The 182,053-nt window shown below is 66.0% G+C and carries 160 protein-coding genes, 2 tRNA genes and 4 pseudogenes; 83 read left to right on the top strand and 83 right to left on the bottom strand.

From position 1 onward, the window contains the following. The 3 genes and pseudogenes from GGR46_RS24230 to GGR46_RS24240 form a co-directional block, all read left to right on the top strand. Window positions 1-395: pseudogene (locus GGR46_RS24230) on the top strand (tyrosine-type recombinase/integrase); the annotation flags it as partial. Window positions 396-960: 565 nt separating this feature from the next. Next, entirely contained in the window at window positions 961-5,526 is a 4,566-nt protein-coding gene (locus tag GGR46_RS24235; RefSeq protein ID WP_221263010.1) for an RHS repeat-associated core domain-containing protein, read from the top strand. Beyond that, on the top strand, window positions 5,523-6,167 hold the full coding sequence (locus GGR46_RS24240) for a hypothetical protein (RefSeq protein ID WP_184000678.1): 645 nt from the start codon (window positions 5,523-5,525) through the stop codon (window positions 6,165-6,167). The genes GGR46_RS24235 and GGR46_RS24240 overlap by 4 nt, the downstream gene beginning before the upstream one ends. A 371-nt stretch (window positions 6,168-6,538) precedes the next feature. Here GGR46_RS24240 and GGR46_RS24245 read toward each other — a convergent pair whose 3' ends face one another. From GGR46_RS24245 to GGR46_RS24255, 3 genes are all read right to left on the bottom strand, one after another. After that, the gene (locus GGR46_RS24245; RefSeq protein WP_343058348.1) at window positions 6,539-9,559 is read right to left on the bottom strand and encodes a TonB-dependent receptor domain-containing protein; all 3,021 of its coding nucleotides are present in this window, start codon (window positions 9,557-9,559) and stop codon (window positions 6,539-6,541) included. Window positions 9,560-10,029: 470 nt separating this feature from the next. Continuing rightward, complete coding sequence (locus tag GGR46_RS24250; protein WP_343058349.1) at window positions 10,030-12,465, bottom strand: TonB-dependent receptor; 2,436 nt, start codon at window positions 12,463-12,465, stop codon at window positions 10,030-10,032. A gap of 185 nt (window positions 12,466-12,650) precedes the next feature. Then, a complete protein-coding gene (locus GGR46_RS24255; RefSeq protein ID WP_184000681.1) occupies window positions 12,651-14,231 on the bottom strand; it encodes a tetratricopeptide repeat-containing sulfotransferase family protein in 1,581 nt (526 codons plus the stop codon). 86 nt (window positions 14,232-14,317) lie between these two features. Between GGR46_RS24255 and GGR46_RS24260 the strand changes: the two genes are divergently transcribed. Beyond that, on the top strand, window positions 14,318-15,619 hold the full coding sequence (locus GGR46_RS24260; protein ID WP_343058351.1) for an amino acid permease: 1,302 nt from the start codon (window positions 14,318-14,320) through the stop codon (window positions 15,617-15,619). Here GGR46_RS24260 and GGR46_RS24265 read toward each other — a convergent pair. After that, window positions 15,605-17,212, bottom strand: a complete 1,608-nt coding sequence (locus GGR46_RS24265) for a phytoene desaturase family protein (RefSeq protein ID WP_184000682.1) — start codon at window positions 17,210-17,212, stop codon at window positions 15,605-15,607. The two genes, GGR46_RS24260 and GGR46_RS24265, sit on opposite strands and share 15 nt — an antisense overlap. Window positions 17,213-17,228: 16 nt before the next feature. Next, complete coding sequence (locus GGR46_RS24270; protein ID WP_184000683.1) at window positions 17,229-18,410, bottom strand: aromatic ring-hydroxylating oxygenase subunit alpha; 1,182 nt, start codon at window positions 18,408-18,410, stop codon at window positions 17,229-17,231. Window positions 18,411-18,460: 50 nt separating this feature from the next. Here GGR46_RS24270 and GGR46_RS24275 point away from each other — a divergent pair, with 50 nt between their 5' ends. Continuing rightward, window positions 18,461-19,057 carry a TetR family transcriptional regulator C-terminal domain-containing protein gene (locus GGR46_RS24275; RefSeq protein WP_184000684.1) on the top strand — a complete coding sequence of 199 codons (597 nt, stop codon included), beginning with the start codon at window positions 18,461-18,463 and terminating at the stop codon, window positions 19,055-19,057. A 63-nt stretch (window positions 19,058-19,120) separates the two neighbouring features. Here the strand turns inward: GGR46_RS24275 and GGR46_RS24280 are convergent, their stop codons facing one another. After that, complete coding sequence (locus GGR46_RS24280; protein WP_184000685.1) at window positions 19,121-19,576, bottom strand: DoxX family protein; 456 nt, start codon at window positions 19,574-19,576, stop codon at window positions 19,121-19,123. Window positions 19,577-19,637: 61 nt separating this feature from the next. Next, window positions 19,638-19,916 carry a BufA1 family periplasmic bufferin-type metallophore gene (locus GGR46_RS24285; RefSeq protein WP_184000686.1) on the bottom strand — a complete coding sequence of 93 codons (279 nt, stop codon included), beginning with the start codon at window positions 19,914-19,916 and terminating at the stop codon, window positions 19,638-19,640. 211 nt (window positions 19,917-20,127) lie between these two features. Here GGR46_RS24285 and GGR46_RS24290 point away from each other — a divergent pair, with 211 nt between their 5' ends. From GGR46_RS24290 to GGR46_RS24310, 5 genes are all read left to right on the top strand, one after another. Continuing rightward, window positions 20,128-20,667 (top strand): sigma-70 family RNA polymerase sigma factor, encoded by a 540-nt coding sequence (locus GGR46_RS24290; protein WP_184000687.1) that lies wholly within the window; start codon window positions 20,128-20,130, stop codon window positions 20,665-20,667. Then, the gene (locus GGR46_RS24295; protein ID WP_184000688.1) at window positions 20,664-21,305 is read left to right on the top strand and encodes a DUF1109 domain-containing protein; all 642 of its coding nucleotides are present in this window, start codon (window positions 20,664-20,666) and stop codon (window positions 21,303-21,305) included. Before GGR46_RS24290 ends, GGR46_RS24295 begins: the two co-directional genes overlap by 4 nt. An 83-nt stretch (window positions 21,306-21,388) precedes the next feature. Next, complete coding sequence (bufA2, locus tag GGR46_RS24300; RefSeq protein WP_184000689.1) at window positions 21,389-21,661, top strand: BufA2 family periplasmic bufferin-type metallophore; 273 nt, start codon at window positions 21,389-21,391, stop codon at window positions 21,659-21,661. A gap of 64 nt (window positions 21,662-21,725) precedes the next feature. After that, a complete protein-coding gene (gene bufB, locus GGR46_RS24305; RefSeq protein WP_184000690.1) occupies window positions 21,726-22,556 on the top strand; it encodes an MNIO family bufferin maturase in 831 nt (276 codons plus the stop codon). Further along, window positions 22,553-23,314 (top strand): HvfC/BufC N-terminal domain-containing protein, encoded by a 762-nt coding sequence (locus GGR46_RS24310; protein ID WP_184000691.1) that lies wholly within the window; start codon window positions 22,553-22,555, stop codon window positions 23,312-23,314. The genes bufB and GGR46_RS24310 overlap by 4 nt, the downstream gene beginning before the upstream one ends. A gap of 97 nt (window positions 23,315-23,411) precedes the next feature. On the opposite strand, the gene GGR46_RS24315 is transcribed toward GGR46_RS24310, so the two are convergent. From GGR46_RS24315 to GGR46_RS24325, 3 genes are read right to left on the bottom strand one after another with little or no spacing between them, the layout of a single operon-like run. Next, on the bottom strand, window positions 23,412-24,353 hold the full coding sequence (locus GGR46_RS24315; RefSeq protein ID WP_184000692.1) for an alpha/beta hydrolase: 942 nt from the start codon (window positions 24,351-24,353) through the stop codon (window positions 23,412-23,414). Between the two features lie 5 nt (window positions 24,354-24,358). Then, window positions 24,359-27,442: a TonB-dependent receptor domain-containing protein gene (locus GGR46_RS24320; protein WP_184000693.1), complete on the bottom strand. Its 3,084-nt coding sequence runs from the start codon at window positions 27,440-27,442 to the stop codon at window positions 24,359-24,361. Beyond that, window positions 27,439-28,782: a dicarboxylate/amino acid:cation symporter gene (locus GGR46_RS24325; RefSeq protein ID WP_184000694.1), complete on the bottom strand. Its 1,344-nt coding sequence runs from the start codon at window positions 28,780-28,782 to the stop codon at window positions 27,439-27,441. Before GGR46_RS24325 ends, GGR46_RS24320 begins: the two co-directional genes overlap by 4 nt. A 248-nt stretch (window positions 28,783-29,030) precedes the next feature. Here GGR46_RS24325 and GGR46_RS24330 point away from each other — a divergent pair, with 248 nt between their 5' ends. After that, the gene (locus tag GGR46_RS24330; protein ID WP_246426363.1) at window positions 29,031-30,782 is read left to right on the top strand and encodes a sensor histidine kinase; all 1,752 of its coding nucleotides are present in this window, start codon (window positions 29,031-29,033) and stop codon (window positions 30,780-30,782) included. Continuing rightward, window positions 30,779-32,125 (top strand): sigma-54-dependent transcriptional regulator, encoded by a 1,347-nt coding sequence (locus tag GGR46_RS24335; RefSeq protein ID WP_221263011.1) that lies wholly within the window; start codon window positions 30,779-30,781, stop codon window positions 32,123-32,125. Before GGR46_RS24330 ends, GGR46_RS24335 begins: the two co-directional genes overlap by 4 nt. 78 nt (window positions 32,126-32,203) lie before the next feature. On the opposite strand, the gene GGR46_RS24340 is transcribed toward GGR46_RS24335, so the two are convergent. The 3 genes from GGR46_RS24340 to GGR46_RS24350 all read right to left on the bottom strand — a co-directional run bounded on the left by GGR46_RS24340 (window position 32,204) and on the right by GGR46_RS24350 (window position 37,144). Continuing rightward, complete coding sequence (locus GGR46_RS24340; RefSeq protein ID WP_221263012.1) at window positions 32,204-35,473, bottom strand: TonB-dependent receptor; 3,270 nt, start codon at window positions 35,471-35,473, stop codon at window positions 32,204-32,206. An 83-nt stretch (window positions 35,474-35,556) separates the two neighbouring features. Then, window positions 35,557-36,534 carry a FecR family protein gene (locus tag GGR46_RS24345; RefSeq protein WP_184000696.1) on the bottom strand — a complete coding sequence of 326 codons (978 nt, stop codon included), beginning with the start codon at window positions 36,532-36,534 and terminating at the stop codon, window positions 35,557-35,559. After that, window positions 36,500-37,144, bottom strand: a complete 645-nt coding sequence (locus GGR46_RS24350; RefSeq protein ID WP_184000697.1) for an RNA polymerase sigma factor — start codon at window positions 37,142-37,144, stop codon at window positions 36,500-36,502. Before GGR46_RS24350 ends, GGR46_RS24345 begins: the two co-directional genes overlap by 35 nt. Window positions 37,145-37,380: 236 nt before the next feature. Between GGR46_RS24350 and GGR46_RS24355 the strand changes: the two genes are divergently transcribed. The 5 genes from GGR46_RS24355 to GGR46_RS24375 all read left to right on the top strand — a co-directional run bounded on the left by GGR46_RS24355 (window position 37,381) and on the right by GGR46_RS24375 (window position 42,551). After that, on the top strand, window positions 37,381-38,259 hold the full coding sequence (locus GGR46_RS24355; RefSeq protein ID WP_184000698.1) for an OmpA family protein: 879 nt from the start codon (window positions 37,381-37,383) through the stop codon (window positions 38,257-38,259). 301 nt (window positions 38,260-38,560) lie between these two features. After that, window positions 38,561-39,475: a 5-dehydro-4-deoxyglucarate dehydratase gene (gene kdgD, locus GGR46_RS24360; RefSeq protein WP_221263018.1), complete on the top strand. Its 915-nt coding sequence runs from the start codon at window positions 38,561-38,563 to the stop codon at window positions 39,473-39,475. Between the two features lie 30 nt (window positions 39,476-39,505). Beyond that, entirely contained in the window at window positions 39,506-40,396 is an 891-nt protein-coding gene (locus tag GGR46_RS24365) for a LysR family transcriptional regulator (protein ID WP_184000700.1), read from the top strand. Beyond that, the gene (locus tag GGR46_RS24370; protein ID WP_343058354.1) at window positions 40,393-41,943 is read left to right on the top strand and encodes a carboxylesterase/lipase family protein; all 1,551 of its coding nucleotides are present in this window, start codon (window positions 40,393-40,395) and stop codon (window positions 41,941-41,943) included. Before GGR46_RS24365 ends, GGR46_RS24370 begins: the two co-directional genes overlap by 4 nt. A 77-nt stretch (window positions 41,944-42,020) precedes the next feature. Next, window positions 42,021-42,551: a dihydrofolate reductase family protein gene (locus tag GGR46_RS24375; RefSeq protein WP_184000701.1), complete on the top strand. Its 531-nt coding sequence runs from the start codon at window positions 42,021-42,023 to the stop codon at window positions 42,549-42,551. Window positions 42,552-42,554: 3 nt separating this feature from the next. Here GGR46_RS24375 and GGR46_RS24380 read toward each other — a convergent pair whose 3' ends face one another. Both GGR46_RS24380 and GGR46_RS24385 read right to left on the bottom strand, forming a co-directional pair. Further along, window positions 42,555-44,387, bottom strand: coding sequence for a DUF8034 domain-containing protein (locus GGR46_RS24380; RefSeq protein ID WP_184000702.1), 1,833 nt, complete (start codon window positions 44,385-44,387; stop codon window positions 42,555-42,557). Next, complete coding sequence (locus tag GGR46_RS24385; protein ID WP_221263013.1) at window positions 44,384-45,694, bottom strand: MFS transporter; 1,311 nt, start codon at window positions 45,692-45,694, stop codon at window positions 44,384-44,386. The genes GGR46_RS24380 and GGR46_RS24385 overlap by 4 nt, the downstream gene beginning before the upstream one ends. Before the next feature lie 279 nt (window positions 45,695-45,973). Between GGR46_RS24385 and GGR46_RS24390 the strand changes: the two genes are divergently transcribed. The 3 genes from GGR46_RS24390 to GGR46_RS24400 all read left to right on the top strand — a co-directional run bounded on the left by GGR46_RS24390 (window position 45,974) and on the right by GGR46_RS24400 (window position 49,543). Beyond that, a complete protein-coding gene (locus tag GGR46_RS24390) occupies window positions 45,974-48,778 on the top strand; it encodes a TonB-dependent receptor (RefSeq protein ID WP_184000704.1) in 2,805 nt (934 codons plus the stop codon). Window positions 48,779-49,040: 262 nt separating this feature from the next. Continuing rightward, window positions 49,041-49,229 carry a hypothetical protein gene (locus GGR46_RS24395; protein ID WP_184000705.1) on the top strand — a complete coding sequence of 63 codons (189 nt, stop codon included), beginning with the start codon at window positions 49,041-49,043 and terminating at the stop codon, window positions 49,227-49,229. A gap of 80 nt (window positions 49,230-49,309) precedes the next feature. Then, window positions 49,310-49,543 (top strand): hypothetical protein, encoded by a 234-nt coding sequence (locus GGR46_RS24400; protein ID WP_184000706.1) that lies wholly within the window; start codon window positions 49,310-49,312, stop codon window positions 49,541-49,543. A gap of 87 nt (window positions 49,544-49,630) precedes the next feature. Here GGR46_RS24400 and GGR46_RS24405 read toward each other — a convergent pair whose 3' ends face one another. Further along, complete coding sequence (locus tag GGR46_RS24405; RefSeq protein WP_184000707.1) at window positions 49,631-50,227, bottom strand: DUF4142 domain-containing protein; 597 nt, start codon at window positions 50,225-50,227, stop codon at window positions 49,631-49,633. A 138-nt stretch (window positions 50,228-50,365) separates the two neighbouring features. Between GGR46_RS24405 and GGR46_RS24410 the strand changes: the two genes are divergently transcribed. Next, entirely contained in the window at window positions 50,366-50,764 is a 399-nt protein-coding gene (locus tag GGR46_RS24410; RefSeq protein WP_184000708.1) for a DUF3597 domain-containing protein, read from the top strand. Between the two features lie 31 nt (window positions 50,765-50,795). Here GGR46_RS24410 and GGR46_RS24415 read toward each other — a convergent pair whose 3' ends face one another. From GGR46_RS24415 to GGR46_RS24445, 7 genes are all read right to left on the bottom strand, one after another. Further along, window positions 50,796-52,277 carry a tryptophan halogenase family protein gene (locus GGR46_RS24415; protein ID WP_184000709.1) on the bottom strand — a complete coding sequence of 494 codons (1,482 nt, stop codon included), beginning with the start codon at window positions 52,275-52,277 and terminating at the stop codon, window positions 50,796-50,798. An 11-nt stretch (window positions 52,278-52,288) separates the two neighbouring features. Further along, the gene (locus GGR46_RS24420; protein WP_184000710.1) at window positions 52,289-53,326 is read right to left on the bottom strand and encodes a cupin-like domain-containing protein; all 1,038 of its coding nucleotides are present in this window, start codon (window positions 53,324-53,326) and stop codon (window positions 52,289-52,291) included. Beyond that, window positions 53,323-54,027: a SapC family protein gene (locus GGR46_RS24425; RefSeq protein WP_184000711.1), complete on the bottom strand. Its 705-nt coding sequence runs from the start codon at window positions 54,025-54,027 to the stop codon at window positions 53,323-53,325. The genes GGR46_RS24420 and GGR46_RS24425 overlap by 4 nt, the downstream gene beginning before the upstream one ends. Window positions 54,028-54,288: 261 nt before the next feature. Next, on the bottom strand, window positions 54,289-57,456 hold the full coding sequence (locus tag GGR46_RS24430; RefSeq protein WP_184000712.1) for a TonB-dependent receptor: 3,168 nt from the start codon (window positions 57,454-57,456) through the stop codon (window positions 54,289-54,291). Window positions 57,457-57,720: 264 nt separating this feature from the next. Beyond that, the gene (locus GGR46_RS24435) at window positions 57,721-58,389 is read right to left on the bottom strand and encodes a nitroreductase (RefSeq protein ID WP_184000713.1); all 669 of its coding nucleotides are present in this window, start codon (window positions 58,387-58,389) and stop codon (window positions 57,721-57,723) included. Next, a complete protein-coding gene (locus GGR46_RS24440) occupies window positions 58,386-59,528 on the bottom strand; it encodes an acyl-CoA dehydrogenase family protein (protein WP_184000714.1) in 1,143 nt (380 codons plus the stop codon). The genes GGR46_RS24435 and GGR46_RS24440 overlap by 4 nt, the downstream gene beginning before the upstream one ends. A 21-nt stretch (window positions 59,529-59,549) precedes the next feature. Further along, the gene (locus GGR46_RS24445; RefSeq protein WP_221263014.1) at window positions 59,550-61,637 is read right to left on the bottom strand and encodes a 3-hydroxyacyl-CoA dehydrogenase NAD-binding domain-containing protein; all 2,088 of its coding nucleotides are present in this window, start codon (window positions 61,635-61,637) and stop codon (window positions 59,550-59,552) included. A gap of 82 nt (window positions 61,638-61,719) precedes the next feature. Here GGR46_RS24445 and GGR46_RS24450 point away from each other — a divergent pair, with 82 nt between their 5' ends. From GGR46_RS24450 to GGR46_RS24460, 3 genes are read left to right on the top strand one after another with little or no spacing between them, the layout of a single operon-like run. Beyond that, window positions 61,720-62,481 carry an SDR family NAD(P)-dependent oxidoreductase gene (locus GGR46_RS24450; protein WP_184000716.1) on the top strand — a complete coding sequence of 254 codons (762 nt, stop codon included), beginning with the start codon at window positions 61,720-61,722 and terminating at the stop codon, window positions 62,479-62,481. Between the two features lie 13 nt (window positions 62,482-62,494). Continuing rightward, on the top strand, window positions 62,495-63,484 hold the full coding sequence (locus tag GGR46_RS24455; RefSeq protein WP_184000717.1) for an NAD(P)H-dependent flavin oxidoreductase: 990 nt from the start codon (window positions 62,495-62,497) through the stop codon (window positions 63,482-63,484). 11 nt (window positions 63,485-63,495) lie between these two features. Then, complete coding sequence (locus GGR46_RS24460; RefSeq protein ID WP_184000718.1) at window positions 63,496-64,698, top strand: acyl-CoA dehydrogenase family protein; 1,203 nt, start codon at window positions 63,496-63,498, stop codon at window positions 64,696-64,698. A gap of 48 nt (window positions 64,699-64,746) precedes the next feature. On the opposite strand, the gene GGR46_RS24465 is transcribed toward GGR46_RS24460, so the two are convergent. After that, window positions 64,747-65,826, bottom strand: coding sequence for an acyl-CoA dehydrogenase family protein (locus tag GGR46_RS24465; protein ID WP_184000719.1), 1,080 nt, complete (start codon window positions 65,824-65,826; stop codon window positions 64,747-64,749). A 104-nt stretch (window positions 65,827-65,930) separates the two neighbouring features. Between GGR46_RS24465 and GGR46_RS24470 the strand changes: the two genes are divergently transcribed. After that, the gene (locus GGR46_RS24470) at window positions 65,931-66,248 is read left to right on the top strand and encodes a hypothetical protein (RefSeq protein ID WP_184000720.1); all 318 of its coding nucleotides are present in this window, start codon (window positions 65,931-65,933) and stop codon (window positions 66,246-66,248) included. Between the two features lie 9 nt (window positions 66,249-66,257). Here GGR46_RS24470 and GGR46_RS25775 read toward each other — a convergent pair whose 3' ends face one another. Next, window positions 66,258-67,001, bottom strand: a complete 744-nt coding sequence (locus tag GGR46_RS25775; protein WP_184000721.1) for a helix-turn-helix transcriptional regulator — start codon at window positions 66,999-67,001, stop codon at window positions 66,258-66,260. Window positions 67,002-67,120: 119 nt separating this feature from the next. Between GGR46_RS25775 and GGR46_RS24480 the strand changes: the two genes are divergently transcribed. Continuing rightward, window positions 67,121-67,699: a DUF3617 domain-containing protein gene (locus GGR46_RS24480; protein WP_184000722.1), complete on the top strand. Its 579-nt coding sequence runs from the start codon at window positions 67,121-67,123 to the stop codon at window positions 67,697-67,699. Between the two features lie 119 nt (window positions 67,700-67,818). Next, window positions 67,819-69,834 (top strand): rubber dioxygenase RoxA, encoded by a 2,016-nt coding sequence (roxA, locus tag GGR46_RS24485; protein ID WP_184000723.1) that lies wholly within the window; start codon window positions 67,819-67,821, stop codon window positions 69,832-69,834. Between the two features lie 63 nt (window positions 69,835-69,897). Here roxA and GGR46_RS24490 read toward each other — a convergent pair whose 3' ends face one another. After that, window positions 69,898-71,442, bottom strand: a complete 1,545-nt coding sequence (locus GGR46_RS24490; protein WP_184000724.1) for an acyl-CoA synthetase — start codon at window positions 71,440-71,442, stop codon at window positions 69,898-69,900. Between the two features lie 145 nt (window positions 71,443-71,587). Between GGR46_RS24490 and GGR46_RS24495 the strand changes: the two genes are divergently transcribed. The 3 genes from GGR46_RS24495 to GGR46_RS24505 are packed head-to-tail and all read left to right on the top strand — an operon-like array spanning window position 71,588 to window position 74,819. Next, window positions 71,588-73,057: an acetyl-CoA acetyltransferase gene (locus GGR46_RS24495; protein ID WP_184000725.1), complete on the top strand. Its 1,470-nt coding sequence runs from the start codon at window positions 71,588-71,590 to the stop codon at window positions 73,055-73,057. After that, window positions 73,054-73,671: a glutathione S-transferase family protein gene (locus GGR46_RS24500; protein WP_184000726.1), complete on the top strand. Its 618-nt coding sequence runs from the start codon at window positions 73,054-73,056 to the stop codon at window positions 73,669-73,671. The genes GGR46_RS24495 and GGR46_RS24500 overlap by 4 nt, the downstream gene beginning before the upstream one ends. Then, window positions 73,668-74,819, top strand: coding sequence for a CaiB/BaiF CoA transferase family protein (locus tag GGR46_RS24505; protein ID WP_184000727.1), 1,152 nt, complete (start codon window positions 73,668-73,670; stop codon window positions 74,817-74,819). The genes GGR46_RS24500 and GGR46_RS24505 overlap by 4 nt, the downstream gene beginning before the upstream one ends. Window positions 74,820-74,955: 136 nt before the next feature. Here the strand turns inward: GGR46_RS24505 and GGR46_RS24510 are convergent, their stop codons facing one another. The 3 genes from GGR46_RS24510 to GGR46_RS24520 are packed head-to-tail and all read right to left on the bottom strand — an operon-like array spanning window position 74,956 to window position 80,022. After that, window positions 74,956-76,620 carry a GMC family oxidoreductase gene (locus GGR46_RS24510; protein ID WP_184000728.1) on the bottom strand — a complete coding sequence of 555 codons (1,665 nt, stop codon included), beginning with the start codon at window positions 76,618-76,620 and terminating at the stop codon, window positions 74,956-74,958. Further along, window positions 76,620-77,534: an oxygenase MpaB family protein gene (locus GGR46_RS24515; RefSeq protein ID WP_184000729.1), complete on the bottom strand. Its 915-nt coding sequence runs from the start codon at window positions 77,532-77,534 to the stop codon at window positions 76,620-76,622. Before GGR46_RS24515 ends, GGR46_RS24510 begins: the two co-directional genes overlap by 1 nt. 4 nt (window positions 77,535-77,538) lie before the next feature. Continuing rightward, on the bottom strand, window positions 77,539-80,022 hold the full coding sequence (locus GGR46_RS24520; RefSeq protein WP_184000730.1) for a TonB-dependent receptor: 2,484 nt from the start codon (window positions 80,020-80,022) through the stop codon (window positions 77,539-77,541). Between the two features lie 145 nt (window positions 80,023-80,167). On the opposite strand from GGR46_RS24520, the gene GGR46_RS24525 reads away from it, so the two are divergent. The 4 genes from GGR46_RS24525 (at window position 80,168) to GGR46_RS24540 (ending at window position 84,420) form a co-directional block, all read left to right on the top strand. Continuing rightward, a complete protein-coding gene (locus tag GGR46_RS24525; protein ID WP_221263015.1) occupies window positions 80,168-80,878 on the top strand; it encodes a helix-turn-helix transcriptional regulator in 711 nt (236 codons plus the stop codon). Window positions 80,879-80,927: 49 nt separating this feature from the next. Then, entirely contained in the window at window positions 80,928-81,578 is a 651-nt protein-coding gene (locus GGR46_RS24530; RefSeq protein ID WP_184000731.1) for a TetR family transcriptional regulator, read from the top strand. Between the two features lie 86 nt (window positions 81,579-81,664). After that, a complete protein-coding gene (locus GGR46_RS24535) occupies window positions 81,665-83,278 on the top strand; it encodes a fatty acid--CoA ligase (RefSeq protein ID WP_184000732.1) in 1,614 nt (537 codons plus the stop codon). Then, window positions 83,278-84,420 (top strand): acyl-CoA dehydrogenase family protein, encoded by a 1,143-nt coding sequence (locus GGR46_RS24540; RefSeq protein WP_184000733.1) that lies wholly within the window; start codon window positions 83,278-83,280, stop codon window positions 84,418-84,420. The genes GGR46_RS24535 and GGR46_RS24540 overlap by 1 nt, the downstream gene beginning before the upstream one ends. A 52-nt stretch (window positions 84,421-84,472) precedes the next feature. Here the strand turns inward: GGR46_RS24540 and msrB are convergent, their stop codons facing one another. Then, window positions 84,473-84,916, bottom strand: a complete 444-nt coding sequence (msrB, locus tag GGR46_RS24545) for a peptide-methionine (R)-S-oxide reductase MsrB (RefSeq protein WP_184000734.1) — start codon at window positions 84,914-84,916, stop codon at window positions 84,473-84,475. Window positions 84,917-84,953: 37 nt separating this feature from the next. Here msrB and GGR46_RS24550 point away from each other — a divergent pair, with 37 nt between their 5' ends. After that, window positions 84,954-85,208 (top strand): hypothetical protein, encoded by a 255-nt coding sequence (locus GGR46_RS24550; protein ID WP_184000828.1) that lies wholly within the window; start codon window positions 84,954-84,956, stop codon window positions 85,206-85,208. Between the two features lie 91 nt (window positions 85,209-85,299). Here GGR46_RS24550 and GGR46_RS24555 read toward each other — a convergent pair whose 3' ends face one another. The 3 genes from GGR46_RS24555 to GGR46_RS24565 all read right to left on the bottom strand — a co-directional run bounded on the left by GGR46_RS24555 (window position 85,300) and on the right by GGR46_RS24565 (window position 88,403). After that, complete coding sequence (locus tag GGR46_RS24555) at window positions 85,300-86,316, bottom strand: CoA transferase (RefSeq protein WP_184000735.1); 1,017 nt, start codon at window positions 86,314-86,316, stop codon at window positions 85,300-85,302. Between the two features lie 110 nt (window positions 86,317-86,426). Continuing rightward, complete coding sequence (locus tag GGR46_RS24560; RefSeq protein ID WP_184000736.1) at window positions 86,427-87,209, bottom strand: SDR family NAD(P)-dependent oxidoreductase; 783 nt, start codon at window positions 87,207-87,209, stop codon at window positions 86,427-86,429. Window positions 87,210-87,227: 18 nt separating this feature from the next. Then, a complete protein-coding gene (locus tag GGR46_RS24565) occupies window positions 87,228-88,403 on the bottom strand; it encodes an acetyl-CoA C-acetyltransferase (RefSeq protein ID WP_184000737.1) in 1,176 nt (391 codons plus the stop codon). 145 nt (window positions 88,404-88,548) lie between these two features. Between GGR46_RS24565 and GGR46_RS24570 the strand changes: the two genes are divergently transcribed. From GGR46_RS24570 to GGR46_RS24580, 3 genes are read left to right on the top strand one after another with little or no spacing between them, the layout of a single operon-like run. Next, window positions 88,549-89,967: an aldehyde dehydrogenase family protein gene (locus GGR46_RS24570; protein WP_184000738.1), complete on the top strand. Its 1,419-nt coding sequence runs from the start codon at window positions 88,549-88,551 to the stop codon at window positions 89,965-89,967. Then, window positions 89,967-90,854, top strand: a complete 888-nt coding sequence (locus tag GGR46_RS24575) for a crotonase/enoyl-CoA hydratase family protein (protein ID WP_184000739.1) — start codon at window positions 89,967-89,969, stop codon at window positions 90,852-90,854. Before GGR46_RS24570 ends, GGR46_RS24575 begins: the two co-directional genes overlap by 1 nt. Window positions 90,855-90,906: 52 nt before the next feature. After that, the gene (locus GGR46_RS24580; protein WP_184000740.1) at window positions 90,907-92,061 is read left to right on the top strand and encodes an acyl-CoA dehydrogenase family protein; all 1,155 of its coding nucleotides are present in this window, start codon (window positions 90,907-90,909) and stop codon (window positions 92,059-92,061) included. 35 nt (window positions 92,062-92,096) lie between these two features. Here the strand turns inward: GGR46_RS24580 and GGR46_RS24585 are convergent, their stop codons facing one another. Next, entirely contained in the window at window positions 92,097-94,631 is a 2,535-nt protein-coding gene (locus tag GGR46_RS24585; protein ID WP_184000741.1) for a hybrid sensor histidine kinase/response regulator, read from the bottom strand. A 169-nt stretch (window positions 94,632-94,800) separates the two neighbouring features. Between GGR46_RS24585 and GGR46_RS24590 the strand changes: the two genes are divergently transcribed. Then, on the top strand, window positions 94,801-95,172 hold the full coding sequence (locus GGR46_RS24590; RefSeq protein ID WP_184000742.1) for a response regulator: 372 nt from the start codon (window positions 94,801-94,803) through the stop codon (window positions 95,170-95,172). 3 nt (window positions 95,173-95,175) lie between these two features. Continuing rightward, a complete protein-coding gene (locus GGR46_RS24595) occupies window positions 95,176-95,568 on the top strand; it encodes a response regulator (protein ID WP_184000743.1) in 393 nt (130 codons plus the stop codon). Window positions 95,569-95,664: 96 nt separating this feature from the next. On the opposite strand, the gene GGR46_RS24600 is transcribed toward GGR46_RS24595, so the two are convergent. From GGR46_RS24600 to GGR46_RS24610, 3 genes are all read right to left on the bottom strand, one after another. Then, window positions 95,665-96,195 carry a GAF domain-containing protein gene (locus GGR46_RS24600; RefSeq protein ID WP_184000744.1) on the bottom strand — a complete coding sequence of 177 codons (531 nt, stop codon included), beginning with the start codon at window positions 96,193-96,195 and terminating at the stop codon, window positions 95,665-95,667. A gap of 77 nt (window positions 96,196-96,272) precedes the next feature. Beyond that, a complete protein-coding gene (locus tag GGR46_RS24605; RefSeq protein WP_184000745.1) occupies window positions 96,273-96,770 on the bottom strand; it encodes a PIN domain-containing protein in 498 nt (165 codons plus the stop codon). Next, window positions 96,770-96,994, bottom strand: coding sequence for a type II toxin-antitoxin system Phd/YefM family antitoxin (locus tag GGR46_RS24610; protein WP_184000746.1), 225 nt, complete (start codon window positions 96,992-96,994; stop codon window positions 96,770-96,772). Before GGR46_RS24610 ends, GGR46_RS24605 begins: the two co-directional genes overlap by 1 nt. A 205-nt stretch (window positions 96,995-97,199) precedes the next feature. Here GGR46_RS24610 and GGR46_RS24615 point away from each other — a divergent pair, with 205 nt between their 5' ends. Then, window positions 97,200-98,573 carry a cation:proton antiporter gene (locus GGR46_RS24615; RefSeq protein WP_184000747.1) on the top strand — a complete coding sequence of 458 codons (1,374 nt, stop codon included), beginning with the start codon at window positions 97,200-97,202 and terminating at the stop codon, window positions 98,571-98,573. A gap of 64 nt (window positions 98,574-98,637) precedes the next feature. Then, window positions 98,638-99,846, top strand: coding sequence for an alginate export family protein (locus tag GGR46_RS24620; RefSeq protein ID WP_184000748.1), 1,209 nt, complete (start codon window positions 98,638-98,640; stop codon window positions 99,844-99,846). Between the two features lie 164 nt (window positions 99,847-100,010). Here the strand turns inward: GGR46_RS24620 and GGR46_RS24625 are convergent, their stop codons facing one another. Both GGR46_RS24625 and GGR46_RS24630 read right to left on the bottom strand, forming a co-directional pair. Next, complete coding sequence (locus tag GGR46_RS24625) at window positions 100,011-101,534, bottom strand: tryptophan halogenase family protein (protein WP_184000749.1); 1,524 nt, start codon at window positions 101,532-101,534, stop codon at window positions 100,011-100,013. 43 nt (window positions 101,535-101,577) lie between these two features. Continuing rightward, a complete protein-coding gene (locus GGR46_RS24630; RefSeq protein WP_184000750.1) occupies window positions 101,578-101,979 on the bottom strand; it encodes an endonuclease domain-containing protein in 402 nt (133 codons plus the stop codon). A gap of 182 nt (window positions 101,980-102,161) precedes the next feature. Here GGR46_RS24630 and GGR46_RS24635 point away from each other — a divergent pair, with 182 nt between their 5' ends. Further along, window positions 102,162-102,818 carry a trimeric intracellular cation channel family protein gene (locus GGR46_RS24635; protein WP_184000751.1) on the top strand — a complete coding sequence of 219 codons (657 nt, stop codon included), beginning with the start codon at window positions 102,162-102,164 and terminating at the stop codon, window positions 102,816-102,818. 16 nt (window positions 102,819-102,834) lie between these two features. On the opposite strand, the gene GGR46_RS24640 is transcribed toward GGR46_RS24635, so the two are convergent. Continuing rightward, a complete protein-coding gene (locus GGR46_RS24640; protein WP_184000752.1) occupies window positions 102,835-103,374 on the bottom strand; it encodes a pseudouridine synthase in 540 nt (179 codons plus the stop codon). Window positions 103,375-103,476: 102 nt separating this feature from the next. Next, window positions 103,477-105,087: a family 43 glycosylhydrolase gene (locus GGR46_RS24645; protein WP_184000753.1), complete on the bottom strand. Its 1,611-nt coding sequence runs from the start codon at window positions 105,085-105,087 to the stop codon at window positions 103,477-103,479. A gap of 182 nt (window positions 105,088-105,269) precedes the next feature. Between GGR46_RS24645 and GGR46_RS24650 the strand changes: the two genes are divergently transcribed. Genes GGR46_RS24650 through GGR46_RS24660 form a run of 3 tightly spaced genes read left to right on the top strand, consistent with a single transcriptional unit; the run spans window position 105,270 to window position 109,710 of the window. Next, window positions 105,270-106,910 carry a hypothetical protein gene (locus tag GGR46_RS24650; RefSeq protein ID WP_184000754.1) on the top strand — a complete coding sequence of 547 codons (1,641 nt, stop codon included), beginning with the start codon at window positions 105,270-105,272 and terminating at the stop codon, window positions 106,908-106,910. Continuing rightward, window positions 106,892-108,478 (top strand): Dyp-type peroxidase, encoded by a 1,587-nt coding sequence (locus tag GGR46_RS24655; protein WP_184000755.1) that lies wholly within the window; start codon window positions 106,892-106,894, stop codon window positions 108,476-108,478. Before GGR46_RS24650 ends, GGR46_RS24655 begins: the two co-directional genes overlap by 19 nt. Then, on the top strand, window positions 108,475-109,710 hold the full coding sequence (locus GGR46_RS24660; RefSeq protein WP_184000756.1) for a cytochrome P450: 1,236 nt from the start codon (window positions 108,475-108,477) through the stop codon (window positions 109,708-109,710). The genes GGR46_RS24655 and GGR46_RS24660 overlap by 4 nt, the downstream gene beginning before the upstream one ends. A gap of 163 nt (window positions 109,711-109,873) precedes the next feature. Here the strand turns inward: GGR46_RS24660 and GGR46_RS24665 are convergent, their stop codons facing one another. Further along, entirely contained in the window at window positions 109,874-110,905 is a 1,032-nt protein-coding gene (locus GGR46_RS24665; protein ID WP_184000757.1) for an aldo/keto reductase, read from the bottom strand. 152 nt (window positions 110,906-111,057) lie between these two features. Here GGR46_RS24665 and GGR46_RS24670 point away from each other — a divergent pair, with 152 nt between their 5' ends. Beyond that, a complete protein-coding gene (locus GGR46_RS24670) occupies window positions 111,058-111,945 on the top strand; it encodes an ROK family protein (protein WP_184000758.1) in 888 nt (295 codons plus the stop codon). A gap of 33 nt (window positions 111,946-111,978) precedes the next feature. Here GGR46_RS24670 and GGR46_RS24675 read toward each other — a convergent pair whose 3' ends face one another. Beyond that, the gene (locus tag GGR46_RS24675) at window positions 111,979-112,602 is read right to left on the bottom strand and encodes a DNA-3-methyladenine glycosylase family protein (protein WP_184000759.1); all 624 of its coding nucleotides are present in this window, start codon (window positions 112,600-112,602) and stop codon (window positions 111,979-111,981) included. Window positions 112,603-112,665: 63 nt separating this feature from the next. Between GGR46_RS24675 and GGR46_RS24680 the strand changes: the two genes are divergently transcribed. Further along, window positions 112,666-112,983: a 2Fe-2S iron-sulfur cluster-binding protein gene (locus GGR46_RS24680; RefSeq protein WP_184000760.1), complete on the top strand. Its 318-nt coding sequence runs from the start codon at window positions 112,666-112,668 to the stop codon at window positions 112,981-112,983. A gap of 163 nt (window positions 112,984-113,146) precedes the next feature. Here the strand turns inward: GGR46_RS24680 and GGR46_RS24685 are convergent, their stop codons facing one another. Genes GGR46_RS24685 through GGR46_RS24695 form a run of 3 tightly spaced genes read right to left on the bottom strand, consistent with a single transcriptional unit; the run spans window position 113,147 to window position 116,309 of the window. After that, entirely contained in the window at window positions 113,147-113,908 is a 762-nt protein-coding gene (locus GGR46_RS24685; protein WP_184000761.1) for a hypothetical protein, read from the bottom strand. 17 nt (window positions 113,909-113,925) lie between these two features. After that, on the bottom strand, window positions 113,926-114,675 hold the full coding sequence (gene rlmB, locus GGR46_RS24690; protein ID WP_184000762.1) for a 23S rRNA (guanosine(2251)-2'-O)-methyltransferase RlmB: 750 nt from the start codon (window positions 114,673-114,675) through the stop codon (window positions 113,926-113,928). Beyond that, window positions 114,675-116,309: a M20/M25/M40 family metallo-hydrolase gene (locus GGR46_RS24695; RefSeq protein WP_184000763.1), complete on the bottom strand. Its 1,635-nt coding sequence runs from the start codon at window positions 116,307-116,309 to the stop codon at window positions 114,675-114,677. The genes rlmB and GGR46_RS24695 overlap by 1 nt, the downstream gene beginning before the upstream one ends. A 124-nt stretch (window positions 116,310-116,433) precedes the next feature. Here GGR46_RS24695 and GGR46_RS24700 point away from each other — a divergent pair. Beyond that, window positions 116,434-116,520: transfer RNA gene (locus tag GGR46_RS24700), tRNA-Tyr, on the top strand. A gap of 193 nt (window positions 116,521-116,713) precedes the next feature. Here GGR46_RS24700 and GGR46_RS25965 read toward each other — a convergent pair. Then, a pseudogene (locus GGR46_RS25965) lies at window positions 116,714-117,346 on the bottom strand (tyrosine-type recombinase/integrase); the annotation flags it as partial. On the opposite strand from GGR46_RS25965, the gene GGR46_RS25645 reads away from it, so the two are divergent. Beyond that, window positions 117,341-117,745: a hypothetical protein gene (locus tag GGR46_RS25645; protein ID WP_246426365.1), complete on the top strand. Its 405-nt coding sequence runs from the start codon at window positions 117,341-117,343 to the stop codon at window positions 117,743-117,745. The pseudogene GGR46_RS25965 and the gene GGR46_RS25645 overlap by 6 nt on opposite strands. Window positions 117,746-117,872: 127 nt before the next feature. Then, entirely contained in the window at window positions 117,873-118,067 is a 195-nt protein-coding gene (locus GGR46_RS24710) for a helix-turn-helix transcriptional regulator (protein WP_184000764.1), read from the top strand. A gap of 69 nt (window positions 118,068-118,136) precedes the next feature. Here the strand turns inward: GGR46_RS24710 and GGR46_RS25650 are convergent, their stop codons facing one another. Next, window positions 118,137-118,355: an excalibur calcium-binding domain-containing protein gene (locus tag GGR46_RS25650; RefSeq protein WP_246426366.1), complete on the bottom strand. Its 219-nt coding sequence runs from the start codon at window positions 118,353-118,355 to the stop codon at window positions 118,137-118,139. Window positions 118,356-118,874: 519 nt separating this feature from the next. Between GGR46_RS25650 and GGR46_RS24720 the strand changes: the two genes are divergently transcribed. From GGR46_RS24720 to GGR46_RS24735, 4 genes are all read left to right on the top strand, one after another. Next, complete coding sequence (locus GGR46_RS24720) at window positions 118,875-120,269, top strand: hypothetical protein (RefSeq protein ID WP_184000766.1); 1,395 nt, start codon at window positions 118,875-118,877, stop codon at window positions 120,267-120,269. A 165-nt stretch (window positions 120,270-120,434) separates the two neighbouring features. After that, complete coding sequence (locus GGR46_RS24725) at window positions 120,435-120,896, top strand: Ros/MucR family transcriptional regulator (protein WP_184000767.1); 462 nt, start codon at window positions 120,435-120,437, stop codon at window positions 120,894-120,896. 132 nt (window positions 120,897-121,028) lie between these two features. Beyond that, window positions 121,029-121,211 carry a hypothetical protein gene (locus GGR46_RS24730; protein ID WP_184000768.1) on the top strand — a complete coding sequence of 61 codons (183 nt, stop codon included), beginning with the start codon at window positions 121,029-121,031 and terminating at the stop codon, window positions 121,209-121,211. Between the two features lie 253 nt (window positions 121,212-121,464). Continuing rightward, window positions 121,465-122,580, top strand: coding sequence for an IS110 family RNA-guided transposase (locus GGR46_RS24735; protein ID WP_184000769.1), 1,116 nt, complete (start codon window positions 121,465-121,467; stop codon window positions 122,578-122,580). A gap of 74 nt (window positions 122,581-122,654) precedes the next feature. On the opposite strand, the gene GGR46_RS24740 is transcribed toward GGR46_RS24735, so the two are convergent. Then, window positions 122,655-122,942, bottom strand: coding sequence for a hypothetical protein (locus GGR46_RS24740; RefSeq protein ID WP_184000770.1), 288 nt, complete (start codon window positions 122,940-122,942; stop codon window positions 122,655-122,657). Window positions 122,943-123,004: 62 nt separating this feature from the next. On the opposite strand from GGR46_RS24740, the gene GGR46_RS24745 reads away from it, so the two are divergent. The 3 genes from GGR46_RS24745 (at window position 123,005) to GGR46_RS24755 (ending at window position 125,830) form a co-directional block, all read left to right on the top strand. Then, window positions 123,005-124,618 carry an nSTAND3 domain-containing NTPase gene (locus tag GGR46_RS24745; protein WP_343058363.1) on the top strand — a complete coding sequence of 538 codons (1,614 nt, stop codon included), beginning with the start codon at window positions 123,005-123,007 and terminating at the stop codon, window positions 124,616-124,618. A 149-nt stretch (window positions 124,619-124,767) separates the two neighbouring features. Further along, window positions 124,768-125,232, top strand: a complete 465-nt coding sequence (locus GGR46_RS24750) for a mobile mystery protein A (protein ID WP_184000772.1) — start codon at window positions 124,768-124,770, stop codon at window positions 125,230-125,232. A 19-nt stretch (window positions 125,233-125,251) separates the two neighbouring features. Further along, window positions 125,252-125,830 carry a mobile mystery protein B gene (locus GGR46_RS24755; RefSeq protein ID WP_246426367.1) on the top strand — a complete coding sequence of 193 codons (579 nt, stop codon included), beginning with the start codon at window positions 125,252-125,254 and terminating at the stop codon, window positions 125,828-125,830. Window positions 125,831-125,948: 118 nt separating this feature from the next. Here GGR46_RS24755 and GGR46_RS24760 read toward each other — a convergent pair whose 3' ends face one another. From GGR46_RS24760 to rph, 18 genes are all read right to left on the bottom strand, one after another. Next, on the bottom strand, window positions 125,949-126,704 hold the full coding sequence (locus tag GGR46_RS24760) for a hypothetical protein (protein WP_184000774.1): 756 nt from the start codon (window positions 126,702-126,704) through the stop codon (window positions 125,949-125,951). Between the two features lie 133 nt (window positions 126,705-126,837). Then, window positions 126,838-127,005 carry a hypothetical protein gene (locus GGR46_RS24765; protein WP_184000775.1) on the bottom strand — a complete coding sequence of 56 codons (168 nt, stop codon included), beginning with the start codon at window positions 127,003-127,005 and terminating at the stop codon, window positions 126,838-126,840. Window positions 127,006-127,225: 220 nt separating this feature from the next. After that, a complete protein-coding gene (locus tag GGR46_RS24770) occupies window positions 127,226-128,500 on the bottom strand; it encodes a relaxase/mobilization nuclease domain-containing protein (RefSeq protein ID WP_184000776.1) in 1,275 nt (424 codons plus the stop codon). Beyond that, complete coding sequence (locus GGR46_RS24775; protein WP_184000777.1) at window positions 128,497-128,868, bottom strand: hypothetical protein; 372 nt, start codon at window positions 128,866-128,868, stop codon at window positions 128,497-128,499. The genes GGR46_RS24770 and GGR46_RS24775 overlap by 4 nt, the downstream gene beginning before the upstream one ends. A gap of 267 nt (window positions 128,869-129,135) precedes the next feature. Further along, window positions 129,136-129,675, bottom strand: a complete 540-nt coding sequence (mobA, locus tag GGR46_RS24780; RefSeq protein WP_184000778.1) for a molybdenum cofactor guanylyltransferase — start codon at window positions 129,673-129,675, stop codon at window positions 129,136-129,138. Next, a complete protein-coding gene (locus GGR46_RS24785; RefSeq protein WP_184000779.1) occupies window positions 129,675-130,904 on the bottom strand; it encodes a molybdopterin molybdotransferase MoeA in 1,230 nt (409 codons plus the stop codon). Before GGR46_RS24785 ends, mobA begins: the two co-directional genes overlap by 1 nt. Then, the gene (gene cobA / locus GGR46_RS24790; protein ID WP_184000780.1) at window positions 130,901-131,674 is read right to left on the bottom strand and encodes a uroporphyrinogen-III C-methyltransferase; all 774 of its coding nucleotides are present in this window, start codon (window positions 131,672-131,674) and stop codon (window positions 130,901-130,903) included. The genes GGR46_RS24785 and cobA overlap by 4 nt, the downstream gene beginning before the upstream one ends. Continuing rightward, window positions 131,667-134,276: a nitrate reductase gene (locus tag GGR46_RS24795; RefSeq protein WP_184000781.1), complete on the bottom strand. Its 2,610-nt coding sequence runs from the start codon at window positions 134,274-134,276 to the stop codon at window positions 131,667-131,669. Before GGR46_RS24795 ends, cobA begins: the two co-directional genes overlap by 8 nt. Window positions 134,277-134,284: 8 nt before the next feature. Continuing rightward, window positions 134,285-135,139, bottom strand: a complete 855-nt coding sequence (locus tag GGR46_RS24800; protein ID WP_184000782.1) for a formate/nitrite transporter family protein — start codon at window positions 135,137-135,139, stop codon at window positions 134,285-134,287. A 38-nt stretch (window positions 135,140-135,177) separates the two neighbouring features. Continuing rightward, entirely contained in the window at window positions 135,178-135,516 is a 339-nt protein-coding gene (nirD, locus tag GGR46_RS24805) for a nitrite reductase small subunit NirD (protein WP_184000783.1), read from the bottom strand. Further along, window positions 135,513-137,978, bottom strand: coding sequence for a nitrite reductase large subunit NirB (nirB, locus tag GGR46_RS24810; RefSeq protein WP_184000784.1), 2,466 nt, complete (start codon window positions 137,976-137,978; stop codon window positions 135,513-135,515). The genes nirD and nirB overlap by 4 nt, the downstream gene beginning before the upstream one ends. Before the next feature lie 10 nt (window positions 137,979-137,988). Then, the gene (locus tag GGR46_RS24815) at window positions 137,989-139,170 is read right to left on the bottom strand and encodes an alginate export family protein (protein ID WP_184000829.1); all 1,182 of its coding nucleotides are present in this window, start codon (window positions 139,168-139,170) and stop codon (window positions 137,989-137,991) included. Further along, on the bottom strand, window positions 139,170-140,456 hold the full coding sequence (locus tag GGR46_RS24820) for a nitrate/nitrite transporter (protein WP_184000785.1): 1,287 nt from the start codon (window positions 140,454-140,456) through the stop codon (window positions 139,170-139,172). The genes GGR46_RS24815 and GGR46_RS24820 overlap by 1 nt, the downstream gene beginning before the upstream one ends. Window positions 140,457-140,655: 199 nt before the next feature. Next, window positions 140,656-141,864: a CmpA/NrtA family ABC transporter substrate-binding protein gene (locus tag GGR46_RS24825; RefSeq protein ID WP_184000786.1), complete on the bottom strand. Its 1,209-nt coding sequence runs from the start codon at window positions 141,862-141,864 to the stop codon at window positions 140,656-140,658. Further along, window positions 141,861-142,442 carry an ANTAR domain-containing response regulator gene (locus tag GGR46_RS24830; protein ID WP_184000787.1) on the bottom strand — a complete coding sequence of 194 codons (582 nt, stop codon included), beginning with the start codon at window positions 142,440-142,442 and terminating at the stop codon, window positions 141,861-141,863. Before GGR46_RS24830 ends, GGR46_RS24825 begins: the two co-directional genes overlap by 4 nt. A gap of 71 nt (window positions 142,443-142,513) precedes the next feature. Next, window positions 142,514-142,690, bottom strand: a complete 177-nt coding sequence (locus tag GGR46_RS24835) for a hypothetical protein (RefSeq protein WP_184000788.1) — start codon at window positions 142,688-142,690, stop codon at window positions 142,514-142,516. Between the two features lie 101 nt (window positions 142,691-142,791). Further along, on the bottom strand, window positions 142,792-143,424 hold the full coding sequence (gene rdgB, locus GGR46_RS24840) for an RdgB/HAM1 family non-canonical purine NTP pyrophosphatase (protein ID WP_184000789.1): 633 nt from the start codon (window positions 143,422-143,424) through the stop codon (window positions 142,792-142,794). After that, complete coding sequence (gene rph / locus GGR46_RS24845) at window positions 143,421-144,134, bottom strand: ribonuclease PH (RefSeq protein ID WP_184000790.1); 714 nt, start codon at window positions 144,132-144,134, stop codon at window positions 143,421-143,423. Before rph ends, rdgB begins: the two co-directional genes overlap by 4 nt. Before the next feature lie 105 nt (window positions 144,135-144,239). Between rph and GGR46_RS24850 the strand changes: the two genes are divergently transcribed. From GGR46_RS24850 to grpE, 3 genes are all read left to right on the top strand, one after another. Continuing rightward, a complete protein-coding gene (locus GGR46_RS24850) occupies window positions 144,240-144,752 on the top strand; it encodes a DUF6438 domain-containing protein (RefSeq protein ID WP_184000791.1) in 513 nt (170 codons plus the stop codon). 115 nt (window positions 144,753-144,867) lie between these two features. Further along, window positions 144,868-145,911 (top strand): heat-inducible transcriptional repressor HrcA, encoded by a 1,044-nt coding sequence (gene hrcA / locus GGR46_RS24855; protein WP_184000792.1) that lies wholly within the window; start codon window positions 144,868-144,870, stop codon window positions 145,909-145,911. A gap of 10 nt (window positions 145,912-145,921) precedes the next feature. After that, window positions 145,922-146,476 carry a nucleotide exchange factor GrpE gene (gene grpE / locus GGR46_RS24860; protein WP_184000793.1) on the top strand — a complete coding sequence of 185 codons (555 nt, stop codon included), beginning with the start codon at window positions 145,922-145,924 and terminating at the stop codon, window positions 146,474-146,476. A 97-nt stretch (window positions 146,477-146,573) separates the two neighbouring features. On the opposite strand, the gene GGR46_RS24865 is transcribed toward grpE, so the two are convergent. Continuing rightward, window positions 146,574-147,146: a TetR family transcriptional regulator gene (locus GGR46_RS24865; protein ID WP_184000794.1), complete on the bottom strand. Its 573-nt coding sequence runs from the start codon at window positions 147,144-147,146 to the stop codon at window positions 146,574-146,576. 140 nt (window positions 147,147-147,286) lie between these two features. Here GGR46_RS24865 and GGR46_RS24870 point away from each other — a divergent pair, with 140 nt between their 5' ends. The 6 genes from GGR46_RS24870 to GGR46_RS24895 all read left to right on the top strand — a co-directional run bounded on the left by GGR46_RS24870 (window position 147,287) and on the right by GGR46_RS24895 (window position 153,815). Next, a complete protein-coding gene (locus GGR46_RS24870; protein WP_184000795.1) occupies window positions 147,287-148,255 on the top strand; it encodes an SDR family NAD(P)-dependent oxidoreductase in 969 nt (322 codons plus the stop codon). 275 nt (window positions 148,256-148,530) lie between these two features. After that, window positions 148,531-148,965 (top strand): DUF1003 domain-containing protein, encoded by a 435-nt coding sequence (locus GGR46_RS24875; protein ID WP_184000796.1) that lies wholly within the window; start codon window positions 148,531-148,533, stop codon window positions 148,963-148,965. 80 nt (window positions 148,966-149,045) lie between these two features. Then, window positions 149,046-149,444 carry a hypothetical protein gene (locus GGR46_RS24880; RefSeq protein ID WP_184000797.1) on the top strand — a complete coding sequence of 133 codons (399 nt, stop codon included), beginning with the start codon at window positions 149,046-149,048 and terminating at the stop codon, window positions 149,442-149,444. A gap of 54 nt (window positions 149,445-149,498) precedes the next feature. Beyond that, a complete protein-coding gene (locus GGR46_RS24885) occupies window positions 149,499-150,308 on the top strand; it encodes a ferredoxin--NADP reductase (RefSeq protein WP_184000830.1) in 810 nt (269 codons plus the stop codon). A 356-nt stretch (window positions 150,309-150,664) separates the two neighbouring features. Next, window positions 150,665-153,415, top strand: a complete 2,751-nt coding sequence (locus tag GGR46_RS24890; protein ID WP_184000798.1) for a [protein-PII] uridylyltransferase — start codon at window positions 150,665-150,667, stop codon at window positions 153,413-153,415. A gap of 16 nt (window positions 153,416-153,431) precedes the next feature. Continuing rightward, window positions 153,432-153,815, top strand: coding sequence for a VOC family protein (locus tag GGR46_RS24895; RefSeq protein WP_184000799.1), 384 nt, complete (start codon window positions 153,432-153,434; stop codon window positions 153,813-153,815). Between the two features lie 125 nt (window positions 153,816-153,940). On the opposite strand, the gene GGR46_RS24900 is transcribed toward GGR46_RS24895, so the two are convergent. From GGR46_RS24900 to infC, 3 genes are all read right to left on the bottom strand, one after another. After that, on the bottom strand, window positions 153,941-156,019 hold the full coding sequence (locus tag GGR46_RS24900; protein WP_184000800.1) for a sulfatase-like hydrolase/transferase: 2,079 nt from the start codon (window positions 156,017-156,019) through the stop codon (window positions 153,941-153,943). A gap of 70 nt (window positions 156,020-156,089) precedes the next feature. Continuing rightward, window positions 156,090-156,965, bottom strand: a complete 876-nt coding sequence (locus GGR46_RS24905) for a glycoside hydrolase family 16 protein (RefSeq protein WP_343058359.1) — start codon at window positions 156,963-156,965, stop codon at window positions 156,090-156,092. Next, complete coding sequence (infC, locus tag GGR46_RS24910; protein WP_116838799.1) at window positions 156,962-157,495, bottom strand: translation initiation factor IF-3; 534 nt, start codon at window positions 157,493-157,495, stop codon at window positions 156,962-156,964. The genes GGR46_RS24905 and infC overlap by 4 nt, the downstream gene beginning before the upstream one ends. 237 nt (window positions 157,496-157,732) lie before the next feature. Here infC and GGR46_RS24915 point away from each other — a divergent pair, with 237 nt between their 5' ends. Continuing rightward, complete coding sequence (locus tag GGR46_RS24915; protein ID WP_184000801.1) at window positions 157,733-159,229, top strand: glycosyltransferase family 39 protein; 1,497 nt, start codon at window positions 157,733-157,735, stop codon at window positions 159,227-159,229. Here GGR46_RS24915 and GGR46_RS24920 read toward each other — a convergent pair. Genes GGR46_RS24920 through thrS form a run of 3 tightly spaced genes read right to left on the bottom strand, consistent with a single transcriptional unit; the run spans window position 159,198 to window position 161,958 of the window. Beyond that, window positions 159,198-159,644 carry an acetyltransferase gene (locus tag GGR46_RS24920; protein WP_184000802.1) on the bottom strand — a complete coding sequence of 149 codons (447 nt, stop codon included), beginning with the start codon at window positions 159,642-159,644 and terminating at the stop codon, window positions 159,198-159,200. The genes GGR46_RS24915 and GGR46_RS24920 overlap by 32 nt on opposite strands. Then, window positions 159,644-159,970, bottom strand: a complete 327-nt coding sequence (locus GGR46_RS24925; protein ID WP_184000803.1) for a YnfA family protein — start codon at window positions 159,968-159,970, stop codon at window positions 159,644-159,646. The genes GGR46_RS24920 and GGR46_RS24925 overlap by 1 nt, the downstream gene beginning before the upstream one ends. Then, on the bottom strand, window positions 159,967-161,958 hold the full coding sequence (gene thrS, locus GGR46_RS24930) for a threonine--tRNA ligase (RefSeq protein WP_184000804.1): 1,992 nt from the start codon (window positions 161,956-161,958) through the stop codon (window positions 159,967-159,969). Before thrS ends, GGR46_RS24925 begins: the two co-directional genes overlap by 4 nt. Before the next feature lie 283 nt (window positions 161,959-162,241). On the opposite strand from thrS, the gene GGR46_RS24935 reads away from it, so the two are divergent. Together GGR46_RS24935 and GGR46_RS24940 are read left to right on the top strand one after the other, a co-directional pair. After that, the gene (locus GGR46_RS24935) at window positions 162,242-162,595 is read left to right on the top strand and encodes a VOC family protein (protein WP_184000805.1); all 354 of its coding nucleotides are present in this window, start codon (window positions 162,242-162,244) and stop codon (window positions 162,593-162,595) included. Next, a complete protein-coding gene (locus tag GGR46_RS24940) occupies window positions 162,585-164,006 on the top strand; it encodes a class I SAM-dependent methyltransferase (protein ID WP_184000806.1) in 1,422 nt (473 codons plus the stop codon). Before GGR46_RS24935 ends, GGR46_RS24940 begins: the two co-directional genes overlap by 11 nt. Before the next feature lie 60 nt (window positions 164,007-164,066). Here GGR46_RS24940 and GGR46_RS24945 read toward each other — a convergent pair whose 3' ends face one another. Continuing rightward, window positions 164,067-165,077 carry an aldo/keto reductase gene (locus tag GGR46_RS24945; protein WP_184000807.1) on the bottom strand — a complete coding sequence of 337 codons (1,011 nt, stop codon included), beginning with the start codon at window positions 165,075-165,077 and terminating at the stop codon, window positions 164,067-164,069. A 228-nt stretch (window positions 165,078-165,305) separates the two neighbouring features. On the opposite strand from GGR46_RS24945, the gene GGR46_RS24950 reads away from it, so the two are divergent. Further along, a complete protein-coding gene (locus tag GGR46_RS24950) occupies window positions 165,306-165,674 on the top strand; it encodes an Ig-like domain-containing protein (RefSeq protein WP_184000808.1) in 369 nt (122 codons plus the stop codon). Here the strand turns inward: GGR46_RS24950 and GGR46_RS24955 are convergent. Further along, window positions 165,671-166,504: an LD-carboxypeptidase gene (locus GGR46_RS24955; protein ID WP_184000809.1), complete on the bottom strand. Its 834-nt coding sequence runs from the start codon at window positions 166,502-166,504 to the stop codon at window positions 165,671-165,673. The genes GGR46_RS24950 and GGR46_RS24955 overlap by 4 nt on opposite strands. A 40-nt stretch (window positions 166,505-166,544) precedes the next feature. Here GGR46_RS24955 and GGR46_RS24960 point away from each other — a divergent pair, with 40 nt between their 5' ends. The 6 genes from GGR46_RS24960 (at window position 166,545) to GGR46_RS24985 (ending at window position 170,860) form a co-directional block, all read left to right on the top strand. Beyond that, window positions 166,545-167,942 carry a glutamate ligase domain-containing protein gene (locus GGR46_RS24960; protein ID WP_184000810.1) on the top strand — a complete coding sequence of 466 codons (1,398 nt, stop codon included), beginning with the start codon at window positions 166,545-166,547 and terminating at the stop codon, window positions 167,940-167,942. A 91-nt stretch (window positions 167,943-168,033) separates the two neighbouring features. Next, window positions 168,034-168,210 (top strand): hypothetical protein, encoded by a 177-nt coding sequence (locus tag GGR46_RS24965; protein WP_184000811.1) that lies wholly within the window; start codon window positions 168,034-168,036, stop codon window positions 168,208-168,210. A 206-nt stretch (window positions 168,211-168,416) separates the two neighbouring features. After that, on the top strand, window positions 168,417-169,067 hold the full coding sequence (locus GGR46_RS24970) for a hypothetical protein (protein WP_184000812.1): 651 nt from the start codon (window positions 168,417-168,419) through the stop codon (window positions 169,065-169,067). 265 nt (window positions 169,068-169,332) lie between these two features. Continuing rightward, on the top strand, window positions 169,333-169,743 hold the full coding sequence (locus GGR46_RS24975) for a hypothetical protein (RefSeq protein WP_184000813.1): 411 nt from the start codon (window positions 169,333-169,335) through the stop codon (window positions 169,741-169,743). Next, window positions 169,740-169,949: a helix-turn-helix transcriptional regulator gene (locus tag GGR46_RS24980; RefSeq protein ID WP_184000814.1), complete on the top strand. Its 210-nt coding sequence runs from the start codon at window positions 169,740-169,742 to the stop codon at window positions 169,947-169,949. The genes GGR46_RS24975 and GGR46_RS24980 overlap by 4 nt, the downstream gene beginning before the upstream one ends. Next, the gene (locus GGR46_RS24985; RefSeq protein ID WP_184000815.1) at window positions 169,946-170,860 is read left to right on the top strand and encodes an alpha/beta fold hydrolase; all 915 of its coding nucleotides are present in this window, start codon (window positions 169,946-169,948) and stop codon (window positions 170,858-170,860) included. Before GGR46_RS24980 ends, GGR46_RS24985 begins: the two co-directional genes overlap by 4 nt. 63 nt (window positions 170,861-170,923) lie before the next feature. Here the strand turns inward: GGR46_RS24985 and GGR46_RS24990 are convergent, their stop codons facing one another. Beyond that, window positions 170,924-171,829 (bottom strand): DUF2171 domain-containing protein, encoded by a 906-nt coding sequence (locus GGR46_RS24990; RefSeq protein ID WP_184000816.1) that lies wholly within the window; start codon window positions 171,827-171,829, stop codon window positions 170,924-170,926. Between the two features lie 200 nt (window positions 171,830-172,029). Here GGR46_RS24990 and GGR46_RS24995 point away from each other — a divergent pair. Beyond that, window positions 172,030-172,105 (top strand) — tRNA-Ala (locus GGR46_RS24995). Between the two features lie 447 nt (window positions 172,106-172,552). On the opposite strand, the gene GGR46_RS25000 is transcribed toward GGR46_RS24995, so the two are convergent. Then, the gene (locus GGR46_RS25000; protein WP_184000817.1) at window positions 172,553-173,185 is read right to left on the bottom strand and encodes a hypothetical protein; all 633 of its coding nucleotides are present in this window, start codon (window positions 173,183-173,185) and stop codon (window positions 172,553-172,555) included. Here GGR46_RS25000 and GGR46_RS25005 point away from each other — a divergent pair. The 4 genes from GGR46_RS25005 (at window position 173,171) to GGR46_RS25020 (ending at window position 176,713) form a co-directional block, all read left to right on the top strand. Beyond that, on the top strand, window positions 173,171-173,572 hold the full coding sequence (locus GGR46_RS25005; RefSeq protein ID WP_184000818.1) for a hypothetical protein: 402 nt from the start codon (window positions 173,171-173,173) through the stop codon (window positions 173,570-173,572). The genes GGR46_RS25000 and GGR46_RS25005 overlap by 15 nt on opposite strands. A 2-nt stretch (window positions 173,573-173,574) precedes the next feature. Continuing rightward, a complete protein-coding gene (locus tag GGR46_RS25010) occupies window positions 173,575-174,315 on the top strand; it encodes a hypothetical protein (protein ID WP_184000819.1) in 741 nt (246 codons plus the stop codon). Between the two features lie 531 nt (window positions 174,316-174,846). After that, a complete protein-coding gene (locus tag GGR46_RS25015) occupies window positions 174,847-175,908 on the top strand; it encodes a sensor histidine kinase (protein ID WP_343058362.1) in 1,062 nt (353 codons plus the stop codon). 247 nt (window positions 175,909-176,155) lie between these two features. Continuing rightward, a complete protein-coding gene (locus GGR46_RS25020; RefSeq protein WP_184000820.1) occupies window positions 176,156-176,713 on the top strand; it encodes a glycine zipper 2TM domain-containing protein in 558 nt (185 codons plus the stop codon). A 1,465-nt stretch (window positions 176,714-178,178) separates the two neighbouring features. On the opposite strand, the gene GGR46_RS25025 is transcribed toward GGR46_RS25020, so the two are convergent. The 5 genes and pseudogenes from GGR46_RS25025 to GGR46_RS25040 all read right to left on the bottom strand — a co-directional run. Further along, a complete protein-coding gene (locus tag GGR46_RS25025) occupies window positions 178,179-178,478 on the bottom strand; it encodes a response regulator transcription factor (protein WP_246426368.1) in 300 nt (99 codons plus the stop codon). A 246-nt stretch (window positions 178,479-178,724) separates the two neighbouring features. Beyond that, on the bottom strand, window positions 178,725-179,024 hold the full coding sequence (locus tag GGR46_RS25030) for a hypothetical protein (RefSeq protein ID WP_184000821.1): 300 nt from the start codon (window positions 179,022-179,024) through the stop codon (window positions 178,725-178,727). A 274-nt stretch (window positions 179,025-179,298) separates the two neighbouring features. Next, the gene (locus tag GGR46_RS25655) at window positions 179,299-179,688 is read right to left on the bottom strand and encodes a DMT family transporter (protein WP_246426375.1); all 390 of its coding nucleotides are present in this window, start codon (window positions 179,686-179,688) and stop codon (window positions 179,299-179,301) included. A 147-nt stretch (window positions 179,689-179,835) separates the two neighbouring features. Then, a pseudogene (locus GGR46_RS25660) lies at window positions 179,836-180,150 on the bottom strand (EamA family transporter); the annotation flags it as partial. Then, window positions 180,146-181,045: pseudogene (locus GGR46_RS25040) on the bottom strand (ParB/RepB/Spo0J family partition protein); the annotation flags it as partial. The pseudogenes GGR46_RS25660 and GGR46_RS25040, both read right to left, overlap by 5 nt. Before the next feature lie 739 nt (window positions 181,046-181,784). On the opposite strand from GGR46_RS25040, the gene GGR46_RS25045 reads away from it, so the two are divergent. Next, on the top strand, window positions 181,785-181,994 hold the full coding sequence (locus tag GGR46_RS25045; RefSeq protein WP_184000822.1) for a helix-turn-helix transcriptional regulator: 210 nt from the start codon (window positions 181,785-181,787) through the stop codon (window positions 181,992-181,994). The last annotated feature ends 59 nt before the right edge of the window (window positions 181,995-182,053 follow it).

Raw genomic sequence — 182,053 nt, forward strand, 5'->3', positions numbered from 1 at the left:
GGCGCCAGCGGCAGGATTTCAAGCTGGGTCATGCCGGACGGAACCCGGCTGGACTACAGCTATAACGGTTTCTCGCCTCGGGCGATAATCAGCAAGCTGACACCGCATGCGTTTGTCCGGCCGGGCGAACTGCGTCGCGCTGAATGGTCGGAATTTGATTTCGGCGATTGCCCCATGTCCGAGAATGCGATCAATGCTGCGCCTCGGCTATTCGGGCGAGGAGATGGCAGCCCACGGCTTCCGAGCGATGGCGAGCGCGCTTCTCAACGAATCCGGCAAATGGAGCGCTGACGCCATCGAGCGCGCTCTCGCGCATAGGGACACGAATGGCGCGCGTGGGTGCAGCTTATAATCGCAGTGCCTTCTGGGAGGGGCGCGTCGTTATGGCCCAATGATTTGGATCAACTGCGTGGACGGGCGGCCTAGAGTCGGCACCTGTAGGAAGGTGGCCGCTTTGCGCCCTGATCTCAGTCGTCCGGACGGGTCGCGAACTATCCCGAAAGCGGTCATCCGCCAGGGCCGCGCTTAGACGGCGGATATTGGGGAGGAAAGCCGGAGGATTGAGATATGAAAATCCGGCGGTGGGTGGGCATCGTTTCCGGTGCGAGGTTGCGCTCAAAGTCGCGGCCGTCAATTTTCAATGCCTTCGATGTGGATCAAAAGTGCGTTGCCACCCCACTCCTACTTTGCAACCTTATGTCAAAAGGGGGAGAAGATCCATGAAATGGCATGGGCCTAGATCGGCCATGAATTCGGCATCTCGCGATCAAGCCGAGCGCGATTGGTCCACCCTCTGAAGTCCTGATGCCTGGTTTCGGGCACGTATTATTCATGGGGCGGATCGCGAATAGTGCGGGCTATCTGCTTCAATAAGAAGCGCCTTAATGGGCTACCGTGCGGAATGATGTGAATCCCGCATGGTGAATGCTTGAGAGTATTCGTATGGTTTTTTCCAGGCTGTTGTCGTTTCGTCTTGCGATATGCGTTCTGGCATTCATGGCGTTACGCTCAGAAGTGGCGTTTGCGCAGTTTATGCCAAATATGCCGCCGCCGCATCGGGAAGTTACGAGCGACGGTGTCGATACGATGACCGGTGACCTGATATATTCGAACAAGGATATTTCGGTCGGCAGCGACGATGGGCCTGGCCCCCTGGCATTTGTTCGAACATATAGTACGCAGAATGGTGTGAACTATGCCTATCCAAATCTAGGCACGAGCTTCACGCATAATTTCCAGATATACTTGGAATCGTTCCCGATCGACAGCACAAGCACGCTGTTCAGGATAGTGGTGGGAACGGCAGGTTATAGCTTCGATACCACTCCAAGCGGATCCGTTTCACGTAACGGCGACGGCGCAACGCTCCTCGCGGAGCCGGGCGGTATGGTTCTTGTTCTGAAAGACGGAACGAGAATCGACTTTGGTCACTCTTATACCAGCGTCGGAACATTCTATGTGGAGGGGGATCGCTATTTCAACTATGGCGCGACGTCCATAACCTATCCAAACGGCGAGACGATATTCCTCAAATATGAGCCCGCTGCGTCTACCCCGACGGACGGCGTCATTCATCGCCTGGCTTCGGTGACGAATTCGAACGGATATTCACTTAATTTCAGCTATCTTGATCCGTCGACCAGCGGAGGACTGAACCAGGAGAAGTTTCTGGTCTCGCGCGTATCTGCCGACCGCATTAGCTGCACCTCGGCAGTGACCAATTGCAGCCCTTCTGGAAGCGCGCACGCGGACTATGAATATGTGCTCCTGACGACGCTGCCAGATGGCCAGAAGGTCTACGGGCTTGGTAAGTATACGGCTGTAGACGGTAAATATGTCAGCTATGGCTATAATGCAAATTATGGAATATCTTCCATTAGTCGTAATGGATCTTCCAATCCGGATCTCGCTATCTCGAAGCCAACGCCACTAGACACCTGGTTTACGGATGGCGATGGCAAAATTAAGAAGTACGCACTCTCGACCGATGGTAGCATCTATTCGGTAAAGATGACGATCACCGACGCTACCGGGCTTGTCACCAAGGCGGGGGGAGGCTCGGGCGACCTGCGGCCTGTTTGGACCGAAGACGGCTTCGGGCGGCGCACGGAATATGCATACGACATGTATGGGCGTCTGCTTTCGACCAAGTATCCTGAGGGAAACATCACCGCCCAAACTTATGACTCGCGCGGCAATGTTATAGAACGACGCGAGAAGGCGAAGCCCGGCTCCGGCTTGTCGGACATCGTGACCACCTCGGTGTTTTCGTCCTGCAACTCGACCAACGCGAAAATCTGCAACCGCCCGACATATACGATCGATGGCAAGGGCAATCGGACCGACTATTTCTATGATCCGGCGCATGGGGGCGAGACGGTCACGCTGTCACCGCCCAACCAGGCCGGCCTCAGGACGGTAACTCGATACGGATATTCCAGCTTCTATCCGGCACCTGGCGTCGTCGCCGGTGCTGGCGCTACGCTGCCATCGGCATGGCTGCAGACAGTGATTGACGAGTGCCTAGTGTCGGCGGTTACCGGTACTACGGTCGATTTCAGCTATGTCTGCCCTCCCGCCAGTCGGGTGAGAAGGAGCCTGGTCTACACGCCCTCTTCGAGCGGAGCGCGATCGAGCCACGAGCTTGAGCAGGTGATCGACGACGCCGATGGCCTGGCTCTTACAACGAAATATACCTATCGCCGTGATGGTAGGCTGGCCAGCGAGGATGGGGCCAGGGCGGGCTCGGCGGATCTCGCTGTCTACGACTATGACATAGCGGGTCGGCGGACCTCCGTTTCCTTTCCGAATGCGGGGTCGGGCGCTCCAGCCCAGCAATTTGGCTATGACAGCGTGGGGCGGCTCCGGGAAACCAAGCGCCGGCTGGGATCCGGCTGGGTGTCTGAGACATCGACGTTCAATGGGCGCGGGCTGGTCGCGACTTCTACGGCCGGCGACGGCACGCTCACCAGCTATGTCTATGACGACGCAGGGCGTTTGAAGGACGAGACCATCGCACTGGCGACGCCGCGCGTCACTCGGCGAACCTACAACCAAGCTGGCATGCTGGAGAAGGTCATCCGAGGAGTCGGGACCGCGTCGCAGCAGGACTATGCCACCTACTCCTACAGCGCCAATGGGCAGGTCGTGTCCGAGCAGGACGCTAACGGCAATTTGACCACCCGTTGTTATGACGGCTTCGATCGAGTGGTGGAGTTGCGCCTGCCTGCGCCAGATGCGGTTCCTGGCGCGGCGCCGAACTGCACCACCATCGCTGCTGGCCAAGGCCTCCCTGCCGGGGTCACGCGGGAAGAATATGGCTATGATGCCAACGGTAATCTTGCGACCCTTCGGCAACGTGACGGCCAGCTTCTGACGTTTACCTATGATGCTCTGGATCGCGTCGTCCACAAGGCGGTGCCCGGATTGGATCGTTCGGTCAGCTCGACCTATGACTTGCTGGGGCGGCGCACCTCCGCCAGCCTGCCAGGGAGTAACTCGGCGCTCTCGGTATCGTGGACTTATGACAACGCGGATCGGGTCAAGACTTCGACGACCCAGGGGCGTACCGTAGCTTATGAATATGATCCTTCAGGTGAAACGGTCGATACCGTTTGGCCCGACGGGCTCGCCACGCGGTACACGATGGACAACTTTGATCGGGTGACGTCGGTGGTTGAGCGAAATGGGCCGGCTCTTGCTTCCTATTCGTACGACCAACTATCTCGACGCACTGCGAATAACTACGCCAATGGCGCGACGGCAACCAGCTTCACCTATGATGCTTCTCAGCGCCTTGCTCAGCTGAGTCACGATCTCGCAGGGGCAGGATCGGATATCTCCCTTGCCTATACCTACAATGAAGCGGGGCAGATCGCGACCAAGCAGCAGAACAATAGCGCCTATGCCTGGACCGGCGCCTATAATGTGGAGCGTCCGTATACGCGGAACGCACTGAACCAGTATCAAACTGCCGGCCCTGCGACCTTCTCCTATGATACGCGAGGCAATCTCACCAGCGATGGCAGCTGGACTTTCAGCTATGATGGCGAAAATCGTCTTGTTACCGCGACGGGTGGCGGAAATGTAAGCCTCGCTTACGATGCCATCGGCCGGCTCGCAAGAATCACGTCAGGATCCTCGACGACGTCGTTCCTTTATGACGGCGAGAATCTGATCGGCGAGTATGACGGCGCCGGCAGTCTCTTGCGGCGTACCGTGTTCGGGCCTGGCGAGGACGAGCCTGCGGTGACGTATGAAGGTAGCGGGCGTTACTGGCTTTATTCCAATGAGCAGCGCTCGATCATCGCGCGCGCAGATGCTACGGGCACCGCGACCTCGATTACGTCTTACGGGTTCTATGGGGAGTCCGTCTCAGGCGATCGCTTCGGCTATACCGGTCAGATCAGGATCCCAGAATTGGGCCTGTATTATTATAAGAGCCGCTTCTACTCCCCGTTTCTCGGAAGGTTCCTGCAGCCGGATCCAACCGGCACCGACGGTGGCATGAACCTTTATGAGTATGCTGCCAGCGATCCGATCAACTTGATCGACCCGACCGGCAACAAGCCCGGGGGCCAAAACAGCACCGCGCCGTACGAACCTGTGAACGAAGATGAGATCACCGTCGTCGGTCGCCGCATTCGAGAGGGTGCTTCGTTCCTGATTGGTCTGACGCCGCTCGGATTCCCGGCAGATGTCTACACTGCTTTTTCCGGAAAGGATGGGATCACCGGCGAGCGCGTGTCGACGTTCTGGCGGATAGCGGGCGTGGTGCCCTACGTCTCGGAATTCCGAAAGGGCTACAAGGGCGTCCGAGTGCTTGTCCGGGTCGTGAAAGGCTGTGGCTGTTTCGAGGCGGGCACCCTGGTCGCAACGCCTTCCGGCATGCGGCCGATCGAACAGATCAAAATCGGGGATGAGGTGCTCGCTGGGGACGAAGTGAGCGGCAAGGTTTCTCCCCGCAAGGTTATGGCGCTCCTTCGGCCAGAGCCGAAGCCGCTCTACGACCTTCGCCTCAGGGCACCGGCCGGTGACATTGTCACCTTCCATGTGACCGATGATCATCCGTGGAAGGTCGAGGGGCAGGGTTGGGTGGAGACCGTTGATCTGAAGGTCGACCAGCGCATCGACACGGCGACGGGTGCGGACATGGTCGTCGTTGGCCGTTCACTGACAACTCAAGTTGCGCCGACGTACAATCTGAGCGTTGCTGATCTGAATACCTTCTTCGTCGGCAAGGATAAGGTGTGGGTGCACAATGGCGGATGCTGGAAGGCGTTTGCCAGCAGAAGTGCAGCCTTCCGGCAGGCCAAGCGCGATGCTGGTATCCCTGTGAACCAGCAGCCAAAATCCGTAGGGCCGAACGTCAACAAGCAGGGTAAGGTTGTGCAGGGGCGCGAGTATGTTTTCAGCAAGCCGGACGGAAGCACGGTCAGAATCCGGGAGGATGCCGGTGGCCATCCGGAACACGGATTGGGGCCGCATTTCAACATCAACGGCAGCAAGACCCATTACGGGTGGTGACGATGGATACCTACCGTATTCAAGACATCTCCTCTGAAGGGGCGCGCATTTCCATCGCGAATGGATTGACGGGTTTGTCTGCGTTCGTGGCCTCTATAAACGCCGATTGCGGAAAGTCGCTGCAGGAGGCGCGACGCGAAGCCCTTCGGTACCTGATGCAGATTGTGAGCGAGCATGGTGAGGCGATCTGGTTGGTTGCCGGGCACTCCTACCCGGTGCAGGATAACGCCATGGCGACCTACAACCGCTTGTGGCTAGGAATGGCGAAAGGAGGGATCGCCTTCCCACCGTCAACCAGCGATGACGGTGTAAAGGCTATATCGGAGGAAGGCGTCAGGTACTTCGGCTACCGAGCCGTGGGATGCGATGACGTGGAGTCGATCGAGAGCGTCCTGGCTCGCTTCCAGTCGTTCCTGATGGTTGGGGACACGGTATCCGACGCGGTCAAGATGGTTGGCGCCGGTTGGGCTTCGACAGGAAGCGGGGTGCCGCCAGAAGCTTTCGAACGTTCTTTGGAATATGGCGTTCCGCTGATTATGCTTTTGGGCGATTTCGACGACGCGACTGCAGAAGGAGTATTGGTTGCATCACCCGACGTCGTGCGCAGCATTGGCAGATCGAAGACAGAATCTCACTTGTGAAGCCTCGTTTGTCCTTTCAGCGATGGAGGGATCAAATGTGCTGCCGACATCTCGGCGCATTATCCTTGGCGGGATCTTTTCCCCGCCTGCCCATGCCTTTGCGCAGGAGGCTGTAACTTACAGCCATGATCCTCTGGGCCGACGTATCGGGGCGACGATAACCGGGGGTCAGCGAACGGACTCAGACGGTGGTGACGTTGCATCCAGCAGGTAATCTGCAGGGCTATCGCGTCACCGGTTCAACGATGAGCGGTTCGAGAGCGAGGCGCAGGAAGTCCTCGTCGTGCCGCCCGCGCTGGCGCCGGGGCGCCAGTGTCATGCGCCGACACGGAGCATCCCCGGAGACCCAGGTCTCCGGGGATGCCATACCGTTACAGGCGTAAGGACACGCCGGCGACGATCTGCCGGCCAAGCAAATCATAGCCCATGATCGTGTTGCCGCGCAGCAGGCCGATGCGCGAGCGGCTGTCCGGCACGATCGGCGGGTCGCGATCGAAGATGTTGTTCGCGGCAAGCCGGAACGTCATCTGCTTGTTGATGTCGAAGGTGAGCGCAAGATCGAACCAGTCATAGGCCTTGATGCCCGGGAACTGGTCCCGTCGCTGGCTTGGATCCGCCGTCGGGATGCCGGTGTCGGCCGGCGCATAGACGTCGAGCGGCATACCGGCGCGGTGGCGCCAGTTCACCGAAACGCTGGCGATGCGCTCGGGCAGGATCCAGGTGGTGCGCATCTGGTGCGCCCATTTGGGCATGCTCTCTCCGCACGAATTGCCCCAATAGCCGACGCAATCGCGTGAGGTGGCGGTAGGCGATGCCTGCGAGGCGACCCGCGTCATGAGCGTGCCGTTGAAGCTCATCTCGAGGCGGCCGACCGAACCCATGCCGACGTCATACTGCCCCTGGAAGTCCCAGCCATGCGACTGTGAGCGATAGCCATTTGCCGAACCCCGTGCGACCCAGCCCGTGGCCGGGCGCGTCGCCGGCGAGCTGTACAGCGTGCCGTTCGCATTGCGGACGATGGCGCGGCAGAAATAGTCGTTGCCGGTGCTGAGGCAGTCGTTGATCAGGTTCTGCGGCTGGAGGAAGTCGAGCTGGTCCTCCAGGTCGATCAGCCAGCGATCGACCGAGACGGTCAGCCCGGGCACGAAGCGCGGACGGAACACCACGCCGAACGTCTTGGTATAGGCAGTTTCCGGCTTGAGGTTGAAGCCGCCTTCACGGACGGTGCAGCGATCGTCCGGGCAGATCAGCGTGGTGCTGCCATAGAGGTTCGCCGCAAGGCCCGTATTGGCGCACTGCTGCGGCGTTGCGGCCGGGGCGATGCGCGGTCCGCCGGGGTTCGCCGGGTCGACCCGGGGTGCGCAGGGGTCCGCGTAGAAACCCTGGTTCCAGAAGATGTTGGCTGCGCCTGCAGCCGTGCCGACGCCAGGAGCTGCCTGCGCCTTGTTGTACGACGCACGGAAGCTGATGTCCTCGACCGGCGACCAGATGCCCTCGATCTTCCAGGTGCCGAACTTGTTGTCCAGGCGGTTATACTTGGACAGGCGGTAGCCGCCGTTCAGCTGGAGCAACTTGGTCCAGGACTGGTTCTCGACCAGCGGCACCTGGATTTCCGCATTGGCCTCCAGAATGCTCTGGGTAACGCGCTGGTTCGTGCCCCCGTTGTTCTCCTGGTAGATCTCGTTGACGATGGTGCGTTCCATCTCCTCGCGATATTCGCCGCCCAGCGCGATCGCGATGCCCTGTTCGGCGAGCGGCGAGACGATGCCGTACTTGCCGAGATCGCCGCTGACGGTGCCGACGAACTGCAGCAGGCGCGGAATGCGCGTGCTGACGCCGCCGGTAGCGCCGCCATAGATATAGTTGTTGAGCGCCGCATCCTTGTTGAACGGCGAGAAGGCGTTGAACGGCACGCAGTTCTTGTCGGTGCCATTGACCACCGAGCGGCAGGTCGGTCGGCCGTTGACGTTCACTACGTCGAGCGAGCGGTTGACGTTGTCGAACTTCGCGAACGGCACGTCGATGGTGTCGAGCTGCGCGCGCGAGAGCATGCCCGCCACGTCATAGGACCAGACATCGTCCAGCACCCGGCCACGCAGGCCCGCGACGACGCGATAGCCCGTGTTGGTGAACTCCTGACGGACCAGCGGCATCGAATCGAAGCGATAGCGCACGTCGAGCGGCGCATATTGACCTGCCACGCCCGCGTTCGCACCGCACAGAGTCTGCGCCTGCGACGCCGAGAGGAACGGGTTGTCGCAGTTCACCTGGTAGGGCGTGCTGCCATAGACGCTGTACGAATAGGTGCGGTTCAGCTGCGTGTTGTACGACTTGTCCCGATACCACAGCACGTTGCTGTACAGCTCGATATGGTCGTTGATTTGGGCGGTCAGGAAGCCGCCGGCGTTGACGCGGTTGAACGGCCGCTGGAACGACCAATCGTCATAGGGGTTGGCCGAGGCGCCCGCCGGTCCGCTGTTGATCGGAATGAAGGTGCCATTGCCGTTCGGATTGTTGACGAGCACCGTCCCGGAACTGGCGCCGGAGAGCGGGATGATCGTGCCGGCCGGGGTGTAGCTCGCGCGCGAGCAGGAGAGCGGCGAGGTGTTGCTCGACGTCACCACTTCGCAGACCGCGTTCGCGCGGTCGCGCAGGCGAACCAGGCTCGACTGGCGGTAGTCGACGAACCCCGAGATGTTGACGCGATCATTGAACAGATTGGTGCCTGCTGCCAGGCTGATATCCGCGCGGCCACCATCGTTGGACATGCCGCTGGCTGAATTGAAGCCAGCCCGCTTCGCGGCATCGGTCACCGCACTGGAGCGGTTGTTGTGGTTGAAGAAGCTGTAATTGCCGTCGATGCGGATGCCGCTGAAGTTCTTCTTCAGGATGAAATTGACGACGCCGGCGACCGCGTCCGAACCATAGACCGAGGAAGCGCCGCCGGTCAGCACGTCGATCCGATCGACCAGAGCGTTCGGGATGATGCCGACATCGACCGTGTTGGGCAGGCCGATGCGCAGCCCGTCGATGAGCATCAGCGTACGCTCGTAACCCAGGCTGCGCAGCTTGATGCGCTGGCGGCCCTCGGAGTCACTGAAATTCTGTTCTGAATTGACCTGCACCTGGGGCAGGCGGTTGACCACCTCCTCGATTGTCGTCGCCCCCTGCGCGGCGATCTCCGCCGCGGTGGTGGTGACGATTGGTGCAGCCGAACGGTTGTTCAGGCGAACGATGCGCGTGCCTGTTACGACGAGGTTGCCATCGGCGCTGTCCTGCGTCGATTCCTCCGCCAGCTTGGCGGACGCGACAGGATCGCCGATCGATGCAGCCTGTTCCTGCCGGTTATCGCTGGTCTGTGCTGCGGCCGGAACGGCCGACAGTGCGGCCACGCAGCAACTCGTGGCCCAAATGCCCTTCAACATCATCAAGATCCCCCAATCGTTGACCATCAATCCTGGGATATGGTGCGTCGGGGCGCCACACTCCTGGAGGAGGTGGGTTCGGCTGTTCGCCGTTATCGACTCCCGATTAGCCTTCCCGGATTTGGTTATAAGAAGGTGCCATGCTGGTTTTGTTCTGGCAATAAAGAAAATAAATTGGTTGTTGTATTACGTCAGGGAATCCTGGGCGTCGTTCGGCTGGAAACGCTTATGTCATCGTTGTCGGCCGATCCCGCAAGCTGACTGCATCCGATTGATCATACAGTAATGATTTTATCCCTTGTTACAGGATGTTGCCTTCGCCGTAGGCGATCTGTCAGGTGTTCGCGCCAATAGGCGCAAGGTCGCTGCGATCGACTTGCCAACCGTTAGTCTGGAGGCTTCTATGATCCTCGCGGACCAGGTCCGTCCCGCACCTTCTAGAACCGCGCGCCCGCCCTTATGCCGATGGTTCGCGGCGTGATCGGCACGATATAGGGGCGCTGATCGCAGGCGCCGCATTGCTGGAAGCGGGAGATCTGGCCGCGCTCGTCCCAGATGTTCTGGGCGAACAATTCGAAATTGTAGCGGGCCAATTCGAAGCCGAACGCCAGATTGCCGGTTGTGTAGCTTTCGATCCGCCCAAGCGCGGCGGCCTTGGCCACGCGGATATCCGAAGACGCCGAGCTCTGGTGGGCGACCAGTCCCTGCACATAACCGCGCCCGGCGCCCAGCGGGACCGAGTAGCGCGCGGTGCTGCTGATCTTGAAGCGCGGGGTGATCGGCAGGCGCGTGCCGCTGGGGGCGAGCACGTCGCTGCCGTCCCCGATGCAGATTTGCGTCGCGCACAGATCCTCGCGCGTCTTGGCATCGGTGTACGATCCGGCGACGGTGAGATTGAGCCCGCCCAGCGTGAGGTTGGCGTCCATTTCGGCGCCCCGGATGCGCGCATCGGGCCCGTTCTGGATGATCGTGAAGCTGTTCGGCCCGAGGAACGAGAACTGGAAGGATTTCCAGTTCTGCTGATAAAGCGCGCCGTTGAAGCGCAGCTTGCCATCGGCCAGCGTCGTCTTCCAGCCAAGCTCGTAATTGTAGAGCGTGTCGGTGGAATAGGGCGCGACGTCGCCGCGCCGGTTGATCCCGCCCGGCCGGAAGCCGCTGGACGCGACGGCGTAGAACAACAGGCCGTCGGTCGGCTTCCAGGTCAGATTGAAGCGATAGGTCACGCCCTGATCGATCGTCTTCTTGGGTATCAGCTTGCCGCTCGCATAGGTTGCGAGATTGGTGCACGGCCCACCCGCCACCGCCGCCGGCAGCAAGGTGTTGGTGGGGCTGCCATCGATATAGGCGTCACGCAGCGTCCTGCCATCGGCCATGAAGCAGCTCGCGACGCCGGTGCGGGAACTCCCGGCGGCGTTGAACGGCGAAGCGCTGTAGGGGCGCCCGTCGGCAGGATCGACGCCCGGGTTCCGGCCGAAGCCGAAAAAGCCGATCAGCGAGTTGTCATAGATGTAGACACGCGCGCCCGCGGTGAAGGTCAGCTTGGGCGAGATGTCGAAGCTCGCCTCGCCGAACATCGCGTAATCCTTGTCGACGCGGTGCTGTTGGGTCAGCCAGAGCGTCCCCGGCGAGCCGTTGACCGACACCGCCGTGCCGAGGCCGGGAATCTTGTAGTCCTGGTGGATCAGGTTCGACTGGCGCTGGTAGAACATGCCCGCGACGATCCGGAAGCGATCCGACGAGGGCGAGGCGACGCGCAGTTCCTGGCTGGTCTTCTTGAAGTGATCGGTGCCGATCACCCATTGGCGCGGGTCGATCGTGTTGCCCGCATTGTCCTGATAATAGAAATAGCCGGCGAGCCCGCCGACCGAGGCGTAGAGATTGTCATAGGCCTCGGAATAATCGGTATAGTCGGTCGCGGAATAGGCCTTCCGGTCGAGATAGGCGCCGGCATAGGTCAGGTCCCAGTTGCCGATCTTGCCCTCGATCGTCAGCGCGCCCTGGATGAAACGGTCGCGACGGTTCTCGGGATAGAAATGCTGGACCTTGAGGTCGCCGACCCGCGGATCGAAGGCATAGGTGCCGTGCCCGCGCATCTCCTGGTAGAGTACGGTCGGCGTGACCGTCCAGACATCGTCGAGATCGACCTTGAGCGCGGCGCGGCCGCCCCAGGTCTCGGTGTCGTTGTAATCATCCTCGACGAACGCGTCGTTCTTGACGGTGATGCCGCCAGGGGTGGGCAGGAAGCTGCGCGTGCCGGGGACATTGTCGATATAGCCCGCGTCGCGCTGATAGAAGCCGACCACCCGCAGCGCCGCCGAGCCCGACAGCGGCGCGTTGATCATGCCCTCGATCTTGCCGCCCTGGCCGCCATGCGCGACCGTATTGGCCTCGACATCGACGCGGCCTTCGAACCCCGAGGTGTCAGGCTTGTTGGTGATGATGCGGATCGTGCCCGCCTGGCTTGACGCGCCATAGAGCGTGCCCTGCGGCCCGGCGAGGCTCTCGATACGGGCGATGTCATAGATGTGGATGTCGAGCGTGCCGCCGATGGTCGTCACCGGCTGCTCGTCGAGATAGCTGCCGACCGAAGGCAGCGAGCCCGAATGGTTGCCGTCGCCGCCAGAGGCTACGCCGCGCATATAGACAGTGGTGAGGCCCGGCTGCGAAGTCTGGAAGGCCACCGAGGGCAGCAGCTGGGTATATTCGTTGAAGTTCGAGATGTTGAGCTGGTCGAGCTTGCGTGTACCGATCGCCAACATGCTGATCGGAACCGACTGAATGCTCTCGTCGCGCTTCTGGGCGGTGACGACGATTTCGTCCTGATCGGGAGGAAGTTCGGCGGATGTCTTTGGCGTGTCCTGCGCTTGCGCCATGGCTGGGAGGGATAGGGCAGTCGAAGCGAGCAACCCGGAAATCACGGCACGGCGCACGGATAGAATCATCGCAGCCCCCAGTGTAATCTCAATGTCATGAGAGACTGTGCTGCGACGCAGCAACCGTCAATCGTCGCACCGGATACAATGGTATAATCTTCACGGACCGTGATGTTTCTGCAACGTTACAGGTTGCCGGGCGCCTGTGGATAGGGATCGACGACATCGCCGAGCGCGGCGACGAGGGGTGCCAGATGCGACGCGAAGGGGCGCCATGCACTGTCTCCGCCGGTGAAGATCGGCTGTCGCACCTGCTCGGAACTCGCCGTGCGCACGGCGCGCTCGGTTTCGTGAAAGGCAAGGCAGGCGGGCTCGAACGCGACGCCACACGCTTCGAGCAAGCGGCCCACTTCGGCCTCGGTATCCGCCACCAGCGCTTCGTGGATCACGCGGTAGGCGCGGCCCGGCTGGACGCGATCGAGATGGGCGATCATCCGCACATAGTCGCGATAATAGCGGCCCATGTCGTCGAGCGCGTAGCTGAACGCCTGGCCGCGCGCGAAATGCTGCTTGAAGTTGGAGAAGCAGCAGGCACGCGGCTCGCGGCGCGCGTCGATGATCGTGGCATTGGGCAGGATCAGCCGGATCAGCAGGACATGCGCCCAGTTGTTCGGCAGCTTGTCGATGAAGAAGGGGCGGTCGGTCCGGCGCTGGACCGCGGTCCTGCGGAGATATTCCTCGCCCAGTTCGCGCGCCCGTTCCTGCGTCAATTCGGCCAGGCCATGCGGATAATCGGGAATGCGCCGCGCGAGCGCCGGCAGGTCGGGCAGCTCGCTGGTCCCCTCGATCGCGCTGTGGCTGGCAAGGATCTGCTCGACCAGGGTCGAGCCCGCGCGCGGCATGCCGAGGATGAAGATCGGATCGCGCGCATCGCAGCCCCAGCCGGCACGATCGGCGAAGAAGCCGCCATCGGCGAGCGCGATGCAGTCATCGACGAAACGCTCGGTCTCGTCGGCGTCATAGACGAGCTGGGTGCGGCGCAGCCGGTTGCCGGCGGCATAATGGGCGAAGGCGCGATCGGCCTCGCGCCGGTCCTCATATGCCTTGCCCAGCGCAAAATCGAGGTGGAAGCGGTCCTCGTCGCCGACGGCGCCGTCGGCCAGCGCGGCTTCCATCGCCGCGATGTCGGCATCGTCGAACCGCACGGTCTTCAGGTTGGCGAGGCTCCACCACGCTTCCCCCAGCTCGGGACGCAGGGCGATCGCGCGGCGATAGGCGGCGACGCCGTCCGCCTGCCGGCCCACCGTCTTGAGCATATGGCCATAGCTCATCCACAATTTGGGCTGGTCGGGTGCGCCCTCGAGCACGCGTTCGTAGAGCAGGATCGCCTCCTCGAACGCGCCGAGCCGGCCAAGCGTGGCGGCCTTGAGATTGGCATGGCCGGGATGATCGGGCTCGGCGGCGATCAGCAGGTCGAGTTCGTCGAGCGCTTCGCTCGCGCGGTTCTGGCGATAGAGCACCAGCGCCAGATTGGCGCGCGCCGCAGTGAACGCCGGGGCGATCTCGACCGCGCGGCGCAACAGGTTCTCGGCGTCCTTCAGGCGACCGATCCGGCCCGCGAGTTCGGCGAGCATGCGGATCGCGCGGGCATCGAAGGGATCGCGCTTGAGATAGGCCTTGAGCCCGCGCTCGGCTTCCGGAAGGCGATTGTCGTGCAGCGCGAGCGCGGCGTCCAGCAGATCGGGGGGAAAGCGCGTCGTGAGCATCGCCGCAAGATGACCACGCGGTCGCGCGACGATCAAGCGCTCGATTTCGTGCTGGACGCGCGGCGCCGTCGAGGTGACAAAGCAGTGTGAGCGACCCCGCTTCCTCGCCGCGACGTGCCCTCGGCTTCTGGCCGACGCTGGCGCTGGTGGTGGGCAACATGATCGGGTCGGGCATCTATCTGCTGCCCGCAACGCTTGCCCCGCTCGGCGCCAATGCGCTGATCGGCTGGGGCGTGACCATCCTGGGCGCAATGGCGCTGGCCTTCGTGTTCGCCCGGCTCGCGGCGCGGATTCCGTGCGCCGGCGGGCCTTATGCCTTTGCCGATGCCGCGTTCGGCCCGGCCGTCGGGTTCGCGGTGGCATGGAGCTACTGGATCCTGGTCTGGGCGGGCAACGGCGCGCTGGCGATCGCCGTGGTGAGCGCGCTCAGCGTGCCGTTGCCCCAGCTCGGTAGCGGCGCGCCGGCATTCGTCACCGCGCTGTTGCTGTTCTGGACCGCGGTCGCCGTGAACATCCGCGGCGTTGCGCTGGCTGGACGAATCCAGCTGGTGACCGCGGTGCTGAAGCTGGCGCCGCTCGTCGCGGTGATCCTGCTGGCCTTCTGGCTGCTGGTCCGCGAAGGCGGTACCGCCATCGCCGCAAATCCGGCGGTGTCGATCAGCGCCAATGCCATTGCCGGTGCCGTGGCGCTCACCTTCTGGGGATTCCTCGGCGTCGAATCCGCGACCGTGCCCGCCGACAAGGTCAGGAACGCGGCACGGATCGTCCCCCTCGCGACATTGCTCGGCACTGCCCTGACAGGGTTGGTCTACGTCCTGGTCGCAGGGTCGATCGGCCTGATGATGCCTGCGGACGTGACTGCGGCCTCGCCTGCGCCGCTCGCCGAATTCCTTGGCCGGGCATGGGGCAGCGGCGCATTGCAGGTCGTCGCCGTCTTCGCCGCGATCAGCGCGCTGGGTACGCTCAACGGCTTCGTCCTGCTGCAGGGCGAGATGCCATGGGCCATGGCGCGCGGCGGGGTGTTCCCGGCCTGGTTCGCCAAGGAGAGCCGCCACGGTACGCCGGCCCGCGCGCATCTCGTCTCCGGCGTGCTGGTGACGATCGTGATGGCGCTGAACTATACCGGGTCGACCGGTGCGCTGTTCGCCGAGATCGCGACGATCAGCCTTGCCGCGGGCATGCTCGCCTATTTCGTCAGCGCGCTGGCCGCGCTCAAGCTGCTCGCCGGCGACCGTCCCGCGCAGCTGGCCGCGATCGCCTCCGCCGGCTTCGTGCTGTGGATGATCTACGGGCTCGGCCTGCACGCCAATGCATGGGGGCTTGGGCTGCTCGCGCTGGGCATCCCGGTATTCCTGTGGGTGCGGCGAAGCCGGTCAGATCGGCAATAGCCGCCGCACCAGCGAGCGATCGCGGAGGATCTCGTGCGCGGCATTGTGCCCGGGCGCGCCGGTCACCCCGCCGCCCGGATGCGTCCCCGATCCGCACATGTAGAGCCCTGCAATCGGCGCGCGATAGTCGCCATGCCCGAGCACCGGCCGTGCCGCCCAGAGCTGGTCGAGCCCCATGGTGCCGTGGAAGATGTCGCCGCCGATCAGCCCGAACTTGCGTTCGAGATCGAGTGGCGAATGGATCTGCCGGGCGATCACGCTCGCCTTGAAATTGGGGGCATGGTCGTTGACCGTGTCGATGATCAGGTCGGCGACTTGCTCGCGCGCATCGTCCCAGCTGCGCCCGTCCGGCAGCTGCGGCGCGAATTGCTGGCAGAACAGGCTGGCGATGTGCATCCCCTCGGGCGCCAGGCTGTCATCGACCGTGGTCGGCAGCTTCATCTCGACGATCGGCTTCTTCGACCAGCCCTGCGCCTTCGCGTCGTCGAACGCCTGGTCCATATAATCCATGCCCGGCGCGATGATGATCCCGGCGGTGTGGTGCTCGGCCTTTTCCTTGCCGCGCAGCACGCTGAAGTCCGGCAGCTCGCTGAGTGCGACGTTCATCCGGAAAGTGCCCGAGCCGGTCTTGAAGCTCCGCATCCGCTTGTTGAAGTCGGCGGGCAGGTCGCCGGTGTCGAGCATCTGGCGATAGAGCATCGCCGGCCCGACATTGGCGGCGACGATCCCCGCGGCGATCTCTTCCCCGCTCTCCAGCCGCACGCCGGCTGCCTTGCCGCCATCGACGAGCACCCGGGCGACGGGCGCCTCGAGGCTGATCTCCACGCCGGCATCCTCGCAGGCGCGTGCCATGGCCTGGGTGATCGCGCCCATGCCGCCCACCGAATGGCCCCAGGCGCCGAGCTTGCCGTTCACTTCGCCGAAGACATGGTGGAGCAGGACATAGGCCGAGCCGGGCGTCGACACGCCGGCATAATTGCCGACGACCGCATCGAAGGCGAAGGCGGTCTTGACGTGATCGTCCTCGTACCAGCCGTCGAGGAAGTCGCGCGCCGACTTGGTGAACACGTCCAGCAGGTCGCGCTGCGCCTCGATCCCCATCTTCGACAGCGGCCAGCCCTGGGCCGCGCCGCTCAGCAGCGCGCGCAGCCCGCCGCCGGCATTGGGGGGCGTTTTGAGCGCGAGATCGCGCAGCACCTGGGCGACCTTCTCGAGCGCGGCGTCATAGGCCGGATAGGCGTCCGCGTCCTTCTGCGAGAAGCGGGCGAACTCGGCCTGGGTCCGCGCGGTGCCGCCGCCGAGCTTGAGATAGGTGTCCTCGAACGGGAAGAAGTTGCTGATCGTCCGCTCGATGATCCGGAAGCCGCGCTCGTGCAGCTTCATGTCGGCGATCACCTTCGGCCGCAGCAGGCTGACCGTGTAGCTGGCGGTCGAGTTGCGGAAGCCGGGATGGAATTCCTCGGTCACCGCCGCGCCGCCGACCACGTGCCGCCGCTCGAGCACGCGGACCTTGAGCCCGGCCCGGGCGAGATAGAAGGCGCAGACCAGTCCGTTGTGCCCGCCGCCGATGACGATCGCGTCGTATCGCTTCATGCTTCCTCCCCGAGTATCAGATATTGCGCGGCCGGCGCGACCAGCCCGGTGCCGGCGCGCGGTGCAGCCGGGCCTCGGGGATGATCGAGCGGACCTTGGCGGCGAAGCTGCGCAGGCACACTTCGCTCGCCCCGATCGGCCCGGCGGTATAGCTGCGCGACGCCATGCCCTGCTGGACGCGCTCGATCAGCCAGGTGTCCTCGGCGTTGACCACGCGGTTGATCCGCCAGTTGGCGTAGCGGACCAGCTTCATCTCCCGGCGGTCGTCGGGTAGCGCGAACGTCATCTCGCGCAGCACGCAGGCCGTTGGCGAGACCGGCAGCCACTGCATGAAGTCGATCTGGTCGGCATAGATGTCGAACGCCATGTTCGGCCACAGCTTGTAGTAGAGCCACAGCCGCTGATTGGCCTCGGGCAGGTGGTCGACGCGGGGCAGATGGCGCTGGTAGAATGCCTCCCACGGATTGGCCGAGACGCGGTCCACGAGCTGACCGGACATCTTGTCGACCCAGCCCGACGCCTCGATCGCATAGGATTTGCCGAACAGCCGGGTCAGCCCGTCATGGGCGACGGGGATGTGGAGATTGTCCGAATAATTGTCGCCGACATTCTTCCAGTTGACCGCGCGTTCGCGCGTGCGGACGTCGCCGATCCGGCGCATCTCCTCGAAACGATAGGGTGCGATCTCCGCCTCATAGGGCGCCATCATCTCGGCGACCGACGGCCCGCCGTCATCCTCGAGCCGGACGAAGACGAAGCCCCGCCAGATCGACAGGTCGACCGGCACGAGCCCGCTCGTTTCCATGTCGAGCGCCGGATAGTCGTGGCGCATCGGCACGCCCGACAGGCGCCCGTCGAGCTCATAGGCCCAGGCATGATAGGGGCAGACCAGCTTGCGCGCGCAGCCGCTGTCGCCCTCGACGATCCGCATCGCGCGGTGGCGGCAGACATTGTGGAAGGCCCGCAGCACCCCGTCGCGTCCCCGCACCGCGACGACATTCTCGCCCAGATAGGAGAGGGTGCGCCAGTCGCCCGGCTCGGCCAAGTCGCTCTCATGGCACAGGATCTGCCAGGACGGGCGCAGGATATGCGCGGTCTCGAGCTCGAGGAACTCGGGATCGGCATAGATCCAGCCCGGCAGCGACCAGTCGGCATCAGGGTCGCTGCCCGGTTCGGGCAAAGGGGCGGTGGTTGCCATGGCCGGCTCCAGGCGTTGCTTGTTGTACGATCGTATAATAGGCTGGCGCGATGAGCAAGCCCGGCTTCACCCGCGCCGATCCCGATGCGCGGCGCCTGTCGTTGATGGAGGCGACCGCACGCGTGCTGGCGCGCGACGGGGCCAGCGGTGCATCGGTGCGCGCGATCGCGCTGGAGGCGGGGATATCGCCTGGGCTGGTCACGCATCATTTCGGCGGCGTCGATGCGCTGATCGCAGCGACCTATGCCCATGTCGGGGAACAGGTGTCGGCGGCACTCGACATGGCGGTGCGGCGTGCCGGGAACGATCCGCGAGCGCGGCTCATGGCCTATGTGACCGCGAGCTTTGCCCCCGAAATTGCCGACCGCGGACTGCTGGCCACCTGGACGGCGTTCTGGGGCCTGGTGATCGCGCGAGGCGAGATCGCCGAGCTCCACGACGCGCAATATGCGCGCTATCGCGACGAACTGGAGGCCTTGCTGGCTGGGTGCGGGCTTAGGCCGACTGCGCGGCGCCGGGCGACAATCGCGATCGCCGCATTGGTCGATGGCCTGTGGCTCGAACTCTGCCTTTCCCCGGGCGTGCTGGACGCGGAAGAGGCGCGTGCGATAGCCGAGACGCAGATCGCCGCATTGCTTGCGGCATGATCCGCATGATTGGCGCGACGGACAGCGGGGGCCGGCAGCGTTCCGGGTGACCTGGTGTCGGGCCTAGTGAGAGCCACGTCCCCGCGAGACAAGGAGTGCATCGAGCGACCACGCCCCGCCGCCGCGGGCGATCAGGGGAAGCAGGATCGCCGTCCAGCTCAGATGCGTCGGCCATGCGTCGGGATAGACGAAGACCTCTATCACCAGCGTCATCATGAACAGTGCGAGCGCCGAGAAACGCGTTGCCAGGCCCAGCACGAGCAAGATCGAGAAAACATGTTCCGACCAGGTCGCCGCCACGGCCGCGATCTCCGGCGGGACCAGGGGCAGCGCATATTCGGTGCGGAACAGTTCGTAGGTGCCGTCGGTGATGTGCAGGATGCCGTCCACCTTGGTGCGGGCCGACATGAAGAACACACCGGCAATGCCCAGTCGGGCGAGGAGCAGTAGCAGCGCGTCCGGCACCAGCGAGGACATGCAGCGGGTGAGGCGCGGGTAGAGCGCGGTCGGCGAAGTCATGGGGAGGGTCTCCGAAAGCGGTGGCCGGGCACGCGGGTGCGCGCCTCGGCCGTGCGCGGCATCAGGCCTTGGGAGTCAGCGAGCCATTGCCCTTGGGCGTCTGGATCGTGGTGCAGGTGCCGGCCTTGACGAGCTTCCAGGCATTGCCCTGGTAGTTCACCTTGGAGGTGCCGGCGCAGCTGGTGCCGGCGCCGGCCTTGCAGTCATTCTTGCCGGCCAGCGAGACGCCGTAGCATTTCTCCATGGCGGGCTTGGTCTGGGCCGAGGCGGCGGGGGCGATCACGGCGCCAGCGACGGCGATGGCAAGGGTTGCGGCGAGGGTAGCGTTGGTCGAACGCATGATGTCTGTCCTTCATGAACCATGCCTCCGGCGCGCGGCCCGTGCCGGGGGAAGCCGGGCCGCGCGGTGATCGACGAGGAGGCGGGAGAAGCCGATCACCCTGCCAGTTCGCTGGGCGTGCGCGGTGCGTTACAAGGCTGCCGCGAAAATATCTGGCGGTGCCGTGTAACCTTTCGCCCGGCTACGCCGAACTCCCCCACAAGGAGGAGGAATGCGAGCGGACGAGGACGTGTTGCGCGGATTGATGCTCGATGGGCTGGGCGGCGACGCAGCGGCGCATGCGGTATTGCTGCGCATGCTCGTACCCGTGCTGCGTGGCTTCTACCGCCGCCGTGCCAATGGCGGTGACGACGATATCGAGGATCTTGTGCAGGAAACGCTGATCGCGGTGCATAGCCGTCGCGCCACGTATGACCGCGAGCGCGCTTTCACGGCGTGGCTGTTCGCGATCGCCCGCTACAAGATGGTGGATCATTTCCGCCGCGTCCGCCGCCTTCATCCCATCGAGGGTCTGGAAGATGTGCTGCTCGCCGAGGATTTCGAACCGGCGACGCTCGCGCGGATCGATGTCGAGGAATTGCTAGGGGCGCTGCCGGCCAAACAGGCCAGCATGATCCGCGCGACCCGGCTCGACGGGCTGAGCGTCGCCGAAGCGGCGGAGGCCGGGGGCATCGGCGAATCCGATGTGAAGGTCTCGGTGCATCGCGGCCTCAAGGCGCTGATGGCGCGCATCCAGGGAGGGGCGCGATGAACACCGACGACCTCATCTCCCGGCTTTCGCAAGACGTGCCCCCGGTGTCGCGGCGCGCGGTCGGCTGGCGGCTCGGTATCGGGATGGCCCTGGGAGGCCTCGTCTCGGTGGCGCTCGTGGCGCTTGTCCTCGGCATCCGGCCGGATCTCGGCCTCGCCATGCGCGGCACCGCCTTCTGGATCAAATGGAGCTATACCTTCTCGCTGGCGGTCGCGGCGGTGGTGATGGTGGTGCAGCTCGCCCGGCCGGACAGCGCCCGGCTGCGCTGGGCCTGGCTGCTGGTGGTGCCGGTGAGCCTGCTCGCCATCCTCGGCGTCGCCGAGCTTGCACGCACGCCCCCCGGCGAATGGCTGGCGATGTGGCTGGGGCATAGCTGGATGATCTGCCCCTGGCTGGTGCTGGCGCTGGCGATGCCGATCTTTGTCGGATTGCTCTGGTCGTTCCGCCGGCTGGCACCGACGCGGCTGCGCGCTGCAGGAGCCGCCGCTGGGCTCGCGGCGGGCGCCTTCGCCGCGACGGTCTATTGCATGCACTGCCCCGAAGTCTCTGCGATCTTCGTGCTGACCTGGTATTCGCTGGGCATCCTGCTCGCCGCCTCGCTCGGTGCGCTGCTCGGACCGCGGCTGCTGCGCTGGTAATTTCGCAAGTGCGTGTAACCGCGTGGCGGGGCGCGCCGAATAGGGAATGCCAATCCGGCTGAACCCTATTTTGGAGTATCCCCATGACCATCGTCCGCACCGGCGTCAGCCTCGCCGCGTCCGCCGCCGTCATCGCCATCACCGCCGCCGCACCGACCGCCGCGATCGCCAAGTCGGGCGCCGGCGCTGCCAAGGTCGTCCATTGCTATGGCATCAACACCTGCAAGGGCACCTCGGACTGCAAGACCGCGAAGAACGACTGCAAGGGCCAGAACGACTGCAAGGGGCAGGGCTTCAAGGAAGTCACCGCCAAGGCCTGCAAGGCCGCCGGCGGCAGCCTGACCGCGCCGAAATGATCCCTCCGGCCGGTCCGGGGCTCCCCAGGCGCCGGACCGGTCACTCTCATTCAGGACAGCGCTGATGATCGCTCCCTTCGCCGGCTTCGGCCTCGGCCTGCGCAAGCCGCATTATGCCGAATTCCTGGAGGCCCGGGTCGCAGTCGATTTCGTCGAGGTGATCTCCGAGAACTTCATGGTCGAGGGCGGGCGTCCGCGTCGCATCCTGCGTGAGGTGCGCAACTGCTATCCGGTGGCGCTGCACGGCGTCTCGATGTCGCTCGGCTCGGCCGACGGGCTGGACGGCGCCTATCTCGCCCGGCTGCGCGCGCTGGTGGACGAAGTGGAGCCGCTGTTCGTCTCCGATCATCTCAGCTGGTCGCGGATCGACGGCTTCAATTCGCATGACCTGCTGCCGCTGCCCTATACGAACGAAGCGCTCGACGTGGTGGCGGACAATATCGCGCGTGCACAGGATGCGCTGGGGCGCGAGATGCTGATCGAGAACCCCTCGACCTATATCGATTTCGCACCCGCCGACATGACCGAATGGGCGTTCCTGGACGCGCTCTGCGTCCGCACCGGCTGCGGCCTGCTGCTCGACATCAACAATGTGTTCGTCAGCGCGAGCAATCACGGCTTCGATCCGCTCGCCTATCTCGACGGGATCCCGCATGCGCGGGTGCGGCAGATCCATCTCGCCGGGCACAGCCAGGGCAGTGAGTTGTTGATCGACACCCATGACCAGCCGGTGCCCGACCCGGTCTGGAAGCTCTATGCCCATGTGCTGCCCCGGCTCGGGCCGGTCGCGACGATGATCGAGCGCGATGACGCGATCCCACCGCTGCACGAGCTGCTGGCCGAGCTCGGCATCGCGCGGCGCATCGCGGTCGACGGCATGCGGGCGGCGGCATGAGCCTGCTCGACCTGCAGCGCGACATGCGCGCCTGGCTGACCCGCGAGGAGGAGGTCGCCGTCGATCGGCTGGGCGGCGACGATGTCGCCCCGGGCCTGCGCATCCATCAGAACAATTTCCGCGCGCAGCTTGCCGCCTGCCTCGAGGAGAGTTTCGCTCGCACGCGCGACTGGATCGGCGGTGAGGCATTCCATCAGGCCGTGATCACGCATGTCGCGTGCGTGCAGCCGAGCAGTTGGACGCTCGATGCCTATCCGCGCGATTTCCCCGCGACGCTGGCGCTGCTGTATCCTGCCGACCCGGAGGTCGCCGAGCTCGCCTGGATCGACCTGGCGCTGGGCGAAGCCTTTGTCGCGCCCGATGCCACGGCGCTTTCCGTCGCGGATCTCGGTGGGATCGACTGGGATCGAGCGGTGCTGGGCTTCACGCCGTCGCTGGACCTTGCCGATCTGACCACCAATGCGCCTGCCATCTGGTCGGCGTTGGCGGAAGACAGGGAGCCGCCCGCGGTCGCCTATCTGCCGGAGGCCGGGGCGATCCTTGCTTGGCGAGAGGGGGAGACCCCGAATTTCCGCGCGATCGACCAGATCGAGCACCACGCGCTGCTTGCGGCGCGTGCCGGTATGTCGTTTGCCGGGCTATGCGAGGCACTGGTCGAAGCGCTGGGCGAACAGGCGGGAATTGCGCGGGCCGGGGAGATGCTCGGCCAATGGCTAGCCGACGGGCTGATCGTGTCGGGCAGCACGCCGGAAAGATAGACGGCAGGGGGCGGGCCACCCCCTTGCGCGGCATATCGTGCTGGCTGGAGCGGTACGGTCATTCCCCTCCAGCCATCGGTATCCCATGGGTTCGGCTTTATTGTCCCGCGGGCGTGCCGGCTGGGATCAGCGCATGCGCCCTCAGCCAGTTGAGGAACAGCGCCGGCCATTGCGCCACGAGGGTGCCCGGCTTGCCCGCGCCCCAGCTGTGCCCGCCCTTCTCGAAGACGTGCATCTCCACGGGCCGACCAGCGGCGCGCATTGCGGCGAACATGCGCAGCGTGTGCTCGACATTGGCGATCGGATCGTCGGCGGCATGGGCGAGGAACACCGGCGGGGTTTCCGGACCCACCTGCGCCTCGACCGAGTAGAAGTCGCGATAATCGGGCAAGGTCGAGAGCTTCTTGCGCGTCTGCGTCGTGTCGATCGGCGGGCGCATCGAGACGACCGGGTAGATCATCCCGGCAAAGGCGGGGACGGCGCTGAGCTTGTCCGCATCGTCGATCGCCGGATAGAAATCATGCCCGCCCTGGGTGGCCATCATGCCGGCCAGGTGTCCGCCGGCGGACATGCCGACCACCCCGATACGGCTCGCATCAAGGTTCCAGCGCTTGGCGCCGGCCTTGAGCAGGCGAAGCGTGCGCTGCGCGTCCTGGAAGGGCGCATCGGCGTTCCAGCCGTCACCGGGCAGGCGGTAATAGAGGATCACCGGCGTGATGCCGGCGGCGGCGAGCTTCTCCGCCACGTCCTTGGCACTGCCGATCTGGATGCGGAAATAGCCGCCGCCGCCGAGCAGCAGCGCCGCCGCGCCATTGGGATGCTTGGGGCGGTACACTTCGTAGCGCGGCTCGGAGATGTTCGACCAGGAGCCCGTCTGCCCGCCCTCGTTGCCGACCTTCTCGGGGCCGGAGGGCTTGCCGAAGCCGGGCGCCTTGCCCGGCCACACGGCATAGACTTCGGGCTTGCCCAGCTGGTCCTGGGCGAGGGCGGGTGTGGCCGCGACGAAGATCGCGGCCACGAGGGAGAGGAGCAGGCGCATCGGGATCAGAACCTCTTGCCGATCGTCATGTAGAGATAGCGGCCATAGGGGCTGTAGAGCGAGCCCAGATAGCCGTCCGCCGTGATCGGGGGCTGCTTGTCGAAGATGTTGCGTGCGCCGAGGCGGACGCGGGTATCGTCGAGGATGCCGCCCTTGAACCGATACTGGACGTAGAGATTGTAGGTGGTCTGCCCGTCGAGCTTGTACGGGTTGCCGTTCGCATCGAGGAAGTTCGTGTCGTAGACCGAGCTGATATAGTTGCTGAACGCGCCGATCTGCCAGCCGCTCTTCGACCAGGTCAGCGATCCGGTGACGCGCCACTTGGGCTTGCCGCGCTGCTGGATCAGGTTGCTCGCATCGGTGAGCGGGGTGGCGACGTCGATGTCGCCCGCCGCGCGCGCGTCGAACAGTTCCTGCACTGCCGGCGGCGTGTCGCGCGAGAACTTGGTCAGCCGCGCGCCGTTCAGGGCGAAGTCGAACTTACCAAGGCCGGTGCGGACATTGTAGAGCAGCGCCAGGTCGATGCCCTGCACCGTCTGGGGCAGCAGGTTGACGAACTGGTCGTTGATCCGGGTAACCGCGCCGGCCGGGGCGAGGCCGCTGCCGTTGAAGAAGGTCACGTCGTCGGCATTGGCTGCGGCGCGGACCACGTTCGGATTGCTCGAGCCCTGCATGCGCAGCAGATAGTCGAGCACCAGCGCGTTCTGCGGACCGAACTGGCCGACGATGCCGGTCTGCTGGATCGACCAGAAATCGGCGGTGAGGGTCAGGCGCCCGGCGCTTTCGGGAATGAACTTGGGCTGGATCACCGTGCCCACCGACCAGTTGGTGCTGGTCTCGGGCTTCAGGTTCGGATTGCCGCTGACGAAGATCGAGTAGCTGCTGCTCCGGCCGCAGCTGCCCTGGTTCGGAATGGTGCCCTTCACCAGGTCGACCGCGCAGCGATAATAGTCGTTGTTCGAGCCGAGGCGCGAATAGGCGACGGTATTGGTCTGCTCGAGGTTCGGCGCGCGGAAGCCCTGCGACCAGGAACCGCGAAGCCGGAAACCGTCGACCAGGTCCCAGGCCGCGGCGACCTTGGGCTTCGCCACCGATCCGAAGTCGCTGTAATGCTCGTAGCGGCCGGCCAGCTGGACATCGAGGCGATGGATCAGCGGCACGCGCATCTCGGGCGAGACCACCGGCACGGCGAGTTCGGCAAAGGCCGAGAATACCGTGCGGGCACCCTTGCTGCTCGGCGTCGGGCTGACGGCGGCGACGTTGGAGAGATTGGTCTCGCCGGTCACCATGTCGACGAAGCCGATCTCGCCGTTCAGGTTGGGATCGCGATCGTCGCGCTGGGTCTCGCGGCGTGCCTCGACACCGAAGGCGACGCCGAGATTGCCGCCGGGCAGGGCGAGCAGTCGGCTATTGGATACCTTGAAGTCGGCAAGCGCGAGGGTGGTCTTCGAACGACGCTTCAGGTCGAACTGGAAGGAGTCGATCGTGGTGGCCGATGCCGGTGAGCAGTCGCCCAGGCTGGGCGTCGCCGAGCAGCCGCCGCTGAACGGATTGTACGCATCGGGCGTCGACAGCGCGAGATTCTGCTGCAGCTTGGTCATGTTGATGGCGTTGGAGACGTCGGTCGCCTGCGCTGCCGAGTAGAGGAACGCGCTGTCGAAATCGAAGCTGCCGATCTGGCCCTTTAGACCGCCCAGGAAGCGCGACTGCCAGTTGGTGACGTTCACCGTCTGCATGCCCGCATCGACGAAGCGATAGGTCGACAGGCGCACCGCCAGGCCGGCGGCGGGCACGTTGGTCAGGCCCGGGATGCGGTTCGGGTTCGCCTGGCCATTGGCGAAGACCGCGCGGCCGAACGGGTTCCAGTAATTGGAGGCGGGGACGACGATCGCGTTGAGGTTGATCGTCGGCGGCTGGATGCGGGTGGTCTCGGCATAATAGAAGCCCGCCTCGCCATAGACGGTAAGGCTGTCCGAGATGTCGTAATGCGCGCTGGCGAAGCTGTTGTAGCGGTCGATGCTCGGCGTCACCGTGGTGCCGGGACGCGTGTCGAACCGCTCGCTGCGCAGCGTCGAGGCAGTGGCGCGGGTACCGCTGCCCAGGCAGGTATCGGCGTTGATCGCGACAAGGCAGCCCGGATTGGCGCTGGACTGGGTGTGGAAGGCGCCGGCCGAGGACGTCAGCGCCTGGTTGCCCGGGCTGCGGCGGATCGTGCCGGGTCCGCCGACCACAGTTAGGTTCGCCCAGGGCGACTGAGTCGCGCGGCCATCGGGCGTAAGCGTGCTGCCGAAGGCGGGATCGTTGGCGAAATAGGACAGGAGATTGTCCGTCGCCGTATAGGGCTGGTCCTCGGCCAGCTGCGCGGTGCGATGGGTATAGTCCATGTACAGCGAGATGTTGCCGCGGCCGCCGGCGAAGTTGCTGCCGACGGTACCGGTCACCTGGAACTCGCGGCGATGCGTGCCCTCGGCCCCGCCATAGCGGAAGTCGAGCGAGCCGCCGTCGATATCGGTCTTGGTGACGGTGTTGACCACGCCGGCCACCGCGTCCGAGCCATAGATGGCGGCGGCGCCGTCGCGCAGGATCTCGAGCCGCTGGATGCCGGCGACCGGCAGCGAATTGGCGTTGTAGCCGAGCACCGGCACATTGCCGTCGCCGGCCTGGCTGGTCGGGTGGTTGACCAGACGGCGGCCGTTGAGCAGCACCAGCGTGTTGCCGACGCCGAGGTTGCGCAGGTTGATCGAGTTGACGTCGCCGCGTGCCGCATTGCTGGTCTGCGGATTGTTCGATTCGTTGAAGGTCACGTCGCCGGCCTGCGGGATCGAGCGGAACAGCTCGTCGCCCGAAAGCGCGCCGGTCGCGTCGATCTGGTTGGCGTCGATCACCGAGACGGGCAGGGCGGCGGTGGTGCTGGCGCCGCGGATCTGGGTGCCGACCACGACGATCTCGTCGGTTTTCTCGGTGGCTTCCGGTGCGGCCGGCGCTTCCTGCGGGGCGGTTTGTGCCTCCTGCGCGTGCGCCTGCGCGATCATCAGCACGCCCAGCGCGCTGCCTGCGGCCAAGGCGATCTGCCTGTAGCTCCTGTTCATGCCCTCTCTCCCTGTTCCATTTGTTCTAGGTCTTCTGGTTTTGAATAGTTGCGACCCGAGAGCGCCGCATCGAGTGCTTCGCGATCGAGCTTGTTCTCCCAGCGTGCGACGACGATCGCCGCCACTGCGTTTCCGACGAAATTGGTGAGGCTGCGGCACTCGCTCATGAAGCGGTCAACGCCGAGGATCAGAGTCATGCCCGCCACCGGCACGCTCGGCACGATCGACAGCGTCGCCGCCAGCGTGATGAAGCCGGCTCCGGTCACGCCTGCCGCACCCTTCGAGCTGAGCATCGAGACCAGGACGAGCAGGATCTGCTCGCCCCAGCTCAGATGCACGCCGCATGCCTGGGCGATGAACAGGGCTGCCAGCGTCATGTAGATGTTGGTGCCGTCCAGGTTGAACGAATAGCCGGTCGGCACGACCAGGCCGACCACGCCCTTCTCGCAGCCGGCACCTTCCAGCTTGGCCATCAGGCTGGGCAGCGCGGCTTCCGAGGAGGAGGTGCCGAGCACCAGCAGCAGCTCCGCCTTGAGATAGGCGAGCAGGCGCAGGATCGAGAAGCCGTGCAGCCGCGCGACCACGCCGAGGATCACCAGCACGAAGAACAGCGAGGTGGCGTAGAAGGTGGCGACCAGCGTGCCCAGGTTGATCAGACTGGAGGCGCCGTACTTGCCGATGGTGAAGGCCATCGCGCCGAACGCGCCGATCGGCGCCACGCGCATCAGGATGCCGACGATGCGGAACACGATCAGCGCGAGCCGCTCGACCAGGTCGAGCACCGGCTCGGCGGGCTTGCCGACCAGCACCATCGAGACGCCGAACAGCACCGCGACGAACAGGGTCTGGAGGATCGAGCCTTCGGTCAGCGCCGAGGCGAGGGTGGTGGGGATGATCCCCATCAGGAAGCCGGTGACCGTGGTCTCGTGCGCCTGGTGGGCATAACCGGCGACCGCGCCGGCATCGAGCGTGCGCGGATCGATGTTCATGCCCGCGCCCGGCTGGACAACGTTGGCGACGATCAGGCCGAGGATCAGCGCGAGGGTGGAGAAGAACAGGAAATAGCCGAACGCCTTGGCGGCGACGCGGCCCACCGAGCCGAGTTCGCGCATCCCGGCGATGCCGCTGACCACGGTGAGGAAGATCACCGGGGCGATCACCATCTTCACCAGCTTGATGAAGCCTTCGCCGAGCGGCTTGAACGCCTCGCCCGTCGCCGGCCAGAAATGGCCGATCGTCACGCCGAGCGCGATCGCCACCAGCACCTGGAAATAGAGGTGCCTGTAAAAGGGCTTGCGCGCAGCGATGGGCTGCCCGTCGGGAATCGACTGGATGATCATACTCTCCTCTGTCGCGCCTGGCTGGCGCGCGGCCTCTTGTGCTGGGGCCTTGGTCGTGCACCATATCCCTCTCGCTGGGGCTCTCCAGAGCCTCGGATTCTGCGGGATAAGTATTTGAGTTGTTTCAATTCATCTTGGATTGGCTCCAGCGCGGTGCCGGAAAAACGTGTGAATTTCCGCGCGGATTTCCCCGATATGTGCGAAAAACCGCACAAATGAGAATCTCCACCCTTCTCAATCGCCGGCGCATGCTGCTCATCTGTCTGGTGGCCGCGATGATCGCGCTGCTCGCCTGGACGGGGAGCCGCTGGGCGACCGGCCAGGCGCGCGCATCGGCCGATGCGGTGGCCCAGCAGACCGCCCGCGCGCATGTCGGCCTGCTCAACAGCGAGCTGCAGAAGTTCCGCCTGCTGCCGCTGGTGCTGAGCGAGAACCCGGAGATCGCGCCGGCGCTGCGCGGTGGCGATCCCGTCGCCGAGCGCCGGCTGAACGCCACGCTCGAGCTGCTCGCCGCGCGCACCGATGCTGCCGCGATCTATGTCATCGACCGTGGCGGGAAGACCGTGGCGGCGAGCAACTGGCGGCAGCCGACCAGCTTTGTCGGCCAGCTCTACGGCTTCCGGCCCTATTTCCGCGACGCGATGGAGCGGGGCGGCTCGGAGCTGTTCGCGCTCGGCACGATCAGCGGGCGGCCCGGCCTGTATCTGGCGCGGCGCGTCGATCGCGACGGCCAGGCGCTCGGCGTGGTGGTGGTCAAGGTCGAGTTCGACGATGTCGAGGCGGCCTGGGCGCGGGCGCCGGGGATCACCGTGGTCACCGATGCGCATGGCGTGATCCTGGTCACGTCGGTGCCGGGCTGGCGGTTCAAGGCAACCCAGATTCTGGACGCAGCGACCTTGGCCGATGCGCGGCGCACGCTCCAGTTCGGCGCCAAGCCGCCCAAGCGTGCACCGTTGACGATCGGCGGTGCCGATGCCCGCGTCGAGGCCGGGGGCAAGGCGAACCGCTATCGCGCGGCGGCCGAGCCCGCCCAACTGGTGGGGGCGCATCTCGTCCATCTCGCGCCGCTGGAGCCGCCGCTCGCGGCCGCGCGTACCCAGGCATTGCTGATCGCGCTGGCCATCCTGCTCGCCGCCGGCATGCTGCTCGGCCTGGCGCTGCGTTCGGCCGAGAAGCGCCGCCTGCAGCGCCACCACCAGGCGCGGCTGGAAGCCGAGGTCGAACGGCGCACGGCGGAATTGCGCGAGGCCAATGCCGCGCTGATCGTCGAATCCGAGGAGCGGATCGAGGCCGATCGCCGCTATCGTGCCGCGCGCGAGGAACTCGCCCAGGCCAGCCGGCTCGGCTCGCTCGGCCAGATCACCGCCGGCGTGGCGCACGAGATCAACCAGCCGGTGGCGGCGATCCGCACCTTTGCCGAGAACGCCGCGACCTTCCTCGACCGCGCAGCACCCGACAAGGCGAGCGCGAACCTGAAGCAGATCGTCTCGCTGACCGAGCGGATCGGGACGATCACGTCGGAGTTGCGCGCCTTTGCCCGGCGCAAGACACCGGGGGAGGGCCGCGCGGAACTGGGGTCGGTGCTCGACGGCGCCTTGCTGCTGCTCGGCGAGCGGGCGCGTGGCGTGGTGACGCTGAGGGTACCCAAGGGGCTGCGCCAGGTGGCGGTGCGGGGGGACCGGATCCGGCTCGAGCAGATCCTGATCAACCTGCTCCAGAACGCGCTCGACGCAGTGCAGGGCGCGAGGGAAGGGCGGATCGTCGTGGAGGGCACGCGTGACGGCGATACGGTGCGCCTCTCGGTGATCGACAACGGGCCCGGTGTCCCGGTGGAGATCGCCGATACGCTGTTCACGCCGTTCACCTCGGCGAAGGAAGGCGGGCTGGGGCTCGGGCTCGCGATCGCCCGCGACATCGCCCGCGAGTTCGGCGGCGACATCGCACATGTGGCGGCACCTGGCGGCGGCGCGGCCTTCCGCCTTTCGCTGAGGGCCGCATGATGCTCGCGCCCGACAACGCCACCGTGATGTTCGTCGAGGATGACGAGCAGCTCCGTCACGCCACGGTGCAGACGCTCGAACTGGCCGGACTGAACGTGTTGCCGTTCGAGCGGGCCGCGCCGGCATTGGCCCGGCTGAGTCCGGATTTTCCCGGCGTGGTCGTATCCGACATCCGCATGCCGGGGATGGACGGGCTCGAGCTGCTCGGCCGGATCCGCGCGATCGACAGCGACATTCCCGTGCTGCTCGTCACCGGGCACGGCGACGTGCCGATGGCGGTCTCCGCACTGCACGACGGCGCGTTCGACTTCATCCCCAAGCCCTTTGCCGCGGAGCGGCTGCTCATGGCGGTTCGCCGCGCGCTCGATCGGCGCGCGCTGGTGATGGAGAACCGCCGCCTGCGCGCGGCTGCCGCGGCGGTGGCGCAGGAGGGCAGTCCGCTGATCGGCGAGAGCCCGGCGATCGTCCGGTTGCGGGCGATGATCGGCCAGCTCGGCGAGACCGATGTCGACATCCTGCTCGAAGGCGAGACGGGCACGGGCAAGGAACTGGTCGCGCGGATGCTGCACCGGAGCAGCCGGCGCCGGGGCAAGCCCTTCGTCGCGGTCAACTGCGCGGCGCTGTCCGAGGGGCTCGCCGAGATCGAGCTGTTCGGCCATGCCGCCGACAGCGTTCCGCACACGCGGCTCTCGCGCGTGGGGCGCATCGCCTCGTCTAGCGGGGGCACGCTGCTGCTCGACGAGATCGATTCGATGCCGCTGGCGATGCAGGCACGGCTGCTGCGCGTGCTCGAAGAACGCGAGGTCCAGCCGATCGGGGCGGAGCGTCCCGAGGCAGTCGACCTGCGCGTCATCGCCACGGCCAAGGAAGATGTCGGCAGGGCGGTGGCCGAGGGCCGGTTCCGCGCCGATCTCTATTACCGGCTGGCGACGATGCGGCTGCGGGTGCCGGCGCTGCGCGAATGCGGCGGCGACGTGTTCCTGCTGTTCGCCGCGTTCATCGAGGAAGCCAAGCAGCAGCTCGGGGTCGGCGAGGTCGGGCTCGATGCGGGGGTGCACGCGCACCTCGCCGGCTATCCCTGGCCGGGCAATGTCCGCGAGCTCCGCAACTTCGCCTTCGAGGTCGCATCGGGCCGGGCGTCGCTCGAGATGCAGGGCGTGGCCGGCCAGGACCTGCCGACCCGGCTCGCCAGGTTCGAGGAGAATTTGATCCGCGACGCGCTCAGGCGCCATGGCGGACGGGTATCGCGGGCGCTCGGCGAGCTGGGGGTGCCGCGCAAGACGCTGTACGACAAGATCGCCCGGCTCGGCATCGACCTGGCCGAGTTCAAGCGCGCGCAGTGAGGGAAGGCGGCGGATCGCCGGGCAGCTTCCGGATGGTAGGAAATGGCCGGGCGTGGGAAGCGCCCGGCCGATCTGCGATCAGAACTTCAGCGTGGTGCCGAGGAAGAAGCCCATTCCCATCGCGTCATAGGTGGTCGGATAGGTGTTGGCGCGCGGGTTGTTGACGATCGGCGGCTTGTGATCGAGCAGGTTGTTCACCCCGCCGAACAGCCGGAAATTGTCCAGCCGATAGGCGAAGGACAGGTCGAAATATTGCTGCGGGCGGATCCGCGGATTGACCAGGTTCGCCATGTCGGGCGTGGCCGCGCCGCGGCGCTTGGGCAGCAGATAGGTGTCGATCGTCACGGCGTCGATGAAGCGGCCGCGCAGGCTGAGGTCGAGCGGGCCGTTCCGCCAGGTCATGCGGGTCACCCCGCGAAACTCGGGGATCGGCTCGCCGCAGGTGGTGCCGAACGCGCCGACGCACTGGTTGCTGACCGCCGGTAGCGCCGCGACCGGCACCGAGGTGAAGGCGCGCGTCCAGGTCCAGTTGGTACCCAGCTCGAGCGTGCTGCGCCCGTCGCCCAGGCCCGGCAGCGCGAAGCCCAGATCGAAGGCGTAGCGCGCGCCGAAGTCGATCCCCGAGGTCTTGAGCGAGCCGGTGTTCGCCTGGAGGATGCGCGCGGTATATTGGCCGGCGATCTCGCCGGTTGCCGGATTGCGGCTGATCGCGCGGCAGAACGCGCTCGAGGCGTCCTGGACGATGTTGTAGCAGAGGTTGAGCGTGTTGTTCAGGCCGCCGCCGAGCGGCGCGATCGCCCCGTCGAGCGTGATGTTGAAATAGTCGATAGTCAGCGCCAGCCGCGGGATCGCGCGCGGCGTGAAGGTGGCGCCCAGCGTATAGGTGTTGGAGCGCTCCTCGCCGACATTGGGATTGCCGCCATAGGTGGCGGTGACCGTGTTGTTCTGCTGGACCGGCGCGGTGAACACCATTCCGGCCGGCACGCCGGTGGCGATGCACAGGTCGCGTACCGCCGCGGTCTGCTGTGCGGTCGGCTGGCGGCTCGAGCAGGGATCGATCGCCGCCTCGCTGCTCTGGCGCAGGCCGCCGAACAGCTCGCCGACATTGGGCGCACGCACCGCACGCTGATACTGGCCGCGCAGTGCGAGATTGTCGTCCACCCGCCACTCGATGCCGCCGAGATAGGTCCAGACCCCGCCGACGCCCTTCAGGTCGTAGTTGGAGTAGCGGAAGGCGCCATTGGCGGTGAGCTTCTGGATCAGTGGCAGATCGTGGAGCAGAGGCAGCTTCACTTCGCCGAACAGCTCGCGCGCAGTGATGCTGCCCCGGGTCGGCAGGCTGGCCGGGAAGCCGACCGCGTCGCCCGAGGCGAGGAAGCTGTCCGGATCGTAGCGCGCCGACGATTTGCGCCACTCGGCACCCAGCGAGAAACCGGCCGGGCCGGCGGGCAGGGTGAATAGCGTGCCCGACAGCGTCGCCGAGGCGACCTGCTGCTTCGCCACGCTGCGGTTGGTCGCATCGCCGATGATCGCATCGACCCCGGCCTGGGAGAGGTTCTGGCCGAAGATGTTGAGCAGCGGCGCGGCGCCGTTCTGCGAGAGCAGGCCGGCCTGGAAGCGGGTGCGTGAGATATTGCCGTCCTGGGTGTCGCGCTGCCGGGTCTCGGCATAGCTGTAATAGACGTCGTAGCGGAGATCGCTCAGGAAGCCTGGCGAGACGCTGCCGATCGCGCCACGCAGGCCGAACACGCCGCGCACCACGTCGCGCCGGCTGTGATTGACCCGTTGGCCGACCTCGACCAGCCGCCGCGCGGCGGTGATCGCCACCAGCCCGTCGCCGGGGCGGTTGGTCGCGCTCGAGGTGCGCTCGGCCAGGTCGAGCTGGCGCAGCACATTCTGCATCGCGGGGGTGAGATAGGGGTTGTTCGTGTTGAACAGGAAGGTGCCGCTGATGCTCGCCGGGGCGAGCTGCTGGTCGACCTGGTTGCGGCTGTAGTGGAACTCGCCATAGGCGGTCGCCGCGTCGCTGAAGTCGTAATGGCCGAACGCGTTCACCATCCAGCGCTTCTGCGGGACGATCAGGTAATTGTCGGGCTGGAGGTTGTAATTGTCCTGCGGATCGAGCGCGGGTCGCGCCGCGGTGCCGGCATCGTTGAAGGTGAAGCCGCGCGAGCCTAGCCCGCCAAGGCCGGCGGCGACTAGTGCCGCATCGAGCGCGGCGTTCGAGGTCGAGGAGCCGACCAGCGGCACGCCGGTGAAGCGGCCATTGGGGATGTCGCCGCTGCCGCTGGCGATCAGGCCGGGCACGCCGCCGGCCGCGCGGCAGGTCGTGCCCGAGGGCACCGCGATCGGGGTGCCGGCGCCGCGCTTGTCATAGCTGCCCGGCGTCACGCAGCCATCGACCAGCCATTGCGGGGCGAAGTCGCCGCGCGTCCGCCGGGTCACCGCGCCGCGATCGAGATAATTGCCAGAGACGGTGATGTTGCCGCGGCCGCCGGCGAAGTTCTTACCGACGGTCAGGTCGATGCTGTAGGTCGGCGTGGCGGTCGGGCTGTCGAGGTTGAGCTGGCTGCCCAGCTCGATCCCGTTGAAATCGTCGCGCAGGATGAAGTTGATCACACCGGTGATCGCATCCGATCCATAGACAGCCGAGGAGCCGCCGGTGACGATCTCGGCGCGCTTCACCAGCGCGGTGGGGATCGTGTTGAGGTCGGTGACCTGCTCGGGGCCAGAGATGGTGAAGCGGCGGCCATTGACCAGCACCAGGTTCCGCGTCGCGCCGAAGCCGCGCAGATTGGCATCTGCGGTGCCGCCGGGCACGACGTTGCCGTATGCGCCGCCATTGGTCGACGGCACGAACTGAGTCGAATCGTTGAACAGGTCCTCGATGTTGATCGTGCCCGAGAGGCGGATGTCCTCTTCGCTGACCACCGCGACCGGCGCGGCGGAATCGCGGGCGCGCTGGGCGATGCGCGATCCGGTGACGGTGATCTCCTGCGGTTCATCCTCGGCCGAGGCCGGCTCGGGCTGGGGGCGCGGGCCTTCGGGGATCGGGCCTAGGCTTATCGTCGATCCGGTGCGCGCGACGACCCGCAGGCCGGTGCCGCGCAGCAGCTGGTCGAGCGCGGCCTCGATCGTCATGCGGCCGTTCACTGCCTTGGTCGTCCGGCCCGAGAGCCGGCCGGCGGGCGCCACCACCTGGATGCCGGCCTGGCGGCTGAACTCCGGAATTCCCTTCACCGCGGGCTGCTCGCGCAGGCTGAACTGGCGCACCTGCGCCTGGGCCGGCTGCGAGACGCACGCTATCACCACGGCAATCGCCGTGCCACACACCATCCTGGACTGCATCGATAATCCCCGTTGGGCCGGCGAGCGCCGGCGTCATCCGGTAGATGGCGGAGCGGCGATCTTCCCCCACCGGCCCCGCGAAATTATTTCGCAGGCGCTTTCCTGCTCAGCCGGATGGCGTTGCCGTCGATCGTCACCCGGGCATCCAGGCTGGCGGCGATTGCGCGAGCGAAGCCGCGCGGATCATTGGCGGCGAAGGTGCCGGTGATCGGCTCGCGGGCAAGGCTTGGGTCGGCGATGACGATCCGGGCGGTGCCGTAGCGATCGAACTGGGCGGCGACGCTGGCGAGCGTATCGCCTTCGAACGCCAGCATGCCCTCGCGCCAGGCGAGTGCGCGCTGGAGCGCATCCGGCTCCAGCCGGGTGACGCGCGCGCTGTCGGCGGCGGCCGGGGCATCCAGGCGCATATTGGCGTCGAGCGTCCGCACCGCGCCGCCGGCCTTCGCACCAATCGCGACCTGGCCGTTCGAGACGATGACCGACAATGGCATGCCCTGGACCGCACGCACCCCGAAGGCGCTTTCCAGCGTGCGCAGCGTCAGCCAGCCGGCAAGGACGATGAAAGGCCGGCGCGGATCATGGGCGATCTCGAAAAAGGCATCACCCGCGACCAGCTCGACCAGGCGCCGGGTGCCGTCATAGCTGTGTCGAAGCGTGGTGCCGGGGCCGAGCGTGACCGCGGACCCATCCTCCAGCGTGATCCGGCGGACTTCCCCGATGCCGCTCTCCAGCGTCTCGGTGTCGCCGAGGAAGTGCGGCACGACGAGGACCCCGGCCAGCGCCGCGGCCAGCGCGGTGGCGCCGCCGCCGAGCAGCCGCCGTCGGCTGAGCAGAGGCGCGCGCTCCTCGGCCATGACGGGCGGCGCCGGCTCCCGTGCCACGGCCTGGCCGGCGTGATGCCAGAGCGCCCGGGCACGGGCGAGCGCGCCCACGCGGCGCGTGTCGCCGGCCAGCCACGCCTCGAGGGTCTGCTGCTCGGCTGCGCTCAGCCCGCGATCGAGCCGCGCCGCCCATTCGGACGCCGCGTCATCGATAGTGTCGGCTGTCTCGCGGTCGTGCATCCGGCGTGGCGTTCTTCTGGTTGGTTTCGGTCGGTTCCGGCGCGTCCGGTATCCTTCCCCCGGATGTAGATGCACGGGGGACCTGTTTTCCGCCACGTCCAAATTGCGCCATCAATATCCGGATGCCGCGGCCGATATGTTTTTCGACCGTGCTCTCGGAAAGCTGGGTCGCGGCGGCGACTTCGCGTTGTGACAGTCCCTCGATCCGGCGGAGCTGGAAGGCGCGCCGAGTCTGGGGCGGCATCGCCTCGATCGCGGCGGCAAGCTGACGCAGGTCCTCGCGACCGGCGGCGTGATCGAAGGGGGAGGGGGAATCGTCGGGCACTTCTATCTCGGTGAGATCGGCGACCGCGTTGATCGAGACGATCTTGGCCCGGCGCACGCCCTGCAGGAACAGCGAGCGCGCGACCTGGAAGGCATAGGCCCGCGGATCCTGGATATCGACCACCGATGCCCGGGTGGCGAGCACCGCATAGGTTTCCTGTACCAGGTCATCGACGTCGCTGTCGTCCAGCGCGCTCAACCCGCGGAGCCAGCGCCGCAATGCCGGCTCGTGCGGCAATATGCGCGTGGCGAGCCAGTGGCTGCGATCGTCGGGCGGAGCGGTCATCTCGGCCGCCCCCTGCCACGGCTTTGTGACAAGTCGGATGCGGTTGCCCGGTCGATTCTTCCGATGGGCACGGGAATTTCCGCCTGCTCCCCGGTTACCAAACGCTCGGTTCGTCGCACGCCGCGCTCGCGCCAGCCGCTCCCCATGCCCTGTGTCCAGGGTTGTTCATGTGGCGGACAGCTTGACCCGAACACCCAAGGGACAGCCGGCGGGGGCAATTTTATGGAGGTTGCTCAATGCGTGTCGTTCTCAAAAAGCCAGGGGTCAGCTTCCTGGTCGCCATGCTGGCCGTCTCGGCTTCCGGCAGCGCCTATGCGCAGCAGCAGCAGAGCGCACCTGATTCGAATATCGTCGTCAATGGTCCCGCCCCGTCCGAACTGACGGAAGGACCCGAAATCAAGGGTGTCATCACCGCGCGCCACGGTGACCGGTTCAAGGTCGCCACCGCCGACGGCACCACGATCATCGCCATCACCGATACCACGCGGATCAAGTCCGGCGGCGGCTTCCTCGGCGGTGGCCAGAAGCTTGCGGCGGATTCGCTGCTCAACGGCCTGCCGGTCACCGTCAAGACGCTGCAGGCGCGCGATGCCCAGCCGGGCGGCGAGCTCTATGCGAGCCAGATCAACCTGCGGAAGAATGACCTGCGCACCGCGACGATGATCCAGAGCGGCACCTCGCAGCGCTTCGACGAGCAGACCGCGGCGACCGAGGCCCTGCGCGGCCGCATGGCCGATATCGACAAGTACAACGTCAAGAGCACGACCAACGTGCACTTCGATGTGGGCCGTGCGGACATCTCGCCGGACGACAAGTCGCAGCTTTGCACCGCGGCCAGCGAGGCCCAGCAGACCGAGAACGCGCTGATGCTGGTGGTCGGCTATACCGATTCGACCGGCAGCGACGATCTCAACCAGGAGCTCAGCGAGAAGCGCGCGGCCAAGGTGATCAACTATCTGCAGCAGGTCTGCGGCTGGAAGCCCTATCGCATGCTGACCCCGACCGGCATGGCCAAGGCCGACCCGCTGGCGAGCAACGATACGGCCGAGGGCAAGGCCCAGAATCGCCGTGTCGCGGTGAACATCCTGGTCAGCAAGAGCGTCGACGGCCTCTGAGCCCCAGGATGGGCTCCGGACGGGCCTGAGCGGATACCCGCACGTAAACGGGGTCGGAAGCGGCAAGCGCTTCCGGCCCCGTTTCACATCTGCTGCCTGCGCAATGATAGGAAACCTACCGCGAAAGGCCAGGCGCCGATTCCGGCAGCCTTCTCCCATCAAGCTAAGCCGTGCATCGATCCATCGCGGCTTTGGTTTGGACGGCGTGGCGCCAACCCAATAGCTAGCGATCGAACCCGACCCCTTGGAAACCGAGGGTGGCGACTAGGAGAAGATCGTGACGAGCTGGAACCCGGTTGAAATGGCGCGCAGCCTTGGCGGTGGCCTCCTGTCCTTCCCGGTCACCCATTTCGATGCCGAGGGCGGTTTCGTCGAAGATGCCTATCGTGCGCACTGTGCATGGATGCTCTCGCACGAGCTGACCGGCCTGTTCGCCGCGGGCGGCACCGGCGAGTTCTTCTCGCTCACCCCGGCGGAAGTGGTCACCGTCGTCCAGGCCGCCGTGGCCGAGGCAGCGGGCAAGCTGCCGGTCATCTCGGGTTGCGGCTATGGTACCGCGATCGCTACCGATATCGCCCGGGGCGCGGAGAAGGTGGGCGCCGATGGCCTGCTGCTGCTGCCGCCCTATCTGGTCGGTTCGAGCCAGGAAGGCCTGGCCGCGCATATCGAGGCGGTGTGCCGCTCCACCGGCCTGGGCGTGATCGTCTACAACCGCGACAATGCGGTGGTGAACGACGAGACGCTCGCCCGGCTCTGCGAGCGCAACCCGAACCTGGTCGGCTTCAAGGACGGCGTGGGGGACATCGAGCTGATGACCCGCATCTTCGCGCGGATGGGTGACCGGCTCACCTATATCGGCGGGCTTCCGACGGCGGAGACCTTCGCGACGCCGTACCTCACCATGGGCGTGACCACCTATTCCTCGGCGATCTTCAACTTCATGCCGGAATGGGCGCTCGACTTCTACCGCGCCGTCCGCGCCGGCAATCAGGCCGAAGTGATGGCCCAGCTCAAGGCCTTCGTGCTGCCCTATATCGCGCTGCGCAACCGCGGGCGCGGCTATGCGGTGTCGATCGTCAAGGCGGGCATGCGCGTCGTCGGGCGCGATGCGGGGCCGGTACGCACCCCGCTCACCGACCTCAACGCTGCCGAGCATGACGAGCTGCGCGCGCTGGTCGAGGCGGTCTGGGCAAAGTCTCCCGCCCACGCGGCGTGACAGCGGGCACGGAGGTGCTAGGCTAGGGTCATGTTCGAGCTAAGCCAGCTCCGCTGCTTCGTCGCCGCGGCCGAGGAACTCCATTTCGGCCGCGCCGCGCAGCGCCTGAACATGACCCAGTCGCCACTCAGCCGGCAGATCCAGCTGCTCGAGCGTATCCTGGGCGTCACGCTGCTCGAGCGGACCAGCCGCCAGGTGAGCCTCACCCCGGCTGGCCATGTCTTCCTGATCGAGGCGCGGCGGATCGTCCGGCTCGCCGAAAGCGCCTCGCTCTCCGCACGTCGGGTGGCGCAGGGCGATGCCGGCAAGGTGGCGATCGGCTTCACCGCAGTCTCGGGCTACGGCCTGGTGCCGCACATCGTCGCCAATGCGCGGGCCAGCCTGCCCAATATCGATCTCGACCTGCACGAGATGGTCAGCGGCGATCAGGTCGATGCGCTGCTCACCGGGCTGATCGACATAGGTTTTGTCCGGCCGCCGGTCGACCGGCACGAGTTCGAGACCCTGTGCGTGCTGCACGAGCCACTGGTCGTGGCACTGCCGCCGGGCGATCCGCGCCAGTCCAAGCCCAGCTTCGAGCTCGCCGATTTCGATGATGCGCCGCTGATCATGTACGCCCGCCAGGGCGCGGGCTATTTCCACAACATGCTGGTGCGGCTGTTCGACGATGCCGGGGTGTCGCCGCTCTATGTGCAGCACGTGACGCAGATCCATTCGATGCTGGGCCTGGTCCATGCCGGCCTAGCCGCCGCCCTGGTGCCGCAATCGGCGTCGGGGCTGCACCTGATGGACGTCCAGTTCCGCGCGCTGCGTACCGATCCGGAGAATCCGGTCGAGCTGCACATGGCCTGGCGCCGCGACAACGCCAATCCGGCGCTGGAGCCGATGCGCCGGCTCTGCGCGCAGACGGCGGGCGCGTGATAGACCGGCGCCGCGTGGTGCTGGGCGGCGCGCTGCTGCTGCCTGCCGGCGCCGCGCTGGGCAAGGGCAGAGGCGATCCGGTGGCTACCACCCGTCATGGCCGGGTGCGCGGGCTGAACGAACAGGGCGTGCTGGTCTTCAAGGGCGTCCGCTATGGCGCCGATACCAGCACCCGCCGCTTCCGGCGGGCACTGCCGCCGGTCGCGTGGAAGGGCGTGGCCGACGCCACGCGCTACGGCCTTGCCGCGCCGCAGACCAAAGCCGAGGAGCCGACCAGCGAGGATTGCCTGTTCCTCAATATCTGGACGCCCGCGCTGGATGCGGGGAAACGCCCGGTGATGGTCTATCTCCATGGCGGCGCGCATGCGCATGGCTCTGGATCGGACCCGCTCTATGACGGCAGCCATCTCGTCCGTCGCGGCGATGTGGTGGTGGTCACGCTCAACCACCGGCTGGCGGCATTGGGCTATGCCTATCTCGCCCAGCTCGGCGGACCGGCGGAATCGGGCAATGTCGGCAATCTCGACATCGTGCTCGCGCTGCAATGGGTGCGCGACAATATCGCGGGCTTTGGCGGCGATCCGTCGCGGGTGATGCTGTTCGGCCAGTCGGGCGGCGGCGCCAAGGTGGTGACGCTGATGGCGATGCCCGAGGCGCGCCCGCTCTTCCACCGCGCCGCGACGATGAGCGGCCAGCACGTCACCGCCGCCGGCCCGATGCACGCCACCGCGCGCGCCAGTGCCTGGATGGCGAGGGCGGGTACCGCCGATGTCGAGAGCCTTGCCACGCTGCCGGTCGAGAAGCTGGTCGAGGCGATGGGAATGACCGATCCGCTGGAGGGGAAGGGCGAGATCAGCTTCACCTCCACCCTCGATCACGGTGTGCTGCCGCGCCATCCGTTTGTCCCCGATGCCCCGCGCGAGGCAGGGCACATCCCGCTGATCGTCGGCAACACCCATGACGAAACCGGCTTCTGGCTGGGCGAGACCCTCAGGCGCGGCGACACCAGCTGGGACAATCTCACCGGGCGTGTCGCGGCGCAAATAACCAAGGATGTCGCGCCCGATTGGGTAGTGAAGCGCTACCGCGAGATCTATCCCCAGAAGACGCCCGGCGAGATCCTTCTCGCCGCGAGCACGGCCGGCCGTTCCTGGCCCGGCCATCTGATCCAGGCCGAGGAGCGGTCGAAGATCGGTGCGCCCACTTGGATGTACCAGCTTGATTTCCCCGCGCCCGAGGCAGGCGGTATCCTCGGCGCCTTCCACACGCTCGATATCCCGCTGGTGTTCGACAACAGCGACGCCAAAGGCTCGCGCACCGGCGACGGACCGGAGGCGCGGCGGCTCGCTGGGCGGATGGCGGACAGCTTCATCGCCTTTGCCCGCACCGGCGATCCCAATTGCACGAGCATCCCGGCCTGGCCGCGCTTCGACCTGGAGAAGCGGGCCACGATGCTCTTCGACATCGATATGCGCGTGATGAACGATCCCCGTCGCGAGGAGCGCCTGCTCTGGTCGGTTGCGCCTTATATCAAGCCGGGCGGGTAGTAGGCTTCGCCACCAGGGCTTGACCCCAAGGTCCGCTTCTTCTGTTCTGCGCGAAGGCCCCGGCAGGAGGATCGCGCATGGCGAAGCTGGTCTACGCACTGAACCAGTCGCTTGACGGCTATGTCGACCATATGAAGTTCCAGCCCGATCCGGTGCTCTTCCGGCATTTCACCGAGGATGTGCGGAGCCTCGCCGGCAACATCTATGGCCGCCGGATGTACGAGGTGATGCGCTATTGGGACGAGGACCAACCCGAATGGGGCGAGGCCGAGCGCAACTATGCACTAGTCTGGCGGGCCATGCCGAAATGGGTGGTCTCGCGCTCGCTGGGGTCGGTCGGTCCCAACGCCACGCTGGTCGCCGATGATCTCGGTGCGACGGTGCGCAGGCTCAAGACGACGCTGGAGGGGGTGATCGAAGTCGCCGGCACGCTGCTGGCCCGGAGCCTGACCGAGCTTGGGCTGGTCGATGAGTACCGGATGTACCTGCACCCGGTCATCCTGGGCAGTGGCAAGCCCTATTTCGCCGGTCCCCGGCCGCGGTTGCGGCTGGTTGCGGACGAACGCATCGGCGAGGACGTGATCCGGCTGACCTACGTTCCCGCCTGACGCTCACCTATTCCATGGAAACGCCAGTGTCGGCCGGTTCGCGAACCGCCGCATGGCCAGCTTCAGGCGAGCGCCACAGCCGGGCTCCAGCCGTAGCGTGAAGTCCGGCCGGCCGATCCGCGCCTCCACGCCGTCCAGCACCGCGCTCTCGATCCGGTGCTCGGCCCAGGCACCGCCCTGCACGACCACATTGCGCGGCGTTCTGCCGAGATTGACCAGGGTGACCTCCACCGAACTCTCCCCCAGCGCATGGACCAGAGCCGCGACATCCTCGGGCACGCCGGCGCGGCGCTTGTCGGCATCGAAATAGCGCAGGCGGCAATGGAGCGGCACGCCGCCCTGATTGGGCGAGGTTGGCGACCAGGGCGGGCGGCCGATGTGCAGCCCGCCGGTCATCAGCTGGATCAGGCTGGTGATGCTCGCCGGGGTAATGTCGAGCGGCCAATCGGCGAGGCGGGTGTCGGGCGTGGTCGGGTCTTCTGCCTGCGCCTTTTCGCGCTTGGCGATCCGGTCGAGATCGGCCTGCATCGCCCTGATCGGATAGCCGGGATTGGCGCCCTCGAGGAATGAGACCCAGGGATGCTCGCCCGCCGCGGCGCGGTCCCGCGGGTCCTGGGTGAAGTACCAGATCTCGAAGCCGTTGCTGCGATAGGGGCCGGGCTTCCAGCCATACCAGCCCTGGGCGCCATACATGGTCGGCGCCTCGAACTTGCCGTCGCGTTGCCGTCCGGCCTCGTTGATCCGGGCATTCTGGCGGCGCCACAGCTCGACATAGGAGAGGTCGCCCGTAAGCACGGTGCCGCCCATGAAGGCGGTGATCGAGCGCGGCACGCGGTTGCGGTCCTCGCGCTTGCCGGTCTGCGGCACGGTTGGGGAGAAGCCCCAGCCATAGGTGCCGCGCCACCAATTGGCGCCGACCTTGCCGTCGAGCCCGATATGGCTGGGCAGGATGTCGTTGTTCGCTTTCGCCCGATCCACCCAGGCATCGAGATAGTCTAGCGCCCAGCGCCGATAGCGCTCGCCGCCGCCCAGCGCATAGGCGTTTAGGCCCAGCGTGGTTGCCTGGAGGTTGAGCGGGTTGTCGCCGACCACCTCGCCATATTCGTTATAATGGTCGAGCGTCTGCTGGTAGGTCGTCTCGCCATGCTCCATGTGGAAGCGCTCGCCCGCCTCGAACGGGTCGCCGGCCCAGTCGAGCGGGGTCGCCTCGCGCAGCATCGGCCCGCGGCTGCCGTTCATCATGCTGCGGATGATCCGCCGCTCGGGATCGTAGTTCTGCACCGTCGGGTCGTGGCCGGTATAGAAATCGGCATAGCGCATCGTCCGCGCCAGCAGCTTGCGGTCGCGCGGAATGGACAGGCCCATCACGTTGAAGCTGGTCAGGCCTTCGGAGTTGTGCTGCCAGTCCATCTGGACCGGGAACTCGCGATGATACATGCCCTGCCGCGCGATCGGCACTTCGAGCGTACGCGCGGCGGTGTATTGCTTGAGGTGCCCTTCCCAGAAGCGCTGGGCCAGCGTCAGGATCCGGTCCGAGCCACCCAGCGCGTGGAGCACCAGCCAGTCATTGGTCGCCTCTGCCGCGTCGTCGGGGCCGTCATTGGCGCCCCAGCGCTCGAACACCTTCAGCCAGCCGCGCGCGTCGACGTACTTGGCGTAGAAGGCTTCGCACGCGGCGGCGTTGCGGGCGAGCAGCCTGCGCTGCATCACCGCCCAGTCCGGCGCGGCCATCTTGCTGCTGGCGATGAGCCGGGCAGGGGCGGCATGGGCCGCGGCGGGCAGGGCGACGGCACCGGCGGCGCCCTGGAGCAGGAAGCGGCGGCGATCCATCGTCATTCGGAAATCTCCACCCGGCGGATCGGGCCGGCGATGACCAGGAAGGCGAAGATCGTCAGCAGGCAGTGCGCGCCGACGAACACCAGCGCCAGGTCGAACGAACCGGTGCCCGCAACGATATAGCCGACCACGATCGGGGTCACGATCCCGGCGATGTTGCCGAACATGTTGAACACCCCGCCCGAGAGCCCGGCGAGCTTCTTTGGCGCGACATCGGCCATCACCGCCCAGCCGAGCGAGGCGACGCCCTTGCCGAAGAAGGCGACCGACATCAGCGTGACGACCAGCCATTCCTGATCGACCCATACACAGGCGATGATCGCGGTGGCGAGCAGCATGCCGACGGTCAGCGGCGTCTTGCGTGCCCAGTCGAGCGAGCCGGTGCGCTTCAGGATGCGATCGGAGATGAAACCGCCGGCGAGTCCGCCGACGAAACCGAACAGGGCAGGCGCGGCAGCGGCGAAGCCCGCCTCCATGATGTTCAGCCCGCGCTCCTTGACCAGGTAGATCGGGAACCAGGTGACGAAGAAATAGGTCAGCACGTTGATGCAATATTGCCCCAGATAGATGCCGAGCATCATCCGGTTGGCGATCAGCTTGCGGACATTGGCCCATTCGAACGCCGCCGAGGATCCGGCCTGGTCCTCCATATGGATCAGGCCGCCGCCAGCCTCGATCTCGTCGAGCTCGGCGCGGTTGATCGAGGGATGCCTGGCCGGGCTGTGGATGAAGCGCAGAAAGGCAAGGGTGGCGAGCAGGCCCAGCCCGCCCATCGTCCAGAACACCGAGCGCCAGCCAAAGCTGTGCGCCAGCCAGCCCATCAGCGGCACAAAGGCGACGATCGAGAAGTATTGCGCCGAATTGAAGATCGCCGAGGCCGTGCCGCGCTCGGCGGCGGGGAACCAGGCGGCGACCAGCCGGGCATTGCCCGGGAAGGACGGCGCCTCGGCCAGCCCGACGAGGAAGCGCAGCGCGAACAGCATTGCGGTGGCGGAAAGGATCGGCACCAGCCCGGCAAAGCCTTGGCTGAAGGTGAAGATCGACCAGAGCGCGATCGCGCCGGCATAGACGCGCTTGGTGCCGAACCTGTCGAGCAGCAGCCCGCCCGGGATCTGCGACAGCGCATAGGCCCAGGCGAAGGCGGAAAGGATGTAGCCGGTCTGCACCGGGGTGAGCCCCAGCTCGCCGGCAGCGGCGTTGCCGGCGATCGAGAAGGTCGCGCGATCGGCATAGTTCACGCTGGTGATCAGGAAGATCAATGCGATGATCGCATGGCGCACGCGCGTAGGCCGGCTGCCTTCGGTCAAGTCACTCTCCTTACGCACGGCGCGCCTGTAGCCGGCGCGTGGATGGCCTTTTTACGCCTACCGGGCGACGGGGACGGGGTCCAAGCCAAAAAGGGGAATGATCCAGTCTTGGCTTAGCTAGATCGTGCTGGTTTAGCGCTAGGCATCTTCCGATCAGTGCAAGATGCGCATTGATCCATGTCCGATTGAGGTTGGCCTGTTGCGCGGCTTCGCGGCTAACCAACCTGCAATCAAATCCGCTCGGAAAAGAAGCGGCACCACATGGGGAGACTGAAGGCGATGTCCCGCACCCGAATCCTGAAATCCGTCCTCGCATTGTCTGGCGCGGCCGCGGCGCTGGCAGTCGCGCAAGCCCAGGCGCAGGATGCGTCTGTCGATCCGGCACCCGAAGCGGCCGCTCCAACCCAGGACGAGGGCGCCGGCAACGAGATCGTCGTCAAGGGCTTCCGCGCCAGCCTCAACAGCGCGCTCAACCTGAAGCGCAACGAGACCGCGACGATCGACGCGATCAAGGCCGAGGACGTGGCCGAGTTCCCCGATCTCAACCTAGCGGAATCGCTGCAGCGTATTCCCGGCGTGGCGATCAGTCGCGTAAACGGCGAGGGCCGCAACATCTCGATCCGTGGCCTCGGCCCGGAATATAGCCGCGTCCGCATCAACGGCATGGAAGCGATCGGCACCACCGGCGGCACCGACAATTCGGGCGGCGTGAACCGCGGTCGCGGTTTCGACTTCAACATCTTCTCGTCTGACCTGTTCAACAGCCTGGCGGTGCGCAAGACCGCTACCGCCGATGTCGAGGAAGGCTCGCTCGGCGGAACGGTCGACCTGCAGACCGCGCGCCCGTTCGACTATCGCAAGCCGACTGCGGTGATCCAGGCGGCGGCGAGCTATAACGATCTGGCCCGCAAGGCGACGCCGCGCGTGTCCGGCCTGCTCACCACCAGCACCGCGGACGGCCGCTTCGGTGTGCTGCTCTCGGTTGCCTATGAAGAGCGCCACCTGGTCGAGGAAGGCGCCAACATCACGCGCTGGACCTATGGCGGGTTCAATGGCGGCTTCGCGCCGACTTCGACGATCGCCGGCAAGACAATCGCCCAGATCAACGACACCAATCCGGCCACCGCGCTCTATCATCCGCGCATTCCCGGCCTGGTCAGCTACGACATCCGGCAGAAGCGCCTCGGCGCGGCGCTCGGCGTGCAGTTCCAGCCGACCGAGAAGACGCTGATCTCGATCGATGGCCTCTATTCGCGGCTCGACGGCACCCGCCAGGAAGCGCAGTTCCAGGCGATCAGCTTCAGCCGCTCGGGCAGCGGCAAGCCGCAGACGATCATCCGCTCGGGCACCGTCGATGCGAACCGCAACATCATCAGCGGCACGTTCGATAACGTGGATCTGCGCACCCAGGCGCGTTACGACAAGCTGACCACGGACTTCTACCAGCTCACCGGCACGCTCGATCAGAAGATCGGGGAGTCGCTGAAGTTCGGCGCGGTGGTCGGCTATTCGCGCTCGGAGTTCCGCAACCCGATCCAGACCACGGTGACGATCGATGCGGCGAACACCAACGGCTTCTATTACGACTTCTCGACCCGTTTCCCGACGATCCGCCCGGGTGTCGACATCAGCAATCCCGCGACCTTCGCCTTCACCAACGGCACCTCCGAAGTCCGCATCCGCCCGCAGACCGTCGACAACAGCTTCACCAACGCCAAGGGCTTCCTCGAATGGACGACCTCGCCCGAGCTGAAGCTCAAGGCGGGCGTCGATTGGCGGCGGTTCGAATATGCCTCGACCGAGCAGCGCCGCCTGCAGGGCGAGACGGTGGTGACCACGCTCACCCCGGCCCAGTTGGCGCCGCTGACGACCGTCTTCTCCGGCTTCGGCCGCGGGCTCGAAATCCCCTCGGGCACGCCGACTTCCTGGGTGGTGCCGAACCTTCAGGCCTTCCAGGCCTATCTCAGCACCGCGACCAACCCGACCTATGCGATCGGCGGGGTCGAGAACGCCACGGCGCGCGGCTCGTTCGTCACGGTGCGTGAGGAGGATCTCGGCGCCTGGGGCATGGCCGAGTTCAACCTCGCCAATGCCGGCGTGCCGATCCGCGGCGATGTCGGCCTGCGCTATGTGAAGACCGACCAGTTCTCCACCGGCTATGCCAGTCAGGGCACCGCGATCAACCTGGTCAGCGCGGATCGCAGCTACGAGAACTGGCTGCCCTCCGCCAACCTCGTCTTCGACGTGACCGACAATCTGATGGTGCGCTTCGCCGCCGCCAAGACGATCGCCCGCGCCGGCATCGGCTCGCTCACCCCGGGCGGCAACCTCAACGTCTCGGGCGGCAACCGCACCTTCAGCTCGGGCAATCCGGATCTGAAGCCGACCAAGTCGACCAACCTCGACGCCTCGATCGAATGGTATCCGACGCGCGGCGCGATCTATGCGGTCTCGGCCTTCCAGAAGGACATCGGCACCTTCGTCCAGACGCTGAGCACCACCGTGCCCTATAGCAGCCTGGGCCTGCCCAACTCGCTGCTGAACGGGACCACCGCGAGCCCGACCGACGCGTTCATCGTCAGCCAGCCGGTCAATTCGAAGGGTGGCCTGCTGCGCGGCTTCGAAGTGAACGTGCAGCAGCCCTTCAGCTTCCTCCCGGGCTTCCTCAGCAACTTCGGCCTGCTGGCCAACTACACCTATGTCAGCTCCGACATCGAATATCTGACTGCGGCCAATGGCTCGACCACGGTGAAGGCGCCGCTGCTCGGCCTGTCCAAGCACGCGGCCAACGGCACGCTCTATTATGAGACGAAGAAGTTCTCGATCCGCGGATCGATCGCCTATCGCTCCAACTACCTCACCGCCGTGCCGGGTACCGAGGGCAATTCGTACAACGGCACCAATGCGACGACCAACATCGACGCGCAGGTCTCCTACAACGTCACCGACAAGTTCAAGATCAGTCTCGAGATGATCAACCTTACCGACGAACTGAACGACCAGTTCGTCGATGCGACCAACCGGCTCAACGTGCTCACCCACAGCGGCCGTCAGTTCGTCCTGGGCGCGCGGCTGGCCTTCTAAGCCTCCGGGCCAGTCATCCCTCTCCCGGGAACGGGGCCAGCCTCCCCCTCGGCTGGCCCCTTTTTTCCTGGGCCCGATCTGCGCGGAACCCGTTCGGATCGCGTATCCACCCACACCGCGGAAGCCCGGAGAAGTCGCGCAGCCGCCGGGCATCGAACTCATGGTCATACTGGCGGCGGGTAGGTCCGGACGATTTCTCAGGAACTAGGATGCGCCTGGCCGGGTTTTCTCAGTGCGGATACGGCAACGAAAGGGAGAGCGCATGTCCAAATCGATTATCGAGCGCGGGCTCGAGCTGGCGAACAGCGGCGCGTATCGGCGTGTCGAGGAGATCGAGCGCGAGGTGTCGTTCGAAGGTTATTCGAACGCCGCGCAGCATTTCGCGGCGCCTACCTTCCGCAAGCAGCTGCGCAACCTGATGCAATCGTCACGGGCCTCGCGACTGGTCTGAGGTGGCTGGATTGCGATATCGGCGGAACATGGTTCACCTATGTTGGTGCCGAAGCGGGCGCGCGGGTTCAAATAGCTCCGATGAACGGAAAGAGCCTGATCGAGCGTGCGATCGAACTTGCCCGGTCGGGCGCCTATGAGCGGATCGATCAGATCGAACGGCAGTTGAATGCGGAGGGCTATTCGAACGTCGCCTCGCATCTGGACGCGCCTTCGTTGCGTCGGCAGCTTAGCCAGCTGGGTCGAGCCGCGCGGGGTGAACCTCCGAAGGCGCGTGGACGGCCGCCTGTGCCGCGGGATCCCGCCGACGCCTGATTGGAGTGATGCGATGAATGCGCCCGCTCGGAGCACCAACGCAACAAATTAGGGCGACCCCGCCGAAGCGCGGCCGCCCTTGTCGGCTCAGGGCTTCAAGCCCTTAGCCATGTTGAGATGCGCGGCGACGGTGGGGCTCAGCTTGGTCGCGAAATCGCGCAGCGATGCCGGCACATTGGCGTCAGCGGAACTGACCTTCAGCGCGGCGAGCGTCTTCTCGTGCGCATCCACCTGTGCCCCGGCATAGGCCTTGTCGAAGTCGGCGCCCTTGAGCGGCTTCAGCGAATCGAGCGTCTGTTGCTGTTCGGCGGTCAGCGTCGGATCGGGCGTGATCGCCGGGGCGGCGGCGCCGGCGGCGGTCTTGAGCTTGGCGGTCGATTCGGTGTGGGCCTTGATCATCGACGCGGCGAATTTCTTCACCGCCGCCGACTCTGCCTGGCTCTCGGCGAGTTTTGAGCTGGCGATCTCGAAGGCATCGTTGGAAGCGGCGGCGTTGGCGAAGGTCTGGCCCGCGGAAGCGGTGGGCGCGGGCGCCATGTCCATCCCATTGGCCATCATCCCGGCATCGGTATTGGCGGTCGTGGTCGTCGTGGTGGTGTCGGTGCTGGTGGTCTCGGTCTTCGAGCCGCAGCCTGCGAGCGCGAGCGCGGCGGCGCCCACTGTCATCCAACGAACTATCTGCATCCGTACCTCCCTGGCATGGCCCCGCAAGGAGGGGGCTGTCAGGGGAACGCCCACCTTTATCGCCCGTTCCGCCCGAACCCTTTGATGGCACGTGCGTTCTGGAGGGGCGCCGCGTCGGCGCATGGACGGGAGGAAGAGATGAGCATCTTCGGCAACATCATGGGGAAGATCTTCGGGCACAAATCGGCCGCGCCCGCGCCAACCCCTGCACCCGAGCCCGCGCCTGCCGAGGCGGCGGCTGCGCCCGCACCGGCGCCGGTGCCCGAACCTGCCGCGCAGGTCGATGTCGGCGCGGTGCTTTCCGAGATGGCGGAGATGAAGGGCGGCGGCGGCAACTACCAGACGTCGATCGTCGACCTGCTCAAGCTGCTCGACCTCGATTCGAGCCTGGATGCACGCAAGGAGCTCGCCGAGGAGCTGGGCGTCCATGCCGGCGAGCATGGCAGTGCCGAGCAGAATATCGCGCTGCACAAGGCAGTGATGGCCAAGCTCGCCGAGAATGGCGGCGTGGTGCCGGACAGCCTGCGCAACGCCTGACGCGCGTGCCTGGGGCCGCTATCCTGCCCGCTCAGGCGGCGAGATAGCGGTCCAGGAACTGCTGGTGCCCCGGCATCTGCGCCACGGTGCGCGCGATGCCGGACTTCAGCTCGCCGAGCGCGGTCTGCAGTTCGCCCTCGACGATCATCCGGCCCATGTGATGATGGTTGCGCGGCTCCAGCCGCTGGCCGAGCATCACCTGCACCCAGCTATCGACCCGGAACAGGTCGTCCGATGCCTGCCAGGCGATCGCGCCGTCGCGGAACGCCGCGATCCGCTCGGCGAGCGAGTCGGGGATCTCCATCGTCCGGCAATGATCCCAGAAGCCGCCATCGTTCCGCTGGTTCAGATGGTAGTGGAGAATGATGAAGTCGCGGATCCGCTCGATCTCGACATGGCTGAGCGCGTTGAACCGGGCCGCGACGCCGTCGCCGATCCCGCCGAACGGGAAGAGCTGCACCAGCCGGGTGATCGCGATCATGATCAGGTGGATGCTGGTCGATTCCAGCGGCTCGACGAAGCCGCTGGCCAGGCCGAGCGCCACGACGTTCTTGTCCCACACTTTCTTGCGGCGGCCGGCCTTGAAGCGGATCAGGCGCGGTTCGATCAGCGTCTTGCCTTCGATGCGGCTATCGAGCAGCGCGCGAGCCTTGTCGTCGTCCAGAAAATCCTTCGCATAGACCAGCCCGTTGCCGACGCGGTGCTGCAGCGGGATGCGCCATTGCCAGCCGGCCTCATGGGCCGTGGCCCGGGTGTAGGGGACTGCCGGGCCAACCGACTCGGTCTGCACCGCGAGCGCGCTGTCGGTGGGGAGCCAATGGCCCCAATCCTCATATCCGGCATGCAGGGTCTGTTCGATCAGCAGGCCGCGGAAGCCGGTGCAGTCGATGAAGAGATCGCCCTCCAGCCGCTCGCCCGAGGCGAGCTTCAGGGCGGTGACGAAACCGGTCTCCGGATGCTGCTCGACGCTTTCGATTTTACCTTCGATACGGGTGACGCCCTGCGGTTCGGCGAAGGCGCGCAGGAACCGCGCGTAGCGGCCGGCATCGAGGTGGTAGGCGTAGTTGATGTGCCCCTGTTCGGGGATGGCGAAGCGTTCGGCCTTGGCTGCCTGCAGCTCGAAGCAATAATCGCCGAGCTCGCCGCCCCAGCCTTCCTCGCGAGCCTCGAGCCAGAAATGGTGGAAGTCGCCCATCCAGGTCGATTTGCCGATCTGGCCGAAGCTGTGGATGTAGCGGTCACCCTGCTTCGCCCAATCCTCGAACAGGATGCCGAGCTTGAAGGTGGAGAGCGTCTCGCGCAGGAATGCCTTCTCGTCGATGCCGAGCAGCTGGTGGAAGGTGCGCGCGGTGGGGATGGTGCTCTCGCCGACGCCGATCGTGCCGATCTCGTCACTCTCGACCAGGGTGATCTCGAGCAGCGGCCCGAGCAGCTTGGCGAGCGCCGCCGCGGCGATCCAGCCGGCGGTGCCACCGCCCGCGATCACGACGCGCCTGACCGGTGCCTGATCCATCCCCGTTCCCCTTAGCGATTGAGCTTGTTGATGATCTGCGCGCGCAGCCGCCGCGCCGATGTCGCGTCGATCGGCGCGAGCGCACCCTGAGCATGTGCAGGCAGATGCGCCGCCGCCTGGTCAGCGGGGCCGAAGACATAATAGTCGAACATCGCCTTCCACGCCGCCTTCTCCGCCGGCGAGCGGTCGCGCAGGCTCAGCATGGCGTGGAGCAGGGTGGTCTGCGGCGTGTCGAGAAAGGCCGGTGCCTCGTTCCACCAGTAATTGACCAGCACGTTGAAGCGTTCGAGCGCCTCGACATGATGCCACCACAGCGCGGGATAGAAGAGCAGGTCGCCCGGCTCCAGCTCGGCCACCTGGGCCGCCGCCATCGCCGCATGGAAGCGGGGGTGGGCGCCGAAGTCCGGATCGGCAAAGTCGACCATCGCGATCACCTGGCCACCAGGCGTCGGCTCGAGCGGGCCCGGATAGAGATTGGCGACCTGATCGGGCGGGAACAGGGTGAAGCGCCGGCGCCCGGCCGCGCAGATCGCCATGTTGTGCGACATGTCGTGATGCGCATGCGCGGTGGTGCGGTTGCCGATCCAGATGCTGGCGAGCACGCCGTGCGCGAACATCGGATCAACGAGCGGCAGGTCGTTCTCGGCGCGGAAGCCGGGCAGATAGCGGTCGAGATCGGTCGAGCCGACATAGAGGCTCTCGGGATCGGCATCGTCGAGCCCGGAGCGCAGCCGCTCCAGCAAATCGGTCATGCCAACCCGGGCGCCCTCGAAATTGAAGCCGGTGAGGTCGGGATTATAGTGGAAGCGGCCGTGGATTCCGGGCGGGCCGGTGAAGCCGACCACCGGCTGGCCGGAATCGAAGCGCTCCAGATAGGCGATGGCGGCGGCGTCGCCCTGGCGTGCGGCGGCGACCAGCGGCCAGTCGCGCGCGACGCCGCGCAGGAGGACCGGCGCCTGGGCTTCGAGCAGCTCGGCATAGGGGATGGCGTCGAGCGGAACGCCGTGCAGCTCGCGGACCCGCGGGGCGCTGGCCGCGACGACGTTCACGCCGCCGCCATGGTCTTGCGCTCGATCAGCCGCGACATGTTGCCGAGCGATGCGGCGATCAGGAAGGCGGGGCCGAGATAGCCGGCGCGGTGCAGCGCATCCAGCTGCGCGGAATCGAGCGCATCGAGCCGCTCGGCGGCGAGCACTTCATGGTCGGCGATCATATAGCGCCGCTCCTCGTCGAGCATCAGCTCGAGCGCGACCGGCTGGATCAGCCCAAGCGCGTCGAACGCGGCGTACATCGCCGGCGCTTCTCCCATGCCGACGTGGATCGCGGCGAGGATGCGCCCGACATGGTCGAGATAGCGGCTCTGCCCGCCATGCGGCAGGAACAGCGGCTCGCCGTCCGCGGCATCGACCCGGGGATCTTCGAAGTCGATCTGGATCACGGCGCCCACGCCATCCTCGGCCAGGCCGATCAGGAAGGGGCCGCGCTGGAGGATCAGCGGGATGTGGCGGCTCGCCCAGCGATCGCCTTCGAGGAACAGGTTCTCGTCGCGGTCGAGCCCGAGCAGGGCGACGGCCTGAAGGCCCTCGACGGGATCGCGATTGAACAGGATCGGGAAGTCGCGTTGCGCGTCGGCAAATTCGGTTGGGAAAAGCAGCGCCTGGTTGACCGCGTCGCCATGCGCGGCGCCGTAGCGGAGCGCGACGCGCAGTTCGGCATGGGCGACATTGTCGAGGGCGACCGGTCGGGTCATTGCTTGCATCCGGCTTGTGGGAGGCCAGCATGGCGCAAAGCGCGCCGGGCCTCAATCGATTGGAGAAAGGGGCCGCCGCACATGGCGGCAGCCCCAGTTCCCCCTTTTCCCTTTCCCTCTCTCCGCCTGCGGGGAGAGGGTGGCGAGGCATAGCCGAAGCGGGGAGAGGGGCAGTGCGTGTCCCCCCGTTATGCCCCTCTCCCCGGTCCTCTCCCCGCTGGCGGGGAGAGGGAGATGGGCTTCACCTCGCTACCGCTACGATCAGAACTTGAAGCGGGCACCGAGCAGGAAGCGCCGGTCGAGTTCCTGCGCGAACCAGAGCTGCTTCTCGTTGCGGGCATAGGTCCGCACCGAAGTCTCGGTGAGGTTGATGCCCTCGAGCGTCACGGCGATGTTCGGCGTGAACTCGTAGCTGATCGTGGCGTCGAGCTGGCCGAACGGCGCGGTGAACTCGGGGTTGCGTGAGCCCTGGCGGTTGATCCCCGAGAGGAACTTGTCGCGCCAGTTATAGGCCACGCGGGCCGAGAGGCCGTGCTTCTCATAGATCAGCGTGCCGCTGACCGTGTCCGACAGGCCGAGCAGGGCGAACTGGTCTTCCGCCGGGCTGGCGCCCAGGTTGAAGCCCACGTCACCACGCACCAGCGTATATGCCGCCGCGATGCCGAAGCCCGTCGAGCCCAGGAAATACTGGCCGGCGAGTTCGACGCCGTAGATTTCGGCGTCCTTGTTGTTGATCGGCTGCGTCACCTGGAACTGGTAGAGCGGATCGCTCGCATTGCCGTTCAGGTCATAGGTGTTGTTGATCGTCTTGACGAAATTGTCGTCGAGCGAACGCGTCGCCGGATTGTAGTTGGCGGCGAATTGCGCCGTCGCCGCCGCCACCGATCCGGTCGCCTGGATCAGTGCCGACATGACGAACAGGTTCACGTCGCTGGTATCGGCGCCGAGGCCGCCCAGTGCGGTCTTGGCCGAGCCGGAACGGCTACCCGCCGCGCCCGAGCTCGGATCGCGCAGGCCGAACAGCGAGGAGGTGTACTGGCCGTTGCCGATGAAGTTGCGCACGCGCTTGTCGAAGAACGCGACCGACACATAGCTGTCCGGCTTGAAATACCATTCCAGCGAGGCGTCGAAGTTGTCCGATTCGAGCGGCCGCAGACGGGCGTTGCCGACCGACGCGCCGGGGATACCGCCATTGTTGGTCGGACGCGGCGGGCCGCCGACCGTCGTCGCGGTGTAGAGGTTGTTGTAGTTCGGCCGGGCGATCGTCTTGCTGTACGACAGGCGGCCGATCAGGTTCTTGGCGAACTCGACCTGGAAGTCGACCTGCGGCAGCAGGTTGCTGTAGCTGCCGCCATCGGTGACGAACTGGGTGTTGTTCGAGATCGACACGGTGAAGTCGTTGTCCGACACCCAGGCGATGCCCGCCGGGATGGCTTCCAGCGACGTGGTCGTCGACTTGGTGTGCTCGTAGCGGACGCCCGCGACCAGGCGTGCCGGCGCGCCGCCCAGCTCACCCTTCCAGGTCAGCTGGCCATAGGCTGCCCAGATCTCTTCCTTGACCCGGTTGTCCTGGCTGCTGGTGACGCCAACCGCCTTGCCCTGGCTCGCATAATAGGGCGAGAGGATCGAATAGAGGTCCGAGGCCACGCCGCGGAAGGCGATCTGCGATTCCGGATCGCCGCCCGGGTTGAACTTGTGGAACTTGCACTCGAGGCAGAAGGCCTGGAGCGCGCCCGGCGCGCGCGCGTTCACGTCGCCCGGATTGTTGATGCCCCAGTCGCCCAGCGTCTGCTGGGTGGCCTGGAAGGTCTGGCGCATGTCGGTGGTGCGATAATTGCCGCCGAAGTCGAAGCGGCTGTCGCCGCCCAGATCCCAGCCGAAGTCCGCACGCAGCTCCTTGACCTTCTGGCGCTGGGTCGAGCGATTGGTGCGGCCGACCTGCGAGCCGACATCGTTCACGTCGAGCGGGCCCGCCGCGCCATAGGTGATGTCCTGCTGCGGGATGCCGTGCGAATAGTCGACCGAGTGCGAGGCGACGACGTTGGCGCCCATGCCCACCAGCGTGGAGCTGACGCCATTGGGATTGTCCGGCGTGCTCGACGAGGTCGAGATATGGCCGTCGAGCTTCAGCGAGAAGTTGCTGGCGAACTGCCACTCCAGGTTGAGGCCGTAATCCTCCAGCTTGCCCTTCTGCGCGCGCGACTGGGCCTCGAAGCCTTCGTCCTTCTGGCCGTTGATCGTCTCGTGCAGATACTGGGCGGTGGCGACGGTGGGATTGCCGTCGAAGGTCACCACGTCGAACGGGCGGCTGAACCAGTTCGAGAGGTCCGAACGCGTCTCGCGCTGCTTGTTCTGCGCGTACAGGGCGTCGGCGGTGATGGTCAGCGCGTCGGTGGGCCTGAACTGGACCACCGCCTGGCCGTTGATGCGCTCACGCGAGCCCTCGGCATAGTGGTAGCGGCTGTCGTTCGGGATCGCGACGAGCTGGTTCGGGTTCGTCGGCGCGTTGTTGACCACGGTGCAGGTCGGCGTCGGCGTCGTCGTCCCTGCCGGGCATGCGCCGCCCGAACGGGCGAAGCCGCCGGTCAGGAAGGTGCTGTAGGGGATGATGTTCCAGTCGTTCGACGTGGCGGCGATCGAAGTGTAGTTGCGCTTCTGATAGCTGCCGAACAGCATCACGCCGAAGCGCTGCTCCGGATCGCTCCAGCTCACCACGCCGGAGACTTCCGGCGTGACCTTCGAGCCGCAGTCGATGCAGTTGTTGACGCTGGTGTCATAGACCGCCTTGGCGCCGATGCTGCCATGGAGGCCGGTCTTGTTGTCGTCGAGCGGCTTGCGCGAGACCACGTTGATCGTGGCGCCGATGCCGCCCGAGGGGACCGCCGCGCGGCCGGTCTTGTAGACTTCGAGCGTGCGCACGCCTTCGGTCGCCAGGTTCGAGAAGTCGAACGAGCGGCTGGTGCCCTGGGCGCCGTCGGCATTCTGGTCGCCGCCGACCACCGAGACGGCGGCGGTGGCGAGCTGGCGGCCGTTCAGCGTGACCATGTTGTAGGTCGGGCCGAAGCCGCGGACGGTGACCTGCGAGCCCTCGCCGTTGGTGCGGTTGATCGACACACCCGGGATACGCTGCAGCGATTCGGCCAGGTTGGTGTCGGGGAACTTGCCGATGTCCTCGGCCGAGATAGCATCGACGATGCCGGGGGCCTCGCGCTTGATCTGGATCGAGCGCTCGAGGCTGGCGCGAATGCCGGTGACGACGATCGCGCCGTCGTCCTGCGGCGTCTCGGCGACCTGGCCGCCGTCGCTGGCCTGTGCGCTGACAGCGTTGTCGGTCTGCGCATGGGCGAAGCTGGGCATGGCGAGCCCGACGGCAACGGCGAAGATGGATGCGGAACGCGCAAGTATAGGCGTGCGCTTGAAGCTAGTCATAACCCCTCCTCTTGGCGCCCCTGAACCGGACGCGACTTTTTATTTATTGCGGGCGAGCGAAGTGCCTCCCTGATGTTATCGCTATCATCGGTTTGCCGTCTGTCAATCCGGGGGGAGTCGATTGGAAGCGGTTCCAAATTCGTATTGATGCAAACTGTTGCATCGCTGCGACAGATTGGGGTGTCGCCGGGCCGTTCGGCCGGTTCGGGAGGCGCGATTTTCGGTCCGGATCGGTGGCGTTTCGGAATTCGAGTCGGTGCCGGATCAGCCGTGGAAGCTCGCCCATTCGGCAAGCGGCGCCCGCTCGACCGGGAAGCGGTTGATCGGCGCGTCCGGATCACGGAAGCCGATTGCCATGCCCGTGAACAACAATTGCTCCCCGGGGATCTCGAGGAAATCGCGGACCGTGGCGTGGTGGACCGACCAGGCTTCCTGCGCGCAGCTGTCGAGCCCGGCTTCGCGCAGGAGCAGCATCAGCGTCTGGAGGAACATGCCGCAATCGGACCATTGCGGCGGGCCGTGATCGCGGCGCAGCGTGCAGAACAGCCCCACGGGCGCGCCGAAGAACTGCCAGTTGGCGGCGAACCAGCGGAGGCGGGCGGCCTTGTCCTCGCGCGGGATGCCCAGGCTGGCGTACATCGCCTCGCCCACGGCGAAGCGGCGGTCGCGATAGGGGCTGCCCAGCGGCTGGGGGTAGACCTGATAGTCTGGCGGGTCGCCGAACGGGGCCTCGGCGAGGCGTGCATGCATGATCGCCCTGAGCCGGTCCATCGCGTCGCCCGACACGACATGGACATGCCAGGGCTGGAGATTGCCGCCCGAGGGCGCCCGGCCGGCACGCGCGATCAGATCGGCGAGCAGGTCGATGTCGACTGGCCTGTCGAGGAACGCCCGGACCGAGCGGCGGCTGGCGACGGCTTCGCTGACGTTCAAAGCGAACGCCCGATCACTTCCTTCATGATCTCGTTCGTGCCGCCATAGATCCGCGACACCCGGGCATCGCGCCACAGCCGGGCGATCGGATATTCGTTCATGTATCCGGCCCCGCCATGGAGCTGCAGCGCGGCGTCGCACACTTCGCCCTGCAGATCGGTGTGCCACAGCTTGGCGGCCGATGCCTCTACCGCGGTCAGCTCGCCGGCGACGTGCCGGCGGATCGCCCAGTCGAGATGCGCCCAGCCGACCTGGAGCTTGCTCGCCAGGTCGGCGAGGACGAAGCGGGTGTTCTGGAAGTCGAACACCGTCTTGCCGAACGCCTTGCGCTCCTTGACGAAGGCCAGCGCCTCGTCGAACGCGCGCTGCGCCGCCGCCTGCGCGCCGACCGCGATCGACAGCCTTTCCTGGGGAAGCTGGTTCATCAGATACGCGAAACCGCGCCCTTCCTCGCCCAGGCAATTGGTGATCGGCACGCGGACATCGTTGAAGAACAGCTCGGACGTATCCGCCGAATGCTGGCCGATCTTGTCGAGGTTGCGCCCGCGGGCGAAGCCTTCGCGATTGGCTTCGACGAGGATCAGCGAAATGCCCCTGGCGCCCGCCTCGGGATCGGTCTTGGCGACGACGATGATCAGGTCGGCGTTCTGGCCGTTGGTGATATAGGTCTTGGAGCCGTTGACGACATAATGATTGCCGTCCTTGCGCGCGGTGGTCTTCACGCCCTGCAGGTCCGATCCCGCGCCCGGCTCGGTCATCGCGATCGCGGTGACGACTTCGCCCGAGATCATCCCCGGCAGCCATTGCCGCTTCTGCTCCTCCGATCCGTAATGGAGGATGTAATCGGCGACGATGTCCGATTGCAGCGTGATGCCTGCCGACGAGCCCGACCAGGCCAACTCCTCGCCGACCACGGCGTTGTAGCCGAAGTCGAGGCCGAGCCCGCCATATGCCTCCGGCATCGTCGGGCAGAGTAGCCCGGCCTCGCCGCAGTCGCGCCAGAACTGGCGGTCGACGATGCCTTCCTTCTCCCAGCGCTCGAGATTGGGCGTCAGTTTCGCATCGAAGAACTTGCGCACCTGGTCGCGGAAAAGCGCGTGGCTCTCGTCATAGGCGGTGCGGCCATTGGTGTTCAGCACATCCCGTCTCCTTATGTGGTCTCAGGCCACTTCAATGACGCGCGCTGCCGGCGCGGCGCTGCGATATTGGTGGAGCGGCTTGCCCTGCTCCGCAAGCGCGCGCAGCAGCGGGGAGGGGGCATGGCCCATCTCCTCCAGCGCATCGGCGATCTTCGCCAGCCCCACGCCGTCCGCCCAGAACAGCGGCCCGCCGGTGAACACCGGCCAGCCATAGCCATAGACCAGGGCGACATCGACGTCGGACGCGCGGATCGCCACGCCTTCCTCCAGGATCCTCGCGCCTTCATTGACCACCGGATAGAGCAGCCGCGCGACGATCTCCTCGTCGCTGAACGCGCGCTGCGTCACGCCGGTCTTCGCGGCGAAATCGCGGATCAGCTGTTCGGCAATGGGTGAGGGTGCAGCCCGGCGCTTATCGTCATAATCATAATAGCCGCCGCCCTTCTTCTGCCCCCAGCGGCCCATCTCGCACAGCACCTCCACCACGCTCGACGAACTGCTGGTCGCCGCATCCCAGCCGATCACGTCGAGCCCGACCAGGTCGAGCATCGCGAACGGCCCCATCGGGAAGCCATAGTCGAGCATCACCCGGTCGACCTCCCAGGGCAGCGGCCCTTCGAGGATCAATGCCTGGGCAGCGGCCATGCGCGGCGCCATCATCCGGTTGGCGATGAAGCCGTCGCACACCCGGCTCAGCACGGCTACCTTGCCGATCCTCCGGCCGATCGCCATCGCCGCGGCGACCACCTGCGGATCGGTCTCGGCACCGCGCACCACCTCCAGCAGCTTCATCACGTTCGCCGGCGAGAAGAAGTGCATGCCGACCACGCTCTCCGGCCGCCCGGTCGCGGCGGCGATCGCATCGACATCGAGGAAGGAGGTGTTGGTCGCCAGGATCGCGTCCGCCTTGGCCACCTTGTCGAGCCGTGCGAAAATCTCCTGCTTGAGCGACAGCTTCTCGAACACCGCCTCGATAATGAGGTCGACTTCGCCCAGCACCTCGAAATCGAGGCTGGGGGTGAGCAGGGCCATGCGCTGCTCGAACTGCTCGGCGCTCATCCGGCCCTTGTCGACCGAACCCTGATAGTTGCGCCGGATCGTCGCCACGCCGCGATCGAGCGCGTCCTGCGCCTGCTCGACGATCGTCACCGGCAGCCCGACATTGAGAAAGTTCATCGCGATGCCGCCGCCCATCGTGCCCGCGCCGATCACGCCGACGCGCTTCACCGGAATCTCGGGCAGGTCGGCCGCCAGGTCGGGCACCTTGGCGGTCTGGCGCTCGGCGAAGAAGAAATAGCGCTGGGCGGCGGATTCGCGGCTGCGGAACAGCTCCCAGAACAATTCCGCTTCGCGCTTCATGCCTTGGTCGAAGGGCAGGGTGACCGCGGCTTCGACCGCCTTGATGATGTTTTCCGGCGCCCTGAAGCCCTTGAACGCGCGGGCGTGCTTCGCGCGGAACGCATCGAACAGCGCGGGATCCTGCCCGGCGATCTTGTCCGTCCGGTCGCGAATCCGTGTGCGCGGCGCGTCGAGCTTGGTCTTGAGGAAAGCGACGGCATCGGCATGCAGCGCGTCTTCGCTGGTGATCGCATCGACCAGCCCCATCGCCAGCGCATCCTTTGCGCGCACCGGCTTGCCGATCGCCATCATCTCCAGCGCCGCCTCGGCGCCGACCACGCGCGGCAGCCGCTGGGTGCCGCCCGCTCCGGGCAGCAGGCCAAGCGCGACTTCAGGCAGGCCGAGCTTCGCCGAAGGGGTGGCGACGCGGTAGTCGCAGACCAGGGCCGTCTCCAGCCCGCCGCCCAGCGCGGTGCCATGGATCGCCGCGACCACCGGCTTGGGCGATCCCTCGATCAGCGCGAGCACGTCATGTAGCGGCGCGCCCGTGGGTGCCTTGTCGAACTCGCTGATGTCGGCACCGGCGATGAAGGTGCGCCCGGCGCAGATCAGGACGATGCCCTGCACGGTCTCGTCGGCGATCGCCGCGCGGAAACCCTGATCGAGCCCATCGCGGACTGCCGCCGACAATGCGTTCACAGGCGCGGAATCGAGCGTGAGCGTCGCGATCCCGTCCGCCACATCGAGTTCGGCGACCGAATTTATCTGCATGACTAAATTTCCTCTCGCGCTTTGTTTCGTTCGCATTTATTCGGATAATTAAATCGTAAAACAACTAGCGGAGTGGAGAGGCGTGGGCAACGGGGAACGCGATCTTGCGGGGCGTGTGGCGCTGGTGACGGGCGCGTCCTCGGGGCTCGGCGCGCGTTTCGCCCGGGTGCTGGCCGCACGCGGCGCCCGACTGGTGCTCGGGGCCCGCCGCGAATCGTTGCTCGCCGACTTGCGCGACTCGATCGCCGGCGAAGGCGGCGAAGCGATCGGTGTTGCGATGGACGTGACCGACGAAGCCTCGGTTCGCGCTGCCTATGATGCCGGCGAAACCGCGTTCGGCACGGTCGATACCGTTATTGCCAATGCCGGGATGAACATGGAGGGCCCGGCGCTCGATCTCGATATCGCCGCGTTCGACCAGGTGATGGCGGTCAATGTCCGCGGCGTATTCCTCACCGTTCGCGAAGGCGCCCGGCGGATGATCGCCGCCAAGGCCGATGGCCGCGTGCTGATCGTCTCCTCGATCACCGCGCAATCGGTCTCGCCGGGCCTCGCGGCGTACAGCGCCTCCAAGGCCGCGGTGCTCCAGCTCGGCCGGGTGCTGGCGCGCGACTGGGCGAACAAGGGCGTCAACCTCAACATCCTGTGTCCCGGCTATATCGAGACCGATCTCAACGCCGAATGGTTCGGTACCGAGGCCGGCCACAAGCAGATCGCCAAATGGCCCCGCCGCCGGCTGATGGACGGCGACGCGCTCGACGGGGCGGTTGCCTATCTCTGCGGCCCGGCGAGCCGCTTCGTTACCGGATCGGTGGTCACCGTCGATGACGGCCAGTCGCTCTGAAGGAGGAAAATCCATGATCCGCACCCGTTTCACCGAGGCTTTCGGCGTCGAGCATCCGATCGTGCAGGGCGGGATGATGTGGGTCGGCACCGCCGATCTCGTCGCCCCGGTCGCCGAGGCCGGCGCGCTCGGCTTCCTCACTGCGTTGACCCAGCCTACGCCTGAAGAGCTCATCAAGGAGATCGCCCGCGTCCGCGAACGTACCGACAAGGTCTTCGGGGTGAACCTGACGATCCTCCCCTCGATCAACCCGCCGCCCTATGCCGAATATCGCCGCGCGATCATCGAGAGCGGGATCGGGATCGTAGAGACCGCCGGCTACAAGCCGCAGGAGCATGTCGATGACTTCAAGGCCGCCGGCATCAAGGTCGTCCACAAATGCACCGCCGTCCGCCACGCGCTCTCCGCCGAGCGGATGGGCGTCGATGCGATCTCGATCGACGGCTTCGAATGCGCGGGCCATCCGGGCGAGGACGACATCCCCGGGCTGATCCTGATCCCTGCCGCCGCCGACAAGGTGAAGGTCCCGATCCTCGCCAGCGGCGGTTTCGGCGATGGCCGCGGGCTCGCCGCCGCGCTGGCGCTGGGCGCCGACGGCATCAACATGGGCACCCGCTTCTGCGCCACGCGCGAGGCGCCGATCCACGACAATTTCAAGGCCGCGATGGTCGCAAACGACGAGCGCGCGACCGAGCTGATCTTCCGCTCCTACCGCAACACCGCCCGGGTCGCCCGCAACGCGATCGCCGAGCAGGTCGTCGCGATCGAGCGGGAAGGCCGCCCGTTCGAGGATGTCGCAGCACTGGTGAAGGGCGCGCGGGGCCGCGAGGGGCTCGAGACCGGCGACACCGATCACGGCATCTGGACCGCCGGCATGATCCAGGGCCTGATCCACGACGTCCCCACCGTCCGCGAACTGGTCGAGCGCATCGTCGAGGATGCCGAGGCGATCATCTCGCGCCGTCTGGCGGCAATGCTCGTCCCCGAAGCCGTACCCGCCTGAAGGAGCCCCGCATGGACATGAACTGGACCCAGGCCGAGCTCGCCTTCCGCGACGAGGTGCGCGCCTTCCTCGCCGAGAAGCTGACCCCCGAGATCCGGCGCGCCGGCACGCTGGCGACCAGCGTCTATCCCGATCACGAAGCCAGCATGGCGTGGCAGCATATCCTGCACGCGCGCGGCTGGGCTGCGCCCCATTGGCCGGTCGAGCATGGCGGCTGTGACTGGACCGTCGCGCAGCATTATATCTTCAACCGCGAGCGGATCGCGGCCGGGGCGCCCTCGCTCTCGCCGATGGGCATCCACATGGTCGCCCATGTGATCATCCGTTTCGGTACGCCCGAGCAGAAGGCGTATTTCCTGCCCCGCATCCTCACCGGCGAGGTCTTCTTCTGCCAGGGCTATTCGGAGCCCGGTGCCGGCTCCGACCTCGCCTCGCTCCAGATGCGTGCCGAGCCCGACGGCGAGGATTTCGTCCTCAACGGCTCGAAGATCTGGACCACCCACGCCACCGAGGCGAACTGGATCTTCTGCCTGGTCCGCACGGCAAAGCTGGGCCGTCCGCAACAGGGCATCACCTTCCTGCTCGTGCCGATGGACCTGCCCGGTATCGAGGTCCGCCCGATCCTGATGACCTCGGGCGAGCATGTGCAGAACCAGGTCTTCTTCGACAATGTCCGGGCTCCGCGCGCCAACGCGCTGGGAGAAGTCGATGCCGGCTGGTCGGTGGCGAAGTACCTGCTCGAATTCGAGCGCGGCGGCTCCTATGCCCCCGCGCTGCAGGTGCGGGTGGGCGAGATCGAGGCGGCGGCGGGGAAGCGGTTCGACGATCCGGTCTTCGCCGCCCGGCTGGCCGAGCTGCGCATCCGCATCGACGTGCTGGAGATGATGGAGCTGCGCCTGCTCTCGGCCAGCGAAGGTGCCAGCGTCGGCGCGCTCGCCTCGATGATGAAAATCCTCGGCACCGAGCTGGCGCAGGACCTGGCGGCACTACACCTCGAAGCGGCCGGGGCGGAGGGGCTGGCCTATCAGCCGCACGCGGTGATGCCGGGCGGTGCCGTGCCGGCCCATGCTGCGCCGGCGGACGGCTATGCGACGGGCGCGCCGTGGCAGGCGCTGGCGCCGCTGCGCTATCTCAACGAGCGGGCCGGGTCGATCTATGCCGGCTCGAACGAGATCCAGCGCAACATCCTGGCGAAGGCGGTGCTGGGGTTGTGAGCCCATATTAAAATCCTCCCCGAGCTTGTCTCGGGGAGGAATTAAACGTCAAGCCGCCCGCATCAGCGCGGCATAGCGCGCCACCTGCTGCTCGGTGCTCCCGAAGAGCTGCGCGATCACCGTCGCGCGCTTGAAATAATGGCCGACCGCGAGTTCGTCGGTCATCCCCATCGCCCCGTGCAGCTGCACCGCATTCTCGCCGATGAAGCGTGCTGCCTTGCCGATCGTCGCCTTGGCCGCGGCGACCGCGCGGGCGCGGGTTTCCGGCGGGGCGGGGAGATTGAGCGTCGCGAGATGGCTCGCCGACACCGCCTGCTCCAGTGCCAGGAACATGTCGACCATCCGGTGCTGCAGCGCCTGGAAGCCGGCGAGCGGCTGGCCGAACTGGCGGCGCTGCTTGGTGAATTCCACGGTGTCGTCGAGCATCCGGCGCAGCACGCCCACCGCCTCGGCGCAGAGCGCGGCGCGGGCGGTATCGAGCACCGTCTCGATCAGCGTTCCGGCCGTTCCCGAGGTGCCGAGCAGCGCCCCGGCGGGAAGCTGCAGGTCGATGTCCAGATCGGCGGCGGGACGATCGTCGATCAGCTGATAGCCATGCAGGGTGACGCCGGGCGTGCCGGTCTCGGCCAGGAACAGCGAGGGACCGTCGCCCGCGGTGCGCGCGGCGAGGATCAGGTGGCTCGCGCCCGGCGCGCCGATCACGACCGGCGCCTGGCCGGTGAGATGCCAGCCGCCGGGCGCCGGCTCGGCGCGCAGGGTGGTGGCTTCGAGCACGGACGCGATGCGGAGGGTGCCGGTGGCGATCTCTGGCAGCAGGTCGGAACCGCAGGCCCGGAGCAACGCGCCGCCGATCACCACGGTCTCGAGAAAGGGCTCGGCAACCAGCGCCTCGCCCAGCACCTCCATCACCACCATCGTCTCGACCGGTCCGCCGCCCAGCCCGCCGGCGGCTTCGGGCAGTAGCGCGGCCAGGATGCCGAGATCGGCCAGGCCCTGCCACAGCACGAGATCCTGCCCGCGCCCGGCATGCACCCGCGCCCGGCGCGCCTCGAAGTCATACTGCTCGCGCAGATACCGCCGCAGCATGTCGCGGAGCATCGTCTGGTCTTCGGAAAGATCGAAATTCACTGCAGTGCCTCCATGGGCAAAGCCTTGAGGAAGCACGGCGATGCGGCAACTGCGAAAAGTGCTAGGGCGTGGCGGCGGAGATGGCGCGGGGCTAGACTCTAGCGATGACACCCGAAGCTCTGGATGCGCTCGAAGCGCTCGAACAGGCCGCGTCTGCCGGCCCTTGGCATGTCCGCCGACTGGATGACGAGGATTGCATGGGCGCCCTTGCCGTTTCCACGCGTCCCGACACCGGGCGAAGCGAGAGCATGCGATCGGGGGAATGGCGTGGGGAGGAGATGGTCGCTGCCTGCCTTGTCCAGGCCTCGCCCTATGTCGTTCCGGCGGATGACAGGTTCGAGGAGAATGCCGTGCTGATTGCAGCGGTACGCAATGCGCTTCCGGAACTTATCCGGCTGGCGCGGCTCGGTTTGAAGGCCTGAGGCCCATCCTCACCGCGCGCTGACGAACCCCAGGCCCGCCGCGATCTGGATCGCCTGGGCGCGGCCGGTGCTGCCCAGCTTCGAGCCGGCATTGCGCAGGTGGAAGCGTACCGTGGAGGTCGAGAGCGACAGGATGATGCCGATCTCGCCATCGGTCTTGCCCGCCGCCGCCCAGCGCAGGCACTGGACCTCGCGCCGGGTGAGCACCATCGGTGCAGCGGGCGCGCGCAGGCGGGACGAAGCCTCGGCATGGCTGGCGACCAGCTTGAGCGCCAGGCCCTGCAGGCGCACCGCATGTTTGGCGAACACCGCCTCCACCCCGGCGGGCTCGCGTGCCGCCCAAACCACCGCGCCGACGATCGCGCGGGGCAGATGCACCGGCGCGATGATCGCCGCGGCGATGCCGGTGGTCGCGGTCACCTGGCGGCAATCGATCGCGTCGAGCAGGGCGCTGGTCCGCCAGGTCCCGAGCCTGCCCCCGGCATAGAAGCAGGGCTCGGCCATCACCCGCGCGGCCTGGAGGAAGGGAGCGTGCAGCGCGAGCCGGCGATTGTGCCAATAGTGATCCGTGGGATCGAGCCACTGGAAATGCGTCTCCGCATAGGGGCGGCCATCGGCGTCGCGCATCGGCTCGGGATCGGCGATGTCGCCCTGCGCCGCGACGAAGGGCAGGCCGATCGCGATGCCCGTCTCGCGCACTTCCTCGATCAGCAAATTGGTCTCGGCCCATGCCCGGTCGCGTTCGATCGCCATGCCTCTCTCCCGAAACCCTGTGACGGGTACCAGCTTGATCTGTTCTGCCGGCAGGCGATGGTCTGCAGCAAATAAACAGGCTCCGGAAGCCAGAAAACGGAGCGAAATGGGAGAGTTGGATGACGCGATTTCTTATCGGATCGGCGATCCCTTTCCTGTTGCTCGCGGCCGGCTGCGACTGGGGTTCGAGCATCGATCTACGCAATGAATCCGGCTCGGTCGTGGCGGAGCAGATCCGCAAGGTCGCGGCCGGCAACGACTTCGCCCAGCCGGGGCGCTGGGAAACGAAGATCACCCTCAACCAGGTCGATGCCCCGGGCATGCCGGCGGGCTTTGTCGAGAAGCTGAAGACGCAGATGCGCCAGCCCCAGGCGGCCGCCAGCTGCCTGACGTCCGAGGATGTGAAGAAGGGCGCCTTCTATGTCGGCGAGGAGAACCAGGCCTGCCGCTACGAGCGTTTCGCGATGGGGAAGGGCAGGATCGACGGCTTGCTGCGCTGCGCCGACCAGATGGGCACGCGCTCGATGGCGATGTCGGGCAGCTATGCCCGCGACAGATACCAGCTCGTCGTCACCACCGACAGCCAGAGCGCGCAACAGACGGGCGCGGCAGGCAAGGTGTCGGTGACGATGACGATGGACGCGCATCGCTCCGGGCAATGCCTGGGGACGGAGGGGCGGCCGCTGACGCGTCTCTAGTCACTCCAAACCTGCCACGTTCGCCAGCTTGTTGGCGAAGCCCCCGCAAAGCATTTTCCGATCAAATGCCGGCACAGCGGCCCTGCCGCGGGATGACCGGCGATAATGGGAGAGGTGCGATGGCCAACTGGACTGCCCTGCTTGCGAGCGCTGCCATACCCGTGACGCTTGCCCCTGCCGCGCTGGCACAGACCCAGCCGCTGCTCGACGAATCCGCGATCCGCTCGCCCCTGGCGGCCGGGTGCGCCGGCAAGTCGGACGCGACGCCGCTGCCGGTCGATCCGCGCACGCTGATCACCCCCAGCGTCAACAGCAATCCGAACGGCGCCGTCCGCTTCAATTCCTTTTTCACCAACCTGCACAATCCGCCGGCGCCCTATGTGAACCGCCTGCCGGCGCGCCCGACGACCTGCGGCGCCTGGCGCGCCAGCGTCGCGCGCGGCAAGCAGAACCTCGAGACCCGCCAGTACTTCCTGCCCTTCTCGCGGGCCCAGGATTACGACAAGCTCTGGGCAGTGTGGGGCCTGTCCTCCAAGCCCGCCGATTTCAACGAGCAGGTCGAGAAGCGCTACGGCTTCTATCCCGCACCCTTCCGCAATCCCTATCCGCTGCCCGGCGAGAACCCCAACACCACCAATGGCGGCTCGGGCCAGCTTCCGCTCGGCCTGATCCAGGGCAAGGGCGATGACGGCAAATGGACCGGCACGATCACCGCGTCCTGCTCGGCCTGCCACGACTCGCGCCTCGGCACGACGAGCGAGGCGAACTTCACCTGGGGCCTGCCGAACAGCGCCAATGACGCAGGCCTGCTCGCTTCGGACCTGTTCCGCACCAGCCCGGTCACCTGGCTCGGCCTCGCGCTGCCGATCCCGTGGAGCGACGGCCGCGGCTCCAGCGACGCGATCGGCCTGATCACGCTGCTGCCGGCGCTGTTCGACATGGACACGCTGCAGCTCGCCCCCAGCCTGCTCGAATATACGCCGGACACGCCCGCCGGCGGCATGACCAAGGCGCCGGCCTGGTTCAACCGCGCCTTCAAGACGCGGCAATTCTGGGACGGCTCGCTCACCTCGGACAATGTCCATTCGGAGATGGCGTTCGGGGTCGCCACACTCACCCGCGATGCCGGTGAGCGGCGCGCGCTGGAGAGCGATTTCGAGGACATCAACAACTTCCTGCTCTCGCTCTCGGCGCCCAAATATCCGGGCACGATCGATCGGCCGCTGGCCGAGCAGGGCGCGGTGCTCTTCCATGAGCGCGATCTCTGGGCGAACGGCGCCAATGTCGAGATTCCGCGCCAGCCGGGCAATGGCTCCTGCGCGAGCTGCCACGGCGTCTATTCGCCGCGCTACGCGAACGACACCGCCTATCTGCCCGATCCGCGGCTCAAGGGCCTGCCGGGCAACGTCACCCCGATCGAGACGATCCAGACCGATCCGCGCCGCTTCAACCTGTTCGCCGATCCGCGCCAGCGCCGCGCCTGGAACAGCAGCTGGTGGGCGTACAACTCGCTCAGCCCGAGCTGGTACGGCTATCCGGTCGAGTCGCTGATCGCGAGCTCGATCCGCCGCGTCTATCGCGCGGTCTACAATAATGGCGGGCCGATCTATTCGCCGCTCGGGCCGAACGAATGGGTGGAGCCCAAGGGCTATGTCTCGCCGCCGCTCTATGGCGCCTGGGCGGGCGGACCGTTCCTGCACAATGGCAGCGTTCCGGACGTCTGGGGCATCCTCAAGCCGTCGGACCGCCCGGCAGTGTGGAAGCGGCCCTATTCGGCGGCGGGCATCGGCGGCAAGAACCAGGGCTATGACTATAGCTTCGCGTCGTACGATTTCGCCAAGCTCGGCTGGAAGTACGAGACGATGAACTGCAGCACATCGGCCTCGGTCCCGCCCTATCAGCCCTGCAATGGCCAGGCGACGCCGGATCGCCTCTATTCGGCCTTCTCCAACGCCGCCGCGGGCTATCTCAACCTGGCATACCAGACGCCGCCGCCGATCACCGACCAGCAGATCCGCTCGCGCATGAGCTTCAACAGCAACCTCTATGGCGACAGCAATGGCGGCCACACCTTCACCCAGTCGCTCAGCGATGCCGAGCGGCTGGCGCTGCTGGAGTATCTGAAGACGCTGTGAAGTGGCGGGGGCTGCGACGGCGCCCCCCAGCCGTCATCCCCGCGAAGGCGGGGATGACGGCGTTTAGCCGAGCGCGGCTTCTTCGGCTGCCTCCCAATAGCGATCCCGCAACAGCCGCTTGTAGAGCTTCCCCGTCGGATGGCGCGGCAGCTCCGCGACGAAGTCGATCCGCCTCGGCTGCTTCACCCGGGAGAGCTGCGGTGCGAGCCACTCGGCCAGTTCCTCGGCCAGCGCGGGGGAGGGTGGCACCCCTTCAGCCGGCTGCACCACCGCCACCACCTGCTCGCCCATATCGGCATGCGGCGCCCCGATCACCGCGACGTCCGCCACCTTGGGGTGCAGCACGAGCAGGTTCTCGATCTCCTGCGGATAGATGTTCACCCCGCCGGAGATGATCATGAAGCTCTTGCGGTCGGTGAGGTAGAGATAGCCCTCGGCGTCGACATGGCCGACATCGCCGAGCGTGGTCCAGCCGTGCCTGTTGGCCGCCGCCGCCGTCTTCTCGCTGTCGTTGTGATAGTGGAAGCCCGGCCCGCCCTCGAAATGGACCAGGCCGGTCTCGCCGGCGGGCAGCGGCTCACCCTCCTCGTCGCAGATGCGCAGCGTGCCGAGCACCGCGCGCCCGACCGAGCCCGGATGCGTCAGCCAATCCTTGGCGCCGATCATCGTCAGGCCATTGCCCTCGGTTCCGGCATAATATTCGAGCAGCACCGGCCCCCACCAGTCGATCATAGCCTGCTTGACCGGCACCGGGCAGGGCGCCGCGGCATGGATCGCCATCCGCAGCGAGGTCAGGTCGTGCCGGCTGCGCGCCGCCTCGGGCAGCTTGAGCATGCGGATGAAGTGCGTCGGCACCCACTGCGCATGCGTCACCTTGTGCCGCTCGATCAGCGCCAGCGCCTGTTCGGGATCGAATTTTTCCATCACCACCACCGTGCCGCCCAGCCGGTGCACCGCCATGCACCAGCGCAGCGGCGCGGCATGATAGAGCGGGGCGGGGGAGAGGTAGATCGTATCGGCATCCACCGCCGCATGCCGCGCGATGCCGACCATCGCATTGGGCATGGTGATGTCGGTCTCGGGCAGCTGCGGCCGGATGCCCTTGGGCCGGCCGGTGGTGCCCGAGGAATAGAGCATGTCGGTGCCGGCGCGCTCGTCGGCGATGCGGGTGACCGGCATCGCGCCCACCTCGGCTTCCCAGCTGCGGAAGGGTGGGATCGCGCCGTCGAGCATGAACAGGGCGACGTCATCCAGCGCCACCTCCGCTGCCACGGCGCTCGCGACCGATGCCAGCGCCGCGGAGGAGATCAGCGCCCGCGCGCCGCTGTCCCGGAGGATGAACGCGGCCTCGCTCGCCGTCAGCCGCGAGGACACCGCCACGAAATAGAGCCCCGCGCGCTGCGCGCCCCAGGCGATTTCGAGGAAGCGGAAATGGTTCTCGAGCAGCACCGCCACCGCGTCGCCAGGCTGGAACCCCAGCGCACGGAACAGCTGCGCCGCCTGGTTCGAGCGTGCCTCAAGCTCGCCATAGCTCAGGCTCTCGCCCGTCTCGGCGAGGATCAGCGCGGGTTTCTCCGGCGCGGTTTCGGCGTGGACGCAGGGATGCATTCGGCCCTCTCTCCTCTCCTCGGAAGCGGTTTCCGCTCTCCGATGCGCAGCATAGCCGAACCAGGGAAATGCGCTGCTATCGCTAGTGATAGTTCCGCATGGAGGTGCGCACGCCGATACCGGGCAGGCGACCAGGGAGAGGAAAATGGCGCCAGACACGCCCGTGATACTGGGCATCGGGGAGTCGATCGACCGCCCCTTCGCGATCAGCTCGGCCAGGGAACCGCTGGCGCTGATGGCAGATGCCGCGCGCGCTGCCGATCGGGATGCAGGCGGCGGCCTGCTCGCCCAGGTCGATGCGCTCGACGTGGTGAGCATCGTCAGCTGGCGCTATGCAGATGCGGCAGCCTCACTGTCCGCGGAACTCGGCATCGCGCCGGCGCTGCGCGCCAATCACGCGGTCGGCGGGGAATCGCCGGTGCGCCTGATTCATGAAGCGGCATTGCGCATCGCGCGGGGCGAAAGCCGGGTCGCGCTTATCGCCGGGGCAGAAGCACAGCACAGCGCGGCGCGGGCGAAGCGCGAAGGCGAGATGCCGCCCTGGACGCCCTTCGCCAAGGACGCCCCCTCGCCCTTGCGGGGTGCGGACATCGTGCATCCGCTGGCGCTCCGCCACGGGCTCTCCACGCCCACCCAGGTCTATCCGCTGTTCGAGATGGCGAGTGCCGCGCTCTGGGGGCAGTCACCTGCCGAGGCGCGGGTGGAGTCGGGTAGCCTCTGGGCGCGCTATGCAGCGGCGGCGGCGGAGAACCCGCGCGCCTGGATGCGCAAGGCACCTGGCGCGGACGAGATCGTCACGCCGGGCGAGGCCAACCGGCTGATCGCCTGGCCCTATACCAAGCTGATGGTCGCCAATCCGCTGGTCAACCAGGGCGCCGCGGTGATCGTCACCAGCCTCGAAGCCGCGCGTCAGGCCGGCATTCCGGACGAACGGATCGTCCATATCCTCGGCGGCGCGGCGGCGAGCGAGCCGCGCGATTTCCTCGCCCGCGACGGCTTTGCCGGCAGTCCGGCCCAGGACGCGGTGCTCGCCGCGGCCTCGGCGCTGGCGCCGCAGGGTTTCGACGTGCTCGAGCTCTATAGCTGCTTCCCCTGCGTCCCCAAGATGGCGCGACGCAGCCTCGGCCTCGGGCCGGACGTGCGGCCGAGCGTGACCGGCGGCCTGACCTTCTTCGGCGGGCCGCTCAGCAACTACATGCTGCACGCCGCCTGCGCGATGGTGCGCGCGGTGCGCGGCGGCGGGGTGGGGCTGCTCTATGGCCAGGGCGAGTTCGTCACCAAGCATCACGCACTGGTGCTGGCCGGGCAGGCGGGTGCGGAGATCGCCCCGGACTATTCGGTGCAGGCACAGGCCGATGCCAGGCGCGGGCCGGTACCCGAGCTGGTCGAGCCCGAACCCGGCCCGGCGACGCTCGAAAGCGCGACGATCCTCTACCAGCGGGACGGCTCGGTCGAACGCGGCGTGGTGGTGCTGCGCACCCTCGAAGGCGCGCGGACGCTCGCGAGCGTGCCGGCCGAGGATCGCGAGACGCTCGCCCTGATCACCGACGATGCCCGTTTCCCGGTCGGCCTGATCGGCACGATCACCGAGCAAGGCGCGTGGAGCCCGAAATGACCGTCACCCTCTATCACTGCCGCGATGCGCGCTCGTTCCGCGTGCTCTGGATGCTCGAGGAACTGGAAGCCGAATACCGGCTCGAGTTGCTGCCTTTCCCGCCGCGGGACCGCGCGCCGGAATATCTCGCGCGCAACCCGCTCGGCACGATCCCGCTCTTCCTGGAGGGCGATGCCCGGATGACCGAGTCCGCCGCGATCTGCCACTATCTCGCGACCACGCGCGGTGATGGGTGCTTCGCCATCGCCCCCGGCGCGCCCGGCTATGCGGCCTATCTCGACGCGCTCTCCTTCGGCGAGGCGACGCTCACCTTCCCGCAGACCCTGGTGCTGCGCTACGCGATGTTCGAGCCCGAGGACCGGCGCCAGCCCCAGGTCGCCGACGATTACCGGCAATGGTATCTCGCGCGACTGCGCGGCCTCGACGCGATGCTCACTTCCACGGACTATGTCGCCGGCGACCGCTTCACCGCGGCGGACATCTCGGTCGGCTATGCCTTGATGCTCGCCGAGTTCCTCCGGATCGGCGATGGCGGCGCGCCGCGCATCGCCGCCTATTGGGAGCGGCTGCGCAGCCGGCCCGCCTTCGTCCGCGCCAAGGCCGCCCAAGCATGAAGATGCTCGAGGGTATCCGCATCGTCGACCTGACGACGATCGTGTTCGGCCCCTATGCCACCCAGATGCTCGCCGACATGGGCGCCGAGGTGATCAAGGTCGAGGCGCCGGGCGGCGACCAGACCCGCCAGTTCGGGCGATCCCGGGCTGCTGCGCGGCAGATGGGGCCGGTCCACTGCACGCTCAACCGCGGCAAGCGCGCGATCGCGCTCGACCTCAAGGTGCCGGAGGATGCCGGGACGATGCGCCGGCTGCTCGCCACTGCCGATGTCTTCATCCACAATGTCCGCGGCGAGGCGATGGAGCGGCTCGGCTTCGGCTATGAAGCGGTGCGCGGGCTGCGCGCGGACATCGTCTATGTCCATTGCCAGGGTTTCGGCTCGGGCGGGCCGTACGAAGGCCTCCAGGCCTATGACGACGTCATCCAGGCGGCTACCGGCACCGCGACGCTGTTGCCGCGCGCCGACGGCAATCCGGCACCGCGCTATCTGCCCTCGCTGATCGCCGACAAGGTCGCCGGCCTTTACGGCGCCCAGGCGGTGCTCGGTGCGCTGGTCCACCGGCTGCGCAGCGGGGAGGGGCAGTTCGTCGAGGTGCCGCTGTTCGAGAGCTTCGCGCATTTCATGCTGCAGGAGCATCTGTTCGGCGCCGCCTTCGATCCGCCGCTCGAACCGGCCGGCTATCCGCGCCAGATCGATCCCAACCGCCAGCCTTTCCCTACGGCTGACGGTCATGTCAGCATCGTGCCCTATACGCCGGCGACGATCGCGAAGCTGTTCGAGCTGCTCGGCGCTACGCATGTGTTCGACGATCCGCGCTTCACCACGCCGATCGACCGGCTGCGCAACATCAGCGCACTCTACGGCGAGATCGCCCAATACACGCCGGCGAGGACCAGCGCGGAGTGGGTTCGAATCCTCAACGCCGGCGGAGTGCCCTGCATGCCGGTCCGCGACCTGGACAGCATCCGTGACGACCCGCATCTCGCAGCGACGGGCTTCTTCCGGGCGCGAAGCCATCCGGAGGAAGGGGAGTATGTCGAGATGCCCCTGCCGATCCGCTTCGGGGTGCGGGAGGTGCCGGAAGGCGCGGTGCCGCCGGGGATCGATGCGGATGGGGACGCGATCCGGCGGGAGCTCGAAAAGTAATCGTCATCCCGGCGAAAGCCGGGATCTCAGGCGAAGGCGCAAACGGCAGGACAGGAGCCGCACGAGATCCCGGCTTTCGCCGGGATGACGGTTGTGGTGTGGGATGACGGTTTGGGGCAAGGAACCCCGTCCGGAGCTAAGCCGCCACCCGCGCTTTCGCCGCTGCCAGGATCATGTCGCTGGCCTTTTCCGCGATCGCGATCGTCGGGGCGTTGGTGTTGCCCGACACGATCCGCGGCATGATGCTCGCATCGACCACGCGCAGCCCCGCCACCCCGTGCACGCGCAGCTCCGGATCGACCACCGCGCGCGGGCCGTGCCCCATCATGCAGGTTCCCACAGGATGATAGAGCGTCGTCCCGGCCCGCCGCGCATGGGCGAGCAGCTCGGCGTCGCTCTGCAGCTCGGCGCCCGGCTGCAGCTCATGCGCGATGAAGTCGGCCAGCGGCTGCTGCGCGGCGATCCGCCGACCCCAGCGCAGCCCGGCGACGATGACTTCCTGGTCTAGCGGAGCGCTCAGGTAATTGGGCGTGATCCGCGGCGGCGTCAGCGGATCGGCCGAGCGGATGCGCACGGTACCGCGCGATTCCGGGCGGAGCTGGCAGGCGGCGATGCTGATCCCCGGCAGCTTCTCCAGCTGCATCTTCTGCAGCCGGGCCAGCGCGTCGCCGTCCACGGTGGCGGGCAGGATGTGGAACTGGATGTCGGGCGAGGCGAGATCGGGCCGCGAGCGGCAGAAGGCGGCGATGTGCGCGGCGGACAGCGTCAGCAGCCCCTTGCGCGCCACCGCATAGCGCGCGACCTCACCGAGCAGCCGCAGCCCCCGGCTCAGCTCGTTGACCGAGACGGTGCCCGGCTTGAGCCGGTAATTGGCCGAGATCAGCAGATGGTCCTGGAGGTTCTCGCCCACCCCGGGCAGGTCGCGCACCACCGCGATGCCCTTCTCGCGCAGTAATTCGCCCGGGCCGATGCCGGATAGCTGGAGCAACTGCGGCGAGTTGATCACCCCGCCCGCCAGGATCACTTCGCGTGCCGCATGCGCCACCAGCCGCTCGCCGCCGCGCAGGAATTCCACTCCGGTCGCCCGGCCGTCTTCGATCGCCACCCGCGTCGCCTGTGCATGGGTGACCACACGCAGGTTCGGCCGCCGCATCGCCGGATGGAGATAGGCCACCGCCGCCGAGCAGCGCCGCCCGTCCCGCACCGTGAGCTGGTACCAGGCGACGCCTTCCTGCTCGGGCCCGTTGATGTCGCGCTGGGGCAGGCCGAGCGCCTCGCACGCCTGCACCACTGCTTCGGACACCGGGTGCGAGCCGGCGGGATCGGTCACGCTCAACGGCCCGCCCGCGCCGTGCGTCTCGCAGGCGCCGTGCTGCTGGTCCTCGGAGCGGCGGAAATAGGGGGCGATGTCGTCCCACGCCCAGCCTTCGCAGCCCATCTGCCGCCAGCCGTCATAATCGGCGCGCTGGCCGCGGACATAGAGCAGCCCGTTGATCGAGGAAGACCCGCCCAGCACCTTGCCGCGCGGCCAGATATGGCGGCGGCCCTCGGTGCCGGCATCGGGCTCGGTGCGGTAGAGCCAGTTGACCTTGGGGTCCTTCAGCGTCTGCGCATAGCCGACGGGCACGTGGATCATCAGGTTCGACAGGAACTGCCCGCGCTCGCGCAGCGGCCGGTCGTCGCCGCCCGCCTCCAGCAGCAGCACGCGGTTGCGGCCATCGGCGCTCAGCCGGTCGGCGAGCACGCAGCCGGCCGAACCGGCGCCCACGATCACATAATCGGCTTCGAAGACTTCGGGCATCAGGCTTTCCGGCGACGATAGAGGTAGTTGGCGGGCAGGCCGAGCCGCTTGCTGGCCTCGACCGGTGGCGTGCCGGGGATCGGAATGCGCTCGAACAGCGCGCCGAGCGCACGCACGGTGCGGCGTTCCCAGCCGCGCAGCCGCCATTCTCCCCCGTTCAATGCAAACATCGTGCACGCCCAATCGGGCAGCAGCGCGATTGCCGCCCGCACCATCATGCCCTGGAAGGGGCGGAGTGGAATCGGCAAGCCTTTGGTATTCAACATGATTTCCAGAAACTGGCCGAGGATCGCGTGCGGCTCCAGCTTCGGCCGCATCGCCGCGAACTGTGCTTCCTGGTCTGCGACCGAAAGGGGCGCGCCATGCGCAAGGAACAGGTCGGCCGAGGGCTTGGCCTCTCGATAGGAGCGGTCCTTCTCCGCCGGCGTCAGTGTGCGGCAATAGGCCGAATAGGCTTCCATGAAGCCGAACCCGACCGTGCACTGCACCCAGTTCAGCAGCTCCGGGTCATTGGCATGATAGGCTTCGCCGCCGGGCGTCGTCCCGCGCACCCGCTCGTGCATCCGCGTAACCCCGGTGATCACCTTGATGGCGACAGTGGCGGGCGCATAGACGCTGACATGGGTGACATAGCCGGTGCGCTGCAGCCGGGTCAGCGGATCGGTCGGGAAGATCGAATGCTCCCACACGCCGGAGCGCACCCTTGGCTCGCCCAGCTCGAGCAACACCGCCGCGATCCCGCCGACGAACAGCGCGACGGGATTCTTGAACACCGCCCAGGCCACCGAGTCCGGCGGATAGAGCGCCGCCGCGCCTGGCAGGTTGGCATAGTCGATGCGCGGCAGGATTCGCTTGCCCCCCGGCGCCGCAGCGGGCGCGGGGCCGGGGGGAAGCGGGATGGCCTGCTCGCGCATCGGATCAGAAGCCGGCGGTCAGCGAGGCGCCGAAGGTGCGCGGCCGCCCGGCATAGCGGACGTTCAGGTTCTGGTTGTCCACCACCGAGGTCCAGTAATATTCGTTGGTCAGGTTGCGCGCCCAGAGCGTCAGGCCCCACTTCCCATCGGCACTGGCGATGCCGATGCTGCCGTTGACCAGCGCATAGCCCTTGATCCGGAACAGCGGATCCTCGCCGAAGTCGCTGTGCGTCTCGCTCTGATAGGTGGCGTTCGCCGTCGCCTGGAAGTTCAGGCTGGAGGAGATCGGCAGGTTGAGCGTCGCGGTGCCGCTGGTCGAGAATTCCGGCGCGAACGAGAATTCCGATCCGTCGTAATTGGTCGGGATGCCCGCCGCATTGGCACCGGTATAGTCGGTGATCTTGGTCTTCAGATAGGTCGCGTTCCAGCTGAAGGTGAAGGCCGGCAAGGGCCGCAGCGTGATCTCGCCGTCGATGCCCCAGGCATGCGAGCTCGGGATGTTCACCAGCCGCTGCAGCGCGCCGAAGGTGGGATCGGCGACGTAGGAGCTGAACTGCTTGTCGGTGTAATCATAGTAGAAGCCGCTGACGTTCACCTGGGCGAAGCGACCGCCGACCGCAGTCTTGATGCCGGCCTCATAGGCGGTCAGCTTCTCCTGGCGCGCCGGGCTGAACTGCACGGCGCGGTTGGCCGGCACGATCGGCACCACGCCCGATTTCACGCCGCGCGCGATCGAAGCGTAGAGCAATGTGCTCGGCGCCGCCTGGTAGTTGAGCGAGAAGCGGCCCGAGAAATTGCTCTCGTCGAGCACCGAATGGACCAGAGTGTCCGAATTGGTCGCGGGATCATAGGTTGTGCAGCCATTCTTCTGCACCATCGGCGCGATCACGCCATAGCTCTGGAAGATCACCGCGCGGCCGGCGGTGTTCACGATCGGCAGGTAGTTGCCGTTATAGTCGATCGAGCAGCCGCCCAGCTCGCCATGATCGATGCCGAAGCGCGCGCCGGCATTGATCTTGAAGCCGCTGCCCAGCTCGAACTCGCCGGTCGCGAAGCCGCTATAGGTCTCGTTATAGCCGCTCGCGATGCCCGCGCCCTGGCGAAAGCCGACCGCGACCTGGGCGGGCGTGTAGCCGGCGCTGTTGAAGATCGCGTTGGTCACCGGATTGGCCAAGATCCCCTGCGCGGCGAGGCGCAGATAGACGACCGAGCTGTTCTCGCCGATCAGGAAGCGGCTGTTCTCGCGCAGATCGTCATGGGCGAAATAGCCGCCCACCGTCCAGCGGAAGCCCGGGCCATTGCCCTCGAAGCGCAGCTCCTGCGAGAAGGACTTGATCCGCGCGTCATATTGCGTCGAGACGATCTCCCACGGCGCACCGCTGAAATCGACCACGTCCTTGCGGGTGAAGTCGTTGTATCCGGTCAGCGAGATGACCGAGAGCTGGTCGTTGGGCGACCAGGTCAGCCGCATCTGGGCCGAGACGAAGTCCGACTTGGCGCGGGGCGGCCCCATGCCGGTGGCGAGGCCCACCGTGGCGGCACGTGCCGAAGCGGGCTGCCAGCCGGCATCGCTGGCGCGGGTCGGCTGGTTGTTCTGCAGATAGGCGAGTAAAGTCGGCGAATTGAAGTCGCCCGGACCAACTGCCGGGGAAGCGGCGGAGAGCCGGTTGGTCAGGTTCAAGCTGATCGCCTGGCCCGCCTGGGTATCCGAACGGTCGCGCCAGCCCGAGACGGTGATCAGCCCCTCGAACTTGCTCGACGGCTGGAAGCTCAACGAGGCACGGGCGCCCCAGCGCTTGACCCGGCCCAGCTTCTCGCCGCGGCTCTGGTCGATCTGCCAGCCTTCGTCGCTGTTCTCGTCACGGCCCGACACGCGCAGCGCGGCATTGTCGCCCAGCGGCAGGTTCAGATGCGCCTCGACATTATAGGTCTTGTAGTTGCCCACCTCGATCGTGCCGCCCGCGGCGAAATCCTTGCCCGGCTTGGCGGTGATGAAGTCGATCAGGCCGGCGGTGGTGTTGCGGCCATAGAGCGTGCCCTGCGGCCCCTTGAGCACTTCTACGCGCTCCAGGTCGTAGATCGGGCCACCCGCCATCGAGGGATAGGGATAGGCCAGCTCGTCCTGGTAGATGCCCACGGTCGACGTGGCGGTGATGTTGGTGGTGTTGAAGCCGATGCCGCGCAGCGTGAAGATCGGCACGCCCGAATAGGCGGGGGCGACCTGAAGCCCCGGCACCGAGCTGGCCAGCGACTCGACATCGGTGATCTGCAGGTCCTTCAGCGTGTCGGCGGACAGCGCCTGCACTGCCAGCGGCACCTTGTTGATCGATTCCGAGCGGCGCTGGGCGGTGACGACGATCTCGTCGTTCACGGTCTGCGGTCCCTCGGCCTTGGGCGCCGGGGCATCCTGCGTTTCCTGTGCCAGTGCGGGGGCGGCGAGCAGCAGCCCGAGCGCGGATCCCATCAGCAAGCCTGCCTTGATCGCCATGTCCTCTTCCCCTCCATGTCGCCGATCCGCCTCGATTGTCGGGGTCGATTTCCGGCTGTTGTTTGCTTGAATAATTAGCTTTAGGAAGGCACCTGTGCAGCTATCGCATGTGACAGGGATGAATATGACCGGCACCGCTGAGATTATGCCCCATGAATTGGCGGCCCGAATAGTCGAGCATGGCGGCCGCATGGGCCTGCCGCTGATCGCCGCCTGCGCCGACATCAGTAGCGCCCGGCCGGTGCAGCTGGCCGACGGCACGCCGATCAGTGCGCTGTTCGAATTCACCCATGATGCCGGCGCCTATTGGGCCCAGGGCGATTTCGCGCTGCGCAACGCGATCGTCTCGGTCGCGCGGCACCTGGCGGAGCCCTTCTACTACGACCAGGGCCGCATCCGCAGCTGGCGCCCTTTGCGGATCGAGGCGCAGATCGAACGCGAGGCGATGCAGCGCAGCTACCGGGTGGAAAGCGCGATCGTCGCGCCCGTCCACCTGCCCGCCGGGGTGATCGGCGCCGTGGTCTGGGCGACGACGACGCCGGGGCTCGACGTGGATGCGATCTTCGCGCGCGAGGCTGAGCTGCTCCAACCGCTGGCCCTGCGCTTCATCGCGACCTGCAATGCCGGCCCCGACGCCTCGACCGAGATCGTCCAGCATCGGCTGACCCGGCGCGAGGTCCAGTGCCTCAAGCTGGCGGCTGCAGGTAAGACGGACGGCGAGATCGGCACGATCCTCGGTCTGTCGGTGCCGACGATCCGCTTCCACATGCGCCGCGCCAGCAGCCGGCTGGGCGAGAATGGCCGGCTGCGCACGGTGCAGCGCGCGGTGGCTTTGGGTTTCGCGCGGCCCAACTGACAATGATGGGAGGTTGGCGCGACGGTGTCGCGCCGGTTAAGGTACGGAAATGGCAAGCAAGGCAAAGGCCCCGCTCGTGCGGCTGGAGGCAAGTTCGGCGGATCAACTGCTCAACGCGACCAGCGCGTTGATGATCGAGCGCAACACGGTCGACATCACCTTCGCCGATATCGCGGAGAAATCGGGACTCAACGCCGCGCTGATCCGCTATCATTTCGGCAGCAAGCTCGGCATGTTCATGGCGCTGCTCGAGCGCGATGCCGGCGGCACGTTCGACGATCTCGAGCGGCTGGTGAAGGCCGACATGGATGCCGGCCAGAAGCTGCGCCACCATGTCCACGGCATCATCAAGGTCTATTACCGCTACCCGTACATGAACCGGCTGGTCGCCGCGCTGGCGGTGGAGACTGACAGCGAGACCGCGCGCTTCATCTCGGAGCGGTTCAGCCGGCCGCTGGCCGCGGCGCAGAAAGCGATCCTCGAGCAGGGAGAGGCCGAGGGCCTGTTCCGCAAGATCGATCCGATGCTGTTCTATTTCTCGCTGATCGGCATGTGCGACCATCTCTTCATCGGCCGCCATTCGCTCCGCTACGCCTTTGGGGTGGAGGATATCGATGACGATCTGCGCAAGGCCTATGCCGTGCACGTCACCGATCTGCTGATGCGCAGCGTGCTGGTGAAGCCCGAAACCGACGCCTGACTTGCGAATCGCTTAATCAAGCGATTAAACAATGCTCGAGGGCGATAACGCCCCGCGGTTTCAAACCGGCTCGAGAGGAGCGGCATATGGGCGATACTTTGGTAGCGGAAGCCTCACCGGGCTGGATCGATTTCGAGGCGATGCCCCGGCTGGGCGACATCCCCGCCTATCATGCGCGACACCGCCCCGAGGCGATCGCCACCCGCTTCGAAGGGCGGGACAGTGATTGGGCCACGCTCGACCGGCGCAGCGACCAGGTCGCCCGTGCGCTGCGTGCTGCCGGTTGCCGGGTGGGCGACCGTATCGCCTATCTCGGCAAGGGCAGCGACGAATTTTTCGAGCTGCTGTTCGGCGCCGCCCGCGCCGGCGTGGTGATGGTGCCGGTCCAGTGGCGCCTTGCCACTGCGGAGGTCTGCAAGATCCTGGGCAATGCCGAGGTCAGCCTGCTCTTCGCCGGCCCCGACCAGATCGGCCGCGCTGCCGAATGCGCCAACGACCTGATCCGTGAGACGATCGCGATGGAGGACGGGGCTGAGGGTTTCGGGCGCTTCGCCGCCTGGCGCGACGCCGCGCCCACCGATCCGATTCCCGACGATGTCGAGGCGAGTGACGTCGCGCTCCAGCTCTACACTTCGGGCACCACTGGCGAGCCCAAGGGGGTGATGCTCAGCCACGCCAACCTACTGCGTGGTCGCACCGATTCGATGGCGCAACCGATGCCGTGGAACGAGTGGCTGGAGGGCGACGTCAACCTCGTCGCGCTGCCGCTCGGCCATATCGGCGGGGTCGGCTGGGCGATCGTCGGCTATTTCAACGGCGCCACTTCGATCGTCCACCGCGAGTTCGTGCCTGCCGCGGTGCTCGATGCGATTGCCAAGGGCGGCGTCACCAAGATGTTCGTCGTCCCCACCGCGCTCCAGATGCTGCTGATGCTGCCCGGCGTGCGTGAGGCCGATTTCAGCCGGCTGCGCTACATCCTCTACGGCGCCTCGCCGATTGCGCTCGAGTTGCTGCGCGAGGCGACCGAAGTGTTCGGCTGCGGCTTCGCCCAGCAATATGGCATGACCGAAACCTGCGGCACGATCGTTTACTTGCCTCCCGAGGATCACGATCCCGCCGGCAATGAGCGGATGCGCAGCGCCGGCCTGCCGATGCCGGGCGTCGAGATCCGCGTCGTCCATCCGACCGAGCGGACCCCGCTGCCGGTCCGCGAAGTCGGCGAGGTCGAGACCCGCTCGGTCGCCAATATGGTCGGCTATTGGAACCTGCCCGAGACCACGGCGGAGACGGTGGACGGCGGGGGCTGGCTGCGCACCGGCGACGCCGGCTATCTCGACGAGGACGGCTATCTCTATATCTGCGACCGCTTCAAGGACATGATCTGCTCGGGCGCCGAGAACATCTATCCGGCCGAAGTGGAGAGCGCGATCTACGGCCATCCCGCCGTGCAGGAAGTCGCAGTGATCGGCGTGCCGCACGAGAAATGGGGCGAGGAGGTCAAGGCGGTGGTCGTGCCCCGGCCCGGCGCCGAGCCCGACGAGGCCTCGATCCTCGCCTATGCCCGCGAGCGGATCGGCGGGTTCAAGGTCCCCAAGTCAGTCGATTTCGTCGAGGCGCTGCCGCGCACCCCTTCGGGCAAGGTGATGCGCCGGGCGCTGCGCGATCCCTATTGGGCCGGCCGCGATCGGGGGGTGAACTGATGCTCGATACCACCCGCCGCACCGGTCAGGACGAGAGCCAGGCCCTGTTCCGCGAAAGCGTCCGCCGCTTCCTCGCCGCCGAGGGCGTCCCGCATCTCGATCGCTGGGAAGAAGCCGGCATCGTCGATCGCGACTTCTGGACCAAGGCGGGCAGCGCCGGCCTGCTCTGCCCGACCGTGCCCGAAGCCTATGGCGGCCCCGGCCTCGATTTCGCCTACAACGCGATCGTCACCGAGGAGCACGCCTATGCGCGCGTTCCCTCGGGCATCACCCTCCAGTCGGACGTGCTGGCCGATTATTTCATCGCCTATGGCTCGGAAGAACAGAAGCGCGAATGGCTGCCCGGCATGGTCTCGGGCGAGAAGGTGGCGGCCATCGCGATGACCGAGCCCGGCGCCGGATCGGACCTGCAGGCGATCCGCACCACCGCGCGGCTCGACGGCAACCACTATGTCATCAACGGCACCAAGACGTACATCTCGAACGGGCAGACCGCCGATGTTGTGATCGTCGTCGCCAAGACGAACGTGGAGCTCGGCGCCAAGGGCACCAGCCTGTTCCTGGTCGAGGCCGACCGCGCCGGCTTCGCGCGCGGGCGCAACCTCGACAAGATCGGCCTGCACGGCGCCGACACCAGCGAGCTGTTCTTCGAGGATGTCCGCGTGCCGGCGACCAACATGCTCGGCCAGGAAGGCCGCGGCTTCGCCTACCTCATGCGCAACTTGCCCCAGGAGCGCCTGACCATCGCGATCGGTGCCCAGGCCAGCGCGCAGCGCGCGTTCGACGAGGCGCTCGGCTTCGTGAAGGAGCGCAAGGCGTTCGGGAAGACGGTGTTCGATTTCCAGAACACCCGCTTCACCCTCGCCGACCTCGCCGCGAAGCTCCAGATCGGCTGGGCGCATGTCGACTGGGCGCTCGCCCGGCATTTGCGCCACGAACTGACGCCCGAGGAAGCCTCGGCCGCCAAGCTCTGGCACACCGATACCCAGTGGCAGATCATCGACGCCGCGCTCCAGCTCCATGGCGGCGCCGGTTACATGAACGAATATCCGATCGCCCGGATCTGGCGCGACGCGCGCGTCTCGCGGATCTTCGGCGGCACGAACGAGATCATGAAGGAAGTGATCGGGCGGGGGCTGTAGGCCAACTCCCTCTCCCCGTGCGCGGGGAGAGGGTAGAGGAGGGGCAACGTCGTCAGGCGACGTCCTCGACCTGGTCGAGATACGCGCCATAGCCCTGCGCTTCCATCTCGCCCTTGGGCACGAAGCGCAGCGAGGCCGAGTTGATGCAGTAGCGCAGCCCGCCGCGGTCGCGCGGGCCGTCGTCGAACACATGGCCGAGATGGCTGTCGCCATGTGCCGAGCGCACCTCGGTGCGGATCATGCCGTGGGTCGTGTCGCGCAGCTCGGTGACGTTGGCGATCGGCTTGGTGAAGCTCGGCCAGCCGCAGCCGGACTCGAACTTGTCGGACGAGGCGAACAGCGGCTCGCCCGAGACGATGTCGACATAGATGCCCGGCTCCTTGTTGTAGAGCAGCGGGCCGGTGCCGGGCCGTTCGGTGCCGTTCTGCTGGGTCACGCGAAACTGCTCGGGGGTCAGCGCGGCAAGGGCTTCATCGGTCTTGCGATAGTCGGTCATGCAAATCTCCGTTTCGCTGCGCTATGTGGGTATCCGCATGGCGAAGAAAAAGCGCATCCTCACCGCGACCATGGCCGATGGCTATGTGAAGACGATCGGCCCGACCAACGCGCCCTTCACCCATTACTGGCGCATCGTCGCGCATCTCGGCGGCGGCAAGACCGAAGTGTTCTGGGGTCACGCCAAGTCGCTCAAGGAAGCCGCCGGCAAGAAGGCGCCGCTTGCCGAAGCGGCCAGGCAGCGCGGCTGGGAAAGCTATGATTTCGAAGTGGTCGAGCTGGTGGAGTCCTGAGCTTCATCCCGTCATCCCCGCGAAGGCGGGATCCAGGGCCAAGCAGGACTAGCCGGCCCGATACGCCCTGCCTGCGCCGGGATGACGAAGGTTAGGTTGGGGGCGAGAAGCGCGGCGCCGGCACCGGCTGCACCACACCCTCCCGCTCGACGAACGCCCCTCGCGCGACATTGTGCGGATGGGCCGGCGCTTCGGCCATCGACAGCACCGGCGCGAAGCAGATGTCGGTACCCTCCATCAGCGCGCACCATTGGTCGCGGGTCTTCGTCCGGAATATCGCCGCCAGCTTCTCCTTGAGCGCGGGCCAGGCCGCCGGGTTCATCTGCGCATCGAAATCCGGATCGCTGTCCAATCCCGTCACCGCGCGCAGCTCGGCATAGAATTGCGGCTCGATCGCTCCGATCGCGACGTGCTTGCCGTCGGCTGTCTCATAGGTGTCGTAGAAATGCGCGCCGCTATCGAGGATGTTCACGCCCCGCTCGTCGCGCCACCCCAGGGTCGAGCGGAATCCCCACACCATCGACATCAGCAGCGCCGCGCCCTCGGTCATCGCGCAGTCGATCACGCTGCCCTGGCCACTGATCCGCGCCTGGAGCAGCCCCGCGCTCATCGCAAAGGCGAGCAGCATGCCGCCTCCGCCGAAATCGCCCACCGCGTTCACCGGCGGCGTCGGCTTCTCGCCCGCGCGGCCAAAAGCGTGGAGCGCGCCGGCCAGTGCGATGTAATTGATGTCGTGCCCGGCGGCTTGGGCGAGCGGTCCGGTCTGCCCCCAGCCGGTCATCCGGCCATAGACGAGCCGTGGGTTGGCGGCGTGCAGCTCGACCGGGCCCAATCCCAGCCGCTCCATCACCCCGGGCCGGAACCCTTCGATCAACCCGTCCGCCGCCGCCGCCAGTGCGAGGACCCGGGCGATCCCCTCGGGCGACTTGAGGTCGACCTCCACCGGCATCCGCCCGCGCAGCAGCGGGTCGCGCGGATTGGGCGGCTGGCCGGGGCGGTGTACATACAGCACCTCCGCCCCGTGATCGGCGAGCATCATCCCGCAGAACGGCGCCGGGCCGATCCCGCCCATCTCGATGATCCGGATGCCGGTAAGGGGCTGCATCACGACGCTCCTCGTTCCCTTTCCGCTTGCGGGAGGGGCTAGGGGAGGGGCTGTTAATACCTACCGACGAGACAGGCCCTCCCCCAGCCCCTCCCGCAAGCGGAAGGGGAGCTTTACCGCGGCGCCATCCGGATGCCGCCGTCCAGCCGCACATCCTCGCCGTTGAAATAGCCCGTCTCGATCATGCACAGCGCCAGCCCCGCATATTCCTCCGGTCGGCCCAGTCGCTTGGGGAAGGGGACCGAGGCCGCCAGTGCGTCCTTCACCGGCTGCGGTGCGGCAGCGAGCAGCGGCGTGTCGAAGATGCCCGGCAGGATCGTGTTCACGCGGATGCCTTCGCCCATCAGGTCGCGTGCGATCGGCAGCGTCATGCCGACCACGCCGCCCTTGGACGCCGAATAGGCCGCCTGGCCGATCTGCCCGTCCTCTGCCGCGACGCTGGCGGTGTTGACGATCGCTCCGCGCTCGCCGTCCTCCATCGGGTCGAGCGTTAGCATCCCCGCCGCCGATTTGGCGATGCAGCGGAAGGTGCCGACCAGGTTGATCTGGATCACCCAGTTGAACGCCTCGAGCGGGAAGTGGCGGATCGATCCGTCTTCCTTCGCCCGGCTCGCGGTCTTCACCGCATTGCCGGTGCCTGCACAATTGACCAGCACGCGCTCCTGGCCATGCGCCGCCCGCGCCTTGGCGAACCCCGCATCGACGCTTTCGTCCGACGTCACGTTCACTTCGCAGAACACCCCGCCGATCTCGGCGGCGACGGCCTCGCCCTTTTCCTTCTGCAGGTCGAAGATCGCGACCTTCACGCCCTTGGCTGCCAGCGCCCGCGCCGTCGCCGCACCCAGTCCCGAAGCACCGCCGGTCACCACCGCGGCCACATTGTTATCGAGCTTCATCCATCCCCTCCATTGATCTCAAAGCCGCTCGACGATCGTGAGGTTCGCCAGGCCGCCGCCCTCGCACATCGTCTGCAGTCCGTAGCGCAAGCCCCGCTTGTGCAGCGCATGCACCAGGGTCGCCATCAGCTTGGTGCCCGAGGCGCCGAGCGGATGCCCCAGTGCGATCGCGCCGCCATTGACGTTGAGCTTCGCCGGATCGCCGCCGACATGCTTGAGCCAGGCAAGCGGCACCGGCGCGAAGGCTTCGTTGACTTCGTACAGGTCGATCTCGTCGATGCTCATGCCGGCACGCTTGAGCGCCCGGTCGGTCGCGAACAGCGGCTCCTCGAGCATGATCACCGGATCGCCGCCGGTCACGGTCAGGTTGTGGATGCGTGCCAGCGGCGTCAGGCCATGCGCCTTGAGTGCTGCTTCGGACACGATCAGCACCGCGCTGGCGCCGTCGCAGATCTGGCTGGCATTGGCCGCGCTGATCATCCCACCCTCGGCGAGCAGCTTGACCGAGCCGATGCTTTCGGCGGTCGCGTCATAGCGGATGCCTTCGTCGCGGGTGTGGAGCGCCGGCCCCTCGGGCGTCTCGACTTCCAGCGCCACGATCTCGGCATCGAAGTCGCCGCGCTCGGTCGCCGCTGCTGCCCGGCGATGGCTCTCCAGCGCATAGGCGTCGAGCAGCTCCCGGGTGAAGCCGTGCTTTCGCGCCATCATCTCGGCGCCCATGAACTGGCTGAACTGCACGCCCGGATAGCGCGCCTCCTGCTTCGGCGACTTCGGCCCGCCGAGCCCGGCCTGGGCGAACAGCGCGCCGGTGGAGCCCATCGGCACGCGGGTCATGCTCTCCACACCGGCGGCGATCACCACGTCCTGCGTGCCCGAGAGCACCGCCTGCGCCGCGAACTGGATCGCCTGTTGCGAGCTGCCGCACTGGCGGTCGATCGTCACCGCCGGCACGCTCTCGGGCAGGCGCGAGGCGAGCACGGCGTTGCGCCCCACCTGGAAGCCCTGCTCGCCGCCCTGGCTCACACAGCCCATGATCACGTCTTCGATCGCCGCCGGATCGATGCCGCTGCGATCGGCGACGGCGTTGAGGACTTCGCCCGCCATGTCGGCCGGGTGCCATCCGGCCAGCCTGCCGCCGCGCCGCCCTCCCGCCGTGCGAACGGCTTCGACAATATAGGCGGTAGGTGCTGCCATCATCCTGCTCCTGTGTGTTTTCGAATCAGCGGTACCAGCCCCGGCTAGCGCGATCAACGGCGTTAATCACCTGACTAAGTAAATAGTGGCTGTCTTTGCAGGGCCGTTCTATGCTCGCCGCAAACAGAGACTGGAGGAGAGGGAAATGACCGCGTTCGACCGCGATTTCACCATGACGATCGATGGCGCGCCGGTGTCCGGTAGCGCGACGATCGCGGTGCTCAATCCCGCAACCGAGCAAGCCGTAGCGGAAGCCCCCGATTGCAGCGCGGCCGAGCTCGACGCCGCGGTCGCCGCCGCCCGCGCCGCCTTTCCCGGCTGGCGTGCGACGCCGATCGACCAGCGCCGCGCCGCGGTGGCGAAGATCGCCGAAGTGATTTCCACCAATCTCGATCAATTTGCCCGGCTGTTCACCCAGGAACAGGGGCGCCCGGTCGGCAAGGCGACCGAGGAACTGCTCGGTGCTGCCTTCTGGGCCGCCAGCGTCGCCAAACAGGAAATCCCGGTGCTGGTGAACGAGGACACGCCCGATCGCCGTTCCGAGACCCGTCGCGTGCCGATCGGGGTGGTCGGCGGAATCGTGCCGTGGAATTTCCCGATGCTGCTCGGCGTGTGGAAGATCGCCGGCGCGCTGCTTACCGGCAACACGCTGGTGATCAAGCCGTCACCCTTCACTCCGCTGACCATGCTCAAGCTCGGCGAGCTGATGCGCCCGCATCTTCCAGCTGGCGTGTTCAACGTGGTCAGCGGCGGCGACCAGCTCGGGCCCTGGATGACCGCGCATCCCGGCATCGACAAGATCAGCTTCACCGGCTCCACCGCCACCGGCAAGCGGGTGATGGCCAGCGCTGCCGCCAATCTGAAGCGCGTCACGCTCGAACTGGGCGGCAATGACGCGGCGATCGTGCTCGGCGATGTCGATGTCGCCAAGGTCGCCGAGCCGCTGTTCTGGTCGGCGTTCGGGAATAACGGCCAAGTCTGCATCGCGACCAAGCGGCTCTATATCCACGACACTGCCTATGACGCGCTCGCCGCCGAACTGACCGCGATCGCCAACCGGGTGAAGACCGGCAACGGCCTGGAGCAGGGCACCGACCTCGGCCCGGTCCAGAACCGTGCGCAATATGAGCGGGTAAAGGCGCTGGTCGAGGATGCGAGGGCCGAGGGCCTGACCTTTCTCGCTGGTGGCGAGCTGCCCGAAGGGAAGGGCTATTTCGTGCCCGTCACCCTGGTCGACAATCCGCCGGAGGAGAGCCGCGTGGTGGCCGAGGAAGCCTTTGGCCCGATCCTCCCGCTGATCCGCTTCGACGATGTCGAGGACGTCATCGCCCGCGCCAACAACAGCGACTATGGCCTGGCCGGCTCGGTCTGGTCGGCCGACACCGAGGCTGCGCTCGCCATTGCCGAGCGGCTCGATACCGGCACCGTCTGGATCAACGAAGCCCAGCACGTCACCCCCTGGGCGCCGTTCGGCGGGCACAAGCAATCGGGCATCGGCGTCGAGAACGGCACCGAGGGCCTGCTCGAATATACCAACGCCCAGACGATCTCGGTGCGCAAGTGATGGACTATCAGCAGATCCGCTACGAAGTCGCCCAGGGCATCGCCACGCTCACCCTCAACCGCCCCGACAAGCTCAACGCTTTCTCGATCCGGATGATGGAGGAGATGATCGATGCGTTCGACCGCGCCGATGCGGATGATGAAGTCGGCGCGGTGATCGTCACCGGCGAGGGCCGGGCTTTCTGCGCCGGCGCCGATCTCGAAATGGGCGCCAAGGTATTCGACGCCGCCGGCGGCCCCGACTCCCCGATCCGCGCCGACGGCTCGATCGACTATGCCAGCCCGCATGCCCGCGACTATGGCGGCCGCCTGACGCTCCGCATCTTCGAGAGCCTCAAGCCGGTGGTCGCCGCGGTCAACGGCCCGGCGGTCGGCATCGGGGCTACGATGCTGCTGCCGATGGACATCCGCCTCGCCAGCGAAACCGCCCGTTTCGGCTTCGTCTTCGCAAGGCGCGGGATCGTCCCCGAAGGCGCGTCGATGTGGTTCCTGCCGCGCATCGCCGGAATCGACCGTGCGCTCGAATGGTGCATGAGCGGGCGCTTGCTGGAGGCCGAAGAAGCGCGGGAAGGGCGGCTGGTCCGCTCGCTCCACGCCCCCGACGACCTGCTCCCCGCCGCCCGCGCGCTGGCCCGCGAGATCGTCGACAATGCCGCCCCGGTATCGATCGCGCTCACCCGCCAGATGCTGTGGCGCGGGCTCGGTATGGCGCACCCGATGGAAGCGCACCGCGTCGACAGCCGCGGCGTCCTCGCCCGCGGCCGCAGCGGCGATGCCCGCGAAGGGGTGGTGGCGTTCCTCGAGAAACGCCCGGCAGTGTTTCCGGACCGCGTGTCGAACGGCATGCCGGACTATTTCCCCTGGTGGGAAGAGCCGGGCTATTTTTAACGCAACAAATCCTCTCCCGGAGGGGGAGGATTTCCCAATGTCGAGGTCGCAAATGAATCCCCCGGAAATCGCCACCCAGGTCGAAGCCTTCGTCCGCGAAACCATCGTCCCCTATGAGCGCGACCCCCGCTGCACCCCGCACGGCCCCTCCGAAGACCTCGTCACCGAACTCCGCACCCATGCCCGCGCCGCCGGCCTGCTCACCCCGCACATCGCGAACGGCGCGCATCTCACCCATCGCGAGACCGCCCATGTCCTGCGCGCCGCCGGCCTGTCCCCGCTCGGCCCGGTGGCGCTCAACGTCGCCGCCCCCGACGAAGGCAATATGTATCTGCTAGGCCGCGTCGCCACGTCCGAGCAGAAGCAGCGCTTCCTTGATCCCCTCATCGCCGGCACCGCCCGTTCGGCGTTCTTCATGACCGAGCCCGCCAGTGACGGCGGCGCCGGCTCCGATCCCTCGATGATGCAGACCGTCGCCCGGCAGGATGGCAATCACTGGGTGATCGATGGCCGCAAGGCATTCATCACCGGCGCGCAAGGGGCGAAAATCGGCATCGTCATGGCCAAGACGGAGGAAGGCGCCACCCTGTTCCTGGTCGACCTGCCCGATCCCGCCGTCCGCATCGAGCGCGTGCTCGACACGATCGACAGCTCGATGCCCGGCGGCCATTCGATCGTGGCGATCGAGGGCCTGCGCGTCCCCGCCGACCAGATCCTCGGCGAGCCGCACAAGGGCTTCGACTACGCCCAGGTCCGCCTCGCCCCGGCGCGGCTCACCCATTGCATGCGCTGGCTCGGCGCCGCGACCCGCGCGCACGAGATCGCGTGCCGGTACGCGGTCAAACGCCACGCTTTCGGCAAGCCGCTGATCGATCACGAGGGTGTCGGCTTCATGCTCGCCGACAACCGGATCGCGTTGCAACAGGCCTGGCTGATGATCGACTGGTGCGCCGGCGTCCTCGACGGCGGCGCGCCGGGCATCGCGGAGAGCTCGATGGCCAAGGTCGCGGTGTCGGACCTGCTGTTCGGCGTGTCGGACCGCTGCGTCCAGGTGATGGGCGGCACCGGCGTCTCGGGCGACACGATCGTCGAGCAGGTCTTCCGCGAGATCCGTGCCTTCCGCATCTATGACGGCCCGACCGAGGTCCACAAATGGAGCCTGGCCAAGCGCATCAAGCGCGAGACGCTGGCGGGGATGGAGGGGTAGGAGCCCTCAAATCCTCCCCTTCCGGGAAGGATCAATCAGCCCCGCAACTCGTCCAGAAACGCCCCAACCAACCCAGCCCGGTCCCCAGCCGGCGCGGTCTCCAGCGCATCCTCCAGCGCCGACGCCTTGCTGCCCAGCTCGGCCTGGCCGAACAATCCGGCCGATCCCGCGAACTTGTGGAGCAGCCCGGCCAGCGTTCCGGTCTCCGTATCGCCCCGCTCGCCGGCGAGAAACGCCTCGGTCGCGGCGACCAGCTCGGCCTTGCGCGCCGCGAACTTCTCCCACAGCGCGGGCGAGATCGTCATCGCCGGCGTTGCCTCGGCCGCAGGGGCGGGCGCGTCCGAAGTTGGCGCCCAGCGCTCGATCGCGGTGGAAAGGTCGGCCAGCTGGATCGGCTTGGCGAGGTGCGCCTGCATTCCCGCCTCGAGACAGGCGGCGACATCGTCGGCATAGGCATTGGCGGTGAGCGCCAGGATCGGCAGCCGCGCCGCCGCGATCCCCGCGCCGCGGATCGCACGCGCCGCGCTGATCCCGTCGAGTACCGGCATCTGCATGTCCATCAGCACCAGATCGAACGGGCGCCCGCCGCCATTCGCCGCGGTCACCGCCTCCAGCGCGGCCGCGCCGTCCGCGACGATCGTCGCGTCATGCCCCAGCCGCCCGAGCATCTCCTGCATCAGCAGTTGGTTGACGTCGTGATCCTCGGCGACGAGCACCTTGAGCGCATGCACCGCGCGTTCCGGGCCGCGCGCGGCGACGTCGTCGCCGGCATCGCCTTCGGCTTCGACCAGCGGCAGGCACAAGGTGAAGGTGCTGCCTTCGCCGATCTGGCTCTTCAGCCCGAGCTCGCCCCCCATCAGCGCGGCGAGGCGGCTGCTGATCGCCAGCCCCAGCCCCGTTCCACCATAGCGGCCGGCGGTCGATTGCTCGGCCTGGACGAACTGCTCGAAGATCGCGGCGTGGCGGTCGGGCGGGATGCCGATGCCGGTATCGGCCACGGCGATGTCGATGCGCGGCGTGCCGTCCTCGTTCTCCGACCGGTTCGCGCAGAGCGTGACCTTGCCCTGGCCGGTGAACTTCACCGCATTGCCCAGCAGGTTGAGCGCGACCTGGCGCAGCCGCAGCCCGTCGACCATCACGAAGCGGGGCAGGGCGGGATCGACATGGAATTCCAGCGCCAGCCCCTTTTGCGCGGCGGCCGGCTCGATCAGCTTGATGCAGCCTTTCAGTGCATGGCGCAGGTCGATGCGCTCGGCGTTCACCTGCATCAGCCCCGCCTCGATCTTGGAAAGGTCGAGAATGTCGTTGAGCAGTCGCATCATCGCCCGGCTCGAATCGACGATCAGCTGGGCGTGGCGATGCTGTTCGGGCGGCAGGTCGCTGGCGAGCAGCAGGTCGGCAAAGCCCAGCACGCCGTTCATCGGGGTGCGGATCTCGTGGCTCATATTGGCGAGGAAGCTCGACTTGGCCTCCATCGCATGCTCCGCCCGTGCCCGCGCGGCTTCCAGCTCGTGCTCCAGTTCCTTGCGGCGCGTCACGTCGCGCAGCGAGGCGATGATTTCGGCCGGCGCGCCGGTGGCGGGATCGCGGACCAGCCCGCAATGCGCCTCCACCCACTGGGTCGGCGCGGTCGGGTCGAGCAGATGGGTGCGATAGGTGATCACCCCGCGCTCCAGCTCGCCGGTGCTGAGCAGATGCTGGAACTCGTACATCTCGGCGCGATGTTCGGCCGACACGCCGAAGCCGATCTGCCTGCCCAGCACATGGGTGGGCTCGACGCCGAGCACCGCTTCGGTGGAGGGGGAGGCATAGATGCAGACGCCGTCCAGGTCGAAGCGCAGCACCGCGTCGGTCGCGTTCATCGCGAGCAGGGCGAGCTCGGCCTCGACCACCTGGCGCCGCGAGATGTCGTCGTGCAGCCGGCGATTGGCGTCGCGCAATATCGTCACCCGCTCGCGGCGTTCGCGCGAGATCAGCCAGGCGAGCAGCAGGACGAGCAGCCCGCTGACGATGCCGGCGAGCTGGATCGGCGCTTCCAGTCCGCGGGCGCGCGCCAGGCGCTCGTTGAGCAGCCGCTGTTCCTCGTCGCGGATCTGGCCGATCTGCGCGAGCATCCGCGCGGTTTCCCGGCGGTTCGCCTCGCTGGCCAGGATCGAGGTCGCTTCGGCGGCGCGATTGGCGCCGCGCATCGCCAGCGTCTGCTCGGTCTCCACCAGTCGCTGGCGGATCAGCGCGGCGAAATAGGCGACGCGTTCGCGCTGGCGCGGATTGTCGTCGGTCATGTCCTCGAGCTCGGCCAGCGCGCCCGGCAGCGCGCGCTTGATCGCCTCGATGTTCTTGCGCGCATCGGGATCGCCGGTGAGCAGATAGCCGCGGCGATAGACTTCGGCGCGTAGCGTCAGGATGCGCACGCGCGACAAATGGTCCGAAACCTGGAAGGTGTGACGCACCCAATTGTCGGCATTCTGCTTCTGCGCGAACAGCCAGACGCCCGAACCCGCCGTGAAGGCGAGCAGCGCCAGCGCGGCGGCGAGGATCCATTGGGAGCGGCGCGTCAGTGTCTCGGCCATCGATGCCACTCCTAGGAAAAAATCCTTAACGCCGAATTCTGCGGTTTCCTGCAAAACGCCGGAAAGACACAATCGCCACAAATTTGGACACGGGCGAGCAACCAAGGCGCGTCCGAGCGTTATAATTTAGATTGGGATGGCGGCGAACCGTGCGGATATGTGAGGAATAATGGCGCGTATCATCATTGCGGACGACGATGAGATCGTCGGCGAGATTGCCCGTGACGCGCTGATCGCGGCCGGGCACGGCGCCGGGCTGGTCAAGGACGGCGCCGAGGCGCTGCGCGTGATCAAGGCGCGGCGGCCCGATCTGGTGATCCTCGATTGCAACATGCCCGAGCTGTCCGGCGTTCTCCTGGTCCAGGAGCTGCGCAAGATGCCGGACTTCGCTGATTTGCCCGTGATGATGCTCACCGGCCGCCGCAGCGACCGCGACGAGGAGCTCGCGCGCTTCGCCGGCGCCAACGAATATCTCAAGAAGCCCTTCGATCCGGACGAGCTCGTCTTCCGGGTCGAGGAAATGCTGGCAAAGGCGGCCTGAGCCATGGCGCGCATCATCTATGTCGAGGACGACGAGCTGGTCGGGGCCGTGGTGCAGCAGGTGCTGAGCGCGGCGGGCCACATCGTCGGCGTGATCAATCACGGCACGCTCGCCTTCGACACCATTGCCTTCAAGAAGCCCGATCTGGTGATACTCGATCAGTCGCTGCCGGGCATGCAGGGCGTCGATATCCTCAAGGCGCTGCGCCGGTTGCCGGCGCTGTATCTCACCCCGATCCTGATGCTCTCCGCCAAGGGCAGCGAGCAGGCGATCGACGAGGCGATGGGAGCGGGCGCCAACGACTATCTGCCCAAGCCTTTCGAGCCCGAGGAACTGGTGCGCCGCGTCGCCGACGTGCTGCGCAACAACAGCTTCCGGCGAGAGGTGACGTCCTAGGGCCGTATCCACCACGTCGCCCCAATCAATCCTCCCCCGGAGGGGGAAGGAATTCCGGAAGCATGCGATAACTTCCAATGCGGTGAATGTGGTGGCCTAGTCCTGCCGGCGCTCGATGGCGAGGATCTCCGCGGCCTGCAGGGCCAGCTCGCGCAGGCGCTTGCTCTGCTCGGGCAGCAGCTTCATCCGCGGATGGGAATCGATCGCGCAGAGCGCGCCCAGCGCCTCGCCCTCGGGCGAGAGCATCGGCATGCCGACATAGAAGCGGATGTTCGGCGAGCCGAGCACCAGCGGATTGCCCGCGAAGCGCGGATCGTTCGCCGCGTCGAACACGCACATGATGTCCTTGGGGTTCGCGATCGTGTGGCCGCAAAAGGATATGTCGCGCGGACCGGAGGTCAGCTCCGGGCCATGGCAGGCGAGGATGTGCTGGGTCTGGCGGTCGATCAGCGTGACCACCCCCGATACGGTGCCGAACAGCGCGGCCACCTCATCCACGATCGCCTGCAGCGCTGGCGATCGCTTGCCGATCGCGTCGCGATGCTTGTCGACCGCGGCCTGGCGTTGCTTTTCGCCGCGCAGCAGCGGTGCCAGTGCATGGAATATAGGTTTAAGCTTGGGCCCCATGGCATCTCCTTTGCCACAGATTGTCTAAATCTTGGTGAAGCAGGAAATACGCACCTGCGGGTGGATTGGATGCGGGATCAGGCCCGGACGAACAGATTTTTGAACCAAAGTGGCCCGGTTCGGGCGGCGTCGCGCCAGTCGCCATCCTCGTCGGCGGCATCGGGGGTATAGCCGCGCGGATCGAACAGCTTCACCCGCACACCCTTGAAGGCACCGGTATTGCGGGTGACCAGGGTGAGTCCGTGCTCGAGCGCGGTGGCGGCGAGCAGTGCGTCGCGGGTCTCGGCAAGGGCGAGCTGCCCGCGCCGCCGCGCCACCGCTGCGTCGAGCGGCAGCACATGGCCCTCGAACGCCGGGAGCACCTGCGTGTCGATCCAGCTGCGGAACGCCGCGCCCGCCGTCTTGTCGCGCCGCGCGGCCTCGGCGGCGCTGGTCTCCAGCTCGACCAGGCTGATCGCCGAGAGGAACAGCCGCTCGCGCGCAACGCCCGATGCCCAGGCGGTCAGCCCCGCCTCGGCGGTGCCGGCCCGCGCGTTGCGCAGCTCGAAGACGATAGGGGTGTCGAGCAGGAACATCACCAGCGCCCCGGCGGTGCCAGCTCGGCATCGGGGCTGCCGGCCGGCATGGCGAGCAGGTCGACGATGCTCTCGCGCTGGCCGCTCAATTGCCGGAACTGGTCGATGCTCATCAGCACGTGCGTCGGCCGGCCGCGATCGGTGACGAACACCGGTTCGGCCCGCGCGAGTCGCTTGGCGGCACTGACGTCCTGGTTGAATTCGCGGCTGGTGATGACCTTCATTTTGTGCCTACGTACCTAGATTGTCCGCGTTGTCATGTAGGTACGTTACTACTGTGTGCGCCGGTTGCAACACTAAGCTGCCGATCCCCGGAAAAATGCATCTGCGCAGACAAAATACAGTTGCACGAACCTGCAGCCCGGCGCTCCCTAAGGCTCAGCGACAGGCGCCCAAGCGCCGCGCAACGAGGATTTCGGGGGAGGTTTAATGCTCGATCTATTGAACAGTGCCTGGCATGCGTTGACCGATGTGCTCAGTCCGCACGGCCCCGCGGTGAACGCCGCGAAGAGCTATGCGCCCGGCGACTACAGCATCCATTTCTTCCTGCAGCTGGCGATCATCATTCTCGCCTGCCGCGTGGTCGGCTGGCTCGGCCAGAAGCTCCTGAAGCAGCCCCAGGTGGTCGGCGAGATGATCGCCGGCGTCGTCCTCGGCCCGTCGCTGTTCGGCCTGTTCTTCCCCGATCTGCAGCTCGCGATCTTCCCCAAGGAAACGCGCAACGTGCTCTACACCGGCGCGCAGCTCGGCGTCGGCCTCTACATGTTCATGGTCGGCCTCACGTTGAACCTCGATCACTTCAAGTCGAAGGCGAAGAGCGCCGCGGGCGTCTCGGCCGCCGGCATCGTCGCACCGTTCCTGCTCGCCGCGCTGATCACGCCGTTCCTGCTGACCGTGCCGGGGCTGTTCACGCCCGGCATCAGCCAGTCGAACGCCACGCTGTTCATGGGCGCCTGCATCGCGCTCACCGCATTCCCGATGCTCGCCCGCATCATCAACGAGAACGGCCTCGCCAACTCGTCGCTCGGTACGCTCTCGCTGACCGCCGGCGCGTTCGACGACGCCGCCTCCTGGTGCGTGCTGGCGCTGGTGCTGGCGACCTTCGGTGCCGGCCCGGGCGTGGCCGTGCTCGCGATCGGTGGCGCGGTGATCTACTCCGCCTTCATGCTGATCTGGGGCCGCAAGCTGCTCGCCCCGCTCGGCCGCATCGTCGAGGAGAAGGGCGAGATGACCACGGGCATGCTCGCGGTCACGATGATGCTGTTCTGCGCCTCGGCCTTCTTCATGGACGCGATCGGCATCCACGCGATCTTCGGCGGCTTCCTGATGGGCGTCTGCATGCCGCGCGGCCTGTTCGTCCGCGAGTTGCAGCGCAAGGTCGAGCCGATTGCGGTCGTCCTGCTGCTGCCGATGTTCTTCACCTATTCGGGCCTCAACACCCGGATGGACATGGTCAACTCGGTCGAGCTGCTGCTGATCGCGCTGGGCGTGCTCGCCGTGTCGATCCTCGCCAAGTTCGGTGCCTGCTGGGGCGCCGCCCGCCTCGCCGGCGAGGACAATCGCACCGCACTGGGCATCGGCGCGCTGATGAATTCGCGCGGCCTGATGGAGCTGATCATCATCAACATCGGCCTGCAGAAGGGCATTATCGGCCCCACGCTCTTCTCGATGCTGGTGCTGATGGCGATCGTCACCACCGTGATGGCCACCCCGCTGTTCGAGCTGGTCTATGGCCGCAAGGCGCGCGCGACCGGTGAACTCGGCGCCCGCGGCGAGCCCGAACCGCAGCTCGCAGCCGCCTGAAGAAGTCCTCCTCCACCCGCCCCGTTCTATAAAGAAGGGGCGGGTTCTTTTCGAGGAAAGCAGAATGAAGAAAGCGCTGGTTTGCGCTATGGGGTTGCTCGTCGCCGGCACGGCGCGGGCACAGGAAGTGAAGTTCACGCCCAACCTGGATATCCGGCTGCGCTGGGAACATTTCGAGCAGGACGGCATGCCCGAGGACGCCGATGCGGTGACGCTGCGCGTCCGTCCGGGCGTGGCGGCGAGCTGGCGGAACTGGACGGCGCTGGTCGATGTCGATGCCGTGGTCGCGCTGACCAACAGCTATAATGACGGGTTCAACGGCAAGACCCGCTATCCGCTGGTCCCCGATGCCGAGAATCTCGAGCTCAATCGCGCCCAGCTCCGCTATGCCGGCAAGGACGGGCTGGCGATCACCGCCGGGCGCCAGCGTCTCAACTTCGCCGATGATCGCTTTGTCGGCAACGCGCCGTGGCGCCAGAGCGAGCGGACCTATGACTCGGTGCGCTTCCAGTACGGCAAGCCGCTCGGGCTGAGCACGGACGTGGCGTATAGTTGGAGCGTCCGCACCACGGACGGCCGCCAAGGCCGCGGCTCCCGGCCGCAGGCGATCGGCGGCGACAATGTCTTCGCGCTGGTCAATTATGGCACCAAGGTGGGCACGCTCAGCGGCTTCGCATATCTGGTCGATCAGGATGAAGCCGCGGTGCAGGGCTTCCGCCTGTCGACCCAGACCTATGGTGCGCGCTTCACCGGCAGCCAGCCGCTCGGCAAGGGTGTGTCGCTCGGCTATGCCGCCAGTTGGGCGCGGCAGAGCAATTACCACCGCAATCCCAATCGCTACGCCGCAGCCTATTGGATGGGCGAGGCCAAGCTCATGGCGGGCGGGCTCACCCTGATTGCCGGCCACGAAGTGCTTGGCGCCGACAAGGGTGTTGCGCTCACCAGCGTCCAGACCCCGCTCGCGCCGCTGTTCAAGTTCAACGGCTGGGCCGGGAAGTTCGGCACGAACCCGCCGAACGGTCTGCGCGATCTCTACGGTAATGTGGGCTATGCCTGGAAAAAGGTCGGCCCGCTCGACGCGATCAACATCGGCGTGATCTACCACCGCTTCCGCAGCGACCGGCTCGACCAGCGTTATGGCGACGAGTTCGACTTCATCGCCGGCATGAAGCACGGCCGCTACGCGCTCTCCGCCCGCTACGGCCGCTACAAGGCGAAGCAGTTCGCCACGGATACCAACAAGCTCTTCGTCCAGCTGGACTGGATACTCTGACCGGCGCGGTGGCCGTTCCCAAAGCCGTCAGGCACCCCACAACCGTCATCCCGGCGCCCCATTCGTCATCCCGACGAAAGTCGGGATCTCGTGCGGCTCCTTCCCGCGCCTTTGCCTGAGATCCCGGCTTTCGCCGGGATGACGATTACGGGGAGGGATGACCGCTAGGCGTTGATCGCCCGGATCAACGCCCGGTGCGTCGGCAGGTCCTCGGTCGCCCGCTCGCCGAACCCGCGGATCCGCGCGAACAGCTTCTCCGCCGCCGCGACATTGGGGAAATCGCCGCGTCCGCCCGACAGGTCGGTGCGGAAGTCCATCCCGTAGAGGATGTACTGATAGTTGAAGAAGGCGAAGCTCTCGAGGTCGAGCAGGAAGTCGAAGCGGCCCGGCGGCCGGTGGCGCCATTGCCGCAGCAGTTCCTGCAGCGCCTCGGGGATCGAGGCCGGATCGGCATTGTCGCGCCAGAACGGCTCGTCGCGCCGGCTCAGGCAGTAATGCAGCTTCAGGAAGCTGATGATCCGCTCATAGCGCCCGACGATCAGCTGGTTGAAGCGCTTCGCCGGGGCATCGACCGGGCCGTTGTGCGGGAACAGCTCGGCGATCATCGCCACCGCCGCCTCGATCAGCAGCACGCCGGTCGATTCCAGCGGCTCGACGAACCCGCCCGACAGGCCCACCGCGACGCAGTTCCGCACCCATTGCGCTTCGCGATAGCCGGGCTCGAACGACAGCAGCCGCGCCGAGAAATCGTCATGGCCCACATAGGTCCGCAGCACCTGCGCCGCCTCGTCGTCGGACATATGGGCGGAGGAATAGACCGTGCCGATGCCGCGCGCGCCTTCCAGTCCGATGTCCCAGGTCCAGCCCGCCGCGTGCGCCGCGGCGATGGTGAAGCTCTCGATCGGCGCGTCGGGATCGCCGTACGGGATCTTGCAGGCGAGCGCCCGGTCGACGAACAGCACGTCGCGCACCGACTTGAACGGCGTGCCCAACGCCTTGCCGATCAGCTCCGCCCGGAAGCCCGAGCAGTCGATATAGAGGTCCGCCTCCAGCGCGCCTTGCTCACGGGTGAGCACCCGGGCAATCGCCCCGTCCGCGTCCAGCTCGACATCGGTGAGCAGCCCGGCCAGATGCCGCACGCCCAGCTCGGTGGCGCGCGCCTGCAGCACCTTGGCCAGCCGGGCGGCGTCGAAATGATAGGCATAGTTGAGCGGCCCGGAGAACTCGCCCTCGCCCTGCTTCTTCGGCGCGCGCCGGCTCTCGGCGACACGGTTCTGGATCGTCACCGCCGCGGCGAAGGGCGGGCGCGTCTCGGCATCCTGCAGCAGCCAATAGGGCACCAGGCTGGCCCCCTCGGTGTAGAAGGGCGCCTCGAATGGATGGAGATACTGGTGGCGCGTGCCGTCGGCCTGGGGGGCGTGCAGCCAGTCGTTGAAGCGGATGCCCTGCTTGAACGTCGCCGAGGTCGCGCGGATGAAGCGGGTCTCGTCGATGCCGAGGAACTTCAGCGTCGACCGGATGGTGGGGAAGGTGCCTTCGCCCACCCCGATGATGCCCAGCTCCGGCGATTCGAGCAGGCTGATCTCGAGCTGGGCATGATCGGCGATGTCGAGGAACCGCGCGAGATAGGCCGCGGTCAGCCACCCCGCGGTGCCCCCGCCGACGATCAGGATACGCCTCTTGCCCATGCGGGAAGGAGCTTAGCCGCGACGTCACGTTGGCGCTACCACCTCAATCCTCCCCCGGAGGGGGAGGGGGACCGCCGAAGGCGGTGGAGGGGTAATCTCCGCCAGCGATGTCGATGATGTGCCGAACTACCGTGCCCGTATCGGCGAGGACTTCCGCCGCCGCCAGCCGGCAAACCCGCACGCCCTGCGCACGCAGCCATTCGTCACGAACCGCATCGCGCCTCGGTCTGTCTCCGCGTGAATGGGCCTCGCCGTCCACCTCGATCGCTAGCCGATGCCTCGGGCAATAGAAGTCGAGCACATAGCGCCCCGCAGGATGCTGGCGCCGAAACCGCAGACCGGAGGGGCGTTTACGCAGCTCCTGCCACAGCAACACCTCCGGGAGGCTCATCGACTGGCGCAGCGTGGCTGCGCGTGCTTGCGTTCGCTTCGGACCGTGCAGCATGTGGCGCGCTACCCCTCCACCAGCCTGTGGCTGGTCCCCCTCCCCCTCAGGGGGAGGATTGCGATGGTAGCGGAACCTCGACTTGTTGTTCTCGAACCTGCTCCATTCTGGACTCTGAACTCCCGGTTGAGCCCAGTCTCCCGCTCCACTAGCCTCCACCACGCGCCAGCGGAGACCCCTCCATGAAGCTCGATGACACCGCCGCCAGCCGCATCCGGGATCGGGTGCTGGACATCGTCGATCTCGCGGCGACCTTCGTGCTCGCCGTCGAATGCGCGCTGACCGCGGTGCAGGCCGATTTCGACTTGTTCGGCATCCTCGTGCTGTCGTTCGTCGGCTCGGTCGGCGGTGCGGTGCTCCGCGACCTGCTGCTCGGCGAGCATCCGCCCGCGCCGTTCCGCGACTGGCGCTATGCCGCGCTGGCGCTCGCGGCGACCTGCCTCGTCGTCCTCGCCTCGCTCGTCCTGGGCGAGGTCGGCAGCTTCACGCCGCCGCTGCTGGTCGATGTGTTCGAAGGTGGCGGCCTCGCGCTCGCTGCGGTCGCCGGCACGCGCAAATGCCTCGACTACAGGCTCAACAGCGCCTCGGTGGTGATCATCGCCACCGTCAATGGCTGTGGCGGCGGCATGCTGCGGGACGTGCTGGTCGCCCGGGTGCCCAAGGTCCTGCACGAGGATTTCTACGCCACCGCCGCCATCGCCGGCGCGGCCCTCATCGTCATACTGGTCCGCCGCTTCCAGCTGCGCCAGGACGTGGCGGGCGCGGTCGGCGCCCTGGTCATCTTCGCGCTGCGCGCCGCCGCGCTGCTCGGCGCATGGCGGCTGCCGCATCTGCACTAGCGGCTGCCGCGGAGCCTCAAACCACGCGCCATTCGCCGGTCGGCAGGTCGGCGATCGACCAGTCGCCGATGCTCCACCGCACCAGTCGCAGGGTGGGATGGCCCACCGCCGCGGTCATCCGGCGCACCTGGCGATTGCGTCCCTCGCGGATCGTCAGCCGGATCCAGCAATCGGGAATGCTCGCGCGGTAGCGGACCGGGGGATCGCGCGGCCACAGCTCGGGCGCCTCGATCCGTTCGGCCTCGGCCGGAAGCGTCGGGCCGTCCTTCAGCACTACGCCGGTGCGCAGCCGGTGCAGCGCGTCCTCGCCCGGCTCGCCCTCGACCTGGACGAGATAGGTCTTGGGCAGCTTGAACTTCGGATTGGCGATCCGCGCCTGCAGCCTGCCATCGTCGGTGAGCAGCAGCAGCCCCTCGCTGTCCCGGTCCAGCCTGCCGGCCGGATAGATGCCGGGCATGTCGATCAGGTCGGACAGGGTGGCGCGCGCCGTCTCCGTGCCGCGATCGGTGAACTGGCTCAGGACACCGAACGGCTTGTTGAGCCGGACGAGCGTCACGCCGCACGCGCCGCGAAAGGGGGATGCGATGGGTCGGGCATGCCAGCGTCGATCATGGCACCCGCCTAGCGCGGAACCGCCAGGATCGCCAAGTTCGCCTGCTCAGAGCGCCCGGAACCGGAAATCCCGGAACTTCGCCTCACCTGCACCAGCGGAATACAGCCCCGGCCGCAGCATCAGGAATCCGCCGCGCACATTGTGGTGATAGCCGGACACTTCCATGCCCCGGTCGAACCGCTTCCAGGTCTTTCCGCCGTCACCCGACAGATGGAACGCCACGATGTGCCTGTCGTTGCGCACCCGCATCCGCAGCCGCCGGCCATAGGGATTGGCCGGCCGGCCGCGCTCCATGCCATATTGGTGGGTGACGAACTTCTTCTCGTCGAAGCCCAGCCCGCAATAGAGCTTCTCGTCATAGAAGAGCACCAGCCCGGCGGTGCCGCCCGGCGCGATCTCGATGTCGCATTCGAATTCATAGCCGGTGTCGCCGGCGATCAGCAGCAGCGGCGAGCTATCCACCGGCGCCTTGCCCGATGCCTTGAGGGTGAGCGTGCCAGCTTCCACGGACACTCTGTCCGCTTCGTTCGGCCCGGGCTTGAAGAAGTTCCACTTCCGGCCCAGCGCCAGCGGCCCCGAGAAATCGTCCGACAGCGCCTGGCCGTGCGGCACCCGCGCGCCGCCTTTCGGCTTGCGGATCGGCTTCGACAGGTCGCCACCGGTCATCCGGAACCAGCCATCGGCGGTCCATTCGATCGGGTCTAGCAGCGCCTGGCGCCCCAGCGTCCAGTATCCGTTCTCGAAGCCGTGATAGATCGACCACCAGCTCCCGTCCGGCGCCTCGACCAGGCTGGCATGGCCGCGCGACCACCAGGCCTCGTCGTTGCGGACGGTGCGGACCAGCGGGTTGGCGGGGCATTGCTCCCAGGGCCCGTGGATCGAGCGTGCGCGTGCCGCGATCACCATGTGCCCGGTCGGCGGTCCGGCCGTGCCGCCCACCGCGGTGATCATGTAGAACCAGCCGCCATGGCGGTGGATCTTCGGTCCCTCGGGGGAAAAGCCCTCCACGTCCCAGTCTTCGGGATAGTGCCAGGGGTCGTAGACATGCTCGACCGGCCCGGCAGTGGAGAGACCATCCTCGGAAAGTCGCACCCGGTCCCCGCCGGAGAGGAACAGCCAGCGCGACCCGTCCTCGCCCACGGCGTGGCAGGGGTCGATATGGGCGTGCAGCCCCAGGTCGATCGGCTCGCTCCACGGCCCGTCGATATGGTCCGCCCAGATCACGAAGATCGAGTTCGGGCTGGCCTTGACCGGTATGTAGAGGAAGTAGCGGCCCTTGTGCTTCTCCAGGCTCACCGCCCAGACCGCGCCGATATTCTTCGTCAGCGCGGCCTTGCGCGGCTGCCAGTTCACCAGGTCGCGGCTGTGCCAGATGGTCAGCCCCGGATAGGAATCGAAGCTGGAGAAGGTCATGTAATAGTCCGCGCCGTCCTTCAGGATGGCGGGATCGGGATGGTCGCCGGCGAGCAGCGGGTTCAGGAACCGCCCGTCGCCCAGGTCGCAGATGCGCTGGTTGTCGAAGCCGCGCTTCCAGTCGGGGACTGGAGCGTTCGCTGGTGTCACGTTCGGTACGGCGCCGGCTTCGCCCGGCCGGAGGAGGCCTGCGCCGCCCGCAAACATTAGCGCTCCGAACGTTCCGCGCCGACTGATGTCCATTCCGGATCCTCTCCTGTTTGGACCTTTATGGCACCGGTGTCATTTCAAGGGAAGGGACCTTCGCCGTCGCCAACTTTGGGCATCTTTGCGTACGGTTGCGTCCACTTCGGCGCGATGTCGAATATTTCCTATCAAAGTGCGAAATCCCGTGCCTACAAACGCGCGTCGTTTGAGGGGGCGTAATGGGGATGCGGCAAACCACGCTGTCGGTTGCACTCGAGGTAAAGCCCGAGAGTTTCGACCATTTGTCGGGCCTGCTCGACGCCCTGCGCGACCGGCGCAGCCAGAATCCGTCGGGGGGCACCGGTCCCTTCGCCGACTTCCTGACGACGGTGCCGGCGGTGCATTTCATGTCGCTCACCGCCTTTCCGGGGTTCGACTACGACCCGCTCTTCGTGATCGAGGCGAATTTCGACGGCGCGCCCGGGCCTTTCTGGGCGCAGCTGGAGACGGCGATCGGCCCGGACCTGCGCGCGTTCCTGCGCTGCTGCAAGCGCCCGCTCGATCATACCGGCCCGCTCTACGACGCCGTCACCGCGCTCGACAGCCGTGCGCCGATCGCGCCCTATCTCGAGGCGCGGACGCTCACCCCGACCGTCTATCACCACGGCAATCGCGGCATGACCCGCGACCGGATTCTCGACGAGGGCAAGCTGTTCCTCGGCACCCGCACCGAGCTGGCGCAGAGCAACGATGGCGGGCCCAGCCCCTATCGCAAGCTCACGCCGGTGGAGATCCACGCCAAGCTCCGTGCGGCCCTGCTCCCGCAGTTCGGCTGGCTCGACCAGAAGGCGCCCGCCCGCATTCCCTTCACCCAGAGCGTCGGCGATTATCTCCGGCTCGCCTGGTTCGTGCTGCTGGTGGTGTTCGCGCTGTCGATCCCCGGGCTAGTGCTCAAGAGCCAGCTCAGCTGGCAATGGTATGTCGCGCTCTGCGTCGGCCTGTTCGCGGTCTTCACCGGCGTGCTCTACCGGATGGGCAAGCCGCTGCCGGGCACCGCGACGCCGACGCGGTTCAGCTTCCTCACCTTCTTCCTCCGACACCTGCTCGTCCCCGTCGCGATCGCGGTGGCCGCCTATGTCGCGATCGCCGCCACCGTCAGCGCGCCGGTCTGGTCGTGGCTCGGGCACAAGGCTTTCTGGCCGGCATGGAAGGACATGGCGATCTGGGCGGCCTGGAGCGGCGCCAGCATCGCGGTGACGGTTGCCGGCATCCTCGTCTGGCTGCGCTGGCTCGAGCGGCGTGACGCCTCGCAGGACGCGCCCCCGGTCGATCCCAAGATGCTGCGCGAGATGGCGCGGCGCGAGGACTGGATCCCGCAGAACCACATGGGCTCGGTCGTGCTGATCAAGCCGGGCGTGCTGCGCGCGATCCTGATCCGGGTCGGCCATCATGGTCTGCACCTGCTGCTGCGCGCCCAGAAGGCGGCCCGCAACGGCTATCTCGGTTCGATGCGCACGATCCACTTCGCCCATTGGGCGCGGGTCAACAACGACAGCCGGCTGATGTTCTTCTCGAACTTCGACCAGACCTGGGAAAGCTATCTCGATGACTTCATCGAGAAGGCGCATGCCGGTCTCACCTTGGCCTGGAGCAGCGGGGTGGGCTTCCCGCCGACCCGCTTCCTGGTGAAGGACGGCGCCAGCCATGGCCGCCAGTTCAAGGAATGGGCGCGCCATTCGATGGCGGTCAGCCGCTTCTGGTACTCGGCCTACAAGGATCTCACCGCGGAGCAGGTCGAGCGGAACTACCGCATCGCCTGCGGCCTCCGCAAAAAACAGCTCAGCGAAAAGGAAGCCGCGGCGTGGATCAACGACCTGTGAGCGAAGGCGGCGGCACGCCGAACTGGCATCTCTCCGCGCCGACCAACACCAAGGCCCAGGGCCTGGTGGTGAGCGGCTTCGCCAACCTGCCCACCGGCCGCGCGCTGTTCCTGGAATTCGGCTGGAAGGGCGTGAAGAAGAAGGGCGGCGGCGCCTGGGTGGAGGCGCTGCGCAAGGTCGCGCAGGTGACCGACGCCGACGGCCGCGATCCGCGCGCCGTGGCGATGGGCTTCACCTGGTCCGGGCTCCAGAAGATGGGGCTCAATGCCAATGCGCTCGCCTCGTTCGATCGCCCCTTCAAGGAAGGCATGTTCCAGGAGGATCGCCTGCGCCGCCTGGGTGACCGGCGTGGCGAGGACTGGCAGGGCACGGTGATCCCCGGCGGGCCCAAGTGGAGCGGCAACACCCCGCTCGACGATGCCGCGGTGGACGACGAGGCGCGCGCCTTCGACGATCGTGAGGAGATCCGCGAGCAGCGGATCAAGACGCCGGTGACGGTCCATGCGCTCGTCCTGCTCTATTGCGAGCATGACGAGGCGGCCGAGGCCTGGTGCGAGGAGGTGAGCGCGGCGCTCGCGCCGTTCGAGGTCACCGTCTCGCACCACCTGCCGCTCGACCTGCGTCTCGACAAGCAGGGCATCGCCCGCGAGCATTTCGGCTTCGCCGACGGCATCTCGCAGCCGATCCCGTTCGAAGAGGGCACCGTCGTCTACAAGGACGGCACCGAGGTGCCCAAGGACTATTGGAACGGCGTGCCGCTCGGCGAGATCCTGATGGGCCATATGAATGGTCATAACGAGATCGCCCAGGGGCCGGTCGTCGCCGACGGCATAGGCAATACCAGCGGCCTGCCCGAGCATCCCAAGGGCGTCGGCTTCAAGGATCTCGGCATCAACGGCAGCTACATGGTCGTCCGCGAGCTCAAGCAGGACGTCTATGCCTTCTGGCAGTCGATGCGTGCCGGCGCGGCCTATATCCGCGAGCGCGATCCGGAAGGGTCGGCGCACGTCACCACGACCTGGCTCGCCGAGCGCGTGGTCGGGCGCGACACGCATGGCAATCTGCTCTGCCCGCTCGGCGGCACGATCCCGGTCGAGAACAATGATTTCGGCTTCTGGGACCGCGATCTCCACGGCCATGGCTGCCCGCTGGGCAGTCACGTCCGCCGCGCGAATCCCCGGGATGGCCTGGCGCCTACGCCGGCGGACAAGCAGACCCTGCTCGATGCGGCGAACAACCACCGCATCCTTCGCCGCGGCCGGAAGTACGGCAAGACGATCAGCGTGCCGCCGACGCCCGACGACGTCGATCGCGGGCTGCTGTTCATCTGCCTGAACACCGACATCACCCGCCAGTTCGAATTCGTCCAGCAAACCTGGATCCTCAACCCGAATTTCGCCTTCCTCTATGACGAGACCGATCCGCTGATCGGCCCCAAGGGCACGATGACGATCCCCGAGAATCCGCTGCGCCGGATCATCGACGTCGAGACCTTCGTGCAGATGGCGGGCGGCGAATATTTCTTCCTGCCGAGTATGCCCGCGCTCGACTATCTGGGCTCGCTGTGAACGCGCTCACCTCCCGCGACGTGCTGCGTCCCGGCAAGAGGGGGATCGCGCGCTGGATCGAGGGGCGCGTGTTCGCCGCCATGCCCTATGCCTTCGCCTTTTTCCGGCGCTGGAAGCCGGTGGTGAAGTTCGGCGGGATGACGCTGACCTCGCGCTATGACGACGTGAAGGAGGTTTTCGCCACCGATCCGGTGTTCGGCGCGCCCTACAAGGCCAAGCTCGACGTGATCATGGGCGGCGAGCCCTTCTTCCTCGGCATGGCCGACACCCCGCTCTACCACCGCGACACCGATGCGATGCGCATGGCCGTGCTGCCCGGCGACTTGCCCGGGCTGGGGCAGAAGGTCGAGGCGATGGCCGAGGCGATCGTCGCGGCGGCGCCGGGCCGGGTCGAGGTGGTCGACACGCTGGTGCGCCGCGTGACCTTCTCGGTGCTCGCCGATTATTTCGGCGTGCCCGAGCCCAAGGGCGGCGACCTGCGTGTCTGGGGCACGCGGCTGTTCGAGTTCCAGTTCGCCGATCCCAAGGGCGATCCCGCGCTGCGCGCCGATGTCGACCAGATCGCGCCGGCACTGCGCGCGCATATCGACCGGGAGATCGCCGCGCGGAAGGTCACGCCCGGCCGCGACGACGTGCTGACCCGTTGCCTCGCCCTACAGAAGAAGGGCGTGCCCGGCTTCTCCGATGTCGAGATCCGCACCAATTTGATGGGCTTCATCGTCGGCGGGCCGCCCCAGCCGCCGATGGTCGTGCCCCAGGCGATGGAGCAGCTGCTCCGCCGGCCCGATGCGCTGGCCGGCGCCCAGGCGGCGGCGCGGGCAGGGGATGACGACCTGCTCTGGGGCTATGTCCAGGAAGCGATGCGCTTCGATCCGCTCGCGCCCGGCCTGCCGCGCAACGTGCTGGTCGACGGCGTGATCGCCCGCGGCACGTCGCACCAAGCGGAGGTCAAGGCCGGCGACACGGTGCTCGCCGCCTTCGCCTCGGCGATGATGGACCCCCGCCGGGTGACCGATCCGGCCCGCTTCGATCCGAACCGCCCCGCGAGTAATTACATCCATTTCGGATATGATTTGCACCAGTGCTTCGGCCGCCACATCAACCGCGCGACGCTGCACCTGATGCTCAAGCCCTTGCTGAAGCGGGGAAACCTCCGCCGCGCGCCGGGCAAGGCGGGCCATCTGGTCAAGAATGGACCCTTTGCCGAAGCGCTGACCGTGGTGTTCGATTGAATACCCTCTCCCGCTTGCGGGAGAGGGACGGCGAGCATCGCGAGCCAGGGTGAGGGTGTGTGAGAGCGGCAAGCGGTTTGCGCGCGGCAGCTTTCACCCTCACCCTTCCGCCGACTGCGTCGGCTCCCTCCCTCTCCCGCAAGCGGTAGAGGGAAAGAAGGGCTCACCGCCGCTCGCTGGGCCCGCCGCGATAGCCGTTCTGGCGCTCGATCATCCAGCCGGGATATTCCGCCGGCAGCTTGCTCACTTCGTCGAGCCGGGCAAGCTCCTCGGTCGTGAATTCCACCTCGACGGCACCCAGATTGTCCGCCAGCTGATCGGGCCGCTTGGCGCCCAGGATCACGGTGGAGACGCTCTTCTGGTAGAGCAGCCAGGCCAGCGCCAGCTGCGCGACCGAGCGGTCCTTGGCCTCGGCCAGTTCGCGCAGCACGTCGATCACGGCATAGCCGCGGTCCTTGTTCACCGGCGGGAAGTCGAACGCGGCGCGGCGACCCTCGCCTTCGCCCTCGCGCGTGTACTTGCCCGACAGGAAGCCGCCGGCGAGCGGGCTCCACACCATCAAGCCCACGCCCTCGCTGTCGAGCATCGGGATCACGTCGCGCTCCAGGTCGCGCCCGGCGATCGTGTAATAGGCCTGCAGCGAGGCGATCGGGGCATAGTCCTTCGCCGCCGCGATGCCGACCGCCTTCATCACCTGCCACGCCGCCCAGTTCGACAGGCCGATATACCGCACCACGCCCTTCCGGACGAGGCTGTCGAGCGCATAGAGCGTCTCCTCGAACGGCGTCGCGCTGTCGAAGCCATGGATCTGGTAGAGGTCGATGAAGTCGGTGCCGAGCCGCTCCAGGCTCTTCTCCACCTGCGTCAGGATATGTCCGCGCGAGGCTCCGGCGCCGTTCGGGCCGGCGTGCATCCGCCCGAGCACCTTGGTGGCGACCACCACTTCGTCGCGCGCCACGCCCAGATTCTTGAGCGACTGGCCGAGGATCTGTTCCGAGCGGCCCTCCGAGTACATGTTCGCCGTGTCGAAGAAGTTGATCCCCGCATCGAGCGCGGCCTTCACCAGCGCGTCGGCCTCTTCCTGCTGGAGCTGACCGATCTTCCCCCAAAGCTCGCCTTCGCCGCCAAAGGTCATGGTGCCAAGGCAGAGTTCGGAGACGATCAGGCCGGTGCGGCCGAGCTGGTTGTAACGCATGGACATACCTCTTTGGGGAGCGAGGGGAGGGGAAGCCGGCAAATGTGGTCGCCCCCGGGCCGCCGCAATGCCCGCCACGCGAAAAATGCCTCTGGTGGCGGCTTGTCGAGGGCCCCTTTTTTGCCGGCAAAAACCACGCTAGCGAAACCGGGATGACTCAAGAAAAGCTGATCGCCGGCCTGGAGCTGGGCGGCACCAAATGCGTGGCCCTGCTCGCCTCCGGCCCGGGCGACGTGCGCGACCGCGTGACCGTGCCCACCACCGATCCCGCAGCCACGCTCGCGGGTATCGAAGCGGCGCTCGACCATTGGAGCTTCGATGCGATCGGGGTGGCCAGCTTCGGCCCCGTCGGCCTCGATCCGGCGCGTGCCGATTATGGCTCGATCACCGCCACCACCAAGCCGGGCTGGACCGGCACCGATCTCGTCCGCCGGCTGGCGGCGCGCTACGGCAGGCCGATCGGCTTCCAGACCGACGTCAACGGCGCTGCGCTGGCCGAGGGCCGCTGGGGCGCGGCGCAGGGCATGGCCGCACATGCCTATATCACCATCGGCACCGGGGTGGGCGTCGGGCTGGTCACCGGCGGCAGGCCGGTGATGGGCTGGGCGCATGGCGAGGCCGGGCACATGCGCCTGCCGCGCGCGCCGGGCGATACCTATCCCGGCTGGTGCCGTTTCCATGGCGACTGCCTCGAGGGGCTGATCTCGGGCCCAGCGCTCGCCCAGCGCTTCGGCATGCCCGGCAACCAGCTGCCGGACGATGGCCCCGAATGGGACCTGTTCGTTCATGACCTGGTCGGCATGCTCCACAATCTCGTCGTCACCGCCGCGCCCGAGCGCATCGCCATCGGCGGTGGCGTGGTGGCGGCGCGCGACTATCTCTTCCCCCGTATCCGTACTCGGTTGGTCCATAGCCTGGGTGGCTATGGCGCGCTCGCCGAATGGGCCGAGACCATCGACGCGCGGGTCGGCGCGCCGGGGCTGGGTACGATGGCAGGTCCGCTCGGTGCGATCGCGGTGGGGCTGGGGGCCAACCAATAAAGCCCCTCCCCTTCGGGGGAGGGGCTTGCCCGCTCAAATCACTTCCATCTCCGAATTATAATGATGCCATGCGAACACCGCCGCCGCGCCGCGGTGCGGGCGCCAGGCTTCGGCGATTTCGCGGGTCAGCTTTTCGCTCGGCCGTTCGGCATGGCCCATGATCCGCCCGACCTCGATCTGCACGGCCAGGTCGCCGGCCGGCCAGATATCGGGGCGCCCCTCGGCGAAGAGCAGATAGACCTCGGCGGACCAGCGGCCGATCCCCTTGATCCGCACCAGTTGGGCGATCGCCGCCTCGTCGTCCTCGGGCAGCGCTGCCAGGTCGAGCCGTCCGCTCGTCACTTCCTCGGCCAGGCTATGGGCATAGGCCGCCTTCTGGCGTGACAGGCCGGCTGCGCGCAGGTCGTCGAGGGTGGTGCGGGCGATGTTGCCGGGGTCGGTCAGGTCGCCGAGCTGCGCCGCCATCCTGTTCCAGATCGCCTGGGCCGCGGCCACGCTCACCTGCTGCCCGACGATGGTACGCAGCAGCGTCTCATAGCCGCGGTCGCGGATGCGGGGCGGGGGATAGCCGACGCGGCCGATCGCTGCAGCGATCAGCGGTTCGCGTGCGGCGAGCGCATCGAGCGACGCTCGGAGCTGCTCGGCGCTCAGGCCCATGGGGCACCGCCTTGCGAAGCGCCGCGTTCGGCGGCATGGACGGAGCGATTGAAGGAGAACGTCATGCCCAAGCTTATCGTCGTGACCAGAAGTGGTGAAGAGCGCGAGGTCATGGGCGAAGCGGGCCTTAGCGTGATGGAAGTGATCCGCGAGAGCGGCTTCGACGAGCTGCTCGCGCTGTGTGGCGGTTGCTGCTCGTGCGCGACCTGCCACGTCCATGTCGATCCGGAATTTGCGGCCAAACTGCCTAAGATGAGCATGGACGAGGACGACCTGCTCGACAGCGCCGGCGACCGCGACGAATATTCGCGCCTGTCGTGCCAGATCCCGTTCGGCCCGGACCTCGACGGCCTGCGGGTGCGGATCGCGGAAGAGGACTAATTCTCCCTCTCCCGCTTGCGGGAGAGGGATGGCGAGCATCGTGAGCCAGGGTGAGGGTGTGTGCGGGCCGCGAACGCATCGCTTGCCGCCCTTGCTGACCCTCACCCTTCCGCCGCTTCGCGGCTCCCTCCATCTCCCGCAAGCGGGAGATGGATAGTTTGGTTCAGTTGATCGCCCGCACCCGGATCGACGCCATCGGCGCATCGTCGGTGGTGGTGTCGGTCTTCCAGGTGATGACCTTGTCCTTGCCGACGGTCACCGCGCCTTCCTCGTTGTTCTGGCTCACCAGCTCGGCATCGGTGGTCAGCACGAAGGTGCCTTCCAGCCGCGAGAAGGCCTCGCCCATGTCGCCCAGGCCCGCGGCTCCCAGCGCGCTCATGTCGCCCATGCCATTGCCCTTGCCGCTCTCGCGGACATAGCCCGGCGCCTTGACGCGGATCAGGTCCTTGCCGCGCAGCTCCACCGCGATCCACGGCATGATCATCTGGTTGTCGAGATTATACGGGTAGACGAAGCCGTGATCGAGCGTGCCGGAGATCTGGTAGTCGACCCAGAACAGCCCGTTGCCGCGATATTCGACGCTGCGATAGCCGGCCTCCTTGGCGATCTCGACCGCGAGCTTGCGGAAATTCTCGTCCTGTTTGGCCTTCTCCTCGGGCGTCAGGGTGAAGTCCGGCGCCTTCTCGGGCGTCTTGCCCTTCTTGCCGGACTTCTCCTTGGCCGCGTCCGCCATGCCTTCCTGCATCGCCTTGCCCGCAAAGCCCTGCAGGTCGATCGCCATCACTTCGCCCTTGTAGGAGAAGCTGAAGGTGCGGTCGGCACGGATGGTCAGCGCCGACTGGAACTTGCCGGGCACGAACAGGCAGCTGGCGAGCACCAGCGGCGCGACCAGCGCGAATGCGATGGCCTTCAGACGATGCAGCATTGGATCCCCCTTGGCGTTCAGCCGCGAACCGTCACCGCATACAGGGCGATCGCCGCAGCATTGGAAACGTTCAGGCTCTCGACCTTATCCGAGATCGGCAGCTTCGCAAGCTCGTCGCAGTGCGCCTCGGTGTTCTGCCGCATGCCTTCGCCCTCGGCACCGAGTACCAGAGCGACCTTGCGCTGCTCGCCCATCACCTCGGCCAGCGTGCCGTTGGCATGGCCGGTCAGGCCGATGCGCCAGAAGCCCGCCTCGGCGATCTCCTCGAGCGCGCGGGCGAGGTTCACCACGCGGCACCACGGCACCTGTTCCAGCGTGCCCGCCGCGGCGCGGGCGAGGGTGCCCGTCTCGCTCGGCGCGTGCCGGTCCTGGGTGACGATGCCGAGCGCGTCGAACGCCGCAGCCGAGCGCAGGATCGCGCCGACATTGTGCGGATCGGTCACCTGGTCGAGCACGATCAGCGGGCGGTTGTCGCCTGCCCCCTGTGCGAGCAGGTCGCCCAGCCACATCTCCTCGAGCGGATCAACTTCGGCGACCAGCCCCTGGTGCGGCGCGTCGCTGGGCACCAGCCGGCCGAGATCGGCGGCATTGGCGAAGGTGACCGGGATGGTCGACGGGATGTCGAGATTGGCGAGCGCGTCGTGCGTGCCCCAGATCTTGCGCACCACGCGCTCGGGATTGTCGAGCGCCGCCAGCACCGCGTGCCGCCCGTAGAAACGCGGGCGGTTCGACGATGCCTGGCTCGGCCGGTGTCCACGCTTGGCCATCAATGTGCTCCCGGTGCTGCGTAGAATCCGTCCGAAGCCTTGGGCTCGCTCGCCAGCGGCAGGCGCGGCAGCGGCTCGGGCGCGTTGGCGGCGTTGACCAGGAAGGTGGCGAGGATGATCGCGCCCTGGCGCATGTCGTCCGGCTTCAGATGGTCGAACGTGTCGACATCGGTGTGGTGGACGTTCGAGCCATAGTCGAGCGGATCCTGGATGAACTGGAAGGCCGGGATGCCCACTGCGTCGAAGAACACGTGATCAGTGCTGCCGGTGCGGCCGGTCGCCACCTTGGTCGCGCCCATCGAGTTGAACGGCGCCAGCCACTCGCGGAAGATCGGCACCACCGCGGTATTGCCCTGGGTATAGATGCCGCGGATCTTGCCCGAGCCGTTGTCGAGGTTGAAATAGGCGGCGAGCTTGGAATGGTCGGCGCCCGGCTTGATCGGGAAGGCCTTGCTCCAGTTCATGTAGCGATTGGTGCCGGTCAGTGCCGGATCGACCGGGCGGCTGGCGACATGGTTCTCGACATAGGCCATCGAGCCGAGCAGGCCCTGCTCCTCGCCCGACCACAGCGCGAAGCGGATCGCGCGCTTCGTCTTGATGCCCGATGCCTTGATGATGCGCGCGGCCTCCATGACCATCGAAACGCCGGCGGCATTGTCCGCCGCGCCGTCGCCCATCGCCCAGCTGTCCATATGGGCGCCGGCCATCACATAGCCTGCCTTGGCGTCGGTGCCGGGGATGTCGGCCAGGATATTGTAGGCCTTGGTGTCGCTGTCGTCGTAGCTGACCTCGCTGTTGAGCTCGAGGCTGGGCGCCGCGCCCATCTTGGCGAGGCGGGTTAGGCGGCGATAATCCTCGGCGGCGATCTCGAAGCCCGGCAGGGGCGGGGTCGCGCCGACCTGGAACTGGCTGTTCTGGCCATGGACCAGCTTGCCGTTGCGCGACGACATGGTGGCATAGGCGATCGCGCCCTCGGCCTTCAGGAAGGCGTCGCGCTTGGCGGTGAAGGCCATGCGGCTGGCGCTGCTCGGGCGGCGATTCGCGCTGGCGCCGCCGTTCTGCAGCTGGAAGGTGTCGGCCTTGTCGAGATCGGCGTCACCATAGCGGCGGAAATCGGGGTCGGTCGCGTCGGTGATGTCGGTCGGCTCGGTGAGCAGGACGATCTTGCCCTTGAGCTTGCCCTTGTACTGATCGAGCGCGGCTTCGTCGGCCATCGGGGCGAGCACGACCTGGCCGGTGATCGGACCGTTGGTTCCCGGCGTCCAGGCGAGCGGCGCGGCGATCAGGGTGAGCGGACGCGGGGCGATCATCTTCACACCGGCGTTCTTCGCGCTCCAGCCGCGACCGAACTCGAAGCCCTCCTTGTGCACGTTGGTCAGGCCCCATTCGCGGAACTTGGCCTGGGTCCAGTCCTCGGCCTGGCGCATGCCCGGCGAATTGGTGAGTCGCGCGCCGATCACGTCGGTGAGGTACTGGGCGACGCGCATCACTTCGCTGCGGTTGGTGCCCTCGTCGACGATCTTGTCGACGGGTGCGCTCGGCGCTGCGGGGCCGTCCGGGCCTCTGGCGATGGCGAGCGGAGCCATGGCGGTGGCTGCGAGCAGCGTGGCGATGGCGAAGGAAAGTCGGCGCATTGGGCCCCCGGGGAGTGTCATTATCAGGAAGCGGCGGACGCTATGCCGCACAAAGTCTGCGCGCAAGGCGTTGACAGGGAGCTTTCGCTTCGGCAATGGCGCCCCTCTCGCCGAACGGCGCCATGGACAGGTGGCCGAGTGGTTAAAGGCAGCAGACTGTAAATCTGCCCGGGTTTCCCGTACGCTGGTTCGAATCCAGCCCTGTCCACCACACCCCCCTCTGAGAGGGGGGTGCCTTCTAAGCCCTCATCGTCGTTCGCTGCTGCATCCGCCGTGTGTAGTTCCTGTGTAATCGTATTGGGACGCTTATCGAGCATCGCCACGGCGTGGTCCAAGTGATCGCCGTAGATATGTGTGTAGCGCAGCACCATCGTGAGCGTCTTGTGCCCGCTGATCCTCTGCACCGTGGGTAGGTCGACTCCAGCCTTTACCAAGCGCGTGATGGCGGTGTGTCGCATGACGTGCGGCGTAACCTTCTTGGGGTCCAGGCCTGCGTTAACGACCGCGCGCTGAAACCCCTTGCCCATGGAGACTCGGTGCGGCTTCTTGCAGCGTTCGGCGGCAGGAAACACCCAGCCATCCTTATCCGTGTCTTGTTGCTGTTGCCTGAAGAGAAGTTCGGCCAACGCGGGTGTGATGGGTTGATCGCGGGCCCCGGCTTTTGCCTGAGGAATGCGTATGCGACGGTTATCAAAATCGATTTGATCGTATCGCACGCGAAGGATTTCGCTATGCCGCATGGCTGCGTTGAGGCCAAAAGCGACGAACAGGTGGAGTTTGGGGTCAACGTCCTCAATCGCGGCGACCGTGAGCGCCGCTGCATCGGCGTCGGTCAATACGATGATGGGCTTCGCGGTCTCCGCAGCTTTGCTAATTCGCGGACGATCACCTGCGGTAAGCCACTGCCAATCGATCATACGATTGAACATGTGGCTGAGGGTCGAAAGCTCCCGGTTTACCGTTGCAATTGGAGATTCTAGGGAGCGGCGAGCCGCGTACTCGGATACGGCGAGAGTGGAAACACGGTTGATTTGCATCTTGCCGAAGGCCGGGATGAGATGGTGGTCGATGTGGCGCCGCTTGTTGATGATGTCCTTGCCACCCGTCTTGCCGAGCCGCTCAAGGTAGTCGGCGGCGGCCTGCGCGAAGAGAGGGTGTGCCTTGCGGCGCTTGGGAAGGTTCAGGCGCCCAGCACGCGCGTCCGTGCGGAACTGCTCGATTTGGCGTTCTGCCTGCTCTCTACGCACTCCTTCGCTCTCTTTACCGACGACGCGATGAATGCGCTCGCCATCGACCATGATGTTGATTGCGTACCGAAGATCGCCATCAGCGAGTCGGGTAACTTCAATGCCATGTTCCGTCAGGCGAGAGCCTGCGGTAAGTCCCTTGATAGTACTCCTCGAAAGCTTGGTGAACTTAAGAGACATGTATTATAAGCTCCAATAATAAAACTAAGACTAATACCCGGCACTAAGGGTTTTTCCCTGGCTTAGTGGCCGCTACATCGCGCTCATCGATCGAATTTCGTCCCGATCGACTCACCATGTTGTGGAGCGTTAGATTATGAATATTTCGGAGTCCACCCCCGACGGGCGGGTGCCTCGTTCTCGCGCTGCGGCCATTCTTGGTCTGTCGGCCAAGACACTTGCGAATTGGCAGACGCGAGGGCTCGGGCCGCGCAGCGTTCGAGTGGGCGGGCGCCGCTTCTACTATGTCGCCGACCTGCTCGCCTTCATCGAGGCGGGCGCGCTGGTTTGATGCAAGTGCATCGATGGGTCTGCCGTTCCCAAGCGATCATACGTAACCGATCGGTGGGCGGCAGAGCCTCTAGTTTCCGTAGTAGGGCTCGCAGGCGATACCGTCGCTGTCGCCGTCAAGTTCCGATCGATACCCTGGCGACCCGCGATAGATTGGCGCGACACCAGCCGAGCGTGCCTCGTTACAGTTGTGGAAATGGCGAGACTGCTCGACCATTCGCTGCTGCTCCTCATTGGCTCGAATCTGGTCGGCCATGGCAGTGGAGCCGGTTAGCGTGGTCTGGATCATCGGCGCTGCAAAAAACACCACAAGGCCCACTGCCAAGCACCCGGTTATGACCTGCGCGCCAAAAGGCGTCGGTTCCTGCTTGCGGCGATGGCGGGAGCGCGGCGGCATCGCCAGATGATCACATGCGTAACCTTGCAAATGACCTAACGGCCTATCCTTGGCGTGATGTGGCCGCTGCGGAGTTCGATGGCCGCAGTCATCATCGGACGAGCATTGAGCCAACTTGCTGTGAGTTTCGGGACTTTCACCCCGACCCCTCATTCATCATCCTTTTCCACCGCCCTGACTTCAGAGCGCAGGAGGGTATCCCATAGAATTGGATTGGCATGGTAGTTAATTCCATTCCTAAAATTAACATCCTCAGAAGTAGATAAACTGAAAAATGGGCTTATCCCTCAACATAAGCAAAACTTAGCTTAACATCCATTAGGTTGAGCCGACACTAGCCGTTGCTTCGGGCGCGGTGGTCGCGCATTCTCTCCGAGCCCCGCAACTGAGGGCTAATCACAGAAAGACATTATGAAACCTGAAGCCACGCCCCTAGTCGGGGTGAATGATACTGCGTGCCTAAATCCCGCCAACGATGCCACCATTGGATTGATCCGCGTTCCAGAAGGCTTGCGGCTACGCGACTTGTCTGCCGTCAGCATGGATCTGGAATGGAAGCCAGCCTCTGCGGCAGCACGTTCTGCCATTGACTGGTTCTACCTTCACCTCGGCGGGCAATCGATCGCCGGCCGCGCAGCCAAATTGAAAGACGCGATCGGTGCGGTCCTCAACGACCTGTTGAATGCCGCCGAGAACACCCCTTTTCGCCCCTGTTTCCGTTCTATGCGGGCGAAAGATTTCACGGGCGGGCCTGTCGGATACAGGAGCGCAAAGGCTGTTATCGACCTGTTCGAGGTGAAGGGTTTGGTCCACCTCGCCGGCGGGAACTTCAACAGGGAGGGCCGGGTCTCATGCGGCACGACGACACGCATCTGGCCCACCACTGCTTTGCTCGATCATCTAGCCGAATTTGGCATCGCCCCGTCCAATCGGCGTGAGCATTTCATAAAGGGTGAAGGTTCGGAGGCAGCATCCAGGCCCATCCTTCTCAGCACTTCCTCTGCGTGGCGAGGAAGGCGCCGCGTCGAGGGAAAGCCGTTGCCGGTGGATGCCACTGATCCGACCGTAATCAAATATGCGGCTCAGGTGGATCGCCTCAATGCCTTCATTGCTAAGCAGGCTATCGAAGGTGCCGGCGAAGTCGTCTTCTTCCGAAAGTTTAACTGCGGCGATCAAGCCGGCCATGCATATCGCAAGGGCGGTCGCCTTTGGGTTGTTGGCGGCGGATACCAGATGATGCCGAAGAGGTGGAAGCCATCGCATCCGGAAGGAACCAAGCTCCGCTCTTCAATTCTGATCAACGGCGAGCCCACCACCGAGATTGATATCGGATCAAGCCACCTTACCATCTTCCAAGCAAAACTTGGCCTGCCATTCGATCCTCAAGCTGATCTTTATGACATTCCAGGGATCGAGCGTGAAGTCGTGAAAGCCTATATCAACTTAACCCTCAGCAAGCCGAGGCTACCCAAGCAATGGCCAGCCGATATGCGGTCGGACTTTCTTGATAGATATGGGTGTGAGATTGATCGCGATCACTCAATATATTTCGTAAGGGAGGCGTGTCTAGAACGTCATCCCATCCTTTGCCAAAGGAAATCGATCCAACTTGATTGGTCCGATCTACAATTCATTGAGTCTCAAGCTATCCTCAGGGCAATGGATTCGCTGAATCAAGATTCTGGGATTGCCTGCCTACCGATTCACGATTCTCTCATCGTACCACTATCTCATAAAGATAAAGCCATAGAGGTATTGAAAGAGTCTTTTAAGTATCATGTAGGTGTTATGCCGAGAGTTAACTAGATTAACCTTAATATAATTATATAACCTATATAACACCTCTCTACCACTTAACCCCTTACTGGAAACGTTTGCCATTCAGCGCCCCCTGCAATGTCCAATGATGCCGTGACATTGTACGGGGCTGCGCTATGGCCCGGGAGCGCCGTTATCTTTGGAGGCTCCGCGATGACCGATGATAGCTCCTTGAGTTCAGTTGAACTCGCCGCTGAACTTACTGCTGCGTGGTTGGCAAATCCCAACACCCGCTCCACCACCGAAGAAGCGGTGGCCTTCCTGACTTCGATCCACGGGGCAGTCGCGGAGCTGGGCAAGGTAGTGGCGGTTGAGCCTGAGCCTGCTGCGCCAGCCGAACCGGAGCATGTGCCCGCCGTGTCGGTGCGGAAGAGCCTTGCTAGCCGGGATCACATTATCTCGATGATCGATGGCAAGCCGTACAAGACGCTCACGCGGCATCTTTCCACTCACGGGCTCACGCAGGAAGAGTATCGGACCCGGTACAACCTGCCGAAATCCTATCCGATGACCGCCCCTGCCTACAGCGAGCAACGCCGCGAGATGGCAAAGAAGCTCGGGCTTGGGCGTAAGCCAGGGCAAAAGGCGACCGCGAAGAAGTCGGCTGCTAAATAGGCTCTATTTCGCCCTAGGAAGCCCGTACAAACGTGAAGCGCATTTTAGGTTAGTTGGTAGCTTAAAGTGCAAATTGCGCTGCATGGGCTTTATTTTGAATATTTCATGTGTTTGTCAAGTCTAGGCTGATTCATGGCAGAGGATCGAGTTTATATTGTCGGCGGCGAAGACGAAAACGGCGATCAACATCTGTTTGCTACGGACGATTTGGGGCGAACGATAGCTAAGCACAGCGAATTGAAAGGCAGGCTCCGGAAGGTCCAGACCAATGAGGGGCTGGCTGATGCCATGGATGCGGCGGCGAACCCGCATTAGGTGCATCTCGATGAACTAGATATTGCCGCTTCCTTAGCCACCAACTAAAATGCGAGCGCGGCCCCGGAAGCGAAAGTGCGCGAAGGCGGTGAAGGGCGTTGACCCTGGAATGGTCGTGCAATTGCTATCGGAACTTCTTCGTGAAAACGGATGAGCGTGACCGCCGGGAGGCTTCACCCCGGTAAGGCTACGAAGGGCAGGGACCCTGAACAGCGTCATGGGTAGCCTCCCGCCCTCGCGGCGGAGGACTGCGATGACAGCGGAGCAATGTTGGATTGGCATCGATGCGGGTGCGGATACAGTCGCGATCTGCATCCTAGACTCCTCCGGCAATATAGTGAGCGAAAGGCAATCGGACGCTTCCGCTGTTGCGATTTCAGAGGTTCTTCCGGCGTCCCGAGACGCGCTGGTCGTTGGGTTAGAGGCCGGTGCAGCCGCTATCCACTTGGCCAAGGGCCTTAGAAAAGTTGGCTACAACGTGCGGGTTCTTGAAACTCGCCATGTTCACGCGTTCCTAGGCTTGCGCCAGAACAAGTCGGATAGAAATGATGCACGCGGCATCGCCGATATCTTACGGCTAGGCTGGCAGTCGGTTCCCGAAGTCCTCGTGAAAAGTGAGCGGTCTCAAAGGCTCCGTTCCGAATTGGTTCTGCGCCATCGTCTAATGCAACAGCGGATGGCGACCGAAAGTGCCATGCGAGGAATTCTCCGGGTGAACGGCGGCAAAATCAACCGCGCATGGTCCGGGACGCATCTTGAGAAATCAGTTGTCGCTGAAATCGAGCGGCTTCGGGCGGATGACATTGATCTAAGTGAGGTTTTGTTGCCTACGCTTGAGGCGGTTGTTGCTGTACGACGAACTCTAGAAACAATAACTCGACGCCTGACACGCATTGCTCGAGATGATGACGTATGCAGCCGACTTATGACTGTCCCCGGAGTCGGCTGCATTAGTGCTTTGTCATTTTACACCGCGATAGATGACCCAAGCCGGTTCGCCCGAAATGAGGACGTAGGTCCGTATCTCGGATTGGTGCCGAAACTTAACCAGTCCGGTCAATCATCACGGATGGGCCGTATCAGCAAGCGGGGAAATCAAATGACTCGTGGTCATCTGGTATCGGCGGCGAAGGTTCTAATGCAATTGTCAAAGCAGGATAACGACCTGAGGCATTGGGCGATAGATTTAAAGAGGCGAGCCGGGCCTTCTAAGGCAAGAGTAGCGTTGGCTCGAAAGCTCGCGGTGGTATTATTAGCGATCTGGAAGGCCGGAACGGTCTTCGATCCTCACCCAAACGCGGGCCCTAAACACATCGACGGAACAGCCTCGCTATCCGGTGTGGAAGTTGAGCCATCACTATCGGTGTGAGCATCCGCGAAATTTCAGCGGTAGGCTGTGAATCGAATGGAGCGGCGACCTTGCGGATTCTCTAAGACATCGGCCTATCGAACCAGGGTGTGCTTCCCCAGCGCATCAATGGTTTCGAGCGAGGCGATGCGTTCGCCAGCCTTATCCCATTTGCATAGATAAGTTCCGCCAATGCTGGCGCCAAAAGAGTTCGTCGCTTCGAACTTGCGCAGGACCGTCGCGTAGGAGCCTTGATCCTTATAATCCCATGCCATGGAAGGGTCGTAGGATCGAGGCGAGACTAGTGCTGCCTTGAGCGTCAGGTCGCATTCCGTGACGATTTCAGTTTCGTCCGGCGCGCTGCTTGTTGTCGCCTCGCTCACGGGCTCTTCATGGCTTCCGCTAGCGCATTGCGACGCTAACAGGATGATGCCTACTCGTTCCGATACGAAGTCTGGAAGACGGGTTCGCGGCCATCAATGACAGCAAGAAGCAGATATTCCTCTTTGACGACTTTCTAGGACGAGTTGCTCTCGACAAACACGCCCTTGCTCAAAAGGATTCCGAACTCGCGCGGTTTATGAGTCGCATCCGACGCTCGCCCAACGCGCGCTTCATTCTGACGACCCGAGGTTACATTTTCGAAGAAGCGAGAAGGGTTTCTGAGCATCTGGGCGACCAGCGTCTCGACGTTACGAAATATGTGCTCGATGTCGGAATCTACACGCGACGCATAAAGGCGCGCATTCTCTACAACCACTTGTTAGTCGCCGAGACCCCCAAGACGTACATCCGTGCGCTTGTCGAAGGCGATAGCCTCGCCGCAATCATCGATCACCGGAACTACAATCCCCGCGTTATCGAGGCGATGACCGACGCATTCCGAATTGCCGACATTGAGCCCTCCAAATATCCAGCCGCCTTTTTGGCCGCGCTCAAAAATCCTAGTCAGATATGGGATACCGCTTTCCGCACGCATATCGACGATCGTTGTCGGCATCTGTTGCTAACGATGTTCTTCCTGTCCGAGTACGGCGTAGCGATTAGCGTGCTGCGCACGGCATATGATTCTTTGCACGCATCTTTAAGTGCCTCTTATGGCCTGCCACATGGTCCTAAAGATTTTGAGGAGGCGCTGCGCATCCTTGAAGGTAGCTTTGTCAATATCGAAGGTGAAAAAGTTTCCTTCGTGAACCCTTCACTCAAGGATTACCTTTCGACCTACCTGCGAGACCCCGAACTACTCGTCCGGCTCGCGCCAACCGCCAAAACAATTGATTGGATTGTGAGTCTCTGGGGATTTGTCGAGCACAACTTGATGTCACCAGACCAGCGGGAGCGCATCGCTCGTGAGTGCGTTTGCTTAATTGATATGATCGAGACGCAGCCGCACTGGAGACCAGTACGGGGAAGTTCAAGGTCACTAGAATATAATGATGCTTCGAATTCGACGAGGTTGGAACTGCTCATAGGTTGGTGGATCGATACGGATGATATTCGTTTTGCAGACGCGGCGATGGTAGTCGCGCAGAACCCCCAGCAAGGGTTTGGTGCATGGTCGGATGGTGAAAAGCTGATCGGTTTTTTTACCCGACTACGCGACCGGAATTACGGTCGTCAGTTCGTTTACGAGAACGAATTTCTTGCCATTATCGAGAAAGCGCTCACTGATATCATACGTTGGTCAAACAGTGACAACCTTGCCACCATGGTTGAAGCCGTAGATGAAGCCGGAAAGGCTCTTCCCGAGAGCATTTTATCTGCCGTCGAAGCGGCGGCTCTCAGTGAGTTCGATGACGTTGAAAATCGCATCCGCGATGAAGATAGCGAATCGTCACTCAGCGACCATATTGAAGCATTGAAGAAGTTCGCACCGCGCTTTGGCGTCCCCGACGCGATACTTGCGAGGGCCGTTTCCTCAGTGGAGGATAGGATCGCGGAAATTGAGGAACGCAGCGCCCCAGCATCGTCACCGAGTTTCTCATCCACCCATCGCCAAGTCGAGAAGTTCGATAACGACGCGCTCAGAAACCTGTTCACCCCTCTCCTCGACGAATGAGCAGGGGGGCCTTACTGCATACCGTTGCCTAGCGCTGCGTTCACATATATGTGTCTTTATATGTAAATTACGTTCATTTTTATATGAACAAATAGAATGGCAATGCCCATATATATGTGCTAATATACTAGGGAATAGGACACATATTTATGAACGCAAACCAAGCGACCCTCGCCCGAAAGCAACTCGAAAAGCGCCTAGCCCCGCTTCGCGCAGCGAACGTGCTTGCCCCGCCGAAAGGCTGGGTAAAAGCCATTCGCGAAGCACTTGGCATGACCGCCCGTCAGCTCGCTGCGCGCATGGGGACATCGCCATCGCGCATTCCGGTGATCGAGAAAGCCGAAGTCACCGGCGCGACCACCGTCAAGACTCTCCGCGAAGCGGCCGAGGCGATGAACTGCACTTTCGTCTATGCCTTTGTGCCGACGAAGCCGCTCGACGATATCCTGCGTGAGCGCGCAGCACAGAAAGCGCGCAGCGATATCGCACGCCTCAATCACACCATGCGGCTTGAAAATCAGGCACTCCTCAAATCCGATCTGGATGACGAGCAGCGACGCATGATCGACCTCATCCTTTCGGGCTCGCTGCGCGGCCTATGGGAGGATGAATAGGTTCGCCATGTCAGATCCATTGTTCGAAGACGACGACGACGCCAATACGCCGCTCACTGCCGAGGAGCGCGAGCAGCTAATCCCCTCCTACATCACGCTCCGGCACGAGCTGAACGAAGCCGAGCAGGTCAATATCGGCGAAGCGCTTCGCTGGGCCTATGTCCGCAGGCGTGATGTGCTCGATCAGGATTTCCTAAACGATCTGCACAAGCGCATGTTCGGGGACGTGTGGCGCTGGGCCGGACAATATCGCACGACCGCGCGGAATATCGGCATCGACGCCTATCGGATCGCGGTCGAGGTACGACAGGTCATCGATGACGCTCGCTATTGGGTAGAGAATGAAACCTACCCGCCGGATGAAATTGCCATTCGGTTCAGCCACCGCGTTGTTGCGATCCACCCGTTTCCCAACGGCAACGGACGTTTCTCGCGCCTAGTCGGCGACCTTCTTGCCCGTCAGCTCGGGCAACCCGCCTTCACATGGGGTCGCGCGAACTTGGTGGACGCCGGAGAGACGAGAGCACGATACATTGACGCTCTCCGCGCTGCCGATCAACACGACTTCGAACTGCTGCTGGCGTTCGCACGATCCTGACCGCATTCGTTTGGCCGTCAGGATTTTACGGGCAAGGCATCTTCGATCCGCGTAGTGTTGTAGCACGGCGACAGATTTCGCGCTGGCTGGAGCAATCTCATCGACATTGCTGGCGGGGTTAACGTTCGATAACAACTGCATGCATCTGGTAGACTTGCGCAGACCCTGTTCCGTATGTTGTGCAGTAAATCAATGCACCGTTCCGAGCCGGGAAATCCATTATCTGAGTAGATAGGGTAAACGAATCTGCCACTCCATTGGCTGCCGTTCCGCTAACAATCATCGTTAACGCCGATGGGGCATCGCCCGAAGAATTAGGAACGCCATTCAGATCGTTGATTGCCATGCACGTAGCTTTGTTCAAATAATTTTGGGAGAGGTACACGTCATTGGCCGATGCCGTTCCGGCTGGCCCATCGGTCCCTACTCCCTTTATTTGGCCGATCTTGAAGCCACCATGACCTGTTTTCCAATTCCCCATTCCGGCTGTGTCAGGGTTATTTCCCAAGGCACCAGCAGGTGGTACAGTCAATACAACACCGCCCCCCGCTGGGTCGAATATATTGCACCGCTTGTCAAGTGGAGCCGTAGCGTTTACAGGAGTAATAGCTGTATCATTATTTTTTCTGTAGAATAAATTGTTAAAATCTAGCGTTTCATCTGTGCATCCGTTGATCGTCTCAACTCTAATAATGGCAGCCCTAATTGGCGCTATATTTTGAATAATGGCGCTCGCATAAGCGCGAGCTTTCTCAGGGGATATATCATTTCCTCCCGATCGAGAGGATGAGAGTACCGCATAAGATAGAGCTGCAAATAGAACTACTGCTATAAGTATAATAATGAGTACGTTGCCGCTTTGCTTATTTTTCATGGAAATTAATTTTGATTATTAAAGTAGTGTGGATCCAATTATAACTTTGATTCATAAAATATTGCAATGCAAAATGAAAAATGAGCGATCCCGTTCACGGGCCGAGTATTGGGCCACACCCCTTTTATCACCGCTACGGGGATGGACCGCGTTTCGCGATCTCCGCGCGGATCATGGACAGAAGCGATTGCGTCGGGCTGCGTGTGGCTTCCGAGCGGAGCGCTTTGCTCGCCTCCTGAAAGAGCGCCGCGAGCTGCGAGTCGGTTTTCTTCGCCAGATCGGCTTTGGTTATTTTGAACATGGATTTCCTCCTGTTGGCTTGCGCCGCCCCCGATGGGCCGCGTTCAGGAGGCAGGAATCCGCTCGGTGATGATGTGCATTGCCCGGCAAGCGAAACGAACGTGGAGAAGGCGTTCGACGCCTTGCACTTCCCAATCACCGTGAAGGATAGACGACATCAAACGAGGTTCTCGGGGCAGAGCCCAACCGGACGGGATCAAAAATAGCCAAGCTCCTGGCTCTCACCGCCCCAGCTCGGGGCCTCGCGAACGGGGATCGCGAGCGGCCTGATCGGAACGCCCATCACGCGCCATCCCGCGATAGCGCGCGGCATCTCGATATAGCCCAAGCATCTGACGGGATTGCTGCTCGCGCGCCTGCCGGATTTCGTGCTGGAGACTTTGACGCTCTTTGAGCTGCGACAGGACAAGCTCATGCCGTTGCGCGCGGTCACGCTGAACACCGAAAAAGGCTTCGACCTCATTCTGTTTCCGGACCTTGAAGTATCGCCCCGTGAGGATGTCCCAGACGCCCGCCGCGCCTTTGCGCAATCGCGCCGACCGTGCCTGTTGCTCGACCACGTTACGATCGCGCTGGCGGTCGCCAAGAACCTTACGTTCTTGCTGGTGCTGCGCCTTCATTTCAGATTTGCGTTCGAGGAGCGGCTTCATCGCATTGTGTGCGATCCGTTTCGCCTCGGAAATATAACCGGAGAGTCTTGGCGCGACAGTCTGCGCAATGTGGCGCGTTGTCTCCGCGACGCTGCGGAATTGATTCGGATCGCCCAGCTTCACAGCGACTTCCTTGCTTCTGGCTGCAACCATTCGGGAGATGGGAAGAACCTCCCCGTCGATGGTTACGGCGACGTGGCCGCGCCGGTCGCCTTGAGCAAGGAACAGCCCGCGCTCTTCGAGCGCCTTCGCGAATGCCACGCCATTTTCAGACATCGCCCAGCATTCCTGAATAGTCGCCTTGATCTCGCGTGGATCGATGCCCGCGCGCTTGGCCTGCTGCCATTCGGCAAGCCCGAATGAGCGAGGGTCACGCAGCCGGGAATCTCGATACCCATCAGGCAAGGCCCATCCATTTTCGAGGAACAGACTCTTGCCGATTTCCTTGAGCTTCATCTTGAAGAACGGCAGCGGCTTAGCGGTCATGGTCTGCGCGTCGATGCGCGACCAGACCGCATGAGCATGACGGCGGCCCTCCTTCTCATGGAAGACGATCATGCGCGGTTGGCCTTGTAGGCCAAGACGTTCCTCGATTGCTGCGCAGGCTTTCTCGAAGACCTCAATCCGCACCGACTCGTTGGCAGGTGGATTGAGCGAAACAGAAAAGAGGTGCTGTTTGCACTTCGTCCCGCGCGACAGGGCATAGGCCTCTTTCATCGCGCCCATCAGATCGTCGGCCACGAAGCCGCTCACCTCGTGGACTTCGACATGCTCGTTCTCGTCCGCCTTTAGCAGGTGAACGCCGAGCTGTTTCGCACCGCTCCGTTGGGACGCTTTGAGGATCACGGCGACACCTCAAGATTCAGCGCCTCAATCAACAGGCGGCGCATTTCCTGCACCTGTACCGCAGCGTCATTGAGGGCCGCTTCGGTATCAGGCGTAACCGGCAGACTCCCGCTGTTTGCTGATCGCGCGAGCTGGTTGAGGTTGGACGAAAGCCGTGACTGTCCGAGCATCGCCAGAACCTGAGCCAAGGCCTGCTCGTCCTTGACCGGCTTGCGCAATCGGCGGCGCGATTGGCTAGCGCCCTCCTCGCCGAAGAGACGGGAATGGATATATGCGCCAAGCGTCATATTCCCTGCCGCTGTTTCCAGCCGGGCGCGTTGCTCGAAAGTCAGCCGGAGCGAGAACGGGGCTGGGCGCTTCTTCGCCATGCCGCCCCCGCTCAGGCCAGTTTGCGCCTCCGCCCGATAGCCGGATGGCTGTCGCGCGGGGCGTCTCCATCCTTCCGTTCATTGCTGTTTCCGGGTTTCTCAGAACCGAGACTTGAATGCTGAAGGACATCGTTCCATTCCTTCAGCATATCGCTCAGGCGGTTCGAACCTGCACCCAGCAGGTCCACCACTACCAAGCCAGCGGCCCCAAGGGGTTAGCTGGCTTTGTCGTTTCTGGGCTCAAGGGCCGTGCGACGTGGCTGCGAATCAGAGAGGTTCCGCTGGCGAGATGGGCGGGCCGGGAAGGTCCTCCGCGGAATTGATGTTCCGCAGGCCCAGATGCTGGTCATCGATCAGCTGCGCGTCGCTTGCCTGCAGCCAGCTGCGGATCGACAGCGCGCCGCTTGCCAGATGACGATCGAGCGCTGGGCCGAGCGCGACTGGCCAATGTCCGATCGCCCATTGCGTCCGCAGCACGGCAGGATTGTTGCGCACCAAGAGCTTCAACGCGTCGGGCAGCGGATACACGTCGATCGGGGCGCACAATACCGAATCGAACCTGTATTCGATCGCGTAACGCAGGGCGGCGTTGAGGCCAGCCAAGGGGCCATGGCCGCCGGCGGGGCTGTCGTCGATCGACACGAGGCCGGGCCAGGGGCGTCCACAGCTCACCACCGTTTCCGCATGCGCGGCCAGCGCTTCGATCGCATGCGCGATCAGCGGTCTGCCCTCCAGCATAGCCAGCGCCTTGTCGCTGCCGAAGCGGCTCGATCGGCCGCCGGCAAGGACCGCGCCGAGGATCCGCATCAGAAGCGCAGGGTCTCGACGGGCGTGCCGGCGGACAGCGTGCCGGTACCGGCGGGAAGGCGTACCAGCGCGTCGGCCTGGGCGAGCATGCACTGGGCCGACGCCGACTGGCGGGCGAGGACGCGGACCCCTTCCTCCAGCCGCTCGGCGCAGAGGAACGCCTCGCGGTCGCCCGCGCTGACGTCTTCGACAAGCGGCACGCGTTCCCAGCGCAGCGCCGGCGCTGCGCCGCGGCCGCCCAGCGCGGTCAGCAGCGGCGCCAGGAACAGCCGGGCGACCGTCATCGCCGCGGTCGGATTGCCGGGCAGGCCGAGCACCAGCTTCGCACCGATCCGACCGAGCCAGACGGGCTTGCCGGGCTTGATCGCGACATCGGCAAAGGCGAGCTCCAGGCCAAGCGGCACCAATGCCGCCTTGGCGAAGTCGCGGTCGCCGCGCGAGGCGCCGCCGCACAGGACCAGGACATCGGCATCCTCCAGTGCAGCCTCGGTAGCGGTGGTGAGCAGCGCTGCATCGTCGCGCACCCGCACGGCGCCGAGCGGCTTGGCGCCCCATTGCCGGGCCATCAGAAGGACGGATTCGGAAAGGCTGTCGGGGACGCCGCCATTTGCACGCGCTTCGCCCGCCGGCACGAGTTCGTCGCCGGTTGCGATCACGCGGACGCGCGGCGCGCGCCATACGGTCAGCATCGCGGTATCGGCGGCTGCGGCGACGACGAGCGCGCGGGGATCGAGCAGCCGGCCCGCGGGCAGCACGACCGTTCCCACCGCAGTGTCCGATCCGCGCAACCGGACGTGCGGCTTGGCGGGAACCGGAGCGTCGAGCGTGAGAACCCCATCGGCGGCGGCGACCAGCTCGCGCATCAGCACCCGGTCGGCGCCCGCGGGCATCGGCGCGCCGGTCATGATCCGCACCGCTTCGCCCGGCCCGACCGTCCCATGGAACGGCGCCCCCGGATAGGCGGCGCCGCGCACGACGAACCGGCGCTGGCCGGCGGCGAGATCGGCCTCGCGCACCGCGAATCCGTCCATCGCCGCCAGATCGCGGGCCGGAATGTCCATCGCGGCGCAGACCGGCTCCGCCAGCACGCGCCGCCCCGCCTTGCCGAGCGGCACGCTCTCGGTACCCAGCGGCCGGGCGATCGCCGCGAGGATCGCCTGGGCAGCATCGAACCGCAGCGAAGCGCCGCAGGGCACGCGCTCCTCCGCCGCAACCCGGACATGCTTCATGCGCAGCGCTCCGCCAGTTCCGCCGCGATCGTCGCGCCGCCAAGCGCCACCGCTTCGCCGACCAGCAGGAGCGTCGGCTTGTCCTGCGCGATCGCGCCGGTGGCGATCGGCAGCAGGTCGAGCCTTGTATGGAGCAGCCGCTCGCCCGGCAGGCTGATGTCGCAGGCGACCAGCACCGGTGTCGCGCCGTCCAGCCCCGCTGCGATCAGCTGCCGGCTGATCTCGCCCGCCGCGCCGCGGCCCATATAGAAGGCGGTGGTGCTGTGCGGATCGGCGAGCGCCGCCCAGTCGAGCGCCAGCGGTTCGCCGGCCCGGACATGCGCGGTGACGAACTGGACGCGGCGGGCGAACCCCCGCAAGGATAAGGAGATGCCGGCCGAGGCTGAGGCCGCGCTCGCCGCGGTGATGCCGGGGCAGATGCGCGTCTTGACCCCCACCGCGGCCAGCGCAGTGATCTCCTCGGTCGAGCGGCCGAACATCGACGGGTCGCCGCCCTTCAGCCGCACCACGCGCTCACCGTCGAGCGCGGCTTCGACCAGCAGCGCGTCGATCGTTGCCTGATCCTTCGAATGCCGGCCCGAGCGCTTGCCGACCGGGACCAATCGGACACCTTCCGGAATCAACGCCAGCACGCCGGGCCCGACAAGCGCGTCGTAGAAGACCACGCTCGCCGCGCGCAGCAGCCGCTCGGCCTTGCGGGTGAGCAGGTCGGGATCGCCCGGCCCGGCGCCGACCAGCCAGACCTCGCCGGGGAGGAAGCTCTCATCCATTGGCGGCACTCCTGTTCTCTTCGAGGATCCGGCGGATCGAGGGGCGGCACGAGCCGCAATTGGTGCCCGCCGAAAGCGCGGCACCCACCGCTTCGACGGTGGTGAGCTGCTGGCTGCCGATCGCGGCGACGATGGTCTTGAGGCCGACATCGAAGCACAGGCAGATGATCGGCCCGCGATCCTCGCGCGCGCCCGGTGGGGCGCCGGCGAGCAGCGCGGCCGTCGCGGCCTGGCCCAGCTGCTCGACCAGCCATTCGCGCCTGGGCAATATCCCGCGCTCGGTACGGAACAGCGCCGCGACCAGCCGGCCGTCGCGCATCACCGCCACACGGTGCGATCCGCGCGCGCGGTCGAAGCTCTCGATCCGCTCGCCGCGCGGCAGCTTCGCTTCGATCGCCTGCGCATCGCCGTCACCCTCCAACTCGAACAGCATGCCGCCCGGCACGGTGACGCGGGTCGCCCACAGGCAATCGGGCCGCTCCATCGCCTCGGTGGTGATCAGGAAGCCGCGCCAGGCGGGTGCAACCGCCTCGATCTTCGCCGGCGTCGACTTGAACCCGGGCTGGCCCGAATGCGGATCGACCAGCGGGCGGGGAAGCAGGCCGGTGCGGCCGCCGGTCGATTGCCGATCGGTCCAGTGGATCGGGGTGAAAATCTCGCTGCGGCGCTGGCCGGTGCTGAACTGGACGCGGAACAGGCTCGCGCCCTGCGGCGTCGAGACGCGGGCGAGGCCGCCATCCTCCAGACCCTGGGCGGCCGCGTCCTCGGGATGGACCTCGACCAGCGGCTCCTCGCGGTGGCGGGAGAGCTTGGGGCTGAGCCCGGTGCGCGTCATCGTGTGCCATTGGTCGCGGTAGCGCCCGGTGTTGAGCGTCATCGGCCAGTTGGCGAGCGGCGCGGGCAACGGCATCTGGCTGACCGCCACCAGCCGTGCGCGGCCATCGGGCGTCGGGAAGCGGCCATCGGCAAAGGGGTCGCCACCCCAGCGGAAGGGGGGCATCGTCTGGTAATCGGCATTGCCGATCGCGACCTTGTCGCCCAGGTCGAACAGCCGCGTGCCGTCATTCTGATAGGCGGAGAGCCGGGCATGCTCGCGGAAGATGTCGGCGGGGCGGGCATAGGCGAAGTCGCCCGGCCAGCCCATGCGGCGGCCGACTTCCTTGATGATCCACCAGTCGGGCCGCGCCTCGCCCGGCGCCTCGAACAGGGCGCGCTGGCGGCTGACCAGGCGTTCCGAATTGGTGACGGTGCCGTCCTTCTCGCCCCAGCCGGTGGCGGGCAGGCGGACATGCGCGAAGGGGGTGCAATCGGTCTCGGCGATCACGTCCGAGATTGCCACGAACGGGCAGCGCGCCAGTGCTTCGCGCACCGCCCCGGCATCGGGCATTGAGACGGCGGGGTTGGTCGCCATGATCCACAGCGCCTTGATCCGGCCTTCGCCCATCGCCCGGAACAGGTCGACTGCCTTGAGACCGGCCTTGGGTGCTATCGTGGGCGAGGCCCAGAAACGCTGGACGCGGGCGCGGTTCTCGGGCGCGAAATCCATGTGCGAGGCGAGGCTCGAGGCGAGCCCGCCGACTTCCCGGCCGCCCATCGCATTGGGCTGGCCGGTGATCGAGAAGGGCGCCGCGCCCTGCTTGCCGATCCGACCGGTGGCGAGGTGCAGGTTAAGGATCGCGTTGACCTGATCGGTGCCGCGGATCGACTGGTTGATGCCCTGGCTGAACAGGGTGACCGTTCGCGGATGCGCGGCGAACAGCTCATAGAAGCGCCTGAGGTCGGCGGCCGGCACTTCGCATGTCCGCGCCACCGACCACAGGTCGCTTCCCTCTCCAACCCCGTCCCAGAATCCTTCGGGCACATTCACGCTCGCGGCGAGATAGGCCTCGTCGACCAGCCCGGCCTCGCGGCAATGGGCGAGCAGCCCGTTCATCAGCGCCACGTCGCTGCCCGGCCGGATGGCGAGGTGCAGGTCAGCACCCTCGCACGTCTCGGTGCGGCGCGGATCGATCACCACCAGCTTCGCCCCGGCATCGCAGCGCGCGCGGATGCGCTGATAGACGATCGGATGGCACCAGGCGGTGTTCGAGCCGACCAGTATGATCAGGTCGGCCGCGTCGAGATCGTCATAGCTCGCCGGCACGACGTCCTCGCCGAACGCACGGACATGGCCGGCGACCGCACTCGACATGCAGAGCCGCGAATTGGTGTCGATATTGCCCGAGCCGATGAACCCCTTCATCAGCTTGTTGGCGACGTAGTAATCCTCGGTCAGCAGCTGGCCCGAGACATAGAAGGCGACACTGTCCGGCCCATGCTCGGCGATCGCCTGCTTGAAGCGCTTCGCGACCAGGTCGAGCGCCTTGTCCCAGCTTGCCCGGCGCTTGCCGATGATCGGGTGGAGCAGCCGGCCTTCGAGCCCGACCGTCTCGCCAAGATGCGTGCCCTTGGAACAGAGCCGGCCGCGATTGGCGGGGTGCTCGGGATCGCCCTTGATCTCGACCGCGCGCGCGCCGGTGCGCGTCGCAACGATCCCGCAGCCGACGCCGCAATAGGCGCAGGTGGTGCGCACCTGATCACCGATCGGGCGGGGCTGCGACATCGGGAGCCTCAGGCCGCGAACTTGCGGACGGAGGTGTCGGCGACGGGTGTGGTCACCGGTCCGCGCTTCGGCGCGGTGCGAGCATGGGTCGCGTAGAGCATCAGCCCGGTGAAGGTTAGCCCGCCGACCATGTTGCCGAGCACGGTCGGCACTTCGTTCCAGAGGAAATAGTCGCCTAGCGAGAAGGCGCCGCCCATCATCAGCGCGGAGGGGAACAGGAACATGTTCACCACCGAATGCTCGAACACCATGTAGAAGAAGAGCATGATCGGCATCCACATCGCGAGCACCTTGCCCGTGACGCTGCGCGACAGCATTGCGCCAATCACGCCGGTCGAGACCATCCAGTTGCAGAGCATCCCGCGTACGAAGATCGTGAACCAGCCGGCGATGCCATGGGCAGCATAGCCGAGCGTCCGGTCGGCGCCGATATGGGCGATCTTCTGCCCGACCACGCTGGGCGCGGTGGAGAAGCCATAGGTGAAATAGACGGTCATCAGGAAAGCGACGACGAGCGCCCCGGCGAAATTGCCGGCGAACACCAGGCCCCAATTGCGCAGCACGCCGCCGATCGTCACGCCCGGCCGCCGATCGAGCCAGGCGAGCGGGGCGAGGACGAAGACGCCGGTGAGCAGGTCGTAGCCGAGCAAGTAGAGAATGCAGAAGCCAACCGGGAACAGGATCGCCCCCGCCAGCGGCTGGCCGGTCTGGACAGTGACGGTCACTGCGAAGACGGCGCCGAGCGCCAGCGTCGCCCCGGCCATGAAGGCGCGGATGATCGTATCGCGGGTGGACATGAAGATCTTGGATTCGCCCGCGTCGATCGCGTTACGAACGAACTCGGCCGGTTGCAGATAGTCCATGGTCGGATGCCTTTCTGAGATCGATGGGGGAAGGGCGTTCACGCCGCCGCCTTCAGCGTGCTCGCGCGGCAGATCAGCACCCGCCCGCCGCTCACCTTCACAGGGATCACCGGGGTGCAGCCCTTGTCCTCGCCCTGGGCCTGGCCGGTCGCCAGTGCGATGTTCCAGTTGTGCAACGGACAGGCGACGCTGTGGCCATGGACCAGCCCCGCGCTGAGCGGGCCGCCCTTGTGCGGGCAGCGGTTGACCAGCGCGAATACCTTGTCGTCGCCGGTGCGGAACACCGCGATCTCCTCGCCGCCCTCGACGGGGACGGTACGGCTGCCGCGGACCGGGATCTCCTGCAGCCAGCCGATATCGAGCCACTCGCCGATCATGCGATTTCCTCCTGGAGCACGGGTTTGAACGCAGCCATGTGGGCGTGCTGCTCGCGTTCCTGGCCGGCGGCGCGCTCGGCCCAGGGGTCGTCCTGGCTGAAGGTCTGCGAATGCCAGAAGCGCGCGGCGAGAGCGTCGCGGAGTTCCGCGTCCTCGACGATCCGGTCCTTCACATATTGCAGCCCGACGCGCTCGATCCACGGCGCGGTGCGCTCGAGATAGCGCGCTTCCTCGCGGTAGAGCTGGACGAAGGCGGCGGCATAGTGGAGCGACTCCTCCTCGGTCGCGACCTTCACCAGCAGGTCGGTCGCGCGGACATGGATGCCGCCATTGCCGCCGACATGGAGCTCGTAGCCCGAGTCCACGCAGACCACGCCGAAGTCCTTGATCGTCGCCTCGGCGCAGTTCCGGGGGCAGCCCGAGACTGCCATCTTGAACTTGTGCGGCATCCACGAGCCCCAGAAGCCGCGCTCCAGCTTGACGCCGAGCCCGGTCGAATCCTGGGTGCCGAAGCGGCACCATTCGGAGCCGACACAGGTCTTCACCGTGCGCAGCGCCTTGCCATAGGCGTGGCCCGAGACCATGCCGGCGGCGTTGAGATCGGCCCATACCGCGGGCAGGTCTTCCTTCCTGATCCCGAAGATGTCGAGCCGCTGGCCGCCGGTGACCTTGACCATCGGTGCGTCGTATTTCTCGACGACATCGGCGATCGCGCGCAGTTCCTGCGGCGTGGTGATGCCGCCCCACATGCGCGGGACGACCGAATAGGTGCCGTCCTTCTGGATGTTGGCGTGCATCCGCTCGTTGACGAAGCGGCTCTGCTGGTCGTCCTGATATTCGCCGGGCAGCGCGCAGAGCAGGTAATAGTTGAGTGCCGGGCGGCAGGAGGAGCAGCCATCGGGCGTGCTCCAGTGGAGCTTCTGCATCACTTCGGGGATCGAGCGCATGCCCTGCGCGACGATCTCGCGGCGGACATCGTCATGGCCGAAGCTGGTGCATTTGCACATCGTCTTGGGACCTGACTGGACCGCATCGCCCAGCGTGACCGCCAGCAGCGTCTCGACCAGCCCGGTGCATGACCCGCAGCTCGCCGAGGCCTTGCACCCCGCGCGCACTGCATCGAGGCTGCACGCCCCCTTCTCGATGCAGGCGACGACCTGGCCCTTGGACACGCCGTTGCAGCCGCAGATCTCGGCATCGTCCGAGAGCGCCGCAACGGCCGCCTTAGGGTCCGCCTGCCCACCTCCCTGGGCGAAGGCCTGGCCGAAGATCAGCAGGTCGCGCAGCTCGGAGATGTCTTCCTGCTTCTTGAGCAGGTCGAAATACCAGCTGCCATCGGCGGTATCGCCGTAGAGTACCGCGCCAACGATGCGGTCGTCCTTCACCACCACGCGCTTGTAGATGCCGCGGCTGGCATCGCGCAGCACGATGTCCTCGGCACCGTCGCCGCCCGAGAAGTCGCCGGCGGAGAACAGGTCGATGCCCGAGACCTTGAGCTTGGTCGAGGTGACCGAGCCGCGATAGCCGGTTGGCGCCTCGACCAGTCCGTCGGCGAGCGCCCGGCACATCTCCCAGAGCGGCGCAACCAGGCCATAGACATTGCCGTCATGCTCGACGCATTCGCCGACCGCGAGCACGTCCGGATCGCTGGTGACCATGTGGTCGTCGACCTGGATGCCGCGGCCCACCGCCAGCCCGGCTTCGCGGGCGAGCGCGGTCGAGGGGCGGATGCCCACCGCCATCACCACCAGGCTCGCCGGGATCACCCGCCCGTCCTTGAGCTTCACGCCCTCGACATGGGTAGTGCCGAGGATCTCGGCGGTATCGGCGCCGGTGAGGATCGTCTGGCCGCGCGATTCCAGTTCCGACTTGAGCAGCCAGCCCGCCGCCTCGTCGAGCTGGCGCTCCATCAGCGTCGGCATCAGGTGGAGGACGGTGACCTTCATCCCGCGCAGGGTGAGCCCGTGCGCCGCCTCCAGCCCGAGCAGGCCGCCGCCGATCACCACGGCATCACCACCCCTGTCCGCGGCGGCGAGCATCGCGTCGACGTCCTTCATGTCGCGGAAGCTGATCACGCCGGACAGGTCCTTGCCCGGCACCGGGATGATGAAGGGATCGGAGCCGGTGGCGATCAGCAGCTTGTCGTAGCTGACGCTGCGCCCGCTGGCGGCGGTGACGGTGCGTGCTTCCCGGTCGATCCCGGTGACGCTGTCGCCGGAGACCAGCTCGATGCCGTTGCCGTCATACCAGTCGCGCGGGTTGATCACGATCTCGTCGAACGTCTTCTCGCCGGCGAGGACGGGCGAGAGCATGATCCGGTTGTAGTTCACATGCGGCTCAGCGCCGAAGATCGTCACGCGGTAGCGACCGGGATCGCGGGCGAGCAGCTCCTCCACGGCGCGGCAGCCGGCCATGCCGTTGCCGACCACCACCAAATGCGGGCGTTCGATGTGATGCGTCATGCTTGGTCACTCACAGGCTGAAATCGAGCTGGAGCCACAGCTTGCGCGTGTCGGTCGCGAAGCTGGCGGCGCGGTAATCGGCATATTTGATCAGGGCGGCGAGGTGCCTGGCCGGCTTGAAGCCGAGCTGCAGGTCCCATTCCTCGCCGTAGCGGCGGGTGTTCCGGTCGCTGTCGAAGCGGTGATAGATCGCCTGGAGCGTGACTGTCGGCGCCTTGCCCAGGGTCAGTGCGTAGCTGCCGCCGGCATAGAGGTCGCGTATGCCGTCGGCCGGGGTGACGAGGAACTTGTCGGCCCAGCCCTGGAACTTGTGGAGCGTGGCCAGCGGCGTCTGGAAGCTGGTGTTCGCCAGCCCCTTGTCGGCGCCCAGCACCTCATAGCCGCCGCTCAGCCCGAAGGCCTTGAGCTGCACCTGCCCCTCGGCGAGCCAGTAATCCGCCGCATAGCGATTGAGATTGTCGCGCCAGTCGGACTGGCGGGCATAGCTCGCGACCAATGACAGCTTGGCCGGGCCGAGGGGCAGGGTGGTCGTCGCCCGCGCGCCATAGGTCTGGCTGGAGAATTGCCGCCGCCCGGTGGCGTCCTGGTCGACCAGATAGGCGAAGGCCTTGGCATTGATCGGGCCCAGCTTCACCGTGGCGCCGGCGAAGACATTGTCGCCGCCGATCCCGGCGATCGGGCTCTCGACGCCGTAGATGGTCCGCGCCGCCCAGGCATAGGTCAGGTCGATCGCCACCGGGCCCAGCGCCTTGCTCTCGACGCGGACGGCGTCGAAGGTCTGCTCGTTCTGCCGCCAGGCGACATTGCCGACGAAGCGCTGGTCATCGAGCGCAATGCGCTGGCGGCCCGCGGTGAAGACCGTGTCCTTCAGCCCGCGATACTGGAGCTGGATCCGGTTGATCTCGACATTCTCGGGATCGGCCACGATGGGGTAGGCGATGCGGCCGTTGACGCTGCTGTTGTAGCGCTCGACCAGCGCCAGCGTGCCTTCGCTCTCGGCGAGCAGCGCGAAATCGCCCTGCTTCAGCTCGAACCCGGCGCGGACCCGCAGCGTGAGCGCATCGGCGTCCCGTGCGATCCCGGCCTGATTGACACCCTCGTAGCGAAGCCGGGCGTCGATCAGCGGCTTCATCTCCTGCGCCGCCGCCGGGGTGGCGACGAGCGCGAAGGGGAGGAGCGCCAGCGCCCGCATCAGATGCGCACCCCCGCAGCTGCCGCCCAGCGCATCCGCCACCGCCCCTTGACGAAGGTCAGCGCGGCGAGGGCGCCGAGCGCCAACATCGCGAAGATCAGGAAGCCGGGGCCGAAGCCGCCGGTTGCCTGGCGCGCGAAGCCGAGCGAGGAGGCGAGGTAGAAGCCGCCCACGCCGCCGGCCATGCCGACCAGCCCGGTCAGGATGCCGATCTCCTTGCCGAAGCGCTGCGGCACGAGCTGGAACACCGCGCCATTGCCGGTGCCGAGCGCCAGCATCGCGATGACGAACAGGGTGAGCGCCACGCCGAGGCTGGCGGGCGAGGTGCTGACGCCGAGCAGCGCTGCAGCCGCGACGATGTAGACGGCGGTCAGCGCCGCCACGCCGCCGACCCGGTCGGCCAGCGCACCACCGAGCGGACGCACCAGCGACCCGGCGAACACGCAGGCCGCGGTGCAATAGCCGGCCATGACCGTGCTGAGGGAGAACTGGTCGGTGAAGTAGATGGTCAGCGACGAGGCGAGACCCGAGAAGCCGCCAAAGGTGACGCCGTAGAACAGCATGAACCACCAGGCGTCGGCAGTCTTGAGCGGCTCGAGATAGGCGGCGAGCGGCTTGGGCGCGGGCTGGTTCGGCGCGTCCTTGGCCAGCACGACATAGACCACCAGCACGATCGCCAGCGGGATGCAGACCAGGCCGAGCACCGCGTTCCAGCCGAACGCCTTGGCGAGCATTGGGGCGAACAGGGCGGCCAGCACGGTGCCCGAATTGCCCATGCCGGCGATGCCCATCGCCTTGCCCTGATGCTCGGGCGGATACCAGCGGCTGGCGAGCGGCAGCGCCACCGCGAAGCTCGCGCCGGCAAAGCCGAGCACGCCGCCCAGCGCCAACGTGCCGGCGAAGCTGTGCACGCCCAGCCGCCAGGCGGTGAGCAGGCCGGCGATCACGATCAGCTGGCCGATCACGCCGGTGCGCTTCGGGCCGATCCGGTCGGCGAGCAGGCCGACGACCAGGCGCAGCACCGCGCCGGCCAGGGTGGGAGTCGCCACCATCAGGCCCTTCTGCGCCGGGCTCAGCCCGATATCCCTGGCGATCTCCGGCGCGAGCGGGCCGAGCAGCACCCAGACCATGAAGGCCAGGTCGAAATAGAGGAAGGCGGCGATCAGCGTCGGCGTGTGGCCGCTGCTCCAGAAAGCCGATTTCGCCTTGCGCTGCGGGAAAGAATCGATGTCGGCGCCCCCGCCGATCGCCTCGAAGCCTTCGCGCGCCAGTTCCGCGATCTTCATTCCTACTGCCTCCCCGTGCCGCAGGCACGAAAAAAGCCGCTGTCGATCTCCCGTGCGGCGGGGATCGGACAGCGGCTTTGCTGAATTCCGGTGGATGCTCGCGCCTACGTCGCCGCGAAGATCCGATATGCGTCACCCGGCCATTCGGGCGACTCGCTTAAGCTGACGCGAAGCGGGCTTCTTCGCAAGTGCAAAAATTTCAGCTTTGTTTCAGCCCGCGCAAATAGGCGTCCAGGTCCTGCGGATCGAAGGCGCGGCCATCGAAGAACCGGTCGGGCGCCAGGGTCAGGCTGCCCTCGTGCGAGGCGGCGGCAAGCGGGCTGGCCAGCGCGCCTTCCACCTTCATGCTCGCCCCCGGCATCGCCACGCCGCGCCCGGCCAGCGCGCTGCGATAGAGATCGGAGCGGAACACGCCCGCCGCGGCGCGCTCGGCCTCGGGGCTGGGCTCGACCAGGTTCCAGCGGACGAACTGCGAATAGATCCACAGCGCCTGGCTGCGCCATGGGAAGTTCGCCGCACCGCGGTGGAATACCGTGAAGTTGGGCAGGTCGACCACGTCGCCGCCGCGCATCAGCGGCATGCGACCGGCGAGCGCCTGGAGGATCAGCTCGGTGGGCTGGCCGACATGGTCCGGACGGGCGAGCAGGGCGGCGAGGTCCTGGTGATTGGCGGGATCGTCGCACCAGGCCGCGGCGCGGTCGAGCGCGCGGAGCAGTCGGCCAAGCTGCTCCGCATTCGCCTCGGCCCAGTCGGCACGGGTGGCGAGGACCTTCTCGACGCCGCGCTGCCAGATGTTGACGCCGGCGGCGGCGATCTCGCCGATCCCCTCGGCCACCGCGACGCTGCTCCACGGCTCGCCGGCGATGAAGCCGTCGATCTCGCCGAGCCGCAGCGCCTGCACCATCAGCGACGGCGGCAGGACGCGCAGCGTCACGTCGCGGTCGGGGTTCACGCCGGCATAGGCGAGCCAGTAGCGCAGCATCAGCGCGTGGCTCGAATAGCGGTGGACGATGCCGATCACCGGCTTGCGGCGATGCAGCCCGATCGCGGCGGCGAAGTCGTGCGCGGTGGCGATTGGATCCTCGACCCGGTTGCGCGGATCGGGATCGAGCGCGGCGGCCAGCTCGGCGGAGAGAGTCAGCGCATTGCCATTGTCGTTGAGCTTGAACGGCGCGGCGATCGCGCAGGGCGCCTGGCTCAGCCCCAGCGTGACCGCCACGGCGAGCGGCGCCAGCATGTGCGCGCATTGCACCTGGCCATAGACCAGCCGGTCGCGCACCGTCGCCCAGCTCGTGTCGCGCACCAGGGTGAGGGCAATGCCCTCGGCCTCGGCAAAGCCGCGTTCGCGCGCCACGATCAGCGGGGCGCTGTCGGTCAGCGGCAGGAAGGCGATCGAAAGCGGCGTCATCGCCCGTCTCCAAACAGGTCGGCGGCTGTGATCAGGGCCTCGGCGACTTCGACGATCCGCCGTCCCTGCTTCATCGCGGTGGTGCGCAGCAGCGCATAGGCCTCGGGCTCGCTGAGGCCGCGGCTTTGCATCAGGATCGCCTTGGCGCGGTCGAGCGTCTTGCGCTCGGCCAGCTCGGTGCGCGCAGCGTCCAGCTCGGTCTGCAGCCGGGAAAAGGCGTTGAACCGGCGGATCGCCAGCTCGAGCACCGGCTTCACCCGGTCCTTGCGGAGCCCATCGACGACATAGGCCGAGACGCCGGCATCGATCGCCGCGCCGATCATGCCGTCATCGGACTGGTCGACGAACATCGCGATCGGACGCGCCAGCGCGCGGCTGACCGCGAGCATCTCCTCCAGCGAATCGCGATTGGCGTTGCCGAGGTTCATCAGCACGACATCGGGGGCCATCCGCTCGAGCCGCGCCACAAAGGCGCCGTGCGGGGGCACGACTTCGATCTCCTCGAAGCCGGCATCGCGCAGACCCTCCTCGAGGATCGTGGCGCGCAGCCCGCTGTCATCGATGATGGCAATACGCAACGTCAGGTCCCCAAGCCTACGCGCGCGAGGCTAGGCCGCCGGTCTCACAGGTCAACGCTGCGGAAAGAGCTTCACAGCGGGCAGGCTTCGCCGCTGCTCGCCGGCTTGTCACGATCGGCGCGCTCCCGCGCCTTCTTCGCCGCATCGCGCTTGCGTCGCGCGTCCCCTGTCTCGTCCTCGATGCCCGTTTCGGTATGCGTCTTGTGGACGTGTCGTATCATCGTCGCCCATTGGCGGAATGAACCCATCTGCGACCCCTCGCTTAAGCTTTCGTAGCGAGGGGTCATAACTTAAGTTTTGATGGGAAGTTGCGGGAAATAAATCCTTAACGCGCCGCGAATCACGTTTCTCAGTCGAGCACCGCCGCGACGAGCTGGCGGAAGGCATCGGCGCGGTGGCTCATCGCGTGCTTGGCGCCGGGCTCCATCTCGCCGAACGTCTCCTGGTGCCCGTTGGGCAGGAACATCGGATCATAGCCGAAGCCCTGGCTGCCGCGCGGCGGCCAGACCAGGGTGCCGTCCACGCGCCCTTCGAACCATTCGACATGGCCGTCGGGCCAGGCCAGCGCGAGCGCGCAGACGAAATGCGCGTCGCGGCTGGTCTCGGGCGGCAGCTTGGCGAGATTGTCCTCGACCAGCTGCATCGCGACGCCGAAGTCCTTGCTCGGGCCCGCCCAGCGCGCCGAGAAGATGCCCGGATCGTTGTTCAGCGCCTCGACGCACAGGCCCGAATCATCGGCCAGGGCAGGGAGCCCCGACAGGTCCGCGGCCTGCAGCGCCTTGAGCTCGGCATTGGCGACGAAGGTCGTCCCGGTCTCCTCGGGCTCGGGCAGGTCGAGCTCGCCCGCCGAGACCGGCTCGATCCCGAACGGGCCGAGCAGTTCGCGGATCTCGCGCACCTTGCCCTGGTTGTGGCTGGCGATCACCAGCTTGCCGGGCTGCAGCTTGCGGATCGCCTGCGGGGTTTCGCCTTCACCGCTCATCCGATTGCCTTCAACTGTGCTTCGAAGATCTGGTTGCAGCCGATGCGCGCGAGGCGGAGCAGGCGGAGCAGCCCTTCCTCGTCATAGGTCGCGCCCTCGGCGGTCGCCTGCGCCTCGGCGATGTTGCCGTTGGAGAGCAGGACGAAATTGGCGTCGGCATCGGCGCCGCTGTCCTCGATATAGTCGAGGTCGAGCACCGGCGTGCCCTGGTGGATGCCGCAGGAGACCGCCGCGACCTGCGCGGTGATCGGGTCTTCCTTGATCAGGCCCTGCGCCATCAGCTTGTTCACTGCGATGCGCAGCGCGACGAACGCGCCCGAGATCGCCGCGGTGCGGGTGCCGCCATCGGCCTGGATCACGTCGCAATCGAGCGTGATCTGGCGCTCGCCGAGCTTCTTGAGATCGGTGACGGCGCGCAGCGAGCGGCCGATCAGGCGCTGGATCTCCTGGGTGCGGCCCGACTGCTTGCCCTTGGCCGCCTCACGCTGGCCGCGGGTGTGGGTCGCGCGGGGAAGCATGCCGTATTCGGCGGTCACCCAGCCTTCGCCCTTGCCCTTGAGCCAGGGCGGCAGCCGCTCTTCGACGCTGGCGGTGACGAGCACGCGGGTGTCGCCGAAGCTGATCAGCACCGAACCCTCGGCATGGCGGGTGAAGTGGGGCTCGATCGTGATCGCACGCATTTCGTCGGGGGCGCGGCCGGATGGGCGCATCTGCTTCAGTCTCCTGCAAGGTTTCTCCGGGCACGTAGACGTAACGGTCGGAACGCGCCAGTGTCGGCAGGCGATCCGCGTATAGGGCCGCAGGGAGAACAGGGTATGCGTAGGCTTTCGATCATGGGTTTGGGTCTGTTGGCGCTGGCGGGCTGCGTGAAGCCGAGCGGCGGTCCGGCCGGGCCGGGCAAGCCCGTCGCGATCGAAAGCGATTCGATCCGGTACGAGACCGGCCCCTGTTACGGGCGCTGCCCGGTCTATGCCGTCACCGTGCGTCCCGACGGCACCGGTGTATTCGAGGGCAAGCGCTTCACCGCGGTGACCGGCGAGAAGGCGTTCAAGCTCAGCCGTGCCGAATATGACGCCTTTGCCGCAAGGCTGGCGCCGTATCGGCCCGAAAGCGGGCAGGTCCGCTATGCACCCGGCGAGAAGAATTGCGAGCCGGCGGCCACCGACGCCTCGAGCGTCGACGTGACCTGGACCCGCGCGATCGGCGACAGCCAGGGCCTGTATTTCTATTATGGCTGCCGTGCGGAAAAGAACCGCCCGCTGGGCCAGGCGCTCGGCGAGGCGGTGGAGGGGTTGCCGATCCATGACCTGATCGGCGAACGGCCGTAATTATCCGTCCCTCGTTATCCCTGCCTTCGTCATCCCCGCCTTCGCGGAGATGACGGTAAAGGTCCGGGATGACGCTGAAGGTTGAGGCGCGGCCGGTTTCCCTTACATAAGCCCCATGACCACCCCGCCGATCCGCGAGCTGACCGACCGCGCCCGCGACGTGTTTCGCATGGTGGTCGAGTCGTATCTGGACACCGGCACGCCGGTGGGATCGCGGACGATCGCGCAGATCTCCGGGCTCAACCTCTCGCCCGCCTCGATCCGCAACGTGATGCAGGACCTGGAGGAGCTGGGCCTGCTCGCCTCGCCGCACACCAGCGCGGGGCGCATGCCGACCGAGACGGGCCTGCGCCTGTTCGTCGACGGCATGATGCAGGCGAACGAACCCTCGGCCGAGGAGCGCGCGGCGATCGAGCGCAACGCCGCCGAGCGGGGACCGGTCGAGGAGGCGCTGGCCAACACCACTGCCGCGCTCTCCGGCCTCTCGGCCTGTGCCGGGCTGGTGCTGGTGCCCAAGGTCGAGCCGGTGCTGCGCCAGTTCGGCTTCGTGCCCCTGAGCCACGACCGCGCCCTCGCCGTGCTGGTCGGCGAGGATGGTTCGGTCGAGAATCGCGTGGTCGAGGTGCCGGGCGGCATGGATCCCACGGCGCTGCAGCGCGCCGCCAATTATCTCTCCGCGACTTTCGGCGGGTTGACGCTCAGCCAGGCCTTTGCCCGGGCGGAGCGCGAGCTCGGGGCGCAGCGCGCGGCGCTCGACAGTGCGGCGGCGGCGCTTGTCGAGCGCGGCCTCGCAGTGTGGAGCGAGGATGGCGGCCGCCGCCCGGTGCTGATCGTGCGCGGCCAGGCCCGGCTGATCGACACCGCCGCGGCCGAGGATCTCGACAAGGTCAGCCAGCTGCTCGACCAGCTCGAAGGACAGGAGGAAATCGCCCGCCTGCTCGATTCGGCGCGCGAGGGCGAAGCGACCCGCATCTTCATCGGATCCGAAAACAAGCTATTCGCGTTGTCGGGGTCGTCGGTGATCGCCAAGCCGGTGCGCGCGCTCGACGGGCGCGTGGTCGGCGTGGTGGGCGTGATCGGCCCGACTCGGTTGAACTATGCGCGCGTCGTCCCCATGGTGGATTTCACGGCGGCCACATTGGCCCGACTACTGGCCTGAACAGGGAATTATGACGGAAGAATCGAAGGTGACGGACTCGGAAGACACGACGCTGCGCGCGGAAACCGCGGAAGCGGCTCCGGAGGTGGCCGAGCATGATCGCGTGGCCGAGCTCGAGGCGCAGCTTGCCGAAACCAAGGCGGCGGTGATGTACGCCCAGGCGGAGACCCAGAATGTCCGCCGCCGTGCCGAGAAGGAAGCGCAGGACGCCAAGACCTATGCCGCGACCGCCTTTGCGCGCGACGTGCTCTCGGTGGCCGACAATCTCAGCCGCGCGCTCGCCGCGATCCCGGCCGAGCTCAAGGAAGACGAGAAGTTCAAGGGCCTGGTGACGGGCCTCGAGGCGACCGGCCGCGAGCTCGATTCGGTGTTCGCGCGCCACGGCATCTCGAAGATCGTCGCGCTGGGCGAATCGCTCGATCCCAATCGCCACCAGGCGATGATGGAAATGCCGAGCGCCGATGCCGAGCCGGGCACGATCGTGGCAGAGATCCAGGCGGGCTACATGATCCGCGACCGGCTGCTGCGTCCGGCGCTGGTCGGCGTGGCGAAGAAGCCGGACTGATCCGGCTGAAAGCGCGAGACGAAGAGGCCGGGGCGATGCTCCGGCCTTTTTCTTTGCGTCCCCCTCTGCTTTCGCCGGCCTTCGCCGAGGAAAAGACTCAGGAAGTCCGCATCCCGGCGATCAGGATGTCGACCAGCCGCCGCGCCGTCTCCTGCCAGCCCGGCCCCGCGCTGGCGACGCCGGCAATCGCGCGGAGCAGGTCGATCGGGTCCATGTCGAGCCGGATCTCGCCGCTCGCCACCGCGCGGTCGGTGAGCAGCGCGATCGCTTCGGGCGTGCCGCTGTTGCAGGCGGCATAGAGCGCCGCTGTGCCGCCGGTGACCGATCCGAACACCGCCGCCATGCCATATTTGGTGCCGAGATAGTCGATGAACAGCAGCAGCCATAGCCGCAACGCCTCGACCGGCGGGTGCGCCGCGCTCAGTTGCGTGGCGGCCGCGGCCAGCTGCCCGGTCTCGTTGCGATAGACCGCCTCGATCAGCGCGTCGCGGGTCGGATAGTGGCGGTAGAGCGTGCCGATGCCCACCCCGGCCTCGCGTGCGATCTCCTCCAGGCTGGCGCTCGGCCCCTTCTCGCCGAACACCGCCTTGGCCGTGTCGAGCAGCCGCAGCCGGTTGCGCTCGGCATCGGCGCGCGGCTTGCGGGAAGGGGAGTCGACAGTTTCGGACACGCGCGCGGGATCATCTCTTGAAAAGCGGAGGATGCCTCCGTATTTATTTCCGGAGACGCCCTCCACTTAGTCTTTCCAAGGTCGCCGGGCAAGGGGCTCGCGGCCGGTGGAGCCGTGCGTCCGCGTGACGGAGACAGGCAATGACCCAGGTTTTCAATGCAGCTTCCACTACCGACGAAGTGCTCGCCGGCGTCGATCTCAGCGGCAAGCGCGTGCTCGTCACCGGCGTCTCGGCCGGGCTCGGCGTCGAGACCGCGCGGGTGCTGGCGGCGCACGGCGCGCAGGTGGTCGGCACCGCGCGCGATCTCGCCAAGGCGGAGCGCGCGACCCAAATGGTGCGCGACCAGGCGGCGAATGGCGGCGGCATCGAACTGGTCGAGCTCGATCTCGCCTCGCTCGCCAGCGTGCGTGCCGCCGCGGACAGGCTGGTGGCCGATGGTCGCACCTTCGATGTCGTGATCGCCAATGCCGGGGTGATGGCCACCCCGCTCGGCCACACCGTCGACGGCTTCGAGACCCAGTTCGGCACCAACCATCTCGGCCATTTCGTCTTCGTCAATCGCATCGCGTCGCTCATCAAGGACGGCGGCCGGCTGGTGAACCTCGCCTCCTCGGGCCATCGCTATGCCGATGTCGACCTCGACGACCCGAATTTCGAGCATACCGCCTATGAGCCGATGGTCGCCTATGGCCGCTCGAAGACCGCGAACATCCTGTTTGCCGTCGAGTTCGACCGGCGCCACAAGGATCGCGGCGTCCGCGCCACTGCGCTCCACCCCGGCGGCATCCAGACCGAGCTTGGCCGCCACATCGGCGAGGACACGCTCGAGCAGGTGATCGGCCGGATCAATGCCGAGCTCGCCGAGCAGGGTCAGCCGCCCTTCCAGTGGAAGACCATCCCCCAGGGTGCCGCCACCAGCGTCTGGGCCGGCTTCGTTGCTCCGGCGGAGGAAGTCGCCGCGCGCTATTGCGAGAATTGCCATGTCTCGCAGGTCACCGACGGCCTGATCAATCCGGTGAGCGAAGGTGTGCGCTCCTATGCGCTCGATCCGGAGAGTGCGAAGGCGCTCTGGACGAAGAGCGAGGAGATGGTCGGCGAGCGCTTCTGAGGCCCCTTCAAACCCGCCCCCTCCGGGGGAGGACTGGTCCAAGATCGGCTGCCCCTCCAAACATGACGGCTTTTTCATTTGTAAACCGGGGGCGAGGGGACCATCTCGCCCTCGGGTGCACAACCGTGCAGCCACAACCGCCAGCTCCGAGAATGGGGTCATGTCCAGCAACGACCATAGTCGATCGACCGTGCCGTCCAGGGCCGCCGCGCTGAGCTGATCCGCTCACCTCCTGCGCAGCCGCCCCGGACGGCCGGTCGGCAGTGAGGTGTATTATGAACGCAGCCATCCGTTTCCTCGCGGATCTTCGCTTCTTCAGCGTGGGTCGCGATCCCCATGCGCTGTTCGACGAGCGGCAGACCTTCGGGCAGAAGCTCGCCGATCGGGTGGCCGCCGTGGGCGGCTCCTGGGGTTTCATCATCAGCTTCGGGCTGTTCCTTGGTGCCTGGGCGGTGCTCAATACCGTCCTGCTCGGGGCGCATGCCTTCGATCCGTTCCCCTTCATCTTCCTCAACCTGATGCTGTCGATGCTCGCCGCGCTGCAGGCACCGATCATCATGATGAGCCAGAACCGCCAGGCGGCGAAGGATCGGTTCGAGGCGCGGCTCGATTACGAGACCAATCTGCGCGCCGAGGCGCAGATCGACAGCCTGCACCACAAGATCGACCTGCTCACCGCCGAGATCGCCCGGCTTTCGCGGGTCGATTGAAACTACGCTATTGCTAATCATTCGCAAATAATTCTATGGCGATCCCGGCCCGCGGATACCCTGCGGGCAGGGGATCGCCATTGTACCAGTTCCTCGATCGCTCCGCTGCCGAGCTCGCCTATGTCGACCAGCTGCTGCTCACCTCGATGCGGCAATGGGTGGCGACGATGCGCGCCGGGCGCTGCCCGTGCAGCGTGCTCGGGCCGGTGCTGCGCGGGCGCGGACTCGTCGAGCTGCTCCCCGATCTCAACATGGCGATGCTGCTGATCGAGCGTGAGGCGCTGTCCCAACTTTGCTTCAAACCGCCCTTCGCGGCGGAAATTGGCGACGACGAGGCCTTGCTCCTTTCGCTGCATGCGCTAGCACGCGCCGGCGCGCAGCCGCGCGTCGACGCGGTCATCGAGCAGATCGTGAAACCCGAAGCGCGCCTTCCGCTCTCCGTGGCGGTGGCGCGTATCGCCGTTGCTTTCGCGCGTTGAAGTAAAATTACGTTGCAGCGCACCGTGGAATTGGAAAGAGCCGACCTCGTGAATATGCATGCCCGCCCGCCCATCGTCCTGCCCGAACACCCCGCTTTCCAGACGGCTGCGGTGCGCTGGGTGAAACATTGGAACGAGCATCTGTTCAGCTTCGCGATCGAGCGCCCCGCGAGCTTCCGCTTCCGCGCCGGCGAGTTCGTGATGATCGGCCTGGAAGGCGAGGGCAAGCCGCTGATGCGCGCCTATTCGATCGCCAGCCCGACCTGGTCGGACGAGATCGAGTTCCTGTCGATCAAGGTCGAGAACGGTCCGCTCACCTCGCGCCTGCAGCTGATCCAGCCGGGCGACCAGATCTATCTCGGCAAGAAGCCCACCGGCACCCTCGTCGCCGACGCGCTGCTGCCCGGCAAGCGCCTCTTCCTGCTGTCGACCGGCACCGGCCTGGCGCCGTTCCTCAGCATCGCCCGCGACCCCGACACCTATGACCGGTTCGAGCAGATCGTCATCGTCCATTCGACGCGCCGGGTCAGCGACCTCGCCTATCATGACGAACTGACCGCGCAGCTGGCCAACGATCCGCTGGTGGCGGACCAGGCGCTGCTCCAGTTTCACTATATCCCCACCGTGACGCGCGAGCCGTTCCGCACCAGCGGGCGCATCGGCCAGCTGATCGAGAATGGCTGGCTGTTCAAGGCGCCGGTGCAGGGCCATCCCGAGCTCAACCCGGAAACCGACCGCGTCATGCTCTGCGGCTCGAACGCGATGATCAAGGACTTCGCGCAGATGCTCGAAGGGCACGGCTTCGAGGAAGGTTCGAATGCCAACCCCGGCAGCTTCGTCCTGGAACGCGCCTTCGTCGGCTGAGGCCACTAATTCCTCCCCGAGCTTGTCTCGGGGAGGGGGACCGCCGCCGAAGGCGGTGGTGGGGGGGCCGGCGCAACGCGCCGGTGCCCGGCGCGCGCCTCCACCCCGACGCTGCGCGTCGCGGTCCCCCTCCCCCAGTAAGCTGGGGGAGGAATTTACGGATGCTTGCAATGTAGGATTCCCCCTGCTGTCTTCGCTGAATGGCGCGGCAGGCATTCCGATTTAGGGGTGATTCGAACCGCGGCCCGCGCCGCCCGGGCAAAGTGAAACGATTTGCCGCGACTCCCTTCACTTTGCGGCCTCGAGTCAAGATTTCCGGCTTTGCACCCGGCCCGCGCGCGCCCTATCTCAGCCGCATGTCCAACCGCTTCGACAACGTCCCGAACCGCCGCGCGCTGATCGACCGGCGTGGCGTTGCCGAGCGGCTGCACGCGCTCCAGGCCAAGGACAGCGCGAAGCTGCGCGCCGCGGGCACCAGGGAGCTGCAGGCCGCGCTCGATGCCGGCCGCGCCGAGATCGCCCGCCGCCTTGCCGAGCATCCCTCGCGCGGGCACGAGATCGCCGCGTCGGGCGCCTTCCTGATCGACCAGCTGCTCCGTTTGCTCTGGGACTTCACCGTCGAGCGGCTTCATCCCAACCCCAATCCCAGCGCCGCCGAGCGCATGGTGCTGATCGCGGTCGGCGGATACGGCCGGGGCGAGATGGCGCCGCACTCCGATATCGATATCGGCTTCATCACCCCGTGGAAGGTCACCGGCTGGTGCGAGCAGGTCATCGAATCGATGCTCTATTCGCTGTGGGACATGCAGCTGAAGGTCGGCCATTCGTCGCGCTCGCTCGACGACATGGTCCGCCAGGCCAAGGCCGATGTAACGGTACGCACCGCGCTGCTCGAGGCGCGCTATGTCTGGGGCGATACCGCGCTCTATGACGAGGCCGCCGCGCGCTTCAAGGCGGAGGTCCAGGCCGATACCGCGCGCGCCTTCATCGCCGACAAGCTCGCCGAGCGCGAGGCGCGGCACAAGCGGATGGGCGACAGCCGCTATGTCGTCGAGCCCAATATCAAGGAAGGCAAGGGCGGGCTGCGCGACCTGCACACGCTCTTCTGGATCGGCAAATATGCGTACAATGTTCGCGAGACCGCCGAGCTGGTCGAGAAGGGGCTGCTCACCAAGCTCGAATATCGCCAGTTCCGTCGCGCCGAGAATTTCCTCTGGGCGGTGCGCTGCCATCTCCATCTGATCACCGGCCGTGCCGAGGACCGGCTGACCTTCGACGTCCAGCGCGAGATCGCCGAGCGGATGCGCTATGCCGATCGCCCGGGCATGTCGAAGGTCGAGCGCTTCATGCGCTTCTACTTCCTCCAGGCGAAGGGCGTGGGCGATCTCACCGGCGTGTTCCTCGCGCATCTGGACGAGAAGTTCGCGGCGCGCGGTTCGCGCTTCGGCTTTCCCCAGCTCTGGCGGCGGCCGCGCAAGCTCAAGGGCTTCACCCTCGACCGCGGCCGGCTGGCGATCCCGCGCGACGATTATTTCCGTGAAGACCCGGTCCGCCTGATCGAGCTGTTTCAGCTCGCCGATCTCCACAAGCTCGAGGTCCACCCGCTGGCGATGCGCGTCGCCGCGCGGGACGCCAAGCTGGTCGACGATGTCCGCGACGATCCCCGCGCCAACGCGCTGTTCCTCGACGTGCTGACCTCCCCGCGCGATCCCGAGACGGTGCTGCGCTGGATGAACGAGGCGGGGGTGTTCGGCCGCTTCGTGCCCGACTTCGGCCGGGTCGTCGCGCAGATGCAGTTCGACATGTATCACCACTATACGGTGGACGAGCATTCGATCCGGGCGATCGGCCTGCTAAGCCAGATCGAGAAGGGCGAACTGCGCGACGATCATCCGCTCGGCACCAGCATCTTCAAGCAGATCGCCCAGCGTCGCGCGCTCTATGTCGCGGTGCTGCTCCATGACATCGCCAAGGGGCGCGGCGGCGATCACTCGATCCTGGGCGCCGAAGTCGCCGAGCGGCTCTGCCCGCGGCTCGGCATGAGCCCGGCCGAGACCGAGGCGGTCGCCTGGCTGGTGCGCTGGCACTTGATCATGTCCGCCACCGCCTTCAAGCGGGACCTGTCGGACTTCAAGACGATCCTCGATTTCGCCGGCCAGGTGCAGAGCCCCGAGCGGCTGCGCATGCTGCTGCTGCTGACCATCGTCGATATCCGCGCGGTGGGGCCGGGCGTGTGGAACGGCTGGAAGCGCCAGCTGCTCGCCGATCTCTATGACGGCACCGAGGAAGTGCTCCGCCTCGGCCACAAGCAGCGCGGGCGGACCGAGCGGATCGCGGCCAAGCAGGAGGAGCTGGCCCAGCTGCTCCGCTGGGACGAGCCGCGCATGGCCGCGTTCAAGAAGCGGATGACCGAGAGCTACTGGATCGCCGAGCCGGCCGACGTGCTCGAGCGCAACGCCAAGCAGATCGATGCGGCGGGCGATGCCCAGCTGTCGGTGGAGGCGCAGGTCTATCCCGAGCGCGGTGCGACGCTGGTGACGGTCTATGCCGCCGACCATCCCGGCCTGTTCTACCGCATCGCCGGCGCGATCCATGTCGCGGGCGGCAACATCATCGACGCGCGCATCCACACCACGCGCGACGGCATGGCGCTCGACAATTTCCTGATCCAGGATCCCCTGGGGCGGCCTTTCGACGAGGAGGCGCGGCTCAACCGGATCAAGACGACGATCGCCGACGCGCTGGCCAACCGGGCCAAGCTGCAGGACCGGTTGAAGGCCAAACCGCTGGTCCGCCCGCGTGCGGAAGCCTTTGCGATCGAACCCAATGTGCTGATCGACAACAACGCGTCGAACCGCTTCACCGTGGTCGAGATCAACGCGCGCGACCGCCCGGCGCTGCTGTTCCACCTCGCCTATGCGCTGTTCCAGTCGAAGGTGACGATCCATTCCGCGCATGTCGCCACCTATGGCGAGCGCGCGGTCGATACCTTCTACCTGACCGATCTGATCGGCGATAAGATCGAGGCCGGGTCGCGACTGAAGACGATCGAGCGCCGCTTGCTCGAGGCCGCGGCAGGTGACGGGACGGTGGCCGAAGCCGCCTGACGAAAGGGGATCGACGATGCCGGTTGTGGGATTTGGTGGCTTCTTCTTCCGGGCGCAGGATCCCGAGGGGCTCAAGGCCTGGTATGGCGAAGTGCTTGGCGTCGGCGGCGGGTTCGGCGCGGACGAGAGCGGCCAGTCCAGCCCCTGGTTCTGGCATCCCGAACCCGGCGGAGTCGTGTTCGAGCCCTTCAAGGCATCGACCGACTATTTCGCGCCGGACAAGAGCTATATGCTCAACTTCCGCGTCCGCGATCTCGACAGCCTGCTCGAGCAGCTCAACGCCCGCGGCATCGAGATCACCACCAAGGACGAATGGGACACGCCCGAGACCGGTCGCTTCGCGCGGATTCACGATCCCGAGGGCAACCCTATCGAATTGTGGGAGCCGCCGGCGGCGTGAGCCTATTCCGTTGTCCCGGCGAAAGCCGGGATCTCGTGCGGCCCCTGTCCTGCCGTTCGCGCCATCGCCTGAGATCCCGGCTTTTGCCGGGATGACGGGTTGGGACCGGGATGACCGATTGGGGACTACAGGTCGCGCAGCTCAAGGTGTCGGAGCAGCTTGGCGAGCTTGTCGGCCTCCTGCTGCAACTCCGCCGGCAGCCCGTCGCGGATCGTCGGCGGGGTCACCGCGACCTGCACTAGGTTGTGCGCCTCGATCGCGTCGCTGCGCAGGTCGTACATCTCCCATTCCTGCGGCTCGTGGCCGGACGGGTCGAAATAGCGGACCAGCTTGAATTCCCGGGTGCGCACCGCGCGGACATGGTTGGGCTGCTTCACCGGTCCGCGGCGGAGCGAGACGGGCCCCTTGCCGTCGGTGCCGTGGATCACGCTGTCGACCACGTCGAGATAGACGTCGAACTCCTCATAGCTGTGCCGTTCCTGCGCAGTGCGGGAGATCGGCAGTGGCGCGGTGATGTCGTCGTCGGTGATGAACAGCACGCCTTCGCGTTCCTGCCCGTCGGGCTCGACGATCGGCGTGGTGGCGACGACGCCCTTGCTGGCTGCGTCGGTGATGATCGCCGACAGGTCGACGCCGGGCAGGGGCGGCACCGGGCGGCTCAGTGCCAGCTTCTGGCTGATCGCGTGCCGGTCCTCCGCGCCCACACCGGCCAGGCCGAGGATGGTCGGCAGGATGTCGATATGGCTGGTCAGCCCGTCATATTGCGCCGGCTCGGGTGCGACGGTGTCGGGCCCCAGATCGCGCCTGCCCTTGGGGAATTGCACCACCACCGGCACGTGCAGCGCCTCCTGATAGGCGGTGTACCATTTCTCGATCATCATGCCGTGCGCCGCGGCATATTCGCCGTGGTCGGTCAGGAACACGACGATCGTGTTGTCGGCCTGGCCCGATTGCTCGAGCGCGTCGAGCACGGCGTCGATGTGCTGGTCGACCACCGCGTGCAGCCAGGCGTAGAATTGCAGGAACTGGACGCAGTTCGCATCGGGCCCGCCCTGATCCTCGGTGGCGAGCTGGAAGGGGATGCAGCTCTTCAGCGATTCCTCCAGTGCCAGCCGCTTGCGGCGCGCGGCGGCCTTTTCGGGATCGAGGGTTGGGTCGAGGCCCTGTTTCTCCAGCCAGCCCTGGCCGGCGGTGACCAGGCCGTTGACGATGTTGAACCCGCCCTTGGCCGCGAGCGCGAGGCCGACCTTGTACGCCGCCTCGTGCTGCGCGCTCGGCTTGGTCGAAAGGTCTTCGTTCTGGGTCGGGGAGGCGAAGGCGCATTCCTGGGGGAAGTCGAGCGGGTTGAGCGGGATCTGCATCGATCCGGCGATCGGGGCGGGCGTCTTCTGGTGCTTGCCGGGAATTGTCAGCGGTCCGAAGATCGACTGGGTGCCGCGCGCGCCATCCCCCGGCAATGCCTGGGCGATCACGCCTGGATAGGTCGCGATGTCGTGCGGGTTGGTGAAGGATACGACCGCGAACCAGGGCGGGATGCTGTTCACGTCCGGGCCGGTCGAGGCTGGGTCCTGCACCGCCATCTCGGCCGAGACGCGGTTGTAGTTGAGCGCCAGCCCCTGGCGGCGCAGGAAGCTGCAGGCGCTGTCGGTGAAGCCGGCGTCGCGGTAGATGCCCAGATTGTTGGGCTGGGCGCCGTGCGGCTCGGGATAGCTCTCTTCCCAATTGTCGAAGCCGTAGCGCTTCAGGCTGTGCTCGGGCGGGTTGGAGACGTGCCACTTGCCGAAATAATGGGTGGAATAGCCCGCCTCGCGCATCCAGCTGCCCAGGGTCGGGATGCCGTCGGCATCGAGCCAGGGGAAATTGGGCGAATCGCCGTTCTTGAACAGCCCGTCGGTCTGGGTGACGCCGGTGCGGGTGCCGTATTGGCCGGTATAGATCACCGCGCGGCTGGGTGTGCAGGCCGATGCCGCGATCGTGTGGTTGCGCAGCACCACGGCGTTCTCGCGCAGGCGCAGCAGCCCGGGGAAATATTCGGCGTAGCGATTGTGGGTGCCGATCTCGCCCTGGAAGCCGAGTATCTCCTTCAACTCCGCATCGAACCCGGCCTCCGGGCCGTAGCTGAAGCGGGGAAAGCGATACTGGTCGCAGGTGATGAGCAGGATGTTCGGACGCGCGGTGGCGTCCCCGGCAGCGCTGGTCGCCATGATTCCCTCTCCCCAAGTCGGGCGGGAGGATGCGCCCAGGCCGGGCAGGCATCAACGAGGGATGGCACCGTTATCGAGGTGTCGGCGCTTGCCATATCCGGACATGGTCGATGTCCATCCGCGCCGGGAAGGCGGCGGAGTCGATGCCCTTCTGCCCGCCCCAGCCGCCGACGGCGATATTGAGGATCAGATATTGCGGCTTGTCGAACGGCCAGGTGGCGGGATCGCCCTTGTGGTCGTTGTCGAAGCGCATGAAGGCGCGGCCGTCCCTGCCGATCAGGATGCGGTCGGCGTTCCAGTCGAGCTGGTAGGTGTGGAAGGCGGTGCAGGCATCCGGGATCAGCGTGTTGGCGCCGCGCTGGGTGTGGGCGACATGGTTGTACGCCTTGGTGTGGATCGTGCCGTGCACCCGGCCGGGATCCCAGCCGACATGCTCCATGATGTCGATCTCGCCCAGCGCCGGCCAGCCGGCCTTGCCGTCGGTGCCGAGCATCCAGATCGCCGGCCAGATGCCGCGCCCGCAGGGGAGCTTGGCGCGGACCTCGATGAAGCCATAGGTCCAGGAAGCGGGGGTGACGAGCTTGCCCGAGGCATAGTCCTGCCCGCCGAAATCGGGGCGGCCGGCGAGCCGCTCCTTGCGCGCCTCGAGGATCAGATGCCCGTTCTCGACGCGGACATTCTCGCGGCGATCGGCGGCGTAATATTGGAGTTCGTTGTTGTACCAGCCCGCCTGGTTGCGGCTGGTATCGTAGCGCCACTTCGCCGGATCCGGCGCGCCGGCCTTGTCGAATTCGTCGGCCCAGACCTGCCGGTAGCCGGCCGGCACCGCCATCGGTTCGCTGGTTTCGGACGTCGTGGAGGAGGCGGCAGTGGTTTCCTGTGCCGCCACGGGCAGGGGGAGAGCGGCGAGGGCCGCGATCAGCAGCCCTCGCGCCTCGTGCCTCACTTGGGCGCCAGCACCATCAGCATCTGGCGGCCTTCCATGCGCGGATAGCTCTCGACCTTGGCATCCTCGGCGCAATCCTCCTGGACGCGCTTGAGCAGGTTCATGCCGAGCTGGCCGTGCGAAAGCTCGCGGCCGCGGAAGCGCAGGGTGATCTTCACCTTGTCGCCTTCGCCGATGAACTTGTGAACGGCCTTCATCTTCGTATCATAATCATGATCGTCGATGTTCGGACGCATCTTGATCTCCTTGATCTCCTGCGTCTTCTGGCTCTTGCGGGCGAGGTTCGCCTTCTTCTGCGCCTCGTACTTGAACTTGCCGACATCGAGGAACTTGGCGACGGGCGGGTCCGCATTGGGGGACACTTCGACCAGGTCGAGCCCATGCTCCTGCGCCTGCTCGATCGCCTCGCGCGTGTACATCACGCCGAGATTCTCGCCCTCGTGGTCGATCACACGGACCTTGGGCGATTGAATGAATTCGTTAAACCGCGGACCGTTCATCGGCGGTGCCACCATCGAGCGGCGATTCATGGGCGGACGTATACGACTTGCTCCTGTTGTTGCAGACTCGGGGTTTGGGCGGCTCAATAACGCAGGAAGCTGGACTTCGGTAGTCCGGATGCCAGCGTCTCCGCCGAAATTCCGCGCACTGTGGCGCAGTAACCGCAGATATTGGGTTTCCGGGCGCCGCATGCAAGCCCGACACGGGCAGGGTTAGCGATCGCTTAGGGCCGATCCGGCATGGAGAGCGGCGAAAGGGGAGAAGGCATGGCGGGGGGCGCCGGGTTGCAATCGGGCATGGCGAAGGGGTGGGGTCCGGCCTGGGCACTGCCGCTCGGGCTGTTGCTGGCGCTGGTGATCGCCTTTCCGCGCAGTTTCGTCGGTGGCGGGGGCGACGACTGGTATTATCTCGAGGCGGCGCGCTGCGCGGCCGAGCATGGCTGGTGCGTGCCGACCACCCATTGGGCGGCGCGGTTGCCGCTGGTGCTGCCGATGGGCGGCACGCTGGCGCTGCTCGGTCCGGCGGCCTGGGTCGTGGCGCTGGTGCCGCTGGCCTATGCCATTGCCGGGCTGGTGCTGTTCGTCGCGAATGTCGAGCATCGCTTCGGTCGCCTGCAGGGAATGGCGGCGGGAGCGGCGTTCGCACTCACGCCGATCGTGCCGCTCAATAGCCTGATCCCGCTGGTCGACCTGCCCGAGTTCGCCTGGACGATGGCGGCATTGCTTGCGCTCCAGCACGGGCTCGATCGCCGGAATGCACGCCTGGCCGCGCTGGCCGGTGCGGCACTGGCGCTGGGGGTGATGACCCGGACCAGCCTGGTCGCGCTATTTCCGCTGTTCGGCATCGGCTGGCTGTTCCTGGATGCAGGCAGGCGTCGGCTGGCATTGCCCTTCGCCGCGGCCTTCGGGGCGGTGCTGGCGGCCGAGGCGCTGTTCCACCTGCTCACCGCCGGCGATCCGCTGCTCGGCTGGCACCTGGCCTTCCGCCACACGCAGATCGCCACCAGCGAGCTGCCGGCGGGGCTGGACGTGGGGCACAGCCCGCTCTTCAACCTCGAGCTGATCCGGCATTGGCGCCGCGGGATGGGGATCGAGGTCCATTGGACGGTCGACCCGCTGCTCAACCTGCTCGCCGATCCGCTTTCGGGCCTGACCTGGTGTGGTGCCATCGCGCTGGCGGTGGCGCGGGTGCGGGACTGGCGACGCGATCGCTGGCTGCCCGGGCTGGCGGTGGCCGCGCTGCTGCATTTCCTCCTGATCACCTATGTGCTGGCCATCGACCCCAAGCCACGCATGTTCCTGCTGGAGACCGCGACGGCGGGGGCGACGATCGGGGTGCTGGGCGTCGCCGCATGGCGGAGTGGCAGCCGGGTGTTCGTTGCGATCCTCCTCGCCCTGATCGCCGGGCGCGCATTGCTGATGGGCTATGACCAGACCGATATGGGCCAGGTGCGCCGGGTCGCGGCGGCGTGGCTCGCCGCTGCACCGCATGGGAGCGTCGCCACCGACGAGTGGACGCGCCGGACCCTTGCGCTGGTGCCTGCGGCACGCAGCCTGCCGCCTGTCGAGGCGGCGCCCGGACGGGATCGGCTGTATCTGGGGCGGGAAGCCTGTGGGGGCGGCAGGGTGTTGCAGGCGCAGGGCTTCGTGCGCCGGGATCCGGCGGTACTGGCCTGGCTTCGCAGCCGCCGCGTGCTGCTGGCACCGCAGGCGCCGCTCCGCCTCTGCCTGGTCAGGCCGCCCCGCCATGGCGCAGGTGGATGATCGGATAGGGACGGCCCTGCGGATCCCGCTCCGACCGCCCGATCCTCACGAAGCCCCGGGCCTCGTAGAAGGGCAGGGCATTGTCGGCCTGCTCGTTGGCATCGACCCTGGCATCCGGCGACAGGCTGAGCGCATGCTCGACCAGCGCAGTACCGAAGCCGCGGCCATGGGCGGCGGGATCGACGAACAGGGCGTCGATCATGTCCCCGTCGAGCGCCAGGAAGCCCTGCACCGTGCCGCCCTCGTCGTCGACCAGCCAGAGCGGGGCGTGGGGCAGGAACTGCTCGGCGACCAGCGTGTCGATCTCGGCGCGATGCTCCGGGCTGAGGAAGCCATGCGTGGCATCGACCGCGGCACGCCAGATCGCCAGCGCTCGCGGCACATCGGCGTCGTTGCCCAGGCGGATGCGCGGCATCAGCGGCGTCCCCAGAGGATGACGAGGCAACCGGCCACCGCCAGCGCCGCCCCGGCCAGGTCCCAGCGGGTGGGCGTCACCCGCTCGACCAGCACCAGCCAGCCGAGCGAGGCGAGGATGTAGATCCCCCCATAGGCGGCATAGGCCCGCCCGGCCGCATCGGCGCTGCTCAGCGTGAGCAGCCAGGCGAACAAAGCCAGCGAGACGCCGCCGGGGACCAGCCACCAGGACGATTTGCCCAGCCGCAGCACCGCCCAGAAGGCGAAGCAGCCCGCGATCTCGGCCAGCGCGGCGCCGGCATAGATCGTGAGCGTTGCCGGGTTCACACCAGATCCGGCGGAGTCGCCTCGGCCACCAGCTTCGCCACGACCTCGTCGAGGCTCAGCATCTGCTGGCCCTGCGAGCCGAGCACGCGCAGCGCCACGGTGCCTTCCTCGGCCTCGCGCTTGCCGACGACGAGCAGGTTCGGGACCTTGGCCACCGAATGCTCGCGGACCTTGTAGTTGATCTTCTCGTTGCGAAGATCGGTCTCGACGCGGATGCCCGCGGCCTGGAGCCGCTTGGTCACCTGCACGGCATAGTCATCGGCGTCCGACACGATCGTCGCCACCACCGCCTGGGTCGGCGCGAGCCAGGTCGGCAGCTTGCCGGCGAAATGCTCGATCAGGATGCCGATGAAGCGCTCGTACGAGCCGAAGATCGCGCGGTGGAGCATCACCGGGCGGTGACGCTCGCCATCCTCGGCGACATAGGACGCGTCGAGGCGCTCGGGCAGCACACGGTCCGACTGGATCGTGCCGACCTGCCAGGTGCGGCCGATCGCGTCGGTCAGGTGCCATTCCAGCTTCGGCGCATAGAAGGCGCCTTCTCCGGGCAGCTCTTCCCAGCCATATTCTTCCGTAGCCATGCCGGCGCGGACCACGGCGTCGCGCAGTTCGGCCTCGGCCTGGTCCCACATCTCCTCGGTGCCGAAGCGATTGTCGGGACGCAGCGCCAGCTTGATCGAATAGGTGAAGCCGAAATCCTTGTAGACGCGGTCGGCGAGCTGGCAGAAATCCTGCACTTCGTCGACGATCTGGTCCTCGCGGCAGAAGATATGGCCGTCGTCCTGGGTGAACTGGCGGACGCGCATCAGCCCGTGCAGCGCGCCGTGCGGCTCGTTGCGGTGGCAGCAGCCATTCTCGACCAGGCGCAGCGGCAGGTCGCGATACGACTTGATGCCCTGCTTGAAGATCAGGATGTGCGCCGGGCAGTTCATCGGCTTGAGCGCCATCCACTGCACGTCCTCCGACACCATCGGACCTTCGTCCTCGATGTTCGGCGTCTCGTCGGGGATGACGAACATGTTCTCGCGATACTTGCCCCAGTGGCCGGACTGCTCCCACTGGCGCGCGTCCATCACCTGCGGCGTCTTGACCTCGCGGCTGCCCGCGGCATTGACCGCACGGCGCATGTAATCCTCGAGCGCGCGGTAGATGACATAGCCGTTGGGGTGCCAGAACACCGAGCCATGCGCTTCCTGCTGGAGGTGGAACAGGTCCATCTCCTGGCCAAGCTTGCGGTGGTCGCGCTTGGCGGCCTCCTCGAGGCGCATCATGTGCTCGTCGAGCTGCTTCTTGTTGAGCCAGCCCGTGCCATAGATGCGCGAGAGCATCGCGTTCTTCTGGTCGCCGCGCCAATAGGCGCCCGAGACGCGCGTCAGCTTGAAGGCGTTGGGATCGACCTTGCCGGTGGAGGCGAGGTGAGGCCCGCGGCACATGTCGAGCCAGGCGTCCTCGCCCTTGCCGGCGCGGTAGACGGTAAGCTCTTCGCCCTCGGGCAGTTCCTGCGCCCATTCGGCCTTGAAGGTCTCGCCCTGCTTGGTCCAGCGATCGATCAGCTGCTGGCGCGACCAGACCTCGCGGATCAGCGGCTCGTTCTTGCCGATGATCTTGCGCATCTCGGCTTCGATCGCCGGCAGGTCCTCCTCGGTGAAGGGGCGGTCCTTGGGGGCGAAGTCGTAATAGAAGCCGTCGTCGGTCGCAGGGCCGAAGGTGATCTGCGTGCCGGGGAAGAGGTTCTGCACCGCTTCGGCAAGGATGTGCGCGAAGTCGTGGCGCGCGAGCTCGAGCGCATCCTTCTCGTCCTTCGAGGTGACCAGCGCGAGCTGGGAATCGCCCTCGAACGGACGGCCGATGTCGCGCAGCTCGCCATCGACGCGCGCGGCGATCGCCGCCTTGGCCAGGCCCGGACCGATCGCGGCGGCGATGTCCGCCGGGGTAGTCCCCGGGGCTACCTCGCGGACGGAACCGTCGGGCAGCGTTATGCGGAACATCTCGGACACGGGTTTGACTTTCGTGAGGGTTGATTGGAGCGCGGCTTATGCCTTCGCGGGCGCGATATAAGCAAGCGCTCGCAAAATTGCTTGTCGGAAGGGGCGGCAAAGTGAAGGGAATCGCATCCTATCATTTCACTTTGACCCGCGGCTCCGATCGCTTTCCCGGCGATCGATTCTGCAGCCCCGTTGCGCATGCATCGGCGGTGACAGACAAAATCCTACATTGGAAGCCCGTTTCGAGATGGCGTAGAGCCGGGGCAACAAGGGGAGAGGCCCGGACATGGCGGAACATCACGCGACTGCGATTCTCCCCTGCAACGACCTCGCGGCGAGCCAGGCCTTCTATGCGCGGCTCGGCTTCCGGCTGGTCAGCGACCATGGCCATTACAAAATCCTGGCGGACGGCAAGGGCTGGCACCTGCACCTCAACCAGGCGGTGACCGGCTGGCTGGTGCCGGGGCACAATCCGTTCGGCATCTATCTCTACACCGACAATGTCGACGGCGTGGCGGCGGGCGTGCGCGAGCTGATCATCGAGAAGGAAGGGCCGAGCCTGAAGCCTTGGGGCTGCTACGAGTTCGCGGTGAGCGATCCGGACGGGACGCTGGTGCGGGTGGGGCGCGTTGCGGACTGAGGTCGCGCAGCTGCTGGACATGGCGGCGGAGGCTGCGCGGCAGGGCCGGTACGGCCAGGCCTTGCCGATGCTGAGCCGGGCGCTGGCGCTGGATGTCGAGGGCGTGGCGCCGGCCTATGCCGAGCTGTTCGCCCGGCTGTCGCTCACCGGCTGGCCGCCACAGCTGGAGGCGGACCTAGTGACCTGCCTGCATGCGGCTTCCGTCGATCCGCAGGCCCTGGCGCGGACGGCGGCGCGCATGCTGCTGGTCAAATATCCCGAGCCGGTGGTGGCCGAGGATTCGCTGTGGGATGCGTTCCTGACCCGTTGCATCAATGTCGATCCGGCGATGGAAGCGCGGCTGGCCTGGCTTGCCCGACGCCTGCTGCCGGACCGGTTGCGCGATGCGCTGGCGGTGCAGGCGTTCGCGAGCGAATATGTGTGGGGCGGGGAAGGGCTGGAGGTTCCCGCCGACGCCGCTGCCGGGATCGAGGCCGAGCGCTATCTCGCCGCGGAGATGCCGCGTCTTTTTCCGCGGTCTTCGGCGAGGAACGAAGAGGGCGAGGCTCGGCACGTTTCCGATGCGGTGCGTGCCCAGTACGAGGCCAATCCCTATCCGCGCTGGCGGGCGCCCGCGGCGCGGCAGCGCGTTTCGGTGGCGGCGCATCTCGACGCGCTCGGCGCGCCGCAGGCCGAGCCGCTGGCGGTGCTCGTCGCGGGCTGCGGCACCGGGTTCGAGCCGATCGACCTGGCGCGGACGGACCCGTCGCTGTCGATCACCGCGCTCGACCTGAGCGCCGCCAGCCTGGCCTATGGCCAGCGCATGGCGAGCGATCTGGGCGTGGAGAAGGTGCGGTTCGTGCGGGGCGACATCCTCGACGTCGGGCAATTGGGCCAGCGCTTCGGGATGGTGAGCAGCACCGGGGTTCTCCATCATATGGAGCATCCCGAACAGGGGCTGGCCGCGCTGGCCGGCGTGCTCGCGCCCGGCGGGGTGCTGCGGATCGCGCTCTACAGCGAGCGGGCCCGGGCCTGGGTCGCCGAGGCGCACCGGGCGATCGCCGGGCATGGCTGGGACGCGAGCCCGGCGGGCATCCGCGCGTTCCGTGCCCATGTCCTCGCGCTGCCGCCCGACCAGCCGCTCGCGCGCCTTCGGGAGAGCGACGATTTCTACACGCTTAGCGGCTGCCGCGACCTCTGCTTCCACATCCGCGAGCATTGGTACCGGCTGCCGGCGATCGGCGAGATGCTGGCGGGGGCCGGGCTGGAGCTACTGATGCTGGATGCGCCGCCCGAGGCGCAGGACCTGTTCCTGCGGCGCTTCGGGGCGGCAGGAGACCGGCGTGATCTGGCGTTGTGGGATCGGCTGGAGGCGGACTTCCCGCACCTGTTTGCGGGGATGTTCCATTTCTGGGCGCGGAAGGTGGCCTAAGCACCCCCGACATCCTTGCTCCCCTCCCTTGCAGGGAGGGGAATCTTGGAAGGGACGACTTCAGTCGATCGGCAGTGGGGCATCCGGCGAGACCAGCGCCGCTTCGCGCAGCTCGCGCCAGAAATCCGCTGGGACCGTCTCGTTCAGTGCCGCATGGTCCTCGGCGAGGCGGCTCGGCTTGCTGGCGCCCGGGATCACCGCGGCGACCGCCGGATTGGCGAGCGAGAATTGCAGGCCGGCGGCCTTCATGCTCACCCCGTGGCGGTCCGCGATCGCCTTGATCCGCGCGACCTTGTCGAGCATCGCCTGGGGCGCCGGCGCATATTCGAAATGCGCGCCGCCGACGAGCACGCCCGAGCTGTAGGGACCGCCGACGACGATGCCGAGCCCGCGCTCGACGATCCTGGGCATAAGCCGCTGCAGCGCACGCTCGTGATCGAGCAGGGTGTAGCGGCCGGCGAGCAGGAAGCCGTCGGGGCGCGGCTCTTCCAGGTCGAGCAGCAGCTCGCAGGCCTCGACCTTGTTCACGCCCAGGCCCCAGGCGCCGATGACGCCTTCGTCGCGCAGGCGGTCGAGCGTGCGGAAGGCGCCCTTGCGCGCCTCGGCGAAGCGATCGACCCATTGGTCGCGGTAGAAATCCTGGGCGAGATCATGGACGAAGACGATCTCGACATGATCGGTCTTGAGGCGCTTCAGGCTGTCCTCGATCGAGCGCATGGTGGCGTCGGCCGAATAGTCGTTCACCACCTTGTTCGCGCGGCCATGGGCGAAGACGCCGGCCTTCTCGCCCTGGTCGCGCGCGCTGACATCCTCCAGCTCGTCGAGGATGACGCGGCCGACCTTGGTGCTGATCACATAGTCCGCGCGGGGACGGCCGGCGAGCACCTCGCCCATGCGGATCTCGGCCAGGCCGGCGCCGTAGAGCGGTGCGGTGTCGTAATAGCGGATGCCCTGGTTCCAGGCGGCGTCGACGGTGGCGCGCGCCTCCTCCTCCGGAATGTCGCGGAACATGTTGCCGAGCGGGGCGGTGCCGAAGCCCAGCTTGCCGGGGAGGATGTCCTTGATCGCCATGTCGCCTGCTCCTTGTTCAGCCTTGTCCGGGCGGCAGATAGGAAGCGGGCATGGCGGCGGGAAGGGCAATACCCGATCGGGTGACCGGCAGCCTCAATTGCGTGGAAACCAATAGAAGCAACGCTTTCGGACGTATCCGTCATATTCGGATTGTCGGTGCATGGCTGGCCATGGGAGGCTTCAAGAAGGGCAGGAGGATTCCCGCCCTTTCAGACGCGGAGGAAATGCATGCCCATGCTTCATGTACTTTCGAGCATCTATCTGGCGGCGGCGGGAATTGCCGAGCCGGCTCCGGTATTTCTGTTCAACAGCAATCCAGTTGCGGTGGACGATACGGCATCGGTCCAGTGCCTGACGATCCAGTCGATCAACGTGCTTGCCAATGACTATGATTCGGACGGCGATCCGCTCACCGTCACCAGTGTCGACTGGCAGACGGGCAATCATGGCTATGCCGAAGTCGACGGCAACATGATCTCCTATTCGGCTGACTCCGTCGGCACCGACGAGATCTATTATTCCGTGTCGGACGGCAATGGCGGCACCGCGACTGCCAAGCTGACCGTCACGATCACCGGGCGGCACTGCAATCTCTAGATCAGCCCGAACGGCACCACGCGGTTCAGCTCGACATGCCCTATCTCGGCCCGGCCGAGATAGGGTACGCCCATCTCGGCGCACCAGCGCAGGATGATCTGGTCGATCGTCTCGCCGAAGCTGTAATTGCCCTCGGCCTCGCCATTGTCCTTCACCGCGGTGACCTGGCCCAGGCGGATGCCGGCAATGCCCTTGAGCTGGGTGGCGTGGGCCATCTGGAACAGCATCCGGTCGATCCGGTAGAGCGGCTCGTCCACTTCCTCGATGTAGAGGACGTGGTCGGTCAGGTCCGGCAGGTATTTGGTGCCGATCAGCGACGCCAGGATAGACAGGTTGAACGCTGCGGCAGGGCGCCCGTCGGCCAGGCCGGGCTCGAGTCCGCGTTTGTCGCCGTCGATCAGCCAGCCGAGCACCCAGCCGGCGGCGGTGCCGTCGTCGTTCTTGCCGATGCTGGAGGCCATCGCGCCATGCGCCACCCGGCCGATCCGCCGGGCATAGAGCGCGCCGAGCAGGAAGCCCATGTCGGAGAAGCCGATATAGGTCTTGTGGTTCGCCGCCGGGCCGAGCTTCGGCATCACCGCTTCGAGGATGCGGTTCGAGCCATAGCCGCCGCGCGCGAACCAGATCGCGTCGAACGCCGGATCATTGGCGAATTCGAGGAAAGCGGCGGCGCGCTGCGCGTCGGTGCCGGCGAAATGGCCGGCCTCCAGATAGCATTGCGGGTGGAAGACGATCTCGTGCTGGGGATAGGTCAGCGCCATGAACGCGGCCATGCGCAGCGATCCCTCGCGGCTGACCGGTCTTGCTGGTGCGACGACTCCGATGCGCATGCCTTGCCCCTTTGCTTCGAATTGCCGATAGCGCGGGGTCATGGAGCATCGCAAACCTTACTTCTTCGTGGGCATCGGCGGTTCGGGGATGATGCCCCTCGCGATGATCCTGGCCGGGCAGGGCGCCAAGGTGGCGGGATCGGACCGCAGCCTCGATTCGGGGCGGCTGCCGGCCAAGTTCGATTTCCTGAAGGCGAGCGGCATCGGCCTGTTTCCGCAGGACGGCAGCGGGATCATTTCGAGCGAGCAGATCGTCGTCGCCTCGGCCGCGATCGAGGAGACGGTGCCCGATGCCCGCCGCGCGGCCGAGCTGGGCAACCAGCGGATGACGCGGGCGGAGCTCAACGCCGCGCTGTTCAACGCCGCGCGCCTTTCGATCGGGGTGGCCGGGACCAGCGGCAAATCGACTGTGACCGGCATGATCGGCTGGATCCTCCATGCGCTGGGCCAGGACCCCACGGTGATGAACGGCGCGGTGATGAAGAACTTCGTCACCCCTGAGGCGCCGTTTGCGACCGCGCTGGTCGGCGGCGGCGAAGCCTATGTCAGCGAAGTCGACGAGAGCGACGGCTCGATCGCGCTCTATCGCCCGCAAGTGGCGGTGCTCAACAATGTCAGCCTCGATCACCTGCCGATGGAGAAGCTGATCGAACTGTTCGGCGCATTCATCGCGCGCGCGGGCAAGGCGGTGATCAACCTCGACAATGGCGAGGGCGCGCTGCTCGCCGCGACCATGCCGCGCGACCGGCTGCTGACCTTCGCGATCGGCAGCCCGGCCGACCTGACCGCGATCAACCTGCGCGAGCAGCGCTACGGCATCGCCTTCGAGCTGGCGCGGGAAGGCGAGCCCTCGATCCCGGTGACGCTGCAGGTGCCCGGCCGGCACAATGTATCCAACGCGCTCGCCGCGATCGCGGCGGTGGTGGCGGCGGGGCTCCACATCCGCGACGCGGCCCAGGCGATCCAGGGCTTCCAGGGCCTCAAGCGCCGCTTCGAGCTGGTCGGCGAGGCGAACGACATCGCGGTGATCGACGATTTCGGGCACAACCCCGACAAGATCGCCGCGACGCTGGACACGCTCCACGCCTTCGACGGGCGGCTGCTGCTGCTGTTCCAGCCGCATGGCTATGGCCCGCTCAAGGTGATGCGCGCCGAGCTGGTCGCGATGTTCGTGGAGAAGCTGGGCGCCGAGGATGTGCTCGTCCTGCCCGATCCGGTCTATCACGGCGGCACCACCCATCGCGAGGTGACCAGCGCGGACATCGTGGCGGATATCGCGGCGACCGGGCGCGGTGCCGTCCATATCCCCGAGCGTGCGGCGGCGGCGGCGCATCTCGTCGCGATCGCCCGCCCGGGCGACCGGATCGTGGTGATGGGCGCGCGCGACGACACGCTCAGCCAGCTCGCGGCGGAGATGCTCGCCCGGCTGGAACAGTAGAAACGGGCATTGTTTTCGCCTGTTTGCGGAAATCCGTAGACTTTCCGGTTGGAAATGCCACCATAGTGGTCAGATTCCGGGGAGGCGGCATATGAACCTGCTGCAGCCAGTCTATTGTCTGTTCGGCAAACACCATCGCAGCCGTGGCCGCGCATGGGGTGACGGCTCTGTCTATCGATCCTGGTGCAAGGGATGCGGCAAGCCGATGATCCGCGACCTGCATGGCTGGCACCTCGATCTGCAACCCCCGGGCGAAAAGAAACCTTAGCGTATAGTCATGCTCGCTGGGTATTATTTGCTTGGCAATTCATCGCCTCCAGCAAGTAGTTGGAGACATGTCGGGCCTGACCGCTGCTCAGTTCGCCCGTGGTTTTCGCCTTGGATGATTGCCGACGACCAGGTGCGATTTCCCTTGCCATGCGGCGATATGGGCCGCCCTCGCCGCCGGGGCTTACTTGACTCGGTAAACGGTTCGTGCGGCTTTGGAGGGGTGCTCAGCATTCTGCGGAGCACGTCATCTTCGCGCTGGTTAGGGTTGTGCATCCAAAGGGTATAAGACAGGCGAAGGTCTGGCTGAAGAAAGCCGAGTCCTCGGCCGAGGCGCTGCGGAAGGCGGATCAATTCGATGCCATCGAATCTGCCTGGCTCGACTTCTTGATCGCAGCTGGAACCATCTACCTAAAGTTAGAGAGTGCTTGCCCTGGCACAGGGCCGGTAAATGGGTGGTTTGGCAGGGTCCGGGAAGAAAGAAAACTCGATCCACTACTGAGATACATTCATCACGCGCGCAATTCCGCTCAGCACGGCATCGAGGATAGCACCGACCCCGACGCGCTGGAATGGAGGGCAGACCTCGCGGGCCGAGCCGTAGTTTTTCGTGGCGAGCATCCGCCAATCTCGATGGAGTGGGAGTCGGCCGCAGGAGGGGTCATCTCAATCGACACGTTCGAGAAGCGCCGGATTGTGGGACTGAAAGCAGTTTTCGACCGCGGAAATAGCTTTGACCCGCCAACGTCGCATCTTGGGCAATCGCTCCCGCCGTTTCTGGAGCCGATCAATGTAGCGTCAATGGGACTCAAGTACCTACGCGATCTGGTGGCAACAGCCGAATTCTACTCGTCATAGGAGGCGGCCGCCAACATCATCCGAAGGACTGAACGCACCAAGCCTTGAAGTGGTAACCCTGCGCGGTACTATTGGGCAGCATATATCACGGCCGCGATCACGGCCTCTATCTTAGAAGGCCACCTGTTATGCAGGCCCCTCGTGCGCATCCGCCTGCCAATTTATGATATAATGACTTGCTCGCTTTCCATTATGGAAAGCTAGGTTGACATTCTTGCGACTCATCGCGTAAGGCTAACTTTACAAGCTGTAAAGGGAGCCAATCATGGCGATGAATCGTGCGCAGAAACGATATTCGGTCTCGGTGATGCTGCTGATGGCCGGCTATGTGCTGATCCTGCTCGGTGTGGTCGCCTATCATGACAACCATCCGCTGCACGGTCCGCTCGGCTATGTCGCCGGGCTGCTGCCTGCCTTTCCGGTGATCGGGGTGTTCTTCGTGCTCGGCCGCTATCTGGTCGAGGAGCGGGACGAGTATCTGCGCATGCAGGTCACTCGCCAGGCGCTGATCGCCACCGGCTTCGCGATGAGCATCGCGACTGCCTGGGGATTCCTCGAGAATTTCGATCTCGTGCCGCATGTCTATGCCTATTACGCGGCGATCCTGTGGTTCGCCGGGCTGGGCCTGGGTGCCTGCATTAACAAGCTCGCGGCGATGCGCGGAGGCGGGGAATGATCAACCGCCTCCGCGTGCTGCGCGCCGAGCGCGCCTGGAGCCAGCAGGACCTGGCCGAGCGGCTCGAGGTTTCCCGCCAGAGCGTGAATGCGATCGAGACCGGCCGCTACGATCCCTCGCTGCCGCTCGCCTTCAAGATCGCCGACCTGTTCGGCCTGACCATCGAAGAGATTTTCACCAACCCCGCCAAGGAGCCCAAGCAATGATCCGTCGTATCGCTTTCGCCCTGCTCGCCACCGCCAGCATCCCGGCAATCCTCGGCACGCAGCAGGCCCATGCCGCCACCTCCGCCCCCGCCCAGGCCGGCCTGATCCAGATGGACCATGTCTCGGTGCAGGTGATCGGCAAGGGCAGCCCCGTGATCCTGATCCCCGGCCTCTCCAGCCCGCGCGCGGTGTGGGACGGCGTGGCCCCCGAACTGGCCAAGGCGCACACCGTCTATCTCGTGCAGGTCAACGGCTTTGGCGGCGACGCGCCGGGTGCCAACCTGGCCGACGGGGTGATCCCCGGTATCGTCGCCGATCTCCACAAGCTGATCGGCGAGAAGAAGATCGGCGGTGCGGCGGTGGTCGGCCATTCGATGGGCGGGCTGGTCGCGCTGATGCTCGCCAGGGCGCATCCGGGCGATGTCGGCAAGGCGCTGATCGTCGATGCGCTGCCGTTCGTCGGCTCGGCCTTCTTTCCGGGATCGACCGTCGAGTCGGTGAAGCCCCAGGCCGAGGCGATGCGGGCCCAGATGACCAGCCTGTACGGCAAGCCCTTCCCCGAAGCGGTGGGCCAGGCGATCGCACGCCAGAATGCCCTGAAGCCGGAGTCCCAGGCTCAGGTCGCGGCCTGGTCGGCCAGGGCGGACATGCGCGTCTCGGGCCAGGCACTTTATGAGGATCTGCAGACCGATCTGCGCCCCGACCTGGCGGGCATCGCCGCGCCGGTCACCGTGCTGGTGCCCTGGACGGCGGCGCGCGGCGGCGAGGGGCCGGTGCTCGATCTCTACAAGCGGGAATATGCCGGCGTGCCCAAGGTCAGCGTGAAGGGCGTGGCGGAGAGCGGGCACTTCATCATGCTCGACCAGCCCGCGGCGTTCCAGGCGGCGCTGATCGCCTTCCTCGCCGGCTGAGCGGACAAAGAGGGGCCCGGGAACATCCCGGGCCCAGTTCTGCTCACATCTCGTATCTGGGGATCAATAGGTGCCGGGGAAGCTCCGGTTGAGGTTCCTGTCGCGGCTCCAGTCCTGATCGTCGCGTCCGCCGAACAGCGCGCCCGAGCGCTCCTCGTCCTTCCACGCCGCCTGTGCCTCGTCCGCGGTCTTGCGCAGCGTCACCTTGTCGTCGACCGACTGGACCCAGCGCGACGGGATCGAGTGGTGATGCCCGCCGGCATCGGTGTCGTTCTTCGTCAGGATGATCCGGTCGCCGCGCACCTTGTCGACGGTGCCGACATGGCTGCCGTCCGAACCGATGACTTCCATATGCTCGCTCACCCGGCGCACGGCATCGCGCTGGCCCTGGCGATCGGTGCGCCAGGTGTTGAACTCGTTCTGGAAGCGCTGCGCGTTCTCGCGGCGATACTCGTCATAGTCCTTGTCGAGCTCGGCGATGCGTTCGCGGCGCCAGCTGCCGTAATGATCGTCCGGACCCTGCGCCCAGCGTTCGCTGCGTGCCTGGCCGGTGTCGTAGCGCATATCCTCTTCGCGCCGGCGCTCGGCCTCGCGATCGCCGAACCAGGAGCGGACCTCGTCGCCGGCGCGGTCGAGAAAGCCGCGGTCCGCATCATGGCCGTCCCCACGGTTGTCGCGATAGTGCCGGTCATAGCCGCCCTGGGCCCCATAGCCCCGGCTTGGGTCCCCTTCGCTGCGCGCACCCCGATAGTCGCGCGCACCGCGGTCCCAATCATTGCCGTGCCCGCCATGGCCATAGCTGCTCTGGGCGCCATGGCCTTCTCGCTGGCCACGCCCGCGGCCGAGCTCGCCGGCGGCCGCATATTCCCGAGCGCTCGAATAATGTTCCCCGCCGGCACGCCGCGCGCCGCCGACCTGATATTGATCCTCGGGGCCGAAATAGCGGGGATCGGTGTAACGGTCGTTCATCGGAATCCTCTCCATTGCCATTGGGCTGAACTGGTGCGGATTCAGCGGATGAGGCGCGTGGATGGTTCCTGGAAAAGCTTGGTTTTTCAGTGCCGTTCGCCGCACGGGCGAAGCGTTTTGCCGCGCGTGCCGCAAGCCGGTTGCATTGGGCAAAAAGCGCCGCTAATGGAGCGCCTCCCGGCCTGCCCGGGACAGGCGGCGGGGCTGTAGCTCAGATGGGAGAGCGCTGCAATCGCACTGCAGAGGTCAGGGGTTCGATTCCCCTCAGCTCCACCACGCCAGCAAAATCTTTGGTCTAAGATCAACCCCTTAGGGGGTGAGCCGGAAATCGGTCCCACATTTTCGTCCCACAATCGGCGGGCTTTAGTGGCGCGGCCTGAGACGGCGTCCGGCCAATGGGCGTACTCTGATCATCATCCCGATTGGGTTTTCAGGGTCATGTGAAATTCTGCCCTATCGATTTCTTGGCTTTTGTTGAGAAGCGCGGGAGGAAACCCAGATTCCGAGGTACAGGATTGATTTCACATGGGATTTGCCCGTAGCCCTATCGGCCACCCCACATTTTTTCCCACACTTCGCATGAGATTTTATGAGCCGGCGCGAAACGGCGCGCGTCCGCTTTGCGCCCCATGTCAGTCGTTGCTGCGGCTTTGGTTACCTTTCGGCGATGCGCAAGGAGCCGCTCTACATCGAAGTGCTGTGAGCTTTCCCTAGCCGTTCAGACTATTCCTCACCCCACTCGCGTCGCCGCGCGGCGACGTCGCGGGCTGCTCGCCGCTGCTCCCACGCCATATGCTGGGCGAGATCACGCGCTCGCTCTCGCGCATAGGCTTGGACCTTGGGGCGCGCATCGTCTCGGTATCGCTCGATCAATTCCTTGCGGTGGGCATGGACCTCGACGAACCCAAATTCGCCGGACACCACGCCTGTCTCGCCAAGCACGTTCGACACGCGGTTGAGCAGCTTATCACCCGGCTCCAGTCGGTCGACCACCTCCATCAGCACCGGATAGAGTTGTTCGGCGCCTTCATAGGGTGAGAGCGTCTTCAAGATGAATTTGAAGTCCCGCTCGTCGCCTTGGCGGGCGAGGTCGGAAAGCCTCGCCTCCACCGCATCGGTCAATTCCGGAAATACGTGTTTCAACAGGCGACCGCCGCGATATTCGTGGAAGCTCGAATCCTCGTCATACCATTGCCGCACCGCTGGGAGCAGGAGGTCGGCGTGCGGTGACAGCGCCTCCGCGAGATCGTGCGCATTGAACGGAACCGCATCGAAGCGGTCTCCCGTTGCGTCCCGCTTTCGGCGAAGGCGAGTGCCAAAGAAATCGACCACGAGATGAGGATGCTTCAGGCTCACCGCGACCAACAGCCGGACCGCCCTGAAGTCGACGTCGGGGATCACGATCCGTTCGCGCCCGTCGAAGAAGAGGCGCCCGAGGACCGCGCGCTTCGCCAACTCGGCCTGCTGGATTTCGTGGTCGCACGAGAGCTGAAGCTCGAACTCGAATTGATGGATCGCAACGGCGAGCTGGTCGCGGAACTCGGCAATGCCATTGCCGAGTTCCGGACGGGCGCTGCCATGTCCGTGGTCGTGATAGATCCGGCAGATGCCGATGGGCGCGAGAGACGTGCCCGTGAAGACTTGCTGTCCGGCGAGCGCCGGCGTGCGATCGAGGAGACACTCGAGGCATGGAGGGATGCGGTCGAGAATCTCGGCGGTGCGATCCGCGGCACGGACGCCTGATCGTGCCGATCGTGAATCTTCTCGGGAAGCTGCAGGCCGCCGCGACGGCGCTGGGTATTGCGGCGCCCAGCATCGGCGCCTCCAAGGGCAAGGCCTATGAGGTCTGGATCATGCTCGAGATCGCGGCGCGGCTGAAGCGACGCGGCGTCAAAGTCTATCCGCTGAATCAGAACAACCAGATGGAGGCCAACTTCCGCGTGAACGGGGCACCCGCGAACATGCCGGGCGTCGATCCGAGCGGGTCCGGCGCTTGCCACTTCTTGTTCGTGAGAGATGCAAATATTGTCGAACTCCATCTCGGTTTGAACCATCTCGGCCTCAGCGGTGCCACGCACGAAATCGACTTGTCGGTCCTGCCGGCGGCGCAGGGATGGGAACTGAGGCAGAAGGGAGGAGGGCCGTTTGACGGACACGTCCTTGTCGGCCTCGAGCTCAAGGCGCACAGCGACCAGTACAAGCTCGATCATTGCATTCCCCGAGCGTTACTCGGGGTCGCCATCGACCTCGATCCAAGCTGGCCGATCCAGGGCTGGACCTTTCACACAGCGGGCGGCAGCAGCGGCCGCCGAATGGATCGCACCTCGAAAACGCGATTGGCGGTCATGACGACGACGCAACTTTTCGACAGCTCGCGCCAGTATCTCGAACACCACGGCGCGGGTGCGCACGCCGATGTCACGCCAAGCGGCAACACGGCTGCCATCGACGCCGCGGTCGATTGGATCGACGAACTCTTGGCCTGACCTGAGCGACTGCCTTCGAGAGGGGGCAAGGGCAGCGTGAATGACAAAGATGGGTCTTCGCGGCTTCCAAAACAGTGTAACGAACGGCCGATTCTTGTCTTGAGTCGCCCGAAAGCAGCCAGTCCGCAATCGGCGCATTTGCCGTCGTTGGGCCGATCACCACGAATGGCCGGATGTGCGCCGGTTACGGAAAGTCCGGTTTTGGGCTGCCACCACGCGATAGCTGCCGTTGGCGAGAGGTATCCTCGAACGACAGGCGGCGCCCCACTAAACGCCGTTCGGCTGAATTGTCGCCGATCCCTAAAGCGATCGTCGCTGTGGTGCCTACGATGTGAATTTTGCCGCCGTGATGGCCGCCCGTTTTCCTAGCTATAATCTACGCTGTCGGCGACCGTCCGAATAATAGCAAGGTTTGCCCTGGGCATGTGCTATGATGCCAGCAAGGCCGAGTCCGCCATCACTCATGCGTGCGGCCGTGTGCTCTACATAGGACTTCATTCCGGAGAAACCTGGGGGCCGAAAGGACTCCACGTGCCCGACACAGCATCCGAAGCTCCCGAGCTGAGCCTCAATCTTGCCATGGCCGTAGTCGCATCGTCGCATGCGCCGGTGTTGCTCCTCGACGAGAATCGCGTTGTGGTCGGGGCCAGCGAAGCCTTTTGCGACGCCTTCGGCATCGATGCCGACACCATCGCAGGCCGTGAGTTCGCCAAGCTGGGTGCCGGCGAATGGGCTGTCGCACAGCTCCAATCGCTGCTGAAGGCGACTGCGTCGGGCTTGGCCGAAGTCAAGAACTATGAGTTCGACCTGAAGCGCGAGGGACGCGCGTCGCGCTGCCTGGTTCTGAATGCCCACAAGCTCAATTATGGCAGGGGCGAACCGGTCAGGCTTTTGCTCGCCATTGCCGACGTAACCGACGCTCGGATCGCGGAAAAGATGACCGAGGATCTGATCCGCGACAAGGGGATGCTCCTTCAGGAGCTCCAGCATCGCGTCGCCAACAGCCTTCAGATCATAGCCAGCGTGTTGATGCAGAGCGCTAAGCGGGTGCAGTCCGAGGAGGCGCGCGCACATCTGCACGAGGCCCATCACCGCGTGATGTCGGTGGCCGCCATCCAGAGGCAGCTCGCCGTGTCCTCGATCGACCGCGTCAGGCTCGGGCCATACTTGACCCAGCTGTGCGAAAGCATTGGCGCATCGATGATCCACGATCCCGGTCAGATCAGCCTCAACGTCACCAGCGACGAGAGCAGCGTGAATGCCGAGGTGTCGGTCAGCGTCGGTCTGATTGTCACCGAACTCGTCATCAATGCGTTAAAGCATGCCTTCCCCGAAGGGCGGCGGGGCAAGATCATGGTGAACTATGGTAGCCAGGGGCCCGTCTGGAGCCTGTCGGTGGTGGACGATGGCGTCGGCATGCCGAAGCAGCAGTCCGGGGCGTCTAAGGCGGGCTTGGGCACCAACATCGTCCAGGCACTCGCCAAACAACTCGAGGCGCATATCACGATCTTCGACGCGACACCCGGAACGGCGGTATTATTGGAGCATGGCGAGGGCAGTCCTGGGGGCACAGAGCCCGTCGCTGCTGTCTAAGCATGGCCACCGCCTCCAGCGGGAACTACGGCGGAGTTATTGGTCTAAGGGCGATTCGGTCCCGGTGACGCGAAGCGCGCATTCGGCGAGCACTGAAGGATGTATCCTAACATTCTCGAATAGAGCCAATAATAATTATTGGCGATCATAAAATAAGATCTACAAATTATATTTGATTTTATTTTGGACTTTTGCGCAGGCCGAGCCGTTCTGTACATGACAACATCCGTAGTTAGGAACATAGATCATGAAGAACATATATCTTGCGGTCGCCATATTGGTCGTCGCGACTCCCTCCTGGCCCGCGCTGGCACAGCCCAATCAACCTCGAAACGAACAGCGCGGGGACCTCCGCGCGGCCGATCAGGAATATCATGGGGACCGCGATGCCGACAATTCACGCGAGGGTCGCAAGGCCCAGCGTGCGTATGCACGCAACCTCGCGGAAGCCAATCGCAACGCGCGACAGGCCAATCGCGGCTGGCGCAGATACGCCAATTATGACTGGGATCGCCGCGAACCCGGAATGAACCGCTATGACGCTGGGCGCTACTATCGCAGCGGCAACTACTATCGTACCCGGACGCTTGCCGCGAACGACCGCATCTATCGCGGCCAGAACGGGCGCTATTATTGCCGTCGCTCGGATGGCACGACGGGGCTGATCATCGGCGCCGCCGCCGGCGGACTGCTCGGCAATACCCTCGTGCGCGGCGACAGTCAGGTCCTGGGAACATTGGTCGGCGCTGCCGGCGGTGCGTTTGCAGGTCGAGCGATCGAGCGGGACGGCGTTCGCTGCCGATAAAGCTAGGCATCTCACAGGGAGGATGGTGGGAAACCGCCACCTTCTTCGAGAGGCCGGTGCCGGTATCGGGTGATCTGAATCGCCCTTGCCAGACCGAGTGCAAGAACTCCAGGCGCTGGAATTACCCATCGAACTGTACCTTTTCATTACCTGCATTCTGGCCGCAGTAATCGCACTGCTTGTCAGCGTGTGTGTCTGGACGCTGTGGAATGACGCGCGCCAGCGCCGGATCGCTCGGCGAAGTGAGCTATGATGGCTGGTGATTGGACAGTCTCCTCAACATGCTCGGTGTTCGCGGGGCCACGGCCTCCGAGGCTGAACGCAATCTCGGGCAATTCTCGCCTCCTGCGGCTTCCGCAGGATTTCCGACGCCATTGCCGCCGGATCCCGGAACTCCGCTAAACGACCGCTTCCGCCGGACCGCTTGCCGATAGCGGCCAGGAAGAATCACCCCTTCTCCGCCGTTCAGGCATCGCCGGGTTGATTTAGAAGCCGCCGGGCGGCTTCCGCCCCCCCCCAAGCAGCCTGTCGCCAATCCACCCGTCCTCCGCCGTTACAGTCCAAATGTGCCCAGCCATTGATCGCGGTCCCAGTGAGACCGGTTGTGCAGGGTCATCGCCCTAACAGCACGAGAAGCGGACGCGCTCCGCCTGTGCGACGAACGCTGGTGTTCGGCAGGCTTTTGGCGCGCGAGGCTGACGCGTTGGGTCGACCGAGCGGAATCATTACTAGAAATAAAAGGCATGAAAATCTCCGCGTCAGAGCGGAATCATGGATAATAAGCAGTCGTGTTCAAGCTATGAAATCACGGCACGATGCAAGGTATATGCTAACGGCATTTCACCTATAACAGTCCGACATTTGAAATCGGCAAATAGTTTAACTGCGCCCTTGCGATCCATCCTCGCGCGCATGACATAGTTTAAGCGATCCTGAAGCTGATGCGTCGGCCCTTCGAACCGCCCGAGACAGCAAGTAGGATGAAAAGCCGATGTTTCTAGACGACCGCGACGCGCTGGCAGGCAACGAATTGCCCCTGCCCTGGAACACACCGCCCTCCAACCAAGGATCGAGCGAATGCCGCTGGTGTTGGCGCTTCATCTACGCGCCAGCGCTCCCATGCTCGATCGAAGTGCTCCCCGGGCTCGCCGATATGTTGACATCGTCCGGGTTCGGAGACCGATGCAAATGGGAACTCGCTACTCGCATGCCTGCAAACGGCGCGCTCGCGGGAATACCCCTGTGACCAGCAAGCACCAGCGCTGGACCCAAACCGCAATCAACGACCTGAGAAGTGGGATTGCAAACGGGCTGGAAGTTGAGACCATAGCCGACACATTAGGGCGCACCGTGGAGGACACTAGAGCGATGGCTTTGCGGCTCCGTCTGCTCGTGGCGAGATAGCCGGCCATTGAACCGTTAACCTGACTCCGCCCCCTGCCGGCGGTAGGCCAGGCTGATCCGGTCATGTACCAATCACACCGTTGGTCAGCGCAAATGCGACCATATGCGATCGGTTCCGCGTTCGAGTCTTGAGACGTATATGGTCGATATGGCGCTCCACCGTCCGCGGAGCAATCAGGAGCTTCTTGGCGATCTCCTTTGCGGAAAGACCAAGCGCGACAGATTGTAAAACTTGAAGTTCTCTCGCCGTCAACCACTCGTTGGGCGCGTCGCGTTCGTCCATGGCTTGTCCAGTTCTGAGCGGAGAAGTGTCAGAAAACGCTTCGGCAACATCGGGAAAGCAAAAGAACTCAATGTACATTAACTTAGGTTAAAATTTACTTCCAGTAAATTACTGCATTATCTAATTTTTTCGCCGCAGCAGGTTGATTTGCATCAAGTTGGGCGGGGCAGCGCTCGCTCGAACCGGCGCCGCTCATGCGCCACCGGAGCTGCAACCAAGCTTAATCGTGGAAGAGATTAGGCTCTGCGACGCGGAAATATGGTAAGCGGTGGCCCTGCTCGCAACTTCACCTCGCGGTGGCAGCGATCTCGCGCACGCGCCTGATCAGGGCTTCTCGCGGTTGCCGGCCGTGAGCCAGGCGATGATCTGATACGCGTGCCGGCGGAGGCAATTGGGCTCCTGGATCAGCAGCGTGCACGCACCATGCGGATCTCGCTCAGCAAAGGAGGCGAGCTCGTGCAGGTCGCCTCGATAGTTGCGCAGGATCCGGATCGCCGCCAAGCCCATCCCGGCTGCCTCTTCCGCCTGGATCTCCAACGCCCGTTGATAGATGACGTTCGCCCGGCTGGCGCTAACGTGCAGCGCGTCGCCGATCGCCTGGAATGTTGCGCCCTCCTCGCGCATGCGCAGAGCCGTCTGGTGCCGTTCCCTCATGTGAGGGCGATAGCATCCGCTGTACCGATGTCACCAGCGCTGGCGACGAGCGCCTGCAGGGCAACCCTGCCGCCACGTCGACAGCTAAGCGGCGCCAATGACGATTTCGTGCCGGACCCAGATCCCGGGAGGTGGGGCGCGTGATCCGGGCCCGAACCCATAGACGGCAGCTTTTGAGGCGAGCGTCCGAGATTGGGTGGAAAGCGGTCACGGGACGGATGCAGTGATCGCCATAGCGCATGAGCTATTCACTTTCGAGTCGATCCGCGTGGCGCCGGCGTGGCTTCAGCTCACTGGTCACGACGCCTGCAACTATGAATGCCGCCCCGAGCACAGCCAACGCAGGAAGCCGATCGCCGGCTACCCGCCCAATCAGGCCCGCCCATACTGGCTCGCCCGCGTAGATGATCGTGGCGCGGGCGGGCGAGACTGACTTCTGCGCCCAGTTCATCGTCAGCTGGATCAGCGCGCTCGCGACCCCGAGGCTGATTGCGGCCGTGAGCCAGATCCAAGAGAAGGGTGGAATTGCCTCACCGGCGAGTGGCATCGCGGCGAACGACAATGCGCCAGCAACCAGCAACTGAACGACTGTGACCCGGCTGCTATCCACCTGCGAGGCGAAGCGCCCGATCAAGATGATCTCGCAAGCGATGGCCGCAGCGCTCAACAGGGTGGCGATTTCGCCTATGCCAAGGCCGAAATGCAAAGCCTCGGGGCCGGCGAGTAGCACCAGGCCGATAAACGCCAATACTATGCCGATCCACGTCATGGCTCTCGGTGGTCGCCGCATGAGCGCCCATTGCAGCAGGGGAACCATCGGGACGTAGAGCGCGGTCAGAAATGCCGATGTGCTGCTGTTTACCGTCTGCAGACCGTAAGTTTGGAGGGCGTATCCCAGGAAAATGGTCATGCCGATGGCACTGCCAGCCGCCAGCTCCGTGCGGGTCAGCCCACGCAGCGCCTTGCGAAAGACCAGCAAGCTTAGACTGCCCGCAGTCATGAAGCGCAGGCCGACGAAAAACAATGGGCCAGCATGGGCGACGGCGATGTGGACGATCAAGAAGGTGCCACCCCACAACAGGGTGATTCCGATCATGGACGGTCACCTCGCCGCGCGCACTGACCGCGAGGAAGACCTTGCCGCCCTTGCGCTTGGGGCAGCGCTCATGCTTCCAGCTGTGGAAGGCCTCGCCGGACGGGAGGATCACCACCTCGGACCACCCGGCCTCACGATAGCCCTCGGCCTTGGCCTCGATGGCGGGGGTCTGCGCCGCCCAGAAGCTGGTCGTGTCGGCGAAGAAGCGCTCCTCGCCGAACAAGTCCGACACCAGCTCGCCGGGATAGTCGGCCAGATCGAACAGCGCCGCGCGTACCGACACCGAAGCCCCGCCGAACAACCATGCCTTGAGCTGGTGCCCGGTCGGGCAATGCGTGTCAGGGTCGTCGAACAGCCCCAGCCAGTCGCGCTGCCGGGCCTTGGAGGCAAGCGTCAGGTGCCGCACCGTCGCCGCGTCGATGTCGCCCTTGCGGTACAGCCCCCGGATGCGGGGCAGCAGATTGCCCAGCGCCAAGGTCCGCTTCACCTGCAACTCGGTGAGCCCGAAGGCGAGCGCGATATCCTCCGGCGACCGCCCCTCACGGACCAGCCGCGTAAAGCTCTCCCACAGGGTCACCTCGTCGGGGTCGAGCCGCGCAACATTCTCGATCAGAGAGGCTTCCAGCGCCGCCGCATCGTCGCCCGGCGCCATGATCGCGCACGGCAGGGGCTCGGCCTCGCCGCTCTCCTCCGCCACGACCAGCGCCGCATGGTAGCGCCGCTTGCCCGCCACGATCTCGAACCGGTCCTCGTCCGCTGGCCGCACGATCAGCGGCACCAGCACGCCCCGCGCCCGGATCGACGGCAGGATGTGCGACAGGTCGGCCTTGCCCTTGGCCCGCATGTTGGCGGCGGAGATGCAGAGCTTGGCGGTATCGATGTGCTTAAGTTCCATCTGTCCTACTCCTTCTCAAACCACCGCAACCGGCGCCGGAATGGCGGGGGTGGGCGGCAGGAGCGGACCGGCAGTCTCGCCGATAGAGGCGGGCAGCACCCGCAGGGCCGAAACGAAGAGGAGGACCCGCGCAGCGGGTTGCGGCCCGCCGCGGCGGGACTAGAGGGTAGCGACGCCCACCCCCGCCAGTTCGAGTGCCGGAGGCAAAACGCCGCCGCGCCCGCGCGGCGTCCGCAGCAATCAGCGCGTAGCGCCAAGCGCCGAAGGCGCCCATCAAAGCAGCACTCTCGAATCCGGTCGGCCGTCGCGGCGGCGTGCGCGCGCAACCGTGGGTCAGCCGCCGCCGTGCCCTCCGACCGGATCGAGTGTGACACGCGGAGAACAAAAGGTGCAGCGGACCCTGGCAGCTGCGCAGCAGTCCGCCAGAGAACGCCCATCAGACACCGCGTTCCCGCTGAACGGCACCGCCGTATCAACGTCAGCGATCGCAACCCGAATGGGCCGAGACGCGCGGCGACTCGGGGCCGCGCAAGCGGCGTAGAGCGCGGTAACGCGCAGCGTGAGACGCCCTGACACAAGCACCCTGATTCCAGTGACCTACGCTATCCTACGTTTGTGCACGCTGTGGCCGCAAAGGCACCCTCTGACACCCAAGAGACCCTTTTCACCTGCCTGGATTCCTGCCCAACTTACCCCCCGGGGCGCACCACTCAACGGCACCAAGTGCAAGGTGATACCAATGCAGACCGACACCCCCGACCGCATCCTCCGGATCAAGGCCGTTCTCGAGCGCACCGGCCTCAGCCGCTCGACCATGTACCGCAAGATGCAGAGCGGCACCTTCCCCAGGAACATCCAGATCAGCACCCGGTGCGCCGGCTGGCGGGAGTCCGCCATCGTCGAATGGCTCAAGAACCCGATGTTCTACCAAGCGACCGACGCACCATGAGGAACCTCCAAACGGTTCTCTTCCGAAAGAACCCATCCGTTTTGAATGTGGACCAATCG

Origin of the sequence: Sphingomonas kyeonggiensis, assembly GCF_014196745.1 — a bacterium.
Taxonomy (GTDB): domain Bacteria; phylum Pseudomonadota; class Alphaproteobacteria; order Sphingomonadales; family Sphingomonadaceae; genus Sphingomonas; species Sphingomonas kyeonggiensis.

Coding starts and splice junctions, on each gene's coding strand:
- GGR46_RS24340 (WP_221263012.1), bottom strand. CDS start 35,473: ATGCAGTCCAGGATGGTGTGTGGCACGGCGATTGCCGTGGTGATAGCG.
- GGR46_RS24445 (WP_221263014.1), bottom strand. CDS start 61,637: ATGCAGATAAATTCGGTCGCCGAACTCGATGTGGCGGACGGGATCGCG.
- GGR46_RS24345 (WP_184000696.1), bottom strand. CDS start 36,534: ATGCACGACCGCGAGACAGCCGACACTATCGATGACGCGGCGTCCGAA.
- GGR46_RS24365 (WP_184000700.1), top strand. CDS start 39,506: ATGTTCGAGCTAAGCCAGCTCCGCTGCTTCGTCGCCGCGGCCGAGGAA.
- GGR46_RS24835 (WP_184000788.1), bottom strand. CDS start 142,690: ATGGGTTCATTCCGCCAATGGGCGACGATGATACGACACGTCCACAAG.
- GGR46_RS24680 (WP_184000760.1), top strand. CDS start 112,666: ATGCCCAAGCTTATCGTCGTGACCAGAAGTGGTGAAGAGCGCGAGGTC.
- GGR46_RS24535 (WP_184000732.1), top strand. CDS start 81,665: ATGGGCGATACTTTGGTAGCGGAAGCCTCACCGGGCTGGATCGATTTC.
- GGR46_RS24725 (WP_184000767.1), top strand. CDS start 120,435: ATGACCGATGATAGCTCCTTGAGTTCAGTTGAACTCGCCGCTGAACTT.
- msrB (WP_184000734.1), bottom strand. CDS start 84,916: ATGACCGACTATCGCAAGACCGATGAAGCCCTTGCCGCGCTGACCCCC.
- GGR46_RS24505 (WP_184000727.1), top strand. CDS start 73,668: ATGAAGATGCTCGAGGGTATCCGCATCGTCGACCTGACGACGATCGTG.
- GGR46_RS25045 (WP_184000822.1), top strand. CDS start 181,785: ATGCAGACCGACACCCCCGACCGCATCCTCCGGATCAAGGCCGTTCTC.
- GGR46_RS24520 (WP_184000730.1), bottom strand. CDS start 80,022: ATGGCGATCAAGGCAGGCTTGCTGATGGGATCCGCGCTCGGGCTGCTG.
- GGR46_RS24530 (WP_184000731.1), top strand. CDS start 80,928: ATGGCAAGCAAGGCAAAGGCCCCGCTCGTGCGGCTGGAGGCAAGTTCG.
- GGR46_RS24765 (WP_184000775.1), bottom strand. CDS start 127,005: ATGTTCAAAATAACCAAAGCCGATCTGGCGAAGAAAACCGACTCGCAG.
- GGR46_RS24565 (WP_184000737.1), bottom strand. CDS start 88,403: ATGGCAGCACCTACCGCCTATATTGTCGAAGCCGTTCGCACGGCGGGA.
- GGR46_RS24495 (WP_184000725.1), top strand. CDS start 71,588: ATGGCGCCAGACACGCCCGTGATACTGGGCATCGGGGAGTCGATCGAC.
- GGR46_RS24615 (WP_184000747.1), top strand. CDS start 97,200: ATGCTCGATCTATTGAACAGTGCCTGGCATGCGTTGACCGATGTGCTC.
- GGR46_RS24430 (WP_184000712.1), bottom strand. CDS start 57,456: ATGACTAGCTTCAAGCGCACGCCTATACTTGCGCGTTCCGCATCCATC.
- GGR46_RS24410 (WP_184000708.1), top strand. CDS start 50,366: ATGAGCATCTTCGGCAACATCATGGGGAAGATCTTCGGGCACAAATCG.
- GGR46_RS24675 (WP_184000759.1), bottom strand. CDS start 112,602: ATGGGCCTGAGCGCCGAGCAGCTCCGAGCGTCGCTCGATGCGCTCGCC.
- GGR46_RS24645 (WP_184000753.1), bottom strand. CDS start 105,087: ATGGACATCAGTCGGCGCGGAACGTTCGGAGCGCTAATGTTTGCGGGC.
- GGR46_RS24480 (WP_184000722.1), top strand. CDS start 67,121: ATGACGCGATTTCTTATCGGATCGGCGATCCCTTTCCTGTTGCTCGCG.
- GGR46_RS24255 (WP_184000681.1), bottom strand. CDS start 14,231: ATGCTCACGACGCGCTTTCCCCCCGATCTGCTGGACGCCGCGCTCGCG.
- GGR46_RS24415 (WP_184000709.1), bottom strand. CDS start 52,277: ATGGATCAGGCACCGGTCAGGCGCGTCGTGATCGCGGGCGGTGGCACC.
- GGR46_RS24935 (WP_184000805.1), top strand. CDS start 162,242: ATGGCGGAACATCACGCGACTGCGATTCTCCCCTGCAACGACCTCGCG.
- mobA (WP_184000778.1), bottom strand. CDS start 129,675: ATGCGGATCCTCGGCGCGGTCCTTGCCGGCGGCCGATCGAGCCGCTTC.
- GGR46_RS24575 (WP_184000739.1), top strand. CDS start 89,967: ATGGACTATCAGCAGATCCGCTACGAAGTCGCCCAGGGCATCGCCACG.
- nirB (WP_184000784.1), bottom strand. CDS start 137,978: ATGACGCATCACATCGAACGCCCGCATTTGGTGGTGGTCGGCAACGGC.
- GGR46_RS24775 (WP_184000777.1), bottom strand. CDS start 128,868: ATGGCGAAGAAGCGCCCAGCCCCGTTCTCGCTCCGGCTGACTTTCGAG.
- GGR46_RS24955 (WP_184000809.1), bottom strand. CDS start 166,504: ATGCGCATCGGAGTCGTCGCACCAGCAAGACCGGTCAGCCGCGAGGGA.
- GGR46_RS24310 (WP_184000691.1), top strand. CDS start 22,553: ATGAGCCTGCTCGACCTGCAGCGCGACATGCGCGCCTGGCTGACCCGC.
- GGR46_RS24355 (WP_184000698.1), top strand. CDS start 37,381: ATGCGTGTCGTTCTCAAAAAGCCAGGGGTCAGCTTCCTGGTCGCCATG.
- GGR46_RS24800 (WP_184000782.1), bottom strand. CDS start 135,139: ATGGACTATCTGCAACCGGCCGAGTTCGTTCGTAACGCGATCGACGCG.
- GGR46_RS24470 (WP_184000720.1), top strand. CDS start 65,931: ATGACACCCGAAGCTCTGGATGCGCTCGAAGCGCTCGAACAGGCCGCG.
- GGR46_RS24390 (WP_184000704.1), top strand. CDS start 45,974: ATGTCCCGCACCCGAATCCTGAAATCCGTCCTCGCATTGTCTGGCGCG.
- GGR46_RS24885 (WP_184000830.1), top strand. CDS start 149,499: ATGCATGCCCGCCCGCCCATCGTCCTGCCCGAACACCCCGCTTTCCAG.
- GGR46_RS24895 (WP_184000799.1), top strand. CDS start 153,432: ATGCCGGTTGTGGGATTTGGTGGCTTCTTCTTCCGGGCGCAGGATCCC.
- GGR46_RS24320 (WP_184000693.1), bottom strand. CDS start 27,442: ATGAACAGGAGCTACAGGCAGATCGCCTTGGCCGCAGGCAGCGCGCTG.
- GGR46_RS24950 (WP_184000808.1), top strand. CDS start 165,306: ATGCCCATGCTTCATGTACTTTCGAGCATCTATCTGGCGGCGGCGGGA.
- GGR46_RS24490 (WP_184000724.1), bottom strand. CDS start 71,442: ATGCATCCCTGCGTCCACGCCGAAACCGCGCCGGAGAAACCCGCGCTG.
- GGR46_RS24560 (WP_184000736.1), bottom strand. CDS start 87,209: ATGAAGCTCGATAACAATGTGGCCGCGGTGGTGACCGGCGGTGCTTCG.
- hrcA (WP_184000792.1), top strand. CDS start 144,868: ATGACCACCCCGCCGATCCGCGAGCTGACCGACCGCGCCCGCGACGTG.
- GGR46_RS24295 (WP_184000688.1), top strand. CDS start 20,664: ATGAACACCGACGACCTCATCTCCCGGCTTTCGCAAGACGTGCCCCCG.
- GGR46_RS24620 (WP_184000748.1), top strand. CDS start 98,638: ATGAAGAAAGCGCTGGTTTGCGCTATGGGGTTGCTCGTCGCCGGCACG.
- roxA (WP_184000723.1), top strand. CDS start 67,819: ATGGCCAACTGGACTGCCCTGCTTGCGAGCGCTGCCATACCCGTGACG.
- rph (WP_184000790.1), bottom strand. CDS start 144,134: ATGCGCCCATCCGGCCGCGCCCCCGACGAAATGCGTGCGATCACGATC.
- bufA2 (WP_184000689.1), top strand. CDS start 21,389: ATGACCATCGTCCGCACCGGCGTCAGCCTCGCCGCGTCCGCCGCCGTC.
- GGR46_RS24990 (WP_184000816.1), bottom strand. CDS start 171,829: ATGAACGACCGTTACACCGATCCCCGCTATTTCGGCCCCGAGGATCAA.
- GGR46_RS24960 (WP_184000810.1), top strand. CDS start 166,545: ATGGAGCATCGCAAACCTTACTTCTTCGTGGGCATCGGCGGTTCGGGG.
- GGR46_RS24870 (WP_184000795.1), top strand. CDS start 147,287: ATGACCCAGGTTTTCAATGCAGCTTCCACTACCGACGAAGTGCTCGCC.
- GGR46_RS24510 (WP_184000728.1), bottom strand. CDS start 76,620: ATGCCCGAAGTCTTCGAAGCCGATTATGTGATCGTGGGCGCCGGTTCG.
- GGR46_RS25650 (WP_246426366.1), bottom strand. CDS start 118,355: ATGATCCAGACCACGCTAACCGGCTCCACTGCCATGGCCGACCAGATT.
- GGR46_RS24285 (WP_184000686.1), bottom strand. CDS start 19,916: ATGCGTTCGACCAACGCTACCCTCGCCGCAACCCTTGCCATCGCCGTC.
- GGR46_RS24720 (WP_184000766.1), top strand. CDS start 118,875: ATGAAACCTGAAGCCACGCCCCTAGTCGGGGTGAATGATACTGCGTGC.
- GGR46_RS24610 (WP_184000746.1), bottom strand. CDS start 96,994: ATGAAGGTCATCACCAGCCGCGAATTCAACCAGGACGTCAGTGCCGCC.
- GGR46_RS24395 (WP_184000705.1), top strand. CDS start 49,041: ATGTCCAAATCGATTATCGAGCGCGGGCTCGAGCTGGCGAACAGCGGC.
- GGR46_RS25775 (WP_184000721.1), bottom strand. CDS start 67,001: ATGGCGATCGAACGCGACCGGGCATGGGCCGAGACCAATTTGCTGATC.
- GGR46_RS24590 (WP_184000742.1), top strand. CDS start 94,801: ATGGCGCGTATCATCATTGCGGACGACGATGAGATCGTCGGCGAGATT.
- GGR46_RS24540 (WP_184000733.1), top strand. CDS start 83,278: ATGCTCGATACCACCCGCCGCACCGGTCAGGACGAGAGCCAGGCCCTG.
- rlmB (WP_184000762.1), bottom strand. CDS start 114,675: ATGGCCAAGCGTGGACACCGGCCGAGCCAGGCATCGTCGAACCGCCCG.
- GGR46_RS24580 (WP_184000740.1), top strand. CDS start 90,907: ATGAATCCCCCGGAAATCGCCACCCAGGTCGAAGCCTTCGTCCGCGAA.
- GGR46_RS24330 (WP_246426363.1), top strand. CDS start 29,031: ATGCTGCTCATCTGTCTGGTGGCCGCGATGATCGCGCTGCTCGCCTGG.
- GGR46_RS24425 (WP_184000711.1), bottom strand. CDS start 54,027: ATGACCCGACCGGTCGCCCTCGACAATGTCGCCCATGCCGAACTGCGC.
- GGR46_RS24460 (WP_184000718.1), top strand. CDS start 63,496: ATGGACATGAACTGGACCCAGGCCGAGCTCGCCTTCCGCGACGAGGTG.
- GGR46_RS24280 (WP_184000685.1), bottom strand. CDS start 19,576: ATGACTTCGCCGACCGCGCTCTACCCGCGCCTCACCCGCTGCATGTCC.
- GGR46_RS24850 (WP_184000791.1), top strand. CDS start 144,240: ATGCGTAGGCTTTCGATCATGGGTTTGGGTCTGTTGGCGCTGGCGGGC.
- GGR46_RS24890 (WP_184000798.1), top strand. CDS start 150,665: ATGTCCAACCGCTTCGACAACGTCCCGAACCGCCGCGCGCTGATCGAC.
- GGR46_RS24670 (WP_184000758.1), top strand. CDS start 111,058: ATGACTCAAGAAAAGCTGATCGCCGGCCTGGAGCTGGGCGGCACCAAA.
- GGR46_RS24250 (WP_343058349.1), bottom strand. CDS start 12,465: ATGGCGCAAGCGCAGGACACGCCAAAGACATCCGCCGAACTTCCTCCC.
- GGR46_RS24315 (WP_184000692.1), bottom strand. CDS start 24,353: ATGCGCCTGCTCCTCTCCCTCGTGGCCGCGATCTTCGTCGCGGCCACA.
- GGR46_RS24785 (WP_184000779.1), bottom strand. CDS start 130,904: ATGAAGCATGTCCGGGTTGCGGCGGAGGAGCGCGTGCCCTGCGGCGCT.
- GGR46_RS24980 (WP_184000814.1), top strand. CDS start 169,740: ATGATCAACCGCCTCCGCGTGCTGCGCGCCGAGCGCGCCTGGAGCCAG.
- GGR46_RS24600 (WP_184000744.1), bottom strand. CDS start 96,195: ATGGGGCCCAAGCTTAAACCTATATTCCATGCACTGGCACCGCTGCTG.
- grpE (WP_184000793.1), top strand. CDS start 145,922: ATGACGGAAGAATCGAAGGTGACGGACTCGGAAGACACGACGCTGCGC.
- GGR46_RS24735 (WP_184000769.1), top strand. CDS start 121,465: ATGACAGCGGAGCAATGTTGGATTGGCATCGATGCGGGTGCGGATACA.
- infC (WP_116838799.1), bottom strand. CDS start 157,495: ATGAATCGCCGCTCGATGGTGGCACCGCCGATGAACGGTCCGCGGTTT.
- GGR46_RS24380 (WP_184000702.1), bottom strand. CDS start 44,387: ATGACGATGGATCGCCGCCGCTTCCTGCTCCAGGGCGCCGCCGGTGCC.
- GGR46_RS24335 (WP_221263011.1), top strand. CDS start 30,779: ATGATGCTCGCGCCCGACAACGCCACCGTGATGTTCGTCGAGGATGAC.
- GGR46_RS25020 (WP_184000820.1), top strand. CDS start 176,156: ATGAAGAACATATATCTTGCGGTCGCCATATTGGTCGTCGCGACTCCC.
- GGR46_RS24820 (WP_184000785.1), bottom strand. CDS start 140,456: ATGAAGATCGCGGAACTGGCGCGCGAAGGCTTCGAGGCGATCGGCGGG.
- GGR46_RS24605 (WP_184000745.1), bottom strand. CDS start 96,770: ATGTTCCTGCTCGACACCCCTATCGTCTTCGAGCTGCGCAACGCGCGG.
- GGR46_RS24405 (WP_184000707.1), bottom strand. CDS start 50,227: ATGCAGATAGTTCGTTGGATGACAGTGGGCGCCGCCGCGCTCGCGCTC.
- thrS (WP_184000804.1), bottom strand. CDS start 161,958: ATGTTCCGCATAACGCTGCCCGACGGTTCCGTCCGCGAGGTAGCCCCG.
- GGR46_RS24900 (WP_184000800.1), bottom strand. CDS start 156,019: ATGGCGACCAGCGCTGCCGGGGACGCCACCGCGCGTCCGAACATCCTG.
- GGR46_RS24400 (WP_184000706.1), top strand. CDS start 49,310: ATGAACGGAAAGAGCCTGATCGAGCGTGCGATCGAACTTGCCCGGTCG.
- cobA (WP_184000780.1), bottom strand. CDS start 131,674: ATGGATGAGAGCTTCCTCCCCGGCGAGGTCTGGCTGGTCGGCGCCGGG.
- nirD (WP_184000783.1), bottom strand. CDS start 135,516: ATGATCGGCGAGTGGCTCGATATCGGCTGGCTGCAGGAGATCCCGGTC.
- GGR46_RS24710 (WP_184000764.1), top strand. CDS start 117,873: ATGAATATTTCGGAGTCCACCCCCGACGGGCGGGTGCCTCGTTCTCGC.
- GGR46_RS24550 (WP_184000828.1), top strand. CDS start 84,954: ATGGCGAAGAAAAAGCGCATCCTCACCGCGACCATGGCCGATGGCTAT.
- GGR46_RS24795 (WP_184000781.1), bottom strand. CDS start 134,276: ATGTCGCAGCCCCGCCCGATCGGTGATCAGGTGCGCACCACCTGCGCC.
- bufB (WP_184000690.1), top strand. CDS start 21,726: ATGATCGCTCCCTTCGCCGGCTTCGGCCTCGGCCTGCGCAAGCCGCAT.
- GGR46_RS25025 (WP_246426368.1), bottom strand. CDS start 178,478: ATGTACATTGAGTTCTTTTGCTTTCCCGATGTTGCCGAAGCGTTTTCT.
- GGR46_RS24730 (WP_184000768.1), top strand. CDS start 121,029: ATGGCAGAGGATCGAGTTTATATTGTCGGCGGCGAAGACGAAAACGGC.
- GGR46_RS24915 (WP_184000801.1), top strand. CDS start 157,733: ATGGCGGGGGGCGCCGGGTTGCAATCGGGCATGGCGAAGGGGTGGGGT.
- GGR46_RS24515 (WP_184000729.1), bottom strand. CDS start 77,534: ATGCGCGAGCAGGCCATCCCGCTTCCCCCCGGCCCCGCGCCCGCTGCG.
- GGR46_RS24665 (WP_184000757.1), bottom strand. CDS start 110,905: ATGCGTTACAACCAGCTCGGCCGCACCGGCCTGATCGTCTCCGAACTC.
- GGR46_RS24290 (WP_184000687.1), top strand. CDS start 20,128: ATGCGAGCGGACGAGGACGTGTTGCGCGGATTGATGCTCGATGGGCTG.
- GGR46_RS25005 (WP_184000818.1), top strand. CDS start 173,171: ATGCTTCAGGCTCACCGCGACCAACAGCCGGACCGCCCTGAAGTCGAC.
- GGR46_RS24695 (WP_184000763.1), bottom strand. CDS start 116,309: ATGCGCCGACTTTCCTTCGCCATCGCCACGCTGCTCGCAGCCACCGCC.
- GGR46_RS24265 (WP_184000682.1), bottom strand. CDS start 17,212: ATGAAGCGATACGACGCGATCGTCATCGGCGGCGGGCACAACGGACTG.
- GGR46_RS24595 (WP_184000743.1), top strand. CDS start 95,176: ATGGCGCGCATCATCTATGTCGAGGACGACGAGCTGGTCGGGGCCGTG.
- GGR46_RS24325 (WP_184000694.1), bottom strand. CDS start 28,782: ATGATCATCCAGTCGATTCCCGACGGGCAGCCCATCGCTGCGCGCAAG.
- GGR46_RS24630 (WP_184000750.1), bottom strand. CDS start 101,979: ATGCTGCACGGTCCGAAGCGAACGCAAGCACGCGCAGCCACGCTGCGC.
- GGR46_RS24920 (WP_184000802.1), bottom strand. CDS start 159,644: ATGCCGCGCATCCGCCTGGGCAACGACGCCGATGTGCCGCGAGCGCTG.
- kdgD (WP_221263018.1), top strand. CDS start 38,561: ATGGCGCGCAGCCTTGGCGGTGGCCTCCTGTCCTTCCCGGTCACCCAT.
- GGR46_RS24875 (WP_184000796.1), top strand. CDS start 148,531: ATGAACGCAGCCATCCGTTTCCTCGCGGATCTTCGCTTCTTCAGCGTG.
- GGR46_RS24375 (WP_184000701.1), top strand. CDS start 42,021: ATGGCGAAGCTGGTCTACGCACTGAACCAGTCGCTTGACGGCTATGTC.
- GGR46_RS24945 (WP_184000807.1), bottom strand. CDS start 165,077: ATGGCGATCAAGGACATCCTCCCCGGCAAGCTGGGCTTCGGCACCGCC.
- GGR46_RS24270 (WP_184000683.1), bottom strand. CDS start 18,410: ATGGCAACCACCGCCCCTTTGCCCGAACCGGGCAGCGACCCTGATGCC.
- GGR46_RS24500 (WP_184000726.1), top strand. CDS start 73,054: ATGACCGTCACCCTCTATCACTGCCGCGATGCGCGCTCGTTCCGCGTG.
- GGR46_RS25030 (WP_184000821.1), bottom strand. CDS start 179,024: ATGCGCGAGGAGGGCGCAACATTCCAGGCGATCGGCGACGCGCTGCAC.
- GGR46_RS24815 (WP_184000829.1), bottom strand. CDS start 139,170: ATGCGGGCGCTGGCGCTCCTCCCCTTCGCGCTCGTCGCCACCCCGGCG.
- rdgB (WP_184000789.1), bottom strand. CDS start 143,424: ATGAGCGGTGAAGGCGAAACCCCGCAGGCGATCCGCAAGCTGCAGCCC.
- GGR46_RS24750 (WP_184000772.1), top strand. CDS start 124,768: ATGAACGCAAACCAAGCGACCCTCGCCCGAAAGCAACTCGAAAAGCGC.
- GGR46_RS24585 (WP_184000741.1), bottom strand. CDS start 94,631: ATGGCCGAGACACTGACGCGCCGCTCCCAATGGATCCTCGCCGCCGCG.
- GGR46_RS24625 (WP_184000749.1), bottom strand. CDS start 101,534: ATGGGCAAGAGGCGTATCCTGATCGTCGGCGGGGGCACCGCGGGGTGG.
- GGR46_RS24570 (WP_184000738.1), top strand. CDS start 88,549: ATGACCGCGTTCGACCGCGATTTCACCATGACGATCGATGGCGCGCCG.
- GGR46_RS24825 (WP_184000786.1), bottom strand. CDS start 141,864: ATGACGCCGCTTTCGATCGCCTTCCTGCCGCTGACCGACAGCGCCCCG.
- GGR46_RS24760 (WP_184000774.1), bottom strand. CDS start 126,704: ATGAAAAATAAGCAAAGCGGCAACGTACTCATTATTATACTTATAGCA.
- GGR46_RS24525 (WP_221263015.1), top strand. CDS start 80,168: ATGCCCCATGAATTGGCGGCCCGAATAGTCGAGCATGGCGGCCGCATG.
- GGR46_RS24635 (WP_184000751.1), top strand. CDS start 102,162: ATGAAGCTCGATGACACCGCCGCCAGCCGCATCCGGGATCGGGTGCTG.
- GGR46_RS24455 (WP_184000717.1), top strand. CDS start 62,495: ATGATCCGCACCCGTTTCACCGAGGCTTTCGGCGTCGAGCATCCGATC.
- GGR46_RS24985 (WP_184000815.1), top strand. CDS start 169,946: ATGATCCGTCGTATCGCTTTCGCCCTGCTCGCCACCGCCAGCATCCCG.
- GGR46_RS24650 (WP_184000754.1), top strand. CDS start 105,270: ATGGGGATGCGGCAAACCACGCTGTCGGTTGCACTCGAGGTAAAGCCC.
- GGR46_RS24975 (WP_184000813.1), top strand. CDS start 169,333: ATGGCGATGAATCGTGCGCAGAAACGATATTCGGTCTCGGTGATGCTG.
- GGR46_RS24350 (WP_184000697.1), bottom strand. CDS start 37,144: ATGACCGCTCCGCCCGACGATCGCAGCCACTGGCTCGCCACGCGCATA.
- GGR46_RS24275 (WP_184000684.1), top strand. CDS start 18,461: ATGAGCAAGCCCGGCTTCACCCGCGCCGATCCCGATGCGCGGCGCCTG.
- GGR46_RS24685 (WP_184000761.1), bottom strand. CDS start 113,908: ATGCTGCATCGTCTGAAGGCCATCGCATTCGCGCTGGTCGCGCCGCTG.
- GGR46_RS24965 (WP_184000811.1), top strand. CDS start 168,034: ATGAACCTGCTGCAGCCAGTCTATTGTCTGTTCGGCAAACACCATCGC.